229 protein-coding genes, 1 tRNA gene and 2 riboswitches (1 of these 232 only partly in view) are annotated in these 221013 nt (G+C 70.9%); of the genes, 120 read left to right on the forward strand and 110 right to left on the reverse strand.

Annotated features, from left to right (window positions below; all coding sequences use genetic code 11):
• Positions 1 to 190: 190 nt before the first annotated feature.
• Positions 191 to 264, forward strand: a tRNA-Ile gene (locus ABD785_RS17770).
• Positions 265 to 369: 105 nt separating this feature from the next.
• On the opposite strand, the gene ABD785_RS17775 is transcribed toward ABD785_RS17770, so the two are convergent.
• Complete coding sequence (locus tag ABD785_RS17775) at positions 370 to 594, reverse strand: hypothetical protein (protein ID WP_344829339.1); 225 nt, start codon at positions 592 to 594, stop codon at positions 370 to 372.
• Positions 595 to 664: 70 nt separating this feature from the next.
• On the opposite strand from ABD785_RS17775, the gene ABD785_RS17780 reads away from it, so the two are divergent.
• Positions 665 to 973, forward strand: a complete 309-nt coding sequence (locus ABD785_RS17780; protein ID WP_344830114.1) for a GntR family transcriptional regulator — start codon at positions 665 to 667, stop codon at positions 971 to 973.
• Here ABD785_RS17780 and ABD785_RS17785 read toward each other — a convergent pair whose 3' ends face one another.
• From ABD785_RS17785 to ABD785_RS17795, 3 genes are read right to left on the reverse strand one after another with little or no spacing between them, the layout of a single operon-like run.
• Positions 974 to 1243 carry a helix-turn-helix domain-containing protein gene (locus ABD785_RS17785; protein WP_344829340.1) on the reverse strand — a complete coding sequence of 90 codons (270 nt, stop codon included), beginning with the start codon at positions 1241 to 1243 and terminating at the stop codon, positions 974 to 976.
• An 11-nt stretch (positions 1244 to 1254) separates the two neighbouring features.
• Complete coding sequence (locus tag ABD785_RS17790) at positions 1255 to 1443, reverse strand: hypothetical protein (protein WP_344829341.1); 189 nt, start codon at positions 1441 to 1443, stop codon at positions 1255 to 1257.
• Entirely contained in the window at positions 1436 to 1636 is a 201-nt protein-coding gene (locus ABD785_RS17795) for a hypothetical protein (protein WP_344829342.1), read from the reverse strand. The genes ABD785_RS17790 and ABD785_RS17795 overlap by 8 nt, the downstream gene beginning before the upstream one ends.
• 433 nt (positions 1637 to 2069) lie before the next feature.
• On the opposite strand from ABD785_RS17795, the gene ABD785_RS17800 reads away from it, so the two are divergent.
• The 5 genes from ABD785_RS17800 (at position 2070) to ABD785_RS17820 (ending at position 6460) form a co-directional block, all read left to right on the forward strand.
• Positions 2070 to 2987, forward strand: a complete 918-nt coding sequence (locus ABD785_RS17800; RefSeq protein ID WP_344829343.1) for a hypothetical protein — start codon at positions 2070 to 2072, stop codon at positions 2985 to 2987.
• Positions 2974 to 4116: a hypothetical protein gene (locus ABD785_RS17805; RefSeq protein ID WP_344829345.1), complete on the forward strand. Its 1143-nt coding sequence runs from the start codon at positions 2974 to 2976 to the stop codon at positions 4114 to 4116. Before ABD785_RS17800 ends, ABD785_RS17805 begins: the two co-directional genes overlap by 14 nt.
• A complete protein-coding gene (locus tag ABD785_RS17810) occupies positions 4037 to 4528 on the forward strand; it encodes a gamma-glutamylcyclotransferase family protein (RefSeq protein WP_344829347.1) in 492 nt (163 codons plus the stop codon). Before ABD785_RS17805 ends, ABD785_RS17810 begins: the two co-directional genes overlap by 80 nt.
• Positions 4529 to 4859: 331 nt before the next feature.
• Complete coding sequence (locus ABD785_RS17815; RefSeq protein WP_344829348.1) at positions 4860 to 5657, forward strand: TIGR04255 family protein; 798 nt, start codon at positions 4860 to 4862, stop codon at positions 5655 to 5657.
• A gap of 413 nt (positions 5658 to 6070) precedes the next feature.
• Positions 6071 to 6460 carry a hypothetical protein gene (locus ABD785_RS17820; RefSeq protein WP_344829351.1) on the forward strand — a complete coding sequence of 130 codons (390 nt, stop codon included), beginning with the start codon at positions 6071 to 6073 and terminating at the stop codon, positions 6458 to 6460.
• 1644 nt (positions 6461 to 8104) lie between these two features.
• Here the strand turns inward: ABD785_RS17820 and ABD785_RS17825 are convergent.
• Together ABD785_RS17825 and ABD785_RS17830 are read right to left on the reverse strand one after the other, a co-directional pair.
• Complete coding sequence (locus ABD785_RS17825; protein ID WP_344829353.1) at positions 8105 to 8689, reverse strand: hypothetical protein; 585 nt, start codon at positions 8687 to 8689, stop codon at positions 8105 to 8107.
• Between the two features lie 1364 nt (positions 8690 to 10053).
• Entirely contained in the window at positions 10054 to 10500 is a 447-nt protein-coding gene (locus ABD785_RS17830; RefSeq protein ID WP_344829355.1) for a nitroreductase family deazaflavin-dependent oxidoreductase, read from the reverse strand.
• Positions 10501 to 10793: 293 nt separating this feature from the next.
• Between ABD785_RS17830 and ABD785_RS17835 the strand changes: the two genes are divergently transcribed.
• Positions 10794 to 11387 carry a TetR/AcrR family transcriptional regulator gene (locus tag ABD785_RS17835; RefSeq protein WP_344829357.1) on the forward strand — a complete coding sequence of 198 codons (594 nt, stop codon included), beginning with the start codon at positions 10794 to 10796 and terminating at the stop codon, positions 11385 to 11387.
• A 197-nt stretch (positions 11388 to 11584) separates the two neighbouring features.
• On the opposite strand, the gene ABD785_RS17840 is transcribed toward ABD785_RS17835, so the two are convergent.
• Positions 11585 to 11875, reverse strand: a complete 291-nt coding sequence (locus tag ABD785_RS17840; protein ID WP_344829360.1) for a hypothetical protein — start codon at positions 11873 to 11875, stop codon at positions 11585 to 11587.
• Between the two features lie 89 nt (positions 11876 to 11964).
• Positions 11965 to 12861 (reverse strand): LysR family transcriptional regulator, encoded by an 897-nt coding sequence (locus tag ABD785_RS17845; RefSeq protein WP_344829362.1) that lies wholly within the window; start codon positions 12859 to 12861, stop codon positions 11965 to 11967.
• An 87-nt stretch (positions 12862 to 12948) separates the two neighbouring features.
• On the opposite strand from ABD785_RS17845, the gene ABD785_RS17850 reads away from it, so the two are divergent.
• From ABD785_RS17850 to ABD785_RS17865, 4 genes are all read left to right on the forward strand, one after another.
• Complete coding sequence (locus ABD785_RS17850; RefSeq protein ID WP_344829364.1) at positions 12949 to 13176, forward strand: carboxymuconolactone decarboxylase family protein; 228 nt, start codon at positions 12949 to 12951, stop codon at positions 13174 to 13176.
• Complete coding sequence (locus ABD785_RS17855) at positions 13173 to 13736, forward strand: hemerythrin domain-containing protein (RefSeq protein ID WP_344829366.1); 564 nt, start codon at positions 13173 to 13175, stop codon at positions 13734 to 13736. Before ABD785_RS17850 ends, ABD785_RS17855 begins: the two co-directional genes overlap by 4 nt.
• A 153-nt stretch (positions 13737 to 13889) precedes the next feature.
• Positions 13890 to 14303 (forward strand): VOC family protein, encoded by a 414-nt coding sequence (locus ABD785_RS17860; RefSeq protein ID WP_344829368.1) that lies wholly within the window; start codon positions 13890 to 13892, stop codon positions 14301 to 14303.
• A 105-nt stretch (positions 14304 to 14408) separates the two neighbouring features.
• Complete coding sequence (locus ABD785_RS17865; protein WP_344829370.1) at positions 14409 to 14843, forward strand: DoxX family protein; 435 nt, start codon at positions 14409 to 14411, stop codon at positions 14841 to 14843.
• Between the two features lie 28 nt (positions 14844 to 14871).
• Here the strand turns inward: ABD785_RS17865 and ABD785_RS41340 are convergent, their stop codons facing one another.
• Entirely contained in the window at positions 14872 to 15237 is a 366-nt protein-coding gene (locus ABD785_RS41340; RefSeq protein ID WP_425547791.1) for an RICIN domain-containing protein, read from the reverse strand.
• On the opposite strand from ABD785_RS41340, the gene ABD785_RS17870 reads away from it, so the two are divergent.
• The gene (locus ABD785_RS17870) at positions 15151 to 15423 is read left to right on the forward strand and encodes a hypothetical protein (protein ID WP_344829373.1); all 273 of its coding nucleotides are present in this window, start codon (positions 15151 to 15153) and stop codon (positions 15421 to 15423) included. The genes ABD785_RS41340 and ABD785_RS17870 overlap by 87 nt on opposite strands.
• A 53-nt stretch (positions 15424 to 15476) precedes the next feature.
• Here the strand turns inward: ABD785_RS17870 and ABD785_RS17875 are convergent, their stop codons facing one another.
• The 8 genes from ABD785_RS17875 to ABD785_RS17905 all read right to left on the reverse strand — a co-directional run bounded on the left by ABD785_RS17875 (position 15477) and on the right by ABD785_RS17905 (position 26134).
• On the reverse strand, positions 15477 to 16622 hold the full coding sequence (locus ABD785_RS17875; protein ID WP_344829374.1) for an MFS transporter: 1146 nt from the start codon (positions 16620 to 16622) through the stop codon (positions 15477 to 15479).
• A gap of 14 nt (positions 16623 to 16636) precedes the next feature.
• Positions 16637 to 16939: an NAD(P)H-binding protein gene (locus tag ABD785_RS41345; RefSeq protein WP_425547785.1), complete on the reverse strand. Its 303-nt coding sequence runs from the start codon at positions 16937 to 16939 to the stop codon at positions 16637 to 16639.
• A 121-nt stretch (positions 16940 to 17060) separates the two neighbouring features.
• Entirely contained in the window at positions 17061 to 18320 is a 1260-nt protein-coding gene (locus ABD785_RS17880) for a TIGR02679 family protein (protein WP_344829375.1), read from the reverse strand.
• On the reverse strand, positions 18317 to 22402 hold the full coding sequence (locus ABD785_RS17885; protein WP_344829377.1) for a TIGR02680 family protein: 4086 nt from the start codon (positions 22400 to 22402) through the stop codon (positions 18317 to 18319). Before ABD785_RS17885 ends, ABD785_RS17880 begins: the two co-directional genes overlap by 4 nt.
• A complete protein-coding gene (locus ABD785_RS17890; protein ID WP_344829379.1) occupies positions 22399 to 23550 on the reverse strand; it encodes a TIGR02678 family protein in 1152 nt (383 codons plus the stop codon). The genes ABD785_RS17885 and ABD785_RS17890 overlap by 4 nt, the downstream gene beginning before the upstream one ends.
• Positions 23547 to 25109, reverse strand: a complete 1563-nt coding sequence (locus ABD785_RS17895; RefSeq protein ID WP_344829381.1) for a TIGR02677 family protein — start codon at positions 25107 to 25109, stop codon at positions 23547 to 23549. The genes ABD785_RS17890 and ABD785_RS17895 overlap by 4 nt, the downstream gene beginning before the upstream one ends.
• Positions 25109 to 25309, reverse strand: a complete 201-nt coding sequence (locus ABD785_RS17900) for a hypothetical protein (RefSeq protein WP_344829382.1) — start codon at positions 25307 to 25309, stop codon at positions 25109 to 25111. The genes ABD785_RS17895 and ABD785_RS17900 overlap by 1 nt, the downstream gene beginning before the upstream one ends.
• A 90-nt stretch (positions 25310 to 25399) precedes the next feature.
• On the reverse strand, positions 25400 to 26134 hold the full coding sequence (locus tag ABD785_RS17905) for a 3-oxoacyl-ACP reductase family protein (protein ID WP_344829383.1): 735 nt from the start codon (positions 26132 to 26134) through the stop codon (positions 25400 to 25402).
• 115 nt (positions 26135 to 26249) lie between these two features.
• On the opposite strand from ABD785_RS17905, the gene ABD785_RS17910 reads away from it, so the two are divergent.
• Entirely contained in the window at positions 26250 to 26834 is a 585-nt protein-coding gene (locus ABD785_RS17910) for a TetR/AcrR family transcriptional regulator (RefSeq protein WP_344829385.1), read from the forward strand.
• A gap of 21 nt (positions 26835 to 26855) precedes the next feature.
• Here ABD785_RS17910 and ABD785_RS17915 read toward each other — a convergent pair whose 3' ends face one another.
• Positions 26856 to 27329, reverse strand: coding sequence for a nuclear transport factor 2 family protein (locus tag ABD785_RS17915; protein ID WP_344829387.1), 474 nt, complete (start codon positions 27327 to 27329; stop codon positions 26856 to 26858).
• A 495-nt stretch (positions 27330 to 27824) separates the two neighbouring features.
• Between ABD785_RS17915 and ABD785_RS17920 the strand changes: the two genes are divergently transcribed.
• Both ABD785_RS17920 and ABD785_RS17925 read left to right on the forward strand, forming a co-directional pair.
• Entirely contained in the window at positions 27825 to 28163 is a 339-nt protein-coding gene (locus ABD785_RS17920; protein ID WP_344829390.1) for a DUF6766 family protein, read from the forward strand.
• Entirely contained in the window at positions 28150 to 28350 is a 201-nt protein-coding gene (locus ABD785_RS17925) for a DUF6766 family protein (RefSeq protein ID WP_344830116.1), read from the forward strand. The genes ABD785_RS17920 and ABD785_RS17925 overlap by 14 nt, the downstream gene beginning before the upstream one ends.
• Positions 28351 to 28487: 137 nt before the next feature.
• Here ABD785_RS17925 and ABD785_RS17930 read toward each other — a convergent pair whose 3' ends face one another.
• The 5 genes from ABD785_RS17930 to ABD785_RS17950 form a co-directional block, all read right to left on the reverse strand.
• Positions 28488 to 28958, reverse strand: a complete 471-nt coding sequence (locus ABD785_RS17930; RefSeq protein ID WP_344829392.1) for a hypothetical protein — start codon at positions 28956 to 28958, stop codon at positions 28488 to 28490.
• 394 nt (positions 28959 to 29352) lie between these two features.
• Positions 29353 to 29892, reverse strand: coding sequence for a hypothetical protein (locus ABD785_RS17935; RefSeq protein ID WP_344829394.1), 540 nt, complete (start codon positions 29890 to 29892; stop codon positions 29353 to 29355).
• A 315-nt stretch (positions 29893 to 30207) separates the two neighbouring features.
• Positions 30208 to 31614, reverse strand: a complete 1407-nt coding sequence (locus tag ABD785_RS17940; RefSeq protein WP_344829395.1) for a sugar porter family MFS transporter — start codon at positions 31612 to 31614, stop codon at positions 30208 to 30210.
• An 83-nt stretch (positions 31615 to 31697) separates the two neighbouring features.
• Positions 31698 to 32324, reverse strand: a complete 627-nt coding sequence (locus ABD785_RS17945; protein WP_344829396.1) for an NADPH-dependent F420 reductase — start codon at positions 32322 to 32324, stop codon at positions 31698 to 31700.
• 103 nt (positions 32325 to 32427) lie between these two features.
• A complete protein-coding gene (locus ABD785_RS17950) occupies positions 32428 to 32619 on the reverse strand; it encodes a hypothetical protein (RefSeq protein WP_344829397.1) in 192 nt (63 codons plus the stop codon).
• A 97-nt stretch (positions 32620 to 32716) separates the two neighbouring features.
• On the opposite strand from ABD785_RS17950, the gene ABD785_RS17955 reads away from it, so the two are divergent.
• Positions 32717 to 33184 carry a MarR family winged helix-turn-helix transcriptional regulator gene (locus ABD785_RS17955; RefSeq protein WP_344829400.1) on the forward strand — a complete coding sequence of 156 codons (468 nt, stop codon included), beginning with the start codon at positions 32717 to 32719 and terminating at the stop codon, positions 33182 to 33184.
• 25 nt (positions 33185 to 33209) lie between these two features.
• Here ABD785_RS17955 and ABD785_RS17960 read toward each other — a convergent pair whose 3' ends face one another.
• Entirely contained in the window at positions 33210 to 34076 is an 867-nt protein-coding gene (locus ABD785_RS17960; RefSeq protein WP_344830118.1) for a helix-turn-helix domain-containing protein, read from the reverse strand.
• 162 nt (positions 34077 to 34238) lie between these two features.
• Here ABD785_RS17960 and ABD785_RS17965 point away from each other — a divergent pair, with 162 nt between their 5' ends.
• Positions 34239 to 35462 (forward strand): cytochrome P450, encoded by a 1224-nt coding sequence (locus tag ABD785_RS17965; RefSeq protein ID WP_344829401.1) that lies wholly within the window; start codon positions 34239 to 34241, stop codon positions 35460 to 35462.
• 47 nt (positions 35463 to 35509) lie between these two features.
• On the opposite strand, the gene ABD785_RS17970 is transcribed toward ABD785_RS17965, so the two are convergent.
• The gene (locus ABD785_RS17970) at positions 35510 to 35794 is read right to left on the reverse strand and encodes a hypothetical protein (RefSeq protein WP_344829403.1); all 285 of its coding nucleotides are present in this window, start codon (positions 35792 to 35794) and stop codon (positions 35510 to 35512) included.
• 87 nt (positions 35795 to 35881) lie between these two features.
• Here ABD785_RS17970 and ABD785_RS17975 point away from each other — a divergent pair, with 87 nt between their 5' ends.
• Positions 35882 to 37099 carry an amidohydrolase family protein gene (locus ABD785_RS17975; protein WP_344829405.1) on the forward strand — a complete coding sequence of 406 codons (1218 nt, stop codon included), beginning with the start codon at positions 35882 to 35884 and terminating at the stop codon, positions 37097 to 37099.
• A gap of 10 nt (positions 37100 to 37109) precedes the next feature.
• Here ABD785_RS17975 and ABD785_RS17980 read toward each other — a convergent pair whose 3' ends face one another.
• Complete coding sequence (locus ABD785_RS17980; RefSeq protein ID WP_344829407.1) at positions 37110 to 39827, reverse strand: bifunctional glycosyltransferase/CDP-glycerol:glycerophosphate glycerophosphotransferase; 2718 nt, start codon at positions 39825 to 39827, stop codon at positions 37110 to 37112.
• Positions 39828 to 40137: 310 nt separating this feature from the next.
• Here ABD785_RS17980 and ABD785_RS17985 point away from each other — a divergent pair, with 310 nt between their 5' ends.
• Positions 40138 to 43230, forward strand: a complete 3093-nt coding sequence (locus ABD785_RS17985; protein ID WP_344829409.1) for an ATP-binding protein — start codon at positions 40138 to 40140, stop codon at positions 43228 to 43230.
• A gap of 32 nt (positions 43231 to 43262) precedes the next feature.
• On the opposite strand, the gene ABD785_RS17990 is transcribed toward ABD785_RS17985, so the two are convergent.
• The 3 genes from ABD785_RS17990 to ABD785_RS18000 all read right to left on the reverse strand — a co-directional run bounded on the left by ABD785_RS17990 (position 43263) and on the right by ABD785_RS18000 (position 46287).
• Positions 43263 to 44105, reverse strand: a complete 843-nt coding sequence (locus ABD785_RS17990) for an ABC transporter permease (protein ID WP_344829410.1) — start codon at positions 44103 to 44105, stop codon at positions 43263 to 43265.
• Positions 44102 to 45067 (reverse strand): ATP-binding cassette domain-containing protein, encoded by a 966-nt coding sequence (locus ABD785_RS17995; RefSeq protein ID WP_344829412.1) that lies wholly within the window; start codon positions 45065 to 45067, stop codon positions 44102 to 44104. The genes ABD785_RS17990 and ABD785_RS17995 overlap by 4 nt, the downstream gene beginning before the upstream one ends.
• Positions 45068 to 45216: 149 nt before the next feature.
• The gene (locus ABD785_RS18000; protein ID WP_344829415.1) at positions 45217 to 46287 is read right to left on the reverse strand and encodes a glycoside hydrolase family 26 protein; all 1071 of its coding nucleotides are present in this window, start codon (positions 46285 to 46287) and stop codon (positions 45217 to 45219) included.
• Positions 46288 to 46463: 176 nt separating this feature from the next.
• Between ABD785_RS18000 and ABD785_RS18005 the strand changes: the two genes are divergently transcribed.
• The 3 genes from ABD785_RS18005 (at position 46464) to ABD785_RS18015 (ending at position 49399) form a co-directional block, all read left to right on the forward strand.
• Complete coding sequence (locus ABD785_RS18005) at positions 46464 to 47669, forward strand: PucR-like N-terminal domain-containing protein (protein WP_344829417.1); 1206 nt, start codon at positions 46464 to 46466, stop codon at positions 47667 to 47669.
• A 103-nt stretch (positions 47670 to 47772) separates the two neighbouring features.
• Complete coding sequence (gene nagB, locus ABD785_RS18010) at positions 47773 to 48555, forward strand: glucosamine-6-phosphate deaminase (RefSeq protein WP_344829419.1); 783 nt, start codon at positions 47773 to 47775, stop codon at positions 48553 to 48555.
• 202 nt (positions 48556 to 48757) lie between these two features.
• The gene (locus ABD785_RS18015) at positions 48758 to 49399 is read left to right on the forward strand and encodes a sensor histidine kinase (protein WP_344829421.1); all 642 of its coding nucleotides are present in this window, start codon (positions 48758 to 48760) and stop codon (positions 49397 to 49399) included.
• A 59-nt stretch (positions 49400 to 49458) separates the two neighbouring features.
• Here the strand turns inward: ABD785_RS18015 and ABD785_RS18020 are convergent, their stop codons facing one another.
• Complete coding sequence (locus ABD785_RS18020) at positions 49459 to 50898, reverse strand: MFS transporter (RefSeq protein WP_344829424.1); 1440 nt, start codon at positions 50896 to 50898, stop codon at positions 49459 to 49461.
• A gap of 206 nt (positions 50899 to 51104) precedes the next feature.
• Between ABD785_RS18020 and ABD785_RS18025 the strand changes: the two genes are divergently transcribed.
• From ABD785_RS18025 to ABD785_RS18035, 3 genes are all read left to right on the forward strand, one after another.
• Entirely contained in the window at positions 51105 to 51950 is an 846-nt protein-coding gene (locus ABD785_RS18025) for a polysaccharide deacetylase family protein (RefSeq protein ID WP_344829426.1), read from the forward strand.
• 117 nt (positions 51951 to 52067) lie between these two features.
• Entirely contained in the window at positions 52068 to 53177 is a 1110-nt protein-coding gene (locus ABD785_RS18030) for a 3-oxoacyl-[acyl-carrier-protein] synthase III C-terminal domain-containing protein (RefSeq protein ID WP_344829428.1), read from the forward strand.
• A complete protein-coding gene (locus ABD785_RS18035; RefSeq protein WP_344829430.1) occupies positions 53174 to 54967 on the forward strand; it encodes an acyl-CoA dehydrogenase in 1794 nt (597 codons plus the stop codon). The genes ABD785_RS18030 and ABD785_RS18035 overlap by 4 nt, the downstream gene beginning before the upstream one ends.
• Here ABD785_RS18035 and ABD785_RS18040 read toward each other — a convergent pair.
• The gene (locus ABD785_RS18040; protein ID WP_344829432.1) at positions 54948 to 55817 is read right to left on the reverse strand and encodes a LysR family transcriptional regulator; all 870 of its coding nucleotides are present in this window, start codon (positions 55815 to 55817) and stop codon (positions 54948 to 54950) included. The genes ABD785_RS18035 and ABD785_RS18040 overlap by 20 nt on opposite strands.
• Before the next feature lie 71 nt (positions 55818 to 55888).
• On the opposite strand from ABD785_RS18040, the gene ABD785_RS18045 reads away from it, so the two are divergent.
• The 4 genes from ABD785_RS18045 to ABD785_RS18060 all read left to right on the forward strand — a co-directional run bounded on the left by ABD785_RS18045 (position 55889) and on the right by ABD785_RS18060 (position 60460).
• On the forward strand, positions 55889 to 56737 hold the full coding sequence (locus tag ABD785_RS18045) for a dihydrodipicolinate synthase family protein (protein WP_344829434.1): 849 nt from the start codon (positions 55889 to 55891) through the stop codon (positions 56735 to 56737).
• A 369-nt stretch (positions 56738 to 57106) separates the two neighbouring features.
• On the forward strand, positions 57107 to 58639 hold the full coding sequence (locus ABD785_RS18050; RefSeq protein ID WP_344829436.1) for a circularly permuted type 2 ATP-grasp protein: 1533 nt from the start codon (positions 57107 to 57109) through the stop codon (positions 58637 to 58639).
• Positions 58640 to 58652: 13 nt separating this feature from the next.
• Entirely contained in the window at positions 58653 to 59600 is a 948-nt protein-coding gene (locus tag ABD785_RS18055; protein ID WP_344829438.1) for an alpha-E domain-containing protein, read from the forward strand.
• A gap of 5 nt (positions 59601 to 59605) precedes the next feature.
• Positions 59606 to 60460: a transglutaminase family protein gene (locus tag ABD785_RS18060; protein WP_344829440.1), complete on the forward strand. Its 855-nt coding sequence runs from the start codon at positions 59606 to 59608 to the stop codon at positions 60458 to 60460.
• A 15-nt stretch (positions 60461 to 60475) separates the two neighbouring features.
• On the opposite strand, the gene ABD785_RS18065 is transcribed toward ABD785_RS18060, so the two are convergent.
• From ABD785_RS18065 to ABD785_RS18090, 6 genes are all read right to left on the reverse strand, one after another.
• The gene (locus tag ABD785_RS18065) at positions 60476 to 61249 is read right to left on the reverse strand and encodes a neutral zinc metallopeptidase (protein ID WP_344829443.1); all 774 of its coding nucleotides are present in this window, start codon (positions 61247 to 61249) and stop codon (positions 60476 to 60478) included.
• A gap of 115 nt (positions 61250 to 61364) precedes the next feature.
• Positions 61365 to 62204, reverse strand: coding sequence for an alpha/beta fold hydrolase (locus tag ABD785_RS18070; protein WP_344829444.1), 840 nt, complete (start codon positions 62202 to 62204; stop codon positions 61365 to 61367).
• A gap of 10 nt (positions 62205 to 62214) precedes the next feature.
• Positions 62215 to 63732 carry a glycerol-3-phosphate dehydrogenase/oxidase gene (locus tag ABD785_RS18075; RefSeq protein ID WP_344829447.1) on the reverse strand — a complete coding sequence of 506 codons (1518 nt, stop codon included), beginning with the start codon at positions 63730 to 63732 and terminating at the stop codon, positions 62215 to 62217.
• Positions 63729 to 65243, reverse strand: a complete 1515-nt coding sequence (gene glpK, locus ABD785_RS18080; protein WP_344829449.1) for a glycerol kinase GlpK — start codon at positions 65241 to 65243, stop codon at positions 63729 to 63731. The genes ABD785_RS18075 and glpK overlap by 4 nt, the downstream gene beginning before the upstream one ends.
• A gap of 158 nt (positions 65244 to 65401) precedes the next feature.
• Positions 65402 to 66163 (reverse strand): IclR family transcriptional regulator, encoded by a 762-nt coding sequence (locus tag ABD785_RS18085; RefSeq protein WP_344829452.1) that lies wholly within the window; start codon positions 66161 to 66163, stop codon positions 65402 to 65404.
• Positions 66164 to 66185: 22 nt separating this feature from the next.
• Positions 66186 to 66983 carry an NUDIX hydrolase gene (locus tag ABD785_RS18090; RefSeq protein ID WP_344829454.1) on the reverse strand — a complete coding sequence of 266 codons (798 nt, stop codon included), beginning with the start codon at positions 66981 to 66983 and terminating at the stop codon, positions 66186 to 66188.
• A gap of 61 nt (positions 66984 to 67044) precedes the next feature.
• Between ABD785_RS18090 and cutA the strand changes: the two genes are divergently transcribed.
• Positions 67045 to 67449 (forward strand): divalent-cation tolerance protein CutA, encoded by a 405-nt coding sequence (gene cutA, locus ABD785_RS18095; RefSeq protein WP_344829456.1) that lies wholly within the window; start codon positions 67045 to 67047, stop codon positions 67447 to 67449.
• Positions 67450 to 67534: 85 nt separating this feature from the next.
• On the forward strand, positions 67535 to 68377 hold the full coding sequence (locus ABD785_RS18100) for an oxygenase MpaB family protein (protein ID WP_344829459.1): 843 nt from the start codon (positions 67535 to 67537) through the stop codon (positions 68375 to 68377).
• On the opposite strand, the gene ABD785_RS18105 is transcribed toward ABD785_RS18100, so the two are convergent.
• Complete coding sequence (locus tag ABD785_RS18105; protein ID WP_344829460.1) at positions 68361 to 68645, reverse strand: metal-sensitive transcriptional regulator; 285 nt, start codon at positions 68643 to 68645, stop codon at positions 68361 to 68363. The two genes, ABD785_RS18100 and ABD785_RS18105, sit on opposite strands and share 17 nt — an antisense overlap.
• Before the next feature lie 111 nt (positions 68646 to 68756).
• On the opposite strand from ABD785_RS18105, the gene ABD785_RS18110 reads away from it, so the two are divergent.
• The 3 genes from ABD785_RS18110 to ABD785_RS18120 are packed head-to-tail and all read left to right on the forward strand — an operon-like array spanning position 68757 to position 71984.
• Entirely contained in the window at positions 68757 to 68963 is a 207-nt protein-coding gene (locus ABD785_RS18110) for a heavy-metal-associated domain-containing protein (RefSeq protein WP_344829462.1), read from the forward strand.
• Positions 68964 to 69004: 41 nt separating this feature from the next.
• On the forward strand, positions 69005 to 71191 hold the full coding sequence (locus ABD785_RS18115) for a heavy metal translocating P-type ATPase (RefSeq protein ID WP_344830120.1): 2187 nt from the start codon (positions 69005 to 69007) through the stop codon (positions 71189 to 71191).
• Positions 71192 to 71249: 58 nt separating this feature from the next.
• Positions 71250 to 71984, forward strand: a complete 735-nt coding sequence (locus ABD785_RS18120) for a hypothetical protein (RefSeq protein WP_344829463.1) — start codon at positions 71250 to 71252, stop codon at positions 71982 to 71984.
• Here the strand turns inward: ABD785_RS18120 and ABD785_RS18125 are convergent.
• The 5 genes from ABD785_RS18125 to ABD785_RS18145 form a co-directional block, all read right to left on the reverse strand.
• Positions 71941 to 72336: a DUF7144 family membrane protein gene (locus ABD785_RS18125; protein ID WP_344829464.1), complete on the reverse strand. Its 396-nt coding sequence runs from the start codon at positions 72334 to 72336 to the stop codon at positions 71941 to 71943. The genes ABD785_RS18120 and ABD785_RS18125 overlap by 44 nt on opposite strands.
• 100 nt (positions 72337 to 72436) lie before the next feature.
• On the reverse strand, positions 72437 to 73021 hold the full coding sequence (locus ABD785_RS18130) for a histidine phosphatase family protein (protein ID WP_344829465.1): 585 nt from the start codon (positions 73019 to 73021) through the stop codon (positions 72437 to 72439).
• An 84-nt stretch (positions 73022 to 73105) separates the two neighbouring features.
• Positions 73106 to 74221: an alanine dehydrogenase gene (ald, locus tag ABD785_RS18135; RefSeq protein WP_344829466.1), complete on the reverse strand. Its 1116-nt coding sequence runs from the start codon at positions 74219 to 74221 to the stop codon at positions 73106 to 73108.
• Positions 74222 to 74561: 340 nt separating this feature from the next.
• Complete coding sequence (locus tag ABD785_RS18140) at positions 74562 to 75365, reverse strand: SAM-dependent methyltransferase (protein ID WP_344829468.1); 804 nt, start codon at positions 75363 to 75365, stop codon at positions 74562 to 74564.
• A 91-nt stretch (positions 75366 to 75456) separates the two neighbouring features.
• Positions 75457 to 76539 carry a glycerate kinase gene (locus ABD785_RS18145; protein WP_425547787.1) on the reverse strand — a complete coding sequence of 361 codons (1083 nt, stop codon included), beginning with the start codon at positions 76537 to 76539 and terminating at the stop codon, positions 75457 to 75459.
• Positions 76540 to 76869: 330 nt separating this feature from the next.
• Between ABD785_RS18145 and ABD785_RS18150 the strand changes: the two genes are divergently transcribed.
• The 8 genes from ABD785_RS18150 to ABD785_RS18185 are packed head-to-tail and all read left to right on the forward strand — an operon-like array spanning position 76870 to position 84413.
• Positions 76870 to 77571, forward strand: coding sequence for a hypothetical protein (locus tag ABD785_RS18150; protein ID WP_344829470.1), 702 nt, complete (start codon positions 76870 to 76872; stop codon positions 77569 to 77571).
• 3 nt (positions 77572 to 77574) lie between these two features.
• Positions 77575 to 78354, forward strand: coding sequence for a glycosyltransferase family 2 protein (locus tag ABD785_RS18155; RefSeq protein ID WP_344829473.1), 780 nt, complete (start codon positions 77575 to 77577; stop codon positions 78352 to 78354).
• The gene (locus ABD785_RS18160) at positions 78351 to 79529 is read left to right on the forward strand and encodes a 2-phospho-L-lactate transferase CofD family protein (RefSeq protein ID WP_344829475.1); all 1179 of its coding nucleotides are present in this window, start codon (positions 78351 to 78353) and stop codon (positions 79527 to 79529) included. Before ABD785_RS18155 ends, ABD785_RS18160 begins: the two co-directional genes overlap by 4 nt.
• A complete protein-coding gene (locus ABD785_RS18165) occupies positions 79526 to 80182 on the forward strand; it encodes an HAD family hydrolase (RefSeq protein ID WP_344829477.1) in 657 nt (218 codons plus the stop codon). The genes ABD785_RS18160 and ABD785_RS18165 overlap by 4 nt, the downstream gene beginning before the upstream one ends.
• Positions 80172 to 80918, forward strand: coding sequence for an NTP transferase domain-containing protein (locus tag ABD785_RS18170; RefSeq protein ID WP_344829480.1), 747 nt, complete (start codon positions 80172 to 80174; stop codon positions 80916 to 80918). The genes ABD785_RS18165 and ABD785_RS18170 overlap by 11 nt, the downstream gene beginning before the upstream one ends.
• A complete protein-coding gene (locus ABD785_RS18175; protein ID WP_344829481.1) occupies positions 80915 to 82237 on the forward strand; it encodes a hypothetical protein in 1323 nt (440 codons plus the stop codon). The genes ABD785_RS18170 and ABD785_RS18175 overlap by 4 nt, the downstream gene beginning before the upstream one ends.
• A complete protein-coding gene (locus ABD785_RS18180; RefSeq protein WP_344829483.1) occupies positions 82165 to 83406 on the forward strand; it encodes a glycosyltransferase family 4 protein in 1242 nt (413 codons plus the stop codon). The genes ABD785_RS18175 and ABD785_RS18180 overlap by 73 nt, the downstream gene beginning before the upstream one ends.
• Positions 83403 to 84413, forward strand: a complete 1011-nt coding sequence (locus ABD785_RS18185) for a glycosyltransferase family 2 protein (protein WP_344829485.1) — start codon at positions 83403 to 83405, stop codon at positions 84411 to 84413. Before ABD785_RS18180 ends, ABD785_RS18185 begins: the two co-directional genes overlap by 4 nt.
• Here the strand turns inward: ABD785_RS18185 and ABD785_RS18190 are convergent.
• Entirely contained in the window at positions 84377 to 84994 is a 618-nt protein-coding gene (locus ABD785_RS18190) for a hypothetical protein (protein ID WP_344829488.1), read from the reverse strand. The two genes, ABD785_RS18185 and ABD785_RS18190, sit on opposite strands and share 37 nt — an antisense overlap.
• 18 nt (positions 84995 to 85012) lie before the next feature.
• Between ABD785_RS18190 and ABD785_RS18195 the strand changes: the two genes are divergently transcribed.
• Positions 85013 to 85198: a hypothetical protein gene (locus ABD785_RS18195; protein WP_344830153.1), complete on the forward strand. Its 186-nt coding sequence runs from the start codon at positions 85013 to 85015 to the stop codon at positions 85196 to 85198.
• Here the strand turns inward: ABD785_RS18195 and ABD785_RS18200 are convergent.
• From ABD785_RS18200 to ABD785_RS18215, 4 genes are all read right to left on the reverse strand, one after another.
• Complete coding sequence (locus ABD785_RS18200; protein WP_344829490.1) at positions 85195 to 85536, reverse strand: hypothetical protein; 342 nt, start codon at positions 85534 to 85536, stop codon at positions 85195 to 85197. The two genes, ABD785_RS18195 and ABD785_RS18200, sit on opposite strands and share 4 nt — an antisense overlap.
• A gap of 15 nt (positions 85537 to 85551) precedes the next feature.
• Positions 85552 to 87036, reverse strand: coding sequence for a nickel/cobalt transporter (locus ABD785_RS18205; protein ID WP_344829493.1), 1485 nt, complete (start codon positions 87034 to 87036; stop codon positions 85552 to 85554).
• Positions 87033 to 88304, reverse strand: a complete 1272-nt coding sequence (locus tag ABD785_RS18210) for a tetratricopeptide repeat protein (RefSeq protein WP_344829495.1) — start codon at positions 88302 to 88304, stop codon at positions 87033 to 87035. Before ABD785_RS18210 ends, ABD785_RS18205 begins: the two co-directional genes overlap by 4 nt.
• A gap of 64 nt (positions 88305 to 88368) precedes the next feature.
• Positions 88369 to 89775 (reverse strand): DUF4331 domain-containing protein, encoded by a 1407-nt coding sequence (locus tag ABD785_RS18215; RefSeq protein ID WP_344829498.1) that lies wholly within the window; start codon positions 89773 to 89775, stop codon positions 88369 to 88371.
• Positions 89776 to 89963: 188 nt separating this feature from the next.
• Here ABD785_RS18215 and ABD785_RS18220 point away from each other — a divergent pair, with 188 nt between their 5' ends.
• On the forward strand, positions 89964 to 90497 hold the full coding sequence (locus tag ABD785_RS18220; protein ID WP_344829500.1) for a sigma factor: 534 nt from the start codon (positions 89964 to 89966) through the stop codon (positions 90495 to 90497).
• Here ABD785_RS18220 and ABD785_RS18225 read toward each other — a convergent pair whose 3' ends face one another.
• The 6 genes from ABD785_RS18225 to ABD785_RS18250 form a co-directional block, all read right to left on the reverse strand.
• Complete coding sequence (locus ABD785_RS18225) at positions 90498 to 91211, reverse strand: anti-sigma factor (RefSeq protein ID WP_344829502.1); 714 nt, start codon at positions 91209 to 91211, stop codon at positions 90498 to 90500.
• Positions 91208 to 91780, reverse strand: a complete 573-nt coding sequence (gene sigK, locus ABD785_RS18230; RefSeq protein ID WP_425547792.1) for an ECF RNA polymerase sigma factor SigK — start codon at positions 91778 to 91780, stop codon at positions 91208 to 91210. The genes ABD785_RS18225 and sigK overlap by 4 nt, the downstream gene beginning before the upstream one ends.
• 142 nt (positions 91781 to 91922) lie before the next feature.
• The gene (locus ABD785_RS18235; protein WP_344829504.1) at positions 91923 to 92567 is read right to left on the reverse strand and encodes a fasciclin domain-containing protein; all 645 of its coding nucleotides are present in this window, start codon (positions 92565 to 92567) and stop codon (positions 91923 to 91925) included.
• 96 nt (positions 92568 to 92663) lie between these two features.
• Positions 92664 to 93479 (reverse strand): dioxygenase family protein, encoded by an 816-nt coding sequence (locus ABD785_RS18240; protein WP_344829506.1) that lies wholly within the window; start codon positions 93477 to 93479, stop codon positions 92664 to 92666.
• 87 nt (positions 93480 to 93566) lie between these two features.
• Positions 93567 to 94010 (reverse strand): hypothetical protein, encoded by a 444-nt coding sequence (locus ABD785_RS18245; RefSeq protein ID WP_344829508.1) that lies wholly within the window; start codon positions 94008 to 94010, stop codon positions 93567 to 93569.
• Positions 94007 to 96475 (reverse strand): ATP-binding protein, encoded by a 2469-nt coding sequence (locus ABD785_RS18250; RefSeq protein ID WP_344829509.1) that lies wholly within the window; start codon positions 96473 to 96475, stop codon positions 94007 to 94009. Before ABD785_RS18250 ends, ABD785_RS18245 begins: the two co-directional genes overlap by 4 nt.
• A gap of 185 nt (positions 96476 to 96660) precedes the next feature.
• Here ABD785_RS18250 and ABD785_RS18255 point away from each other — a divergent pair, with 185 nt between their 5' ends.
• Positions 96661 to 97116, forward strand: a complete 456-nt coding sequence (locus ABD785_RS18255) for a carboxymuconolactone decarboxylase family protein (protein ID WP_344829511.1) — start codon at positions 96661 to 96663, stop codon at positions 97114 to 97116.
• Positions 97117 to 97160: 44 nt separating this feature from the next.
• Positions 97161 to 97616, forward strand: coding sequence for an iron chaperone (locus tag ABD785_RS18260; RefSeq protein WP_344829512.1), 456 nt, complete (start codon positions 97161 to 97163; stop codon positions 97614 to 97616).
• Positions 97617 to 97687: 71 nt separating this feature from the next.
• On the opposite strand, the gene ABD785_RS18265 is transcribed toward ABD785_RS18260, so the two are convergent.
• From ABD785_RS18265 to ABD785_RS18275, 3 genes are all read right to left on the reverse strand, one after another.
• A complete protein-coding gene (locus ABD785_RS18265; RefSeq protein ID WP_344829515.1) occupies positions 97688 to 99172 on the reverse strand; it encodes a serine/threonine-protein kinase in 1485 nt (494 codons plus the stop codon).
• A gap of 315 nt (positions 99173 to 99487) precedes the next feature.
• Positions 99488 to 100879, reverse strand: a complete 1392-nt coding sequence (locus tag ABD785_RS18270) for an NCS2 family permease (protein WP_344829517.1) — start codon at positions 100877 to 100879, stop codon at positions 99488 to 99490.
• Between the two features lie 34 nt (positions 100880 to 100913).
• On the reverse strand, positions 100914 to 101225 hold the full coding sequence (locus tag ABD785_RS18275; protein WP_344829518.1) for a hydroxyisourate hydrolase: 312 nt from the start codon (positions 101223 to 101225) through the stop codon (positions 100914 to 100916).
• A 55-nt stretch (positions 101226 to 101280) separates the two neighbouring features.
• On the opposite strand from ABD785_RS18275, the gene ABD785_RS18280 reads away from it, so the two are divergent.
• Together ABD785_RS18280 and ABD785_RS18285 are read left to right on the forward strand one after the other, a co-directional pair.
• Positions 101281 to 102780: a PucR family transcriptional regulator gene (locus tag ABD785_RS18280; protein ID WP_344829521.1), complete on the forward strand. Its 1500-nt coding sequence runs from the start codon at positions 101281 to 101283 to the stop codon at positions 102778 to 102780.
• Positions 102781 to 102943: 163 nt separating this feature from the next.
• A complete protein-coding gene (locus ABD785_RS18285) occupies positions 102944 to 104239 on the forward strand; it encodes a helix-turn-helix domain-containing protein (protein ID WP_344829523.1) in 1296 nt (431 codons plus the stop codon).
• Between the two features lie 74 nt (positions 104240 to 104313).
• On the opposite strand, the gene ABD785_RS18290 is transcribed toward ABD785_RS18285, so the two are convergent.
• The gene (locus ABD785_RS18290; protein ID WP_344829525.1) at positions 104314 to 104766 is read right to left on the reverse strand and encodes a GtrA domain-containing protein; all 453 of its coding nucleotides are present in this window, start codon (positions 104764 to 104766) and stop codon (positions 104314 to 104316) included.
• 327 nt (positions 104767 to 105093) lie between these two features.
• On the opposite strand from ABD785_RS18290, the gene ABD785_RS18295 reads away from it, so the two are divergent.
• Together ABD785_RS18295 and ABD785_RS18300 are read left to right on the forward strand one after the other, a co-directional pair.
• A complete protein-coding gene (locus tag ABD785_RS18295; protein WP_344829527.1) occupies positions 105094 to 106329 on the forward strand; it encodes a sensor histidine kinase in 1236 nt (411 codons plus the stop codon).
• Positions 106329 to 106985: a response regulator transcription factor gene (locus ABD785_RS18300; RefSeq protein ID WP_344829529.1), complete on the forward strand. Its 657-nt coding sequence runs from the start codon at positions 106329 to 106331 to the stop codon at positions 106983 to 106985. The genes ABD785_RS18295 and ABD785_RS18300 overlap by 1 nt, the downstream gene beginning before the upstream one ends.
• Here ABD785_RS18300 and ABD785_RS18305 read toward each other — a convergent pair.
• The 4 genes from ABD785_RS18305 to ABD785_RS18320 form a co-directional block, all read right to left on the reverse strand.
• Positions 106969 to 108951 carry a bifunctional copper resistance protein CopD/cytochrome c oxidase assembly protein gene (locus ABD785_RS18305; protein WP_344829530.1) on the reverse strand — a complete coding sequence of 661 codons (1983 nt, stop codon included), beginning with the start codon at positions 108949 to 108951 and terminating at the stop codon, positions 106969 to 106971. The two genes, ABD785_RS18300 and ABD785_RS18305, sit on opposite strands and share 17 nt — an antisense overlap.
• Positions 108944 to 109474, reverse strand: coding sequence for a copper resistance CopC family protein (locus ABD785_RS18310; RefSeq protein WP_344829531.1), 531 nt, complete (start codon positions 109472 to 109474; stop codon positions 108944 to 108946). The genes ABD785_RS18305 and ABD785_RS18310 overlap by 8 nt, the downstream gene beginning before the upstream one ends.
• Positions 109475 to 109553: 79 nt before the next feature.
• Positions 109554 to 111170 carry an AMP-binding protein gene (locus tag ABD785_RS18315; protein WP_344829533.1) on the reverse strand — a complete coding sequence of 539 codons (1617 nt, stop codon included), beginning with the start codon at positions 111168 to 111170 and terminating at the stop codon, positions 109554 to 109556.
• Between the two features lie 32 nt (positions 111171 to 111202).
• Positions 111203 to 112507: a DUF5685 family protein gene (locus ABD785_RS18320; RefSeq protein ID WP_344829537.1), complete on the reverse strand. Its 1305-nt coding sequence runs from the start codon at positions 112505 to 112507 to the stop codon at positions 111203 to 111205.
• A gap of 47 nt (positions 112508 to 112554) precedes the next feature.
• On the opposite strand from ABD785_RS18320, the gene ABD785_RS18325 reads away from it, so the two are divergent.
• The gene (locus tag ABD785_RS18325) at positions 112555 to 113058 is read left to right on the forward strand and encodes a retropepsin-like aspartic protease (protein ID WP_344829539.1); all 504 of its coding nucleotides are present in this window, start codon (positions 112555 to 112557) and stop codon (positions 113056 to 113058) included.
• Positions 113059 to 113093: 35 nt separating this feature from the next.
• Here the strand turns inward: ABD785_RS18325 and ABD785_RS18330 are convergent, their stop codons facing one another.
• Both ABD785_RS18330 and map read right to left on the reverse strand, forming a co-directional pair.
• Entirely contained in the window at positions 113094 to 114119 is a 1026-nt protein-coding gene (locus ABD785_RS18330) for a S1C family serine protease (RefSeq protein WP_344829541.1), read from the reverse strand.
• A gap of 267 nt (positions 114120 to 114386) precedes the next feature.
• Positions 114387 to 115238 carry a type I methionyl aminopeptidase gene (gene map / locus ABD785_RS18335; RefSeq protein WP_344829543.1) on the reverse strand — a complete coding sequence of 284 codons (852 nt, stop codon included), beginning with the start codon at positions 115236 to 115238 and terminating at the stop codon, positions 114387 to 114389.
• 92 nt (positions 115239 to 115330) lie between these two features.
• Between map and ABD785_RS18340 the strand changes: the two genes are divergently transcribed.
• Positions 115331 to 115459, forward strand: coding sequence for a hypothetical protein (locus ABD785_RS18340; protein WP_344829545.1), 129 nt, complete (start codon positions 115331 to 115333; stop codon positions 115457 to 115459).
• 8 nt (positions 115460 to 115467) lie between these two features.
• On the opposite strand, the gene ABD785_RS18345 is transcribed toward ABD785_RS18340, so the two are convergent.
• Positions 115468 to 116043, reverse strand: a complete 576-nt coding sequence (locus ABD785_RS18345) for a hypothetical protein (protein WP_344829546.1) — start codon at positions 116041 to 116043, stop codon at positions 115468 to 115470.
• A gap of 98 nt (positions 116044 to 116141) precedes the next feature.
• Here ABD785_RS18345 and npdG point away from each other — a divergent pair, with 98 nt between their 5' ends.
• Entirely contained in the window at positions 116142 to 116804 is a 663-nt protein-coding gene (gene npdG, locus ABD785_RS18350) for an NADPH-dependent F420 reductase (protein WP_344829548.1), read from the forward strand.
• A gap of 102 nt (positions 116805 to 116906) precedes the next feature.
• Positions 116907 to 117932 carry a potassium channel family protein gene (locus tag ABD785_RS18355; protein ID WP_344829549.1) on the forward strand — a complete coding sequence of 342 codons (1026 nt, stop codon included), beginning with the start codon at positions 116907 to 116909 and terminating at the stop codon, positions 117930 to 117932.
• Here the strand turns inward: ABD785_RS18355 and panB are convergent.
• The gene (panB, locus tag ABD785_RS18360; RefSeq protein ID WP_344829551.1) at positions 117929 to 118768 is read right to left on the reverse strand and encodes a 3-methyl-2-oxobutanoate hydroxymethyltransferase; all 840 of its coding nucleotides are present in this window, start codon (positions 118766 to 118768) and stop codon (positions 117929 to 117931) included. The genes ABD785_RS18355 and panB overlap by 4 nt on opposite strands.
• A gap of 202 nt (positions 118769 to 118970) precedes the next feature.
• On the opposite strand from panB, the gene ABD785_RS18365 reads away from it, so the two are divergent.
• The 3 genes from ABD785_RS18365 to ABD785_RS18375 all read left to right on the forward strand — a co-directional run bounded on the left by ABD785_RS18365 (position 118971) and on the right by ABD785_RS18375 (position 123364).
• On the forward strand, positions 118971 to 120536 hold the full coding sequence (locus tag ABD785_RS18365) for an MFS transporter (RefSeq protein WP_344829552.1): 1566 nt from the start codon (positions 118971 to 118973) through the stop codon (positions 120534 to 120536).
• Positions 120537 to 120551: 15 nt separating this feature from the next.
• A complete protein-coding gene (locus ABD785_RS18370) occupies positions 120552 to 121151 on the forward strand; it encodes a TetR/AcrR family transcriptional regulator (protein ID WP_344829554.1) in 600 nt (199 codons plus the stop codon).
• Positions 121152 to 121243: 92 nt separating this feature from the next.
• Positions 121244 to 123364: an ATP-binding SpoIIE family protein phosphatase gene (locus tag ABD785_RS18375; protein WP_344829557.1), complete on the forward strand. Its 2121-nt coding sequence runs from the start codon at positions 121244 to 121246 to the stop codon at positions 123362 to 123364.
• Positions 123365 to 123385: 21 nt separating this feature from the next.
• Here the strand turns inward: ABD785_RS18375 and ABD785_RS18380 are convergent, their stop codons facing one another.
• Entirely contained in the window at positions 123386 to 125167 is a 1782-nt protein-coding gene (locus ABD785_RS18380; RefSeq protein WP_344829558.1) for an NAD+ synthase, read from the reverse strand.
• Between the two features lie 136 nt (positions 125168 to 125303).
• Here ABD785_RS18380 and ABD785_RS18385 point away from each other — a divergent pair, with 136 nt between their 5' ends.
• Entirely contained in the window at positions 125304 to 126704 is a 1401-nt protein-coding gene (locus tag ABD785_RS18385) for an FG-GAP-like repeat-containing protein (RefSeq protein WP_344829561.1), read from the forward strand.
• Between the two features lie 4 nt (positions 126705 to 126708).
• Here the strand turns inward: ABD785_RS18385 and ABD785_RS18390 are convergent, their stop codons facing one another.
• Positions 126709 to 128070: a glutamine synthetase family protein gene (locus tag ABD785_RS18390; RefSeq protein ID WP_344830129.1), complete on the reverse strand. Its 1362-nt coding sequence runs from the start codon at positions 128068 to 128070 to the stop codon at positions 126709 to 126711.
• Positions 128071 to 128254: 184 nt separating this feature from the next.
• Here ABD785_RS18390 and ABD785_RS18395 point away from each other — a divergent pair, with 184 nt between their 5' ends.
• The 4 genes from ABD785_RS18395 to ABD785_RS18410 all read left to right on the forward strand — a co-directional run bounded on the left by ABD785_RS18395 (position 128255) and on the right by ABD785_RS18410 (position 133680).
• On the forward strand, positions 128255 to 128968 hold the full coding sequence (locus tag ABD785_RS18395; RefSeq protein ID WP_344829564.1) for an arginase family protein: 714 nt from the start codon (positions 128255 to 128257) through the stop codon (positions 128966 to 128968).
• A 48-nt stretch (positions 128969 to 129016) separates the two neighbouring features.
• Positions 129017 to 129565 (forward strand): EF-hand domain-containing protein, encoded by a 549-nt coding sequence (locus ABD785_RS18400; protein WP_344829567.1) that lies wholly within the window; start codon positions 129017 to 129019, stop codon positions 129563 to 129565.
• A gap of 22 nt (positions 129566 to 129587) precedes the next feature.
• The gene (locus ABD785_RS18405) at positions 129588 to 130628 is read left to right on the forward strand and encodes a terpene synthase family protein (protein ID WP_344829570.1); all 1041 of its coding nucleotides are present in this window, start codon (positions 129588 to 129590) and stop codon (positions 130626 to 130628) included.
• A gap of 64 nt (positions 130629 to 130692) precedes the next feature.
• The gene (locus ABD785_RS18410; RefSeq protein WP_425547794.1) at positions 130693 to 133680 is read left to right on the forward strand and encodes a bifunctional [glutamine synthetase] adenylyltransferase/[glutamine synthetase]-adenylyl-L-tyrosine phosphorylase; all 2988 of its coding nucleotides are present in this window, start codon (positions 130693 to 130695) and stop codon (positions 133678 to 133680) included.
• Here ABD785_RS18410 and ABD785_RS18415 read toward each other — a convergent pair.
• From ABD785_RS18415 to ABD785_RS18425, 3 genes are all read right to left on the reverse strand, one after another.
• Entirely contained in the window at positions 133677 to 135212 is a 1536-nt protein-coding gene (locus ABD785_RS18415) for a N,N-dimethylformamidase beta subunit family domain-containing protein (protein ID WP_344829576.1), read from the reverse strand. The two genes, ABD785_RS18410 and ABD785_RS18415, sit on opposite strands and share 4 nt — an antisense overlap.
• Positions 135213 to 135239: 27 nt before the next feature.
• Positions 135240 to 136055, reverse strand: a complete 816-nt coding sequence (locus ABD785_RS18420) for a phosphatase PAP2 family protein (RefSeq protein ID WP_344829578.1) — start codon at positions 136053 to 136055, stop codon at positions 135240 to 135242.
• A gap of 99 nt (positions 136056 to 136154) precedes the next feature.
• Positions 136155 to 136550, reverse strand: coding sequence for an OsmC family protein (locus ABD785_RS18425; RefSeq protein ID WP_344829580.1), 396 nt, complete (start codon positions 136548 to 136550; stop codon positions 136155 to 136157).
• Between the two features lie 167 nt (positions 136551 to 136717).
• Here ABD785_RS18425 and ABD785_RS18430 point away from each other — a divergent pair, with 167 nt between their 5' ends.
• Both ABD785_RS18430 and lipB read left to right on the forward strand, forming a co-directional pair.
• On the forward strand, positions 136718 to 137449 hold the full coding sequence (locus tag ABD785_RS18430; protein ID WP_344829584.1) for a Type 1 glutamine amidotransferase-like domain-containing protein: 732 nt from the start codon (positions 136718 to 136720) through the stop codon (positions 137447 to 137449).
• A gap of 10 nt (positions 137450 to 137459) precedes the next feature.
• Positions 137460 to 138104 (forward strand): lipoyl(octanoyl) transferase LipB, encoded by a 645-nt coding sequence (gene lipB / locus ABD785_RS18435; RefSeq protein ID WP_344829586.1) that lies wholly within the window; start codon positions 137460 to 137462, stop codon positions 138102 to 138104.
• 16 nt (positions 138105 to 138120) lie between these two features.
• Here the strand turns inward: lipB and ABD785_RS18440 are convergent, their stop codons facing one another.
• On the reverse strand, positions 138121 to 138609 hold the full coding sequence (locus ABD785_RS18440) for a DUF1877 family protein (protein ID WP_344829588.1): 489 nt from the start codon (positions 138607 to 138609) through the stop codon (positions 138121 to 138123).
• Positions 138610 to 138716: 107 nt separating this feature from the next.
• Positions 138717 to 139037, reverse strand: a complete 321-nt coding sequence (locus tag ABD785_RS18445; protein ID WP_344829591.1) for a YbjQ family protein — start codon at positions 139035 to 139037, stop codon at positions 138717 to 138719.
• A gap of 75 nt (positions 139038 to 139112) precedes the next feature.
• Between ABD785_RS18445 and lipA the strand changes: the two genes are divergently transcribed.
• Entirely contained in the window at positions 139113 to 140057 is a 945-nt protein-coding gene (gene lipA, locus ABD785_RS18450) for a lipoyl synthase (RefSeq protein ID WP_344829593.1), read from the forward strand.
• 17 nt (positions 140058 to 140074) lie between these two features.
• Positions 140075 to 140746 carry a DUF4191 domain-containing protein gene (locus tag ABD785_RS18455; protein ID WP_344829595.1) on the forward strand — a complete coding sequence of 224 codons (672 nt, stop codon included), beginning with the start codon at positions 140075 to 140077 and terminating at the stop codon, positions 140744 to 140746.
• Between the two features lie 76 nt (positions 140747 to 140822).
• On the opposite strand, the gene ABD785_RS18460 is transcribed toward ABD785_RS18455, so the two are convergent.
• Positions 140823 to 141299 (reverse strand): RDD family protein, encoded by a 477-nt coding sequence (locus ABD785_RS18460; RefSeq protein WP_344829597.1) that lies wholly within the window; start codon positions 141297 to 141299, stop codon positions 140823 to 140825.
• Between the two features lie 181 nt (positions 141300 to 141480).
• Between ABD785_RS18460 and glnA the strand changes: the two genes are divergently transcribed.
• The gene (gene glnA, locus ABD785_RS18465; RefSeq protein WP_344829600.1) at positions 141481 to 142905 is read left to right on the forward strand and encodes a type I glutamate--ammonia ligase; all 1425 of its coding nucleotides are present in this window, start codon (positions 141481 to 141483) and stop codon (positions 142903 to 142905) included.
• A 27-nt stretch (positions 142906 to 142932) separates the two neighbouring features.
• Here the strand turns inward: glnA and ABD785_RS18470 are convergent, their stop codons facing one another.
• Together ABD785_RS18470 and ABD785_RS18475 are read right to left on the reverse strand one after the other, a co-directional pair.
• Complete coding sequence (locus tag ABD785_RS18470) at positions 142933 to 144075, reverse strand: tyrosine-type recombinase/integrase (protein WP_344829602.1); 1143 nt, start codon at positions 144073 to 144075, stop codon at positions 142933 to 142935.
• Between the two features lie 3 nt (positions 144076 to 144078).
• Positions 144079 to 144729, reverse strand: coding sequence for a hypothetical protein (locus ABD785_RS18475; protein ID WP_344829604.1), 651 nt, complete (start codon positions 144727 to 144729; stop codon positions 144079 to 144081).
• Positions 144730 to 144884: 155 nt separating this feature from the next.
• Here ABD785_RS18475 and ABD785_RS41350 point away from each other — a divergent pair, with 155 nt between their 5' ends.
• The 12 genes from ABD785_RS41350 (at position 144885) to ABD785_RS18530 (ending at position 150844) form a co-directional block, all read left to right on the forward strand.
• Positions 144885 to 145055, forward strand: a complete 171-nt coding sequence (locus ABD785_RS41350; RefSeq protein ID WP_425547795.1) for a helix-turn-helix transcriptional regulator — start codon at positions 144885 to 144887, stop codon at positions 145053 to 145055.
• A gap of 3 nt (positions 145056 to 145058) precedes the next feature.
• A complete protein-coding gene (locus tag ABD785_RS18480) occupies positions 145059 to 145292 on the forward strand; it encodes a hypothetical protein (RefSeq protein ID WP_344829607.1) in 234 nt (77 codons plus the stop codon).
• Positions 145289 to 146788, forward strand: a complete 1500-nt coding sequence (locus ABD785_RS18485) for a DnaB-like helicase N-terminal domain-containing protein (RefSeq protein ID WP_344829609.1) — start codon at positions 145289 to 145291, stop codon at positions 146786 to 146788. Before ABD785_RS18480 ends, ABD785_RS18485 begins: the two co-directional genes overlap by 4 nt.
• Positions 146789 to 147124: 336 nt before the next feature.
• Positions 147125 to 147355: a hypothetical protein gene (locus ABD785_RS18490; protein ID WP_344829611.1), complete on the forward strand. Its 231-nt coding sequence runs from the start codon at positions 147125 to 147127 to the stop codon at positions 147353 to 147355.
• Between the two features lie 157 nt (positions 147356 to 147512).
• A complete protein-coding gene (locus ABD785_RS18495) occupies positions 147513 to 147860 on the forward strand; it encodes a hypothetical protein (RefSeq protein ID WP_344829612.1) in 348 nt (115 codons plus the stop codon).
• The gene (locus ABD785_RS18500; protein ID WP_344829616.1) at positions 147857 to 148315 is read left to right on the forward strand and encodes a hypothetical protein; all 459 of its coding nucleotides are present in this window, start codon (positions 147857 to 147859) and stop codon (positions 148313 to 148315) included. Before ABD785_RS18495 ends, ABD785_RS18500 begins: the two co-directional genes overlap by 4 nt.
• 17 nt (positions 148316 to 148332) lie before the next feature.
• The gene (locus ABD785_RS18505) at positions 148333 to 148809 is read left to right on the forward strand and encodes a hypothetical protein (protein ID WP_344829618.1); all 477 of its coding nucleotides are present in this window, start codon (positions 148333 to 148335) and stop codon (positions 148807 to 148809) included.
• Positions 148806 to 149120 (forward strand): hypothetical protein, encoded by a 315-nt coding sequence (locus ABD785_RS18510; protein WP_344829619.1) that lies wholly within the window; start codon positions 148806 to 148808, stop codon positions 149118 to 149120. Before ABD785_RS18505 ends, ABD785_RS18510 begins: the two co-directional genes overlap by 4 nt.
• On the forward strand, positions 149117 to 149464 hold the full coding sequence (locus ABD785_RS18515; RefSeq protein ID WP_344829622.1) for a hypothetical protein: 348 nt from the start codon (positions 149117 to 149119) through the stop codon (positions 149462 to 149464). The genes ABD785_RS18510 and ABD785_RS18515 overlap by 4 nt, the downstream gene beginning before the upstream one ends.
• A complete protein-coding gene (locus ABD785_RS18520; RefSeq protein WP_344829623.1) occupies positions 149461 to 149844 on the forward strand; it encodes a M50 family metallopeptidase in 384 nt (127 codons plus the stop codon). The genes ABD785_RS18515 and ABD785_RS18520 overlap by 4 nt, the downstream gene beginning before the upstream one ends.
• A gap of 473 nt (positions 149845 to 150317) precedes the next feature.
• Positions 150318 to 150572, forward strand: a complete 255-nt coding sequence (locus ABD785_RS18525; protein ID WP_344829625.1) for a hypothetical protein — start codon at positions 150318 to 150320, stop codon at positions 150570 to 150572.
• Complete coding sequence (locus tag ABD785_RS18530; protein ID WP_344829627.1) at positions 150569 to 150844, forward strand: hypothetical protein; 276 nt, start codon at positions 150569 to 150571, stop codon at positions 150842 to 150844. The genes ABD785_RS18525 and ABD785_RS18530 overlap by 4 nt, the downstream gene beginning before the upstream one ends.
• A 97-nt stretch (positions 150845 to 150941) precedes the next feature.
• Here ABD785_RS18530 and ABD785_RS18535 read toward each other — a convergent pair whose 3' ends face one another.
• Both ABD785_RS18535 and ABD785_RS18540 read right to left on the reverse strand, forming a co-directional pair.
• Positions 150942 to 151166, reverse strand: a complete 225-nt coding sequence (locus ABD785_RS18535; RefSeq protein ID WP_344829629.1) for a hypothetical protein — start codon at positions 151164 to 151166, stop codon at positions 150942 to 150944.
• Positions 151167 to 151243: 77 nt separating this feature from the next.
• On the reverse strand, positions 151244 to 151510 hold the full coding sequence (locus ABD785_RS18540; RefSeq protein WP_344829631.1) for a hypothetical protein: 267 nt from the start codon (positions 151508 to 151510) through the stop codon (positions 151244 to 151246).
• A gap of 619 nt (positions 151511 to 152129) precedes the next feature.
• Between ABD785_RS18540 and ABD785_RS18545 the strand changes: the two genes are divergently transcribed.
• Positions 152130 to 153398, forward strand: coding sequence for a hypothetical protein (locus ABD785_RS18545; protein WP_344829632.1), 1269 nt, complete (start codon positions 152130 to 152132; stop codon positions 153396 to 153398).
• Positions 153399 to 153400: 2 nt separating this feature from the next.
• The gene (locus ABD785_RS18550; RefSeq protein WP_344829635.1) at positions 153401 to 153952 is read left to right on the forward strand and encodes a GNAT family N-acetyltransferase; all 552 of its coding nucleotides are present in this window, start codon (positions 153401 to 153403) and stop codon (positions 153950 to 153952) included.
• 82 nt (positions 153953 to 154034) lie between these two features.
• On the opposite strand, the gene ABD785_RS18555 is transcribed toward ABD785_RS18550, so the two are convergent.
• From ABD785_RS18555 to ABD785_RS18575, 5 genes are all read right to left on the reverse strand, one after another.
• Positions 154035 to 154223 carry a hypothetical protein gene (locus tag ABD785_RS18555; protein WP_344829637.1) on the reverse strand — a complete coding sequence of 63 codons (189 nt, stop codon included), beginning with the start codon at positions 154221 to 154223 and terminating at the stop codon, positions 154035 to 154037.
• Between the two features lie 371 nt (positions 154224 to 154594).
• Positions 154595 to 155407: a DUF2637 domain-containing protein gene (locus ABD785_RS18560; RefSeq protein ID WP_344829639.1), complete on the reverse strand. Its 813-nt coding sequence runs from the start codon at positions 155405 to 155407 to the stop codon at positions 154595 to 154597.
• Positions 155404 to 156111 (reverse strand): hypothetical protein, encoded by a 708-nt coding sequence (locus tag ABD785_RS18565; RefSeq protein WP_344829641.1) that lies wholly within the window; start codon positions 156109 to 156111, stop codon positions 155404 to 155406. Before ABD785_RS18565 ends, ABD785_RS18560 begins: the two co-directional genes overlap by 4 nt.
• Complete coding sequence (locus ABD785_RS18570) at positions 156108 to 156335, reverse strand: hypothetical protein (protein ID WP_344829643.1); 228 nt, start codon at positions 156333 to 156335, stop codon at positions 156108 to 156110. Before ABD785_RS18570 ends, ABD785_RS18565 begins: the two co-directional genes overlap by 4 nt.
• On the reverse strand, positions 156332 to 156631 hold the full coding sequence (locus ABD785_RS18575; RefSeq protein WP_344829645.1) for a hypothetical protein: 300 nt from the start codon (positions 156629 to 156631) through the stop codon (positions 156332 to 156334). The genes ABD785_RS18570 and ABD785_RS18575 overlap by 4 nt, the downstream gene beginning before the upstream one ends.
• A gap of 289 nt (positions 156632 to 156920) precedes the next feature.
• Between ABD785_RS18575 and ABD785_RS18580 the strand changes: the two genes are divergently transcribed.
• The gene (locus ABD785_RS18580) at positions 156921 to 157043 is read left to right on the forward strand and encodes a hypothetical protein (RefSeq protein WP_344829647.1); all 123 of its coding nucleotides are present in this window, start codon (positions 156921 to 156923) and stop codon (positions 157041 to 157043) included.
• Between the two features lie 295 nt (positions 157044 to 157338).
• Positions 157339 to 157917 (forward strand): hypothetical protein, encoded by a 579-nt coding sequence (locus ABD785_RS18585; RefSeq protein ID WP_344829650.1) that lies wholly within the window; start codon positions 157339 to 157341, stop codon positions 157915 to 157917.
• On the opposite strand, the gene ABD785_RS18590 is transcribed toward ABD785_RS18585, so the two are convergent.
• From ABD785_RS18590 to ABD785_RS18600, 3 genes are read right to left on the reverse strand one after another with little or no spacing between them, the layout of a single operon-like run.
• Positions 157910 to 158503: an NUDIX domain-containing protein gene (locus tag ABD785_RS18590; protein ID WP_344829652.1), complete on the reverse strand. Its 594-nt coding sequence runs from the start codon at positions 158501 to 158503 to the stop codon at positions 157910 to 157912. The two genes, ABD785_RS18585 and ABD785_RS18590, sit on opposite strands and share 8 nt — an antisense overlap.
• Positions 158493 to 159833, reverse strand: coding sequence for a UDP binding domain-containing protein (locus ABD785_RS18595; protein WP_344829655.1), 1341 nt, complete (start codon positions 159831 to 159833; stop codon positions 158493 to 158495). Before ABD785_RS18595 ends, ABD785_RS18590 begins: the two co-directional genes overlap by 11 nt.
• Positions 159830 to 161170 carry a pentapeptide repeat-containing protein gene (locus ABD785_RS18600; protein ID WP_344829656.1) on the reverse strand — a complete coding sequence of 447 codons (1341 nt, stop codon included), beginning with the start codon at positions 161168 to 161170 and terminating at the stop codon, positions 159830 to 159832. The genes ABD785_RS18595 and ABD785_RS18600 overlap by 4 nt, the downstream gene beginning before the upstream one ends.
• A gap of 124 nt (positions 161171 to 161294) precedes the next feature.
• Here ABD785_RS18600 and ABD785_RS18605 point away from each other — a divergent pair, with 124 nt between their 5' ends.
• On the forward strand, positions 161295 to 162455 hold the full coding sequence (locus ABD785_RS18605) for a serine hydrolase domain-containing protein (RefSeq protein ID WP_344829657.1): 1161 nt from the start codon (positions 161295 to 161297) through the stop codon (positions 162453 to 162455).
• Between the two features lie 7 nt (positions 162456 to 162462).
• On the opposite strand, the gene ABD785_RS18610 is transcribed toward ABD785_RS18605, so the two are convergent.
• Complete coding sequence (locus ABD785_RS18610) at positions 162463 to 162876, reverse strand: hypothetical protein (RefSeq protein WP_344829659.1); 414 nt, start codon at positions 162874 to 162876, stop codon at positions 162463 to 162465.
• Between the two features lie 212 nt (positions 162877 to 163088).
• Between ABD785_RS18610 and ABD785_RS18615 the strand changes: the two genes are divergently transcribed.
• The 3 genes from ABD785_RS18615 to ABD785_RS18625 all read left to right on the forward strand — a co-directional run bounded on the left by ABD785_RS18615 (position 163089) and on the right by ABD785_RS18625 (position 166179).
• The gene (locus ABD785_RS18615; protein WP_344829661.1) at positions 163089 to 164627 is read left to right on the forward strand and encodes an acyl-CoA synthetase; all 1539 of its coding nucleotides are present in this window, start codon (positions 163089 to 163091) and stop codon (positions 164625 to 164627) included.
• 62 nt (positions 164628 to 164689) lie between these two features.
• Positions 164690 to 165190 carry a SigE family RNA polymerase sigma factor gene (locus tag ABD785_RS18620; protein WP_344829663.1) on the forward strand — a complete coding sequence of 167 codons (501 nt, stop codon included), beginning with the start codon at positions 164690 to 164692 and terminating at the stop codon, positions 165188 to 165190.
• Positions 165187 to 166179 carry a hypothetical protein gene (locus tag ABD785_RS18625; RefSeq protein ID WP_344829666.1) on the forward strand — a complete coding sequence of 331 codons (993 nt, stop codon included), beginning with the start codon at positions 165187 to 165189 and terminating at the stop codon, positions 166177 to 166179. The genes ABD785_RS18620 and ABD785_RS18625 overlap by 4 nt, the downstream gene beginning before the upstream one ends.
• Positions 166180 to 166258: 79 nt before the next feature.
• Here ABD785_RS18625 and ABD785_RS18630 read toward each other — a convergent pair whose 3' ends face one another.
• Positions 166259 to 167509 (reverse strand): flavin-containing monooxygenase, encoded by a 1251-nt coding sequence (locus tag ABD785_RS18630; RefSeq protein WP_344829668.1) that lies wholly within the window; start codon positions 167507 to 167509, stop codon positions 166259 to 166261.
• Between the two features lie 3 nt (positions 167510 to 167512).
• A complete protein-coding gene (locus ABD785_RS18635; RefSeq protein WP_344829670.1) occupies positions 167513 to 168058 on the reverse strand; it encodes an OsmC family protein in 546 nt (181 codons plus the stop codon).
• An 82-nt stretch (positions 168059 to 168140) separates the two neighbouring features.
• Here ABD785_RS18635 and metX point away from each other — a divergent pair, with 82 nt between their 5' ends.
• The 3 genes from metX to ABD785_RS18650 are packed head-to-tail and all read left to right on the forward strand — an operon-like array spanning position 168141 to position 171179.
• Positions 168141 to 169325, forward strand: coding sequence for a homoserine O-acetyltransferase MetX (gene metX, locus ABD785_RS18640; protein ID WP_344829673.1), 1185 nt, complete (start codon positions 168141 to 168143; stop codon positions 169323 to 169325).
• 37 nt (positions 169326 to 169362) lie between these two features.
• Complete coding sequence (locus tag ABD785_RS18645) at positions 169363 to 170700, forward strand: O-acetylhomoserine aminocarboxypropyltransferase/cysteine synthase family protein (protein ID WP_344829675.1); 1338 nt, start codon at positions 169363 to 169365, stop codon at positions 170698 to 170700.
• On the forward strand, positions 170697 to 171179 hold the full coding sequence (locus ABD785_RS18650) for a CoA-binding protein (protein WP_344829677.1): 483 nt from the start codon (positions 170697 to 170699) through the stop codon (positions 171177 to 171179). Before ABD785_RS18645 ends, ABD785_RS18650 begins: the two co-directional genes overlap by 4 nt.
• A gap of 3 nt (positions 171180 to 171182) precedes the next feature.
• On the opposite strand, the gene ABD785_RS18655 is transcribed toward ABD785_RS18650, so the two are convergent.
• From ABD785_RS18655 to ABD785_RS18675, 5 genes are all read right to left on the reverse strand, one after another.
• A complete protein-coding gene (locus ABD785_RS18655) occupies positions 171183 to 171767 on the reverse strand; it encodes a hypothetical protein (protein ID WP_344829680.1) in 585 nt (194 codons plus the stop codon).
• Between the two features lie 34 nt (positions 171768 to 171801).
• Positions 171802 to 172692, reverse strand: a complete 891-nt coding sequence (locus ABD785_RS18660; protein WP_344829682.1) for a TIGR01777 family oxidoreductase — start codon at positions 172690 to 172692, stop codon at positions 171802 to 171804.
• 78 nt (positions 172693 to 172770) lie between these two features.
• A complete protein-coding gene (sucB, locus tag ABD785_RS18665) occupies positions 172771 to 174216 on the reverse strand; it encodes a 2-oxoglutarate dehydrogenase, E2 component, dihydrolipoamide succinyltransferase (protein WP_344829686.1) in 1446 nt (481 codons plus the stop codon).
• A gap of 36 nt (positions 174217 to 174252) precedes the next feature.
• Positions 174253 to 175632 carry a dihydrolipoyl dehydrogenase gene (gene lpdA, locus ABD785_RS18670; protein ID WP_344829688.1) on the reverse strand — a complete coding sequence of 460 codons (1380 nt, stop codon included), beginning with the start codon at positions 175630 to 175632 and terminating at the stop codon, positions 174253 to 174255.
• Between the two features lie 139 nt (positions 175633 to 175771).
• Positions 175772 to 177241, reverse strand: a complete 1470-nt coding sequence (locus tag ABD785_RS18675) for a leucyl aminopeptidase (protein ID WP_486303547.1) — start codon at positions 177239 to 177241, stop codon at positions 175772 to 175774.
• A 230-nt stretch (positions 177242 to 177471) separates the two neighbouring features.
• Here ABD785_RS18675 and ABD785_RS18680 point away from each other — a divergent pair, with 230 nt between their 5' ends.
• The 6 genes from ABD785_RS18680 to ABD785_RS18705 are packed head-to-tail and all read left to right on the forward strand — an operon-like array spanning position 177472 to position 183880.
• The gene (locus ABD785_RS18680) at positions 177472 to 178203 is read left to right on the forward strand and encodes a GntR family transcriptional regulator (protein WP_344829693.1); all 732 of its coding nucleotides are present in this window, start codon (positions 177472 to 177474) and stop codon (positions 178201 to 178203) included.
• Positions 178204 to 178431 (forward strand): 4Fe-4S dicluster domain-containing protein, encoded by a 228-nt coding sequence (locus tag ABD785_RS18685; RefSeq protein WP_344829695.1) that lies wholly within the window; start codon positions 178204 to 178206, stop codon positions 178429 to 178431.
• Positions 178432 to 178444: 13 nt separating this feature from the next.
• The gene (locus tag ABD785_RS18690; protein WP_344829697.1) at positions 178445 to 179785 is read left to right on the forward strand and encodes an ABC transporter substrate-binding protein; all 1341 of its coding nucleotides are present in this window, start codon (positions 178445 to 178447) and stop codon (positions 179783 to 179785) included.
• Positions 179782 to 180543 carry an ABC transporter permease gene (locus tag ABD785_RS18695; RefSeq protein ID WP_344829700.1) on the forward strand — a complete coding sequence of 254 codons (762 nt, stop codon included), beginning with the start codon at positions 179782 to 179784 and terminating at the stop codon, positions 180541 to 180543. The genes ABD785_RS18690 and ABD785_RS18695 overlap by 4 nt, the downstream gene beginning before the upstream one ends.
• Entirely contained in the window at positions 180540 to 181262 is a 723-nt protein-coding gene (locus ABD785_RS18700) for an ABC transporter ATP-binding protein (RefSeq protein WP_344829703.1), read from the forward strand. Before ABD785_RS18695 ends, ABD785_RS18700 begins: the two co-directional genes overlap by 4 nt.
• Entirely contained in the window at positions 181262 to 183880 is a 2619-nt protein-coding gene (locus tag ABD785_RS18705) for a fumarate reductase/succinate dehydrogenase flavoprotein subunit (RefSeq protein WP_344829706.1), read from the forward strand. Before ABD785_RS18700 ends, ABD785_RS18705 begins: the two co-directional genes overlap by 1 nt.
• Before the next feature lie 6 nt (positions 183881 to 183886).
• Here ABD785_RS18705 and ABD785_RS18710 read toward each other — a convergent pair whose 3' ends face one another.
• The 3 genes from ABD785_RS18710 to ABD785_RS18720 all read right to left on the reverse strand — a co-directional run bounded on the left by ABD785_RS18710 (position 183887) and on the right by ABD785_RS18720 (position 188919).
• Positions 183887 to 184651, reverse strand: a complete 765-nt coding sequence (locus tag ABD785_RS18710) for an adenosylcobinamide-GDP ribazoletransferase (RefSeq protein ID WP_344829710.1) — start codon at positions 184649 to 184651, stop codon at positions 183887 to 183889.
• Positions 184648 to 187893, reverse strand: a complete 3246-nt coding sequence (locus tag ABD785_RS18715; RefSeq protein WP_344829713.1) for an ATP-binding protein — start codon at positions 187891 to 187893, stop codon at positions 184648 to 184650. The genes ABD785_RS18710 and ABD785_RS18715 overlap by 4 nt, the downstream gene beginning before the upstream one ends.
• A 93-nt stretch (positions 187894 to 187986) precedes the next feature.
• Positions 187987 to 188919, reverse strand: coding sequence for a bifunctional adenosylcobinamide kinase/adenosylcobinamide-phosphate guanylyltransferase (locus ABD785_RS18720; protein ID WP_344830132.1), 933 nt, complete (start codon positions 188917 to 188919; stop codon positions 187987 to 187989).
• A gap of 74 nt (positions 188920 to 188993) precedes the next feature.
• Between ABD785_RS18720 and ABD785_RS18725 the strand changes: the two genes are divergently transcribed.
• The gene (locus ABD785_RS18725; protein WP_344829715.1) at positions 188994 to 189236 is read left to right on the forward strand and encodes a hypothetical protein; all 243 of its coding nucleotides are present in this window, start codon (positions 188994 to 188996) and stop codon (positions 189234 to 189236) included.
• Here the strand turns inward: ABD785_RS18725 and ABD785_RS18730 are convergent.
• Together ABD785_RS18730 and ABD785_RS18735 are read right to left on the reverse strand one after the other, a co-directional pair.
• A complete protein-coding gene (locus tag ABD785_RS18730; RefSeq protein ID WP_344829718.1) occupies positions 189233 to 190234 on the reverse strand; it encodes an aldo/keto reductase family protein in 1002 nt (333 codons plus the stop codon). The genes ABD785_RS18725 and ABD785_RS18730 overlap by 4 nt on opposite strands.
• Positions 190235 to 190258: 24 nt before the next feature.
• Positions 190259 to 190843: a DUF3043 domain-containing protein gene (locus tag ABD785_RS18735; RefSeq protein WP_344829721.1), complete on the reverse strand. Its 585-nt coding sequence runs from the start codon at positions 190841 to 190843 to the stop codon at positions 190259 to 190261.
• Between the two features lie 163 nt (positions 190844 to 191006).
• Here ABD785_RS18735 and ABD785_RS18740 point away from each other — a divergent pair, with 163 nt between their 5' ends.
• From ABD785_RS18740 to ABD785_RS18750, 3 genes are all read left to right on the forward strand, one after another.
• Positions 191007 to 191801 carry a PspA/IM30 family protein gene (locus ABD785_RS18740; RefSeq protein WP_344829727.1) on the forward strand — a complete coding sequence of 265 codons (795 nt, stop codon included), beginning with the start codon at positions 191007 to 191009 and terminating at the stop codon, positions 191799 to 191801.
• 3 nt (positions 191802 to 191804) lie between these two features.
• Entirely contained in the window at positions 191805 to 192083 is a 279-nt protein-coding gene (gene pspAA, locus ABD785_RS18745) for a PspA-associated protein PspAA (protein ID WP_344829730.1), read from the forward strand.
• A 127-nt stretch (positions 192084 to 192210) separates the two neighbouring features.
• On the forward strand, positions 192211 to 192939 hold the full coding sequence (locus tag ABD785_RS18750; protein ID WP_344829733.1) for an SIMPL domain-containing protein: 729 nt from the start codon (positions 192211 to 192213) through the stop codon (positions 192937 to 192939).
• A 4-nt stretch (positions 192940 to 192943) separates the two neighbouring features.
• On the opposite strand, the gene nadA is transcribed toward ABD785_RS18750, so the two are convergent.
• Positions 192944 to 194095, reverse strand: a complete 1152-nt coding sequence (gene nadA / locus ABD785_RS18755) for a quinolinate synthase NadA (protein ID WP_344829736.1) — start codon at positions 194093 to 194095, stop codon at positions 192944 to 192946.
• Positions 194096 to 194300: 205 nt separating this feature from the next.
• Here nadA and erpA point away from each other — a divergent pair, with 205 nt between their 5' ends.
• Both erpA and ABD785_RS18765 read left to right on the forward strand, forming a co-directional pair.
• A complete protein-coding gene (erpA, locus tag ABD785_RS18760) occupies positions 194301 to 194645 on the forward strand; it encodes an iron-sulfur cluster insertion protein ErpA (RefSeq protein WP_344829738.1) in 345 nt (114 codons plus the stop codon).
• Between the two features lie 130 nt (positions 194646 to 194775).
• The gene (locus tag ABD785_RS18765) at positions 194776 to 195738 is read left to right on the forward strand and encodes a carbohydrate kinase family protein (protein ID WP_344829741.1); all 963 of its coding nucleotides are present in this window, start codon (positions 194776 to 194778) and stop codon (positions 195736 to 195738) included.
• Positions 195739 to 195796: 58 nt separating this feature from the next.
• On the opposite strand, the gene ABD785_RS18770 is transcribed toward ABD785_RS18765, so the two are convergent.
• Positions 195797 to 196306 (reverse strand): ATP-binding protein, encoded by a 510-nt coding sequence (locus ABD785_RS18770; protein ID WP_344829744.1) that lies wholly within the window; start codon positions 196304 to 196306, stop codon positions 195797 to 195799.
• A gap of 147 nt (positions 196307 to 196453) precedes the next feature.
• Between ABD785_RS18770 and ABD785_RS18775 the strand changes: the two genes are divergently transcribed.
• The 3 genes from ABD785_RS18775 to ABD785_RS18785 are packed head-to-tail and all read left to right on the forward strand — an operon-like array spanning position 196454 to position 197748.
• On the forward strand, positions 196454 to 197245 hold the full coding sequence (locus ABD785_RS18775; RefSeq protein ID WP_344829747.1) for a helix-turn-helix domain-containing protein: 792 nt from the start codon (positions 196454 to 196456) through the stop codon (positions 197243 to 197245).
• A complete protein-coding gene (locus ABD785_RS18780; protein WP_344829750.1) occupies positions 197233 to 197433 on the forward strand; it encodes a DUF397 domain-containing protein in 201 nt (66 codons plus the stop codon). Before ABD785_RS18775 ends, ABD785_RS18780 begins: the two co-directional genes overlap by 13 nt.
• A 45-nt stretch (positions 197434 to 197478) precedes the next feature.
• Complete coding sequence (locus ABD785_RS18785; protein WP_344829753.1) at positions 197479 to 197748, forward strand: hypothetical protein; 270 nt, start codon at positions 197479 to 197481, stop codon at positions 197746 to 197748.
• 48 nt (positions 197749 to 197796) lie between these two features.
• On the opposite strand, the gene ABD785_RS18790 is transcribed toward ABD785_RS18785, so the two are convergent.
• Positions 197797 to 198096 carry a sulfurtransferase TusA family protein gene (locus tag ABD785_RS18790; RefSeq protein ID WP_344829756.1) on the reverse strand — a complete coding sequence of 100 codons (300 nt, stop codon included), beginning with the start codon at positions 198094 to 198096 and terminating at the stop codon, positions 197797 to 197799.
• The gene (locus ABD785_RS18795) at positions 198093 to 199244 is read right to left on the reverse strand and encodes a cysteine desulfurase family protein (protein WP_344829759.1); all 1152 of its coding nucleotides are present in this window, start codon (positions 199242 to 199244) and stop codon (positions 198093 to 198095) included. Before ABD785_RS18795 ends, ABD785_RS18790 begins: the two co-directional genes overlap by 4 nt.
• A gap of 131 nt (positions 199245 to 199375) precedes the next feature.
• Here ABD785_RS18795 and ctaC point away from each other — a divergent pair, with 131 nt between their 5' ends.
• From ctaC to ABD785_RS18815, 4 genes are all read left to right on the forward strand, one after another.
• A complete protein-coding gene (gene ctaC / locus ABD785_RS18800; protein ID WP_344829761.1) occupies positions 199376 to 200221 on the forward strand; it encodes an aa3-type cytochrome oxidase subunit II in 846 nt (281 codons plus the stop codon).
• Entirely contained in the window at positions 200218 to 201915 is a 1698-nt protein-coding gene (gene ctaD, locus ABD785_RS18805) for an aa3-type cytochrome oxidase subunit I (RefSeq protein ID WP_486303548.1), read from the forward strand. Before ctaC ends, ctaD begins: the two co-directional genes overlap by 4 nt.
• Before the next feature lie 4 nt (positions 201916 to 201919).
• On the forward strand, positions 201920 to 202327 hold the full coding sequence (locus ABD785_RS18810; RefSeq protein ID WP_344829763.1) for a cytochrome c oxidase subunit 4: 408 nt from the start codon (positions 201920 to 201922) through the stop codon (positions 202325 to 202327).
• Between the two features lie 182 nt (positions 202328 to 202509).
• Entirely contained in the window at positions 202510 to 203817 is a 1308-nt protein-coding gene (locus ABD785_RS18815; RefSeq protein WP_344829766.1) for a L,D-transpeptidase, read from the forward strand.
• A gap of 85 nt (positions 203818 to 203902) precedes the next feature.
• Here ABD785_RS18815 and trpD read toward each other — a convergent pair whose 3' ends face one another.
• Positions 203903 to 204955 carry an anthranilate phosphoribosyltransferase gene (gene trpD / locus ABD785_RS18820; protein ID WP_344829769.1) on the reverse strand — a complete coding sequence of 351 codons (1053 nt, stop codon included), beginning with the start codon at positions 204953 to 204955 and terminating at the stop codon, positions 203903 to 203905.
• Positions 204956 to 205077: 122 nt separating this feature from the next.
• Positions 205078 to 205518 carry a hypothetical protein gene (locus ABD785_RS18825; protein ID WP_344829771.1) on the reverse strand — a complete coding sequence of 147 codons (441 nt, stop codon included), beginning with the start codon at positions 205516 to 205518 and terminating at the stop codon, positions 205078 to 205080.
• Between the two features lie 232 nt (positions 205519 to 205750).
• Here ABD785_RS18825 and ctaE point away from each other — a divergent pair, with 232 nt between their 5' ends.
• Genes ctaE through qcrB form a run of 4 tightly spaced genes read left to right on the forward strand, consistent with a single transcriptional unit; the run spans position 205751 to position 209876 of the window.
• A complete protein-coding gene (ctaE, locus tag ABD785_RS18830; protein ID WP_486303549.1) occupies positions 205751 to 206311 on the forward strand; it encodes an aa3-type cytochrome oxidase subunit III in 561 nt (186 codons plus the stop codon).
• Positions 206312 to 206323: 12 nt separating this feature from the next.
• On the forward strand, positions 206324 to 207166 hold the full coding sequence (gene qcrC / locus ABD785_RS18835) for a cytochrome bc1 complex diheme cytochrome c subunit (RefSeq protein ID WP_344829776.1): 843 nt from the start codon (positions 206324 to 206326) through the stop codon (positions 207164 to 207166).
• Positions 207163 to 208245, forward strand: coding sequence for a cytochrome bc1 complex Rieske iron-sulfur subunit (qcrA, locus tag ABD785_RS18840; protein ID WP_344829778.1), 1083 nt, complete (start codon positions 207163 to 207165; stop codon positions 208243 to 208245). Before qcrC ends, qcrA begins: the two co-directional genes overlap by 4 nt.
• 2 nt (positions 208246 to 208247) lie before the next feature.
• Complete coding sequence (qcrB, locus tag ABD785_RS18845) at positions 208248 to 209876, forward strand: cytochrome bc1 complex cytochrome b subunit (protein ID WP_344829781.1); 1629 nt, start codon at positions 208248 to 208250, stop codon at positions 209874 to 209876.
• 126 nt (positions 209877 to 210002) lie between these two features.
• On the opposite strand, the gene ABD785_RS18850 is transcribed toward qcrB, so the two are convergent.
• Genes ABD785_RS18850 through ABD785_RS18860 form a run of 3 tightly spaced genes read right to left on the reverse strand, consistent with a single transcriptional unit; the run spans position 210003 to position 212887 of the window.
• A complete protein-coding gene (locus ABD785_RS18850) occupies positions 210003 to 210287 on the reverse strand; it encodes an Lrp/AsnC family transcriptional regulator (protein ID WP_344829784.1) in 285 nt (94 codons plus the stop codon).
• 49 nt (positions 210288 to 210336) lie between these two features.
• Complete coding sequence (locus ABD785_RS18855) at positions 210337 to 211083, reverse strand: rhomboid family intramembrane serine protease (protein WP_344830137.1); 747 nt, start codon at positions 211081 to 211083, stop codon at positions 210337 to 210339.
• Positions 211084 to 211126: 43 nt separating this feature from the next.
• The gene (locus tag ABD785_RS18860; RefSeq protein WP_344829787.1) at positions 211127 to 212887 is read right to left on the reverse strand and encodes a DEDD exonuclease domain-containing protein; all 1761 of its coding nucleotides are present in this window, start codon (positions 212885 to 212887) and stop codon (positions 211127 to 211129) included.
• Between the two features lie 122 nt (positions 212888 to 213009).
• Between ABD785_RS18860 and ABD785_RS18865 the strand changes: the two genes are divergently transcribed.
• From ABD785_RS18865 to ABD785_RS18890, 6 genes are all read left to right on the forward strand, one after another.
• On the forward strand, positions 213010 to 214278 hold the full coding sequence (locus tag ABD785_RS18865) for an NYN domain-containing protein (RefSeq protein WP_344829789.1): 1269 nt from the start codon (positions 213010 to 213012) through the stop codon (positions 214276 to 214278).
• 87 nt (positions 214279 to 214365) lie between these two features.
• On the forward strand, positions 214366 to 215373 hold the full coding sequence (locus ABD785_RS18870; protein WP_344829791.1) for a C40 family peptidase: 1008 nt from the start codon (positions 214366 to 214368) through the stop codon (positions 215371 to 215373).
• A gap of 375 nt (positions 215374 to 215748) precedes the next feature.
• A riboswitch (cyclic di-AMP (ydaO/yuaA leader) is annotated at positions 215749 to 215996 on the forward strand.
• A gap of 92 nt (positions 215997 to 216088) precedes the next feature.
• Positions 216089 to 216577, forward strand: coding sequence for a C40 family peptidase (locus ABD785_RS18875; RefSeq protein ID WP_344829793.1), 489 nt, complete (start codon positions 216089 to 216091; stop codon positions 216575 to 216577).
• Positions 216578 to 216688: 111 nt separating this feature from the next.
• A riboswitch (cyclic di-AMP (ydaO/yuaA leader) is annotated at positions 216689 to 216865 on the forward strand.
• Between the two features lie 9 nt (positions 216866 to 216874).
• Positions 216875 to 217624, forward strand: coding sequence for a CHAP domain-containing protein (locus ABD785_RS18880; RefSeq protein ID WP_344829796.1), 750 nt, complete (start codon positions 216875 to 216877; stop codon positions 217622 to 217624).
• Positions 217625 to 217749: 125 nt separating this feature from the next.
• Positions 217750 to 218922 (forward strand): hypothetical protein, encoded by a 1173-nt coding sequence (locus ABD785_RS18885; protein ID WP_344829798.1) that lies wholly within the window; start codon positions 217750 to 217752, stop codon positions 218920 to 218922.
• A gap of 75 nt (positions 218923 to 218997) precedes the next feature.
• The gene (locus ABD785_RS18890) at positions 218998 to 220119 is read left to right on the forward strand and encodes a glycosyltransferase family 4 protein (protein WP_344829800.1); all 1122 of its coding nucleotides are present in this window, start codon (positions 218998 to 219000) and stop codon (positions 220117 to 220119) included.
• Between the two features lie 101 nt (positions 220120 to 220220).
• Here ABD785_RS18890 and ABD785_RS18895 read toward each other — a convergent pair whose 3' ends face one another.
• Together ABD785_RS18895 and ABD785_RS18900 are read right to left on the reverse strand one after the other, a co-directional pair.
• Entirely contained in the window at positions 220221 to 220394 is a 174-nt protein-coding gene (locus tag ABD785_RS18895) for a hypothetical protein (protein ID WP_344829803.1), read from the reverse strand.
• A gap of 114 nt (positions 220395 to 220508) precedes the next feature.
• Positions 220509 to 221013 carry the 3' end of an AMP-dependent synthetase/ligase gene (locus tag ABD785_RS18900; protein WP_344829805.1) on the reverse strand. Its footprint extends 1268 nt past the window's final position, so 505 of the gene's 1773 nt are visible here — the last part of the coding sequence; its start codon lies off the right edge, out of view; it ends in the stop codon at positions 220509 to 220511.

Consider the following 221013-nt stretch of genomic DNA (forward strand, 5'->3'; position numbering starts at 1 on the left):
AAACCGCCCCCATCCTCCGAGCAGCCCTCCTCCACTCCACCTCCCAGGCCCGCACCACCCTCTGGGGCCCACCCCCACCCCACCCATGACCGCCCCCGACAGACCACCCCGAACGAACCAGGTCCACCCCCTTTTGCCGCCCACCCCACCCCCCAAGTTGACCAACTCCCGTTAGACTCCCCCCGTACACGGGGCGGTAGCTCAGCCGGTAAGAGCAGCGGACTCATAATCCGTCGGTCGTGGGTTCGAGCCCCACCCGCCCTACAAGGCGAAACGCCCCTTGCGTGACCTTCCGCAGCGGGCGCTTGCTAACGGCTTTGCTGACAGAACGGCTTGAGAGCCTCAGCGAAGACGTCCGCGGCAGCCGCTTCAGCGGTCCGGATGACGTGCGCGTAGACCCGTAGGGCGATGGACGGATCCGAGTTGCCCGAGCCGCGCCGCCACCACATGCACGGCCACTCCAGCGAGCAGCAGCGTGGTCGCGTGGACATGACGGAGATCGTGAAGCCGAGCGTGGAGGAGCGGTTCGGCCGGCGTCGATCCGTCGGCCGGGTCGTCGTACCGTTTGGTCAGGTCACTGACGAGGCTGGTCACCGTGTCGGGATAGATGGGATCACCCCGGCTCGTAGCGAAGACGTGGCCGTGAGCTGCTAAGACAGATCGCATCAGGCCGTTATCCGGTGGGGAGCCGCTGCCCTCGAACGGCGAGCTGGCGGAGCGGTACGGCGTCGCGGGGATGACCGTGGGCAACGCGATCGGGGTTCTCAGGGAAGAAGGTCTGGTGAAGACCCGGCAGGGGACACCGGCCGTGGTCATCGCCACCCCGGAGACGAAAGAAGCCGGAGAAGCCCCGGCCCCCGAGCGGAGCGAGGAGTTCACACTCCTCACCGACCAGCTCAAGGACATCCGGGACCATCTCCGGCGGCTGAACTCCCGACTCGACGAGTTGGACGAGCGGACCAAGGACCTGTGATCAGGCGGTCGCGGCCGCTATCTCGATCGGACTGCTGTGCGGGTTGGCGAGGATCGTTCTTCGGTCCGCGAGCTGGAGAGCGTCCAGCGGCCCCTTCAGAACCTGCGGACTGACCCGCACCCGGTCACCCAGCTCCAGCCGCGTGAGGTAGGTGCGGCTGATACCGGCCCGCCCCGCGCAGTCGCCGACCGAGATGCCGGAACGGATGCGGATCTCTCGATAGGCGAACCCGTTGACCTCGACAGTCGTCGGGGTGACGCTCGCGCTCATGTTGCCCCTCGCTATGCCGGACGAGCGAGCCGGGCCGGGTCCTGGACCCGTTCGGCGATCTCGGCGGCCCGGTCGCTCAGCGCGTCGATCTCGGCCGTGATCTCTGTGAGTTCTTCGAGTAGAAGCTGACGCTCCTCGTCGGTCAGTCTGATCACCCTCTTGGTCGGTTGGTGGAGGCGCACGACGTTCCCGTCAGCCATCGAAGATCTCCCGCCCGTGCGTGCGGAGCCGCCGCCGTAGTTCACCGGCGGTCTGGCCGTAGAGCGAGCCCCAGCCCGTCCGGGTGGCGGTCCGCCGGCCGGAAGCCTCCTGCGCGATCAGCCAGCCGGGGAACTCCTCCTCCAGCTCCTGTTCGAGCCGCTGGCCGATGGTGTTGGCGTAGTTCTCGCTCATTGCGTGCCACCGCTCTCAGGTGCAGCCCGTTGACGTGCCCGGCGATCCTGCGGGCCGCGCCGGGGATGTCGGTCACCGGGTGCTGGTTGTCGCCCATCGACCAGGAGAAGTACCGGCGGTTGAAGCTCACGAAGACCCACACGAAGACGCCGGGCGCATCGGTCGAGACCGCGAGGCTTCCCACCTCCTTCCGAAGCTGGGACCGGACGGGTGAATTCGGTGAGCGCCCCGCGGAGTTCCGCGAGGAGTTCGAGATCAAGTTCGGTGGTTTCCATCTCGCCGCCTTCCAGGTGTTCGATCACACTCCTGAGGCTCGCGGGGAGACGCGTCGCACTGCACCACCGCCCGTGACGCATCCCGGACGTCTGGTCCTCATCTCGTCTCATCTGTGTCACACGCCGTGTTAGCGTCACCCTGACCGAAGGTTCCGATCATGACGACGCCCCCCGTACGGCTGAAGGTCCTGCTGCGAGAACGGCACTGGCAGACCTACCGCACCTTCACCGCCGAGTACGACAAGGCCGCCAAGCGCGTAGACGCCGGCCTCGTCGGAGCGGCCCCGAGCCGCGCCCAGCTCCATCGCTGGATGTCCGGCGAAGTGAAGAGCCTGCCCTACCCCGATCACTGCCGTGTGCTGGAGCAGATGTTCCCCGGCTGGAGCGTCCAGGAACTCTTCGAACCAGCGCCCGAAGAAACCGCCGCCCCCTTGCCCGCCCTCGTCCCGGCCCAGGCCGCCGCGCCCCCGCTAGACGGCGAAGAGGAGCCGTGGGGGAGCACCCTCAAGGGCAACATTGTCGAGCTGTCGATCCGCCTGGACATCGCCATCCAGCCCGATGGCTGGTCCCGCCTCACCTACCACCACGAGCTGCTCAACCTCAGCGATAAGCCGCTGACCCGGGTAGCGCGCGAACTGTGGTTCGAGAACACCAAGGGCCCGCTCACGATCACCCCCACCGCGGACTCGGAACGCCGCCTGATGATCCAGCGCGTCCACGACACCGCCAACCTGTCGAAATTCGCCTGCCAGATCTCCCCACCGCTCCAACCAGGGGAGTCCGCAGTAGTCGGCTTCACCTGTGAAGGCGGCCAGTTCGTCGAAGACCACTACTGGCGGCAAGCCATCTCCCGCCCGGTCCGCCACCTGGAGATCAGCGTCCGCCACCACGGAGCGGGCCGCCTGGTCCGCTGTACTGCTACCGAAGAGCACCCCGATGGCGCGGAGAACTCTGCCGACGACAGCCTCGTCTGGGATTACGAGGCCGACGACGTGGTCATGACCCTGACGCGTGAGCACCTCAGGCCCAGCCAGGCCGTGACCTTGCGATGGGATGTGCCGCATGAACCTGCGTGACGAGGCGGAGAAGACGATCCGTGCCTGGAACGCCTACGAGATCGCCCGAGGCGCAGATCCCGTCATCGACTTCGACTGCATCCCCACCACTGAGGAGACCGAGCCCGCTTCCGACCGGCTGACCGTCTACCGGCAGTTGCGCGAACTCCGCACCCGAGCGAGCGGCCCTCTTGCAGTCCGTCTGGACGCCGACATCGCCTATCTCGGCGCGGTCCTGGGCGAGCGGCTGCCGCTCGCCGACTACGTCCGCGCCACCCAGGGATGCGACACCGCAGGCTGGCCGGACGACTACGTGACCGCCCGCGGAGCCGAGGCCCGCACCGCACTGAACGCGCTGGGCATCGGATGGGGCCCGACCACCGGCGACGATCTGACGGAAGCGGAGGAGCCGATCCCCGCGGAGACGGCCGCAGAAGCGATCCGCCAAGCCGCCGACCTCTACGAACCAGCAGTCCGCAAGCTCACCGGCGCAGACGCTCCCTACACACTGACAATCGAGACGGCCGAGGTCGACGCGTACTGGGCGTTCTGGCTGGACGGAGCAGGTGACCAGGTCCGCCTACGCCTGAACCTGCCCAACGCCCGCTTCACGAAGGTCAGCGCCCGCCAGTTCGCCCTTCACGAGGTTCTGGGACACGGCCTGCAAAGCGTTAGCATCAGCGCCCATGCCACCGACGACGTCGCTTGGCCCCGCCTCCTGGCGGTCCACGCCCCGTACCAGGTGATGCTCGAAGGCCTGGCCCAGGCGATACCGCTGTTCGTCGCCCAGGACGACCCGATCCTGACCGCCCGCGTCCGCCTGGACCACTACGCTCAACTCGTCCGAGCCGAACTCCACCAGACCATCAACGACGGCGCCAACCCGGCTGACTGCGCCGACCACGCCCGCACCCGCATCCCATGGTGGACGGACAAGGTCATCGCTGATCAGCTCACGGATCGCAGCACGGATCCGTCTCTACGGTCCTATCTGTGGGCTTACCCGGCAGGTATCGACTGGTTCGCAGCCCTCGCCGATGCCGACGCTAAGGTGATCGCGGAGGTGTTCCATGCCGCATACCGAGCCCCACTCACCCCGCCAGACCTCGCAGCCCTCTGGCCAGAAGGACCGGCTATCGGCGGCCCCTGACACCCTTTTCGTCTACGGAAGCCTCCAGTTCCCTGAAGTTCTGTTCGCTCTCATCGACCGAGTCCCCGCCCACACCCCGGCCCAAGCCGCCGGCTGGCGCGTCGCAGAACTCCCCGGCCGCGTCTACCCAGGCCTTGTCTCCGGCCCAACGACAGCCCCTGGCTACCTCCTGACCGGCCTAACCGCCGAGGAGTGGCGCGTCTTGGACGCTTTCGAGGACCCGGTCTACGACCTCCGCCGCCTGGACCTCGTCGATGGCCGTCACGGCTGGTCCTACACCTGCAACTTCGGCGCTGAAGTCCTGGAGACCAACTGGTCTGCAGAGACCTTCGCCCGAGACCACCTCCCGGCCTACATCGAACGCTGCACCGCCTGGCGCCACCGTCACGAAGCCAAGAATCAGGCCAGCTAACCGACCGCTGGTCAGATTCACGCATCCCTGCTGGTGGGCCTAGGTTTCATGGGACAGCCACATCCCCGGATGAGAAGTTTCTCTACGGTTTCAAGGCGGCCCGCTCCGCGGCCCGCGCCGGTTCGGCCGGACCGGGCTGCGGCCTGTCCCGTCCGGTCCCGGCCCGCCCGCTCCGGCCAGCCGACGTCGAACGAGCCTTGACCACTTGGTTCCTGAACTCTCGGGACTCGCGAGGTCCCATGGCAATAGGCTTGAGGCCAACCCGCCTGTTGGCATCGGATGCCGCCTGACCTAGTGTGGGTGTGGGATTGTGCCAGGTCACTCAGGGAGCGTGGTCCAACTGACTTACGGATCCGAAAACCAGGCTTGGGCGGATCTTCCTCCTATGGTCCATCCAGGTGCTCATTATCGGTATGCCCCGATAACTCAAGCGATTATTGAGATCAAATGCGCAGTACCTCCAGAAACGGATCTCGAGACGCTTCGGTCAATCATTGACTCTGGAGAATTTCCAAACGCCGAAAAAGTCACAGAGATGCACGTTGAATTGGGGTCAGACGAGAACAGTTCTGACGTCACCGGTCGTCAGATTGGCTTTCTGATGCGCAGCAGAGACGAGAGTGAAGTAATCTCGTCGCGTATAAATGGATTTTCCTATACTGCATTCGCGCCATATTCCGACTGGGAACAATTTTCGGGAAAGGCTTGGGGTTTCTGGGAGGCGTATCGGCGGATCGCTAAGCCGGTCAGGGCGACCAGGCTAGGTGTTCGCTTTGTCAATCAGATTGATATCCCGAAAAGTCACATCGAAATCAAAGACTATATGCGGACAGCGGTTGATGTATCTCCGTATCTGCCACAGCTGGTGGCGGGGTATTTTATGCAGATCACCGTTCCGCTCGAGAAGTTCGGTTCTGCAACGACAATCACTTCCACAGTGCTCCCGCCGTCCGCGGATAACCAGACTTCCCTCATACTTGACATAGACGCATTCCAGTTTGTCGACATAGAAATCACTGACTCCGTAGCAGCGGACGAGATTCGGTCGCGCCTAAATACCCTTAGGGATGTGAAAAATTACACCTTTGAGGCATGTATAACAGACGCAACGAGGGGATTGATCAGCTGATGCCGGTTATGCTGGAGTTGCCTACTGCTGCACGTCATGCCAGAGCCAAGTCGTACGATCCTGAACGTGCTAGCCTCGCATCGAGGTTGTTGCTGGGGGCGCTCAGCGGTGGCGACACTGCTGCCTATCATCGCCAGTCTCCTAGGCGACTACCGCCTTCTATGCTGCAACCTGTTACTTTTCACGGCGAAGATGACGATCGAGCCACCCGTGTAAAGCTTAAGGCTGTGGATGAATCTGAAGATATGTGGTAACGGTGTAAGGCGAAACCATTGCGCAGTCATTTTCCTTGGCTCTGCCAGGGTGACATATTCCGTGAGGCTCCGATAGTCGACGTCACCTATGATGGTACGTCGCAGATGGGTGCCAGTATCCTCTCTGGGCCCGCAGTTCTACTGACCCATGACTGCGCGATGGACAAGCCCAATAAAGATGGCAGCCCGCGGGTCGATCTCCTTCAATTCGCTCGCCTTCGATCTATGGGTTCATTGCCCGAAGATAAGCGCAGCACGCTTCGGGGGATGCGTCAAAAGCTCCAGCCATTTGAGGCACTTTTCGTCGGAGAGGTAGCGGACCTCGGCGAGAGCTTCATTCTTCTTAGTGATCCTTATTTTTTGCCAGCCAGCTATTTTGGGCTAGAGTTTATTAACTATAAGGACCATCCAGAGGCGGATCCGGAAATTGCCGACTACGTGACCCCAGTTCTCCGGGATAGTCGGGTTGAGTGTCTCGACGAGGGGCAGATTAGTCTACTCCGGCAAAAGATGGCTGCTTTTTGGGCGCGAGTCCAGGCGGACAAGTAGGGTTTTCTCGTCTCCTGCTAGCCGGGCACTCATTCGCGCGAATGCGCTGGCAGAAGACTGGCGGTACCCCGCGACTGCCCTACGATCGCCAGCTTGGCTAAGGTCTTTGCGGGTTGGGCGATCGACTGCCGCGCCGCTTCCGGTCCTCGGGGCCTCGCGGCCCCTGCGGTCCGGGTCGGCTTGCCACCGGGCAAGCGGGTTCTCGATGAACGACGCGTGCTAACGCGGTGCTAACAACGGCTCTGGACATTATGGACGGCTGGGAGATCGGGCGCTGCTGCGAAAGGTTTCTGAGCTGGTGCGTGTAGGGGATCTGGACGGGCGTGATCTCGCTTGCGAACAGTTGCTCTGTTCACCTGTGGTCGGTTGATCGAGTCTGAAGCGGGGGCTTCGCAGCCCCCAGCCCCCCGCGGGCCTGGACACTCGTCCGCGCGAATCCGTCTGTCACACCGTCTCGCCGTTCGCGCCGACGAGCGCCCCGGAGCGATGCGGGCAGCTCTCCCGCTCAGGACTGGAGACCAGGTAGAGGGCTTGATCGCGTGCCATTAGCGTGCCATTAGGCAGGGTGAACAGGGGTCAACGAGAGTCATTTGCGGATAGGTTCGGCCGCAGGTCAGGGTCTCTCGCGGGGGTGGGCCAGGCTGGTTCCCAAGCTGACCACGTCAGCTTCCTTCCTCTTCGGTCAGTCCCAACGACAGGCCTCAGTGACGGTGGTCCTTCGTGTTCTCACGACTTGTCCTGAGAGTCAATGTAGTCGGCGGGGATCTGCCCGTCGTACAGCTTCGCCCTGACCCGCTGGCCTAGCAAGGTAGGACGCATCGGCCCGAGCCGAGAAACCCGGTCGAACTCGACCCGCCGTAGCCGGCGCTTCTGCGTGTGCATCGTGGCTGAGGCGGCGGCTAAGCCCGCCATCGGCACCGCTTCAAGACTTAACCGGGTCCGGCGCAGCTTCCGCGAGTGCTTGCGCCCCTGAGCCACGTTCGCCCAGGTGTGGACCCACACCGCGCGGATCGGAGCCCGACACAGAACCAGTAGGAGCGCGGCGCGTACTTGTGCCAGGCCATGCGGAGACTCGTTATGACAACGGCTCTGTGCAGTGCTGGACTGCCCTGGAGTTTGCGCTTTCAGGGGCCACCTGAGCTGCGCCGGAGGGTAGAGATCGACCGGGCTAGACTGGCTAAGGTAACTTGTAATTCGCGTACAAATATTCAGCTCTCTGTCACTTAAGGACCGATCGGCGTCGAGTTTCCAACCGATGCAAGCGCCTTCAAGCTGGACGCAATTGCACTTTCGAGACCTTTAGTTCGCTGGCGAAGCCATATTATCTCAAGGACGCCAATCAAGCTAACCGTACAAAGGGTTCCAGCGAGAACATCACTGTTATGCAAGGAAAGAATTACCCCTGAAATTAGAAAACAAAGACTTACAGCCACTACCGCACAGAGTAGCAATATACCCTGGCGATACGCTCGGCGTGCTGACGCCTCAGCACTCTCTATCTGGTGAAGCTTGATCTCATGTTCACGTCGCAGTTGCGGCTCTAGAGATTTGAGGGCAAGCCGAAGATGCTCTGGCGGAAGGTTGGCCCACTCGACTGCTATTTCAAGAGCTGAGAGCGGACTCTTGGTCGTCGGCGCTTCCTCCTTACTCATCACTCTTTGTCTTCCTAGGAAAATGTGAGCCATTTCCGTGCTCACCCGGAGGCGGTCCGAGGCGCAGGAAAAGTTGTTCGAGTCCTTTCGATAGTGCTACTGCCGCACGTTCCTCAGGGCGATCTCTTGAAAGACCGATAGTACTAATCAAGCCAACAGCTATTGCAATAGCCGACGGCGATCCCCCTACTGCAACTAGCTTTCCTCCAGCCTCACCTGGAATGCCAGCAATGTATTCCTTGACTGCGGATGCAAGCGCCTGCCCGGAGGTCGTCCACTTTTTTTCAAATACATAAATGCCTAGCAGTATTGAAATTGCCCCTGTGAGTGAAGTTGCAGCAAAGAAGGTAGCGGCGAACCCAGATGAGAATTCCAAGCCCGACCCAATAGCCACAGTAAACACTATGGTAGGAATCATGGAAGCGAGCATAAAAGCCATCAACAGGGTAAGGGTGACGTCTGCCGTTTGCTTGACCGGATTAAAGATCTTCCGATTCAGCCACTCCAGAAGATTTTGCATAAACCCATTTTTGCCGCAACCCAAGATCGTTATCCATGGATTCGCCAGCCTGGCCAAATTGTTACCGTCGATCTCGCTGCACCGAGAGCCGATTCATTGTGTAGTCATATCAATACTGAAAGTAAGCATCGTGTGATGGCGTGGCTTTACCGAGCCGTCAACTTAACGATCAGCATGACGATCATCACGTCGGGGTTACGGCTGGCGGATGGCTGCGTGCGATAGCTGCCTTGTCGGTCCTCGGGGCCTGGCGACCCCTGCGAGTGCCCGTTGTGTACCCGATCGGAGAGTCAAACGCGGTCAGCCAAGGGCACTGGCGGTCAAGCGATCAGCAAAGCCGCAGGCCAGGGAGTTGCCAGACCAGCGGCCAAGATCGAGTCCGCCGTTTCAAGGCGATGCATTGTCAGGCAGGCGGCTGCCTGACGAACTGCCTGGCAGTGCCCACGCATGGCGGCGCACAGTCGTGGACGTTCGCGGACGGGTTGAGCTGGACGGATGGCGCGGTATCAGAGGTGATGATCGCCTGAAAAGCGATATACTGGGGGATTTGCCGATCAAGTGTGAGTCGGGGCTTGTAGCTTCCGCAGACCGCGGCGCTCACCCAGGTGCAGCCGGGTGTCACTGATTCTTGCTGTTCGTATGGGCGAGTGCCCGGAGCGAGCGTGTTGCCTCGCGACCACAGCGGACGGTCTTGCTAACGCGGGTGCTAACAACACCATCGGACGGGCATGGACAGCGGCGGACGGTCAAGAGGCGTCCGGGCAGCTCAGCAGTCAGGCTTGGACGGGTGTGGATGGGGTTCGCTTGACTCATAATCCGTCGGTCGTGGGTTCGAGCCCCACCCGCCCTACCAAAGCGCCCCTGACCTGGAAAAACGTCCTCTCTCTGGTGTCGGTGCGACCGCACCCCGAGGCCATATGACGTACGGACTGGCTGACTGGTTCTGGTCATACTCCTCGGCCAAGAGGACGCCATGGCAGGTAGGACGATCTTCCGCGCGGAGGCTCGGAGAATCCGCGCCCAGGTCTCGGCACCCGCCTCGCGAGGGTTGATGATCGCTCAATACGAGCAGCATCCGAAGACCTCGACGAACCGCAACGGCCGCCTGTGACCCCGGCCGCTTCAACACCTTCCTGCGCCGGTACCACGACGCCCACGGCCAGAACGGCACCTCATCACGAGGTACGAGAAGGACCGGCTCCTGGACTGGACGGTCAAGGGCAGGATCCGTCCTCGGATCAGGCACCTGTACGGTTATCGCCTCGAGCCCGTCGAGGACGGCACCGGGTCGTCTCGTACCACGACTGGAGCGAGATCGACCCGGCCTGCCGGGACTTGGAGATCTTCCCGGCCATCTCCAAGACCGCGCCGCCCTTGGCGTTCTCGGCCGGATGCTCGCCTTCTGACCGTCCCGGCGGTGGTCAGGAGGGCGGGGTCGGCGTGAGCGTCCCGTGAAGGACACTTCGTCCCGGGGTTCCCGCGGCCCGGACCTTCGCGGGGAGTTCCGGGGAGTCGGCCGGGAGGACGCGAGGGTCGGCCAGCCGGTACCGGTCGCCTCGGTGCACGACGTTCGCTGTCCGCGCGGCCTGGATGTTGCGGACCCAGTCCGACTCGGTGCCGTAGTTGAGCATCACGACGAGTTCGCCGTCCTGGACGAACGCCATCACCGGGGTCCGGTAGGTCCGGCCGGATTTGCGGCCGGTGTGCAGGATGAGCGCGTAGTAGGGCAGGTAGGGAGCCCACAGGCGCTGGATCGGATTGCCGATGTGCTTGTTGAGACGCGCGATGGCGCGCATTCCGCCCGGTCCGAGGAGCGAGACCATCCGCGCGGCTGCCCGGGCCACCAGGAGGGCGATGTGCTGCGTCACGTCACGCTCCGGTCCTGGTGATCCGGCGCCAGAGGGGCGGGACGGCGCATTGGCGGCGGAGCTCGGTGCGGCGTGGGAGGCGGCGCACCGCGCGCCAGGCGCGGAAGGGCAGGTGCTCCGGTGACGGCGACGTCCGGCTCGATGATCTGGCGGAGCGACGCCTTGTTGAGACGCTCGATGCGCAACGTGCTCGACGGGGCGGTCATGACGTTCCTCCCGATGTTGGCGGTCGAGGCCAAACTATAGGATTTAAGTGATTCACTCAATCTCTTAATATTGGTTACGATGTGAGGGTGGCCACAGCGATGAGGAAGGGCGAGCGCACCCGTCAGGCGTTGCTCGACGCTGCCGTGGCCAGGTTCGGCAGGGACGGCTACCAGCGGACCTCGATCGCCGACATCAACAGGGACGCCGGTCTGAGCGGCACCGCCGCCTATGCCTACTTCGCCAACAAGGAGGAGCTGTTCCTCGCCGCGGTCGACGCGGATGCCACCCCCGTGATCGAGGCTGGCCTCGCCGCTCTCACCGGTGACATCACCCTGGACAACTGGCGCGGCGCATTGATCATCGGTCTGCTGGACGGGCTCGAACGGCACCCGCTGGCCCGCCGGATCGTCGCCGGCCTCGAGCCGGAGTTCACGGTGCGGTTGCTGATGATCCCGGCCCTGGACGAGCTCCGGGCCGAGCACGCGCGACGGATCAGGACGCTCCAGGCCACCGGTCAGGTGCGCTTCGACATCGACCCGGACCAGATCTCCCGAGGCATGGTCCCCATCGTGATGTCGCTGCTCATGGCGCTCCTCCAGACCCGCTCGACCCCCGCGGCCTTCCTCGGCCCCGACGTCGCCGCCGTCTTCGACGCGATCCTCCTGCCCCCGGCACGATGACCGGAGACGGTCCGGGCAGGGCCGTTCAGGACAAGGGGCAAGTGGGTCTCATGAAGCTGAGCCGCATCGATAGGGCTGGGACGATCTCCGCTGCGGACGCGGCCGGGGAGGTGAGGAGAAAGGGGTCGTAGACGGTGACGGTGTTGCGATGCCGGAGCATCGCCGCCGCCCGTCCCTCCCGCGGGACGTCGCGGGGCCTACCAGACGGAACCCTGGTCGACGAGAACTCCGGCGCCGAAGAACAGGCCTACGCCCGAGAGGAAGACGAGCACGCTGAGAATGCCGTCTCGCTCCGGTGCCGCTCCCCAGACGGCCAGGCGGGCGGAGGCCACGTAGGTGACCCCGGCTCCGATGGTCAGTGGGTCCTTCGCCGAGACGCCCAAAGTGAGGAAGATCAGCCCGACGAGGATGGTCAGACCGTGGCCGAACCTGTATCGAGGCTCCAGCGCCCGCTGGTCGGCCCACCACCCGGTAGTGAAAAACGCCATGATCTAGATCATTTCGCTAAGGCCTGGTTCTCGCAACACCGACCTAACAGCGGCGGCGGTGGCCGCCGTGACCGCCGTGCCGTGGTCGGTCAGAGGTGCCCGGCGGGGGTGAGGCCGGTGACGGTGCGGGCGAGGGCGCGGATGAGGTCGTTCTCGGTTTCGGTGCGCCAGACGAGAGCGTAGGTGAGGGGGGCCATGTCGGGTAGCGGGAGGAACCGGATGTGCCGCATCGACCAGTAGTGCGTGACGTGGGCGGGGAAGGGGTGGATGATCTCGCCGGTGCCGATGAGGTGGAGGATCTCGTCGGTGTGGGTGACGGGTTGGACGCGGTCGAGGGTGTGCCCGCGGGGGGTGCGGAAGGGGAGGTAGCCGTCTTCCCATGCCTCGGGCTTGCCGGCGGGCACACGGATGTGGGCGTAGTCGGCCAGGGCCTCGACGGGGGCCGAGGTGAGCCCGGCCAGGTCGTGGGTGGCGGAGACGGCGAGGACGCGGGGGTCGGTGAACAGCGTCGGGCCGACGGTGAGGTCGGGCTCTTCGACCGGCAGCCAGGTGATGAGGATGTCGATGGCTCCGGAGCGGAGTGCGCCGAAGGGGTCGGCGAACGAGGTGTGCCGCAGGAGGAGTTCGTACTGGGGGTGCCGTGTCCGGAAGGCTTCCCAGAGGGGGTTCAGGCCGGGGCCGTTGAACGGCATCATGCCGACGGTGAGGCGGGCGGCGATGCCTCGTGCTGATCGCCGGGCCCGTTCCAGGGTGTCGCGCAGGGTCGCGTAGACGGGCATGAGGTCGTTCTCGAGGGCGACGCCCAGGGGTGTGAGCCTGACCCGACGGCGGTTGGACCGGTCGAACAGCGGGCCGCCGATCCGGCGTTCCTGTTGCGCTATGGCCTGGCTGACCCGTGCCTGGGAGAGATGGAGGCGGGCCGCGGTCCGTCCGAAGTGCAGTTCTTCGGCGAGGGTCAGGAAGATCTCGATGTCGCGGAGTTCCACTCCGTCCCCTCCACCATAAGCGTGAGTGATCGGATCATGTGATGACGCGGCGTTGATGATCCGCTGGTCGTGTCGGAGGCTTGGATCATGACGCGAGCACAGATGACGGATCCGGCCTTCGTCCTTCCCGGCACCATGCCGGGCATCGACGTGGCCGCCTGGGGGGAGTCCCCTTGCTTCACCGGGTCCGGACGAGCCGCGCCTGAGCTCGCCGAGGCGCTGACCAGCATCGCGGACCGGACCGGTGACGCCGTCCGCGACGACCTGCGGGACCCGGCCACCGACCTCCTCCAGAGCCGAGCCGAGAAGTCGTGAGCGACGAGCTCGACATGACCGCCATGTACGCGACGCACGATGCTCTGCGCCGTGAATGCGAGCTGCTGGCCAGGGCGACCTCCCGTAGTGGCACCGATCCCGTTGGCCTCCTGCGCACCGCGCTCGGCTGGGGACTGCTCAAGGCGGTCCTGCGCGTTCATCACAGGAGCGAGGACGACGCCCTGTGGCCGGTGCTGCGGCAGAACCTGGCCGGACGGCCGGACGACCTGGCGCTGCTGGAGGCGATGGAGGCCGAACACGCCGTCATCGACCACGTCATCGACGCGATCGACACGGTGCTGGCCGCACCGCATGCCGGGTCGGATCTGCTCGGTGATCTCACCGATTCCCTGGTCACCGGCCTGACCGGGCACCTCAGGCGCGAGGAGGAACAAGCCCTTCCGCTGATCGGGGAGGCCGTCACCGCGGCGCAATGGGCTCGCTTCGTGCGGATCCACGCCCAGCGGCTGGTCCCGGCGACGCCGACCCGATCCACCGAACTCGAGCGCCACGCCTACCTGCACCGATGGCGAACCGCCGGCGCGGCGCTCGATTCCTGACCGGCGGCATCGGTCAGGTTTGAAGAAGCGCGATTCGGACCGTCGCGCCACCGTTGGAACACACGCATCGGGGGCCTTCGTCCGGGGTCTGCCGGAACATCCGGCCGGACGCACGACCGCCCCCGCACCGCATGACCATCTGGGAGATGAGAGATGAAGGCACACGTCAGTTCGATTCTGCTGGGCGTCCGGGACATGGAGGCGGCCAAGCGGTTCTACGTCGAGGGGCTGGGCTGGAAGGTCCAGAACGACTTCGGCATCTCGGTGTTCTTCGCCTCCGACGGCGCCTCGCCCGTCGGTTTCTACAGCCGTGAGGGCCTGGCCGCGCAGGTCGGCGCCGACGCGGAGGGCTCTGGTTTCAGCGGGCTGGTCCTGACCTACGTCGTGCGCAGCGAGGCGCGCGTGGATGAGGTCATGGCGGAGGCCGAGAAGGCAGGCGCCACGATCCTCAAGCCCGCGGGCGCCCTGCCGTGGGGCGGCTACGGCGGCACGTTCGCCGACCCGGACGGCTACATCTGGAGCCTCGGCCACAGCGACCAGGGCGCCGACCAGCCCTACGCCGAATAGGCCCCGCCGCCCCCGCGGGGCGGCCGCCGAAAGCAAGACCCGGGCGGCGGCGCGACCGCCGTCCGGGACGTCACCCTGCGTGAAACCACCGTTCAAGGAGAAGAAGTGACAAAGCGACTCATGACCGGTCTGTACTGGTTCCTTGCCTTCGAATTCGCGCTGGGCGCGGTGACCAAGTGGTGGCCCGGCGACACCTTCGCCAGCACCGCGTACTCGGTGAAGTTCGCCGAATGGGGCTACCCGTCCTGGATGCGTTTCGTGGTCGGCGGCCTGGAGGGCATGGCCGCGATCCTGCTGATCATCCCCGACCGGCGAACCCGTTTCCTGGGCGCCGCCTCGCTGATGTTCGTGCTCACCGGAGCGGTCACCACCCACATCGTCAACCACGACCCGGCCGTCGAGAGCTGGGCCGCGCCGACCCACCTGGTCATCATGGGAATCCTCGCGCTGGCCAACTGGCCCGCCGACTGGCGCGACCTCCTGCCGGCTTCCGCCCGCCGCGAACCGATCGCCCTGCTCGTCGAGCGGCAGACGGCCTGAGCACCGTGACCCGGCGGCCACCGCCGGGTCACGGCGACCGGACCTCCCCTTCACCAGCGCGTCCAGGACGCCCTGCGTCGCCTCGACGAAGACGTCGACGCCTGGGCGGCCACCGCCGACACGACGGGAACGCCGACGTATTCGCGATCAAAACCGCATCCGTCGTCCTCCTGATCGCCTGTCGGAAGAAGCTCCAGGCCTGCTCGGGTGCGGCGCCCGAGCAAGTCCACAGGGTCAGCACGGCGCCGTTGGTGCCGGAGGCGTTGCCGGACGGCGTCAGGCAATTGCCGCTGGCGATGCGCTTGATGTGGCCGACGCTGCTGGGGTTCCTGCTGTCGCCCGTGAACTCCCACTGCTGCAGCGAACTGCCGATGCCGGAGCGACGGTACAGCAGAAGGCGGCTGAATCCGCCATGGTCACGGCCCGACCGGACAACCGCCTGCGCATGATCATGTCCTTGGTTCGTCTGGAGGTCGGCTGGAAGACGCTGCCGACACCAATGAATCTTGCCATTGACAAGATTCACGATACGGCGATCTCGGTCGATTGTCTAACGGTGGTTTTCGAGAAGGCCCGTTAGATGGGGTTGGCCGGCACGCGCCGGGGTGGACCGGAACCGCTCAGGGCCGCGGGTCAGCCATGGGCCGTTACGGTCGCGTCGGCGAGACGAAGGCTGCCCGCCCGGGCCGTCATCACCGCCGCGACCCCGGTGACCAGTCCGAAGGCGACCGGCAGCGACGTCGCCGCGGCGAGCCCGCCGATCGCCGCGGGCGCCACCAGCAGGCAGGTGTAGATGATCGTGCCGAGGCCGGCCACCCCGACGGCGGGATCGGTCGAGGTCCGGCCACTGGCCGCGAACGCCAGTGGCGCGATCACCGCGACCCCGAGGCCGATCAGCGCGAATCCGGCGACCGCAGGCCCGCTCGTCCGGCCGAGGGTCACCAGCAGGCCGCCCGTGACTGCCGCGAAACCGGCCGCGCGCACCGTCCGGACCACGCCCAGCCGGGCCACGACCCGGTCTCCCGTGAGCCGTCCCGAGGCCATGGCCAGCGCGAACGCCGTGTAAGCCGCCGCTGCGACCCCGCCCCCGGAGTGAGACACCTCACGCAGGTACACCCCGCACCAATTGGCTGCGGCGCCCTCGGCGAACACCGCGCAGAAGCTCACGGCGCCGATCCCGAGCACGGCCCGGGACGGCAGGGCGAACCTCCGGGGCGCGGCAGCGGCGCGTCCGATGGGCAGAGAGCCGGAGACCGCGACGGCGAACGCGGTCAGCGCCACCGCCACGACAGCCAGATACACGCGGGCGTCGACCCCTGTCTGCGCCACCACCGTGCCGATCCCCGCGCCCACCAGCCCGCCGACGCTCCACATTCCGTGCAGCCCCGACATGATCGGCCGGCCCAGGGCCTCCTCGACCTCGACCCCCTGAGCGTTCATGACCACATCCCCGGACCCGGTCAGCGCCCCGTGCGCCAGCAGCAGGAATCCGAGCTGGACCGGGCCGGTCGCGAACGCCATCGCGGCCAGGAGACCGCAGAACCCCGCCACGGACAGCCGGGTCATCGCCCGGCCGCCGATCCGGTGCGCCAGCCTGCCCGACAGCGGCATCGCGACCAGCGCACCGATCGGCGCGGCCAGCAGCACCAGTCCCAGGGTGCCGGCCGAAAGCCCGGCGTTCGCCTTGAACCAGGGAATCCGGGTGGCGAACGTGCCGGCCTCCACCCCGTGCACGGCGAAGACCGCCGCTACCGCCCAACGTGCCCGCACAGCATCCATGAGCCGAACCTAGATCATGTTTTGTCTTGTTTTAAGACTTGAATATGCCTCCTGGATGTGATCTTGGGGCACGCATGAGGGCGACGCGTGCCCGCCGGGAGCCGAGTGCCCGCAGGACGTCGCGGACGACTCCGTCGCCGACCCGCGCCGCCGTGTGACCCGTGGGTGAAGACGATCGCATCGACGCCGTCGGCGGCCTCGGCGAGCGTCTCGGCCGAGGCCAGGTCACCGACGACGAGGTCGGCCTCGCCGGGGAGGCCGGTAGCGGAGCTCTGCTCGTGGACGAGCGCTCGCGTGCGCCGAGCCCGGTCGAGCATCCCGTGATGAGCCAGGTGGGCTCGTCCGGCCTCCCTTCCGGTCAGAGCTGTCCGCGGGTGCTCCGCGCCCCCTGCCGGAGACGACCGAGCCCTACGTCTTCGACGGGACGTTCCGGCCCGTTCAGCCTGTGGACGGCCATGGACCGGAGGCGCGAAGGTCCCGAAGAAGGTGGTCGAGGAGGAGCTCCTCTTCGACCCGGAGGGCCCGGGCCTCCATCGCCGAGCTGAGCTCGGCGGACCAGGGGGTGGGCAGCGGGCGTCCGGTGAGCGCGCTGCCATCAGGGGCCGCCAGGTAGTCGGCCGAAGAGTAGCGCCAGGGGATGAAGCCGACTCGCTGGTGGAGGGCGGTGGCGATGGCGACACCGCCCCAGTCGAAATCGCCGTGGTAGAGGAAGGCGGCACCCCCTTCGCGCAGGAGAGAGAGCAGCCGCCAGACCGCCGCTGACGGGTGACCGCCGACGCAGACCAGAGGAGGGCAGGCGGGCCCGAGGTCGTCGGCGGCCGCCGCGATGACGACCGGGTTCTCGCACAGGTGGACACGCTCGGCGACGAGGGGAGCCGCATGGCGTCGGAGCTGACGGAGGGTCAGGATCGCGGGCTCTCCCGCACCGCGGTGGGCCGCCAGGACGGCGCCGAGCGGTGAGGAGGGATCGGCCGCCAGCCCGAGAGTGAGAACGGCCGAGGACAGTTCGTCCAGGTGGACGCCGACCGCGGCCCAGACGGCCCGGCGAGACTCGGCCGACGATTCGCTCCGGAACGGCCGTCCCGTCAGCGCACGTGCCGCGGAGAGGACGAGGGCGCTCAGCGGACGCCCGTCGTCGAGGGCATGGGCGTCGAGGCAGGTCTCCGCGGCGAGGCGGCCCAGCGGGATCGACCGGGCGGGCAGGCGATCGAGGACGGCCACGAACGAGGCCAGGAGGGCGGCCGCCTCGGCGGGGCCGGGAGCGAGACGCCGGATCATTCCGGTGGCGTCGAGCCACGATCGCCACTCCGCGAGCTCGGGACGGCCGGTGACGGCCGTGTCCAGGGGGGAGAGGGCCTGGCGCCAGGCCCTCTCCGCGCGCAGCCGTTCCACGGAGAGCGACGCGACCGGACCGTTGAGGGCGGTGACGGCGGCGGCCAGCCCACCGTGGCCGGCGGAGCGGAGCAGGGCGTCGACGGACGCGAGGTTCACGGTCAGGGACGTTCCGGTAGGGGGTCTGCGGCCGAGGAGCACGGCCACGGCTCGGCGTTGCCCGGCGGTCGGGTCGCCGAGGCTGACGCTCCCGGTGAGCGGGACGTTCCGGGCGATCCGCTGCCGGACGCGGTCGACCAGCCATGACAGGTCTTCGGCGCCGATGAGCCTGCGCAGCCGCTCCTCATCGGGCGATGTGTCGCTCAAGAGAAGAGAGCCTCTTCGGCGGGCGGGATCTTCGTCTCCGCGGGAGGTGATACGCCGGGGCGGGGCGTCCGTGTTCGTTCCCGGCCGTCCCAGCGCCATGGGGTGACGAGGACCGCGTCGATGCCGTCGCGGCGGGAGAGCTGGCAGATGGCGAGGCCCGGCACCTGTGGGTAGCAGCCCCACTCCCGTTCGCTGGTCATGACCACGTCCATGTCGAAGGTGGCGAGCAGCCCGAGGCACTTGGCACGGGAATCGTCGTCGACGCCGGCGAACGCCTCGTCGAGGGCGACCAGCCGAGGGGCATGGGGATTCGTCGCCGACTTGTAGTAGGCCGAGGCCGCGGCGAACAACGGGATGGAGGCCGCGAGCACGCGCTCGCCCCCGGAGGCAGGACCCGTCGCGGGACGCCAGTGGCCATCCTGCCGGCGCTGGATGACGAACTCGTGCCAGCGCCGGTAGTCCAGGGCCCGGGTGAGCTGGTCGGTCCACCCGGCCGACGGGTTCTCGGCGTGTTCCCGCGCGATCTGTTCCTGAAGGAATCGTCCTACGGCGGCCCGGCTGCCCTCGTCCCACGCGTCGATGGTCTGGCGGAGCTTGGCCCGGATCGCCTCCAGCCCCTCGGGGGCCTTCTTCGCGGGCCGCCAGAGGAGGCGGAGCGTCATGCCGGTGGAGGTCGGGCGAGCCGTGAGTTCGCCGTTCATCGCCGCGACCTCCTCCTCGCCAGTGATGATCAGCTCATGGAGTGCTCCGGCGACCTCACTGAGGAGATGGTTCTCCAGGATCTCTCGCTCCTGTGCCGACAGCAGCCGGGCCCGCTGCCCGGTCTCTTCGGTGAGAGCGGCGGCGAGTTCGGGGATGTCGCGGGTCCGGCCCTGAAAGACCACATCGACCAGCATGATCCCGTCCCGGAGGACCATGCCGACGGAGTGGCCGTGCCGCGACATGGCGTCGGAGAGGAGCTTGTGCTCCTCAGCGACCCGCCGCTGGCTGTTGTTCCAGGGACCGTCGGTGTCGTCCGTCCCGTCCAGCTCCGTGTTGGTGGAGCGGGCCAGCTGCACGGCCGCTGTGGGGGTCCAGGGCCCGGCCGGGTCGGGAAGCTCGGCTTCGGGCAGGGCGAGGGACAGGACGCCCGTCCCCGCGAAGGACCGGAACTCCTCGACGGCGCGATCACGGACCTCGACCGCCTGCCGGATCTCCTGCTGGAGGGAACTCCTGCGGCCCTCGGCCTGGCCCCGGGCCAGCAGCGCACCCTGCTGGAGGGTGCGGGTCTCCATCTCGGCGGCACCTCGCCGGACCAGTGTCTGCTCCACATCGCGGAGCTGCCGGAACAACTCCTCCACTCCGGCTCCGGCGGTCTCGACGAGGGCCCGGTAGGTCTCCTCGGCGACGGCGGCCGCGGCGTGCGCCTCCTCGGCAGCCGCCTTACCCTGGTCGGCCCGTTCACGGATGACGGCCAGTTCGGCGGCGGACTCGGCGACCGCGGTACGGGCGGTGGAGGAGGCGGCGATGGCCGGCCAGAGGCCCGCGAGGGCCACCTGGTAGTCCGACAGGGCGGCTTTGACCTCGGGCAGAGCCACCGGTTCGGTGGGCAGGCCGACGTCCTGCGCGAATTCCGTCGCGTTTCCGACGGCCGCGGTGGTTTCCCGGCGGAGACGTTCAGCCGTGCCGGAAGCGGTCTCCCGGGCTTCGTCGAGTTCGCGTCTGCGCCCGTGCGCCTCAGCGAGCCGGATGTGAGCCTCGCGGAGCGGGGTGTCGGAGGGGAGCTCCCGGTACTCGGCGGACAGACGCTGCCGCCGGCCGGAGATCTGCCGCCGTTCTTCCGTGATCTTCCCGAGCTGCTCTTCGACGAGCTCGGCCTCGGTGCGGGCCGCCGCGAGCTGTTCCCTTCGCGCGGTCTCCCGGGCGCCCTCGCCGATGAACACCGCACTGTCCTTGCGCCAGCTCCCGGCCAGCACGCCGTTGGCCCAGCGGCCGTCCGCCGCCACCCACGCGCCGGCGCCGGGTCCCAGACCTATCCGCTCGAGCACGGCCGTGATGATCTGATCGGAGGGGATGGCCGCGGAGTCGGCGGCGGAGCGGTCGACGGCGGGTCGCAGGACCGCAGCACAGGTCGGGCCTTCGGCGACCGGACCGGTCAGCAGAAAGGTGTCGTCGGAGGAGAGGACGTGTCCGTCGGGAGTGATCCATGCGTCGAGCAGCCCGGCGGCCTCGAGCGCGGCTTCCAAGCCTGCCCGGTGGTCGGCCGCGAGCGCGTCGGTGAAGTCCACCGCCCGCCACAGTGGTGTCCCGGGAAGGCCTGCACGGCTTTCGGCCGTGCGGGTGTGCGGCGCGGGCGGGGCGTCGGTTCCACCGGATTCGAGCTGGCGGATACGTTCGCGGATCCCCTGAAGCCGGTCCTCGCCGTCGGTCTGCGCCCGTTCCAGCACGGCGTCCGCACGGGCGAGATCGGAGGTGGCCTCCTGGACGGCCTCGCCGACAGCCGTCGCCGCGGGGTTGGCGTCCGACTCGGTGATCGACCACGCGGACAGGTCGGAGCGGACGACGTCGGGATCCGGGATCGGGATCTCGGTGAGCCCGGCGAGGTAGATCCGGTAGCGCTCGCCGAGCTCATCGGCCCGGGACACGACTGCCGCGTCCGCGGCGGCGATGCGTTCGACGGCTTCCTGTGATTCCCCGGTCAGCCGGGTCACCTCGTCCCGTGCCCGTTCCCAGCGGTGCCGGGCGGATTCGACGGCGGCGAAAAGCCGTTCGAGTTCGTTGATCGCGGCGGAACGCCGCTGGGAGAGTGCGGCGGTCGTCCTGCGCGCGGCGGGCGTGTCGCTCTCGCACTCACGGACGGCGTCGCGGTGCTCGGAGGCGGATCCGATGCGCCCCGCGGCCTCCTCGGCACCGTCCAGCGCGGCCGAGAGCTCGGATTCGGCGCGGCCCTGCCGCAGGTCGAGCTCCTTTGCCCGCTCCCCGGCGTGGGAGACGCGCTCAGCCTGGTCCGACGCCTCCCTGTGCCGGTCGGTGGCGTACCGGGTCAACCGGGCGGCCTCGGCACCGGCCTCCTTCAGTCGCTGGGCGTCGCGCATCTCGGGGCTCTGGCGGAGAGCGGTCTGCCGTGCCTCCAGCCGCAGCCGCTCCTCTTCGAGATCCTTCAGCTTCCGTTCGGCGTCGGTGAGCGCGGCCAATGCCGATTTCAGGGTGTTGTCGGCCTCGACGAGGTCGCGGCCGAGGTGTTCATAGCGGCTGTGGGTGACCCGGAGCATCCCGGCCTTGCGCTTGGCGGCGATCTTCGAGTACCGCCGGTAGTGGATCAGGAAGGCGTCGGCCGCCCGGCTCGTCTCCTCCAGCGCACGAAGGGCATGGCGCTCCTCGTCGAGCCCGCGGAGCGCCTCGGCGACGGTGTCGACCAGCGCTGGGCTGATCGGTGGAAGGGCCTCGGTGAGAGCTCTGGACAGCAGCCTCTCGTCGGGCCTCTTCGACAGCTGCGGCTGCCGCAGCTGGATCAGCAGGTTGACCAGTGCCTCGTACCGCTGTTCGCCAAGGCCGAACAGCGCCGCGTCGACGGCCCTGCGGTAGTCGGAGGCCCGGTCGTAGACCGTGCCGTGGCCGTCGAGCGCGTCCCGGAGCTTGTCGCGGGTGATCGTGACTCCGGCGGCGGACAGCAGGGCCAGTCCCTCGCCGACACGCTGTCCGGTGACGAAGAACCAGTGACGGGTGATGCCGCGGTCCCTGACGGCCTTCAGCCCGCAGCCGATCGTCTTGTACTCGACGGTTCCGTCGGGGGCACGCCGTCCGAACTCCAGCCAGGTGTAACCGAGCCGTTCAGGATGTGGATGCCGGCCGCCGAGAAGAAGGTTCCACTCCATGCGCTTCTGCCGGTCGCCGTCGGGCTCTACCCGGTACGGAGAGAGCTCGCCGTCCAGCAGGAACGGCAGGGTCAGAGCGAGGACTTTCGACTTTCCCGTGCCGTTGTTCCCGCGGAGCAGCAGCCTGCCGTCGTGGAAGCGGAACTCTTCCGCGTCATAGTGGAAGATGTCGACGAGCCCGGTGCGCAGCGGTTTCCAGCGTTCGGAATCGGGGAGCGGGAGCGTCATCGTGGTTCCTTGATCGTGGGTTCGTCGAGCGCGTACCGGCTGATCGCGGCGAGCGCGGTGACCGTCGTTCCCGCGACCGCGGCGAGACGCAGCGCGGTGAGCCTGCCGAGCGCGTCCGCCAGGAGCTCGATCTCGGCGCCCGGATCGGTGACGCCCTTGCGCCAGAAGCTCCGATGCTCGGCCGCCTTCAGCCGGACGAACGCGTGAAGATCCGCGAACGTCGCGGTGCCCTTCTCGGCGAGGTGCTCGGCGACCAGCAGCGTGAGATGGCCGTCGGTGCGCTGTTCGGGCATTCGCACATCGGTCAGCTCGTCCCTGGGGTCGACCATCGCCATCCCTTCGGCTCTGATCTCCGCGATCAGCCCGGTCGCCTCCTCGATGCGCCGGACGATCGCGTGCCGCTGGGAGTGCAGGTAGAGCCGCTCGGCCTCGGTCAGGTCCGCGTAGTACACGACGGGTTCATCGAGGAACCGGCGGGTGAGCGCCCGGCGAAGCGCCTGGTTCCGCAGGTCCTCCGTGTCGGGCATCTCTTCGGCCACGAGCTGGGCCAGGCGGTCGTCCAAGGAGTCCGCGTCGATGGTCGAAGGTCCCCGGACGCCGGTCAGCAAGGTCGACAGGACCGCGCGCCGCACGTCGTAAAGGACGTCACCGGCGGCGGACAAATAGGACTCCTCTTCCCCCGCCACTCTTCGCAGCACCCCCCGATCGAGCAGAAGCCGGACCACGGCCACCAGATCGGCTCGCTCGGCTCGGCTGTCCAGCGCGAAGGCGAAGTCGAGATCGGGTTCCGCCGCCGCGGTCAGCAGCTCCTCGGCCAGCCGTCCCAGAGTGGTCTGGGCGTCGGCGCGCTCCAGCACCGCCAGCGCCAGGCACAGCACCACGTAGCGTCGGCGCCCGAACGGTTCACGGGACCGGCCGCGCGCGGGATGGGTGGCGTCGGTGGTGACGGTGGTCGTCTTGAACAGCCGGGCCAGCCCCGCCTCGACGTGGAGCCGCCAGCCGGTCTCCCGCGTCAGCCAGGAGCTCAGCTCGCGCTCGCAGCGCCTCACCTTGAGCAGCACCTCGCCGTCGTTCTCGGCGGTGAGCAGGGGTTTGGCGAGGAGGGCCCGCAACGCGGCACGGTGGAGCTCGCGTTCTTCCTCGGTCATGCGCGGCCCATCAAATCGGTGATCTCGATGAGATGTTCGGGTCCGGTGAGAACGCCGTCCTCGGTGCGGATCCGAGCCTCCGCTCCGCCGGGGACCAACGACAGCCTGACCTCGAAGGAGCCGTCGGCGGTCACCGCCTTCACCTCGGTCTCGCCCGGGATTCCGGCTGACAGCGCGTCGCCGAGCAGTCCGAGGAACAGGCGGAACGCGCGCGGGTCGAGAACGTTGAGGCGGGACAGCAACACGGGTCCGTCGGTGTGGAGCAGGTCACGGGCGGCGGCGGTTTCGGCGGCCTCCCGGTCGGCCTGCTCACGAAGGAACCGGCGTTCGGCGTCGCGGTTGCGCACCTGATTCGGCTTGCCGCGTCGTTCGTAGGATCCGGTCCTGCGCAACTGCGGTGAGATCCGCAGACGCGGTGCCTCCGCCCACGGTGTGGAAGGCTCGGGCCCCTGTTCCGCCCAGGCATCGAGAGTGGTGTCGGTGACCGTCAGATGCCGGGCGGGGTTCAGCCCGAACGCCGTCCGCCAGAGCCGGTGCGCCGCGTCATCGTCGGGTGTTTCGGCGAACCACCGCGCCAGAGTGCGGAAGTCGGCGGATCGATCGGATCTGCCCGACCTGCGCTCGTTCAGCAGCCCCACGGCATCGATCAGTTGTTTGATGGCGGTCACCGCCGACTGGCGGAGCAGCTTCGCCTGGGCGTCGCGCGTCCTGGTCGAGATGAACCAGCCGGTCAGGCCACGCCAGCGGTTCTCCCAGGCCTCGAACGCCGCTTGCTCCGCTCGATCGACCATGGCGTCGCCATCGGGGCCGTCCGGGACGGCGTCGGCGGCCTCACGGCGTGCGGCCAGCCGGAGCAGGCGGTCATGACCGAGGCCGTCCAGCTCGCCGAGCAGTTTGACGATCTGAGCGCTGGAATTGGCGAGATCGGCGATGAACCGGTTGATGTACTCGATCAGACGCTCTTTGTAGGAGATGAACCCGTCGACATCCCCGTCGGAGAAATCGATCGCCCGGCGCAGGGAGGCCATGAACGCCTGCGCGTTGTCGGCGAGCGAGGTGAACCGCTCGGTCAGACCCAGGAGCAGGAGGTGGACCCTCACAGGATCGGGAGACCCGGCCGCGGCCAGCACCACGAGTGCCGCGAGCTGGTCGGCTATGTCGGTGAGCGCCACTGACTGGAGCGAACCGCGAAGCGTGACGGCCTCGTGGTAGAGGGCGATCGCTTGTTCCGCGGCGTGGCCTTCGGGAGTGAGCTGGAACAGGAACCGCTTGCGGTGGAAATCCTCCACTGAGGTGACCCGGCCGGTGTCGGCGTCGGCTCGCAGATTGCCCCACTCGACGAGCTTCTCCAGAGCCTGGATGAGTGCGTCGTCGCTCTCCCTGCCCAGATCGGCGGCGACGTCCTCAGGCCGCAGGTGCACGACGAACCGTTGCTTGGCCCGCATGAAGATCTCGAGGATGGACCGGTAGAACCCCTCCAGCGGTGTACCGAGATGCGCGAACGGCTGCGCTCCCCGTTCTCCACCAGATCCCGGAATGACCACGGGGACAGTATCCATCACCGTCTTTGTTGAGATGTCGCGGTCGAGAAATCCACGGCTGCCGCGGCGGAGCGGATGAAGGCGGCCGTCGCAGGGGAGGTGGCGGTCTTGGGCCAGGCCACGGAGAGGGTGGCCTCCGAGACGTCTTCCTCTTGCACGGGTTCCATCACGATCCAGGGGGCGCCGACCTCGTCGACGATCTGGTCGTAGACGGTCACGATCGAAACCGTAACGGATCGCACCCGGGCAGGCCGTCCCGGAGAAGGCCGTCGCCGGTCTTCTCCGGGACGGTCTTCTCCGGGGCGGGGTCAGGCGGTGAGGCCGCCGTCGATGGTCCAGTCGCTGCCGGTGACGAAGTGGGCGGCGGGGGAGGCGAGGAAGGCGACGGCCGTGGCGATGTCGTCGGGGACGGCGTAGTGGCCGAGGGCGGTCAGGGGGGTGATCACGCCGGCGAACGGGCCGTCGGCGGGGTTCATGTCGGTGTCGACGGGGCCGGGCAGGACGTTGTTGACGGTGATGCCGCGGGGGCCCAGGTCGCGGGCCAGGGCGCGGGTGAGGCCGGAGACGGCGGCCTTGGAGGCGGAGTAGATCGACAGGCCGGGGAAGGGGGAGACGTCGCCGTTGACACTGCCGATGTTGATGATCCTGGAGCCCCTGGTGAGGTGGGGGTCGGCGGCCTTGACGGCGGCGAAGATCGCCCGGACGTTGACCGAGAACATCTCGTCGAAGTGGTCGAGGGTCAGGTCGGACAGGGGGGCGAAGCGGGCGACCCCGGCGTTGTTGACGAGGATGTCGAGGGAGCCGAACGTCTCGACCGTGGTCGTCACGGCCGCCTGGAGGGCCTCGGCGTCGGAGCTGTCGGCCGGAAGGGCGGCCGTCCGCGGGCCGAGCTCCCCGGCGAGGGCCTCCGCCCTGTCCTTGGAGGAGTTGTAGGTGAAGGCGACGGAGGCTCCGTCCGCCGCCAGCCGCCGGACGATCGCCGCTCCGATGCCCCGGGAACCGCCGGTGACCAGGGCCGTCCTGCCCGCGAGCTGCTGCGTCATGATCTACTCCTTATCGAACCGAACTGTTCGGTTACTTATCCTCCCGGGCATAACCCGGCCGGGTGCGGCGCTATTCCGGGAAGCGCGAGAGAATGAGGACCCGGGAGGGGGGATCATGGGCAGACCGCGTTCGTTCGACGCCGACGAGGCGCTCGACGCCGCCATGCGCCTCTTCTGGCGGACGGGCTACGACGGCACCTCCCTGGCCGACCTCACCGACGCGATGGGCATCAACCGGCGCAGCCTCTACGCCACCTTCGGCAACAAGGAGGACCTGTTCCATCTGGTCGTCCGCCGCTACGAGGAGGGTCCCGGCCGGTTCTTCGCCGAGGCCGTCGGGCAGCCGACGGGACGCGGCACGGCCGAGTACCTCCTGCACGCCGCCGCCGACTCCTTCACCGATCCCGGCCTCCCGTCCGGGTGCTTTCTCGTCCAGGGCGGCCCCGCCTGCGACCCGGACGGCCCGCCGGCCGCCTACGCGACCCTCGCCGAGCACCGCCGGATCTCCACCGAGATGCTGCGGGAGCGCCTCGAACGCGCCCGCGCCGAGGGCGACCTGCCCGCCGACGCGGATCCCGCCTTCCTGGCCACCTACCTGTCGACCGTCCTGCAGGGGCTGTCGATCCAGGCCTCCAGCGGCACACCGCGTGCGGAACTGCACCGCCTCGCCGACTTCGCCCTCGCCTCCTGGCCGTCCTGACCCCTCGGACCGGCCAGGCCGTCAGGGCAGTTTGGGCCACATGTTGGAGGTCAGCTTGAAGCCGGGCATCGCGTCGAAGGGCACCATGTACTCGTAGATCCGCTGGTACCGGGTCGAGGTGATGCGCCAGGTGCCGTCGGCACGGCCGTAGGTGTCGGTGTAGTAGCAGGCGCCGCGGATGAGGAGCTTGTACTCGTCGACGACGACCGTGTCCTCCAGGCACCAGGTGCCCTGGGCGGTGTCGCCGTCGACGGTGAGCTCGGGGTTGTGGACGACGTGGACGGTCGTCATGCCGTCGCCGAGAGCGCCTCTCATGTAGCCGACGACCTGGTCGCGGCTGGTGAAGTTCAGGGGACGCCCGCCGGAGGGCGAGCCGTAGTCCGCGACGACGTCCTCGGCGAGGGTCTCGGCGAACACGTCCCACAGCTTCAGGTCGAGGGAGCGGAGATAGCGGGCTTTGAGGTTGCGGATCTCCTCGAGCGCGATCAGGTCCATGTGCGTCTCCTTCTGGGGTGTACCGCCCGGCCCGCCAAAGTAGAACACGTTCCTGTTCCGTACAAGACAAGGGCGGCGCCACCGCTCCGTGGGCGGGGTAGAGGGGCCACATGATCAAGCAGGCGATGGCGGCTGCTGTGGTGCTGGGGGTGGTCACCGGGTGCTCTGGGCCGCCTACCGATGGTGCGGTGGGTGGCGGGTGACCGCGGCGGGTTGCCGTCCTGCGGGGGACGGGCCCTACGACTGTGAAGTGGGGGCTGAGCGGTGCGTTTCGCCTTCGCGCTGACGCTGGCCTTCGTCGTTCTCGGGCTCGGTTACCGCGTGACGATCGGGCTGATGCTGCGATGAGGCGCTTTCTGCACCACAACGGGCTGACGCTGGGATTCCTGCTGCTGACGTTCCTGTCGCTCGCCGGGCAGGCCGTCTCGGGCCTGAAGGTCTACAAACGCCGCACAGGCCGAGTCGGGCGGGCAGGCCATCGACCTCGTCCGCTATGTGACGGGTTCGCAGTTCGCCGTCGACGTCACCGAGAACTGGCAGTCGGAGTACCTCCAGTTATTCCTGTTCATCGTCCTGACCGTGTGGCTGGTCCAGAAGGGCTCGCCGGAGTCGAAGAAGCCGGAGGAGACGGGCCGGGAGTCCGACGCCGACCAGAAGATCGGGATTCACGCCGGGAAGGACTTCCCGTCCTGGGTGAGGGCCGCCGGCCGGCGCCGCGTCCTGTTCTCCAACTCCCTGGGACTGCTCATGGGCGCGATCTTCCTCGCGTCCTGGGGCGCCCAGTCGATCGCGGGACGGGCCGCCTTCAACGCCGACCCGGCTGGCCGACCATGAGGACACCGTCACCTGGCTCGGCTACGCCACCGGCGCCGAGTTCTGGAACCGCACCCTCCAGAACTGGCGGTCGGAGGTCCTCGCAGTCGCCTCGATGGCCGTTTTCTCCATTTATCTGCGCCAGCGCGGATCACCCGAATCCAAGCCCGTCGGAAGTTCTCATGGCGCGACCGGTATCGAGGGCTGACCCTTTCCGCGGATAAATTGAATGGACGCTCTCGTCTCTGTTAATGCCCCGGGCGGGGCTCCCCGCAGTGAGAGTCCCGCCCGGGGCCGTCCGCCGGTCCCGGCTGGGATCGGGATCGGCGGAATCGGTGGGGACGGTCAGTGGAAGGTGAAGGTGGCCGAGTCGACCGGGGTGGTGGCCGGGCACAGGAAGCTGCCGGAGATCTTCGAGGCCGAGAACGGGCCGCCGGTGTAGGTGCGGGTGGTGCCGCTGCGGGTGACCGAGGCGTTGGTCACGCGGTAGGTGCAGGCGATGCCGAAGGCGCTGCCGGACACGTCGATCCGCGGTGAGGAAGCGGTTCCGGCGGTGTCGTTGAAGCTGATCGTCGGGGAGTTCGCCAAGGTCAGGCTGATGTCGGCGGCGCACTGCGGGACGATCGTGGTCCTGTTGACGACCAGGGTGGCGGGCGGGGCGTCGCTGGTGGCGGCGTTGGCGAAGGTGCAGGTGTAGCCGAGCGCGGAGAGGGAGCCGTCGACCAGGCCGGGGGTGGCGGCGTGGGCGGGGGCTGCGGCCAGGGCGCCGGTGGCGGCCGCGGCGGCCATGACGGCGAACAGCGTGCGGAACCTCATGCGGAGTCCTCCTCTTGGACACGTGCAACAGAGAATCGGGGTGGCAGAAGAAATGTCACGCCTGGCTTGACGCGACGTTTCCACCTCTCTAGGAACGCGTTCCACAGCGAAGATAGGACAATTGAATCATTGGGTCAATGCCATATTGTAGATCATTTGTCAATCTATTGAACAGCCGTGTCAATAGCGTCTTCGGGTGCGCAATGGGTCACTCTGTGTGGCCCGGTTTCGCCTCTTTTTGAGAGAACCGGCCATGGTCGCAACGGATCGGACGGCTGAATAGATATTTGATGAACGGACCTGGCGTGAATGGTGTGGGGTTTTCTCAGGGTCGGGCCGGGGGAGTGGAGAGGCCGCCGTCCGGTCGTCGGGCGGCGGCCTCCGGTGGTGCCGGTCAGCTGTGCATCGCGCGTTCCACGGCGTCGAGCCGGTTCGTGGCGCGGCGGATCGCGAAGGGGCCGTAGGCGAGGAAGGCGAGGAACAGGGCGACGATGAGCCAGTAGGCCGGCTCGTCGATGGCGACGGCGGCGGAGATCAGTGCCAGGACGCCGTAGATGGCGGGGTGGGTGAAGCGGCTCCTGTGCAGCTGCCTGCGCTGGCAGGCGATCATGCGCTCCAGGGCGGGGTACAGCGAGACGTCGTCCGGGAGCCGTCCCGTGCGCAGGGCGCGGGTGAGCGATCGCCGCGAGCCGGGCTCCAGCTCGGCGAGCCCGGTCCTGCGGCGGGCGCGGGCCACCCAGTAGGTCAGGGCCAGGCCGAACACCAGGCCCGAGACCACGCCGATGCTCAGCACCGGCAGCAGGGACTCCCCGTCGGAGAGGGCCGAGTACAGGCCCATGACGGCCCCGTAGGGCAGCGCGCAGACCAGGAAGACGCTCCACAGCGGGGCCGAGGCCCATCGATCGCGCCAGATGAAGGAAGTGCCGTCCGTCATTGGGTCACCTCATTGCCTGTCATCGCGGCGAGTTCCGGCTCACCGCCTCTTGCAGGATCTGACGCGCCCGGCCCTCCGAGGGCTCACCCCCGTAAGCACCCGGTAAGAACTCCGCCGCCGCCGGGCCTTGCCGGGGGAGTTCATATATACAAGAATGTCTTTTAAAGAGGAGCTACTGAGGAGGTTCGGATGGTGCAGATTCTGGTCGCGGGTGCGCTCTCGGGCGGGCTGATCGGGCTGGCGGGGTACTTCGGGCAGCAGAGGCGGGCCCGGCGGGAGGCCAGGAGGGGCTCCGAGTAGGGACGGCTCGGGCCGTCAGGTCATCTGCTCGAGTTCCTTGCCCTTGGTCTCCTTGACCATCTTCAGGACGAACAGGAGGGCCAGGGCCGCGAAGAGGGTGTAGAGGCCGTAGGCGAGGCCCAGGCCCGCGTCGGACAGCGGCGGGAAGCTGGTGGTGATCAGCCAGTTGGCCAGCCACTGGGCCGCCGCGGCGACGGCGAGTGCCGAGGCGCGGATGCGGTTGCTGAACATCTCGCCGAGCATGACCCAGACGACGGGGCCCCAGGTGGCCGCGAAGGCGAAGACGTAGATGTTGGCGGCGACCAGGGCGATCGGCCCGGCGGCGCCGTCGAGCCGGGGCTCGCCGTCGACCACGGTCGCCGTGCCGAAGGCGACGGCCATGATGGCGAGGGTGACGGTCATGCCGGCCGCGCCCACGACGAGCAGCGGTTTGCGGCCGACCCTGTCGACGAGGGCGATCGCGACCAGCGTCGCCACGACGTTCACCACCGAGGTGATGACCGAGGTCAGGGTGGCGTCGCTCTCGCTGAAGCCGACGGCCTGCCAGAGGGTCGAGGAGTAGTAGAAGATCACGTTGATGCCGACGAACTGCTGGAACACCGAGAGCAGGATGCCGACCCAGACGATCGGCAGCAGCCCCAGCAGGCCGCCCCGCAGGTCGCCCAGCCGGACCGGACGGTCGCCGGCGATCGTCTCCTGGATCTCCTTGATCTTGTGGTCGGGATCCGGCTCGCCGACCACGCCCGCCAGGACCCGCCGGGCCTCCGGCAGGCGTCCCTTGCGCACCAGGTAGCGCGGGGATTCCGGAATCTTCAGCGCGAGCAGCCCGTAGATCACCGCGGGCACGGCGGCGGTGGCGAACATCCACCGCCAGGCCTCGATCCCCAGCCAGAACTCCGCCGAGGCGCTGCCCGCCAGCTGGACGATGAGGTAGTCGACGAGCAGGGCGGCGAAGATGCCGAGGACGATGGCCATCTGCTGGAGCGAGCCGAGCCTGCCGCGCAGCGCGGCGGGCGAGATCTCGGCGATGTAGGCGGGCGCGATCACCGACGACGCCCCGATCGCGAGACCGCCCAGCACCCGCCACAGGGTCAGGTCCCAGACCGCGAAGGCGGACGCCGATCCCAGCGCGCTGATCACGAAGACGATCGCGGCCACGATCATCACCCGGATCCGGCCCCACCGTTCGGCCAGCGGCCCGGCGAACCAGGCGCCGACCGCGCAGCCGAGCAGCGCGGACGACACCACGAACCCGGTCGCGGTCGAGTTGATGCCGAAGTCGGCCTGGATGGCGTCGACGGCGCCGTTGATGACCGACGAGTCGTAACCGAACAGGAAGCCGCCCATGGCGGCGGCACCGGCGACCCGCACCGACTTGTGCGAGTTCCTGGCGATTTTCAGCTGCTCATCCCCGACAGACATGATCTTGATCTGCCCGGACTGATCAAGCCCTAACCGCCGGAACCGCAGGTCAGGAGCGGCAGGCGTCGAGGAGGCGTGGGCGCTCAGCCCTTGGCGAGGGCCTCTTCGAGTTCGGGGGTGGTGAAGCGGGGGCCGTAGGCGGGCTTGTCGCGGGTGAAGCGGCGGCCCTCGGTGAGGGGGCCCGCGTCGACGACGTCGTAGCCGAAGGAGTCGAGGAGGGCGGTGACGGTCCGCTTGGCCTCGGCGCCGTCGCCGGCGATCGGGAGGGCGCGGCGGCCGGGGGTGCCGGGCGGGGTGCCGTCCTTGGCGAGCTCGGCGAAGTGGATCTGGTTGAAGGCCTTGACGACGTGCGAGGCGGTGAGATGGGCGGCCAGGAGCTCGCTCTCGGAGGTGCGGCCCTCGTCGATGTCGGCGTAGTGGCCGTCGCGCTCGAAGTAGTAGTTGTTGGTGTCGATGACCGTCTTGCCGGCGAGGGGCTCGGCGGGCACCTCCAGGTAGCGGCCGAAGGGCACCGTGACGACCACGATCTCGCCGACTTCGGCGGCCTCGCGGGCGGTGGCCGCCCGGGCCCTCGGGCCGAGTTCCGCCACGAGGTCGGCGAGGGTCTCGGGGCCGCGCGAGTTGCTGACCACGACCTCGTGTCCCGCGTCGACGGCCAGCTTCGCGACCGTCCCGCCGATGTGCCCGCTGCCGATGAATCCGATGACCATGATCCGTTTCCCCCTCCGGAGCCGTTTCCGTTCTCCTGAGCCAACAAGGGGTGCCGGAACGTTGTTCCGGGTCAGGGGCTCGGCACGTCCGTCGAGCAGGCGGTCAGGGGGTGAAGAACAGGGCGGCCAGGGCGGCGACGTGGAAGAGGACGACCAGGGTGATGCCGCCGATGAAGACGTACTTGGCCGTCGGGACGTCGAAGTGGTCGCTGTCGAAGCCCTCGCCCCGCTGCCGGAGCCGGTCCTGGCGCTCCGCGATCCGCTGTTCGAGCGACTTGCCCTGGTGCAGGCGCACGGTCCGTCCTCCCGGTGGCACTGCGCACTTTGATTAGTGCACTAATGATGAGTGTACGAACTTGCTAGGATGGCGGCAACGTCCATCGGGGGTGCGCATGAGTGACCTCGGCGACATCGCCGATCCGCCTGTCACGGAGAACGATCCGCTGTCCCTGGAGAACCAGGTCTGCTTCGCGCTGGCCGTCGCCTCCCGGTCGGTGATCGGCCTCTACCGGCCCGTCCTGGAGCCGATGGGCCTCACCCACCCCCAGTACCTGGTGATGCTGGCGCTGTGGGAGCACGCCCCGCTCTCGGTCAAGGAGCTCGGCCGGCTGCTGAGGCTGGAGCCGGCCACCCTGTCCCCGCTGCTCAAGCGGCTGGAGTCGGCAGGGTTCCTCGAACGCGCCCGCGCCGCCGCCGACGAGCGCTCCCTGGCCGTCACGCTCACCCCCGAGGGCCGCGCCCTCCGCGCCCGGGCGGAGGCGATCCCCGCCGCCATCGTCGAACGCCTCGGCATGGACCTCAGCGAACTCCAGGACCTCCACGGCGCGCTCACCCGCGTCATCGCCGCCGTTCACCGCTGATCCCGGGCCGTCCGTGAGCCGCGGGTCAGCAGAGGGCGGTGTGGAGGTCGATCAGGAGCTTGAGCGAGGTCTCGGGGAGGGAGGCCTCGACGCAGAGCTGGTTCATGACCCTGAGGTAGTTGTCGGTGTCGCCGGGCTTGTTGAGGTAGAGGGCGCTGGTGAGCTGCTCCAGGTAGACGACGTCGGGGAGCGTCTCCTCCGGGAAGCGGAGCATGCTGAACGAGCCGCCCGCGGCGGCGTGCCCGCCCGCGGAGAACGGCATGACCTGGACGGTGACGTTCCTGCGCTCGGTCATCTCGATCAGGTGGGCGAGCTGGTCGCGCAGCACGTCGGCGTCCTGGAGCGGACGGCGCAGGGCGTTCTCGTCGATCACGGCCCACAGGGCGAAGTCGGGCGAGTCCAGGCGCCGCTGGCGGCCCAGGCGCAGGCGGACCCGGCGCTCGAGCTCGTCCTCGTCGATCGAGGGGTGGCCGAGGCGGATGACGGCGCGGGCGTAGTCGGGGGTCTGGAGCAGGCCGGGCACGAACTGGACCTCGTAGGTCCTGATGAGCGACGCCGCGCCCTCCAGGCCCATGTACACCTCGAACCAGGCCGGGAGCAGGTCGCTGTACTGGTGCCACCAGCCCGGCTGGTTGGCCTGGCGGGCGAGATCCAGCAAAACGGATCGTTCCACTGGGTCAAGGACCTTGTAAAGCGTGAGCAGGTCGGCGACGTCACGTTCCTTGAAGCTGACGCGCCCCAGCTCCAGGCGGCTGATCTTCGAGTGGGATCCGCGGATGACATAGCCCGCCTCCTCCGCGGAGATCCCCCGGTCCTCGCGGAGTCGTCGGAGCTGGGAGCCGAGCATCATCCGCAGAACGGTCGGCCCTCCGGGATCGCCGGGCGCCGCCATCGCCGGTGCTTCCACTGACTACCTGCCGGGTGTCGGGGGTGGACATGGTGGAAAAGTAACAAACTCTAGTGAATCACGTGTAAAACTTCTTCGCCTCCGTGTCACACCGGTCCCCGGCCGGAATCGGCCCCTTCGGGGGGAGGCGCCGGGACGGAGACCTGCGTGAGCCTGGAGACCATGAACCCTACCGACTTCGCCTTCTGGAATCTGGACTCTGCCGAACGAGACTCCTATTTCGCCCGGATTCGTAAGGCCGCGAGAGCCGAACCCCTCGACGTCGCCGGGGTGGAGGGGACTTTCTACGCCCTGGCGAGGCACGACGACGTCGCCGAGGCCAGCCGCAGGCCCGAGCTCTTCAGCTCGGAACCGATCGCGACGAGCCTGGCCGACCCGCCGGAGGCCGCCAGGAGGTTCTTCGGTGCGATGATCAGCATGGACGATCCGCGGCACGCGAGGCTGCGCCGGATCGTGTCGCGGGCCTTCACCCCGCGGATGATCGGCGGATTGCGGGGCACGATCGAGCGGGAGGCCGTCCGGATCGCCGACGACCTGGCCGATCGCGGCCCGTGCGACTTCGTCGAGCATGTGGCGAGGCCGCTGCCCCTGTTCGTGATCTGCACGATGATGGGGATCCCCGAGGAGCGCTACGGGGCCGTCCTGGAGGCTTCGGAGATCATCCTGGCGATGGGGGATCCCGGTTTCGTCCCGCCGGACGGCCGCGACCGGGTGACCGTCATGGCCGAGAAGTTCGGGATCCTGCACGGCATGATGGCCGAGCTGGCCGCCGAGCGCAGGGAGCGTCCCGCCGACGATCTGGTCACCGCGCTGGTGAACGCCGACGTCGACGGGCAGGCGCTGACGGCGGAGGAGCTGGGCAAGCTGTTCGGGCTGCTGGTCGTCGCGGGCACGGAGACCACCCGGACGACGCTCTCGCACGTCCTGACGCTGCTGACCGAGCACGAGGAGCAGCGCGAGCTGCTGCTGTCCGGCCTGGACGAGCGGCTGCCGGGCACGGTCGAGGAGTCGCTCCGCTACGCCTCGCCCGTCAGCTGGATGCGCCGCACCCTCACCCGCGACCTCGACTTCGCCGGCCGTTCCCTGCGCGAAGGCGACCGGGTGCTGCTCTACTACTGCTCGGCCAACCGCGACGAGCTGGCCTTCCACGACCCCGGACGCTTCGACATCACGCGCAGCCCCAACCCGCACGTGGCGTTCGGGGCTCCGGGACCGCACTTCTGCCTGGGCGCCAACCTGGCCCGCCTGGAGCTCACGACGCTCCTGCGCGAGCTGTTCACCCGCTTCCCGGGGCTGCACGCCGCCGCCGCGCCGGTCCGGCAGCCGTCGACCTTCGTCAACGGGGTCGCGCGCCTGGACTGCGCGTTCTGACCGGCTCCGTCATCTGACCGGCTCCGGTCACGGTGCCGCGGGCGGGATCAGCGTGACGCGCCGGTGAGCGTGCCGTTGCGCGACTCGTTCTGCCAGGCTGTCCGTCCGGCGTTCGCGGCGCTCATGGCCTGCCCCAGCTTGCGGCGGGCCATCTCGCGCGGCGGGACCTCGCTCTCGCGCACCCAGCGGCGGGCGCCGGACATCAGGGCCGAGCCGGCGAGCGCGACACCGGCGAGGCCGATCATCCCGCCGATGCCGATCAGCAGGCCGCCGCCCGCGAGGATCTTGACGTTCACCCGCGAGCCGAGAGCGGACTTCGAGCATTCACCCATCGAACAGCCTCTTCCCTGTTGTTGCGTTCGCTTCGATGCCTACCCATCGGTGACGGCCGGACGGTCAAGCCCTGCACACTGGCGGGTATGGATCTCTCCTCGCGGCGGATCGCCGATGCAGGGCACGGCAGATGGGCCATCAGGGCCGGGCGGGTCTTCGACGGGCTGCGGGCCGTCCCCGGGGCGGGCGTCGTCCTCGTCGAGGACGGGCGCGTGGCCGGGATCGAGGCGGCCGGCTTCGAGCCGCCCGAGGGCTGGGAGGTGCTCGACCGCGGCTCGGGCACCGTGCTGCCCGGCCTCATCGACACCCATGTCCACCTGGTCGGGGACGCCGGGAACGGGGCGCTGGACCGGCTGCCGGAGCTCTCCGGCGACGATCTGTCCCGGACGATCGAGGAGTCGCTGAGACTCCACCTCGCCGCCGGGGTGACGACCGTCCGGGATCTGGGCGACAGGGACTGGTCGGTCGTCGAGCGCCGCGACCGCGGGCTGCCGGGCCTGCCGTCGGTGCTGGCCGCCGGGCCGCCGATCACCAGCAGGGGCGGTCACTGCTGGAACATGGGCGGCGAGGCCGAGGGCGAGGAGGGGCTGCGGGAGGCCGTCAGGGAGCGGGCCCGGCGCGGCGCCGACGTCGTGAAGATCATGGCCAGCGGCGGCATCATGACGCCCGGCACGAGCGTCGAGGCGAGCCAGTTCACCCGGGCGGAGCTGGCCGTGGCCGTCGAGGAGGCGCACGCGGCGGGCCTGCCGGTCACCGCGCACGCCCACGCGGTCGGGGCGATCAGGGACGCGGTCGCGGTGGGCGCCGACGGGATCGAGCACTGCAGCTTCCTGACCGCCGACGGGATGCGCGTGGCCGAGGACGTCCTGGCGGCGCTGATCGCCGCGGACGTCGCGGTCTGCCCGACCCTCGGACGGGCCGGGCTCGCGGTGGCACCGGAACTGCTGGCGCGCATCCTCAAGAACGACATCGGCTACGAGAACCGGTGCGCGCTGTTCACCCGCTGGCACGGGCTCGGCGTGACGATCGTGTCCGGCACCGACGGCGGCATCAACCCGAGCAAGCCGCACGGCCTGCTGCCGGCCTCCCTCGTGGACCTGGCGTCCGCCGGGATGGCCCCGGCGGACGCGCTGGCCACCGCGACCTCGGCCGCGGCGGACGCCTGCGGCCTCGCCGGCCGCAAGGGCAGGATCCTGCCCGGCCACGACGCCGATCTCCTCGTCGTGGCCGGGGACCCGCTCACCGATCCCGCCGCCCTGCTCCGGCCCGACACGGTGTTCCTGGCGGGACGCCCGGCCGGCTGAGCGGCGGGCGTCACAGGAGGCGGGCCGCCACCGCCGCCGAGGAGCGGGGGACGGCCGGATGGAACGCCTCGGCGAAGCGGGCGCGGGCGGGTTCGTACCCGGCCGCGACGGAGCCGAGGTCGCCGAGGGCCTCGATGACGGCGTCCGAGGTGGCCAGGAGCGGACCGGGCGCCTGCGCGGCGAAGTCGAAGTAGAAGCCGCGCAGGTGGTCGCGGTAGGTGTCGAGGTCGTAGGTGAAGAACAGCATCGGACGGCCGGTGCCGGCGAAGTCGAACATCGCCGAGGAGTAGTCGGTGATGAGGACGTCGCTGATCAGGTATAGGTCGGAGATGTCCGGATAGGCCGTGACGTTCACGACGAAGTCGCCGTAGGCGGGGTCGTAGAGATCGTCGGCGATCAGGTGGTGACTGCGGATCAGCACGACGGTGCCGTCGCCGAGAGCCTCGCGGGCGCGCACCAGGTCGAGCCTGGCGTCGAAGCGGTAGCGGCCGCCCTCGTAGAACAGGTCGTCGCGCCAGGTCGGGGCGTACAGGACGACCCGCCGGCCGGCCGGGACGCCGAGCCGTTCCCGCACGGCGGCGGCGCGGGCGGCCGCGCCGGGGGAGTGCAGGACGTCGTTGCGCGGATAGCCCGACTCGAGGATCTCGCCCTCGTACCGGAACGCCCGGCGCAGGATCGGGGTGCTGTAGGCGTTGGGCGAGAGCATCAGGTCCCACTTGGCGACGTCGTCGGCGAGGTGGTCGAGGTAGGCGCCGCCGCTGGCGAACCTGATCTCGCGGATGTCGAAGCCGATCTTCTTCAGCGGGGTTCCGTGCCAGGTCTGCAGGTAGGTCTGGCCCTCGCTCTTCACATAGGAGGCGGGCATGTCGTCGTTGGCGACCACGAAGCGGGAGCGGGCCAGGGCCTCGTAGTAGGCGTGGCTCCACTGGCGGACGACCGTCGCGCCCTCGGGGGCCTCGGTCGCGGTGTCGCGGACGACCCAGACGTGCTCACGGTCGTCGCCCATGCGGCGCAGCTCGTCGGCGATCGCCCGGGGGTTGTCCGAGCACTGCTTGCCCTTCCAGCTGACGAAGGTCACCTGGTCGCGGAGGCCGAGGGAGCGCTGCCGCGGATAGAAACCGGCCTGGATCCGGCGCTGGGCGCAGGCGCCGCGCACGTCGGCGGCGCTGTCGGCGGAAACCTCGACGACGGGGTCGCCGGACCGCGGGCACAGGAAGCGGAAGCGCTTGGCGTCGTGGACGACGGTCTCCTCGCCGGATGCCGGGAGCCGGGAGTGGTCGAACGCAGAGGGGCCGGGCCCGTGCCCGTCCACCGGGCGGACCGTGAGGTCCCAGGTGCCGTCGAGCAGCGGCGCGGTCCGGCCGAAGGACGTCGCGGCGCGCAGCGGCATCCGGACCTCGAAGCGGCCGCCGTCCTGGACGAACGGGAAGGAGTGCCGATGGCCGGTGCCGCGGCGGCGCAGGACGGCCTCCAGCGGCCGGAGGTCCGGGTGGGAGCCGGTCAGGACGAGGACACCGCCGTCCGTCCACTCCCGGGTCTCGATCACCGGGCGGCGGGGGACGGGGACGACACGGGTGACCGGGGCGGTCTCCGCGACGCTCAGCCGGAACACCCTCCGGGGGATGGAGGGGTCGTCGCGGAAGGGGAGGTCGGCGTGGAGCCGGAGCCGCTCGCGCACGACGGGCGTCGCTCCCGGCTTCACCGTCCGCTCCCAGGCGAGCAGCTCCAGCAGGTCGGCCATCCGGCGGGTCCTGATCAGGTGGAACTTCAGCCTGTCCCGGGCGGGCAGGGCGGTGTACAGGCGGGAGGGGACCCGGTCGAGATAGCCGTTGGCCAGGTCGAGGAACATCGTGCGGTAGCCGTCGCCGGCCCGCTGGAGCTCCCTGAAGTACAGCGGCAGATCGTTGGTGAGGACCTTGCGGTGGTGCTCGCGGCGGAGCCGGCGCGGGGAGCAGGCCGACAGGTCGGCGTCGATGGCCAGCAGCGCGCCGATCCGGTCGGACAGGTTGGCGCTGGTCCCTCGCTCCTGCGTGATCGACGGGTTGCCGCCCGACCGCTCCCGCCACTGGTAGATCGGTTCGTCGATCACGTCGACGGACCTCGCGAGGCAGTGCAGCCGGGTCGCGAGCCGGATGTCCTCGTACAGGACGCCCTCGGGGAAGCGCAGCCCGTGGGCGTCCCAGAAGGAGCGGCGGATGACCTTGTTCCACATGGTGACGTCGTAGAGCAGGCTCGGGGTCCTGCTGATGTGGGTGCCGAGCAGCTCGCCCTGGATGGCCCTGCCGTGCAGGTGGGACGGCTTGGTGCCGAACGAGCCGACCCGGTGGACCGCGCCCGAGACGAGGTCGGAGCCGGTCCGCTCCAGGGTGCCGAGGAGCCGTTCGTAGGCGTCCGGGGGGACCAGGTCGTCGCCGTCGGCGAAGGCGAGGTACTCCCCGCGGGCGAGGGCGACGCCGGTGTTGCGGGCCGATCCGGGCCCGGAGTGGTCCTGCGCGACGAGCCGGAAGAGCGGATCGCGATCGGCCCATTCGCGGGCGATCCGGGCGCTGCCGTCGGTCGAGCCGTCGTCGACGAGGATCACCTCGGTGAAGGCGGCGGAGGTCTGGAGCGAGAGGGAGGAGAGGCAGGCGTCGAGGTACTCCTCGACGTCATGGAAAGGGACCACGACGCTCAGCCGCGGCCTTCCTGCACCCGGTGTGATGATCGAGATGTCGGGCGCAAGAGTCACTGAGACTTCCCCTCTTCCTTGGCGTTTCCCGGCGTGTGCGATTCAGGGCATGCTGACGCGCACGCCGTGCGGCGAGTCGTGTGAATGGAAGCGGGCGGCTGGAGGGGTGGACGCGGGCCCCACCCGAGGTGAGAACCCGCTGACCGATCGCTTGGGGGCATCTTAGGACAATCCAAACCTTCCGCGAATGGTTGATGAAGTTCCGATGCCGTATCGCTTCCGGCAGAGGAAGATCGCGTTTCCGGTGCCGCGCTCGGCCACCCGTTTTGACGGGGGCGGTGGGTACCGTGGGAACGGTGGACGGACTGACGTGGACGGGCTGATCGGGCGGGAGCATCCGGCGGGGGTGCTGAACGGGGAGATCGAGCGCGCCGTCACGAGCCACGGCGGTCTGGTGCTGGTGACCGGAGAGGCGGGGATCGGGAAGAGCGCCCTGGTCGCCGCGGGCGCCGAGACGGCCAGGGCGCGGGGCGCCCTGGTGCTCAACGGCGCCTGCTGGGATTCCGACAGTGCGCCCGGCTACTGGCCGTGGACCCAGATCGTGCGCGCGCTGCGGCGTCACAGCGAGGTGGCCGAGTGGACGCGGCCGCTCGACGTGCTGCTCGGGGAGGCCTCATCGGCCGGTCCCCAGGGCGGCGAGACGCGGGGAACGGAACCGCCGGGGGCCGACGAGACCGACGCCTTCCGGCTGTTCGACGCCGTCGCGACCGTCCTGGTGGGGGCGTCACAGGAGCGGCCGGTCGTCGTGGTCCTGGAGGACCTGCACTGGGCCGACGCCGCCTCGCTGCGGCTGCTGGAGTTCGCCGCCCAGCACACCTGGTTCGAACGCCTCCTGCTGATCGGCACCTACCGCGACGTCGAGGTCGACGAGGCGACCCACCCCCTGGCCCCGCTGATGGCGCCGCTGGTCGCCAAGGCCACCACGCTCACGCTGACCGGGCTCGACGAGGCGGGCGTCGAGGCGCTGATCTCCCGGACGTCGGGGCTGCGGCCGGAGCGGAGCCAGGTCACCGAGGTCCTGCGGCACACGGGCGGCAATCCCTTCTTCGTCGAGCAGACGGCCCGCCTGTGGCGCAGCGGGGGATCGGTGTCGTCGGTCGCGCCCGGGGTGCGGGAGGCGGTGCGGCACCGGCTGTCACTGCTGCCCGCGCCGGTCGTCGAGCTGCTCACCCATGCCGCCGTGCTCGGCCGGAGGTTCCACCGGCGGGCGCTGGCGGCCTGCGCGGGCCTGCCGGACGAGCAGGCCGGGCGGCGGATCGAGCGCGCGGTGATCGCCCGCCTGGTGACCTCGGAGGGCGAGGGCCGCTTCGCCTTCGCCCACGACCTGGTGCGCGAGACCCTCTACGACGAGGCCGACGTGCGACGGCTGCACGCCGGGGTCGTCCGGGCGCTGGACTCCTCGCCGGAGGCCGCCGCCCTGGTGCTGCCCGCCGATCTGGCCCGCCACGCCCATCTCGCGGGCACCGAGCTGCCCGCGGCCCGCAGGGTCGAGATCATGCGGGCGGCCTCCGACGACGCGCTCACCCGGATCGCGACGGACGAGGCCGCGGCCCATCTGCGCCGCGCGTGCGAGGCGGTCGAGGATCCGGCCCAGCACGTGATCCTCGCCCTCGATCTCGGCCGCACCCTGCACCACATGGGCGGCAACCGCGCGGAGATGTGGCAGGTGCTGGAGAACGGCGCCGCCCTCGCCCGCGATCTGGGCGACCCCGTGCTGCTGGCGCGGGCCGCCCTCATCCTGCTGCCCGTCGAAGGAGACCCCGCCCATCAGGCGCTCAAGCGGCGGCTGCTGCGCGAGGCCTACGGCGCGATGATCGGTGAGGAGCCGGGGGAGCGGCCCGACGGCCGGCTGGCCGACGAGCTGACGGCCCACATCGCGGTGCGGGCCAGGGACGGCGACGACGACGAGGCCCTGGCGTTCAGCCTGTGGGCCAGGCACGACACCATCTGGGGTCTCGGCACGGCACGCGAACGGGTCGCCCTCACCGGCGAGATGATGGACGTCGCCCGGCGCCGCGGCGACCACGACACCGAGCAGTTCGCGTGCTCGCTGCGCTGGGTGGCGCTGCTGGAGCTCGGCGATCCCCGCTTCATCGGCCAATGGGAGTCCTTCCTCGGCCTCGCCGCGCGGCTGGGCACCCCCAGGTTCGTGGCGGCGGCGATGGTCGACCGGGCCATCATCGAGCAGATGCGCGGCGCGTTCGCCGAGGCCGAGGCCCTGCTGGAGCGGGCCGTCGGGGAGGAGCACGACCACGACCACGTCTCGGAGTTCGGCTACATGGAGCGGCACCTGGAGTGGATGACCCTGCTGCCGCAGGGCAAGACCACCGCGCTGGAGGAGGTCCGGCGCAGGGCCGTCGCCGAGGGCCATCCGCAGACGGGCCTGATCGAGGGGATCAACGCGCTCCAGCGCGGCGACGTCGAGACGGCGCTGCGCCACCGCGACGACGGCCCCTACCCGCGGATCTACGCTCCGCTCGCGCTGCGGTTCCAGGCCGAGCTGGCGGCGGCGACCGGCGACCGCGAGCTGGCCGGGCGGGTCAGGAGCGAGCTCGCGCCGCACTCGGGGGAGTGGCTGGTCTCGCTCTACGGCTGCGACATCAGCGGCCCCGTGGACCTCTGGCTGGCCGTGCTGGACGCCGCCGAGCGGTGCTGGCCCGAGGCGATCAGGGGCTTCAGGGCCGCCGCCGCGTCGGCCGACCGGCTCGGCGCGCGCGTCTGGTCGGTCGAGGCGCGGCACCGGCTCGCCCGGGCGCTGGCCGAGGCCGGAGACCCCGAGGCCGGGCCGGTCGCCGCGGAGGCGGAGAAGGAGGCGGCGGAGCTCGGCATGCGGCACCTCGCCCCGCGGGAGCGGGAGAGCGCGGGGTTCCGGCGCGAAGGCGCGGTCTGGGCCCTGGTCTTCGCGGGCAGGGAGACCCACATGCCCGACGCCAAGGGCCTGCACGACCTGCACACGCTGCTGCGCCGCCCCGGAGCGGAGATCCGCGCCGTCGAACTGCTCGACCCGGCCGCGGGCCCCGAGCTGGCCGCGGCCCGCGGGCTGGGCGGCGACCCGGTGCTGGTCGCCGAGGCCAAGGCCGCCTCCCGCAGGCGCCTGGAGGAGCTGGACGGCCTGATCGACGACGCCGCCGCGCTCGGCGACACCGCCCGCGCCGCCCGCCTGGACTCCGAACGCGGAGCGCTGCTCGCCGAGCTGAGGACCGCCGTCGGCCTCGCCGGCCGCGACCGCAGGCTCGGCGACGAGGCCGAACGGGCCCGCAAGACCGTCACCGCCCGGATCCGCGACACCCTCCGCAAGCTCGACGCCGCCCACCCCGAACTCGCCGGCCACCTCCGCGCCTCGGTCTCCACCGGCGCGGTCTGCTCCTACCGCCCCGACCGCGAGACCGCCTGGCACCTGTGACGCCCGGCGGTCCCGCGGGGTGATCCGGCCGGTCACTTGCGGTTGTACAGGCGCATCGTCAGGGAGCCGAACACGGCGACCAGCGCGGCCGAGGCGGCCAGCACCCAGAGGATCTCGCCGCCGCCGGTGGTGCCGCCCATCAGCGAGCGGGAAGCGGCGACGAGATGGGAGATCGGGTTGACGTCGACGAACGCCTGGAGCCAGCCCGGCATGGTCTCCGGGTCGACGAACACGTTGCTCAGGAAGGTCAGCGGGAACAGGAACAGCATGCTCACGCCCATCACCGACTTCTCGCTGCGCAGCAGGAGGCCGAACATGGTCCACACCCAGGAGAAGGCGAAGGAGAACACGACGAGCAGCGCGATCGCCCCGGCCACGCCCGCCACCCCTCCGTCGGGACGGTAGCCGAGGGCCAGCCCGACCAGGAGGATCGTGATGGAGGCCAGCACGTAGCGCAGGACGTCGGCGAGCAGGCAGCCGACCAGCGCGGCGGGCCGCCAGATCGGCAGCGTGCGGAACCGGTCGAAGACGCCGCGCTCGATGTCCTTGTTCACCTCCACGCCCGTGTACATCGTGATCATGACGACGCTGGTCACGAGGATGCCGGGGAGCAGGAACTCCAGGTAGGCCGCCGTCGATCCGGCGATCGCGCCGCCGAACAGATAGGTGAACATCAGCGTCATGATGATCGGGAACGCGGTCACGTCGAAGAGCTGCTCGGGCACATGCTTGATCTTCAGCATCGCCCGCCAGCCGAAGGCGACCGACGCCGTCAGGGCGTTCGGGGGCGGGGGACGCTCGCCGCGGGCGAGGACCGTCGAGAGGTTCTCGGCGAGCGGAGCGGTGGACCTGCCGGGCTCGGTGGTGGTGGTCATGCCGCGGCCTCCTTCACGGGCTGGTCGGTGAGGGCGAGGAAGACCTCGTCCAGGCTGGGCTGGCCGAGGGAGAAGTCCCCGACCTCGATGCCGGCCGCGGCCAGCGAGGCGAGCGCGCGGGAGGCCCGGGCGGGGGCGTCGGCGGCGGCCGTCAGCCGGGCGGTCAGCGCGACCGGGTCGGCGTCCGGCTCGGCCGGCACGCCGAGCGCCTCCGACAGGACGGCCGCGGCCTCGGCCCGGCGGGCGGCGTCGCGCAGCCGCAGGTGCACGGTCCCCGCGCCGACCGAGGACTTGAGGTGGTCGGGGGACCCCTGGGCGACGACCCTGCCGTGGTCGACGACCGCGATCCGGGCCGCGAGCTGGTCGGCCTCGTCGAGGTACTGCGTGGTCAGCAGGACCGTGGTGCCGTGGGCGACGACGATCCTGACGATGTCCCACACCTGGCTGCGGCTGCGCGGGTCGAGGCCCGTCGTCGGCTCGTCCAGGAACAGCAGGTCGGGGGTGTTGAGGATGCTCGCGGCGATGTCGATGCGCCGCCGCATCCCGCCGGAGTAGTTCTTCACCTGCCGGTCGGCGGCCTCCTCCAGGCCGAACGCCGCCAGCAGCTGGGCGGCCCGGTCGCGGGCGGCGGGTCTGCGGTGGCCGGTGAGCCTGCCGAGCAGGATCAGGTTCTCGGCGCCGGTGAGGTCCTCGTCGACCGAGGCGTACTGCCCGGTCAGGCTGACCCGGGAGCGCACCGCGTCGGCCTCGGCGCGCACGTCGCGCCCGAACACCCGGGCCTCGCCGCCGTCGGGACGCAGCAGCGTGGCCAGCACCCGGACGGCGGTCGTCTTCCCGGCACCGTTGGGGCCGAGCAGCCCGTACACGGTCCCGGCGGGGACGGTCAGATCGAGGCCGTCCAGCGCGCGGGTGTCGCCGAAGCGTTTCACCAGCCCCGACGTCTCGATGGCCTGTTCAGTCATGATCGATCTCCTCCAGCGGGGACGGGGGGTCCTCTCACCCTGGAGGCGCTAGTTCGCGCCTAGCGAGCCGCTAGGGGCTGTTTCAAAGTCGGCGCAGTAGGGCAGTTGACTTTGAAACAGCCCCTAGACGCGAACAGGTGTTTGAAGGGTCATTTCACCTTGAAGCCGAAGGCGCCCTTGGTGAGGGCCTTCTTGAAGACCTTGACGCTGCTCTTCTGGTGTTCGAGGACGAAGTCGCCGTCGCGCTCGGCGGGGCGCTTGTCGGCGTTGAACCAGATGAAGCCGATCACGTTCGGGTAGTGGGCGACCCCGGCGAGGAAGTCCTTGATGTAGGCATTGCGGATCTTGCCGGTGCTCGCGCCCGTCTCGGGGATGATGATCGGCTTCTTGGTGAAGGTCCTGATCTGCTTGAACGTCGGGATGAACAGGCCGTTGAAGGTCTTCTTGCGGGTACCGCGCTGGTAGCCGACCACGCCGACCCAGTCGACGTAGTTCGCGCCCGGCCAGTACTTGCGGAGCTTGATCTCCGGCCGGGAGCCGGTCTCGTTCGGCTGCCACATCCAGATCGCGTTGCTCGCCCCGGCCTTCCAGAAGATCGAGTGCATGCGCCGCCACGCCGCCACCCACTGCGCCGGCGTGTTCATGTAGTCGCAGGCGTTCTCGACCGCGGGGTCGTCGGCCTGCGGACGGCTGCAGGTTCCCCAGGGGTACCACTCGGCGTTGAACTCGTGCGCGAAACTGAAGATCACCGGGATCTTCGCGGCGCGGATGCCGAGGGCCAGGCGCCGGATGTAGGCGTCCTCGGCGCCCGCGGCGATGGTCGCCATGGTGATGCCCCGGCCGCGCGGCCACAGCTCCAGTTCGAGCTGGGGGAGGGCGCCGGACTTCCAGACCCCGGTGGCCCACGCCGCGTCGTAGTCGTCGCCCCAGTTGTAGAAGTTCTTGATGATGTTGGGCTTGCGGCCGGTCGCCCGGCCGAACCTCGCCGCGTCGGCGACCTTGTCGGGGCCGGGGGTGAACAGCCCGACGTACTCCCGTTTCGGGTAGATGTACTTCGTCACCTTCGCCACCCCCGGGGCGTTCCAGCGTTTGAAGCCCTTGGGCGCCGGGTTGTTGTAGCGGGCCTTGGCGGGCTTGGGGGCCTGCTTCGGCGCGGCGTCGGCGACTCCGGTCAGCATCGGGGCCAGCAGGACGGCGGCCACGAGTACACGGCGCTTCATCGGGGGGTTCGCTCCTCGGGGTACGGCGGCGGGGTGGGCCGGGATAGAGGGGGGGACGCCCAGGCTACGCAGGACCGGCCGCCCGCCTGGGCGCTATGGCCCGATTGACGGGTGAAACGGGCGGGGCTAGCGTGATCGGCGTCACGTCGTGTTGGGCTCTCGGGCGGGAGGCGGTCATGACGCAGATGGCGGATTCGGGGCTCGCCGAGTCGTTCGGGGCACTGCCGGCGGAGCTCGCCGACCTGCTGAGACCCGAGATCGCGGCGCTCAGTGACGAGATCGTGAGCGAGATCGGCCGGTGCGTGCCCGAGTTCGCGCCGTTCGGTGAGGGCCCCGCCAAGGACCAGGTCGCCGCGGCGGTCGCCCGGGGCCTGCGGCAGTTCATCGACCGGATCGCCGATCCCGGGCTGCCCGCCGAGGTGGGCGTCGCGCTGTACCGGGCACTCGGCCGGTCGGAGTTCGTCTCCGGCCGCAGCCTGGACGGCCTGCAGGGCGCGTTCCGGGTCGGGGCCAGGGTCGCCTGGCGCTGCTACGCCCAGACCGGCAAGCGGGCGGGCCTGCCGCCCGACACCATGTACATGCTCGCCGAGACGGTCTTCGCCTTCATCGAGGAGGCGGGGGCGCACGCCGTCGGCGGCTACTCCGATCTGCGCGCCCAGCTCGCGGGGGAGGTCGAGCGCAAGCGGCGGCGGCTGCTGGAGCTGCTGGTGGCCGATCCTCCGGTCGCCTCCCAGGCCAGGATCGCCGAGCTGGCGGCCGAGGCCCGGTGGCATCTCCCCGAGAGGGTCGCCTGCGCGGCCCTCGACGAGCCGTGGCGGACCGCCCATCTGGTCTCGCCCGCCGTCGACTCCGGCATCCTGATGGACCTGGACCGGCCCGATCCCTATCTGGTCGTCCCGGATCCCGAGGCGCCCGGCCGGTCCGAGCAGCTGCTCCGGGCGTTCGGCGAGGCCCGGCTGAGCATCGGGCCCGCCGTCGCGATCGGCGAGGCGCCGCTGTCGCTGCGGATGGCCAGGCAGGGGCTCGTGCTGGCCGGAAGGGGCGTGTTCGACGGCTATCCGGTCCGCTGCGAGGAGCATCTGCCGACCTTCGTGTTCCTCCAGGACGAGCGGGTCATGCGGCTGCTCGCCGAACGCAGCATGGCGCCGTTCGCCCGCTTCAGCCGGCTGAACAGGGCCCGGCTGTCGGAGACGCTCTACGCCTGGCTCCGGGTCGAGGGGAAGATCGTCGACGTGGCCGAGCTGCTCCATCTGCATCCGCAGACCGTCCGCTACCGGATGCGCCAGATCGAGGAGATGTTCGGGACCCGGCTGCACGATCCCGACTGGCGCTTCGAGATGGAGATGGGGCTGAGGGTCCGCGACCTGCTCACGGAGGAGTGAACCGGGCCCCGGTCCGTACTGGTCTAGACAGGTTGACAGCGGTCTAGACCGGTCATACGGTGCATTTCATTGGCATCGGGTGCTCTGAGTCGGGGTTCGGTACATGGAAGTCGTGATCGTCAAGGACAAGGCCGCGCAGGGCGAGCTGGTGGCCGCGGCCGTCGCCCGCCTGGTCGGGGAGAAGCCGGACGCCCTGCTGGGGGTCGCCACCGGCTCGACGCCGCTGCCCGTCTACGAGGCGCTGGCCGCGCTGGTGGCCGGCGGCCTGGACGTCTCCCGGCTGCGGGTCTGCCAGCTCGACGAGTACGTCGGACTGCCCGCCGGGCATCCCGAGTCCTACCGCGAGGTCGTCCGCAAGGAGGTCGTGCAGCGGCTCGGACTGCCCGCCGGCTCCTTCCTCGGCCCGGACGGAGGGGCGGGGGACATCGTCGCGGCCTGCGCCGCCTACGAGCGGGTGCTGGCCGAGGCCGGCGGGGTCGACCTCCAGATCCTCGGCGTCGGGACCGACGGCCACATCGGCTTCAACGAGCCCTGCTCGTCGCTGGCTTCCCGGACCCGGATCAAGACCCTCACCGAGCAGACCAGGGTCGACAACGCCCGGTTCTTCGGCGACGACCTCTCCCAGGTCCCGCAGCACGTGATCACCCAGGGCATCGGCACCATCCTCGAGGCCCGCCACCTCGTCCTGCTCGCCACCGGCGAGGGCAAGGCCGAAGCGGTCGCCGCGACCGTCGAGGGCCCCCTGTCCGCGCTGGTCCCGGCCTCGGCCCTCCAGCTCCACCCGCACGCCACCGTCGTCGTCGACGAGGCCGCGGCCTCCCGCCTGAAGCTCGCCTCCTACTTCAAGGCCACCTACGCCCACAAGCCGGCCTGGCAGGGCCTCTGATCCCGGGCCCTCCTGATCCCGGGCCCTCCGCCCGGGACTTCCCGGGCAGGCGGCGGCCCCCGCCGCCACCTGCCGGAGTTCCGATCGCCAGGGCCTCCGGCGTCTCCTCCTCCCCTGAGACGCTTCGGGGGCGGCCCGGCGTTGCAAGGGACTTCAACCCGATCGCAACCGGGCCGCAAGCGGGGTGGGGGACAGTGATCTCATGTCAGAGAAAGAGCGGTTGCGGCGGGAGCTCCACGACGGGCTCGGCCCGCTGCTGACCATGCTGGCCCTGCGGGCGGGCGCCGCCAGGGCGCAGCTGGTGAACGGGCGTCTCGCCGACGCCGACGCGACGCTGGCCCAGCTCCAGTCGGACGTGGCGGTGGCCGCCGCCGAGCTGAGGGCGGTGCTGGGCGACACGCGGATCCCGCGCCTGGCGGGGACGGGCCTGGCCGAGGCGGTCCGCGACCAGATGGCCAGGCACGGGGACGGGCGGATGGTCCTGCGGGCGGGCGATCTGCCGCCGCTGCCTGCCGACGTGGAGGAGGCGGCGTTCCGCATCGTCTGCGAGGCGCTCCACAACGCCGCCAGGCACGCGGGGGCCTCCCGGATCAAGGTGAGCCTCGAGGCGGTGCCGGGCGGCCTCGCGGTGCTGGTCGCCGACGACGGCACCGGGCTGCCGCCGGAGCCCCGCCAGGGCCTCGGCCTGCGCTCCATGCGGACCAGGGCCGAACAGGTCGGCGGCAGGCTCACCCTGTCCTCGGCCCCCGGCGACGGCCTGGCCGTCCGGGTGTTCCTGCCGTTCAGTCATACGTATCGCCCCGCCCGCGGCCCGGCCTCCGCGCTGCTGAGCACCGCCGACTGACGCCGGGTCCCCCCCGTGCCGGGCAGCCGGAGGGACCCGGCACGGGAGTGGCCCGGCCGTCAGCCGAAGTGGGCGGGGGCGCCGTCGTGCGCGGTCTCGGCCTTGGTGTTGACCAGCACGGCCACCGCGACGGCGGCCACGGCGAGGAAGGCGGCGCTCCAGTAGAACGCGGTCGTGAACCCGTGGACCGTCCCCTCGGCCCGTGCCTGCGCGGAGACGCCGTGGCTGACGATGTAGGCGGTGGTCGCGCTGGCGGCGATCGTGTTCAGCAGGGCGGTGCCGAGCGATCCGCCGATCTGCTGCGTGGTGTTGACCAGGGCGCTGGCCACGCCCGCGTCGTGGTTCTTGACGCCGGTGAGCGCCGTGTTCGACAGCGGGACGAAGATCAGGCCCATGCCGATGGCCATGGCCGTCAGCACCGGCAGCACATGGGCACCGTAGGAGCTGGTCGGGGTGAGCTGCGCCAGCCCGAGCATCCCGAGGATGGCCAGCACGAACCCGGTGAGCATCGTGGCGCGCGGCCCGAAGCGCGGCAGGAGCTGGCTGGCGGCCGCGGCGGACACGATGATGCCGATCGAGAACGGCAGGAACGCGAAGCCCGTCTTGAGCGCGGAGTACCCGAGGATCAGCTGGAAGTAGTAGGTCATGAACAGGAACATCCCGAACATGCCGACGCCCAGCAGCAGCGAGGTCAGGTAGGCGCCGCCCCGGTTGCGTTCGGTCAGCACCCGCATCGGCAGCAGCGGGTTGTCCGACCTCAGCTCCCACACCACGAAGCCGACCAGCAGGAAGCCCGCGGCGACCAGATAGCCCCAGCTCTTCGGAGAGCCCCAGCCGTGCGTCTCGGCCTGGGTGAACCCGAAGACCAGCGAGACGAGGCCGAGAGTGGACAGGACCGCGCCCGGGATGTCATAGCTCGTGCTGCCGTCGGCCTTGCTCTCCGACAGCACCCGCCGGGCGGCCACGGCCGCGAGGATCGCGATCGGGATGTTGACGAACAGGCACCAGCGCCAGTCCAGGTACTCGGTGAGGACGCCGCCGACGATCAGGCCGATCGCCGCGCCGCCGCCCGCGATCGCGCCGTAGACGCCGAACGCCTTGGCCCGCTCCCTGACGTCGGTGAAGGTGACCGTGAGCAGGGACAGCGCCGCCGGCGCGAGCAGCGCGCCGAACAGGCCCTGGAGCGCCCGGGCGGCGAACAGCATCTCCTGCCCGTTCGCGGCGCCGCCGATCGCCGAGGCGACCGCGAAGCCGACGAGGCCGATGACGAAGCAGCGCTTGCGCCCCGAGTAGTCGGCGATCCGGCCGCCGAGCAGGAGGAAGCCGCCGAACGCCAGGGTGTAGGCGGTGACCATCCACTGTCTGTTGGCGTCGGAGATGTTCAGGTCGGCCTGGGCCGACGGAAGCGCGATGTTCACGATCGAGGCGTCGAGGACGACCATCAGCTGGGCGATCGCGATGACCCCCAGGGCCCGCCATCGGCGGGGATCGGCGTGCACCGGCGGACGGTTCAGAGTTTCGGCTGTCACAATTACCTTGAACAGCGAAAATAGCGTCAGACCATCCCTTTGTGTGATCAAAAGTGCGTATGGTTATGACAAGCCGATCATTACGTTTTACGGATTCCCCTTTGCCCGGCAAGGGGGATTTCGGCCGCCCGCCCCGGGGACGATCTCTCCATATCGATCACTTCCTGGGGGCGTGGGTGAAAAGACTCGCAGTGGGCCTGGCGGCGGCCTTTGTCGCAGGTGTGGCCGCGGTGCTGATGGGGCTCCTCGTGCTCCTCGTGGGCTTCGCCGACGTCGATCTGGTGCCGTCGGGGAGCTCCGTCCGGCAGGAGGGAAAGAAGGCCTATCGCGCCGCCGTCGCCCCCGACGTGAACGAGCGGCGCGGGATCCGGCGGGCCGACCGCTACCCGCACGACTGCTCGAAGGAGAAGTGCGTCGCGCTCACCTTCGACGACGGCCCGGTCAAGGGGACGGGCCGGGTGCTCGACGCCCTGGCCCGCGCCAAGGCGAAGGCGACGTTCTTCGTGCTCGGCTCCATGGCCGCGGAGGAACCGGGGATGCTGCGGCGGGCGGCCGCCGAGGGGCACGAGATCGGCAACCACACCTGGGACCACGCGGATCTGTCGCGCCTGCCCGCCGCGCGGATCCGGCGCGAGATCCGGCGGACCGGTGATCTGGTCACCCGGCTGACGGGCGTCACGCCCCGGCTCCTGCGGCCCCCGTACGGCGCGTCGAACCGGCGGGTGGTGAGGGCGGCGCGGAGTTTCGGCCTGCCGCAGATCATGTGGGCGGTCGACCCGCAGGACTGGCGCGACCACCGGCCCGCCTCGGTCACGCACCGTGTTCTCAAGGACGTTCAGCCGGGCCATATCGTCCTGATGCACGACATCCAGCCGGGCACCGTGAAGGCCGTCCCGAGGGTGCTGAAGACGTTGAAGCGGCGCGGATATGTGTTCGTCACCGTTTCCGAGTTGCTCGCGGGGGAGCTCACTCTTCCCGGAAACGAGTATCGGGAACGTCCCGAAACGGAGGAAGATGTCTGACTCGGACGGTAAGTAATTGATGGCTACATGACCTGATTGCTTGCCTTTGTTCCGTTTCCGCCTGACGATGAGGCTTCCGTAAGAACTTCGGAGGCGCGACAGCTGGGACGGAGAGTCATGGTGCGGACCTTTCCGTATGGGGTGACGGGAGTGGCGGCGATCGTCGCCGAACCGACGCCGATCGACGACTGGGCCAGAAGGGCCCGCATCCCCTACCGGAACCATCCGGGCCGGGTCCTCACGGGTGCGGAGATCACCCGGATCATGGGGGTCGAGGGCAAGAGCTGGGATCCCCTGCTCTTCGCCACCCTCGGCCCCGCCGTCGACGCGGCCGGGCAGGCGCTCCGGTCCGCCGGGCTCACCGCGGACGACATCGACACCTTCATCACGGCGACGTCGATCCCGTACGAGCCCGTGATGGACGCCGACGCGATGCGCATCGCGTCGGAGCTCGGGCTCCGCCCCGAGGTCGTGCCGATCGGTCTGGCCAGCGGATGCGCCGGCCTGGCCAGGGCGGCGGCCCTGCTGGCGGGTTCGGACGCCCGCCGCGCCCTCGTCGTCACCTACAACGCCCCGAGCAGGGCGATGGGCGACGGCGCCGGGGGAGTCGCCGACCGTTACCTGCACAACATGATCCATCCGACCGGGTCGCAGCTGTGGGCCTCGCCCGCCCTGTTCTCCGACGGGGCCGCCGCGATGGTGTTCGAGCGCGACGCCGGGTCCGGAGGGATGATCACCTACTCCCGTGACCCCGGCGACCCTCTGGTCCTGCATCCGGGCGGCTCGTCGGCCCAGCCGCTCAGCACGCTCGAAGGCCGGATGGGCGCGGCCTACGGGATGAGTTCCGCTGCGATCAAACAGTACTACCGTTCGGGAATGATACGGAATCATCAGGCGCTTCTCAGTGCCGATCCTCGTTATGTGGAGCGATCCGCGCGCGTCTATCTGCACCAGGCCAATCCGCTGCTCGTCGACGATTTCGTCGCGGCGGTGGGGTTGCCGCCGGAGAAGGCGCCCTCCAACGTCCGTACTTACGGCAACCTCATCACCGTCTCCACGCCGCTGCTCCTGCACGAGGACCTGATGGCGGGGACGGTCAGGAGGGGCGACCTGATCGCGGTCTCGCTGGTCGGCGCCGGACCGGAGCGCGGGGCCTACTACGCTCCCGTCCTCGTCCCGAACGTCGAGGAGCTCAGGTCGCCGCGCCCGGCACTGGTGGCGCGATGACCCTGTCCCGCCATGTCCACGGCCCGGTCGACGCGGAGACCCGGGCCGCCCTCACCAAGATCTTCACCGATCAGGTCTTCGTGCGGCGGACCGACCTGCGCCCCACCGAGCACTACGCGCTCACCTACGAACGGCTCCGCCACCTCGGCGGCGAGGCCCCGCGCGGCCGGGCCCTGCCCCGGCATCCCGAGTGGACCTTCGGCCTGGCCCAGTGGACGGCCGTGAGCTGCCCGTCGCTGTTCATGGCGACGGTCCTGCACTACTACCTGTCGCTGGACCCGATCCTGGACTTCGCCTCCTCGCCCGAGGCCGTCGAGCCCTACGTGCGGGAGCTGGAGACCTTCGGGGCGTTCGGGGCGTTCCTCGTCACCGAGATCGGCAGGGGCACCTCGCACCTGGCGCTGCGGACCGAGGCGGTCTACGACGGCGGCGGGTTCGTGCTGCACACCCCCGACCCGGACGCCCGGAAGTTCATGCCGAACACCGGGCTGCCCGGCGTGCCGAAGCTGGGCGTGGTCTGCGCCCGCCTGATCGTCGAGGGCGAGGACAGGGGCGTCTTCCCGTTCGTGGTCAGGGTGCCGGGGGAGGGCGTCGCGGTGCGCCCGCTGCCGCCGTCGCCGCTGGTGCCGCTGGACTACGCCGTCACCTCCTTCGACCGGGTCAGGCTGCCCTTCGAGGCGTGGCTCAGCGACGGCGCCTCGATCACCGCCGAGGGCTACGCCGACCCGCTCGGCGGCGGCGACGCCCGCCTGGTCCGCACCCTCGCGGTGGCGCGCAACATGTGGGCGCTGGCCACCGCGGGCATGGCCGCCACCAGCAGGGCGAGCGTGGCCATCGCGTTCCGGCACGCGGCGGGGCGCGTCACCACCGGTCGGCTGCGGCCCGACCTGCCGGTCCTCGGCTACCGCACCACCCAGGAGAAGCTGCTCGGCGCGCTCGCCACCGCCTACGCGGCCACCGCGCTCGCCAACCAGTCGATGCTCGGCTGGATCCGGCTGCGCTCGGCCGGCCGCCCCGGGGCACCGGCCGGGGAAGGCGACGGGGGGACGCCGACCTGGTTCCCTGTCGCCACGATCAACCGCGACGCCTGCCTGTCGAAGGTCATGGTGACCGGACTCGCGGAACGGGTCGCCGCGGCCTGCCGGCTCAGCGCCGGGGCCCAGGGCGTGCTGGGCTGCAACCGGTACACCGACTACCAGGGGCTCGCGCAGGCCTTCCACTCCGTCGGCGGCGACAACCAGCTGATCGTCCTGGACTCGGCCAAGGCCATGGTCGCCGGGGTCCAGTACGATCCGCCGCCCGGCCTGCCCGCCCCGATCACCGCGCTGACCAGCCCGGCCGACCATCTCCGGCTGGCGGCGACCAGGGAACGCCTCCTGCACGCCGCCCTGTCCACGACCGTCGAGGACGCCCTGAGCGAGGGCGCCGACGAGTTCGACGTCTGGAACGACCATCTCGCGCTCGCCCGCGACCTCGTCGAGGCGGCGGGGGAACATCTCACGCTCGCCACCTTCCTGCGCGCGGCCGAGGCGGAGGAGCCGGCCGTCCAGGAGCTCCTGCGTCCGCTCGTCCAGATCTTCGCGCTGGAGCAGACCGCGCGGCACGCTGATTTCCACCTCCAGCACGGCCTCCTGTCCACCACCGAGGTCGCGGAGATCCCCGGCCTCCTCAACGCCGCCTACGACGCGGTCCTGCCGCACGCCGCCGAGCTCGTCGACGCCTTCGAACTCTCTCGGGAGCTGGTCCAGGCGCCGATCGCGGGCGACTACGTCACGGCGTTCGCGCCCTGACCGCGGCCTTCAGCGCCGTGATCGCCGCCGCCGTCGCGGGGCGCCTCCGGGTGCCCCGCCGGTAGGCGAGCCTGGTCCTGCGGCGGGCCTCCAGGGGGGTCAGCACGACCTCCGCGGGCGCCCCGATCGCCCCGAGCTCGGGGACGAGCGCGACGCCCTGGCCCGCCTCGACCAGAGCCAGGACGGTGCCGAAGTCGTCGGCGTGGTGCCGGACGCGCGGGCTGAACCCGGCGGCCTGGCACGCCCGGACGGTCATCGTGTGGCAGAGCGTCCCCGGGGTGCCCGCGATCCACGAGGCCCCGCTCCGCCCGGCCAGCGGTCCCGGTTCCAGGTCGGCCAGGTAGACGATCTCCTCCAGCAGCGGCTCGGTGTCGAGCGCGGGATCGGGCGCCGCGGGCACGTAGTCGTACTCCTGGACGAGGGCGACGTCGAGGGTGCCCGCGCGCAGGGCGTCCGGCGCGGTGGCGGGGTCGAGCTCGGTGACCATGAGCTCGAGCCCCGGATGCTCGCTGCTCAGCGCGACCAGGGCGGGGGACAGGATCGTCCGCACGGCCGTGGGAAAGGCGCCGATCCGCAGGGCGCCGCTCAGCTCGGGCGCGGCGAGGTCGGCCGACGCCTCCTCCAGCACCGCGAGGATCGTCTCGGCGTGGCCGACCAGGACCAGCGCGGCCGGGGTGAGGGCGACCCGGCGTCCCGTGCGCTCCAGCAGCGCGGTCCCCGCCTCGCGTTCCAGCGCGCTGAGCTGCTGGGAGACGGCCGAAGGGGTGTAGGCGAGCGCCTCGGCGACGGCCGCGATGGTGCCCCGGTGGGCGAGTTCGCGGAGCAGGCGGAGCTTGCGGACGTCCAGCATCACTTCAGCTTACGCTTCACGTTAGAAAGGCGAACTGGACCTGATGGTCGCGAGGTCGGCACCCTGGCGGCATGACACTCACAGGGCTCCACGTCCCGATGATCACCCCGTTCGCCGCGGACGGCTCCGTCGCCGTGCCCGCGCTGGAGCGGCTGGCCCACGAGGTCCTCGATGCCGGGGCGGCCGGGATCGTCGCCCTCGGCACGACCGGGGAGCCGGCGTCCCTGACGCCGGACGAGCGCCGCACCGTCCTGGAGACCTGCGCCGGGGTCTGCCGCGACCGCTCCGCCCCCCTGATCGCCGGGGCGGGCACCAACGCCACCGCGTCCTCGGCCGACGACCTGCTCGCCCTCGCCGGACGGCCGGAGATCGCCGCGGCCCTGGTCGTCGTCCCCTACTACACGCGCCCGTCGGAGGCCGGTGTCGTCGCCCACTTCGAGCGGCTCGCCGCGATCAGCCCGGTCCCCATCGTGATCTACAACATCCCCTACCGGACCGGACGCCCGCTGGGCTTCGAGACCCTGCTCAGGCTGGCGGCGATCCCCGGCGTGACCGGCTTCAAGCACGCGGTCGGCGGCATCGACGAGGACACCGTCCGGTTCATGGCCGCCCGTCCCGAGGGCTGCTCGGTCCTGTGCGGCGACGACCTCTTCCTCGCCCCGCTGCTGGCGATGGGCGCCTCGGGCGGCATCCTGGCCTCGGCCCATCTGCGGACCTCGGACTTCGCGGCCCTCATCGCGGGCGCGGATCCGGCGGGCTCAGCGGGCGGCGGCGCGGGTCACGGCTCGCTCGCGCACAGCCTGGCCCGCACGTCGGCGGCGCTGTTCGAGGCGCCGAACCCGGTGGGCGTCAAGGCGGCCCTGCACGCCGAGGGGCGCATCCCCACCCGGGACGTCCGCCTGCCCCTGCTCGCGGAATGACGAGATCCCCGTGCCCACCCGGGGCGCGGGGATCCTTCGCGGTGCGCGAGCCTCAGATCTGGGTGCGACGGGGGTTGGCGGTGTTGGTCGGCCAGTTCGCGAGAGCGGCCTCCACCTCGGCGGCCAGCTCGGTGTCGACGACAACGGTGGTGGACTGGTCGGTCACGGCGCGTTCCTTCTGCTCAAGTGGGATGGCGTTCCCGCCGGTCAGGCTCGGGACCGGGGCGGAAGCGCACGATGTTACCAGCTAAGGATATCCGGACAATTGGGACTGAGGGGAGTGGATCAAGGGGCCCAACTTCTTACGGACGAAACACCTATAGGCGTGCATTTCATCCCTTTGAAACACGGACTTCTTACCCTGCGGATGTGGCGGACCTCTTTGACGACTACCTGCCGGCGGCGGCCTGGGACGAGATGTTCGAGCGGGCGGGCGTGCCCAGGAGCGCCTACGGCCCCGTGCTGGCGGCGCTCCAGCCCCTCGACAAGGGAGAACTGAGGTTCCGGGCCGACCAGCTGGCCCGCGTTTTCACCGATCGCGGCGTGACCTTCGACTACGCGGGGGAGGAGCGGCCCTTCCCGCTCGATCTCCTGCCGCGGGTCATCGACGCCGCCGAATGGGCGGTGATCGACCAGGGCGTCAGGCAGCGGGTCCGGACGCTCGAGGCCTTCCTCGCGGACGTCTACGGCCCCGCCGAGATCTTCCGGGACGGCCTGGTGCCCTGGCGGCTCGTGTGCTCCTCGGCACACTTCCATCGCCAGGTGGCGGGGCTGACCCCGCCCAACGGGGTCCGCGCCCACGTGTCGGGGATCGACCTGATCCGCGACGAGGACGGCCGGTTCCGGGTCCTGGAGGACAACGTCAGGACCCCCTCGGGTGTGAGCTATGTCATGGAGAACCGGCTGGCGATGACCAGGACGTTCCCCTCGCTCTTCGCCGAGCAGCACGTCCATCCGGTCGACGAGTACCCGGCCCGGCTGCTGCACGCCCTGCGGGCCGCCGCTCCGGCGGGCGTCGACGATCCGGTGGTGGCGGTGCTCACCCCGGGCGTCGGCAACGCCGCCTACTTCGAGCACACGCTGCTCGCCCGGCTGATGGGCGTCGAACTCGTCGAGGGCAGGGACCTGCTCTGCGCCGGCAACCGGGTCTACATCCAGACGACCCAGGGGCGCAGGCCCGTCCATGTGATCTACCGCAGGATCGACGACGGCTACCTGGATCCGCTGCACTTCAACGCCGGGTCGGTGATCGGCTGCCCGGGGATCGTCAACGCCGCGCGGGCCGGGAACGTCACGATCGCCAACGCGGTCGGCAACGGCGTCGCCGACGACAAGCTGATCTACACCTACGTGCCCGAGATGATCCGCTACTACCTGGGGGAGGAGCCCGTCCTGGCGAACGTGGAGTCCCACCGGCTGGAGTCGCCCGACGTCGTCGAGTGGGTGCTGGACCGGCTCGGTGACCTGGTGCTCAAGCCCGTCGACGGCTCGGGCGGCAAGGGCATCGTGATCGGCCCGCACGCCTCGGACCGGGATCTGGCCGAGCTCAGGATCAAGGTCGAGGCCGATCCGCGGGCCTGGATCGCCCAGCGGCCCGTCGCGCTGTCGACCGTCCCGACCCTGACCGAGAACGGTCCCGCCCCCCGGCACGTGGACCTGCGGCCGTTCGCCGTGAACGACGGCGAGGACGTCTGGGTGCTGCCCGGCGGCCTCACCCGCGTCGCCCTGCCCGAGGGCGAGCTCGTCGTGAACTCCTCCCAGGGCGGCGGCTCCAAGGACACGTGGGTCCTGGCCGCCGAGCGGGTCCGCGAACCGCAGGCCCCGCCGATCCCCATGCCCCGCGTGACCCCCGATGCGACCGTGCCCGAAGGCGGACCGGCGGAAGGAGCCCAGCAGCAATGAGAGCCCAGCGAAGATGACGACCGGACTGCTGAGCCGGATCGCCGAGACCCTCTTCTGGATCGGCCGGTACGTGGAGCGGGCCGACGACACCGCGCGGATCCTGGACGTCCACGTGCACCGGATGCTCGAGGAGCCGTCCGGTGACGAGGACGCCGGATGCCGGGCGCTGCTGGCGATCCTCGGGGTCCCCGCGGCGCCGGGCGAGCGCATCGACATCGGCACGGTGCTGGCGGGGCTGGCCTTCGCCGACGACGGGCCGTCCTCGATCGCGGGGGCGCTCCAGGCGGCCCGGACCGGCGGGCGGAGCGTCCGCGAGGTGGTGTCCACCGAGATGTGGGAGTGCCTCAACGTCACCTGGCACGAGCTCCCCGACCGCCGGCGCGCGGCGGGACGGCTCGGCCCGCACATGTTCCTGCGGTACGTCAGGGAACGGGCGGCGCTGTTCTCCGGGCTCGCCGACGCCACGATGAGCCGCGACGAGGGCTGGCACTTCCTGGTGCTGGGCCGCAGCCTGGAGCGGATCGACATGACCGCGCGGCTGCTGTCGCTGCGGATGCCGTCGGCGTCCTACGCCCCCGACTGGTCGATGCTGCTGCGGGCCAGCGGGGCGGACGAGTCCTACATCCGCACCCATGGAGGCACCGGAGATCCGGCGCAGGTCGCGGCGTTCCTGATGCTCGACCGGCTCTTCCCGCGCTCGGTCCTGCACGCCCTCACCCTCGCCGAGGACTGCCTCGCCGCCCTCGACCCCGACCCGTCGCGGGCCGGATTCACCGACGCGGCCCGCCGCCCGATCGGCCGGATGCGGACGCGGCTGGAGTACACCGACACCACGCTGCTGCTCGGTCAGCTCCCCGAGCTGCTGCCCGCGCTCCAGCGCGCCTGCGTGGAGGCGAGCGCGGCCGTCACCGAGAAGTACTTCCAGTACGCGCTGCCCGTCGCCTGGGCACAGGAGGGATGAGGCACGTGTCGACCGAGACCGGCTGGCGGCTGCGCATCACCCACACCACGCGGGTGTCCTACGACGGCGACGCCCGCGCCTCCTACAACGAGCTGCGGATGGCGCCGCTGACCCTGCCGGGGCAGACCGTGCTCGGCAGCCGGATCACCGTGCAGCCGCACGTCGCGGTCTGGACGTACTGGGACTACTGGGGCAGCGAGGTCGCGGCCTTCGACCTCCAGGCGGCGCATCCGTCGCTGGTCATGGTCGCCGCCAGCACCGTCGAGACCAGCCCGGCGCCCCCGCTTCCCGACCCGCCGCCCTGGACCGACCTGCCCGGGCTGGCGCGGGAGCTGGGCCTCGACGAGTACCTGGTCCCGACCGATCGCACCCGCGTCTCGGAGGAGATCGCGGGGCGGGCGAGGAGCCTGGTCGAGGGGCTCGACCCGCACGACGCGGCGCTGCGGCTGGCCGCGTGGATCCGCGACCGGGTCGACTACGTGGCGGGCGCGACGGCCGTCACGACCTCCGCGCAGGAGGCCTGGGAGGTGAGGCAGGGCGTCTGCCAGGACATCGCCCATCTGACGGTCGGCGTCCACCGGGCGGTCGGCCTGCCCGCCCGGTACGTCTCGGGATATCTGCACCCCGATCCCGACGCCCGGCCGGGCGACACCATGGAGGGCCAGTCACACGCCTGGGTGGAGTACTGGGCGGGCGACTGGGTCGCCCACGACCCCACCAACCGGATCCCGGCCGGCGAATGCCATGTGACGGTCGCCCGCGGCCGCGACTACGACGACGTCCCGCCGCTCAAGGGCATCTACCACGGTGCCCCGAGCAGCGTCATGGACGTCACGGTCGAGGTGACGCGCCTTTTCTAGGGCCCTGGGAGGCGGTCAGGTGCTCTGCTTGGCGAGGCAGCCGACGACGCCCTGCGTGCGGCCCTTGCCGAAGGCGCTGACGCGCTCGATGGCGTCGCCGTGGCTGGAGGGGTCGGCCCACTCGGTGTTGTCGGCGAGGGCCGACAGCGACTGGCCGATCTCGGTGGTGTCGCCGTCCTCCCAGGTCAGCGTGCCGTCCTTCTGGGCGCCCCAGAGCACGGCCCCGGCGAGGCAGTCGGCCTGGAGTTCCTTGTCGGTCGAGACGAGGTTCATCTGGAGGCGGTTCTGGATGGCGTGGCCCCACTCGTGCGCCACGACCAGGTAGACGAAGGCGTCGCCCTGCGCGTAACCGGCCTTCATCAGGGCGAAGTCCCAGGCGAGGTAGTCCTCGGGGATGCAGTAGTAGGCGTTGAACTTGTCCGCGGGCTGACCGCCGCAGGTGAACCGCGCGGGATCGTCGCCGTTGTAGACGCCCTTGATGGCGGGCGCCTTGTAGGTGCCGGTGAACAGCTCCGACCAGTGGTCGGACCAGTACTTGTCGACGACCTCGACGGCGCCGTTGATCTCCTTGGTGACGTCGGCGTCGGAGAACTGGGCGTTGGGGGAGGGGTCGCCGGTCTGCTGGGGAGTGTCCGCCGAGGTGTCCTGGGGGGCCTTGGTGGTCTTCATCGAGGGGACGGACGTCGGGGGCGTCTGGTCGACGTTCCCCACCTTGAATTCGCATCCCGTGGTGACGGCGGTGACGGCCGCGACGGACAGGGCGAGCGCGAGAACTCGCTGCTTGAACATCTTGCTTGCTCCGGGGAGGTCAGGGCGGGGGAACTTCGTAGGGTGTGACTCCCGCCGATCTGATCTGGTTCGCCCCTCCCCGGTCACAAATGGAGTGGTCTGTATAACTCTTCGGCTAGCGGGTCACGCGGCGGATCCACTGGGCGAGGTCGTCGAAGACCTCGTCGCGGTTGGTCTCGTTGAAGATCTCGTGGCGGGCCTGGTCGTAGGGCTGGTAGGTGACGTCGGTGAGACCGGCGTCGCGGTAGCGCGACACGACGAGGTCCGACAGGGCGAGCCCGCCGTTGAGGGGGTCCATGCTCCCGACCGCGACGTAGATCGGCAGATCGAACGTCACGCCGGAGGGGTCGGCCAGGCGCGGGGCGGCGTCGGTCAGCTCGGTCATGCCCTGGAGGTCGAGCTCGAAGCCGCAGTACTCGTCGGCGACGTACAGGTCGACCTGGGCCTCGTCGCGCGACAGCCAGTCGAACGGCGTCCTGGCGGGCTCGAACGGCGCGTTGAACAGCTCCAGCACGTTGACCGACGGGTCCGGCGGCCCGGCCAGGAGCTGGTCGATGGCGGTCGTGCCCGACAGGGCCAGCCCGTCGAGGAGCTCGGAGTGGTCCAGCACGTACTGCTGGGCGGCGAACGAGCCGAGGCTGTGCGCGACCAGCACCAGCGGCACCCCCGGATGCTGCTTGCGGAGCAGCCCGGTCAGCGTGACCATGTCCTCGACCAGCAGGTTCCACCCGCCGTCGCCGAGGACGCCGGGACCGGCGTGCATGCTCTTGCCGTGGCCGCGGTGGTCGGCGGCGTAGACGGAGTAGCCCAGCCCGTTGAGGTGGGCCGCGAGCGGCGCGTAGCGGGCGGCGTGCTCGCCCATGCCGTGGGCGACCTGGACGACGGCGCGCGGCTCGTCGACGGGCCACTCGTGCACGGTGATCGCGACGCCGTCGCCGCCGGGGTAGGTGAACATCGCGGTCTCCTCAGGAGGTGGGGGTGCGCAGCAGGTCGGCGACGCGCGCGCGGACGTCGGGGGTGTCGAGCCCGCGCAGGGTGAGGGTGGTCCGGCGGCGCAGGACGTCGTCGGGGGTGCAGGCCCATTCGTGGTCGCGAGCGTAGACGGCCTGCGCCCAGATGTCAGGGCCCTCGGGGTGGATGGGGGCGCCGAGCGCGGGATCCCTGCGGACCAGCTCGGCGAGGTCGAAGGCGAGACTGCCGTAGTGGGTGGCCAGATGGGCGGCGACGGTCGGCTCCATCGGCTCGCTGGCCGTCAGCCGGTGCATGACGGCCGCGGGCGCCGCCAGGCCCGGCAGCGGCATCGTGCGCAGAACGTCGGAGCCCACGCCGAGACGGTCGAGGACGACGCGGCCGATGTGCCGGTAGGTCGTCCACTTGCCGCCCGCGATCGACAGCATGCCGCGGCGGCCCTCGGTGATGACCGTCTCGCGCTTGGCGGTGGTGACGTCGCCCGGCCCGCCCGGCAGGACCCGCAGTCCCGCGAAGGCGTAGGTGACGTCCGCGGGGTCGACCGTGACGGCCTGCCCGGCCTCGGCGAGGATCTGGGCGACGTCGAGGCCGGTCGCGCGGACGTCGCCGGGATCGCCCTCGTACGGCTCGTCGGTGGTGCCGAGCAGGAGGTGGTCCTCCCACGGGACGGCGAAGGAGACCCGGTACTTGTCGAGCGGGATCGTCAGGGCGGCCTTCCACGGCTCGTGCCGCTTCGCCACGACGTGGGCGCCCTTGGACAGCCGGACCGAGGGGGCGGCGCCGGGGTTCTCCAGGGCGCGGAGCCGGTCCACCCACGGGCCGGTCGCGTTGAGGACGAGCCGGGCGTCGACCCCGAACTCGGCGCCGTCGAGGGCGTCGCGCAGGTCGGCGCCGGAGATGCGGCCCGAGCGGCTGCGCAGCCCCTCGACCCTGGCGTGGTTGAGCACGACCGCCCCGGCGGCGACGGCCGCGCGGACCGTCATGATCGCCAGCCGGGAGTCGTTCATCTGGTGGTCGGTGTAGACGGCCGCGGCGCGCAGCCCCTCGGTGCGCAGCCCCGGCACCTGCTGGGCGGCCTGGGCCCGGCTGACGACCCGGCCGAGGCCGTCGCCGAACGCCGACAGCGCCGAGTACAGGAAGACGCCCGCCCCGAGCTTGGCGGCGCCGTGCGGGCCGCCGCTGTAGATCGGCACCAGGAACTGGCGCGGGCTGACCAGGTGCGGGGCGACCTCGGCGGCCAGGGTGCGGCGTTCGCGGTGGTTCTCGGCGACCAGCTTCACGTTGCCGGTCTGCAGGTAGCGCAGCCCGCCGTGGACCAGCTTGGTCGACGCGCTGGACGTCGCCCCCGCGAAGTCGCCGCCGTCGACCAGCGCGACCCGCAGGCCGGCCTGGGCGGCGGTCCAGGCGGCGGCGATGCCGACGATCCCGCCGCCGATGACCAGCAGGTCGAAGGTGCCCCTGGCCAGTTCGGCGCGGGCGGCCTCGCGGCCGGCGTCGTGGATGACGGTGCTCATGAGTCCTCTTCCTCAAGGTCGTCGGCGTCGAGCCAGCCCTTGGCGCGCTCGACGGCCTTGGCCCATTTGCGCTGGTGGCGGGAGCGGGTGGCGGCGTCCATCCGGGGGGTCCACTCGGCGGCGCGCCGCCATTCGGCGCGCAGGGCGTCGAGGTCGGGCCAGACGCCGGTGACCAGGCCCGCGGCGTGCGCCGCGCCCAGGCAGGTGGTCTCGGCGACGAACGGGCGCTCCACCGGGACGTCGAGGACGTCGGCGATGGTCTGCATCAGCAGGTTGTTGGCGGTCATGCCGCCGTCGACCCGCAGGGAGCGCAGCGGCATGCCCGCGGAGAGGCCCGCGACGTCCAGGAGCATCGCGTCGACGACCTCACGGGTCTGCCAGGCGGTCGACTCCAGCACCGCACGGGCCAGGTGGCCCTTGCCCGCGTAGCCGGTCATCCCGACCAGGACGCCGCGGGCGTCCGGCGACCAGTGCGGGGCGAACAGCCCGCTGAAGGCGGGCACGAAGTAGAGGCCGCCGCTGTCCTCGACGCTCAGCGCCAGGGTCTCGACCTCGGCGGCCGTCGCGATCAGGCCCATCTTGTCGCGCAGCCACTGGGTGAGGGAGCCGGTGTTGGCGATCGAGCCCTCGAGCGCGTAGACGGGCGGCTCGCCGCCGAACTGGTAGCCGAGCGTGGTCAGCAGCCCGTGGCTGGAGCGGACGATCTCCTTCCCGGTGTTGAGGAGCAGGAACGCGCCGGTGCCGTAGGTCGACTTGGCCTCGCCGGGATCGAAGCAGGTCTGGCCGAGCAGCGCCGCGTGCTGGTCGCCGAGCGCGGCGGCGATGGGGACGCCCTCCAGCACGCCGGTCGCGGTGCCGTAGTGCTCGGCCGAGGAACGGATCTCCGGCAGCACGGACTCGGGGACGCCGAGCGCGGCCAGGATCTTCGGGTCCCAGCCGAGGGTGGCGAGGTTCATCAGCGAGGTGCGGCCGGCGTTGGTGACGTCGGTGACGTGCGCGGCACCGCCGGTGAGGTTCCAGATCAGCCAGGTGTCCATGGTGCCGAACATCAGCTCGCCCCGCTCGGCCCGCTCCCGCAGGCCCGGCACGTGGTCGAGCAGCCACCGGATCTTGGGTCCGGAGAAGTAGGACGCCAGCGGGAGACCGGTCTCGGCCTGGAAGCGGTGGCGGCCGAGCTCCGCGCACAGGACGTCGGTGCGGGTGTCCTGCCAGACGATCGCGTTGTGCACCGGGCGCCCGGTGGCCCGGTCCCACAGCACGGTGGTCTCGCGCTGGTTGGTGATGCCGACCGCCGACAGCTCGTCGGGGCGCAGCCCCGCCTTGGCGAGCGCGCCGGTGACGACCTGCTGGACCCGCTCCCAGATCTCGGACGCGTCGTGCTCGACCCAGCCGGGCCGGGGGAAGATCTGGCGGTGCTCGCGCTGGTCGATCGCCACGATGCGGCTGTCGGAGTCGAAGACGATGCACCGGCTGGAGGTGGTGCCCTGATCGATGGCCGCGACGAACGGCATGGGTTCCTCCGCTGCTGGGTGATCCGGTCGGTCAGCCTACCTCTGTTCGACAATGCCGAACAGGGATTGATTTCTTGGTTACCCCACAGTAAGGTCCCGGGCGCCCGAAGGGAACGCGGCCACGCCCGGCATCGGTACGCGGCTCGTCGGGGAACGGTTCAGAAGGGGCTGGCGCCCAGGTCACGGCTGATCGCGCGGGCCGTGTCGCGGACGGCCGCGACCAGCGCGGGGAGCGGTTCGCCCCCGCCGGTGAGGCGCTCGACCGCCCCGCTCACGCCGACCGCGCCCAGCGGGGTGCCCCTGCGGTCGCGGATCAGCGCGGCGATCCCCGCGGTGCCCTCGACGGCCTCCTCGCGCTCGGACGCCCAGCCGCGCTCGCGGATGACGGCGCACTCGAGGTCGAGGCCGGCGGGGGAGACGACGGTCCGCTTGGTGAACGGCTTCAGCACGCCGTCGAGCTCGGCGCGGGCCACCGGATCGTGGGCGACCAGGACCTTGCCCCAGGCGGTGGCGTGCAGCGGGAGCATCGCGCCGATCTCCAGGACCTGGCGGCTGCCGTCGGGGCGGAACACGTGATGGACGACCAGGACGCCGCCGTGGTGCAGCACGCCGATCCGGACGCTCTCGCCCGTCGCCCTGGCCAGGTCGTCGGACCAGACGAGGGCGCGGGCGCGCAGCTCGTGGACGTCGAGGTAGCTGTTGCCGAGCCGGAGCAGCTCGGCGCCGAGCTGGTAGCGGCCCGTCTCGGCGTCCTGCTCGACGAAGCCCTCCTGCTGGAGCGTGCGCAGGATGCCGTGGACGGTGCCCTTGGCCAGGCCGAGCGTCACCGACAGGTCGGTCAGGCCCAGCCGGCGCTCGCCCCCCGCCAGCAGCCGCAGGATCGCGGCGGCGCGTTCGAGCGACTGGATGGAACCGGGCATGGGGGGATCGTAGTCCACCCCCTCAGCGCAGGTCCTCCTCCTGGCTGGGGCGCAGCAGGGCCGGGTGCAGCAGCCGGGCGTCGCCGGAGCGGTACAGCTTGGCGCGGGGGCCGCCGCGCCGCCCGCCGTGCTCGGTGGAGTGGCCCGTCGTCTCGACGAAGCCGGGAACCGAGAGGACCTTCCGGTGGAAGTTGCCGGCGTGCAGCTCCTCGTTCCAGACCGTCTCGTAGACGGCCCGCAGCTCGGGGATCGTGAACTCCTCGCCGAGGAAGGCCGTGGCCAGCGGGGTGTACTCGAGCTTGGCGCGGGCCCGCTCCAGGCCGTCGGACAGGATCCCGGCGTGGTCGAAGGCCAGCTTGCGGGTGGTGCCGGGCGGCTGGGAGGCGGCGGCGGTCAGGCCCAGCGAGGTGACCGGAACCCAGGCGGCGTCGGCGGCGTCGGTCCCGGCCGACGGGTCGGGGAGCGCGGGCCCGAAGGCCAGGTAGGCGACCGAGATGACGCGCATGCGCGGGTCGCGGCCGGGCCCGCCGTAGGTGCCGAGCTGCTCCAGGTGGACCCGGCCGAGCTCCTTCAGCCCGGTCTCCTCCGCCAGCTCCCGCGCGGCCGCGTCGGGCAGGTCCTCGGAGTCGTTGACCGCGCGGACGAACCCGCCGGGCAGCGCCCACCGGCCCTGGAAGGGAGGGGCTCCGCGCTGGACGAGCAGCACGTGCAGGACCCCGTCGCGGATGGTCAGCGCGACGACGTCGACGGTCACCGAGACCGGGTCGTACTGCCGGGGGTCGTAGGCGGCCAGGAACTCCGCGTCAGCGTCCTGGGTCATGCTCCGATCGTAACGCGGCCCCTCGCGACGCGTTACGATCAACACTGGGAAGGAGCCCTCCATGGCAGACGCCTACGTGCAGGTCACCACCACGATCGATGAGCGGTCCGACGCGGCCGATCTCGCCCGGTCGGCGGTGGAGGAACGCCTGGCCGCCTGCGCCCAGGTGCTCGGTCCCGTCTCGAGCACCTACTGGTGGGAGGGCGAGGTGGAGATCGCCGAGGAGTGGATGGTCCTGTTCAAGACCACCGCCGACCGCTTCGAGGAACTCGCGATCCACATCAACGACCGTCACTCCTACGACACCCCCGAGATCATCGCCACCCCGGTCGTCGCGGGCAGCGCCGAGTACCTCGGCTGGATCACCGAGCAGACGACCGACCCTGACGACGACCCCGACGACGACGGCGACGATTCCGATGACGGCCGCGACCTCATCGACGACGACATCGAGATCGTCGACTAGGGACCGTTCCCGTGTTTGCCGACGTCCGGAACTGGCGACATATCGGACTATAAGCCGTCACTTACGCTTGGCTGCGGGAGTCCGTGTGGAGAACGAGGACTACGGGCTGTTCGGGCCCGGGTCGGTGACCTGGCGGGTCATGGGGGAGCCGGTCCTGATGGTCGGCGGGTTCCGGGCGCTGCTGCTCCAGGCGCTGCACCCGCGGACCATGTGGGGGACCGCGCAGAACTCCGACCTGATGGACCCGGACGCCGCCTGGTCGCGGCTGGCCAGGACCATCGACTTCGTGCGGGTGCGGACCTGGCGGCCGGTTCCGGAGGTGGAGCGGGTCGGGCGGCGGGTCAGGAAGCTGCACTCCAAGATGAGCGGGCTCGACCTTCGCACCGGGGAGATCTTCCCGATCGACGCTCCGGAGAACCTGCTCTGGGTGCACATGGGCGAGGTCGACTCCTACCTCGACGTCGCCCGGCGGGCGGGCGTCCCGCTGAGCCGCGAGGACTGCGACCGGTTCGTCGACGAGCAGCGCCGGGCCGCCGAGGTCGTCGGGCTCGACCCCGCGGACGTCCCGGCGTCGGTGGGGGAGATGGCCGACTACTACACCGGGATCCGGCCGGACCTGTTCGCCTGCCGGGAGGCCAAGGACGGGCTGCGCCGGCTGTTCAACCCCGACGTCCCGCTGCCGTTCACCCCGCTGAAGCTGGCGGCGCCGGGGATGGCGACCCTGGTCGTGTCGACCCTGCCCCGCTGGTCGCGCCGCCTGTACGGCCTCCCCGGGCTGCCGACCTCCGACCTGTGGGCCACGATGAGCCTCAAGGCCCTCTACCGCACGACCCATCTCGTGCCCGCGCCGCTGCGCTACCCGCCGGACGCCAGGCGGGCGCGCGCCCTCAGCAGGGATCTCGGCCGGCGGGTCAGCCGCGCCGCATGAGCCGTCCGACGGCGGCCATGAGCTCGGTCGACATCTCCTCGGACTGGCCCTCCTGCGCGGCGTTGGTGACGCAGTGCCGGACATGGCCGTCCAGGAGGCCGAGGGCCACCTTGTCCAGCGCGGCCTGGATCGCGCTGATCTGGGTCAGGACGTCGATGCAGTAGCGGTCCTCCTCGACCATGCGCTCGATCCCGCGCACCTGGCCCTCGATCCGGCGGAGCCGGGTCTGCAGCTGGTCCTTGGTCGCGGTGTAGCCGCGCGTCGTCATGACTCGTCTCACATTCGCCGATGGGTGCCCGGACATCAGGTTACAACCCTGGGGGGGTATGCTATGTTCCAGCATCAGATACCCCTACCCCGTATATCTATAGGAGCGGAAATGTCGGACCGTATCTACACCGTCGAGGGTATGACCTGCGGGCACTGCGTGGCCTCCGTCACCGAGGAGATCACCGAGGTGGCCGGGGTCACCGGCGTCCAGGTCGACCTGCCCACGGGGCGCGTCACGGTCTCCGGCGACGGCTTCGGGGACGAGGCGGTGGCCAAGGCCGTCGCCGAGGCCGGATACACGGTGGTGACGTCGTGAGCGGCGGGCCGGTGACCAGCCTGGATCTGCCCGTCACCGGGATGACCTGCGCGTCGTGCGCGAACAGGATCGAACGCAAGCTGAACAGGATGGACGGGGTCTCCGCCTCCGTCAACTATGCGACCGAGACGGCCAGCGTCACCTACGACGCGCCGGTCACCCCGCGGGACCTGATCGCGACGATCGAGGCCGCCGGGTACGGGGCGTCGCTGCCCGAGCGGGACGAGCCCGGCGAGGGGACCGGGGAGAAGCCCGCCGCGGAGTCCGATCCGCTGCGGACCCGGTTCCTCTGGGCGGTGGCGCTGTCGGCTCCGGTGCTGGTCCTGTCCATGATCCCCGCGCTGCAGTTCCGGAACTGGCAGTGGCTGGTCCTCCAGCTCGCCACCCCGGTCGTGCTGTGGGCGGGCTGGCCCTTCCACCGGGCGGCCTGGACCAACCTGCGGCACGGCGCGGCCACCATGGACACGCTCGTGTCGGTCGGCACGCTCGCCGCCTGGGCCTGGTCGGTCGTCGCGCTGTTCTTCGGCGACGCCGGGATGCCCGGGATGCGGATGTCGTTCGAGCTGGTGCCGTCGAGGACGGAGGGGCCGAGCGAGCTGTACCTCGAGGTGGCCTCGGTGGTCGTCGCGGCCGTCCTGGGCGGGCGGTACTTCGAGCTGCGGGCCCGCCGCCGCGCGGGATCGGCCCTCCGGGCCCTGCTCGAGCTCGGGGCCAAGGACGTGGCGCTGCTCCGCGACGGGGCCGAGGTCCGCGTCCCGGTGGAGCGGCTGGCCGTCGGCGACCTGTTCGTGGTCAGGCCGGGCGAGAAGATCGCCACGGACGGGATCGTGGAGGAGGGCGCGTCGGCCGTCGACCAGTCGCTGCTCACCGGCGAGTCCGTGCCGGTGGAGAAGGGTCCGGGCGACGACGTCGCGGGGGCCACGGTGAACGCCGGCGGACGGCTGGTCGTCCGGGCCACGAAGGTCGGCGCCGACACCGCGCTCGCCCAGATAGGCCGGATGGTCACCGAGGCGCAGTCGGGCAAGGCCCCCGTGCAGCGGCTGGCCGACCGGGTCGCGGGGGTGTTCGTCCCGATCGTGATCGTGCTCGCCCTGGCGACCCTGGCGTTCTGGCTGCTGCGCGGCGAGCCGGCGGCGTTCGCCTTCACCTCGGCGGTCGCCGTCCTGATCATCGCCTGCCCGTGCGCGCTGGGCCTGGCCACGCCGACGGCGCTGCTGGTCGGCACCGGGCGGGGCGCCCAGCTCGGACTGCTGATCAAGGGGCCGGAGATCCTCGAGGCCACGCGCAGGGCCGACACGATCGTGCTCGACAAGACCGGCACGGTGACCACGGGGAAGATGACGCTGCTGGAGACCGTCACGGTCGCCGGGCTGGCGGAGGACGAGGCGCTGCGGCTGGCCGCCGCGGTGGAGAACGCCTCCGAGCACCCGGTGGCCAGGGCGATCGCCGCGGCCGTCGCGGAACCGCCCGCCGTGGAGTCGTTCGCGAGCAGGGAGGGGCTGGGCGCCGAGGGGACCGTCGAGGGCAGGACCGTCGTGATCGGGCGGCCCGCGCTGCTCGCCGCCCGGTCGGTGCGCCTGGACCGGGAGCTGGCCGCGGCCGTCGAGGACGCCCAGGGCCGCGGGCTCACCGCGGTCGCGATGGCCGTCGACGGCAAGCCCGCCGCGGTCTTCGCCGTCGGCGACACCGTCAAGGACTCCAGCCCCGCGGCCGTCGCCCGGCTGAAGGCGCTGGGGCTGCGGCCGGTCCTGCTCACCGGCGACAACGCCGCCACGGCCCGCGCGGTCGGCGACGCCGTCGGCATCGAGGAGGTGATCGCGGAGGTGCTGCCGGGGGAGAAGGCGGCCGTCGTCGCGCGGCTGCAGTCCGAGGGCAGGGTCGTCGCGATGGCGGGCGACGGCGTCAACGACGCCCCCGCGCTGGCCCAGGCCGACCTCGGGCTGGCCATCGGCACCGGCACCGACGTCGCGATCGAGGCAGCCGACCTGACCCTGGTCTCCGGCGACCTCCGCTCGGCCCCCGACGCGATCGAGCTGTCCCGCCGCACCCTGCGCACCATCAAGCAGAACCTGGCCTGGGCGTTCGGCTACAACGTCGCCGCGATCCCGCTGGCCGCCCTCGGCCTGCTGAACCCGGTGATCGCCGGTGCCGCGATGGCCTTCTCCAGCGTCTCGGTCGTGGCCAACGCGCTCCGCCTGCGCCGCTTCACCCCGTCACGCCGGGAATAGCAGGGCCCCCAAGGGGAGAAAGCCGGAGCGGCGAACGGCGGCCGCACGTCTCAGGGACATGCGCTTCACCGAGGCGGGACTGGGACTGCGGTCGTCGGTCGTCGAGCTCCGGCACCCCGGCGGCCCCCTGCGGATCGTGCTGTTCCCCATGGTCCACATGGCGGACCCCGGGTTCTACGAGGACGTCACCGAGCGGATGCTCGGCTGCGACGTCGTCGTCATGGAGGGCGTCCGCGACCCGCGGCGGATCCTCCCCTCCCGCAACGAGGTCGCGTACCGCATGATGCGCTGGGGGCGGCTCCGGCTCACCCTCCAGGACGTCGAACCGGAGAAGCTGGGGCTGCGGACGGTCCGGCCCGACGACCTCGTGGCGTTCAGGGGCCCGCTGCGGAGGCTCCGCTGGCTGACCCTCGCCAACCCGCTCAGGATCCACAAGAACTTCATGCTGCTGGTCGGGATGCCGCTGGTGTCGCTCCTGCTCAGCAGGGACGGGCTGGCGCGGCTGCTCCAGCTCGACTTCGACCCGAACGAGCTGCCGCTGTTCGGACGGCGCACCGTGCGCAGGGACGAGGAACTGGCGAAGGCGGTGTCCGCCCTGCACGCCGAGCACGCGTCCGAGCCGCTGCGGATCGCCGTCGTCTACGGGGCGCTCCACATGCCGGTCCTCCTCGAGCGGCTGCGCTCGGCCCACGGCTACCGGCCGTGCGCCGCCGAGTGGCTCGTCGTCTTCGGCGAGGACCGGCCGGCCTTCAGCCGTCGTAGAGGCCGGGACGGTGGGAGAGGGCCCAGATGACCACGACGTTCAGGAGGATCACCATGATGCTCCACACCGGGTAGTGCGGCAGGAACAGGAACTGGTCGAGGGCGCTCAGCAGGGCCAGGCCGATGCCGACGCCGCGGGCCCAGTCGTAGTCGAGCATGATGCAGACGCCGATCGCGACCATGCCCGCCCCGATGAGGATGTGGATCCAGCCCCACGCCGTGAGGTTGAACCCCAGCAGATCACCCTCGACGGTCGCGTAGAACTCGCTCTTGGTGAGCGCGTTCAGCCCCTGGAAGAACTGGAACAGCCCGCTGAGGATGAGGAAGAGCCAGGCCAGAATGGTCCCGCTCAACGCCAGCATCTTCTTGTTCGGTGTCGTCACAACGCCCCCCGGCTCCCCACGATCAAGATCACCTCAGGTGATCCCCTGGGGCGCCCGGGACGAAACCCCGGCACAGCGAGCGGGCACGGACGCCCGACGCTCAGGACGGGGGGACGTTCCAGGAGCGGATGACCGGGCGGGAGTGCTCGTAGCCGAGGGTGGAGGCGGTGCCGGTGTCGAGGGCGAAGAGGCGGCCGTGGTCGGCCGGGAGGCCGAGCCAGCGGGCGGTGAGGATGCGCAGGACGTGGCCGTGGGCGACGAGGGCGACGTCGCCGTCGGCCAGGTGGGTCCTCGCCTCGGCGATCACGCGGTCCACGCGGTCGCCCACCTCGTCGGCGGTCTCTCCCGGGGTGGCGCCGGGTTCGGTGCCGTTCTCCCACACGTACCAGCCGGGGATCGTCTCGCGGATCTCCGGGGTGGTCAGGCCCTCGAAGCGGCCGTAGTCCCACTCCCACAGGTCGTCCAGGAGTTCGGGGGAGGGGACGCCCGCCAGCTCGGCGGTGCGCCGGGCGCGCGTGGCGGGGCTGGCGTAGGCCTTCACGAAGGTGTGCCGCCCGACCAGGGGGGCCAGCGCGCGGGCCTGGTCCTCACCGTGCGGCGTCAGTCCGATGTCGGTCCGCCCGGTGTGCTTCATCGCCTTGCTCCACTCGGTCTCGCCGTGGCGCAGGATGATCAGTTCCCCCATGTGATCAGCTTACGGGAGGCGAAGAGCGGGAACCCGGACAGGGCGTCGTTGACCGGTCCGGGTTCCCGTTTCCGTGCGCGCCGCCTACGAGAGGAGGGAGGCGACGGAGACCGAGGGGAGGCCGTGGGCCTCGGCGACATGGTCGTAGGTGAGCGCGCCGGCGTGGGTGTTGAGACCCAGGGCGAGGGAGGCGTCGTCGCGCAGGGCCTGCTGCCAGCCCTTGTCCGCCAGGGCGACGGCATAGGGGAGGGTGACGTTGGTGAGGGCGTAGGTCGAGGTGTTCGGGACCGAGCCGGGCATGTTGGCCACGCAGTAGAAGATCGAGCCGTGGACCGGGTAGGTCGGCTCGGCGTGCGTGGTCGGCCGGGAGTCCTCGAAGCAGCCGCCCTGGTCGATGGCGATGTCGACGAGCACGGAGCCGGGCTTCATGCGGGAGACCAGCTCGTTGGAGACGAGCGTCGGGGCCTTCGCGCCGGGGATCAGGACCGCGCCGATGACCAGGTCGGCCGCGAGGACCTCCCGCTCGATGGCGTAGGCGCTGGAGACCAGGGTCTTGAGGCGGCCCTGGTAGATGGCGTCGATCTGGCGGAGCCGGTCGACGTTGACGTCCAGGATGGTGACGTCCGCGCCCATGCCGACGGCGATCTGCGCGGCGTTGAGGCCGGAGACGCCGCCGCCGATGACGACGACCTTCGCCGGGGCGACACCGGGGACGCCGCCCGGCAGCACGCCGCGGCCGCCGTTGAAGCGCATGAGGCTGTAGGCGCCGACCTGCGGGGCGAGCCGGCCCGCGACCTCGGACATCGGGGCGAGCAGCGGCAGCGACCGGTTCGGCAGCTGGACGGTCTCGTAGGCGATCGCGGTGACGCCGGCGTTCAGCAGGGCGTCGGTGCACTCACGGGAGGCCGCGAGGTGCAGGTAGGTGAAGAGGGTCTGGCCCTCGCGCATCCGGTGGTACTCGGCCGCGATCGGCTCCTTGACCTTCAGGATGAGCTCGCCCTCGGCCCACACCTCGTCGGCCGAGTCGAGGATCTTGGCGCCGGCGTGGAGGTAGTCCTCATCGGGGATGGAGGAGCCGAGGCCCGCGCCGCGCTCGACGAAGACCTCGTGACCGTGCCGGGTGAGCTCGTGCACACCGGCCGGGGTGATCGCCACGCGGTACTCGTGGTTCTTGATCTCGCGCGGAACGCCGACCTTCACTGTTTCCTCCCAAAGCTGCCGGCACGGCCCTGTGCTGTGTGGCATACACCCAGGTTGCGGCCTGTGAGAGGGTCCCTGCCACCGCCACTGTGTACAGCAGTGGTCAACGATGATGACAAAGTGTCATGCCCGGATGAGATCCGGCTCACGGTAGGTGAAGGCCGCCGGGGGAGAAACGCCCAAGATCATCAAGATTGATGATCTTGAACGGCCGCGGCTCTAGCCTGAAAGCGCATGAAGATCATGGAGTCCGCGCCTCCGGTCTTTCCTGCATCGCGTGCGCCCCGCCCGCCGAGCGCGTGGCGGGGCGCACGCCCCTCGAGGTCCCGGCGGCCCCGGCTCAGGGCTTGCGGGCGAGGCCGCCGTAGATCAGCCGCTGGCCGACGGTGAGATCGGTGTCGACGGGACGGTCCGGACGCCACAGCGGATTGGGCACGACGCCCGGTTCGAGCAGGTCCAGGCCGTCGAACCAGGCGGTGATCTCCGCGGGGGTGCGGAAGCGGCCCGTGCCGAGCAGCGCCAGGTACTGCTTCTCCGCCGCCGCGGCCTCGGGGGAGGAGTTGCAGAAGCTGGTGATGAACACGTAGCTGCCGGAGGGGATCGCCGCCAGGTAGGCGTCGACGATGCCCTGCGGGTCCTCGTCGTCGTGCAGGTGGTGCAGGATGCCGACGAGCATCAGGCCGACCGGCTCGCCGAAGTCGATGAGCCGCCTGATCTCGGGATCGCTCAGGACGCCCGCCGGGTCGCGCAGGTCGGCAGTGACGACGGCCGTCCGGTCGTTCTCGGCGAGGATCGCCTTGCCGTGCGCCAGCACGATCGGGTCGTTGTCGACGTAGGCGACCCTGCTCCCCGGGGCCACGGACTGCGCGGCCTGGTGGGTGTTCTCGACCGTCGGCAGACCGGAACCGAGGTCGAGGAACTGCCGGACGCCCTGCCCGACCATGTAGCGCACGGCCCGGCCGAGGACCTCGCGGTTGAAGGTCGCCACGTCGTAGATCTCCGGGACGACCTTCACGATCTCGTCCACGAAGGCCCGGTCGACCGCGAAGTTGTCCTTGCCCCTGAGCACCACGTCATAGGTGCGGGCGATGCTCGGCACCGTGATGTCGATGCCCTTGGCGGCCCACTCGCTCGCTTCGTCCACGAAGCCCTCCACAACGCAGGAAACCCTTATTCCACCGGGCTTTCAGCGTATAAGCGGACGCTGGCGCGTGTCCCGGAAAAGTGGATCTTCGTCAGCCCGCGGGCAGCCATTCGTCGGCGATCGCGACGGTCAGCTGCTCCAGCAGCGGACCCGCCTGCCGGATGCACCGCTCCACATCGCTCTCGATGTCGGTCAGCGCGTAGGCGGCGTGGATCTTCGCCCGCCGCAGCTGCTCGCCGGTGAGCGTGCGCCGCCCGCTGACCGCGACGACCGGGACCCCGGCCCTGGCCGCGGCCCGGGCCACCCCGACCGGTGCCTTGCCGCGCAGGGTCTGGCTGTCCAGGCTGCCCTCGCCGGTGATCACCAGCCGGGCGCCGGTGAGCTGCTCGTTGAAGCCCAGCAGGTCGAGCAGGTAGGTGATGCCCGGTTCGAGCCTGGCGCCGAGGAAGGCCAGGGCCGCGAAGCCCACGCCGCCCGCGGCGCCCGCGGCGGAACGCCGCCGCGACGGCCGCCGCGCGGCGGCCTCGGCCAGGTCGGCCCAGCGCCGCAGCCCCGCCTCCAGCGCCCGGACGCCCTCGGGGCCTGCCCCCTTCTGCGGTCCGTACACGGCGGCCGCGCCCTCCCGGCCCAGCAGCGGGTTGTCGACGTCGCTGGCGACGACGACCTCGACGCCGGTCAGCTCGTTCAGGCCGCGCAGATCGAGGGCGTGCAGGTTGCGCAGGGCGCCGCCGCCCGGGGGGAGGGGGTTGCCGAGCGCGTCGAGCAGCTTGCCGCCGAGCCCCTGGATGAGCCCGGCGCCGCCGTCGGTGCAGGCGCTGCCGCCGAGCCCCAGGACGATCTTGCGGGCGCCGCCCTTGGCCGCCTCCGCCATCAGACGGCCGGTGCCCAGGCTGGAGGCCGTCATGGGCTGGAGCCTGCCCTCGGGCAGCCGGTGCAGCCCGGAGGCCTCGGCGAGCTCGACGACCGCCGTGTCCCCGCGCACCGCGTAGCTCGCCTCCACGGGATCACCGACGGGTCCGGGGACCGTCACGGTCACCCGTTCGAAGCCCGCGGCGATCGCCGCGTCCACCGTCCCGTCACCGCCGTCCGCGACGGGCAGGCTCACCGTGCTGAGACCGGGACGGTTGCGTTCCAGCCCGGCGACGATGTGCCGGGCCACCTGGGAGGCCGTCAACGATCCTTTGAACTTGTCCGGGGCGATCAAGATGTGCCCGGTGGGTGAAGCCACCTCGTCGTGCCTTCCTGGCTGGAGAATTTCTTACCGTTCCCACATTCAATCCCACCTGCCTGTCCCGCAGGTAAGAGTGTCCTACCTGATACCAACTGATCCTTTGCTCCCGTCCCGCTCGGCGCCCCGCTCGGAGCCTCGTGGAAGGCCTCCCGGCCCGGTCCTCCCGCCCCGGCCGGTGCTCGTGAAAAGCATGAAAGCGCCCTTGAAATCACCGCCGGGATGGTGTGCATACTGCGTGGGAGCGCTCCCAAGGAAGGAAGGTGCCCCGTCTCCATGACGGCAGTGAATCCCCCCGGCCCCGTCACCAGCACCGTCCTGGCGGCCATCCGGCGCCGGGCCGTCCACCTGTGGTGGATCGCCCTGCTGGCGGGCGGCGCCGGTTTCGCCCTCGTCTGGCTGGCCGCCCCCCGCACCCGCGAGATCGGCTCCGCGTGGGAACTCGTGGCCAAGCTCGTCGCCTTCGTCTGCCTGTGCCTGGCCGTCGCGCTGTTCCCCTGGGTGTCGCCGCGGCTGCACTGGCTGCTCTACGTCCCGTTCGTGTTCTTCACCGGCTACCTGATCCCGCGGATCAGCTGGTTCTACTACGGCGACGGCGCCCGCGCGCAGGGCGACCTCTTCTACACCCACCTCTACCTGCTGCTGTATCCGGGCATCGTCCTCACGGCCGCGGCCGCCTACCGGATCGGCGGCGGCCCGCCCGGCCGCTGTCTCAAGATCATGTTCAGTGGCATCGTCATCGTGTTCTCCGGCTTCCTCGACCTCATGTGGTGGGTCGTCAACCCGGTGGACGTGCCCGCCACCATCGACGCGCCGCACATCAACCTGTTCACGGGCGGGCCGATCTCCTTCGGCGCGACGATCCTGTTCGCCCTCGCGCACGTCCCGATCGTCATCGGGATCAACCTGCTTCCCCTGGACCGCTGGATCGGCCGCCTGCTCGGCGCCGACGACGTCAGAGCCCTCCCGAGGAGCTGAGAAGTGCAGAACACCCGAGCCATCGACATCTCGGTGGCGGCCCCCGCCTACAACGAGGCCGAGACCATCGGCGCCGTCCTGACCGAGTGGCGCGAGTACCTGGAGACCCATCCCGCCGTCGGCGACTGGGAGATCGTCGTGTGCGACGACGGCAGCCGCGACGCCACCCGGGCGATCCTGGAGCGGTTCGGCGAGACGTGCCCGCGCCTCGTCGTCGTCCCCTTCGACCGCAACCGGGGCGCGGGCGCGGCCATCGCCGCCGCCATCGCCGCGACCCGGCTGGACTGGGTCGTCCTGCTCGACTCCGACGGGCAGTTCCCCATCGCCAACCTCGACTCCGTGCTCCCCCGCCTGCACGGAGCCGACCTCGCCTTCTCCGGTGCCCGGGTCAGGAAGGCCGACGGACCGGCCCACCGGTTCGGATCCAAGGCCAGCGGCATGGTCGGCAACCTCCTGCTCGGCACCCGCTACCGCGACTTCAACTCCATCTTCAAGGTCGTGCACGGCCCGCTGTTCCGCGCGCTGCCGCTGGAGTCGGGCGGGATGAACTGCTCCACGGAGATCACCGCCAGGGTCGTCGAGCTCGGCCACTCCTGGGTGGAGGTGCCCATCGGCCACCGGGCCCGCGGCGGAGGGGCGCGCGGCTGGCGCTTCTGGCGCGGGGCGCGCGACCGGGCGCTGTTCGTCGGCTATCTCGGGCTGCGGCACTGGCTGCTGCGCCGCGGCGTCCTGCGGGTCCCCGAGACCGGTGCCGGGACGCGGGCCGCCGAGGGGGTCCGGTGAGCGTCGAGGTCGCGATGTTCAGCGGGGGCCGCGGCGGCGCGAGCATCGCCCGCCATCTGCTCGGCACCCCCGGATACCGGCTGTCCCTCGTGGTCAACGGCTATGACAACGGCCTGTCGACCGGGGCGCTGCGGCGCTTCCTGCCCGGGATGCTCGGGCCCTCGGACTTCCGCAAGAACCTGCTGCTCCACCTCGCGCCCGGTGATCCCCGGGCGTTCCTGCTGGAGCACCGGCTGCCCGCGGGCGCGACGACCGGCGACCTCGGCGCGCTCATCGAGGAGATCGCGACCTCGCCCCGGGCCGGCGGGCCCCGGGGCTTCGCCTCGCTCGATCCCCGGTTCCGCGCGTCCGTCGCCGGCGATCTGAGGCTCCTCGCCGGACGCCTCCACGAGCGTCCCGGCGCCCTCGACCTGTCCGACTGCGCGCTCGGAAACCTCGTCTTCGCCGGCGCCTACCTGCGCCTGGGCGGCGACTTCAACGCCGCGGTCGCCTCCTGCGCCCGGACGTTCGGCTCACCCGTCCGGCTCCTCAACGTCACCGACGGCGGCGACGCCTATCTCGCGGCGCTCAAACGCGACGGCCGCCTCCTGGCCGACGAGGCCGAGATCGTCGCGCCGCAGGACGCCGAGCCCATCACCGACCTGTTCCTGCTCCGCACCCCGATCGAGGCCTGGATGCGGTCGGTGCTGAAGGGCGCGCCCCTGGACCGGGTCAGGGGCCTGCTCGCCGCGCGGCGCGCCGCGACCGTCCCGGCCGCCGCGACGCTGGAGGCCCTCCAGGGCGCCGACCTCGTCGTCTACGGACCCGGCACCCCGCACTCCTCCCTGCTGCCCAGCTACCTGACCCCGGGCGTCGCGGACGCCCTGACGACCGGCCGCGCCGTCGCCCGCGTGTTCGTCGCCAACACCCGCGCCGACCATGACAGCCAGGGCATGACGGCCCTCGACCTGGTCGGCCGGACCCTCGCCTACCTCGGCGACCCGGGCAACGAGCGGCGCACCGTCACCCACGTCCTGTGCCACGGCTCCGCCCCGCGGGCGGCCGAGGCGCTCGGGGCCCGGTGGATCGCGGCGGACCTGGAGGATCCGGGACGGCCCGGCGCGCACAGCGGCGCGGTGACCGTCGCCGCCCTGGCCGGGATCCTCGGCGAAGCGGCGCTGGCGGGCGCCGAATGACCGGCTTCGGGGCCCGCGGGTTCTGGCTGTTCGACCTCGACGGCACCCTCGTCGACTCCCTGCCCGCCCACGCCGCCGCCTTCCGCCGGGCCCTCGCCGAGCAGGCGCCGGGACGCGCGCGGTCCTTCCGCTACGCCGAGATCGCCGGGCTGCCCACGCTCGACGCGGCCGCCCGGCTGGTCGAGGGGCCCGCCGCGGCCGGCCGGCTGGCCCGGCGCAAGCAGGAGCTGTACCGCGACGGCGCGGCCAGGGGAGAGGTCGTCCTCCTGCCCGGGGCGCGGAACCTGCTGGACCGGCTGAGGGCGGACGGCCGGCGGGTCCACCTCGTCACCGCGGGCAGCCGCGGCTCGGTGGAGCGGGTGCTGACGGCCTGCGGCATCCAGGAGGCCTTCGACGGGATCATCACCGCGGAGGACGTCCCGGTCGGCAAGCCCGATCCCGGCTTCTACCGGGAGGCCTGCCGCAGATGGGGCGCCGATCCGGGGGAGGCCGTCGCGGTCGAGGACTCCGCGGCGGGGGTGGCCTCGGCCGTCGGCGCCGGGCTGCTGGTCCTGCACGTCCACACCGGGAACGCCGCGCCGGGGGCGATCGCCGTCCCCGGCCTGGACGCCCTGACGGCCCTGCTCGGCGAGGAGGTGCGCGGTGCCGGCTGAGCGCGGGACGTGCGCGGTGATCCCCGCGGCGGGCCGGGGGACGCGCCTCGGCCTCGGCGTCCCGAAGATCCTCGTCGAGGTCGTGGAGGGCGTGACGGTCTGGGACCTGCTGTACCGGAGACTGGCCGGACGGGTGGACCACGTCCATGTGGTCCTGTCCCCCGAGGGGGAGCCGCTGTTCCGCGAGCGGGCGGCCGCCCCGATCGGGACGGGCCGGGTGTCGGTGAGCGTCCAGCCCGAGCCGGACGGCATGGGCGGGGCGATCTTCGGGGCGGCGCCGTTCTGGTCGGGCCACGCCGACATCCTCGTGGTCTGGGGCGACCAGGCGAACCTGTCGGAGGAGACCGTCCGGCGGGTCCTGGAGGCTCCGCCGGCGGGGCTGGTGCTGCCGCTGGTGCCGATGGCCGACCCCTACGTCGAGTACGAGACGGAGGGGGAGCGGCTGCTGGCCGTCCGGCAGTCCCGCGAGGGGGAGCCGACCCGGCCCGGCGGGCTGAGCGACGTGGGCGTCTTCCGGCTGGGCACCCGCGGCCTGGAACGGGCGTGGCGGGACTACCTGGCGGAGGCGGCGCCCGGCGCGCTGACCGGCGAGGTGAACTTCCTGCCGTTCCTGCCCTGGCTGTCCGGGCTTCCGGGACGGCCGGTGCGGGTCGTCGAGGTCACCGACCCGGAGGAGGCCCGGGGCATCAACACCGAGGCCGACCTGGAGTTCGTCCGGCGGGCCCACCTGCGGTGAACGTCCTGCGCAGGCACCGGCAGGCAGCCGGGCCGACCCTGGTGAGCACGCTGGCCAGCGCCGTCTCGGCCGGGACCACCCTGGTGATCGCGCGCGGGGCGGGGGCGGCGGCGTTCGGGCGGTTCACGCTCGTGCTGTCGATCGCGCTGATCGTCGCGGTGGGCATGCTGATGAGCCTGCACTACGTGATGCTCCAGGAGCTGCCGCGCGCCGCCCCCGCCGAGCGTCCGGCGCTGGTGGCGACGGCCCTGACGGCCACGCTGGGTCTCGGCCTGGCCGTGCTCGCCGCGGGCCTGGCGGCGGCGGGGCCGCTCACCCGGCTCCTGGGCGTCGGGACGGGGACGCTGGCCCTCGCCCTCGTGCTGGCCCTGTCCCTGACGCTGTACCAGCTCACCGAGGGGCTGTTGCGGGGGCTCGGCCGATACCGCGAGGTGGCGGCGGCCAAGCTCGCCGCCGCGGGCTGCTACCTGGGCGTCTCGCTGTTCTGCCTGCTCGTCCTCGACGTGGGCGACGCGGAGGTGTACGTGGCCGCCCTGGTGGTCACGAACCTCGCCTTCGCCCTCACGGGAGCCGTGCTGACCAGGGCGCCGCGCCGGTCCTGGTCGGCACGGCTGGCCCGGACGCTCTACCGGCACGGCGCCTGCGTGACGGTCATCGCGGCGCTCACCGCGGTCCTGTTCGGCGTCGACGTGGTCTTCCTCAACCACTGGGCGGAACGGGCCGACGTCGGCGTCTACTCGGTCTACAACGGCTTCCCCAAGCGGCTGCTCGGCGTGGTCTTCACCGACGGGATCGGGCTGGTCCTGCTGCCCGCGCTCGCCCTGGCCGACAAGGTCTCCGCGATGCGCCGCATCGCCCGGCTCACCCCGGCCGTCGCGGCGGGGACCGCGCTGTTCTCCTTCGCCGCCAGCACCGTCTTCTTCCTGCTCGCCGGGCCCGGCTACCCCTACGACCTGGCCCTGATGGCGCTGTCGGCGGCGGGCATCGGCGCCCACACCGCGTTCAACCTCTACTCCGTCGCCCTGGCGATGGACGGCCTGCGCGGCGCCCGGGTCCTCATCGGCTGCCTGCTGGCCGGGGTCCCGGCGGGCCTCGCCTGCCAGGCCCTGTGCATCGGCCGGTGGGGGCTGACCGGCGGGCTGGCCGCCTTCGCCCTGAGCAACCTGATCCTCCTCGTCCTCGTCATGGCCGCCGCGGCCCGCAAGTACCGGCCGGGGGCCGTCACCGAATCCACGGAGCCCGCATCGTGCGCATCGCCGTCCTCGTCAACCAGTACCCGCCCAACGTCACCGCGGGACTCGGCCGCTACGCCGAGCTGATCACGCCGCACCTGGCGCGCGACCACGAGCTGACCGTCTTCACCCTCAACGACGGCGGCCTGCCCCGGTACCGGCGGGCCGACGGCGTCGGGGTGTTCCGGCCGCGGCTGCCGCTGCTCGGCCGGATCACCGGGCGCAGGCGGCTCAACCGGACGCGCGGCCGGGAGTTCCTGCTGCTCACGGCCGGCGTGCTCGCCAGCAACCTGCACTACGTGCGGTGGCTGCGCCGGGGGAGGCGCCCCGACCTGGTGGCGGTGCACGACTCGACGAACTTCCTCGCCGCCCTCCTCTGCCACCACCTGCTGCGGCTGCCGCTGGTCCTGCACGTCCACACCACCGAGTACGGGGTGGCCGACGAGCGGACCGTCCCCGATCCGCTCGGGCTGTTCGCCGCGCTGGAGCGGTGGCTGGCGCGGGTCTCGCGGCGGGTCGTGGTGGCCACGCCCGAGGTCCGCGACCAGCTCCTCGCCGCGGGCTGGACCCGCACGCCCATCGACGTGGTGTGCCTCGGCGGCACCTACGAGGAGGTGCTGGCCGACCCGGGGTTCGACCGGGACGCCCTCGCCGGGGCCGCGGCGGACCTGAGGGAACGGCTCGGCCTCACCGGCGGGGGCCCGGTGCTGCTGTTCGTCGGGCGGATCGAGCGGCAGAAGGGCGTCTACCAGCTCCTGGACGCCCTGCCGAAGATCGTCGCGGCGCATCCGGGGCTGCGGCTGGTGATCGTGGGGGAGGGGGACGCGGAGGGCGTCGCCCGGATCGCGGCCGGGCACGGGGTCGCGGAGAACGTGCTGGCCTCCGGCGCCTTCGTCGGCGGGCCGGAGCTGAGGGCCCATTACGCGATGGCCGATTTGTGCGTCTTCCCCTCGCTGTTCGAGCCGTTCGGGCTGGTCGCGACCGAGGCCATGGCGCTCGGACGTCCCGTGGTGCTGGGTGACGGGTTCTCCCGGATCTTCGAGGGCGACCCGGACGAGCCCGCCGCGCTGTACGTCCGGGGCTCCGATCCCGGCGACATCGCGGACGTCCTGACGCGGGCGCTGGCCGACCCCGGGCTGCGAGCCGAGCTGGGAGCCCGGGGCGAACGCCTGGTCGGCGAGCGGCTGAGCTGGGCGCGGGCCGCCGCGCTGACCACCGAGGCCTACCGCGCCGCGCTCGCCGGGGAGCGGCCGTGACCCGGGTGTCGCTGGTGGTCCCGTGCTACAACGCCGCGCGCACGCTGGAACTCTGCCTGACCTCGGTGCTGCGCCAGAGCAGGGTCCCCGACGAGATCGTCGTGGTCGACGACGCGGGCACCGACGGTTCCGCCGAGATCGCCGAGCGGCTGGGCTGCCGGGTCGTCCGGCTGCCGGAGAACCGGGGGGTGTCGGCGGCCAGGAACGCCGGGACCGACGCCACGACGGGGGACGTCCTGTTCTTCCTCGACTCCGACGTCGCCCTGCGCGAGGACGCCGTCGCGAACGCCCTGGAGATCCTCGCGGAGGACCCCGGATGCGGCTGCGTGCACGGCGTCTACGAGCCCGAGCCGCTCATCGACGACGGGCCGGTGGAGTGGTACCGGATCCTGCACGCCGTCCACTGGCGCGGCCGCCATCTCGGCCCGGTGAACAGCGTCGTGTTCGCGCTGGCCGCCGTCCGCCGCGAGACCCTGCTCGCGGCGGGCCGGTTCGACGAGCGGCTGCGCGACTGCGAGGACGTGGAGTACAGCAGCCGCCTGGCGGTCCGCACCCGGATCCTGCTGAGCGACCGGGTGGCCGGGCGGCACGACGACGGCAGCGCGTTCTGGCCGGTCCTCGCGGAGCAGTGGCGGCGGGCGCTCCCGCTGATCCCGCTCGCCCTGGAGACCGGGCGGCGCGGGGCGGCGAAGCCCGAGCACGCCAACCGGCCCGCCGGGATCCTCGCCTGCGCGCTCGCCCTCGCGACGCTGCCGCTGGGGCTGCTCGACCCGCTGCTCCTGGCCGTTCCCGCCGTCCTGGTGGCGGGATTCCTCGCCGCCGATCCCGGGCTCGTGCGGTCCGTGCGGCGGCGGCGCGGCACGGCGTTCGCCGTCTACTTCATGGCCGTTCATCTGGCCGTGCACGTGGTGCTCGTCACCGGGCTCACGGTGGGCGCGCTGCGGCTGCTGCCGCGGCCGGGGCGGCGCGGTCAGGAGCGGACGGAGATCTCCTCGCCGAGCGCGTAGCCGTCGGCGAGATCGAGGTCGTCGCCGCTCCAGAAGCGTCCGGGGTCGTACCAGTTCGGCTTGCGCCGCCTGGGCAGCAGCCCCATCGCCCCGTAGGTGAGCGCGACGACCTCGGCGCAGTACACGCTCTCGATGTCACCGCCGCTCCGCCCCGGCAGCGGGATCCGGCCCCTGATCCAGCGCGAGGCCAGCCGGGACGTCGAGGGGAACGGGGTGCCGTCGAGCCGCGCGACGGTCTTCAGCACCGCGTCCTCCATGTCCCGGGTGACGGGCTTGCCGAGCTGGCGCAGCCAGGCCCGCTGCCCGTACCGGGAGCTCCACAGGGCGACCGCGTCCTTCAGATCGTGCAGCTGCACCCCGCGGTGGAACCCGCCCGTCCAGTGGTCGCGCAGCGACTTGCCGAGCTCGGCGTGCCACATCAGCGGCGGCAGGTCGTCGAGCACGATGGCCATGCCCACATGGTTGACGGGGCTGTTCGTCATCGTCTGGATCGCGCGGTCGGCGGGCGAGTGCCCCCGGAAGATCCAGACGTCCCCGGTCCGGGTGATCTCGGCGGCGTCCGCCAGGCTGATCTCCGTCATCTTCCGTACTCTAGGCGAATGAGACGAATCAGCTGGTGGAAGCTCGCGGGCCTGGCCGGCCTCGCCGGAGTGGCCGCGACCGGAGCGGTGATCGTCCGCTCGGAACGCAAACGCCGCGCCTACACCCCCGACGAGATCCGCGACCGCCTCCACGCCCGCCTCGCCGAGGCCGAGGGCCAGAGCCCGTCCCGAGGCGGGCTCTAGGTGGACCGGGCGTCCTGGATGGACTGGTTCAGGATGCCCGCGACGTTGGCGGGGTCGGCGCCGAGGGCGACATAGCGCTCCGCCCACGCGCGGTCGGAGCCGGTGGCCGGTTCTCCGTCGCAGTACCGGACGCCCCTGTTGGCGGTGTAGTAGCGCAGGAGCTCCAGGCTCCTTCCGGTGGAGGCGCCGGCGGCATAGGAGCGTCCGGGGGAGGATCTCTGGTGCTCCAGGCAGCCCAGCGGGTAGGCGCCGCCCTGGGTGTTCAGGCGCGGGTCGGGGGCCGAGCAGGCGGTGACGGCCGCGGCCGCGAGGACGAGCGTCAGGACGAGCTTGGTCAAGAGAACTCCGTGGTCTCAGAGGGTGCCGGCGGCGCTGCGCAGGGCCAGGCCCAGGCCGACGAGGATGACGAGGCCCGCGGTGAGCAGCGGGGTGCGGACCGACAGGCGGCCCAGCGGCGCGGCCAGGCGGCGCAGCCGGGGCGACCCGCCGGCCCGCAGGAGCAGCAGGCCCGCCGCGACGAGCGTCGCCGCCATGCCGAGGCCGTAGCCGAAGACCAGGGCGACGCCGAAGACCGTCCGGCCGAGGGCGACCGCGCCGAGCAGCACCACCAGCGCCGACGGGCTGGGCACGAGACCGCCCGCGACCCCCAGCCCGACCAGGTACCGCTTCCGGTCACCGCCGTGCCCGTGCCCGTGCCCGTGACCGTGCCCGTGACCGTGCCCATGGCCATGCCCATGGCCATGCCCATGGCCGTGACCGTGACCATGGCCGTGCCCGGCGGACACCGAAACGAGGGCGGGCTCCTCGATCGGCGCGGTGTGCCGGCGGGCGGAGCGCAGCAGGCCGACGCCCACCGCGGTGATCAGCAGCCCGCTCAGCACGCCGAGCCACCCGAGGACGCTCTCCCCGGTGAACGCCGCCGACACCGACAGCAGCAGCCCGATCACCAGGACCCCGGCGGTGTGGGTGAGGGTGACGGTCGCCCCCACCAGGAGCGCGTCCCGGGGACGTCCCCGCCTCCCGGCGATGTAGGCGGCCATGACCGTCTTGCCGTGACCCGGCATCGCGGCGTGCGTCGCGCCGAGCACGAGCGACAGCAGGAACGCCGCGACCCCGACCCTGACCGTCAGGTCGGGTGAGGCGGCGAGCCGGTTGAACACCCCGGTCACCTTCCCGACCGCGGCCGTGACGGGGCCCGCGCCGGGCAGCGCGGGCACGGCGCCCGCGCCGAACCCGCCACCGGGGACCACCGACAGCCGCGCGGACCGCAGGTCGAGCGGCGACGTCAGCAGATCGGAGGGGTAGGAGCGCAGCTCGTCGCTGACCGAGCGGGCCGGTACGGGAGAACGGTCGATCCCGACCCCGTCGCCCACGGCGGTGATCTCACGCCAGCCGATCCGGTCGGTCCCGTTCCGGTCCTCGAATCCGACCTCCGCGGGCGAGGTCAGATCGGCGGGGGCGCTGAGGGCGCAGGTGAGCCTGCTGGTCCGCAGCCCCGCCCGGCCCTTCTCGTAGAGGAACGACGCCGCGCGGACCGTCCAGGTCAGCGGCCGTCCGGCGACCGTGGCGCGCAGGCCGGCGGCGATCCGCGGGCAGGCTTCGCGGGCGTGGGCGCCGAGGTCGGGGCCGATGCCGGGGGCGGACTGCAGGGCCGGGATCTCGGCCTCGTCGACGACGGAGACGACCTCGAGCCGGTCGGGGAACAGGCGCAGGCCGTCGTAGCGGTTGACGGTGAAGTCGCCCAGCGGATGGGCGGCGGCGGGCGTCGCGGTGGCGAGCGCGCCGCCGAGCCCGGCGAGCAGGACGAGCGCGGCGGCGGCCAGGCGGAAGGGGTTCATGCGATCCTGCCCAGTGCGGAGAGTCGTGGGTCGAAACGGGGGTTGTCGGCCTTCGCGCGGGCCAGGCTCCGGCGGGCCGCGCCGTCGTCGCCGAGCGCGGCCTCCACCCGGGAGCGGTGGTAGCGGAAGAGCGCGTTGTGCCAGCCGGACGCCGTGGCGATCCGGGCGTAGGGCAGCGCCTCGGAGTCGCGGCCGTTGAGATGCAGCGCCCAGGCGAGGGCGTCGGCCACGATCGGGCCGCGCCGGCGGTCCCACTCGGCGCGCGCGTACCTGAGGGCGCCGGCCGGGTCGCCGGTGGCGGCCGCCAGCTCCGACCAGGTCAGGTCGTCGGCCACCCCGTTGGCGCTCTGGACTTTGCGGAGCGCGGCCAGGACGCCCAGCTGGGCGTCCGCTCCGGCCCCGTCGCCGGAGGCGGTGAGCAGCTCGGCGTACTCCAGCAGGTACTGCGGGACCGGGACCCGCCCGGTGAGCGTCCGGTAGGCCCGGAGCGCGCCGGTGAGATCACCGCGCAGCGCGGCGGTCTTGGCGCGGCCCTGCAGGGGCGCGACGGCGGTGGGATCGGCGTCGAGGCCGAGGTCGTACTGGCGGCCCGCCTCGCCGAGGTCCCCGGCGTGGAAGGCGAGCTCGCCGAGGTAGTAGCGGCAGAACGCGCGCTCGGCCGGGGTGTAGGCGGCGCCGAGCGCCTGCTGGAGCAGCTCGCGTGCCCCGGCCCGGTCACCGCGCCGCTCGGCGTCGTAGGACAGCCGGGTGAAGGACGACACCCCCGGCTCCAGCTCCGCCATCCGCCGCGCGGCCGCCCCGGCCGCGGCCGCGTCGCCGAGCTGGGTGTGGGCGTCGGCGAGGACGCCGTACAGGGCCGGGGTCTCGGAGCTGATCCGCTGCGCCCGCCGGGCCCAGCCGACGGCCCGGGCGAACTCGTGGCGGGCGTTGGCCAGGGCGCCCATGCCGATCATCGCGTTGAACGCCTCGGGGTCCAGGCGCAGAGCGGTGCCGAACGCCCCCTCGGACCTGGGGTAGAAGCCGGGTTCGTGGGAGGCGCGGGCGCGTTCGAGGTAGGCGAAGCCCAGGCTGGTCCACGTGCGGCTGTCGGCGGGGGACTCGCGCAGGGTCGCCTGGTAGCGGTCGATCGCGGTCAGCGGGGTGGGGGCGGCCCGCTCGGCGCCGGACCCCGGCACACCGGAGATCACGCCGCCGACGGCGCTGGCCCCCACGGCCAGGACAGCCGCCGATATCCCCAGCAGGACTCCCCGTCGGGCGAGGGCCTTCATGTCTTCTCCTTCCGAACCGGGCGGAACCGGGATCGCCCGGTCCCGCCCGGGATCAGGCCGTTGTTCAGCCGGCCTGGTTGACCGAGGTGCTGTGCGGCAGCGCCACATAGGGGAAGGAGGCGCCGAACGGCGACTCGTTGGCGTTGACGCCGTCACCGGCGGCCAGCGCATCGACGAGCTTGCCGGTCTGGGCGGCCCCCTCCAGCGCCTGGACGGCGATGTCGATGGCGTCGTCGCCCAGGCGGCGGCCGTTCGGGAAGCCCTGAAGGTCGCCCGCCAGGACACCGAGCCGTTTCGGCTGCGCGGTGACCGGGACGGCGAGGTTCAGCCGCAGCATCTCCGCGGGCGTGAACGTCTTGGCGTTCACGTCCTTGTTGAGGAGCAGGGAGTTCAGGTCGGCCTTGATCGGGCCTGACTTGGTGGAGATGCCGGTCAGGAAGATCTCGACCAGGTCGGCCCGCGGCGTGGCGGGGGCCTCGAGGCCGTAGATCTTCTCGATCAGCTTCGGCACCTCGGGGCTGGTGACCCTGGCCACGAGCGGCTTGACCTTGTGGTCCTGCGACGGGTCGAGCCGGTTGAAGGCGTCCTTCAGGCCGGCCGGGGCGACGGCCTCGTTGACCAGCGGGTTGCCCAGCCGCGACACCTGGCGGAAGGGAGCCGTCTTGCCCGCGCCGCGCCGCTCGGTCGTCGACCAGACGCCGATGACCGGGTTGCGTGCGGGGCTGCCCTTGAGGGCCAGCGCGGACTTGGGCACCTGCAGGCCGATGGTGTTGACGTTGTAGCCGCGCAGGGTGTCCTGGCCGGTCTCCTTCAGGTTCGCCCCGTAGAGCAGGTCGAACACGCGCAGGTCGGCGAAGAACGGGTCGTCGGCCTGGCCGGCGAAGGTCCTCGCACCGCCCTTGATCCCGATGACGGCCTGCGCCCGCAGCGCCGCGTAGTCCGGCATCGAGGCCGCGCCGGTGTGCGACGGGGCGGCGACGGCGTCCCTGACGAGGACCTTCGTGCCCCTGGCCGTGACCTGCTCGAGCCTGTAGTGCTGCCGGAACAGCAGCGTCTTGTCCTTCAGCGAGGTGACCGGGCCGTTGTTGTACAGGAACGTGGCGTTCCCGCGGCGGTCCTCGTTGCGGAACGTCCACCGGTAGACGATGTCGGCCTTCGCGTCACCGTTGTTGTCGATCTTGATGTTGTAGCGGGTGTCGGTCGCGAAGGGGTAGAAGTTCGGACCTCCGTTCGGCTCCTGGAACGGGAGCCAGTTCCCCAGCAGCGTCACGGTGTCCGGCCTGTCCGGGCTCGTGAAGGCGTACAGGTCGGTGTTGTCCGCCTGGGGGTCGTTGGCGATGAGCGGCGCCTCGCGGTGGCTGGAAGCCTGGCTCGCGCCGGGCTGCAGGACGATCACCAGGCCCGCCGCGCCCACGAGTCCCGCTCCGGCCGCGGCGATGACCGCGCGCCGGTTTAGTGCTTTCTGTCGCATCGAACCGCATTTCTTTGGGAACGTATTCCGGATGAAGACCTCCCTTTCGTAAGGGGGCCGTCACTCATTCGTCGGAGGGCGCCTGCGGGATTGGTGTCCCTTCCCCTAGGGTCTGTTTCAGATTCGGCGTCCGTGGCGAGCGCTGTCCAGGTGCGTGCCTCGCGGGGGCGGAGGAGGGCGGGTGCTGAATGGACGAGGCGGCGGCGGGCCCGGTCCGGCCGGACCCGGCGGAACTGGCGGACCTGCTCGGCCGGGTCGGCAGGGGCGACCGGACCTCCTTCGAGGCCCTCTACGACCAGGTCTCCGGCCCCGTGCACGGCCTGCTGGTCGAGCTCCTCGGCGACCGGGGGGCCGCCGAGCGGGTCGGCTCCGACGTGCTCGTGGAGGTGTGGCGCTCGGCCGGCGGATTCCGTCCCGGAACCGACGATCCGCTCGTCTGGGTCTTCACGGTGGCCGATCGGCACGCCCGCGGGCACGCCGGAGATCCGCGGGAAAGGGAAAGGCGCCGCGCTCCGGCATTTCGCGGGGAAATGGCGGAGACACGGCGCACTCGCGCCTATTTCGACCGGCTCACGGCCCGGCAGAGGCTGGCGCTCTTTCTCGCGCTGCACGGCTGCTCGGCCGAGGACTCCGCGCCTCTGCTCGGAGTCTCGGTCCGGCGGGCCAGGCTCGACGTCCGCGACGGGCTGATCCGGATGCGGGACTGGCTCTTCCGCGACTGATCAGGCGGGCGGGAGGGCGACGGCGAACAGCGGAGGGCCGGTAGGCCCCGCGGATCCGCCGCGCTTCTCGACCGTCATGCCGACCTGGTCGGCGCTGCCCAGCCCGCCGACGACGACGGGGGCGGTGGCCTGCTTCATCAGCCCGGCCGAGCGCGGGGCCTCCGGGCCCATCAGCCAGAGCTGGTAGGTCCTGGCCGCGGGCGCCGGTCCGACGCCCGCCACGAAGACCACCGCCTGGTCGTGCGAGCGCGAGGCCACGACTTTGACCGTTCCCCCACCGGTGACCGTCCCTGTGCTGGTCCTGGCGTCGGGGGCGGCGAGGATCTCGGAGATCGGGTCGCCGGGGACGCCGTCGTCCGAGCCTCCGCCGCGGATCCCGGCGACCGCGAAGACGAGCGCGGCGACCAGGCAGGCCGCCACCGCGACGAGGAGCTGCGGCCGCGGCAGCCGCCGGGCGCGCACGGAGCCCTGCCGCGGGACCGGCGGAAGCTGCCTGGTCCGGGTGATCTCGGCCATGACCCGGTCCTTCAGCTCCGGCGGCGGGGTCTGCGCCCCGGCGACGGCCAGCCTGGCGGCCGTCTCGCGCAGCCCGATCAGCTCCTCGGCGCACATCTCGCAGCCGGCGAGGTGCTCCTCGAACCGCCGGCGCTCCAGATCGTCGACGGCGTCCATCACGTAGGCGCCCAGCAGCCCGTGGGTGTCGTGCGCGTTCATCGTTCCACCCCCAGGCAGTCTCGCATCCGGATGAGCCCGTCGCGCATCCGTGTCTTCACCGTGCCGAGCGACACCTGCAGCAGGTCGGCCACCTCACGGTAGGTGTAGCCGGAGTAGTAGGCCAGGCCGATCGACTCGCGTTGCAGGTCGGTCAGGCCGCCCATGCAGCGTCTCACCCGCTCCCGCTCCATGCGGTCCTCGACGTCCTCGGCGACCTCGTCGCGCTCGCGGTCGAACCGCGCCGACCGCAGCTCGCGGTCGGTGGCGGCCTGCGCGGACCGCACGCGGTCCACCGCGCGCCGGTGCGCCAGGGTCATCGCCCAGCCCATCGGGCTCCCCTTGGCCGGGTCGTAGCGGGAGGCCTGCTGCCAGACCTGCACCAGCACCTCCTGAACGACCTCCTCCGCCTGGGCCGGATCCCGCATCACGCGCAGGACCGTCCCGTAGGCGGGGCCGGAGATCCGGTCGTACACCTCCTCGAACGCCTCCCGGTCGCCGCGCGCCACACGCGACAGCAGGTCGGCGAGCCCGGCCGACGCCGGATCGCCCTCGGCCTCCGGCAGCACCACCGCCGGACGCGCTCGGAACCACGAAAGGCCGCCGCGCGGTTCACTCACTGCACAAGCTCCTGGATCGGACGCCGCCCGGAGGCGGCACGGAAAGAGCGGGAGGGGCCGCGGCGCTCCCGGCCGCGACCCCGTCCGAGGGGCATCAGCCCTTCGGCATGAGGACGGAGTCGATGATGTACACCGTGGCGTTCCCCGTGGGGACGTTTCCGCACACGACCTTCGCTCCGTTGACGGTGTAGTCCGAGCCGCCGCCCATCGTGGTGACCGTGCCGCCCTGGAGGGTCTTGAACGACCCGGACGCCAGGTCGGCGGGGGTCTTCTTCCCCTGGACCACGTGGTAGGTCAGGATGTCGGTGAGCTGTTCCTTGTCGGCCAGGACCTTCGCCAGCGTCGCCTTCGGGATCTTCGCGAAGGCGTCGTTGGTGGGCGCGAACACCGTGATGTCCTGGGCCGTGTTCAGCGTGTCGCCCAGACCGGCCTTGGTGACGGCCGTGACGAGGGTCGACAGCGCCGGATTGTGCGAGGCGGCCGTGGCGACGGGGTCGGCGGCCATGCCGTCGAAGCTGCCGGGGCCGGTCTTGGGCACGGCGGCGCATCCGTCGCCGAAGGGCTGGGCCGCCGCGCCGGACATGGTGGCGTCCGGGCCGGCGGAGGTGGTCGCGGCCGGTGCGGCCGAGGTCGCGGCGTCACTGGAATCGGAGTTCCCGCACGCGGCCAGCCCGAACAGGAGGCCACCGGCGATCATTCCCGCGGTGATGCCATTGATCTTCATACCCTGAGTATTCATGATCTTGCTCCTCGTGTTGCTGACACCTGGTATTCGGAGCGGTCCACCAGGTGGATTGGTCGGGTCGCCGGAAATCTCCGGCGACCCGTCCCGAGATCAGAGGGCGACGGCCAGCGCGGCCTTGTAGCCCGCGGAGACATCGCCCGTGACGGTCGCGAGCTGGGCGTCGTGGCCGTCGCTGAAGACCATGTCGGACTCCAGGGAGGTGGCCGCGAGGTTGCCGACGCTCCGCTCGTAGCCCGCGGTGGCGTAGACGGCCTCGCAGGGGGCCTCGGGGAAGGCGAGCTGCGTGGTCTTGACGGGCGTCGCGGCCTTGGTCGCGTCGGCGAGACCGGAGTAGATCTCGAAGTGGACGTGCGGCCAGCGACCCGAATAGGCGGCGGGGAAGACGCTGGTGAAGGTGACCACGCCCCGCGCGTCGGCCTCCTGGACGCCGCGCAGGTAGTTCTCGCCGGTCACGCCCTCGGAGTAGAGGGAGTAGCGGCCCTCACGGTCGCAGTGCCACAGGTAGACGGCCGCTCCCGCGAGGGGTTCTCCGCCGTCGGCCAGGGTCAGCTCGATCGTCAGGGGGACTCCTCCGGCCGTCCCGGAGGCCGATCCGAAGCTCCTGCGGATGTCACTGCGCACGATCCCGCTCTGCGTGAGCACGTTCGGGCCGTTGGAGCCGTCGCCGGGATAGGGGCCCGCGGTCTCGTCGGGGATCTCTCCGGCCGCGGCGGCGGCCGGAGAGGCCGTGCCCGCGGTGCCCGTGCCCGCCGTGGCGCGGGAGGCGGGCGCGTCCCGGTCTCCGCCGCAGCCGACGGCCCCCGCGAGCAGGGCGCCGCCGACCAGGCCCAGCATCCCGCGCCGCCCCATCACCGTGCCCAGGTCGTAGGCCAGTCCCCGGTCGTGCTCGTCCCGCTGCTCCCGCACCGTCGCCTCCGTGTAGGTGTCCGTCTCCGGCCTCCAGGGTGGGCCACCGTCCTGAGAATGCGATGAACGCGCCCTGTGAACCGCCGGTCAGGGGAGCGGGCCGCCGGTCAGGGTGAAACGGTCGCCGTCCTGGTCGAGCCCGCGCAGCAGGCGGGTGCCGTCGGGGAGGACGACGCTCCACAGGCCGGGCGGCTCGTCGTCGCCGTACAGGACGACGGCGCCGAACCGGGCGGCGAAGCGCCGGGCGAACTCCGCCCGGCCGAGCAGGGCGTGCAGGCGCCCCTCGACGCCGACGTCGAAGGAGAGCGCGAAGTCGCCGCCGACCCGGCGGCAGGTGCAGAAGACGGAGAACACCGCCTCGTCCGGAACCCCGCTCAGCCGCTCCCGGAGGCGGTCGTCGCGGGCGACGAGCAGGCGGTTCCCCGCCGTGGGGAAGCAGTCCCGCAGGAACGCCTCGAGGTCCGCCTCCGGCACCTCGCGGGAGGAGAGCCCGTCGTATCCGGTCGCCCCGGCCGGGTCCCGGTCCGTCATCCGGCCGGGGTGAGCTCGCTCAGGATGGCCCGGCCGGACGCGCGGTGCTCCTCGGCGGCGGCCGGGTCGCCGTCCTCCAGGACGGCCGCGATCCCCTCGTGCGCCAGGGCCTCGGCGTACCGGAAGCCCAGCTTCGGGGCCAGCTCCAGCGCCTGCCGGTGCAGCCGCAGCGCCTCGTCCGGCAGGCCCGCCAGCCGGCAGGTCTCGGCGTAGCCGTCCAGGAAGTGGATCTTCCAGTGCTCCTCGAACAGCTCGTCCAGCAGGGCGAACGCCCGGCGGTGGCTGTCGAGCGCCTCCTCGTGCCGGCCGATCCGCCGCAGCGCGACGCCCAGGCAGTTGAGGCCCCACGCCTCGTTGTGCCGGTGACCGTCCTCGCGGGCCAGCTCCAGCGCCCGTTCCAGATGCCCGATCGCCTCGTCGGGAGCCTCGTGGGCGATCGCCACGCCCAGGGTGATGCGGGCCGTCAGCGTCGGCGGCCAGGCCGGGTCGGCGTGCGGGAGGGCCAGGGCCTCCCGGGCCAGCCGCGCCGCCTCCTCGTGGTGCCCGAGCTGGAGCATCGCCCAGGCCTCGTAGGCCGTCGCGTGCGCGGTCCCCGCCGGGCAGCCGGCGTCGGCGTAGAGCCGGCCCGCCCGCCGGAAGAGGTCGAGCGGCTCCTCGACATGGCCCTCGTCCCAGCGCAGGTAGCCGCGGCGCATCGTCAGCTCCGCCGCGGACCTGGCGTCGCCCGACCGGGACACCAGCGGGGCGGCCGCCTCGTAGGCGGCTCCCGCCTCGGCCATCCGTCCCGCGTTGTAGCGGGCGAAGCCCAGATCGCTGTGGGCCTCGGCGAGCTGGAGCGGATCGTCCAGGCGCTGCGCGGCGACCAGCGAGCGCTCGAACAGGACGTTGAGGTGCGTCGTGCCGCAGCGCCGGGCGAAGAAGGCCCGCATGAACCGCGGCAGCTCGCACACGTGGGCGTCGGCGCCGGTCGCGACCGCGGTCTCGAACACGGCCATCAGGTTGGCGTACTCGGTGACGAACCAGAAGAGGGCCTGGTGCTTGCCGGGGAAGCCCGGCAGGTCGGCCGGCCGGCGTCCCGCGGAGACCGGCCGGACCGGCGCCAGGTAGGACATCGCCGCGTCGGCCGCCGCCGCGGTGTGCAGGTAGTAGTCGAGGACCCGGCGCACGGCCTGCTCCAGCTCCGCCGGCGGGTCCTGCTCGGTGGCGGTCCTGCGCGCGTGCTGGTGCACCAGGTCGTGCAGCCGGTAGCGGCCCGCCGCGGGCTGCTGGACGAGATGGGCGTCCAGCAGGTCCTCCAGCATCGCCCGGGCGCCGCGCAGCGGGACGTCGGCCAGCGCCGCCGCCACGTACTCGTCGAAGGTCGAGCCGGGCAGCAGGCCCAGCAACCGGAAGAAGCGGTGCCGCGCCCGGTCGAGCTGCCGCACCGACATGGCGAACGCCGTGTCGAACTCGGTGGCGCCCTCGGCCAGCCGCTCGACGAGGATGCCGGCCGTCCAGCCCGGACGGTGCCGCAGCCGAGCCCCGGCCAGCCGCAGCGCCAGCGGCAAGTGGCCGCAGAGCCGCAGCACCTCGGCCGCCGCCTCCGGGTCGCGGGCGAGCCTGCCGCCGTCCGCAGGGTCGCCGCTGGCGCGGGCCAGCAGGTCGGCGCTCTCCCGCGGGGTCAGCACCTCGAGCGAGACCGGCGGGACCTCGTCCAGGCCCATCAGCCGGTTGCGGCTGGTGATGAGGGCGACGGACTCCCCGGCGCCGGGGAGCAGCGGGCGGACCTGCTCGGCGTCCGCGGCGTTGTCGAGGACCACGACGGCCCTCCTGGCGGCCAGTTCCGAACGCCAGCACGCGGCCAGCGGCTCGATGCCGCCCTCCTGCGGGATCTTCTCCGACGGCACGTCGAGGGCGGCGAGCAGGGTGCGCAGCGCGGGATCGGCGCCGAGCGGGTCGCGTCCCGCGGTGAAGCCGTGCAGGTCGACGTAGAGCTGGGCGTCGGGGTAGGCGTCGGTCAGCCGGTGCGCGGCGTGCACGGCCAGGCAGGTCTTCCCGACGCCCGCCATGCCGTCGATGGTGACGACGCGGCCGCCCTCCACGGCGGCGAGCACGGCGGCGAGCTGTTCCTCGCGCCCGGTGAAGTCGGGGACGTCGCGCGGCAGGTCGTTGCGCGGCGGCCGGGGCGCCCCCGCGGGCGGCACGGGCGGCTGGACCTGGCGGCTGGTCTTCGGCGGCGCGGGAAGCTGGCAGGAGGAGCGTTCCCACAGCGGGCGCAGCGGGCGAGGGTCGCGCTTGACCAGACGGCAGAGCGCGATCACGGCCGGCCACGGCGGGACGGTCTGGCCGCTGAGATAGCGCGACAGCGACGACGAGCTGAGCCCGGTGTCGCGCGCCAGTGCCCTGACCCCCAGCCCGGACAGCTCGTGCAGCAGCCGCAGCCGCGCCGCCAGCTCGTCCTGAGGATCTCCCGCCGCCTGCTTCACGATGACCGCCCCCGTCTCCTGTCCCGTCGCGGCGGAAGTTCTTCGTGCCGCTCCGCCGCAGCTCAGGGCCGTCTCATCTGTCCCAGAGCGTCCCATCGCCGTCGTCATGTTAGGCCTCTTCGGGCTGTTATGGAGTCACACCCCCGGAGGAACGGGGGAAACGGAACAAAGAGGGAGAAACCACAATGCAGGCTCGTATGCAGAACCCCGCCGTCGTCCTGTCCGGCGCCATGCAGCCCATCCAGGAGATCTTCAAGGCCGTGCACAGCGGCGGCGCGTCGGGGGAGATCCTCGAACTGGTGCACCTGCGCGTCAGCCAGATCAACGGATGCAGCGCCTGCGTCGACGGCGGCGCCAAGACCGCCCGCAAGGCCGGCGTGAGCGACGAGCGGCTGGCCACGGTCGTCGCCTGGCGCGAGGCGCCCTACTTCTCCGACGAGGAGCGGGCCGCCCTGGCCCTGGCCGAGGCCGCGACGCGCCTCGCCGACCGTCCCGACGCCGTGAGCGACGAGATCTGGGACACCGCCGCCACCTACTTCGACGAGAAGCAGCTCGCAGCGATCGTCCTGATGATCGGCGTCACCAACATGTTCAACCGCCTCAACGCCACCACCCGCCAGATCGCCGGGGCCTGGGGCTGAACCTCCCCGCCCGGCCGCCGAGAACGACACCGAGGAGAGCAGCCATGACCGCAGCCAGCGAGACCGCCACGAAGTTCGACGGCTTCAGCGACGACGAGCGCGCCGCCATGAAGGAGCACGCCAGGGAGCTCAGGACCGCCGCGCGCCGGACCCCCGCCAGGGCCAAGGCCGACGGGGAACAGGACATCCAGGCGAAGCTCGCCGAGATGACCGAGGAGGACCGGGCGATCGGCGCCCGCCTCCACGAGATCATCCGGGCCGCCGCCCCGCACCTCGTCCCGAAGCTCTGGTACGGCATGCCCGCCTACGCCAGGGACGGCAAGGTCCTCTGCTTCTTCCAGAGCGCCCAGAAGTTCAAGGCCAGGTACGCCACCCTCGGCTTCAACGACCCCGCCGCCCTCGACGACGGCACGATGTGGCCGACCGCCTTCGCCCTCACCGAGCTCACCCCCGCCACCGAGGCGAGGATCACCGAGCTCGTCCGGCGGGCGGCGAGCTGATCCCGCACCACCAGCGACGGCCGGGAAGGCCGGGAGATCCGGCTCCCGGTCCACCCGGCCTTCGGGCGTTCTCAGTTCCTGCGGCGCACGAAGGGACCGAGCAGGGCGTTCAGGTGCTGGGCGCGGGCCTGGGAGAGGGAGCCCTCCTCGGCGCGCTGGTAGACCTTGTAGAGGATCTCCCGGATGCGGCGCGACAGATGGACCCGCTCGTCCCTGGACAGGTCGCGCTGCAGGTTCCAGATGACGTTCTCGAGGTCGCGGGCGACGTCGGGCCGGATCTCGCCGTTCGCCCGGCCGTCGGCGATGGACTGCAGGGACAGGCCCAGCGCCTGGTCGGGGGTGAGCCGGGACGGTGGCGGCGGGATCTGCGTCGGGGTGGGCGTCGGGGTCGGGGTGGGCGTGGGGGTCGCCGTCTTCGTCGGAGTGGGGGAGACGGTGATCTGGCCGGGAGCCGCCGGTTCCGGTTTCGGCCCGGCGGAGGTGGCCGAAGGGGAGGGCCGCTTGGTGGGCAGCGGATCGGGGTCGGGACTGAAGGCGTCGGGGCCCTCGGTCGGGGCGGCGAAGGGACGCTCGGTCGTCGCGCCGGAGCCGTCGATGACGAACTGGCTGGCGCCGACGAGCAGGATGATGAGGGCGACGGGAAGCGCGGCCATCGCGGCCCGGCGCAGCCGCTGCCCGCGCGGCGCGGGCCTGCGCCGCGACCGGCGCGGGACGGCCTTGGCCAGTTCCACCTGCTGCTGGGGCGGCTCGGGGACCGTCCCGAAGGCGGGCAGGGGAGTGGCGTCGGGTGCCGAGAGGATCGTGGCCATCTCCGCGGCGCCCGGGCGGTCGCGCGGGTCCTCCGCCCAGCACCGGGCGCACAGCTGCCGGACGCCGTCCGGAAGATCGGCGTGGGCCGGGTCCTCGCCCGGCAGCCGTCCCGTGAGGGCCTCCGCCAGGATGACGCCCAAGGCGAAAACGTCGGCGGCCCCGGTGACCTCCCGGCCCGCGATCTGCTCCGCCGCGGAGTAGACGGACGACGCCGGCGAGCGGTCCTCGTCGTGCGGCAGGCCGGTGCCCAGGCCGAGCAGGCGGACACCGTCCCCGGCCAGGAAGATCTTCGAAGGGGACACCCGCTCGTGGACGAGGCCGGCGTCGTGCGCGATCGCCAGCGCGTTGGCCACGTCGCCGCAGACGCGCGCCGCCTGCTCGCGGTCCAGCGGGCCGCGCGCCAGCCGTTCGGCCAGGCTCTCACCCTCGAGGTACTCCATGACGACGAACGGCGTGTCGGCGCCACCGGGCACCGAGGCCTCGCCGAAGTCGAAGATCGCCGGAAGCCCCGGATGCGCCAGCGAGGCCGCCACCCGCGCCTGCTCCAGCAGCCGCGCCTGCGACCGCGCGTCGGGCAGCTGCGCGACGCTCACCACCTTGACCGCGACGATCCGGTCGAGTGTCTGGTCCCACGCCCGCCACACCGTCGACGCGCGCCCGCTGCCGACGGGCCGCTCCAGCCGGTACCGCCCGGCGAACGACAACCGCGTCGAGTCCTCATGAGACGTCGAGTCATCAAATGACATGGAAGGCGCCCGTCCCATCCGCATGCCCTGCTTTACGTGCACAAGATAGCGCCCACAACAGCCCCAGCCCCACATTCCCCATCAAAACGAACACGTTTCCCCCTGGTCGCGCCCAAAGAAACGCACCCGCCCCGCCCTCCCCGATCCCGGCCCCCTGCCCGCCCGGGCAACGGAAAGACCCCCTCGAACAGCCACGACACGGACGAAGCCCCCCGCCCGCCCCGCCCTGCCAAGACCATCACCGCCGTTCTGACCCCGCCCCGACACCACCGGTGACGTTCGGTCCCGCTTTAGGTGAAGGCACTAAACACGGTCCTAGGAGATGCCGAAGAGCTGCTCGATGGGATCGATGCAGAAGTAGACGACGAAGAGGGCGACGATGACCCAGACGGCGGGATTCAGCTTGCGCGCACGGCCCAGGGCCAGCACGACGACCACATAGGAGATGATGCCGCTGCCGATCCCGGCGGTGATGGAGTAGGTGAACGGCATCGTGACGATGGTGACGAAGACCGGGATGGTGAGTTCGGGGTCGGACCAGTCGATCTTGGCTACCTGGCTCATCATGAGGGCGCCGACGATGATGAGGGCGGGGGCCGCGGCCTGGGAGGGGACCATGCCGGCCAGCGGGGCGAAGAAGAGGGTGGCGGAGAAGAGCAGGCCGGTCACGATGTTGGCGAGGCCGGTGCGGGCGCCCTCGCCGATGCCCGCGGCGGACTCGACGAAGACCGTGTTGGCCGAGGAACTGGTGACGCCGCCCAGGGCCGCGCACAGGCCGTCCATGGACAGGATGCGGCCGAGGCGGGGGATCGAACCGTCCTCGCGGACGATGCCCGCCTCCTCCGACAGCCCGACGATGGTGCCCATGGCGTCGAAGAAGCCGGACAGGACCAGGGTGAACAGGATCACCAGGGCCGTGACGGCGCCCGCTCGGGCGAACCCGCCGAACAGGTCGACCTCGCCGAACAGGCCGAAGTCCGGGGTGGACACGAACGTGTCCGGGACGGTCGGCACGATCACGCCCCAGCTCTTGGCCGGGATCGTCGCGGCGTTGTCCAGGATCACCGCGAACACGGTGCCCGCGATGATGCTGATGAGGATCGCCCCGGGCACCCGGCGCACGTAGAGCACGAACATCAGCAGCAGGGTCGCCACGAACACCACGATCGGCCAGCCCGTGAGACGCCCGTCGGTGCCGAGGGTGAGGACCGTGCCGCCGCCCTTGCTGACGAAGCCCGCGTCGACCAGGCCGATGAGGGCGATGAAGCAGCCGATGCCCGCGGTGATCGCGTACTTCAGCGGCTGCGGGATCGCCGCCATGATCCGCTCCCGGACGCCCGTCAGCGACAGCAGGATGATGATCAGGCCCTCGAGGACGACGAGCCCCATCGCCTGCGGCCACGTCATGTGCGGCGCCGCCTGGTAGGCGACCACCGCGTTGATGCCCAGGCCCGCCGCGACGGCCAGCGGGGCGTTCCCGACCAGGCCCATGAGGATGGTCGAGACGGCCGCCGACAGCGCCGTCATGGTCGTCAGCTGCGGGATCGACAGCTTCGCGCCGGTCACGTCGGCGGCCCCGCCGAGGATGATCGGGTTCAGCAGGAGGATGTAGGCCATCGCCACGAACGTGGTCAGCCCGCCCCGTACCTCGCGCGCCACGGTCGTCCGGCGCCCGGACAGCTCGAAGTACTCATCCACTCTGGACATGTTTTAGGTCTCCCCGAAATTAAGCTCCCCAAAATTATCGTCCCTCCAGCCGGGCGGAATAGGCGTACGGGGCCACATCCACCCGCATTTCGGCAGGTCCTACGGCCAGCTGAAAGATCACTTGAAGCTCGGGGAAGCAGGTTCCCGCGGTGAAGTAGGGGCCCGTCCCGAACCGGAGGCGGTGGGTTCCGGACACGGTCTCGGCGCCCTCGAAGCGTCCGTCGGCGTCCGTTTCCCCCTCGTTCACGGGCTCCCAGGCCGTCCCGTCGTACCGGTCGAGGCGGACGGGCATCCCGGCCGCGCCGCGCCCGGTGGTGGTGTCGATGATGCGGGTGGTGATGTTCATGGGATCCGATTATCCCTTGGATGATTCTCCAAACGGTTGGGGATACCGTTGGGGGGTGCGACTACGGGAGCTTCTGGACATCGGGGAGTTGCGGCTGCGGCTGCGGACGGGGGAGCAGGCGCTCGACCGGCCGATCCGGTGGGTGTACCTGACCGAGCTGGTGGAGACGGGGCGGTACCTGTCGGGCAACGAGCTGGTGCTCACCGGGCTGATCGGGCCGGGGCTGCGGCAGGATCCCGAGGCGCTGGTCGATGATCTGGTGAACGCCGGGGCCGCCGCCCTGGGAGTGGGGCTGTCGATCCACGACGAGATCCCCGAGGCGGTATTGGAGGCGTGCCGCCGGCGGGGGCTGCCGCTCATCGAGGTCGCCGGGGACGTCTCCTTCGGGACGATCAGTGAGATCGTCACCCGGAGGCTCACGGCCGAGCGGGCGGCCGGGCTCGCGACCGTCCTCGGACGGCACCGGCGGCTGATCTCCTCGGTGGCCGAGGGGTCGGGGCTCGCCGAGGTGTTCGCCCTGACCCGGGCCGAGCTGGGCCGGGGCTGCTGGGTGCTGTCGCCGACCGGGCGGATCGTGGTCGGCCCCGGCGAGGGCCTGCCCGAGGCGCGGCGGCTGGCCGCCGACTACCTGACCGCCGAACGCCTGCCCGCGGTCGTCGACGGGCCGTACACGCTGCTGCCGATCAACACCCGGGCCGGGCACCGGGTCGCGGGCTGGTTCCTGGTCTGCGCGGGAGAGCTCGTGGACGTCCCGGAGGAGGTCAGGGAGTCGGCCTACGAGCTGGCGGCGCTCGCGGCGCTGGAGCGGGCGCGGCTGGAGGAGGGCCGCAAGGTCGAGCGGCGGCTGGTCGCCGAGCTGCTGGACCAGGTCGTCACCGAGCCCGCCGAGGTCGCGGCGCGGATGCGGACCTGCGGGCTCGAGCCCGCCAAGCCGTACGTGGCGGTGGCGCTCCAGCTCGCGGGCAGCGACGGCGTCGAGGTGCTGGAGGAGATGCTGCCCGGCGCTGCGGCCGTCGCGGGGCCGGAGGGGGAGGCCGTCACGGTGGTGGCGGCGGAGGACGTCGCCGCCCTGGTAGGGGGCCTGCGCGACGCGGCCGTCCTGCTCGAACCGGCCCTGACCAAGGAGCGGCTGACGGTCGGGGTGAGCGCGCCCGCGGTCGGTCCGTCCCTGCTGTTCGGGGCGGTCGAGGAGGCCCGGCACACCCGCAGGCTGGCCGGGGCGCGCCGGGGCGGCCGCGCCCACGTCGTGACGAGTGACGAGATCCACTCCCACGCGCTGCTGCTGGCGACCGTGCCCGACGGCGTCCGCAGGTCCTTCCGGGACCGTCTGCTGGGCCCGCTCCAGGACTACGACCTCGAGCACCACTCGGACCTGGTCCGGACGCTCTCGGCGTTCCTGGAGAACTCCGGCTCGTGGAACCGCTGCGCGGCCCAGCTCCACCTCCACGTCAACACGTTGCGCTACCGGATCCGCAGGATCGAGGAGCTGACGGGGCGCGACCTGTCGACTCTCGAAGACCGGGTCGACTTTTTCCTCGCTCTCCGCGCGCTGTAGGCCCCTGATCGGCGAGAATCAGCAGCAGTGCACGCGTGGCCCGATTCCTGCCGGTTCGGCGTGGGCGGACGGTGGTGCGAGGAGGAGGACTCCGGCCATCGCCAGAAAAGCAATGACCTTGTGCATTCGGGGCATGACACATAGTTAAGAGGGACGAGTGGAGATGAGTCAAGAGACTCTCGGAGACCGCATCAGGAACCTCCGCATCAAACAGGGCATCAGCCAGGCCCAGCTCGCCTTCCCCGAGCTCTCCGACAGCTACATCTCACTGATCGAGTCCGACAAGCGCGTTCCCGCCCCGTCGGTCATCGACCTGCTCGCCCGCAAGCTGAACTGCTCGCCGACCTACCTCGTCAGCGGCGTCAGCGAGGACATCGTCGACGAGCTGCGCGTCACCCTGGAGTACGCCGAGATCGCCCTGCAGAACGGCGCGGCGACCGAGGCCCGCGCCCGTTTCGCCGAGGTGCTGGAGCACTCCGACGCGATCGCGCTGCCCGACATGCTGCGGCAGGCCCGCTGGGGCCACGCCCTGGCCCTGGAGGCCAGCGGCAGCCTGGAGGAGGCCATCGCCGAGCTGCGCGACATCGCCGGCGGCGCCAGCCTCGAATACGACCGCGACCACTGGACGCGCGCCCATGTCGCGCTGAGCCGGTGCCTGCGCGAGCGCGGCGACACCAGCGCGGGCGTCCAGGTCGCCGAGGACGCGCTGCGCCGGCTGTCGATCGCCGGCGGCGAGCTGTCGGAGGCGGCGGTCCATCTGGGCGCCACCCTGCTGGGCTGCTGCATCGAGCGCGGCGACCTGGTCAGGGCGGGTCAGCTCGCCGACGACCTGGTCTCGCGGGCCGAGCGGATCGGCACCGTCCAGGCCAGGATCGCCGCCTACTGGGAGGCCGCCTACGTGGCGGAGATGCGCGGGGAGTACGAGCGCGGCGTCGCGCTCGCCGAGCGCGCCCTGTCGCTGCTGGGCGAGGACGAGGACCCGCGCAACCTGTCCCGGCTCAAGCTGGCCTACGCCTCGCTGCTGCTGCGAGCCCGCCCGGGCGAGGCCGTCCGCGCCCGCGACATCCTGCTCAAGGCCAAGTCGGAGATCGCCAGCAACGCCGCGGGGGAGGTCGACACCGCCTGGTGCCTGACCGAGCTGGCCCGCGCCGAGACCATGCTCGGCAACCCCGGCGAGGCCGTGAACCTCGCCAACCAGGCCCTCACCCTGCTGGGGGACGCTCCCCGCCGCACCTCCGCCTGGGCCCTGACGGTCCTCGGCGAGGCCTACGTCAGGCTCGGTGCCCGCGGAGAGGCCATCGAGGTCCTGTCCCGGGCGGCGACCTGCCTGGAGGACATGGAGGCCACCCGCGACGCCGCCCAGGCCTGGTTCGACCTGGCCGAGCTGATGGGCGAGACCGGCGACGAGGAGCACCGCCGCGACGCCTACCGCCGCGCCCTGGTCTGCGTCGGCCTCTGACCGGTCACGGCGCGCCCGGACCCGGACAGCACGACGGCCCCGTCATCGGACGGGGCCGGGGGTCCTGCCGGGGATCAGGCCGCGAGGACGACCTCTTCGCGGACCGGGGGCTCCAGCGGGCTGCTCTTCTTGGCGAACACGACCAGGCGGAGGGTGAGGAAGCGGCCGAGTCCCGCGACGCCCGAAGCGGTCAGGTAGACCGCCTGCTCGAGGAGCACGGCCGGGTGGGCGGACAGATGGTGCAGGGTCAGCATCGCCACCGAGGTGACCAGCCAGGCCGCGAACGCGGTGGCGGTCGACTCGAGATGCATCCGCCAGCCGCGGCGGTCGCTGCCGAAGCTGATCCGGCTGTGCAGCTCGTTGGCGAGCAGGGTGCCGACGACGGTGATGAGGGCGTTGGCGAGCAGGAGGCTCATCCTCGCCTCGAGCTGGACGAGGACGATGCTCGACAGCACGGTCACGCCGCCGCCGCACACCACGAAACGGATGAAGGAGGCGATGGGGCCGGGGGTCTCGGTCGTCTTCATGTCCTTGACTTTCGCCTGTCGCGCTGACAGACCGCTTGCGAGCCACTGACAGACGGCTTGGCAGGAGGATGCGGGGATGAGGGGGTACAGACCCGGGGAAACCGCCCAACCGTTCATAGTGTCCAGATTAGCGATGGGCACTGACATTTCCGGCTGTCCCATGGGCGATCACGTCCTTCCCTTGACTCGGACGTTACGCCTGCGACGTCCTCCTTTATAGAACAGGTTCCTGTCTCTTAGGTCACTCCCACGGGAGGAGGAGTTTCGGGAGGTCGATCAGTACCTGCGGGGGACAAAGATCTTCATCCTGGATGTCAGGATTGAAGCGTGAAACGACTGCTTCGACCGCTCATCTCGGGGACGACCTGGCGTCGCTTCTCCTTCCTGGTGGTCGGCGGAGCGATCTTCATCCCGTTCCTGGTCCTGTACGTGGCCTTCCTGAGCCTGTTCGGCAACAACGGCGCCCACCACGGCTGGACCCTCGCGCTCCTGATCATGCTGGGGATCGCCGGCTTCGTGGTGATGCTCGTGCTCGCCGGGCTGTTCCCGGTCGTCAGGGCGCTGGAGGGCGCCTTCACCAAGGAGCTCGTCGGGGCCCCCGAGGTGCTGGGCGAGGACCGGTCGTGGCCGGCCAGGGCCAAGGCCGCCGCCTGGTTCGCCGCCCATGTGATCACCGGCGCCGCCTACGGGATCGCCTGCATCGGCGCGCCCAGCGTGGCCATCTGGACCTTCGTGGTGCCGTTCCACGAGCGTCCGGCGGCCGAGCGGGGCGATCTCGCGCCGATCACCAACAGCCACTGGGTCTGGCTGCTGCCCGTGGGCGGCGTCCTGCTGACGCTGGGCTTCCTGTACGGGACCGTGCTGCTCGGCAAGATCGCCGCCCGGCTGGCCCCGCACGCCCTCGGGCCCTCCGCCCAGGAGCGCATCGAGGCCGTCGAGCGCCGCGCCGACGCCCTCGCCGAGCGCAACAGGCTGGCCCGCGAGCTGCACGACTCCGTCGGCCACGCCCTGAGCATCGTGACCGTCCAGGCCAGCGCCGCGGCCCGCGTCCTCGACCAGGACCCGCAGTTCGCCAAGCAGGCGCTCGGCGCGATCGAGGAGTCGGCGCGGACGGCCCTGGAGGACCTCGACCACGTCCTCGGCCTCCTCCGGGAGGAGGAGCGGAGCCGCAGGACCCCGCAGCGGACCCTCAAGGACCTGGACGAGCTGCTCGGCAACACCGGGCTGCCGATCACGGTCGACTGCGAGGGCGACCTGGAACGCATCCCCGCGGCGGTCTCCCGCGAGGCCTACCGGATCGTCCAGGAGGGCCTCACCAACGTGGCCAAGCACGCCGGGCACGTCCCGGTGAGCCTGCGGCTGGCGGCCAGGACCGCCGAGCTGGAACTCGACCTCACCAATCCGCGCGGTCCCGCGCTGCCGGGCTCCCGGGGGCTGGGCGGCCGCGGCCTCAACGGCCTGCAGGAACGCGTCTCGGTGCTGCGCGGCCGGATGTGGGCGGGGCCCGAAGCCGACCTCTGGCGCGTCAGCGTCACCATCCCGATCACTAGAGGAACCACCTGATGACCACCGTGATGATCGTCGACGACGAGCAGCTGATCCGGGCGGGCCTGCGGGCCATCGTCGCTGCCGAACCCGACCTGGACGTCGTCGGAGAGGCCGCCGACGGCGCGCAGGCCCAGTCGGAGATCGCCCGGCTCCGTCCCGACGTGGTCCTCATGGACGTCCGGATGCCCGGCGTCGACGGCATCCAGGCCACCCGCAACATCCTGGAGCGCCAGCCCGAGCCGCCCAAGATCCTCGTGGTGACGACCTTCGAGAACGACGACTACGTCTACGACGCGCTGCGCGCGGGCGCCAGCGGGTTCCTGCTGAAGCGCTCACGCCCCGAGGAGATCCTCCAGGCCATCCGGATGGTCGTCCAGGGCGACATCCTGCTGTTCCCGGCCGCGATCAGGGCGCTGGCCGCCGCCCGCCAGGACCAGGTGGCGAGCGCGGGCCGGGCCCCGCGGTGGCACGGCCAGCTCACCGACCGCGAGGCCGAGGTCCTGCGCCTGATGTCGACGGGCCTGTCCAACGCCGAGATCGGCGAGACCCTGTTCGTCAGCCTCCAGACGGTCAAGACCCACGTGGGCAACCTCCTGGCCAAGCTGGGCGCCCGCGACCGCACCCAGGCCGTGATCTTCGCCTACGAGTCGGGCTTCATTCAGCCGAAGTAGCCTCGCCGGGCTTCCTGCCGAGCTTGGCGAGCATGGCGTTGTAGGCCGCGAGCTCCTTGTCGTCGTCCAGGACGGCCTTGCGGTCCTCGCGGCGGGACCGGCGCGTGTCGGCCATCGCCCACTGGAAGACGATCGCCAGGAGCACGACGAAGGTCGGGATCTCGCCGAAGCCCCAGGCGATCGCGCCGCCGGTCTGCAGGTCGTGGACCTGGCCGACCGCCCACGGCGGATGGACGGCGTCGTACCAGCCGGGCGCGATCGGCTCGCCCATGTTCATCAGCGCGATGCCGAAGAAGGCGTGGAAGGGCATCGTGACGAACAGCAGGAGCAGTTTGGCCACGTAGGGGAGCTGCCGGGGCGCCGGATCGACGCCGATGATCACCCAGTAGTAGAGGAAGCCCGTCACCAGGAAGTGCATCAGCATGAAGATGTGGCCCAGGTGGTTGCGCATCATCCACTCGAAGGCCGGGCTGAAGTACAGGGCGTAGGTGCTGCCGATGAACAGCGCCGTGGCGACCAGCGGGTGCGAGACGACCTTGACGAACCGGCTGTGCAGGGCCATGACGAGCCACTCGCGCGGCCCGTTGTCGCCCTTGACGGCCGCGGGCCTGAGCGCCCGGAGCGCGAGCGTCATGGGGGCGCCCAGCACCAGGAAGATCGGCGACATCATCGCCAGGGTCATGTGCTGGCTCATGTGCACGCTGAACAGCAGCGGAGCATAGGTCGCGACGCCTGTCATCGTCACCGCGACGATCGACAGCAGCCCGGCGATCCAGGCGGCGAGCCTGCCCCAGGGCCACTTGTCGCCCCGGCGGCGCAGCCGCACGACGCCCGCGACGTAGAAGCCGCCCAGGGCCAGCACGAGCGCCAGGAAGAACAGGTCGAGCCGCCACAGCGACACCAGCCGCAGCGCGGTCACGGGCGGCGGCATCTCGTAGCCGATCAGCGCCTTGATGCTGGACTCGGGCAGTGAGGGCGCGGGGGCGGCGGTCCGCGACAGCGCCACCGCGACGCCCATCGTCGCGGCCATGATCGCGGCCTCGACGACCGCGAGACGCGTGAAGGCCAGCGGCTTCTTCGCCCGGATCAGCGGGATGGTCCGCTCCCGATGCTGCCAGCCGAACCAGCCGAGGACGGCGAACGCGACGATCTTCGCCAGGATCAGCCGCCCGTAGTCGGAGTCGAAGAGCTGGAGCGGGTCGGGGATCCGGGAGATCGTGTTGGCCAGCCCGCTGAGCCCGGTGACCGCGAAGCACCACACCGCCAGCCGGCTGAAGCGCTCGGCGGCGGTGTCGAGCAGGCGCTCCTTGGTCAGGGCGTGCCAGGTGAGGACGGCCAGCCCGCCGACCCACGGCACGACGGCCGCCAGGTGCAGCGCCAGGCCGATCACCGCGACGTTGTGGTTGGCCGAGGCCGCCGAATGGCCGGTCAGGGCGGGCGGCAGCAGCGCCGCGAAGGCCAGGACCAGGACGCCGATCGCCGAGGCGGGGGAGGTGATGGTCCTGGACAGCAGGGCCACGACCACGACCAGCAGGATGACGATCAGCAGGCCGGTGCCCTGCGGGAGCTGGCCCACGTAGCTCGACAGCTCGTTGCCCTGCAGGACGGTCAGGATCGGGACGCCGAGGATGTCGGCGACCGTCAGGACCAGGGTGCCGGCCGCGCCCGCCGCCCAGACCGCCGCGGCCCAGGAGGCGGCGTGCAGGTACTTCTCGCTCGCCGCGCTCAGCCCGCCCTTGACCAGGGGGAGCAGCAGCACGGCCATGACCAGGCAGCCGAGGGTGACGGCCGCGCCGAGGTCCATCAGGGTCCGGCTCAGCGGCAGGCCCCAGCGGACGAGCCGGCCGGCGTCGGAGATCCCCGGGATGACCTTCTCACTGGCCGCCCCGCCGGCCCACAGCGCCGCCAGCAGTCCCGCGAGGGCCGCCAGCGCGACGGCCGCGGCCGCCCTGTACGCCCTAGCCACGCCTGCGCCGCATCGAGAAGACGATGCCGATGCCGATGCCGGCGGCGATGCCCGCCCCGACCATCAGCCAGCGCATCGCCCCGCCCTCGGAGGAGGCGCTCGCCACGGGCGTCGCGGACGCCTCGGGGGCGTCGGCCGTCCCGGCGGGGGCGGTGGAGGTCTTGTTCACCGTGAACTCGAGGGTCCCGGTGACCGGGTGGCCGTCCTCGGAGACGACCCGGTAGCCGACGGTGTAGGCCCCGTTGGGAAGATCGGGCATGACGGGCTGGTCGACCTTGTTGCCCTGGACGGCGGGCTTGCCCCGCTGCCAGGTCTCGTCGTTGGCGCCCATGATCTTGATCTTCACGAGCCCCGCGCGGAGGTTCTCGTTGAAGGTCAGGGCGATCCGGGCGGGCGCCGAGGCGAGGGTCGCCCCGTTCCCCGGGGTGCTGCCGGTCAGCTCGGTGTGCGCCGAGGCGGGGGCGGCGAGGAGGAGCGGCGCGAACGCCACGGCGAGGGGCAGGGCGAACCGTCGTGCAGTCATGGGTCTTCTTACGCGTCGGGGCCGGGTGACCCAACAACCTTATTGACCCCGGGCCGTGATCTGTTCGCGGCCGGGCATTTCAGGGCAGCAGGTTCTCCCTGCCGTGCTCCCGGAACTCGGCGCGGAGCCTGTGGTGATCTTCGAAGGGGATGTAGCGGAGCTCACGTCCCGGCCGCCACCAGACGGGGTCGCCGGTGGTCCACCCGGCGGCGCGCAGGGGCTTCTTGTCGACCTTGTTGGTGGCCGTGAGCGGCATCCGCCCGATGATCCGGACGAAGCGGGGCGCCCACTTGGTGCCGAGATCGCGCTGGGCGGACAGGAACGCGGCGAAGGCGTCCGGGTCGAAGGGGCCGCCGAGCTCGAGGGCGGCCATCACCTGGTCGCCGGTGCGGGCGTCGGGGACGGGATGGACCGCGCACATCACCACCGGCTCCCACCGCGACAGGATCCGCTCGACGGGCGCCGCGGCGAAGTTCTCCGAGTCCACCCGCAGCCAGTCCCCGCCGCGCCCGGCGAAGTAGTAGAACCCGGCCTCGTCCCGGTAGCCGAGGTCGCCGGAGTGGTAATTGCCGTCCTGGAGCCGTTCGGCGTCGGCCGCCGGGTTGTTGTAGTAGCCCTCGAAGGAGCTGTTCAGGCCGACCAGCTCGCCGATCGCCGACGGGTTCAGCATGCGGCCGCCCTCGTCGAAGACCGCACGCGGGCACTCCCGGCCGGTCTCGGGGTCGATCACGAGGATCTCGACGCCGTGCTGGGCCACGCCCAGGGCGTCCGGCGGGGTCTGCGGGGTGCGGCGGATCGCGATCGAGCCCTCGCTGGAACCGTAGCCCTCGACGACCGAGCAGCCGAACCGCTCCCCGAACGCCCGCCGGTCCTGCGCGCTCGCCTCGGTTCCGAACGCCGCCTCCAGGGTGCAGCCGGGGTCGGCGTGCCCGGCGGCCAGGATGTAGGCCAGGGCCCGGCCGACGTAGTTGAAGTAGGTGACGCCGTGGCGGCGGACGTCGGCGGCGAACTCCGAGGCGCTGAACCTGCGCCGCAGCACGACCGTGGCCCCCGCCCGGACGGCCATCGCCAGGTTCGCCATGATCGAGTTGCCGTGGCAGAGGGGCATCGCGACGTAGGTCACCGAGTCCCGGGTGATCCCGAAGGTCCCGCCCATCTCCGCGATCACGGCCAGCCGTCCCTGGGAGCAGCTGACGGCCTTCGGCGCCCCGGTCGAGCCCGAGGTGAACAGCAGCAGGAGACGGTCGGCGGGGGAGGGGACGGTCCCGGTGCCGCGCGGGGCGTCCCGCAGGGCCTCGGCGTAGCCGTCGGTGCCGACGATCAGCCGGGGGACGTCCGCCTCGGCCAGGAGCGGTTCCAGCGCGGCGTCGGTGACGACCAGGTCGCAGTCGGTGTGCCGGATGTCGGCCGCCAGCTCGGCGCCCCGGCGGGTCGGGTTGATCCCGACGATCACGGCGCCCTCCAGCGCCGCCGCCGCGAGCCAGAACACGTACTCGGGGACGTTGTCGAGCAGCACCCCGATGTGGGCGGCGCGGTTCCCCGGCCGCGCGGGGCCGCCGGACAGCGAGCGGATCAGCGGGGCCCGTTCGCGTGCCTTCCGCACGACCTCGGCCCAGGTGCAGGACTCGTCCTCGAACAGCAGCCCGGGCCGGTCGTCGTCGGCCCGGGCCAGCAAGAGCTTCGCGAAGGTCTCCACTCGACCAAGCGTACGCTTGCTTGCGGAGGATGTCAGCAGTCGCACCCGCAGTCGCAGCAGTCGCACCCGTCACAGCAGCCGCCGTCACCGCACATGCCGCAGCAGTCGCAGCAGCCCGAGCAGTCGCATCCGTCGCAGTTGCGGCTGCACGCGCAGCGGTCGTCGCAGCTCGCGTCCTTCCACTCGCTCCAGTCCGGCCGCCACAGCCCGCACGTGCAGCCGACCAGCGCCCCGGACAGGCACAGCTCCGGTCCGAAACCCGGGCGCGGCGGCCGGTGCCGGGGACGCTTCCGCTTCTTCCTGCCCGGCTCGCCCGGCGGGGGCGGCGGGTACTGGCCGGGCGGGTACTGACCCGGCGGGGGGTACTGGCCGATCACCGGCAGCAGCGGCATCCCACCGCGCTCGACCGCGACGCCCGCGTAGGGGTGGCCCTCGAACGCCCGGTCCACGGACTTGCCGAGTTCCTTCTCCAGCAGCGCCCTGACCAGGCGGGGGTTCTCGAACGCGGTCTCCGCGAGCGCCAGCCGCAGCCCGTGCAGGGCGTCGGAGGCCAGGCGCCGGGCCTCGGCGAGATCGGTGCCGGTGGCGAGCAGCGGGTTGTAGGCGCCGTCGGCGTGGTCGTCGGGCAGGTCCTCGACGGCGTCGATGAGATGGGCCAGCCGGCCGAAGAAGCGGCCGGCCTCGGCCAGCGGCTCGGCGTTCTCCGGCCGCCGGGCCAGCACCGCGGTGTGCGCGAAGGCCGCCGCCACCGCCGTCTCGGTGGGCTCGGTCAGCTCCAGGAGCGTCAGCCCCGGTGTCATCTCCAGGGCCGTCTGGCGGTCGACGGCCTCGCGCAGCACCGAGGCGTCGAAGCCGATGCCGTCGCTGGTCGCCTCGCCCGCCCTGTCCCAGCCCCGGGCGATCCTGGAGGCGGCCACCGCCACGGCCCTCCGCCGGTAGGGCCCGTCGCCGTCGGCGATGTGGTCGCGGGTCTTGCCCGCCGCGAGCAGCAGCGACACCGCCGCGGCCAGCCGTGCGCCCTCGGCCTGCGCGGTGACCACGTCGGCCTTCTTGAATCCCCGCAGGGCGCAGGCTCCCGCCTGCCGCCGGGGGGACAGGACCGCCGACTGGGCCTCGGTCAGCACCGAGACGATCAGCCCGTCGTAGTTGGTGACGAGCCGGGCCCGCTGGCCGTGCTCGTCCCGAAGGGTGAGGCACAGCCCGCAGAGGTGGGCCATCCAGTCCTTGAAAAGCGTCGAGCACAGTCCGTGCCGACAGGGTCTAACCACCCCGAACATCTCGTTCCCCTCATGCCGATCAACGTGCGCATTATTCACTGACGCGCCGGTTTCGCACATGGTTCTGCCGTTACTGGGGCCAACTCCGGGGAATGGGCCTAAACGTGATGAGACGGGCGGTGATCGCGGCGGTGCTGGCCGTCGCCCTGAGCGGATGCACGATGGTCGAGTCGGTCGATCCCGCGGCGGATCCGGCCCCCGCCCCGCAGCAGACCCGGCGAGGCGAGACCTCGATCCCGGTGAAGGTGGTCACGCGCGGCGGCGGCACCGTGGTCAAGGTCCCGGTGCGGATCGGCGGCCGCGGCCCCTACGAGTTCATCCTCGACACCGGAGCGTCCATCTCCGCCCTCGACAAGCGCCTCGTCGCCAAGCTGGGCCTGGCCGAGACGGGCGAGACCGCCCAGGTCACCGGGGTGACGGGGGCGGCGGAACTCCCGCTCGTCAGCATTCCGAAGTGGACCCTCGCAGGCCACACCCTGCACGCCGACGCCCTGCCCGTCATCGACCTGGCGGGTTCGGGCAGCGGCCTGCTCGGCGCCGACGAACTGCGCCGCTTCGGCGCGATCCGCATCGACTTCGCCGGAAAGCGCCTCGTCCTGCGCGACCGGTAGGCCTGAGCTTCCTGACTGTGCACCTTCCTGGCTTCCTAGCTTCCCGGCAGCTCGCCGAGCGTGATCTCCAGGGTCTGCTTCCTGCCGTTCCTGAGGATGTCGACCTTGATGGTCTGGCCCGGCTTCAGCGGGGCGAGGGCCTCGGCCAGTGCCGTCGTCGTCGGGGTGGGCTCGCCGTTGACCGCGGTGACGACGTCGCCGTCCTTCATCCCCGCCTTGGCCGCGGCGCCGCCCGGGACGACCGAGACGACGGCCACCCCGTTGGACTCCCCGTTGGACACGAAGGTCTGGGCGATGGTCGCCCCGAGCGCGGCGCGGCCGGAGTTGGTGACCTTGCCGTCGGCGATGAGCTGGGGTGCGATGTTCTTGACGGTGTCGGAGGGGATCGCGAAGCCGATGCCGTCGGCGAGGGAGCCCGCGCGGGTCCCCGCCGCGAGGGTCGGTATGCCGACGATCTCGCCGTTCATCCGGACCAGCGCCCCGCCGGAGTTGCCGGGGTTGATGGCCGCGCTGGTCTGCACCGCGCTGGCGATCGTCGCTCCGGGGAAGGCGCCCTCGCGCTGGGAGGAGACCGTCCGGCCGATCGCCGAGACGATGCCGTTGGTGACGCTGCCCGACAATCCGAGCGGCGAGCCCATCGCCAGGACGAGCTGGCCGACCTTGAGCTGGGCGGAGTCGCCGAACCTGGCGGGCGGCAGCTTGGCGGCCGGGTCGACCTTGACGACCGCGAGGTCGCCCGCCTGGAACTGGCCGACCAGGGTCGCCTTCAGCGGCTTGCCGCCGCTGGAGGGCCGGACCTGGAACTCCTTCGCCCCCGCCACGACGTGCGCGTTGGTGACGATGTTCCCGTCGGTGTCGTAGACGATGCCCGAACCCTCGCCGAGGTCGGTGTCGATCTGCACCACCGACGGGAGGACGGCCTGCACGACCTGCACGTTGGCGTCCTCCATGCCGGTCACCGTGCTCGCCGCGTCACCGCCGAGGGTGGCGGCGACGCTCGTGACGTCCCTGGAGCTGCTGCCGCAGCCGGCCAGGAGGGCGACGAGGCCGGTCGCGGCCATCACACGAATCTTCACAAGGCCGGTACTTCCCCCTGATCAGTGCTTCAACGGCCCGATCGAGCGATCTTGGAAGTCCTTTTACGTCCGGTTTCGTACTGGCAGGAACACCTACCGTTCCGGCCATGTCGGATCCCCGGTCCCGAAGCTAACTTGGACGCATGATGGGAACCGAGAACTGCACCTCGAACTGCGGGTGCACCACACCGCCCGACGACTGACCGCTGACGGGACACCCGAACGAGCGCGGGGGAACCCGCGCTCTTCGCGTCAGGGGAGGGTGAGGATCTCCGCGCCCGTGTCGGTGACGAGCAGGGTGTGCTCGAACTGGGCGGTGCGCTTGCGGTCCTTGGTGACGACCGTCCAGCCGTCGGCCCACATGTCGTAGTCGTGACTGCCGAGGGTGAGCATCGGCTCGATCGTGAAGGTCATGCCGGGCTCGATGAGCCGGGTGGAGCCCGGGTCGTCGTAGTGCGGGATCACCAGGCCGGAGTGGAACGTCGTGCCGATGCCGTGGCCGGTGAAGTCCCTGACCACCCCGTAGCCGAACCGCTTGGCGTAGGCCTCGATGACCCGGCCGATCACGTTGATCGCGCGGCCGGGGCGCACGGCCTTGATCCCGCGCATCATCGCCTCCTGGGTCCGCTCCACCAGCAGCCGCGACTCCTCGTCGACGTCCCCGGCCAGGAAGGTCGCGTCGGTGTCGCCGTGCACGCCGCCGATGTAGGCCGTGATGTCGACGTTGATGATGTCGCCGTCGCGGACCACGGTGTCGTCGGGGATCCCGTGGCAGATCACCTCGTTGATCGAGGTGCACAGCGACTTGGGGAAGCCGCGGTAGCCCAGGGTCGAGGGGTAGGCGCCGTGGTCCAGGAGGAACTCGTGGCCGATCCGGTCGAGCTCGTCGGTCGTGACGCCCGGCCGGACGGCCCTGCCGACCTCGGCCAGCGCCTGCCCGGCGATCCTCCCCGCGACGCGCATCGCCTCGATGATCTCGGGCGTCTTGACGTCGGACTCACCGGTCCTGGGCGTCTTCCTGCCGACGTACTCGGGCCGGACGATGTTCGCGGGAACCTTGCGGAGGGGCGAGACCCGGCCGGGCTTGAGGTACGTCGTCGTCATGCCTGAGGAGTTTAGTTCCCCCGCGGTGGGGAGGAAGAGAGCGGAGGTCGATCATGGCTGATGAAGGTCAGTGGTTTTTCTGCTTGAAGCACATGCGCGTGGAACACGGCGCCGGGTGCCCCGACAAGGTGCGCATGGGCCCGTACGCCACCGAGGCCGAGGCCAAACTGGCCATCGAGAAGGCCAGAGAGCGCAACGAGACCTGGGAGAAGGACGACTGAGCCACCGCTCAGGCCTGGCCTGACTGCGGGCCTGAGACCACGTCGAGGAAGCGGGCGAGGCGGTCGCGGAAGCCCTTGTTCTTCTGCGGCTCCTCGCCCGCGGCCGTGCTCACCAGGTGCTGGGCCTGCTCGAACGTCACGAGGCCGCCGGGCTTGACGGTCAGCGCGTCGTGGGCGAGGCCGGTCAGCTCGCGGTCGCCGCCGTCGAGTGTGAGAATCACCGCACCCGAGCGGCGGGCGTCGTCGACCCGGTCCAGCAGCGGTTCGGGGGCGGGGCCGTCGGCGACCACGAACAGGGCCTCGCCGCGCCGGGTGTCCTTCAGCCGGTCCAGCCCGACCGCCAGATGCGCCGGAGCCCCCGCGGGGGGATTCCAGCGCACCAGCGTCGGCCGCAGGGCGGGCACGAACTTCGCCTCGTCGTCGAGGTGGGCCGCGAGGTGCCACGGCTCCTCCTCGGGGGTCCCGAACAGCAGCAGCTCGTCCCGGGCCGACCTGCGCAGGGTGCGGGCGAACCGGCGCGTGTCGGCCGGCCAGTCCGTGGAGGACAGCAGTTCCCGCAGGATCGCCACCTGACCTGAGTCCATGGCGTCATCCTGACGGAATTCTCGGGCTGACACGCCGACTTGCCGTTTTCGGCAGGGCCGCCGGAACGGCGTTCGGTACGGCCTGGCACCATACAGGGATGAGCGATCTCCCTGACGTGAGCGGCCTGACCATCGGCATCCTCGGCGGCACCGGTGACCAGGGCAAAGGCCTGGCCCGGCGGTTCGCCATCGCGGGCCAGAAGGTGATCATCGGGTCGCGGAACGCCGACCGTGCGCAGGCCGCCGCCGACGAGCTCGGCAACGGAGTGCGCGGCCTGGACAACTCCGCGTGCGCCACGGGCTCCGACATCGTGATCATCGCGGTGCCGTGGGACGGCCACAAGGCCACCTGCGAGTCCCTCAAGGACGACCTCGCCGGCAAGATCGTCGTGGACTGCGTGAACCCCCTCGGCTTCGACAAGCAGGGCGCCTACGCGCTGCCCGTCGAGGAGGGCAGCGCCGCCCAGCAGGCCGCCGCGATCCTCACCGAGAGCCGTGTCGTCGGCGCCTTCCACCATGTCTCGGCCGTCCTGCTGCTCGACCCGGACGTCGCCGAGATCGACCTCGACGTCCTGGTGCTCGGCGAGGACCGCGAGGCCACCGACACCGTCCAGGCGCTGGCCGAGCGGATCCCCGGCGTCCGCGGGATCTTCGGCGGCCGGCTGCGCAACGCCCACCAGGTCGAGGCGTTCGTCGCGAACCTCATCTCGATCAACCGGCGCTACAAGGCCCACGCGGGCATCCGCCTCACCGACGTGTAGGGACCGGCGTGCAGCACGCGCGGCGGCACGCGCGGTAGGACCGAGGTCACATCTGGCCCCGTCACGATCATGACGGGGCCTTTTTCGGGTATCCCTTGATGCGTGAGAAATCCGCCCCGCGTCGTGCTGCCGTCCCCGAAGGTGGGGCCGCTGGAGTCGGTGATGCGGCGGGTGGCGCTCGCGGCCCTGCTGCTGCTGGCCGTGGTGCTGCTGGTCTACGTCGACCGCGGCGGCTACAACGACACCTCCGACGGCTCCCTCGACCTGCTCGACTGCGTCTACTACGCCACCGTCACGATCTCCACGACGGGCTACGGCGACATCACCCCCGTCAGCGACACCGCGCGGCTGGTGAACATCGTCGTCATCACCCCGCTGCGGATCCTCTTCCTGATCATCCTGGTCGGCACCACTCTCGAGGTGCTCGCCGAGCGCACTCGCGAGGACTTCCGCCGCAACCGCTGGAGGCATCGCGTGCGCGATCACTACGTCGTCATCGGCTACGGGACCAAGGGCCGCAGCGCCATCGCCTCGCTGCGCGACTCGGGCGTCGAGTCCGAGCGGATCGTGGTCGTCGACTCCGACCGGGCCGCCGTCGCCGAGGCCGCCTCGGACGGCCTGGTCGCGGTGATCGGCGACGCCACCAGGTCCTGGGTGCTGCGGCAGGCGGCCGTCCACCGGGCCAAGGTGATCGTGATCTCGGCTCAGCGCGACGACACGGCCGTCCTGATCACGCTGACGGCCCGTGAGCTCAACCCGTCGGCCTCGATCCAGGCCTCGGTCCGTGAGGCCGAGAACGTCCCGCTGCTGCGCCAGAGCGGCGCCGACCACGTCGTGACCTCCTCCGAGGCCGCGGGACGGCTGCTGGGCGTCGCGGCCCACCAGCCGAACGTCAGCGAGGTGATCGAGGACCTGCTCATCCAGGGCACCAACCTGGACCTGGAGGAGCGGGACGTCCGCCCGCACGAGATCGGCCGTTCCATCCGGGAGGCGGACGAGCCCGCCGTCTCGCTGGTACGAGACGGCGGGCTCCTGCCCTACGACGCGGCTGCCTGCGCCGAACTACGGGCCGGGGACCGCCTGATCGTGGTGGTCAGCAACAACCGCCGGCAGGGCGCGAAGCCCTAGTGGTAGGCGTGTTCGGGCGCGGGGAAGACGCCTCCGACCACCTCGTCGGCGAAGGACTTGGCGGCGTCGGTGAGGACCTCGCCGATCTGGGCGTACTTCTTCACGAACTTGGCGGTGTGGGGGACCATCCCGGCCATGTCCTGCCAGACGAGGACCTGGGCGTCGGTGACGGGGCCCGCGCCGATCCCGATCGTGGGGATCGACAGTGAGGCGGTGACGCGCTCGGCGAGGTCCTCGGGGACGCATTCGAGGACCACCGCGAAGGCGCCGGCGGCCTCGAGGGCCTTGGCGTCCTGGAGGAGCTGCTCACCGGACTCGCCGCGGCCCTGGACCCGGTAGCCGCCGAAGACGTTGACCGACTGCGGGGTGAGGCCGAGGTGGCCCATGACCGGGATCCCGGCCGCGATCATCGCCTCGGCCTGGGGGAGCACCCGGCGCCCGCCCTCGAGCTTGACGGCGTGCGCCCCGGTCTCCTTGAGGAAGCGGGTGGCGGTGGTCAGGGCCTGCTCGGCGGAGGCCTGGTAGGAGCCGAAGGGCAGGTCGGCGACGACCATCGCCCGCTTCGAACCGCGCACGACGGCGGCGGTGAGCGGGATGAGGTCGTCGACCGTCACGGGGATGGTGGAGTCGTAGCCGTAGACGACCATCGCGGCGGAGTCGCCGACGAGCAGTACCGGGATCCCGGCCTCGTCGAAGATCCGCGCGGTGAGCGCGTCGTAGGCCGTCAGCATCGGCCACTTCTCGCCGCGCGCCTTGGCCGCCGCGATGTCGCGAACCGTCACGCGCTTCGTTCCCTGGCCGCCGTAGAGCATGGTCGACCGGTCCTGTGAAGACATGCGAATCCTCCAAGCAAAGTCTCGAATCGCCCCGAATGGCGTACCCGGACCCCTCGAATGGTGCCACTTCGACAACGGAAGGGGAAGACCGGGGATTCCCCGATGTAACCGATGCCACACGGGGAATCGAAACGAGACGGTTGCGTATCGGAAACGGCCGGGTTAGCGTGTTACGAAACGCAATCGTATCGTTTGGAGCACCGTGCAACAGGCACCCCCACCGGAGCAGGCGGGACATCCGCGACGCTGGCCGATCCTCGGCGTCCTGGTCGTCAGCCTTCTCGTCGTCGTTCTGGACAACACCGTCCTGAACGTCGCGGTCAAGACCATCGCCGACCCCCATGAGGGACTGGGCGCCACCCAGGGCCAGCTCGAATGGGCCATCAACTCCTACACCCTCGTCTTCGCCGGGCTGCTGTTCACCTTCGGCGTCCTCGGCGACCGCTACGGGCGCAAGCGGACCATCATGCTCGGCATGGTGATCTTCGGTGTCGCCTCGCTGGCCTCGGCCTACGCGCAGACCCCCGACCAGCTGATCTGGGCGCGGGCACTGATGGGCCTCGGCGGCGCGGCGCTCATGCCGCAGACCCTCTCGATCATCACCAACGTCTTCCCGCCCGCCGAGCGGGCCAAGGCGATCGGCATCTGGGCCGGTGCCGTCGGCCTCGCCGTCGCGATCGGGCCGATGACCGGCGGCCTGCTGCTCGACCACTTCTGGTGGGGCTCGGTCTTCCTCATCAACGTGCCGATCATCATCGGGGGCCTGATCGGCATGGTCCTGCTCGTCCCGGAGTCGAAGAACCCCAGCCCGGGCGGGCTCGACCCGGTCGGCGTGGTGCTGTCGATCGTCGGCCTCGTGGTCCTGTCGTGGGGCATCATCGAGGGCGGCCAGAAGGGCTCCTGGCTGGAGCCGACGGTGCTCGCGCCGATCATCGGGGGCATCGCGGTCCTGGCCGCGTTCGTCTGGTACGAGGGGCGCATCGACCACCCGGCCTTCGACGTCAAGCTGTTCCGCGACCCGCGCCTGTCGGCCGCGGTCGGCTCGATCACGCTGACGTTCTTCGCCGCCTCGGGGCTGTTCTTCTTCAGCTCCTTCTACATGCAGTCCGTCCGCGGCCTGTCGCCGTTCGAGGCGGGGGCCATGATGCTGCCGTTCGCCGCGGCCCAGCTGCTGTTCTCGCCGCTGAGCGCACGGATGGTCGCCAGGTTCGGCGCCAAGCGCGTGTCGTCGGTCGGCCTGCTCGCCGTGGCGGGCGCCCTGCTGTTCTGGCCGTTCTTCACCGCCTCGACCCCGCTGTGGGTGGTCGGCATCGCCTTCTTCATCCAGGGCTCGGGCATGGCCAACGTCATGCCGCCCGCGACCGTCTCGATGATGCAGGCGCTGCCGCAGGAGAAGGCCGGCGCCGGTTCCGCGCTCAGCAACACCGCCCGCCAGGTCGCCGTGGCGATGGGCGTGGCGATCCTCGGCTCGATCGTCTCCTCGGTCTACCGGGGCGATCTCAAGGAGCAGCTCGCCACCGTCCCCGAGCCGATGCGGCACGCGGCGGGCGAGTCGCTGGAGGGCACCCTGGCCGCGGCCCGGGCCACCGGGAACACCGGGCTGGTCCAGCCCGCGTACGACGCCTTCATCAACGGGATGCACGTGGCCGCGTGGATCTCCGTCACGGTCGCCCTGATCGGCGCCGCGGCGGCCCTGCGCTTCATGCCGGGAAAGCCCGCTAACGCGAAAACGGCGGAGCCCGAGATCCGCGAGAAGGCCGGAGTATGAGAACGTGAACGGCAAATGACTGCGGAAACCCACCTGAGGCGTCCCGGCCGGCCCCGCTCGGAGCGGGCCGAGAAGGCCATCATCGAAGCCACCCTGGACCTCCTCGCGGAGGAGCCCGGGGTGGCCGGCGTGTCGATCGAGGCCGTCGCCGCGCGCGCCGGCGTCGGCAAGACCACGATCTACCGGCGCTGGCCCAACAAGGAAGCGCTGATCATCGACGCCCTGGCCAGCCTCAAGGCGCCGCTTCCCGAGGTCGAGGGGCTGTCGGTGCGGGCCGACCTCATCGCCCTGGGCCAGGCGATGGTGGGGGAGTACAACAGCAAGCACTCGCGCTGCATGTGGAACGTCATGGGCGGCGCCGAGAAGCACCCCCAGCTGCTGGAGCAGTTCGAGGCCCAGGTGATGCGCCCCCGCAAGGAGGTCTTCCGCCGGGTCCTCGCCGGCGGGATCGAGCGGGGCGAGCTCCGGGACGACCTCGATCTCGACGTCGCGCGGTTCCTGCTGATCGGCGCCCTGACGCTGCGCGGACGCTCCATGAGCGATATTCCACCCCTGGCGGAGGATTTCGTCGAGAAAGTGGTGGACACGCTCCTCTTCGGCCTTGCACCACGCTGACCCGTTTCCTTCCGTAACCGCGCACGAAAGCCTTTCGTACTCCATACTTGGCCGAGAAATGGAAGGCGGACCGGCTGTCAGGAGCGGCACACGTGAGAACCGCGATGGCGCGAAAGGCCAATGCGTCCACCCCCGATTCGGCGTCCAGGACCCTGGTCCTGGGAATCGACTCCTCGGGGCTGATCGTCCAGTCCGGCCAGAACGCGGCGGGCGTGGTGGGCGTCGAGCCCGGTGCCCTGCTCGGCACCGCCCTCGGTGACCTGCTGGAGGAGGGGGCCGACCAGATCGACGGCGTCCTCGAGGCGATCGCGCAGGGCCACGAGCGCACCGCCGTCTGGAAGATCAGCGGACCGGGCGACGCGGTCGTCACCGTCCAGCCGATGGTCGGCTCGGGGCTGGCGGCGCTGGTCCACATCCGCATCGCGCTGTCGTCGGCCGAGCGCTTCCAGGACCCCGCCCGGGTCCGCCGGGCCCTGTTCGACGACCCGCTGACGCGCTTCGGCTCCAACCTCGACCTCGACCAGTGCGCCCGCGCCCTGGCCGACGTGGTCGTCCCGCACTACTGCAACGTCGCCGCGATCGTCGTGCTCGAGTCGCTGGTGGCGGCCGACGAGACCCCCGGAGGGGCGTCGGGGTCGGCCGTGCTGCGCCGGCTGGCGCTGGCCACCGACAACCACGACATGGACTGGTCGGCGACCTTCCCGACCGGCGAGGTCCTCGTCTACCCGCCGAACACGCCCTACCGCGAGTGCCTCGACACCGCCGAGCCGATCCACCTGCGCCACATGGACGCCGGCGCGGCCCAGCAGATCGCCGACGCCTGGCGCCGCGACCCGGTCAAGGACCTCCTCGACGACGTGTCGATGGTCATCCTGCCGCTGATCTCCCAGGGCGTCCTGCTCGGGCTCATGGCCTGCACGCGCACCGCCGGATACCGCCGCTTCGACGCCTACGACGTCGAGATCGGCATGGAGTTCGCCTCCCGCGCGGCCATCGTGATCGACAACGCCCGCCGGTTCAGCCGCGAGCGCGCCACCGCCCTCACCCTCCAGCGCAGCCTGCTGCCCAACCGGCTCACCCATCCGACCTCGGTCGAGGTCCGCCACCGCTACCTGCCGGGCAGCAAGCTCGTCGAGGTCGGCGGCGACTGGTACGAGTCGATCGCGCTTCCGGGCGGCCGGGTCGCCCTGATCGTCGGGGACGTCGCGGGGCACGGCGTCAAGGCGGCCGTCACCATGGGACGGCTGCGCACCGCGCTGCACACCCTCGCCAACCTCGACTACCCGCCCGCCGACGCCCTGCACATCCTGCACGAGCTGATGATGGAGCTGGGCGAGCAGGAACCGCACTTCGCCACCTGCGTGTACGGGATCTACGACGCCACGACCGGCACCCTGGAGATCGCCTCGGCCGGGCACCTGCCGCCGCTGCTCCTGCGCGCCGACGGCACCACCGAGTACCTGGAGCTGCCCGCCGCCCCGCCGCTGGGCATCGGCGGCGGCGACCCGATCGAGAGCCGCGAGTTCCAGGTCGAGGACGGCAGCATGTTCGTGATCTACACCGACGGCCTGGTGGAGTCGCGCGGCCGCGACATCGATGACGGCCTGGCCCGGCTGGCGGGCATCTTCGACAGCAGCGCCCTGGACCGTCCGATGGAGGATCTGGCGAAGGAGTGCCTGGCGGGCGTCTATGACGACCACCACCGCGACGACATCGCCCTGCTGATCGCCCGGCTGCGCCGCCTGCCCGACGACACCCGCGAGAGCTGGACCCTCCCGAACGACCCGGCGGCCGTCCGGCGCGCCCGCGGGCTGGTCCGCACCCAGCTCGACCTGTGGGGGCTCGAGGACCTCAGCTACACGACCGAGCTTCTGGTCAGCGAGCTCGTCACCAACGCCCTGCGCTACAGCCCCGGCACCCTCGAACTGCGCCTGCTGCTGGAGCGCGGCCTGGTGATCGAGGTCATGGACCGCTCCGCGGCCCTGCCGCGCCTGCGCCGGGCGGCCGACGACGACGAGGGCGGCCGCGGCCTGCTCGTGGTCTCGGAGTACGCCCGCCGCTGGGGCGCGCGCCGCACGGCCCTCGGCAAGGCCGTCTGGTGCGAGCTCCCCATCCCGGGTGTGGACCCGGACGACACCCTCGTCTCCGAGGAGTGGCCGGGCCAGGCCCACCACACCGACTCCTACCCCCTGCCCCGCTTCGACGAGGCCTGACGGCCCCGCAGGGGAGCGGGATCAGAGGGACTCGCGCCAGCGGGACGTGATCGGCAGACGGCGGTCGCGGCCGAAGTTCTTGCCGGTGATCTTGGGGCCCGGCGGGTACTGGCGGCGCTTGTACTCGGCGCCGTCGACCAGCCGGATGACGCGTTCGACCAGGGCCGGGTCGTGGCCGGCGGCGATCAGGGCGTCGCGGCCGAGGTCGCGTTCGACGTAGTCGTCGAGCAGAGCGTCGAGGACGTCGTACTCGGGCAGGGAGTCGGTGTCCTTCTGCCCGGGGCTCAGCTCCGCGCTCGGCGCCTTGGTGATGATCGCGGAGGGGATCGGCTCGCGGCCGAGGGCGGCCAGGAACGGGCCCGGGGCCTCCTGGGTGTTGCGCCAGCGGCACAGCTCCCACACCAGGGTCTTGGTGAGGTCCTTGATCGGGGCGAAGCCGCCGGCCGAGTCGCCGTAGAGGGTGGAGTAGCCGACGGCGAGCTCCGACTTGTTGCCCGTGGTCAGCACGAGATGGCCGTGCTCGTTCGACAGGCCCATCAGCAGGTTGCCGCGGATGCGGGCCTGGAGGTTCTCGGCGGCGAGGCCGGTGAGCTCGACCTCCTTCTCGTAGGCGAGCACCAGATCCCTGATCGGGATCGTCCGGCTGTGCAGGCCCTGGCGCTTGACGAGCTCCTCGGCGTCGGTGATCGAGTGGTCGCTGGAGTACCGCGACGGCATCAGGACCGTGTGGACGGCTTCCGGGCCGACGGCGTCCGCGGCGATGGTCGCGACCAGGGCGGAGTCGACCCCGCCCGACAGGCCGAGGACGACGGAGGCGAAGCCGTTCTTGCGGACGTAGTCGCGCACGCCCGTCACGAGCGCTCCGTAGACCTCGGCGGCGTCGGGGAGGGGCAGGGCGATCTCGGCGGGGGAGCGGTCGAAGACCGGGACGTGCCCGGTGCTCGCGATCCGGCGCTCGACGGTGATCGTCGTACCGTCGGCGACGTCCAGGTGCTGCTCACCGTCCGGGACGGGCCCCGCCGAGGGCAGCTCGAGGTCGGCGACGAGCAGATGATCGACGAACTGGGGCGCGCGGGCGACCAGGTCCCCGGCGGCGTCCACGATCAGGGAGTCCCCGTCGAAGACCAGCTCGTCCTGGCCGCCGACCATGTTCACGTAGGCCAGCGCGCATCCGGCCTCGCGGGCCCGCCGCCGGCACAGCTCCAGCCGCTGGTCGTCCTTGCTGCGCTCGTAGGGCGAGCCGTTGACCACCAGCAGCAGCCCGGCGCCCGCGCGCGCGGTGGCGTCCACGGGCCCGCCGTCCTGCCAGAGGTCCTCGCAGATCACGGTGGCGACGTCGACCCCGCCGACGCGGACGACCGGCAGCCGGTCGCCCTGAACGAAGTAGCGGAACTCGTCGAACACCCCGTAGTTCGGCAGATGGTGCTTGGCGGAGCTGACCAGCACCTCGCCGCCGTGCAGCCACGCGACGGCGTTCAGCGGGGCCCCCACCGGCTGCCCCAGCCGGGCGACGGTCAGGGTCCGCCGGTCGAGATGCCCCACGACCACGGGAAGATCGCCGAGCCCCTCGTCGGCCAGGCGCCCGGCCAGGGACTCCAGGGTCCGCCGGGAGGCCTCGATGAAGGAGGTCCGCAGGGCGAGGTCCTCGATCGGGTAGCCGGTCAGCATCATCTCGGGGAAGGCGACGAGGTGCGCCCCGGCCTGCCGCGCCCTGCGGGTCCAGGCGAGGACAAGGTCGGCGTTCCCGGCGAGGTCGCCGACGGTCGGGTTCACCTGGGCGAGCGCCATGCGAAGTTCAGCCACCCCTCCAGCCTAGGACAGCACCCCCCGGTATCGTCAACTTGACGATAAGTGGTCGCGTGGAAACGATTCCGGATCATTCGAACAAATCGGCCGGTCTGGTCGTCTCACACCGCACCCCCGACGACCTGGAGGCCCGGTGAAGACCGCGCTCGCCGTCCTGTCCGCCGCCGCGTGCGCGGTGGCCCTCCCGCCCGCCGCCCACGCCGAGCGCAGGGCGCCCGCAGCCCCGGGCGACTTCAACGGCGACGGCCTGCGCGACCTGGCCGCCGAGAGCCCCGTCGGCCTCATCCGCGGGCGCAGCGGCGGATTCGTCAGCGTGGTGCTGAGCGGCGGCAGGGGCCACCAGACCATCACCCAGGACTGGCCGGGCGTCGCGGGGGAGGCCGGTCACTCCAGCTGCCGGTTCGGCTGGCCCGCCGACTCGGCGGACTTCGACCGGGACGGCTACGCCGACCTCGCCCTCGGCAGCCGCTGCGACGACCCCGACCAGGGCGGCGGCATCGCGTACGCGCCGAGCGTCTCGATCATCTACGGCGGGCCCGGCGGCCTGAGCCGCCGCGCGGTCGAGCTCGCCTACGCCGTTCCGGACCGGGAGACGACCGCCTTCCAGGCGCTCATGGGCCTGACCGCGGGCGACGTCACGGGCGACGGCGACCCCGACCTCGTGGTGACGGGCTGGGAGGAGAACAGGAGCGTCCTGCGGATCTACGACGGCCTGGCCGGGGGCCGCCTCACCGCCCGGATCTCCGGCACCCACCTGGCCTACGGCGTCTCGGGCCCGCTCATCGGCGACTTCAACGGCGACGGCCGCAACGACCTCGCCACCCTCACCCACCGCTACCAGAAGGCGGGGATCCTCCAGCTCCGCCTGGGCGTCCCCGGCGGCCTCGGCCCGGCCCGCACCCTGCCCGCCCCCGGCGTCACGGGCGCGGTGGGCGACGTCAACGGCGACGGCCGCGACGACCTCGTCACCGGAGTCCCCTACTCCCCCCGGAAGGTCGTGGGCGGCGTCCGCGTCTTCCTGGGCACCCGAACCGGCCTGGCCAAGCCCAGAACGCTCACCAGAGCCGCGAAGGGCGTCCCGGGAACCCCCCGGAAGGGCGACCTGTTCGGCTGGACCCTCAGCGTCGGGGACCTGAACGGCGACGGCCGCGACGACGTGGCCGCGGGCGCCGCCACCGACAAGGTCGGCGGCCACGCCGACGCCGGTACCGTGACCGTCCTCTACGGCTCGAAGAAGGGCCTCACCGGCACCGGCGCCCGCCGGATCACCCAGGCCACCGGAGGCGTCCCCGGCTCCCCGGAGCGCGGCGACCGCTTCGGCTCCGCCGTCTCCCTCACCGACCTCACCGGCGACGGCCGCGCCGACCTCACCGTCGGCTCCTCGGGAGAGGACAACCCCGAGGGCCGCCTGTGGATCTTCACCGACGTCCGCCGCCCGCGCGTCACCACCCTGAGCACGACGCTGCTCGGCGTCCACGGCCGCCAGGCCTACCTGGGCAGGATCCTGCTCCCGGCCGTCTTCGCCCCGAGCTGACCCGCTACAGAACCTCGATGTAGCGGCTGCGCTCGTATTCCGTCACCTGGCGGCGGTAGTCCTCCCACTCGGCGCGCTTGTTGCGGAGGAAGAAGTCGAAGACGTGCTCGCCGAGGACGTCGGCGAGGAGCTCCGAGCGTTCCATGGTCTTGATGGCCTCGTCGAGGGACTGGGGGAGGGGCTGGATGCCCAGGACGCGGCGCTCGGCCGGGGTCAGGGCCCAGACGTCGTCCTCGGCGCCCGCGGGGAGCTCGTAGCCCTCCTCGATGCCCTTCAGGCCGGCGCCCAGGATCGCCGCGTAGGCCAGGTAGGGGTTGCAGGCGCTGTCCAGCGACCGGAACTCGATGCGGGTCGCGTGGCCCTTCTGGGGCTTGTACATCGGCACCCGGATCAGGGCCGAGCGGTTGTTGTGACCCCAGCAGACGTAGGAGGGGGCCTCGCCGCCGGCGCCCGCGTCGGCACCCGGGCCGCCCCACAGGCGCTTGTAGGAGTTCACCCACTGGTTGCAGACCGCGGTGATCTCCGGCGCGTGCTTGAGCAGGCCCGCGATGAACGCCCGGCCGACCTTGGAGAGCTGGTACTCCGCGCCCGGCTCGTAGAAGGCGTTGCGGTCGCCCTCGAACAGCGACATGTGGGTGTGCATGCCGGAACCGGGGTACTCGGTGAACGGCTTGGGCATGAACGAGGCCCAGACGCCCTGCTCCAGCGCGACCTCCTTCATGACCAGGCGGAAGGTCATGATGTTGTCGGCCGTGGTGAGGGCGTCGGCGTAGCGCAGGTCGATCTCCTGCTGGCCGGGGGCGCCCTCGTGGTGGCTGAACTCGACCGAGATGCCCATCGACTCCAGCATCGTGATCGCGTTGCGGCGGAAGTCGTGCGCCGTCGAGTGCGGCGTGTGGTCGAAGTACCCGCCCTGGTCGACGGGCTCGGGCCGCTCCCCGTTCTTCGGCAGCGTCTTCAGCAGGAAGAACTCGACCTCGGGATGGGTGTAGAAGGTGAAGCCCAGGTCGGCGGCCTTGCTCAGGGTGCGCTTCAGCACGTACCGCGGATCGGCGAACGACGGGGTGCCGTCGGGCATGAGGATGTCGCAGAACATCCGCGCGACGCCCGGCGCCTCGGCCCGCCACGGCAGCACCTGGAAGGTCGACGGATCGGGCTTGGCCAGCATGTCCGCCTCGTGGACGCGGGCGAAGCCCTGGATCGCCGAGCCGTCGAAGCCGATGCCCTCCGCGAAGGCGCCCTCGAGCTCGGCCGGAGCGACGGCCACGGACTTCAGGAAGCCCAGGACGTCGGTGAACCAGAGCCGGATGAACCGGATGTCGCGCTCCTCGAGTGTCCGGAGCACGAACTCCTGCTGACGGTCCAATGCCATCTCCTGTCGATCCCTTGCTCATAACCGGTGTTTCGGCTGCTCAGCCACCCACCGGGATCCCCTCGTATCCTGCCCTGCCGGTGTTTCCTCTGCGTTACAAACCTACCCGTCCCCTTATGGACGGGCTCGAACCATGGCACAGATACCGGCTACCGTCATATACGTGAGAAGTTTGTGTGTGCCCTATCACTTGGACGAGCGGCTCCTGGAGCTGGACGTCCCGGTCGAAGCGGACGAGACGATCACCCTCGAGCTGGCCGAGGGCCTGCCCTGGCGGCGGATGGCCGTGCTCTACGACACGGTCGCCGACGTCGTGGCGGCGGCCGTCAAGGACGGAGAGGTCCCTTACGTCTACTCGGGGGACTGCACGACCTCCTTCGGCACGGTGGCCGGGCTCCAGAGGGCCGGGATCGACCCGTCGATCGTCTGGTTCGACGCCCACGGCGACGTCCACACGCCCCAGACCACGCTCTCGGGCTATCTGGGCGGGATGCCGCTGCGGCTCCTGACCGGGGCCTGCCCCGAGGTGATCGCCGTCCTGCTCGGCCTGCGGCCCGTCCCCGAGGAGAAGATCACCCTCGTCGACGCCCGCGACCTGGACGACCCCGAGGCCGCCTATCTGGAGGGCTCGGCGATCACCCACTGCGAGATCGGCGATCTGGTCGTCCCGGAGGGCCCGATCTACCTGCACGTCGACTTCGACGTCGTCGATCCCGAGCAGGTCCCGGGGCTGCTGTTCCCGGCCAAGGGCGGCCCGTCCCTCAAGAAGGTCGCCAGGGCCGTCCGGAAGGTGCTCGACTCCGGGCGGGTCGTCGCCTTCGGCGGGGCCTGCACCTGGGCCCCCGGCCAGGGGGCCGGTGAAGCGGTCAGGCCGATCATGACGGGACTTTGACCGCAGGGACCGCGCCGCGTCATGGGTGCTCACCTAACGTGATGTCCCATGGTGACCACCGAACTCCAGGACCGCAAGCTGGACCGCGCGTTCGAGCACCTCGACGTCGACCGTGACGGCGTGATCGAACGCGACGACCTCGTCGGGCTCGGCGCGCGGTTCCTGCTCGGCTTCGGCGAGCCGCCGACCTCGATCAGGGGACGCGCCCTGCTCGACAACTTCGACACCGTGTGGTCCGCCCTGCTGTCCCGCCTCGACATGGAGGCCGACAGCCGCATCTCGCGCGAGGAGTTCCACCGCGGCATGGCGGCCGCCTTCATCCACGGCCCCGACTGGGAGCCGGCGTTCCGGCCCGCGGCGCAGGCCGTCGCCCGGCTGTGCGACACCGACTGCGACGGCATGGTCGACCCGGGCGAGTTCCGCACGATGCTGAGCGCCTACGGCACCGCCGAAGGCGACATCGCGATGGCCTTCAGCGCCCTCGACGCCGACAGCGACGGCATGGTCTCGGTCACCGAGCTGGTCGCCGCCGCCCGCGAGTTCTACACCGGAGACGACCCGACGGCCGCGGGCTCCTGGCTGTTCGGCCGCATCTGACCGCGAAGGGAAGGGACTGGAGATGGACGCCGCCCTGCTGCTGCCGCTCATCGAGCGGGTGCCGTCGATGGCCGCCCCGTGCCGCTCCCACGTGGACCTGTGGCGCATCGGCGAGGAGACCGCCGGCTGGGCGCGCGCCCACGGCCTCGTCGTCGGCGATCCCGACGGCTCACGGGTGGGCAGGGGCCGGTTCGAACGGCTCGCCGCCCGGGTCTTCCCCGAGACCGGCACCGTCCGGGTCGTCCGCTTCGCCAAATGGCTGACCTGGCTGTTCTCCTTCGACGACACCCTCGACGACGGCCCGCTCGGCCGCTCCGCCACCGGCATCGACGCCCTGTACGCCGAGCTGCTCCGCGCGGTCAGGCGCGGCGCGCCCCGGCCGGGGGCGGGCCCGCTGGAGGTGACGCTGGCCGAGCTGTGGGCCGAGACGGTCCCCGGCCTGTCGTCGGAGTGGCGGCGCAGGTTCATCGGCCACATGGAATGGCACCGGTCGGCCTGCATGGACGAGGCCGTCAACCGCCGCACCGGCCGGACCCCCTCGATCGAGGAGTACCCGCTGCTGCGCCGCCGCACGGCGGGCCCGTTCGTGTTCGACCTGGCCGAGGCCGTCCTGGGAGTGGAGGTCCCCGAGGCGGTGGCCTCCTCCAAGCCGTGGGCGCGGCTGGTCGACGGCACCAACGACCTGATCGCCTGGTGCAACGACGTCGCCTCCTACGCCCAGGAGACGATGCGCGACGACCCCCACAACTACGTGACGGTCGCCTCCCGCGGCCTCGGCCTCGATCCGATCGCCGCCGTCGACTGGGTCAACGACCGGATCACCGAGCGCGCGATCGAGGTCCAGGCGGCGGCCCGCGCCCTGCCCGCCGAGTTCACCCGCAAGGGGCTCGACCTCGCCGCCCAGCGGGGGGTCAGCAAGGTCGCCGTGGGGCTCCTCGGCGCCCCCCGCGCGCACCTCGACTGGCTCCTCGAATGCGGCAGGTACACCCCGGTTCCGGTTCCGGCGCCCCGCAAGGGGCCTTTGCGCATAGCCGGAAGGCTCTCCCAGGTCACCCGGGCGTGAGGTCTGTAACGTTCCGGAGACCTTGATCCACACAATCCCTAACGCCGGGCGTCGCGCCGGTTAAATTGGAGCCGTGAGCGAGCGCGCCGAACGCCGTACCTCCCTGACCGCCCGGCTGGCCCGGGCCGGTTTCACCGACACCGCCAGAGCGGAGACGGCCCTGGCCGAGGCCGGGCTCTCCGATCCGCTGCTGGACGCCCTGGGCGGCACCGCCGACCCGGATCTCGCGCTCACCGGCCTGATGCGGATGCTGGAGCGGGACCCCGGTCTCCGCGGCCGCCTGGAGGAGCATCACGGCTTCCGGGACCGGCTGCTGGCCGTCCTCGGGGTCAGCGCCGCCCTGGGCGATCATCTGGTCCGCCATCCGGAGCAGTGGAACGTTCTCATGGAGGACGTCGAGGAGAGTCCGGGACCGGCGGAGCTGCGGGCCGGTCTCCTGCGCGCCGTGGGGGCCGATCCGGACGCGGCCGCCCCCGTGGCGTCCGGGACGGGCGCCGCCGACGCGCTGCGCGTCGCCTACCGGGGCAGGCTGCTGAACCTCGCGGGCCGCGACCTGACCGGCGCGGCCGACGTCGGAGCGGTCGCCGCGGAACTCGCCGCCCTGGCCGACGCCGCGCTCGAGGCGGGACTGGCCATCGCCAGGGCCGAGGTGCCCGAGCACGCCGTGTGCCGGCTGGCCGTCATCGGGATGGGCAAGTCGGGCGGCCGGGAGCTCAACTACGTCTCCGACGTTGACGTGATCTTCGTGGCGGAGGCCGCGGACGGAGCGGAGGACGCCGCGCTGCGGGTCGCGAGCAGGCTCGCCGCCGCGATGATCCGCGCCTGCTCGGCCACCACCCCCGAGGGCTCGCTGTGGGAGGTCGACGCCAACCTGCGGCCCGAGGGCAAGTCGGGCCCGCTGGTGCGGACCCTGGCCAGCCACCGCGCCTACTACGAGCGGTGGGCCAAGACCTGGGAGTTCCAGGCGCTGCTCAAGGCGCGTCCCGTCGCGGGAGACCGGGAGCTGGGCCGCGACTACCTCGACACCATGGCCCCGATGGTCTGGAAGGCCGCCGCGGGCGAGAGCTTCGTGGCCGACGTCCAGGCGATGCGCAAGCGGGTCGAGGAGCATCTGAAGGAGCGGCACGGCGAGGTCGAGCGCCAGCTCAAGCTCGGCCCGGGCGGGCTGCGCGACGTCGAGTTCGCCGTCCAGCTCCTCCAGCTCGTCCACGGCAGGGCCGACGAGCTGCTGCGCAGCGGCACCACCCTGGACGCCCTCGACGCGCTGTCGGAGGGCGGCTACGTGGGCCGCGAGGACGCCGCCGCGCTCGCCGAGGCCTACCGGTTCCTGCGCCGCACCGAGCACCTGATCCAGCTCCAGTACCTGCGCCGCACCCATCTCGTCCCCGCCGACGAGGCCGGGCTGCGGCGCCTCGGCCGGGCCCTGGGCCTGGGCGGCGACCCCGAGCGCCAGTTCACCGACCTGTGGCGCCGGCACGCCCGCGGGGTCCGGCGGATCCACGAGAAGCTGTTCTACCGGCCGCTCCTGCGGGCCGTCGCCAACCTGCCCGGCGAGGAGGTCAGGCTCACCCCCGAGGCCGCCCGAGCCCGCCTCCAGGCGCTCGGCTACAACGACCCGGCCGGGGCGCTGCGCCACATCGAGGCGCTGACCAAGGGCGTGTCCCGGCGGGCGTCGATCCAGCGGACCCTGCTGCCGGTCATGCTCGGCTGGTTCGCCGACGCCCCCGACCCCGACGCCGGCCTGCTCGGCTTCCGCCGCGTCAGCGACGCCCTCGGCACCACCCCCTGGTACCTGCGGCTGCTCCGCGACGACGTCACCGTGGCCGAGCGGATGGCCAGGCTGCTGGCCTCCAGCGCCTACGTCACCGACCTCCTGCTGCGCGCCCCCGACGCCGTCATGATCCTCGGCAGCGACCTCGAGCTGAAGCCCAGCACCCTCGCCGAGCTGCGGACCGAGACCATGGCCATCGTCGGCCGCACCGGCGACAGGACCAAGGCCGAACCGGCCGTCGCCGCGATCCGGGCCGTCCGCCGCCGCGAGCTGTTCCGGGTCTCCGTCGCCGACCTGCTCGGCCTGGCCGACGTCCGGACGGTCAGCGAGGCCCTCACCGACATCACGACCGTCACCATCGACGCCGCGCTCACCGCCGCCCGCAACAGGCTGGAGTCCGAGCGGGGCCCGCTGCCGCTGCGCTTCTGCGTGATCGCGATGGGCCGGTGGGGCGGCCACGAGCTCGGCTACGGCAGCGACGCCGACGTCATGTTCGTCCACGAGCCCCTGGAGGGCGCCGACGAGCGCGCCGCCCAGCAGGCCGCCCACGCCCTCGCCGAGGAGGTCAGGCGGCTGCTGGCCCTGCCCGCCCCCGAGCCGCCGCTGGGCATCGACCCGAACCTGCGGCCCGAGGGGAAGTCGGGTCCGCTGGTCCGCAGCCTCGCCTCCTACGCCGCCTACTACCGGCGCTGGTCCTCGCCCTGGGAGAGCCAGGCGCTGCTGCGCGCCGACGCGATCATCGGCGACGCCGACCTCGCCGGGCGCTTCGGCGAGGTGATCAACCCGATCCGCTGGCCGGAGGGGGGCGTCGACGAGGCCGTCGTCCAGGAGATCCGGCGGCTCAAGGCCAGGATGGAGGCCGAGCGGCTGCCGCGCGGCGTCGACCGCAGGCTGCACCTGAAGCTGGGCCCCGGCGGCCTGTCCGACGTCGAGTGGGTCGCCCAGCTCATCCAGCTCCGGCACGCCTTCGAGGTGCCCGAGCTGCGCACCACCCAGACCCTCGCCGCCCTCGACGCGGCCGTCGACTACTCGCTGCTCGACGCCAAGGACGCCGAGACCCTCAAGGCCGCCTGGGAACTGGCCACCCGCATAAGGAACGCCGTCATGCTCGTCCGGGGCCGCGCCTCCGACCTGCTCCCCACCGACCACCACCGCGAACGCTCCGCCGTCAGCCACCTCCTCGGCTACCCCGGCACCGGCGACATGCTCGAGGACTGGCGCAAGCACGCCCGCCACGCCCGCGAGGTCACCGAACGCCGCTTCTACGGCCAGCCCCGTTAACCGAGGGGCTGGTCGAGGGTGTCCCTGGCGGGGTGGGGGATGCCGGCGGGGCCGTCGGAGAAGGCGGCGTAGAGGTTCTCCAGGACGCGGGTGACGAAGGGGATGGCGGCGTCGGTGACGCCGTGGCCGCAGCGGGTGCCGCGCAGGCCGCAGACGAAGCGCATGGTGCCGGAGGCGAAGACGCCCGCGCCGCTGTCGGCCGTCGAGTAGACGGCGTCGGAGGAGGAGACGCCGGGGGTGCCGCAGCGGATGGGGGAGTGGGCGATCACCTCCAGGGGCCGCGGGGTGGGACCGCCGATGTTGATCGAGTCGCTCTCGGGGCCGACCAGGCCGGGGAAGGCCTGGCCCTTCCTCACGCCCGTGCCCTTGAACAGCCAGTTGCGCGGGCGGGTGACGGTGAAGGCGCCCTCGGCGGGGAAGCAGGTGTACTGGACGCCGATGAGGGCGCTCTCCGGGCGCGGCGGGCTGCCGATCCGCCAGTCGACGGTGACCTCGCTCGGATCGGTCCTGCCGATCGGGTCCTCCTCGGACTTGTAGCAGATGACCAGGCGGTCCTCGCCGAGGACGGTCGCGGCGAACCTGATGTGCCGGTTGACGGCGTTAGCCCCGAGGAAGGCCAGGTTCGTCCCGGCGTCGCGGGCCCGCTCCACGTTCTTCCACATCGCGGCCGACCAGTACTCGTCGTGGCCGAGGGTCACCAGGCCGCGCGCGCCCGTGAGGGGCGTCGCGCCGGAGTGCAGGTCGTTGTCGGTCAGGTAGGCCAGGGGCCTGCCCTGACGCTCGGCCACGGTGATCGCGTCGAGCTCGAAGAGGCGGAACAGCTTCGCCCCGTCGGTGTCGTAGGGGCGGTCGAAGCTGACGGCCCTGGACCGGTCGGAGAAGCCCGCCGGCCCGCCGTAGAGGTCGTGGCCGCCCCACTTGTTGTAGGCCTGCCAGGTCGTCGTCGCGTTGACGATCACCAGGCGCCCGGTGGTCTCGGCCGATCTGACCGTCACCGGCACGTACCGCTGCGCGCCTCCCGTGGCCGTCAGCCTGACCAGGTAGGAGCCGGCGGGCCAGCCGTCGGTGGGGACCGTCAGGGACGGCTTCCAGGGCGCCGAGACGGTGGAGGTGACCGGGTCGACCTCGGCCGCGGGCTGCCGTCCCGCCGGGACCTCGGCCGACTCCCACAGCCGGCGCGCGCCGAGCCCGCCGTACCAGCCGATCCGGAACGCCTCCGCCCGGAACGCCCTCCGCGTGGTGGAGACGTGGAGCCGGAAGGCCTCGCCGGGCAGGACGCTCACCCGGTCGGCGTAGCCCTCGATCTCCTCGGCCCTGCCGCGCCGGGTGATTCTCCAGTCCGCGGTCCCCGGCAGGGCGTTCTCGGCGGCGGAGTCGAGCGGCTGAGCCGACGGCGGCGGGGACTCCACGACGGCCGCGGCGGCGGTGGCCCCGGGCTCAGCCGGCCCGGTGCGGTCCGGCGAAGCCGAGCATCCCGCCGTGAACAGCGCCAGCAGGCAGGCGAGGCCCGGAAGGACGAACCTCGGGCGCACAGGAGAAGACGGCGGACGCACGGGACGTCATTGTGCCGCAGTCCGCCCGCGCCCGGACCACCGGTAGGCCCACCACGAGGCCCAGAGCGAGACGACGATCAGCGCGACCCCCGCGACGGCGTCCAGGACGTAGTGGTTCGCGGTCGACATGATCACCAGCACCGTGGTGGCCGGGTAGAGCACCCCGGCGAGCCGCACCCACCACTGGCGGCCGAGCGTCACCAGGGCGATCCCGCACCAGATCGCCCAGCCCGCGTGCATCGAGGGCATCGCGGCGTACTGGTTGGCCATCGCGGTGGAGGCCCCGGAGGAGTAGAGGCCGGGGGTGCTGAAGTGGACGACCGGGTCGACGAAGCCGAAGCCCTCCATGAACCGCGGCGGGGCCAGCGGGTACAGCCAGAAGCCGACGAGCGCCAGCGCGGTCGCGGCGAGGATGCCCGCGCGGAACCAGGCGTAGTGGCGGGGCCTGCGGCGGTAGAGCCACACGACCACGCCGAGCGTCACGACGAAGTGGGCGCTCAGGTAGAAGATGTTGGCGGCGAAGGCGAGGTGCTGGTGCCGCAGCAGGAACTCGTTGAGACCCAGCTCGACGTCCAGTCCCGTCGCGCGCTCCCAGCCGAAGATCTGCCGCGCGTGGGCGTAGGCGCTGTCGGTCCCGCCGGGGTCGTTGATGAGGATCCGGGTGACCATGTAGCCGGAGTAGAACAGGACGATCAGCAGCAGTTCACGCCAGACGGGGGGGACGCGGGGAGCGAGCGGCGCCGATCGGGCGTCAGTTTCGCTCCCCGCGCGGCGGCCGCTCACCGGGGGAGGGCCGCTCTTGACAGGGGCGATCTGGACCATGGACTTATCTTTGCCTTAGAGTCGCCAGCTTGAGATCACCGTGGCGGATGGTCTTCGTCTCAGACTTTTGGAGTAGGCCCCCGTACCTGGAGACCAGGGTCAGGGCAGCTTCTGTACCACCGGGGTCTCGTTCTTCAGCGCCTGGCCGACGGTGCAGTAGCCCTCATGCACGCGTTCGGCCACGGCACGGAAGACCTCGTCGGCCTTGTCGTCCCCTAGGGGCGCCTCGACGTCGTAGGTGATCGTCACCCGGCCGATCCGGATCTTGTCGGACTTCTCGGCCTCGACCGTCGCCGCCAGGCGCGCCAGCCGGTGCCCCCGCTTGGCCGTCAGCGGCTCCACCGTGAGCAGCTCGCATCCGCCCAGGGCGGCGAGGAGGAGTTCGACGGGGGAGAAGACCCCGTCGGCGTCCTTTCCGCCGATCTCGATCCGGGCGCCGCGTTCATTGGTGGCCGCGAAGCCGTCCTCGGTGCGCTCCACCCTTACCGATCCCATGGAAGCCTCCTCGATCCCTCGTCCGCCACCAACATCGACGAAGGAGGGAATCTTCCCCGAACGCGGAGGGAGATGCCCGCCAGAAACCCCGAAATCCCGACCTGCGGCACTCCGTAGCCGTACGGTGACTGCGACGGACCAACGGATCGATCCAGATGGAGTACTTCGTGAGCACTGACGGGCAGCCGCACATCCTGGCGATCGGCGGAGGCGGCATGATCGCCAACGACCGGGACGTCGTGGACGCCAGCCCGCTGATCAGGTACGCGTTCGACCTGACCGGGCAGGACCGGCCGCGGGTGTGCTTCCTCGCGACCGCCACGGGCGATCCGGCCCCGGTCATCGCCTCCGCCTACGGGGCGTTCGGCCGGATGGACGCCGAGGTCAGCCATCTCGCGCTGTTCCCGATGCCGAACGTCGCGGACATGCGGGCGCACCTGCTGTCCCAGGACCTCGTCTACGTCCAGGGCGGCAGCGTGGTGAACCTGCTGGCCCTGTGGCGCGCCCACGGGCTCGACGAGGTCTTCCACGACGTGTGGCGGGCGGGCGTCGTCCTGGCCGGGCAGAGCGCGGGCGCGCTGTGCTGGCACTCCGGCGGCAACACCGACTCCCACGGCCCCGAGCTGAGGACCCTGGAGGACGGCCTGGGCATGCTGCCCTACTCCTGCGGCGTCCACTACGACAGCGAGCCCCGGCGCCGTCCGCTGCTGCACGAGGCCGTCGGCTCCGGCCGCCTGCCCACCGGCTACGCCGCCGACGAGGGCGTGGCGCTGCACTACGTGGGCACCGAGTTCGTCCAGGCCGTCACCTACCGCCCCGGCGCGATGGCCTGGAAGGTCGAGGCCGACGGTTCCGGCGGCGCCAAGGAGACCCCGATCGAGCCGCGGCAGCTCAGGTAGGGCCGGGGCGGTGATCTTCGTGCACGCGGGTTTCGGCGGGCGAGGCCTGGGCTTCGAGCGCTGCTGGGACCTGCAACGGCGGGTGCACGCGCGGCGGGTCGCCGAGGAGATCGGCGACACCGTCCTGGTGCTGGAGCATCCGCCGGTCTACACCGTCGGGCGCGGCGCCGACCCGCGCTCGCTCGACGGGGCCCCGGCGCCGATCGTGGCGGTGGACCGGGCCGGCGGCAGCACCTGGCACGGTCCCGGCCAGCTGACGGGCTATCCGGTGGTGCGGCTCACCGGGTCCGCGGGGGAGTTCACCGCGCTCGTCGCCGAGGCGCTCGTGCAGGTCTGCGGCGACCTCGGCGTCCGGGCGGCCGCGGTTCCCGGCGGGATCACCACCGGGGACGGGCTGGGCCTGGCGACGATCGGGGTCCGGGTGGCGCAGGGCGTCACGACCCAGGGGTTCGCCCTGAACTGCGACCCCGATCTGGGCTGGTACGAGGCGATCGACGGCGCGCACCCGACCTCCCTGAGCCGGGAACTGGGCCGGACGGTGACCGTCCGGGAGGTGCTCCCCGCGGTGGAGGGACGGCTGGCCGGGCGGCTGGGCGCGATGGAGACCTTCCACCGCACCCTCGCCCAGCTCGAGCAGCCGGATCACTCCGAGTGACCAGCCTGTCGTCCTGTCAGCCCATCGTCTTGAAGATCGACTCACCGTGCGAAGCCGCCTCGGCGAAGAACCTGCCGAGGGCGTCGTAACCGGGCTTGAACAGCCCGTCACGGGCGTCGTCGGCCCACGCCGAGACGTTCTGCACCCCCGCCTCGCTCATCACCAGAAGGTCGAAACGGCGCGAGGGGAACGGTGTCGCGTGCAGATGGTCCGCCGCGGTCTTCACCCGGTCGGGGGCCAGGTAGATCACGTCGAAACCCAGTTCGTCGGCACCGTCCTCGGTGAGAAGGCGCCCGCCGCACACGATGTCGGCCTCGGGAGCGCGTCCCTCCCAGGGGTCTCCCGTGATGATGTACTGGAGGCCCTGCCAGTCGACACCCAGGTCGAGAACGCGTGCGGCGTACCGGTCCCGCCAGCCCGCGGCCGCGAACACCTGGCGCGCCACCTGGCCGGGATCGGTGCCGCTCTCCAGCGGCAGCCTCAAATAGGTCATGGCCAGCGCCACGGCTGTTCCTCTCCTTATGCACACCTGTAACAGCGTGCAACCTTAGAGAGATCCGTCACCGGGCTGAGGTGAAACCAGGGAATCCGCGGGGGAAGACCCCTGAATCGTTATAGGCGGCTGACTTTGACGGCCGTTCCGTACGCGCAGATCTCGGTGCCCTGGTCACGGAGATCGTTCGAGGAGAAACGGACGGCGAGCACCGCGTCCGCTCCCTGGTCCTCGGCGGCCTTGATCATGCGCTTGCGGGCCTCCAGGCGGAAGTCGTGGAGCTCCTGCGTCAGGCCCCTCGGCTCCCCGCCCAGGATGGTCTTCAGGCCCGCCTCGATGCTGGACAGGCCGCTGCGGACCATCACGGTCAGGCCGTAGACGTCGCCGACCACCTCGGTGATCTCGTAGCCGGGAAGGTCGTTCATGGTGCTGACGATCACAGGGGGCTCCGTCCGGGGAGATCAGTACAACTGCACTGGGATTAACTGGGGCCGTCCGGGACGTACCCTAGTCGGGTGAGTGCTGTGGCCCCAGAGGGACGGAAGCTGCTGCGGCTGGAAGTCCGCAATGCAGAAGTGCCGATCGAGAAGAAGCCGCCGTGGATCAAAACCCGGCTGAAGATGGGCCCCCAGTACAAGGAGCTCACCCAGCTGGTGAAGGGCGAAGGCCTGCACACGGTGTGCCAGGAAGCGGGCTGCCCGAACATCTTCGAATGCTGGGAGGACCGCGAGGCGACCTTCCTCATCGGCGGTGACCAGTGCACCCGCCGCTGCGACTTCTGCCAGATCGACACCGGGAAGCCCGCCGACTACGACACCGGCGAGCCGGTGCGCGTCGCCGAATCGGTCCAGAAGATGGGCCTGAAGTACGCGACCGTGACCGGTGTGGCCCGCGATGACCTGCCCGACGGCGGGGCGTGGCTGTACGCCGAGACCATCCGCAAGATCCACGAATTCGTGCCGGGCTGCGGCGTCGAGATGCTCGCGCCCGACTTCAACGGCGTCCCCGAGCTGCTGGAGGAGGTCTTCTCCTCCCGGCCCGAGGTGTTCGCCCACAACCTCGAGACCGTCCCGCGGATCTTCAAGCGGATCCGCCCGGCGTTCCGCTACGACCGCTCCCTCGACGTGATCACCCGGGCCCGCGCGGCCGGGCTCGTCACCAAGTCGAACCTGATCCTCGGCATGGGCGAGACCCGCGAGGAGGTCTCCGAGGCGCTGCGCGACCTGCACGAGGCCGGGTGCGAGCTGATCACGATCACCCAGTACCTGAGGCCGACCCCGAGGCATCACCCGGTGGAGCGGTGGGTAAAGCCCGAGGAGTTCGTCGAGCTCCAGGCCGAGGCCGAGGAGATCGGTTTCGCGGGGGCCATGTCCGGCCCCCTGGTGAGGTCCAGCTACCGGGCCGGCCGCCTGTACCGTCAGGCTATCGAGGCCCGATCGACAGATCTTCAGTCCAACTGATCAATAGAGTGAGCGACATGGCAGAGAACGAGAAGCCCGGCCGTTTCAAGCAGATCCGCATGGTGGCGGGTCTGGTGCAGAAGGCCAACCCGAAGGCCCTGCCGATCGTGTTCGCCTCGGCGCTGGGCACTTTGGTGCTTTTCGTGCTCATCGGGGTGCTGATCGGCCAGCTGTGGTTCATGATCCCGCTGGGGATCATGGTCGCGGTGATCGTCGGCATGGTCGTGTTCGGGCAGATCGCCCAGCGCACCCAGTTCAAGATGATGGAGGGCCAGATCGGCGCCGCCTACGGCGTCCTGGACTCCATGCGCGGCAACTGGGTGGTCACGCCGGCCGTCGCGGGCAACCGCAACATGGACGTCGTCCACCGCGTGGTCGGCCGTCCCGGCGTCGTGCTGGTCTCCGAGGGCCCCAGGTCGCGTGTCGGCTCGCTGCTCGGCGCGGAGAAGAAGAAGGTCTCCCGGCTCGCCCACAGCGTCCCGATCTACGACATCCAGGTCGGCGACGAAGAGGGCCAGACCCCCCTGTCGAAGCTGCAGGCCACCCTCACCAAGCTCCCGCGCAACCTCACCAAGGACCAGGTCGACGACCTGAACGACCGGCTCCGCGCCATCCCGCAGCGCCCGGCCATGCCCGGCGGCCCGGTCCCCAAGGGAGCCCGCGTCCCCAAGGCCCCGAAGGCCCGCTGAAGCACCGGACGCACGAGGGCCCCGCCCGTCCGAGGAGGACGGGCGGGGCCCTCGTGCGTCCCGGGCGGGCCGGGTCTCAGATCTCGAGGACGACGGTGTTGGCGGCGCGGTCGTGGAGGCCGCGGTGGTCGCGGTCCCACAGGAGCGCGGGGATCACCAGGGCGATCAGGAGGGCCCTGACGAGCGCCCAGCCGAGCCCGATCCGCCGGCCGTTCAGCCGGGTCACGTAGAGGCCGCTCAGGCGCTTGCCGAGGGTGGTCCCCGCGAAGGAGACCAGCAGCCACGCCTGGAGGACGAAGATCCCGAGGGTGGCCCAGGTCCGGACGGCGTCGTGCCACCCGAAGACCGACGCCAGCCCGTTGGCGATCAGCATGCAGAGGAACCAGTCGATCAGCAGGGCGACCAGGCGCCTGGCGTAGGAGGCCACCGAGCCCTTGCCGCGTTCCGGCAGGCCCAGCTGCTGCCCGGCGTAGCCCAGATCGGCGCCGGCGGACCGCGCGCCCGACAGCCATGTCCCGGTCCAGCTGGGACCCTTCTCGTCGTTACCACTCACACCGCAAAACTACCGCTACCGGCCGCGCAGTCTGTCGCACCCCGCCTGGGCGGTCTCCAGAGCGTAGGCTGGGGCCTGAGTTACACGGTCGTAACACATCGGCAACGAACGGGACATGGTGGAGAAACCACCGCGTCATACCGTCTAAACGGCAGCCAGAAACGCACCGAGGGAGGCTGGATTGTTCAGCAGCGCCGAGGAAGTACTGTCCTACATCCGTGACGAAGGCGTGCAGTTCATCGACGTGCGGTTCGTCGACCTGCCCGGCACCGTCCAGCACTTCACGTTCCCCGCGTCGAACTTCGGGGAGAACGTCTTCACCGACGGCCTGATGTTCGACGGCTCCTCGATCCGGGGTTTCCAGGAGATCCACGAGTCGGACATGCTCCTGCTCCCCGATCCCTCGACCGCGGTCCTGGACCCGTTCCGCCAGCACAAGACGCTCAACATCACGTTCTTCGTGCACGACCCGCTGACCGGTGAGCCCTACAGCCGCGACCCGCGCAACATCGCGAAGAAGGCCCAGGACTACCTGATCGGCACCGGCATCGCCGACACGGTGTACTTCGGTCCCGAGGCCGAGTTCTACATCTTCGACGACGTCCGTTTCAAGACCGGCTCCAACGAGGGCTACTACTACCTCGACTCGATCGAGGGCGCCTGGAACACCGGCCGTCAGGAAGAGGGCGGCAACCTCGGCGCCAAGCCCCCGTACAAGGGCGGCTACTTCCCGGTCAGCCCGATGGACCACTACACCGACCTGCGCTCGGAGATGGTCCAGCAGCTGCTGGGCGTCGGGATCGACGTCGAGATGCAGCACCACGAGGTCGGCACGGCCGGTCAGGCGGAGATCGACATCCGCTTCGACGAGCTCCTCAAGGCCGCCGACAACCTGATGCTCTACAAGTACGTCGTGAAGAACGTCGCGCGGGCCAACAAGAAGGCCGTCACGTTCATGCCGAAGCCGATCTTCGGCGACAACGGCTCGGGCATGCACTGCCACCAGTCGCTGTGGAAGGACGGCAGCCCGCTGTTCTACGACGAGGTCGGCTATGCGGGCCTGTCGGACACGGCGCGCTTCTACATCGGCGGCCTGCTCAAGCACGCCCCGGCGCTGCTGGCCTTCACCAACCCGACGGTGAACAGCTACCACCGCCTGGTCCCCGGCTACGAGGCCCCGGTCAACCTGGTCTACAGCCAGCGCAACCGCAGCGCCTGCATCCGCATCCCGCTGACGGGCAGCAACCCCAAGGCCAAGCGCATCGAGTTCCGGGTCCCCGACCCCTCGTGCAACCCCTACCTGGCCTTCGCCGCCCAGCTCATGGCCGGCCTCGACGGCATCAAGAACAAGATCGAGCCGGTCGACCCGGTCGACAAGGACCTCTACGAGCTCCCGCCCGAGGAGGCCCGCGACATCCCGCAGGTCCCCGGCTCGCTCGAGGCCGTCCTGCTGGCCCTCGAAGAGGACCACGCCTTCCTCCTGGAAGGCGGCGTCTTCACCCAGGACCTCATCGACACCTGGATCGCCTACAAGCGCGAGAACGAACTCGACCCCATCCGCCTCCGCCCCCACCCCCACGAGTTCGAGCTGTACTTCGACGTGTAGGCATTTTGGGGGCGCTGAGCTGCTGATTCACTGAGCGCCCCTAACCGCGTTCTGTCCCTGTTCCGTTCGGGCCACGAGAACCGCATCGACTGCGGCGCGCGTGGACTCATCCCGATCGGGCCAGAGATGGGCGTACGTGTCGAGCGTGGTCTTCGCGCTCGCGTGCCGTAGGCGGGTCTGCACGACCTTCACATCGGCGCCCGAGGCGATCAACAGCGACGCGAAGTAGTGCCGCAAGTCGTGGTATCGAAAGCCCGCAGGCAGGCCGTCAACCTTCCTGCGGGCTTTTCGCATCTCCCGCTCGAGGATCCACGGCCCGAGCTGGCCGCCGCTCTCGTGCGTCAGCAGGGTCTCGCCGCCGTACCGGGCGACGTGCGCAGCCAGCTCGAGCGCGAGGGACTGCGGTATCGGGATGGGCGTCTTCGACGTCTCGGTCTTGAGGGGCTGGTCCGGGTACTGCACCGCCGGGTTGATCACCCCGCGCATGAAGTCGACGTCCGCGACCCGCAGGCCGCACACTTCGGCAACCCGCAGGCCGGCGAACGCACCGAGCAGGATCGCCGCGCGCATCCGGGCAGGGAAGGCGTCGTGCAGCGCCCACACCTGATCCGTGGTTGCGACGTACGCGCGTTGCTTGGCCGCGCCGGGCGACGTGCGATGAGAGACCGGAGACCGGGGGAGCAGGCCATCGTGGACAGCGTCGCTCATCACCTGCCCGAGGCGGCTGTGCAGGGCGTAGACGTAGCTGTCGGCCAGTCCCTCGGCGCGAAGCTTCGCCGTCCAGCCCTTCACGTGCGACGGCCGTACCGCGGCCAGCGGCAGGTGCCCGAACTCGGAGATGATCCGCTCGAGGTGCACCCGTCCCTGCCGGACCGTTGACTCTCGACGCGAGCCATAGCCCGTCAGCCACGTCTCGCACCACACCTTGACGGTCATCCGGGCCAGCTTCGGATCCACGTAGAGACCGCGCTCGGCATCCGCCTCCATCCGCGCGCCGTGCCGCTTGGCGTCGACCTCCTTGCCGAACGCCTTGGTCACCTCCTTGCCGGCGGGATCGAGCCACACCGCGAGCCACCGCTTGGCCGTCTTCGATCCGCCGTTATCCGGGTGCCGGGCGGTCTTCCGGCGGGGTGCTCGTTTGGTGAACCAGAGGTCATCTACGCGTGCCACGGCCTACACCTCGTCGAGGTCAGAGAGATCAAAAACCCTGAGCGCATCTGGGTTATTCACCCACCCTTCCCTGACCATCAAGGCGGCCCAGCCAGGATTCAGCCGCGGGGGCTCCACACCAGCCTCGATCATCGAATTGAGGATCCCCGCCAGGTCCTGAAGGTGGCGACGGCTCTCCGCGCGATGGCGCGCGGCGTCGTCCTCGTCGCCGCCCTTGCGGGCCCATATGGCCGCATGATCCGCACGCCTGGCCCTCTGCTCGGCGCTGAAGGCCGCGTAGTGCCACTTGATCAGAGTGGTTTCCTTCTCAAAGCGGATCGTCTTAGGACCAGTGGGGCCGTACTCACCGGCGAACCACAGAACTACTCGCTCCACGTCCATCACGGACTCGGGCGTGATGGCCAGCTCCTCGCCCGGCTCGGGAAGCAGCAACATCAGTGGCGACGTGTCGAGTGCCTGGGCAAGCACGAGCAGCTCGTTGACTCCCACGTCCTGCCGCCGGCCGACGACCTCCATGTTCGCAAGGACTGCACGGTTAAGCCGTGACATGCCGAGTTCGGCGCAAATGCTTGCCAGCTTCGCCACCGACAGGCCCCGGCGCAGCCTCAGTTCCTTCAGGCGGATCGCGATGGCCTCACTAGGCGTCTGTGTCATGAGAACACGGTTGCACGACTCTCCTTTGAAAACAACCTCTGTTGACGCAGCTAGATCTGGGATGCGATTATGAGTTTTGAAGACAAAGAATCGCACATGAGATCGGAGTTCTGATCTTGAAGACGCGCAATCCCCCGGCTGAAGTCCATCTGTCTGTGCAGCAGCTCGCCGATCGGCTCGGGGTCAAAGAGCAGACGATCTACGCCTGGAATCACAAGAGGTCTGGACCCCGATTCATGAAGATCGGGAGGCTTCCGCGCTACAGGCTGTCTGACGTCGTGGCGTGGGAGAACAGCCGCTATGCGAGCGGCCCGGAGGCGGTCTAGATCATGACCGCCAACGAGAAGGGCGAGCCCGTCAGCATCCGGGCCCGCCCCAACGTCTCGACCCTCACCAGGACCTACGACGACCACAGGGTAACCCGCCTTGATGACGTTCGTCCGGGGGCTCTGCGCGCTTGGGCCTCGGCGTGCTGGCACCTGCGGGCGTGCGGCCTCGAGCCGCTCCCGCCCCGGCCCGTCGTGAATGCCCTGCGCCGCCGGGGATGGTGGCCGAGCGCGTGACCGACGACCGCATTCCGCCCCACGACATCAATGCCGAGCAGGTCGCCCTCGGCGCGATGATGCTCGCCGAGAACGTCATCGTCCCGGTGTTCGATCTCCTCGGCGAGGCCGAACCATGGCAGCCTGGCGCGCGCAAGCCAGGGTTGAACGACAAGCTTTACCGGCCAGCACACAAGATGATCTATGCCGCGATCATGGCCGTAGCGAATCGCGGGCAAGCACCCGATGCGGTCCTCGTCAACGCCGAGCTTCAGACGCGAGGATGGTCGGGACGCACCGGCCACGGCAAGTACCTTCACGAGCTGATTGCGGCCGTCCCAGTGACCGCGAACGCGGCGCACTACGCCGAGATCGTGGTTGCCCGGTATCGCGATCGCCGCGCTGACGAGCTGCTGGACAGCGCCGCAGGGGCGTCGCCCGATCATTTGCGCGCACTCGTTGAGACGTGGTTGATCGAGGACCAGAGCACTCGCGACGTTCAGAGCATCAGCGCGCCGAGCTGGACGTCCAGACTCAAGGCTGGCGGCGGGTTCGTCCTCGACGCCCCCGCGCTCCCGCCCGTCATGTGGGGCGACGGCGAGCAGATCGCTTGGGCGGACGGCGAGGCCCTCATGCTGTGCGGACCTCCCGGCGTCGGCAAGACCACGCTCGTGCAGCAGCTCGTGGAAGCGCGGCTCGGCATCTCCAAAGAGGTGCTCGGAATGGCTGTCCAAGCCGGACGGAAGCGTGTGCTCTACCTGGCCATGGACCGGCCGCCGCAGATCGCCCGCGCGATGGCGCGGCTGTTCGGCGCTGATCATCGCGACGTTCTCGACGAGGGTCTCATCGTCTGGCAGGGGCCGCCGCCCCACGACCTAGCTCGTCACCCCGACTTGCTCGCCGAGATGTGCGAACAGGCCGGGGCCGACACGGTGATCGTCGACTCCCTCAAGGACGCCGTGCTCAAGCTCTCCGACGACGAGTCCGGCAGCGGCTACAACCGCGCCCGCCAGAAGGCACTCGTCGAGGGTGTCCAAGTGGTCGAGCTCCACCACCAGCGCAAGGCCGGCGGCGAGAACAAGAAGCCCTCCAAGCTGGATGACGTCTACGGATCCGTGTGGCTCACCGCGGGCGCCGGGTCGGTGATTCTCCTGTGGGGCGAACCCGGCGATCCCGTCGTCGAGCTCCTGCACCTCAAGCAACCGCTCGAGCCCGTCGGGCCGTTCCAGGTCCAGCACGACCACACCACCGGACGCAGCAGCGTCTACCACCGCGCGGACCTCTTGCAGATGGCCCAGGAATGGAGCCCGACCGGTGCCCGCGGCATTACCGCGCCCGACGCTGCGAGGGCCCTGTTCGACGTCGCCAAGCCCAAGCCCGCGGACGTCGAGCGAGCCCGCCGAAAGCTCGAGGCTCTGCGGAAGTCCGGCCATCTGGTGAAGGTCGACGGATCCGGCGGCGGCGACAACGGCGGTACGCCCACGAAGTACTACCGGGCCCCGCAGGGGCGCCCATGACCGCCCACGAAAGCGCCCACGCACCCCTCTTGGAGCAACCGCCCACGCACCGCCCTCGCACCCCTCACGGACAAGCAAGAACCGCAGGTCAAGCGCCCACGGAACCGCCCACGGCCGCCCACGGCCCCACCGCCCACGGTTGGGGGGCTCTCTATAAGAGCCCCAAGCGTGGCCGCCCCTCGCGCAGGAGATGGAAATGAAGGTCTACGACTGGCGCACGATCGCCTACCGCCGGGACCGGGACGCGAGGGCCGCAGACCTGTCCCGTGGACCTGTCCCGGACCCCCCGTCCTTTAGGACGGGGACAGGTCTGACTGCTCGAGACGGGGCCGATCAATGATCAAGGCCCTGAGGACCCGTAAGGCCCGCACCTCGACCGGGACATGTGCGCTCTGCCGCACTCCCCTGGTCGTCGGTCAGCGGATCTCGCAGTACCAGGGGATGCGGGCGTGGGTGCACTCGGCGTGCGCGGTGAAGTCGTGCGAGCACTGCCACCAGCGGCTGCCGCTGACCCGGATTGCCCAGGGCTTCACGGCGCACCCGATGTGCCAGGGGGAGGCCGAGTAGGCGAACTACGAGACCGCTGGCCCTGGTGCACGTCGCCGCCCTGGTCGCCGAGCTGCACCAGGCTCTGGCCGGTGCAGGCCCAAGACCTGGAACTCCGAACCGACGCAGGCGCCGCGCCTGGCATCCGTGCCTACCACCTGACATGAGGAGAGAGCGAATGACCAAGAACAAGCCCGTCCCCGGGGCTGAGGACCTGTACCCGCACCTGTCGGCCCTCCACGCGCCCGGCAACGTCCTCGATGGGGAGGTGGTGTGCAGCCCTCGCGTCCTGGGCCTGCTGCTCGCTCCGTCCGTCGAGGAGTTCGAGCGGGTGTGGAGCCAGCGCCAGGGCGCGATCGTGACCGGCCTGTGCGCGGGCCGGTTCGACTACCCCCGTGAGTGGGAGCAGGGCGCCAAGCGCCGAACCAAGGAGCTCCAGGCCCGCTACGGCACCGACGACATGGTCGGGATCCTGCGCGGCCTGCACGCCGAGTACGGCGTCCTGCCGACGGGAGCATCGGCATGACGTCGGTGAACTCGCTGCGCGGGCGTCTCGCGCAGGCGAAGACCTCGACGTTCTGGCGGACCGAGCTCAAGCGGCAGTTGGCCGCGCACCGGGCGGCCGGCCACATGAGCGGCGGATTCATCGAGAACGCCTATGTGGACGATCACCTGCTGTCGACCGCGGACCGGGCGGGCCGTGAGGAGCTCGCCGAGACCGTCGAGCACATGCGGATCGTGGGGGCGTGGAACAGGGACAAGGGCGCCCAGTTCGTCGAGGCCGTTCTCACCAGGCACCGCCAGGAGCAGGAGGCGAAGGAGCAGCGCGCCCTGCGGGTCGCCCGGCTCAGGCTCGGACTGGCCATGCGCTCCGCGGGGATCGATCCCCTGACCGATGCGGAGCGGGCCGCCCTCGACCGGGCCGAGCGCCGTCGACGACTCACCGCGGCGATGAACGCCCGCGGGATGACCACCCGATGAGATTGAGGATCCGGACCATGACGATCGAACGGGCGCTGGCCGCCTACGACCGCGAGGTGAAGGCCGCGGCGACGCAGGCCGAGACCCTCGCCGCCCAGGAGCAGCACCGCCACACCACCGCCAAGGCCAAGGCTCAGGCCACCTACGAGCTCGCCGTGCAAGCCGCAGACACGGCTCTGGAGACCTCGCGCGCCTCCTCGGCGAGGATGCGGGCGGTCACCCTGGCGGGGGCCGCGCAGAAGCTCGACGCCGCGGTGTGCGCCGTCCTGGGGGTGCCGGACCGGCTGTTCCTCAAGACCGTCAGCGCGCAGCAGATCGAGCTGTGGGTCGAGGGCGGGATCGCGCCGCTCGCCACCGCGTCCTACGTCGGGCCGCCGGGGTGGGTGCTGGACGGGGCGCCCGGCGGCCGGCGGTTCCTCGGCCCCGGCGGGGAGACCATGGCCCGGGTCGGGCTGTGGCGGATCGCCGCCGATCTGCCGGTGGGCACCCGGTGAGCGCGCCGACGACAGGCTCGTTCGACCTGGCCGACGCGTTCACCATCGTGACGGGCTTCTTCGCGAGCAAGCAAGCCCATGACCAGGGCGAACCCGACTTCGCCGAGCAGGTCGAGTCCGCCATGGTCGAGGTGTTCGAGGGGCTGGAGGACCACAGCCTGATCGACCTGTCGGGCTCGTTCAGCCTCATCATCTTCGATCTCCTCGACCGCCTGGCCGTCCTCAGCGCAGAACCGCGAGACGACCTCTGGCAGACCGTCATCAGGGAACTCACCGAGCGCACCACGCGCAGGAACGGAGAAAGCGCATGAGCAGGGAAGAACGGGACGCCATCATGGCGCGGCTCAAGGTGAGCGCGGAGAGCAGCCGCAGGCTGGACGCTGCGATGCGCTCGCTCGGGGCCCCGACGAACTGGCGGGACGTCCCTCCGGAACCGGTCGCCGTGCCGGTGCCGGACGCGTGGGGCTACGGCAGCACCGTCCCGCAGGGCGAGGTGTCGTTCGCGGACCGGGCCGAGCGCCTCGAGCAGCAGCGCCAGCAGGCCGCGGCACGGCGCCGCCGTGCCGACACCGAGGTCGCCGGACGGGACCGGCTGTTCGGCAGCCTGCGCGACCTGTACGGCCTGGATGAGGCGGAGAGGATGATGCGCCGGTGACCAGCCTCCTGCGCCAGGTGGCCACCCATGAGGCCGCTCACGCGGTCGTCGCCGCCCACTACGGGATGCGCGTCACCGAGATCCGTGTGGGTCAGCGGGACGGCGCCACCGTCCACACCGGCAACGGCACCCGGCTCCAGCTCGCCGCGGTCACCGCGGCCGGTGAGGTCGGGCAGAGGCTGGCCGCGGCCGAGACGTACGAGGATCTCGCGTGCTCGGACCTGGCCAGGTTCGAGGCCGAGCACGGGCTTGGCCTGCTGTGGCGTGCGCAGCAGGACGCGCGAGCGATCCTCACCTCACGTCGTCGCGCGTTCATGCAACTGATCATGAGATTGGAGAGTGAACGACACGTCCGGTTCAGTGCTTCCGCGTCCGTGTGACACAGCGCAACATCAGCGGCTTGGTTCGGGTCTCAGGCCCGGGCCCGGCCGCATCACCATGCGTGATATCGGTCAGGAGTAGTGATCATGGGTGTCGAATCGGGCCAAACCGGACACTATCCGGGTGTGGGCAGGCAGGGGCAGGGGGGCATACCGATCCCGCACGGCCCATCACTGTGGGTGACCCAGACCCATGAACCACGTCTCTCTCCGAGGGCTGTGAGAAAACGATCATGGCGGGCGGTCACAGAACGTGACCGTCCCAAAGATCGGGACGGTGTCACGGAAAGTAACCGAACCAAGATCGCCCACTAATTCACCAAAGTCATGATCGCGCTCGCAAGCCCCCCGCCGGGGCCACACAAAATGGGAGGCGGTTTAGGGGTCACCCACCCCCCGGGCGCTCGCGTCAACCAACCGCCCCCCACATCCCCTCACGTTTCCCCAGGTCAGAGCACCAAGGAAGGAACACCATGATCAGTGATGCAGTCGACCGGCTCGTCGGCAGTCTCGGCGACCTCTCGCCCGAGCAGGAGGTGCACGCGGCGACCGCGCGCCGTCTCGCCGCGGTGATGGACGGCCAGAGCGAGCAGGCGCCGCTGTACGCGCTGCCCGGATTCGCCCGTGAACTCCGCAACGCGGTCGCCGCACTCGAGGGCGCGCCGGTGCCCGGTCAGGGCGTGGACATGACCGAGCTGGACGCCGTCATGGGGAGCGTGCTCCGGTGACCACAGAAGCCCAGGTCAGGAGGCTGGTAGCTCGCCGTGTCTGGCGGACGAACCCGCACTCGGCCGTGCTCGGATCGGTCGCGGTCGAGATGGCGAAGCTCCTCGACCAGGGCGACCCGCGCCCCATGCTCGTCAACTCCATGCGCACCACGCTGAGTCACTTCGCCGAGTGCCAGGCTGTCCCGGACGACCTCGACGACCTCCGCGCGACCTACGCCCGCAGTGAGCTCGCCCTCTTCCGGGACCACCCGCCCACCCCTCACATTGAGTGAGCACCGCACCGTGGGCCCTGCTCTGACCTGGGAGAACCGTGCCCGGGTGCGGAATCTCGCCCCACCGGGGGCAGCCTTCCGCACCCGGATTCCATACCTACCGCCGGTGCGCCTTCCGCCAGGCGCCTACCTCGTCCTCGGCCAGCTCGAGGAGGCCGGCCACGGCCCCGGCCAGGTTCTCGATCCGCCGGTGATCCCGGTACTGCTCGCCCTCGACCCGCCGCAACCGCCCGGCCGTCGCCCTTCGGCCGAGCACCGCCAGCCCTGCGACGACCGCCGCCGCGGCCACGATGAGCACCGTCTCCCTGGTCTCGTCCTCCATCGGTACCGTCCCTTCCCCCCGATGCCGGATCTTCCCCCCGAAGGTCACTCCCGTCGCCGTCCCGCGACGGCCCCGCCCTACTCGGCGAGCCCTTCGAGCAGCCGGACCTGCTCGCGCACCTGGGCGAGGACGTCCTCGCGCCCCTCGTGGCTGAGCACGCTCACCGTGCACCCTGCGGCCGCCTGCTCCAGCGTCAGCGGGTTGCTCGGCGTCCGGTAGGCCATCCAAGCGCCCCACGGCTTCTGCTGAACCACCCATCCCTCCGGGACATCCGACGCGCCGCCCGCGGCCCGTGCGAGCTTCATCAGCGCCTGGACCGCGGTGTGCGGCCCGTCCTCGCTCACCGTCGCACCCGCCTTCCGCGCTTCCGCCTCGGCAGGGCCGTCACGATCGCACCCGCGATCAGGACCAGGCCCCCGAGCACCGCAGCGGCGCCGAGCATCATCACCATCTCCTCCTCCTGGCGGCGGCGCGGAACGGGATCACGGGGGAAATCCTCAGCAGCCGCGCCGCCGCGTCTCGGGGTGAGCGCGCCGGCCTGTTCCATGCCCTGGTGACCGGCCCGCCCACGTCTAATAGGTGACCTCGAACGCGCCGCGCAGCGCGAGCTCCCGGTACTTCAGCAGCTCCGCGCCCAGCCCCGCGGCCGTCTCCGAGATCAACGTGCAGCCCTCACGCCGCAGCGGCCCCGGCCTGGTCGGTCGGGTGGCCTTCCACCATCCCGACGCACCCGACTTGCGGACATGCCAGCCCGGCCACGCAGCCCGAAGGGCCGCCAGCTCCGCGGCTTCCGCCTCTGTGTCTCCTGCCGCGTGCACCATCACGGGCTCCGTTCGCATAGTGGCGAGTGGGTCACAAGTAGTTGACCGGCTGCGCGGTGTGTCACGGCAGACGGATACTGGCGGAGAGCACCCGGAGACATGCGTCTCGGGGGTGTCCGGGTCAACTGCGAAGGTGCACGCGATGACCAGACATGACCGACCGGCCTGGGCCGTCCGCCTCCAGGCCGAGCGCGAGGCCCGCGGCTGGAACAAGGCCGAGATGGCTCGGCGCCTCCAGCGCGCCGCCGGCCACCCGCCGGGCCCGACTGACTCCCTGGTCCGGCAGATGCTGGACTGGGAGAGCGGCAAGCACTTCCCCCGGGACTGGACCGCCTGGTACGCCGCCGCCCTCGCCATCGACGAGGACGACCTGTTCCGGAACGCGCTCGCCCTGGACGTCGACGAGACGCGCCGCCGCCTGCTGGCCTGTGTCGGCGTCCTGGGCGTTGAGCACTCCCTGCACAGCGAGGCACTCACCTCGATCCGGCACGCCCTCACGCTGTCGCTCGGCCGTGACCACACGGTCGAGGACTGGGAAGAGATCGCTTTCGAGCACGGCCACGCGTTCCTGACCCGCTCGCCCGCCGAGCTGCTGCCCGAGCTGGCCGCGGATCTGGTCGGCCTCCAGGAGGCGCTACTTACGGCCCGGACAGAGGCGGTCAAGCGAGGGCTGGCCACCCCCGCGGGGAAGCTGTCCGCCCTCATGGCCATGACCGTGTCCGGGCTCGGCGACAACCGGCAGGCTCGCGACTGGTGGGCGACCGCCCGGCACGCCGCGGACACCTCCGCAGACCTCGACCTGCGGGTGTGGGTCCGCGGCTACGAGGCCGTGAACGCCCTGTACGCCCAACGCCCCCTCGCGGTCGTCCTGCGCCGTGCGGAGGAGGCGATCGCCATCGGGGGCGCCTCGAGCCCTGCCGTGATGGAAGCCCTCGCCGCCCGCGCCCAGGCCCTCGCGGTACAAGGCCGCCCGCGAGACGCTCAGGACGCGCTGGACCACCTGAAGACCCGGTACGAGCAGCTCCCGGGCGGGACCGCAGAAGACCGGCTGGCTACCAACGTGTGGCCCGAAACCGCCCTCGCACACACCACGGCCTACGTCCTCACCCGCACCGGGAGCACCGGCGCCGGCCGCGCGCAGGACGCCGCCCTCGAGCTGTACCCGCGGACGATGAGACGACAGCGCGTGCAGATCGACCTGCTGCGCGCGACGTCGCTCGTCGCCGATGGGCACGTGACCGAGGGAGTGCAGCACGCCGAGCAGGCCGTGACCCGGCTCCCGCTCGAGCAGCGGACTCATGCCGTCATGCGCGGCGCTCACACCGTTCTGGAGACCATCCCGGACGCCGCCAGCACCAGCGGGGTAGCCCTCGAGTACCGCGAGCTCCTCACCCTCGAGAGAGGGAGGTAGCCGTGGACAATGCGACGACCGTCGGCAGCAAGACCCGGACCGACGCCCTCGGCCTGCTGCCCGCGCTCACGGACCTTTACACCGAGGTCTACGCCGAACCGCCGTACAACTCGGCACCCAAGTTCAGCCGCGCCCGGTTCCTGGCCCGCACCCGGGACCAGATCAACAGCCCCGGCTTCGCCCTCGCCGCGGCCGAGCGGGACCCCGCCGAGCTGCTCGGCTTCGCGTTCGGGTTCACGCTCCCGGCCGGGACCTGGTGGGCGAACACCGGCGCCCCGCCCGCGCCGCTCCTCGACGAACCGGTCTTCGCCGTGGTCGAGCTGGTCGTCGCCGCCTCCGCCCGCGCGCAGGGACTCGGCCGGCGGCTCCTCGACGAGCTGCTCGCCGGGCGGCCCGAACGGTACGCCACCCTCGCCGCCGTCCTCGACGGCCCCGCCTACGCGATGTACCTGCGGTGGGGGTGGCAGAAGGTCGGCGAGTTCCGAACCGAACCGCCCTACTCCGACGCCCTCGCGCTCCGCATCTCCTCGGACGCTTCACCGCTCGCGCCGTAGCCTGACCATGCGTGCACCACACGCCACAACGCCCCGCCCGGTCCTCCCGTGACCGGCGGGGCGTTGCACATTGGCGGATGCGTCAGATCATGAGCAGCACCTGGACGACCTCCAGCGCCTCGCGCTCAACCGCGAGGGTTCCGGCGAACCCCACGGCGAAGAGAAGGATCGCCTTGCTGCCGAGATCGGTCCGGGCGTCACGGTCGAGGAGGACGTTGACCAGTCCTCCGATGAGGGCGAGAAGGATCACGATCATGACTGCCTGGTCCATTTGGGCCCCTGTTCGGGTCGACGTAATCGGCCCGTCCTGGCTCATTTCCCAAGACCTCGTCCGAGGCCTCTACAGGTGGATCGTCACGGACGCCGCGGAGCGTTCGCGGCCTCGCCATGAAACTTCTGGACGGCCGGGACGCATGGGCGATCGCCCCGTGAATTCCGTTCGTCGCACCCGTGCGGGGGCCTGGGGGTTCCTGCCCAGCACGAAGGGGCGCCACGGTGCGTTGCACCTGCTGTGGCGCCCCTCGTCGCAGCGGGCCGTTGCACCCGTCGCAGGAAGATCACAAGCTGTGTCGCGCGCCTTCCACGCGCAGCCGTGCGCGCGTCAGGCTGGGACGGGCCGCCGCCGGATGATGCCGGACGGGATCAGTCAGGAACAGGCGCACCCCCCGCGTGGTTCGAGCTCACCAGGTGCGCCAGGTAGTCCCGCACCTGCGACGCCCTCGGCTGGCCCATCCGCATCCGCAGCTTGATCTGCCGCAGGGACGGGACCTCACCGCGCGCCAGCTCCTCGGCGAACTCCGCGACCGCCCGCACCTGATGCGGATCCGGCACGGGTACGCGTACCTCACGGTCAGGTACACCGGCCCGGCGCGTCTCTCCCGAGACGGGCCTGGTCACTGCACCTGCATGACGCTCATCGTCACGCAGGTTCTTGACCAGGGCGTCCGAGACCACAGAACCTGCATGGTGCTCATCACCACGCAGCTCCCCGGCGTTCAATCCCGCCCCCGGGGAGGCGCTTTTGAGCGCTGGTTCTGAACGGAGAGCAGCCACGTCCGCGCGCCCACGGTGGCCGCGCCGGATCAGGCCCATCAGGAGCTCGGTCGACAGGACCAGCGCGAGGGCGGGCCACGCGGCCACGACCGCGCCGAGCAGGCCGTGGGAGATGCCGTACAAGGCGTTGATGCCCAGCGTCGCCGCGATGCCCGCAGCGAGCGTGACGACCGCCAGAGCAGGCGCCGGAAGGCCGCGGCGCGCAGCGTCCAGGATGACCAGGGCGGCCACCAAGACCATGCCGTCGACCGTCAGCGGGGTGATGACCGCGGTGAGGCCGTCCTCGCCGTGCGCGACCACGACCGCGAACGCGTGCCGGAAGCTGACGATCGCCGCGGCGACGCCGAGCAGGGCGACGGCCGCCGCGGTGATGGCCCGGATGATCCAGTCCACCTTCGTCACGACCGGACCCCCTCGACCGCGCCGCCGACGATCGCCCGGCAGTCCGGGCACGTGACTTCCTCGCGCCGCATCACCGCCCGGCCGGTGCCGCCGCACTGCGGACCGGCAGGGCCGTCGACGGGGACGAGGATCAGGTGGACGAACTCGACCGCCCGGACCTTGGCCAGGGTGGTGGGGGAGTAGCCGGTGCCGTTCGCGGCCAGCTTGCGGGTCTGCTGGTCGGCGGCGGGCCGGACGGGAGCGGGTGACGCTTCAGCAAACTTTGCTGAAGCGTTCGGCCTGCCCGGCGCGGTCTGGCCGTGCGCCTTGGCCTGCTCGGCCAGCGGCACCAGCCACTCCTCGCGAGCCCTGGCGATGGACTCGGCCTCGGTCGGGGTGAACGCCTTCCGGCAGGTGTTCTCCTCGGCCTCGACCGGCCGGACAGCCTCCATCCAGGTGGCGCCCTCGGCGACCCGGGCGCGCGCCTGCTCGCTGGTGACGTAGCCCTCGGCCGGGTGCTCGGCGAGCTTGGACCGGAAGTACTCCAGCGCCCATTCGGCCGGCGCGATCGGCCGCTCGCTCAACAGGTCCTCCAGGAAGACCGTGGCGTGCCGGATCCGCTCCGCCAGGATGACGGCCCGCTTCTCCTCCTCGCCACAGGTCGCCGCGTGCGGGATTGCCAGGGCCTCGAGGATCGCCGCCAGGGCGTCACGTTCGATGCTCACCAGTCCGCCCCCGCCCCGGCCGCCAGGGCCGCCAGGGACGTCTCGAACGCCCGCCAGTCCCCGTCCACCAGGAACTGCATGTGGCGCCGCATCTCCTCCTCGCCGGTCACCGTGCCCTCGGCGATCGCGTCGAGCAGCACGAAGAACGCCGCGACGTTCTCGGGGCCGTGCGGCAGGATCCGCGTCTTCAGCAGACGCATCGTCGTGTCCAGGAGATCGCTCATCGGGCCACCTCCGCCCGGACGAAACCGGCCGCCGCCAGGGCCGCCGCCACCTCGCGCCACCGGCCGTCGACCAGCGCCCGCAAGCCGTCACAGAACGCCGCGTAGTCGATGAGGTCGACGTACCAGGCATCCATCAGGTCGTAGACCAGGCCGCGCCCCTCCGGGCCGTGCGGATCGATCCCCAGCCTGACGATCCGTTCCATCCGGGCCGCGGCCCGCTTCGCCCACTCCCGCTCTTCAGCGGTCAGGGGTGCAACGGGAGCGACTTCTCTGTCGCCCGTCATAGGGTTGTTCATGGGTCGGACTCTCTTCCGATCAAGGCCCCGGATCCGGTGTTGGTAGCACCGACCGGGGCCGCTTGCTGCTCCGCCTTAATACCTTGTGGCTACACAGTAAGGAGAAACCGTGTAGCCACGCAAGAGGGTGTGCGAAGATTCCGTGTAGCCACACGATTGGAGTACTCCCGTGACCGCTGACCACACGCCGATCCGGCGACTCCGGGCCTCTGACGGCCTCTGGGCCACCTATGAAACGGTCTGCCGCCGAACCTTCGGCCGCAGCAGATCGGAAGATCTCGTCGAGCACATGCGGACCATCGTCCGTGAGCACGGCACCGACGAGGAACTGGCCGTCCTCGAGGAGGCCGAACGCGAGACCGAGGAGCGTCGGGCGCGGAAAGGTGGCCGGCCTAGGGCCGCTGAAGACTGAGCCTGTTCTGTCTCTGTTCCGTTAGGGAGGGGAAACGGCATCAAGAGAGGTGAAGATGGGTGAAGGTAAAGCCCCAGGTCAGAAGGCCGATCGGGGGAGTAGCCGCAGGTCGTCGAACCCCTATCAGGAGTTCGAGCTGTACTTCGACGTCTGACCAGGGTGGCCTCGGGCCGTCGCGGGACCTCTCCGGTTCCGCGGCGGCCTTTCGCGTGGCAAGGGAAGAGTCACCTGGGGGAGAAGCTGAAATGTAGGGTTTTGGGGCAGTAATTCCTTCCCGGGGTGGCGTGGAGGGCTGATGCCGAGGAGCCATGACAGCACGCTCGTGCCGTATCTCGTCAGGGTCTACAAGGTGCTGCTCAAGGGGATGCCGGGCGAGTGGGTGGTGATCAAGAGCGGCGCCAGCGGGTTCGCCACGGAGATTTACATGCTCTCCAGCCTCGGCCTGATCTCCTTCGTCTACGCTGCCACCTTCTGGGGCGACGTGTGGGGCGTCTCGGTGCTTCTGGTGCTGCTGTGCGTCGTCCGCTGGGCCGAGATCATCGGGATCGTTTTCGAAATCATGGGCGGACGGGTCACGGTGGCCGACAGGATCACCGCGCTGTGGTCCCTCGCCATCCAGACCACCACGATCATCTTCATCTTCGGCTCCTTCTTCCGCGCGGTCACCACGCTCACGGCGGACGAGGAGTTCGGGTCAGAGGCCGGGCACCGGTGGTGGAACTACCTGTTCCTGTCCTGGAAGAGCCTGGCCAGTTTCGGCAGCGGGGTCGACGCAACCTCCTTCTGGGCCCAGCTCGCGGTCATGGCCAGCGGCTTCTCGGGCATCGGCCTGCTGGCGATCACCCTGTCATGGGCGGTCTCCGCCCTCAGCTGAGACCCGCCGGTCCTCCAGATGCCGCAAGGCCGCGAACCGACTCGAGCAGGGCGAGACCCGCCAGAGTGAGCCCGTCGGTGATGGTGCGCGTTCGCACCATCTCCTGGACCGCCCCGTACGGGACGATGGCCATCTCGATGATGTCGTCCACCCTCATCGTCTTCGCGGAGTGACGCAGACGATCATCGGTGATGCGAGCGAGAAAGACCGTGGTGCTCTGGTGCGACAGCGCCGGAACCGGGTGGAAGACGCCGATCTCCTCGAGCTCGTCCGCGATGATGCCGGTCTCCTCGCACAGCTCCCGGGCCGCGGCTTCTCCGGCCGTCTCGCCCGAGGCCACGGCGCCGCCCGGAAACTCCCACGAGTGCTTCTGGGTCGGATACCTGTGCTGCTTGAGCAGCACCGTGTTCTCGCGTTCGCTCCAGGGGATCACAAGAGCGCTGTCCGCGCGTTCGACGACGCTATAGGGCTCCTGCGCGTCACCGCGCCGCACCAGGTCCTCACGTAGCCGCAGCCAGGGGTTCTGATAGACGATGCGTGAGGACAGGAAACGCAGCGGCTGATCGGCCGCCTTTTCATCTTCCATCGTGGAAAGGGCTCCAGGAGAGGCTGGTCGGCACGGGTTCCGACCAGCCGGCGTCGCCGATGCGCCGGTACAGGACGCCTGCACTTTCGAAGGCCGCACGCAGGTGACTCCAGCCGCCCTCATTGTCGAGCACCACCTGGCCGGGCCGCATGAACATTACTACATCCTCGGCCGTGAGGCTCCGGTACAACCTGTGGGGAGCACCGAGGAAAATCCGTCCGCAAGAGCGCAGAATCTCATGGAAATCGCCTTGGCCGAGTGCGGGGTGATCCTGCGCTATCGATTCTCCGCAGTAGGGATCGTGCACGAGGACGGCCCTGCCGAGGCCCGCTATCCGGTCGGCGACGTCGAGGAATGGCGACAAGGTCGTCGTCGGTATGTCGGCGCGGTAGGAGAGCCCGAGGATTCCGACCGCGCCGGAAGCCTCCCCGGAGAGAAGGGCCGCGACGTAATCGCGTTGATCCGCCTCGAACTTCCAGCCCTCGGCCAGGAGGGTGAGCACGGTCGCGTCGCCGGCCTCGAGCAGATGCCGTGTCGCCACCGGAAGGCAGTGGCCGCCGGTCCCGGCGGAGGCGAAGTAGGTGTTCTGCACGCGCCAGTGGCTCGAGGCCAGGGCGAAGGCCTCGTTCACGTCGTGACCGGGAAAAGCGCGCGCGATCTGTGTCGCGTAGAGCGCCGCCATGTGATGGAGCCCGTTCTCCAGGCACTTGGTCAATTCGGCGACTCCGCACGATGACGCTCGCAGCAGATGGTCCGACACTATGGAGAGGACATCTTCGGCCGCGTCCGACAGATCCTCCCGCAGGGCCGCGTGGACACGAGGCAGTTCTCGCGTGCGCCGGGCCTCGCCGAGGAACCAGTCCCGGCGCGGTGCCACCACCAGGGGGATTCCCGGATGGACGTCGGCCAGCGCGTCGCAGGTGCCCGGAGTCGCCGTGCTCTCGATGACGCACAGCGCGGGATCGGTGCGCATGACATGCGCGGCGACGGTATCGAGAGGTTCCGCCCACGGAGCGCCGTCCCGCTCGGTCGGAACGGCCAGGACGTGCACTGCCCGAGATTCCTCGACCGTCTCCGTCGTAGCTTCGATCAGTCCGGCGCGCACCAGTGGAGCCAGGGGGATTCCGATCCACTCCTCGAACAGGGGAAGTCCTGAACGGCCCGCGCGTATCTCCTCCACGCGGGCCGGGTCGATGTCGTGGACACGGCACCTTACGCCGTGCGACGCGTAGTTGATGGCGGTGCTGAGCCCTATGTAGCCACCACCCCAGACCGATAGCCTGGTCCGTCCAGCCAGCAGTGCCGCGCGCAACCCGATCTCCACGGTCACCCCTTTCCCATCCGATTTCCGAGCGTGAACATGTAGAGCGCGAAGAAAGAGATTCCGAAGGCGGACTCGATGCCCGCGAGGAACTTGCCCACGGAATTGACCGGGTTGAGATCGTTGAACCCGAGGCCCGTCATCGATCCGATGCTGAAGAGCGTCGCGTCTCTCCACCCCACCTGTCCCGTGCCGCGTCCGAGGTCCGCGAAGGCGAAGATGAGGATGGTGAAGCAGGCGAACCCCGCGAGCAGACACACGAGGGACCTGCCGGGGCGCTCGCCGTACCCGGTGGTGGCCTCGTAGATGACCTGGGTGCTCCACTTTCTGAGAAAGCGGAGCGTTGACATCCAGATACGCGGAGAGAGGAGGCTGGACCGCTGCGGCCATTTCTGCGGGTAGCAATGCCTGGCCTGGGTGGGAAAATACGAACGCCGTTGCATTCTCCGGGCGTTGTAGTGCGCCCACCTCTCGTCCTCTGTCAGGCTCTGCTGGGCGAAGCAGGCTTGCAGGGACAGGTAGACGTCACGCGCCTCGACGAAACGCGCTCTAATGTGGTTGGCGCATACTTCGAGTTCGATATCGTCGTACTGCCACTCCTCTCCGGCGAGTGGATAGAGATGCAGACGCGAAATCGGAGGAGCGGGCCGGCATGCCAGTGCGAAGTCGCCCAGCCTGCGGTCGTCGTAGACGTAGGTGGTGTACGACCTGCGATTCTCCTGGATCAATTGCGAACCGATCGAACTGCGCGTCAGGAGTGTCCCGTCCAGCTTGGCGCGCAGGAGATTGGCTCCGCTCAGGTCGGCCAGGCGGAGGTCCGCGCGGGAGAGGTCTGCGCGTTCGAGCTTCGCTCCGCTTAGATTCGCCTTGTAGCAGATGGTGTCCTGTAGATTGGCACGATAAAGATCTGCCTTATGCAGGTCGGCGCCGTAGAGATCTGCGCCCGAGCAGTTGGCGAGCTGCATTCTGGCGAACTGCAGATTCGTCCGGACCAATGAGGCCTGATGGAGATCAGCGCCTATGAGGTTCAGCCCTGTGCTGTCGAATCTGGACGTCAACCAGATTTTCGGACCGGAATGTTCGGGCTCGATGTCCGCGACGGTTCTCTTCGAGAGGTCCAGATCGCTGAGTGTCTGGGAGGAGAGGTCCAGGCCGCCGGGACCGCCGTTGCCGGCAATGGCGTGGGCGAGGATTCGGGCCTTCTCCGCTGCCGGTGCCTGGGCGAACTCTTCCCTGAATCCCGGCGAGGCGCGATGCTGCCAGCAGAAATCCGCATCCTGGCGAGCCCGTCTGCTGCATTGCCGTCCGTCTGCGAGAACTCCACCGCAACGATGCACTCTGACCACCCCAGACCCGATTTCAGGAAGGTAACACGCCGAAGTTCCATGAAGATTGTCGATCGTGCGGCCGGAACGGGACCGACGGAGGAGGCGAGGTGGTTCTGTCGGTGGGGGGTTGCAGGATGGGGGGATGACGAACCTTCGCGAGGTGCTGGGGAAGTACGTCGAGAGCGGGGTGCTGCCGGGGGCGGTGGGGCTGGTGGCCCGGGGTGGGCGGGCCGAGGTCGCCGCGGTGGGAGTGGCGCGGCTGGAGGACGGGGCGGTGATGCGGCGGGACGCGGTCTTCCGGGTGGCTTCGATCACGAAGATGGTGACCGCTGCGGCGGCGATGATGCTGGTCGAGGACGGGGTGGCGGGGCTCGGGGAGCCGGTCGCCCGGTGGCTGCCCGAGCTGGCGGAGCCGATGGTGGTGCGGGTGCCGGGGGCGCCGCTCGACGATGTGGTGGCCGCGGTGCGGCCGGTCACGGTGGAACATCTGCTGACCTCGACGTGCGGGTACGGGTTCTCGAGCGGGTTCTCCGAGCCGGCCGTCGTGGCGCTGTCGGAGCGGGTGCAGCGGGACGGCCGGGAGCCGCAGGGGTTTCTGCCCGCCGAGGAGTGGGTCGCGGAGCTGGCCCGGATTCCGCTGCTGTACCAGCCGGGGGAGCGGTACCTGTACAACACGTCCTATGACCTGCTGGGGGTGCTGGTCGCGCGGGCGTCGGGGCGGTCGTTCGGCGAGTTCCTGGCGGAGCGGATCTTCGAGCCGCTCGGGATGGTGGACAGTGGTTTCGTGATCAGGCCGGGGCAGGCCGGGCGGATGACGAGCTACTACCGGGGGACCGCCGAAGGGGAGCTCGAACTCGCCGATCCCGCCGGCGGGGCGTGGAGCGACGCGCCGCCGCTGGAGAGCGGCGCGGGCGGGCTGCTCGGCACGGCCGACGACTGGCTGGCCTTCTGCCGGATGCTGCTGGCGGGCGGCGTCTCCGGCGGCGGCCGCCGCGTCCTGTCACCGGAGTCGGTCCGGCTCATGACCACCGATCGTCTCGGCCCCGCGCAGCGTGGTGCGGGCGCCCTCTTCCTCGACGGCCAGAGCTGGGGCTTCGGCGGCTCCGTCGACATCGCCATGCGCGATCCCTGGAACGTCCCCGGCCGCTACGGCTGGGTGGGCGGCACCGGCACCATCGCCTACGTCATCCCCTCCACCGGCACCGTCACCGTCCTCATGACCCAGGTGGCCGCCGAGAGCCCCGCCCCGTCGGAGTACTTCAACGACTTCTGGCGCTACGCCGCCACCGCCTTCCCCGCCTGAGCGGCGCTCACCGGGGAAGGAAACGGGCCAGCCAGTCACACGTCCCGGGGGAGGCCCAGGGCAGCAGGGCCATCGCGGCGGATATGGCGCCGCCACCGGCCCCGGACGGCCGGTAGGCGGCCGGGACCGTCTCGCCGCTGATCGCGCTCAGCGTGTACCGGATCGCCTCGTCGACGGTGATCTCGCCCTTGCCGAAGGCCGCCAGCGCCGGCCCCGCCCCGCTCCCGGCCGACACCGCACCGGCGGGCGGCGCCTGCCCGTGACGGCTCGCGCAGAGCCCGGCGTCGGCCTTGCCGGAGGCGCTCGGCCCGGCACTCCCCTGCGGTCCCGGCGGCCCTCCGGGAGCGGACGGGCCGCCCCCGCCGCAGGCGGCCGAGGACAGAACCAGGACCAGCGTCAGGGGAGCCACGGGGTTCCGCATGAGGACCTCCAGGGGGAAGCGGCCATCGTCGCGGTCCCGGACCAGGAGGGTCAAGCGCCCCGGGGAGGCGCGGAAGGCGAGGCGGACGGGGCGGCGGAGTCCTCGCCGGTCAGAGGGTGAGGATCGATACAGAATCGGATTCGGTAAGGGGTTCCTTACCTTGGGGGCGGTGTTACAGAATGCGGGGACGTATCGAGGCGCGAGGAGGCGGCGTGGATCTTCAGGCGGTGGCGGAGCGGGCTCCGGACAGACCTGCGGTGATCATGGCGGAGTCGGGGGAGCGGATCTCGTTCCGGGAGCTGGACGAGGCGTCCAACCGGCTGGCCCAGGTCTTCTACGGGGCGGGGCTGCGGCCCGGCGACCACATCGCGTTCATGCTGGAGAACCGGTGGGAGTTCCTCGCCGTGGCGTGGGCGGCCCAGCGGTCCGGCCTGTACTACACGGCCGTCAGCACCCGGCTGACCTTCGACGAGGCCGGGTACATCGTCGAGAACTGCGAGGCCAAGGCGTTCGTCGCCTCGGCCGCCGTGCGCGACGTGGCCCGGGAGATCGCGGCCACCAACGACGCGCTCGTGGTCCGGCTGATGCTCGACGAGGCCGTCGCCGGGTTCGACTCCTACGAGGAGACGGTCGCGGCGGCTCCGGCCGTCCCGCTGGAGGAGCAGATCGAGGGCATGGACATGCTCTACTCCTCCGGCACCACCGGACGGCCCAAGGGCGTGAAGCCGCCGCTGCCGCAGACCCCGTGGGGCACCCCCGGCATCCTGTCGCAGCTCCTGGAGATGCTCTTCCAGCCGAACGACTCCTCGGTCTACCTGTCGCCCGCGCCGCTCTACCACGCGGCCCCGCTGCGGTACTCGATGTGCTTCCAGCGGGCCGGGGCGACCGTCGTGGTGTTCGAGAAGTTCGACGCCGAGCAGGTGCTCACCGCGATCCAGGAGCACCGGGTGACGCACTCGCAGTGGGTGCCGACCATGTTCATCAGGCTGCTCAAGCTGCCCGCGGAGGTCCGCGCCTCCTACGACGTGTCGAGCATGCTGCACGCCGTCCACGCCGCGGCGCCCTGCCCCGTCCCGGTCAAGAAGCAGATGATCGAGTGGTGGGGCCCGATCCTGCACGAGTACTACGCGGGGACCGAGGGCAACTGCTTCGTCTACACCGACAGCGCGTCCTGGCTCGCCAACGAGGGCACCGTCGGACGCCCGATCCTCGGCGAGATCCACGTGCTCGGCCCGGACGGCGAGGAGCTCCCGACCGGCGAGGTCGGCACCCTCTACTTCGGCAACGGCCCGGAGTTCTCCTACCACGGCGACCCCGGCAAGACCGCGTCCGCGCAGGACCCCGGGGGCCGCGGCTGGACCACCCTGGGCGACGTCGGCTACGTCAACGAGAACGGCTTCCTGTTCCTCACCGACCGGCTCTCCCACATGATCATCAGCGGTGGGGTGAACATCTACCCGCAGGAGGCCGAGAACCTCCTGGCCGTCCACCCGAAGGTCGCCGACGTCGCGGTCTTCGGCGTCCCCGACCCGGAGATGGGCGAGCAGGTGAAGGCCGTCGTCCAGCCCGCCGACCCCGCGGACGCCGGCGAGGAGCTGGCCGCCGAGCTCATCGCGTACTGCCGCGAGAACCTGGCCCACTACAAGTGCCCGAGGACGGTCGACTTCCGCGACGAGCTCCCGCGCCACCCCACCGGCAAGCTCCTCAAGCGCGTCCTGCGCGACGAGTACGCCAAGGAGGCGACCGCCTGATCCTCCGGAGAAAGATCGGAGGGGCGTGCAGCGAAACGCACGCCCCTCCGGTCTAGACGGGTGTGAGTGAAACGGATTTCGCGGCCTTCGTCCGAGAACGGTCGGCTTCGCTCTTCCGCACGGCCTACGTGCTGACGGGCAGCCGTGACGCCGCCGACGACCTCGTCCAGGAAGCCCTGGAACGGGCCTGCCGCCACTGGCGGAAGGCGTCGGCGGCCGACTCGCCCGAAGCGTACGTGCGGAAGATCCTGGTCAATCTGGCCAATGACCGCTGGCGGCGGCTGAAACGCCTCGAGCTCGTCCGGGCGGTGCCCGACCGCGCCGACCCCGGCGACGCCTTCGGCCGGGTCGACAGCCGGTCGCAGCTGATCCAGGCGCTGCTCCTGCTGCCGATGGGCCAGCGCACGGCGGTCGTCCTGCACTACTTCCACGACATGGCCGACACCCAGATCGCCGCGACCCTCGGCGTCTCGGCGGGGACGGCCCGCTCGCAGCTCTCCCGCGGCCTCGCCAAGCTCCGTGAGGCCCTCGCACCCGACGCCGTCCCCGGAGGCCGACGATGAACGACTTCGACACCGACCTGCGCGCGGCCGTCCGCGCCCTCGCCGACACCCCGGTGCCGCCCGGCTACGACCCCCGCGCGATCCGGCGCGCCGCCCGCCGCCGCTCCCGGCTCCTGGCCGCCGCGTCGGCCGCGGCCGTCGTGACGGTCGCGGGCACCGCCGTCGCCCTGACCGGCGGCGACGGCGACCCCGCCCCGCTCCCGCTCGCCGGGCCGCCCACCCCCGCGGCGAAGCTGCCCCGCTTCGGCGACGAGCTGATCCACTACTACCTCCCGGCCACGGGACCCCAGTACACCGACGGCTACCGGTACGGCGCCGCCCTCGACCGCCAGTCCGGGCACATGCGGGACAAGTGCCTCGCGGACAGGGGCGTCACCCTTCCCCCCGACCCCCGGCCCGCGCCCTCACCCGCCGACCGGGCCGACAACACCGAGATGCCCGACCTCGGCCGCATCGCGAAGGAGGGCCGGTTCGTCGGTGAGGGGACGCCGGAGCCCCCGGCCCTCGACGCGAGGACCCGGCGGGCCCGCGACGCCTGCCTCAAGCTGGTCGCCGCGGAGTTCGCCCCCATCGACGCCATCGGCCGGAAGCTCCAGAGCCGGTGGTGGCAGGAGAACATCCAGGTGAACCCGGCCGACCCGCGCGTCCTCGAGCTGCTCCCCGCGTTCCGGCAGTGCGCCCTCGACCGCGGTGTCCCCGGCGCCGCGAAGATCGCGCTCACCTCGTCCACCCGGGCCTTCGGCGACTTCATCGGCCCGGTCGACGGCCTGATCATGCGAGCGAAGCCGGGCGAGGACACCGCGCCGGCCGTCCGCGTGATCGCCGAGGCCTTCGCCGCCTGCGCCCGCCCCGTCGTGGACGTCCTGGAATCCCTCCAGACCCGGCGGCTGACGGTCTTCCTGCGCGCCCACGCCCGCGAGATCGCGCAACTGAGGACCGTCACCGACGAGACCTTCACCCGCGCCGAGAGGAAATGGGGCGCTCCTTAGGGCCTGTCTGACGAATGCCCGGCCTACTGCGCGACGCCCAGGCGCGCACCTGGGCGCCGCTCGCCACGGCCGCCCTTCATCAGACAGGCCCTTGAGCGGAGAGTCCCTCGGCGAGGCGGGTGACGACCGTGCGGGCGTCGTGTTCGATGCCGCACAGGAACGTGGAGCGGCGGCGGAGGAGGACCGGCAGGCCCAGGGCGTACAGGCCGGGGCTCGCGGTGACGACGCCGCCCTCGTGCCGGAGGCGGCCCCGCCCGTCGAGGACGGGGACGTCGAGCCAGGAGTAGTCGGGGCGGAAGCCGGTCGCCCACAGGACGGAACGGAACTCCGCGAGATCGACGCGCAGCCGCGGCGAGGCCGGGGCCCGGGTCGGGGCCGGACGCTCGGGCGGTGGGAGGTCGGGGTCGATTCCGGTGGCCAGGGCCCACGCGTCGAAGGAGTCCAGGAGCCGGGCCAGTTTGAGGTCGGCCAGGGCGAAGACGTTGCGCAGGCCGCCGGAGAACAGGGCGTGGCCGTCGCGGACCCCGGCCAGCCGCCCGACGGTCTCGACGCCCGCCGCGGTGAGCTCGTTGAGATCGAGCGTGGCCCGCTCGGGAGTGCCGGCGAGCTGAGGTGAGGGCAGGCTCCGGGCGCGGGCGAGATCGTCGACCTCGTCGTGGCCCTGGTCCCAGACTCCGGAGGCGTCCATCCACCACAGGACGTCGCGGCCGCGGTAGAGCCGGGGCAGCCGCACGTGCTCGCCGACCGCGAGGGTCACCGGGCGTCCCGTTCGGCGGATCTCGGCGGCGAGCTGCACCCCGGTCGCCGACGCCCCGACCACGAGGACACCGCCCTCGGGCAGGTCGGCCGGGCCGCGGTAGGAGAAGGGGGTCAGCTGGGCGATGCCGGAGGGCAGGTCGCGGGCCTGAGGCGGCACGACCGGCACGTTGCAGGCACCGCTGGCGATGACGGCGGTGCGGGCCCGGACGGTCCCGGCGGAGGTGGTGATCTCGTAGCCGCCGCCGGCCGCCGTCCGGACCGACGTGACCTCCACGCCGGTCCGGACGGGCGCTCCGCACGTCTTGGCGAACCGCTCGACGAGGCCGGCGACCTCGCCGGCGGTCATGTACCCGTCGGGGTCGGGGCCGTCGTAGGGAAGGCCCGGCAGCCCGCTCAGCCGGTTGGGCGTGAGCAGCCGCAGCGAGTCCCAGCGCTCGTGCCGCCAGGAGTTCGCGATCTCGCCGCGTTCGAGCACGACATGGTCGATCGACCTCTCGGTGAGGAAGTGACTCGCCGCCAGACCGGCGTGCCCGGCGCCGATGACGACCGTGGTGAAGTGCTCGACCGTCATGGACTAGGCGACCTCGACGGTGACGTTCGTGGGGTTGGTCAGGGCGTCGAAGACCGCGGAGCGCTTCTGGGACTGGGCGACGAGGGCCTCGATGTCCTGCGGCGAGGCGTCGGCGTCGATGGTGAAGGTGACCTTGATGTCGTTGTAGCCGTTGCGGACCTCGGTGTCGCCGAGGATGCCCCGGATGTCGTGCTCGCCCTCGACGACCGCCTCGACCGAGCGCAGCTGGATGCCGCGGTTCTGGGCGACGGAGGCGACGCCCGCGGTCAGGCAGCTCGCGAGGCCGACGAGCAGGTACTCGATCGGGGTGATGCCGTTGTCCTCGGCGGCGAAGACGGCCGGGTGGTCGGCGTCGAAGACCGACTCGGACTTGTGGGTCTGCTCCTGGCCGAGGCCGTAGAAGTTCTGGATCTTCGTGGTGCTGTGCACGCCGTGCTGCCACTTCGACGTGGCCCGCCAGGTGAACCGGGCGGCCTCGGGGGCGTCCTTGAGCGCCTCCCGCGCGTCCAGCAGCGCCTGCACGTTCACTCCGTTGGTTACCGTCGTCACGCGATGCCTCTCATGTCCTTAGCCGGGATTTCCTACTAGGAAAATTGACAATACACCTGGCGGGGCGGGCAACATAGTCCTCATGAAGGAGTCAGTCCCGTCACCGCCGCCGGGGTCCGCGGGCATCGTCGAGACCCGTCATCTCGATCTTCCGGGGACCGTCCGGCTCGACTCCGGGCGCGAGCTGTCCGGCGTCCGGGTGGCCTACGAGACCTACGGGAGGCTCGCCGCCGGGCGCGACAACGTGATCCTCGTCTGCCACGCCCTCAGCGGCGACGCCCACGCGGCGGGCGTGGCGAGGACCCCGGCCGCCGAGCCGGCCCGCGACGGCTTCGGCGCGGCCGGGCGGCCCCGGGGGCTCGGCTGGTGGGACGGCATGATCGGCCCGGGCAAGGCGTTCGACACCGACCGCTACTTCGTCGTCTCGACCAACTTCCTGGGCGGGTGCGGCGGCACGACCGGGCCGTCCTCGCCCGACCCGGCCACCGGGCGTCCCTACGGGCCGGACTTTCCCGTGATCACGGTCGCCGACATGGTCGGCGTCCAGCGCGCCTTCCTGGACGCCCTCGGCGTGGAGCGCCTCGCGGCCGTCGCGGGCGGCTCGCTCGGCGGGATGCAGGCCCTGGAGTGGGCGGTCCGTCATCCCGGCCGGGTGGACGCCGTCATCGCGATCGCCAGCACCCACGCCCTGCATCCCCAGGGCGTCGCCTGGAACGCCATCGCCCGCGAGGCCATCATGCGCGACCCGGACTGGCAGGACGGCCGCTACCACGGGACGGGCCGCGCCCCCGACGCCGGCATGGGAGTGGCCAGGATGGTCGGCCACGTCACCTACCTGTCGGCGCCCGCCCTGGAGGAGAAGTTCGGCCGCCGCCTCCAGTCCTCCGACGCCATCCGGCACACCCTGACCGAGCCGGAGTTCGAGGTCGAGAGCTACCTGAACCACCAGGCGGCGGCGTTCGTCCGCCGGTTCGACGCCAACACCTACCTCTACACCTCGCGGGCCCTGACCTATTTCGACCTCGCCAGGCAGCATGGAGAAGGTTCACTGGAACGGGCGCTCTCGGGCGTCTCGGCCAGGACGCTGCTGATCTCCTTCAGCTCCGACTGGCTGTACCCGCCGTCGGCGTCGCGGGAGATCGAGGAGGCCCTGCGCGCGCTCGGCAAGCCCGTCGAGGCGCACGTCATCGACGCCCCCTACGGCCACGACTGCTTCCTGCTGGAGGAAGCCCGCCAGACCCCCCTCATCCGCCGGTTCCTGGGCTGAGGCCGCAGACCGTCCGCATCGCAAGGAAGAGAGCCCCGTGAGCGAAACACCCTCCCGCGCCGAGGAGGCCCGATCCTTCGGGTTCGAGACGCGGCAACTGCACGCCGGGCAGCGGCCCGACCCCAACACCGGGGCGAGGGCGGTGCCGATCTTCCAGACGACCAGCTACGTCTTCGAGGACCCGGAGTCGGCCGCCGCCTACTTCAACCTCCAGGAGTACGGGAACACCTACTCCCGGATCATGAACCCGACCGTGGCGGTGTTCGAGGAGCGGATCGCCAACCTCGAAGGGGGCACCGGCGCCGTCGCGTTCGCCAGCGGGATCGCCGCCCAGGCCGCCGCCCTGTTCACCCTGCTGGAGCCCGGCGACCACGTCGTGTCGTCCTCGGCGCTGTACGGCGGCACGGTCAACCAGCTCAAGCATCTGCTCCGCAAGATGAGCGTCGGGCTGACCTGGGTCGATCCCGACGACCCGGACGCCTGGCGCGAAGCCGTCCGGCCGGAGACCAAGGCGTTCTTCGGTGAGACGATCGGCAACCCGTCGGGGAACGTGCTCGACATCGAGACCGTCGCGGGCATCGCCCACGAGCACGGGATCCCGCTGATCGTCGACAACACCTTCGCCACCCCCTACCTGTGCCGGCCGATCGAGTGGGGCGCCGACATCGTCGTCCACTCGGCGACCAAGTTCATCGGCGGCCACGGGACGAGCATCGGCGGCGTCGTCGTCGAGGCCGGGACCTTCGACTGGTCCAACGGCCGCTTCCCCGTGATCGCCGAGCCCTCACCCGCCTACCACGGGCTGAGGTTCCACGAGACGTTCGGCATGTACGGCTACCTCATGAAGCTGCGCGCCGAGACGCTCCGCGACCTCGGGGCGGCGCTGTCACCGTTCAACGCCTTCCTCTTCCTCCAGGGCCTGGAGACCCTGTCGCTCCGGATGGACCGGCACGTCTCCAACGCGCTGGCGGTCGCCGAGTTCCTCCAGGGGCACGCCTCGGTCGCGAAGGTGACGCATCCGGGACTGCCCGGCAGCCCCTACCGGCCACTGGTGGAGAAGTACCTGCCGCTCGGGGCGGGCGCGGTGTTCTCCTTCGACTGCGCCGGAGGACGCGACGCCGGCCAGGACCTCATCAAGGGCGTCACGCTCTGGTCGCACCTGGCCAACGTCGGGGACGCCAAGAGCCTGATCATCCATCCGGCCAGCACGACCCACCGCCAGCTCGGCGAGGAGGAGCTGAGCGCGGCCGGCGTCGGGCCCGGGACCGTGCGGCTGTCGGTCGGCACCGAGTCGGTCGCCGATCTGCTCTGGGATCTCCAGCAGGGCTTCGACCACGTCGCCGAGGCGGCGGCCAAGAGAGGGGCGGAAGAATGAGCGATCTCGGCCGCTACCAGGACGCGCTGACGATCCAGCGCGTCCTGCACACCACGAGGACGATCGCGATCGTCGGGCTGTCGGGCAACGAGCTGCGGGCCAGCTACTTCGTCGGCTACTACCTCAGACGGCACGGCTACCGCGTCATCCCGGTGAACCCGCGCGAGAAGGAGATCCTCGGTGAGACGTCCTATCCGTCGCTGCTCGACGTCCCCGTCCCGGTCGATCTCGTCAACGTCTTCCGGGCCCCCGACGCGCTGCCCGGCATCGCCCGCGACACCGTCGCGATCGGGGCGCCCGCGCTCTGGTGCCAGTTCGGCGTCGTCGACCAGGAGGGCGCCGACATCGCCGAGGAAGCGGGGACGACCGTGGTCATGGACCTGTGCCTGAAGATCGAGCACGCCCGCTACCTGGGCCGGATGCACTGGCTCGGCTTCAACACCCACCGCATCACCTCGACCCGCACCGGCCTCCAGTAGGTGCTACCCGGCGAGCACGGGACGGCCGAGGCGGGCGAACTCGACGGCCAGGCGCGAGTCGACGCCCGTCGCCGTCATGACCTCGGCGACGACCGGGGCCGGCTCTCCCGACCTGCACGAGTGCACCACGCCGTCGGAGTCGGCCCACAGGTCGCCGTCGGCGTGGAGGAGGAGGGGGCAGCCGGTCGCGCCGAAGATCTGGAGCGTCCCGTCGGTGGTGGTGAAGTCGATGAGGCGCGACACGGCGGCGTCTCCGTGCACGTAGAGCAGGGTCGCGTCCACGGAGACGACCGCCGCGCGCAGGTTCCCGGTGACGAGCAGTCCCAGGCACTCGGGTGCCTCCTCGTCCAGGAGCAGGGCCCCGCCGACGACGAGATCCCCGGCGACGACGTGCAGGACCAGCTCTCCCGTGCCGCCGTTCCCGGGGTCGAGCCCGCGGCCCCGCAGCAGATCCCCCGCCGTCAGGTCCCCTTCGGCCCGCAGCTCGCCGCGGTGCACGAACACCGTGTCGAACTCCGCGTCGAAGTGCTCGAACCGCTGCAACCCGAACTCGTCGTCGGCGTCCTCGAAGGACATCTCACTCCACATGCCCGCGATCATTCCGGATCGCACGGCTTCATGCCTAGGAGAGAAGCCCGCGCAGGGTGGGATCGAGAGTGGGGTCGGTGAAGATGAAGCCCGCCTCGCGGAGCCGCCGGGGGAGGACCCGCTGGCTGATCAGGGGGCCCTCCTCGGCGAAGTCGCGCAGGACGAGCTTGAGCACGGCCGCGGGGACGAACCACGGGGCCGGGCGGTGCAGGGCGCGGCCGAGCGCCTTGGTGAACTCACCGTTGGTGACCGGGTGCGGGGCGGTCAGGTTGAACACGCCGGAGACCTCGGTGTCGATGAGGAAGCGCAGCGCCCTGACCTCGTCGTCGAGGCTGATCCAGCTCATCCACTGGTGGCCGTCGCCGAGCTGGGCGCCCAGCCCGAACCTGAACGGCAGGAGGGTCCGGCCGAGCAGCCCGCCCTTCGGCGCCAGCACGATCCCGGTGCGGGAGAACACCACCCGGATCCCGGCCTCGGCCGCGGGGGCGGCGGCCGCCTCCCAGTCCTCGACGAGCTCGGCGAGGAACCCCGTGCCGCGGCCGGAGTCCTCGGTGGCCTCCGCGGCGCCGGTGTCGCCGTAGAACCCGACGGCCGACCCGCACACGAAGACCCCGGGCGGCTCCTTCAGCGAGGCCATGGCCTCGGCGAGCGCGCCGGTCCCGAGGATCCTGCTGTCGCGGATGCGCTGCTTGTAGGCCCTGGTCCAGGGACGGTCCCCGACCCCGGCCCCGGCGAGGTTCACGACCGCGTCCGCGCCCTCCAGGGCCTTGCGGTCGACCGAGCGGGTCGCGGGGTTCCAGCGGGCCTCGTCGGGCGCCGACGGTTCGCGCCGCACCAGCCGGACGACCTCCCAGCCGTCCCCGCGCAGCGACTCCACCAGCGCGTTCCCGATCAGCCCCGACGCCCCCGCAACGACAGCTCTCATCCCCCCAACCTAGTTCACGGGCCCCCGGCAAGACGGAAGCCCCCGCCCGGAATCCGGACGGGGGCTCTCGGCGGAGAACTAGAGGCCGAGCTCGGCCTCGAAGTTGCCCTCCTCGAGACGGGCCTTGACGGTGCCCAGGAAGCGGGCGGCGTCGGCGCCGTCGACGAGGCGGTGGTCGTAGGTCAGGGCCAGGTAGACCATCGACCGGATGGCGATGACCTCGCCCAGCGACGGGTCGTTGACGACGACCGCGCGCTTGACGACCGAACCGGTGCCCAGGATGGCGACCTGGGGCTGGTTGATGATCGGGGTGTCGAACAGGGCGCCGCGGCTGCCGGTGTTGGTCAGCGTGAAGGTGCCGCCGCCCAGCTCGTCGGGGGAGACCTTGTTCGTGCGGGTGCGCTCGGCCAGGTCACTGATCTTGCGGGCGATCCCGGCGAGGTTCAGCTCACCGGCGTCCTTGATCACCGGGACGAGCAGGCCCTTCTCGGTGTCCACCGCGACGCCCAGGTGCTCGGCCTCGTGGTAGGTGACCTCGTTGCGCTCGGTGTCGATGACCGCGTTGACCGTCGGGTGCGCCTTCAGGGCCTCGATGGAGGCGAGGGCGAAGAACGGAAGGAACGACAGCTTGACGCCCTCACGGGCGTGGAAGTCGGCCTTGGCGCGGTCGCGCAGGCGCGCCACCCGGGTGACGTCGACCTCGACGACGGTCGTCAGCTGGGCGGAGACCTGGAGGGACTCCACCATGCGGCGGGCGATCGTCTGGCGCAGGCGCGACATCTTCTCGGTGGAACCGCGCTTGCCCGCCGACGGCGAGACGAGCGAGGGGGCCGAGGCGGCGGGTGCCGCGGGAGCGGCCGCGGGGGCCGGTGCCTGCGGGGCCGGAGCCGGGGCGGCCTGCTTGGCCTTGGCGGCCTCCAGGACGTCCTGCTTCCGGATGCGCCCGCCGACGCCGGTGCCCTCGACCGCACCGAGGTCGACACCGTGCTCGGCCGCGAGCTTGCGCACCAGCGGCGTCACGTAGGCGCCGTCCGGCTCGGCCGCGGGAGCGGCCGGAGCGGCGGGAGCCGCCGCCGGGGCGGCCGGCGGAGCGCTCGGGGCCGCGGGCGGCCACGAGATCGGAGCCGGAGCGGAGGCCTGCGGAGCCGGTGCCTGCGGGGGAGCGGGCGCGGCGGCCTGCGGCGCGGGAGCGGGCTCAGGCTCGGGTTCGGGCTGAGGCTCGGGGGCCGCCTCGGCCTTGGGCTCGGGCTCGGCGGCCTTGGCCGGAGCGGCGGCCGGGGCCTCGCCCTCCTCCGAGATGATCGCAAGCTGCGCGCCGACCTCGACGGTCTCGTCTTCGGCGACGGTGATGCTGGTCAGGATGCCCGCGGCGGGCGAAGGAATCTCGGTGTCGACCTTGTCGGTCGATACCTCGAGAAGCGGCTCGTCGACCTCGACGTGCTCACCCTCCTTCTTGAGCCAGCGGGTGACGGTGCCCTCGGTGACGCTCTCGCCGAGCTGGGGCATGGTGACGGAGACCGGCATGGTTCTCAGCGACTCCTCGTTAGTGGCCTTGTTGTCTTAGCCGTGGACGTGCAAGGGCTTGCCGGCGAGGGCGAGTGCTGCCTCGCCGAGCGCCTCGGACTGGGTGGGGTGCGCGTGGATGAGCTGCGCGACCTCGGAGGGGAGGGCCTCCCAGTTGTAAAGGAGCTGGCCTTCGGTGACCAGTTCGCCGATCCGGGCACCCACCATGTGGACGCCCAGGATCGGGCCGTCCTTCTGCGCGATCATCTTCACCTCGCCCTGCGTCCCCAGGATCTTGCTCTTGGGGTTGCCCGCGAGGTCGTAGGTGACCTCGGTGATCTCGAACCCGAGCTCCTTCGCCTTGGCGGAGGTGATGCCGACGGAGGCGACCTCGGGGTTGGAGTAGGTGATGCGAGGGACACCGTCGTAGTCGATCGGGGTCGGGTTGAGACCCGCGATCTTCTCGGCGACCAGGATGCCCTCGGCGAATCCGACGTGCGCGAGCTGCAGGGTCGGGATGAGGTCACCGACCGCGTAGATGTTCGGCACGGCCGTCTGGCAGTACTCGTTGACGATCACGTAGCCGCGGTCGACCTGGACGCCGGCCTCCTCGAAGCCGAGGCCCTGCGAGACGGGCCCGCGGCCGACGGCCACGAGCAGCAGCTCGGCGTCGATGGTCTTGCCGTTGGCCAGCTCGACCGACACACCGGAGTCGGTGGTCTTGACGCCCTGGAAGAAGACGCCGAGCTCGAACTTGATGCCGCGCTTGCGGAAGGCCCGCTCGAGGCGCTTGGAGGAGGACTCCTCCTCCAGCGGCAGCAGGTGAGGGAGGCCCTCGACGATCGTGACCTCGGCGCCGAAGGAGCGCCAGACGGACGCGAACTCGACGCCGATGACGCCGCCGCCGAGGATCACCACGGAGGCCGGGACGCGGTCCATGTCGAGCGCGTGGTCGGAGGAGATGACCCGGTCGCCGTCGATCTCCAGGCCCGGCAGGGACTTGGGCACCGAGCCGGTCGCCAGCACGATGTTGGCGGTCTCGTAGACGTCGTCGCCGACCTGGACGGCGTTCGGCCCTGCCACCCGGCCGAAGCCCTCGACGATGTCGATGCCGTGGGCCTTGATGAGCCCGGTGAGGCCCTTGACCGTCGTGGTGACGATCTTGTTCTTGTACGCGAGGACGCCGGGACCGTCGATGCCCTCGAACGTGGCCTTGATGCCGACGGAGGCGGCTTCCCTGGTCTCGTCCGCGACCTCGGCCGCGTGCAGCAGCGCCTTGGTCGGGACGCAGCCGCGGTTGAGGCAGGTCCCGCCGAGGGTCGGGTCCTTCTCGATCAGAGCGACGCGCTTGCCCAGCTCGGCGGCACGGATGGCACAGGCGTAACCGCCGCTGCCGCCACCGAGCACGACGAGGTCGTACGGGCCCTTGTTCGCCACTGGAGCTCCTAACGTGATCTACGCTGATCTATCCCACATCGACGGGGAAGAAATGCCAGGTAGGACAATCTTTTCACTTGTACTGACGAGTAGGTCCGCACTGCCGCATGACTGACGTCACAGCAGGCATGACCGAGGTTCACAGCAGGCCCGCGGCCACGTCCTCGGCGATCTGGACCAGGGTGCGGGTGGCGGCGCCTGTGCCGCCCTTGGGGGTGTAGCCGTAGGGCTCGCCCTTGTGGAAGGACGGGCCGGCGATGTCCAGGTGGGCCCAGCGCACGCCGTCGGGCACGAATTCCTTGAGGAAGACGCCCGCGGTGAGCATGCCGCCCCAGCGGTCGCTGCTGATGTTGGCGATGTCGGCGACGGGGGAGTCGAGGCCCTTGCGGAGTTCCTCCGGCAGCGGCATGCCCCAGGAGGCCTCGCCCGCGCGCCCGGCGGCGGCGACGACGCCCTCGCGGACCTCGTCGGAGTTGGCCATGATCCCGGTGGTGCGGGTACCGAGCGCGACGAGCTGCGCCCCGGTGAGGGTCGCGACGTCGACGAGCAGGTCGGGGGCGTCCTCGGCGGAGCGCACGAGGGCGTCGGCCATGACCAGGCGGCCCTCGGCGTCGGTGTTGAGGACCTCGACGGTCTTGCCGCCGTAGATGGTGATCACGTCGGAGGGGCGCTGGGCCGTGCCGGAGGGCATGTTCTCGGCGATGGTCAGGTAGCCGATGACGTTGACCCGCGGCTTGAGGGCCGCGATCGACTGGAGCGAGCCCAGGACCGCGGCGGCGCCGCCCATGTCGGACTTCATCCAGTCCATGGAGTCGGCGGGCTTGAGGGACAGGCCGCCGGTGTCGAAGGTGATGCCCTTGCCGACGAACACGACCGTCTTGGTGGCCTGCGGGTGGCTGTAGGCGAGCCGGACCAGCCGCGGCGGGTTCACCGAGCCCTGGCCGACGCCCACGATGCCGCCGTAGCCGGCGTCCACGAGGGCCTTCTCGTCGAGGACCTCCACCTGGAGCCCGGACTCGTGGGCGACCTTCTCGGCGACGTCGGCGAGGTCCTCGGGCGAAAGGTGCGACGGCGGGGTGTTGACCAGGTCGCGGACCAGGGTGATCGAGGTCGCGAGGGTCTCGGCGCGCTCGACGGCGGCCGTCGCGTCGCTGCCGGTCACCAGGATCAGCTCACCGACGGGCTCGGTCTGCTCGCCCGTCCGGTAGCGGGTGAAACCGTAGTTGCCCAGCAGGGCGCCGGTGGCGACGTCACCGGCGGCCTCGGCGCTCTCGGCGGGCAGCGCCAAAGCGACCCTGCCCGTCCCGGCCAGCGCCCGCACCGCGGCACCGGCAGCCCGGCGCAGCGCCTCACCGTCGGCGTCCTCACCGAGGCCCGCGGCGACGATCACGGGTGCGGTGATGGCTCCCAGAGTGGGCAGCTTCACGACCTCGCCGGCCTTGCCGGTGGCCCCGACGGCCTTGAGCGCCTCGACCAGACGACCCTCGAGTGCCTGGTCGACGCCGGCGGCCCCGGACGCGAGCTGGAGCCCCGGGACGGTGCCGATGATCACGGCGTCAACGTCAAGCGAGGCGGGGTCGTTCTGGGTGATGCTCAGATTCGTCGTCACGTCCATCGACTTTAGTCGCCCTCGGAAGGTGTTTTCCCCTATTCCGATCAAGCCTTGCCCCGAACGGGGTCAGGTGGCGTTACTGGGGCATTTCGGACCGTTCTCCCTGGCCCTGCGGCCGCCCGGGGTGGCGTGACTTTCCCGTTATCGGAGTTTCCCTACCTAATTGCTAGGTTTATGCCGTGACCAGCGCACCTGATCGAGCACCTGATCTCGCATCTGATCTTTCCATGGAGCCCGCGGACGCCCGCAGGCTCCGCGCGGACCGCGCCCGCCAGGTGGCCGACGTGCTCCGCTGCCAGATCCTGCGAGGAGCCTTCGCCACCGGCGTCCTGCCCCGTGAGGACCGCCTGGTCGCCGAGTTCGGCTCCACCCGCAACGCCGTCCGCGACGCGCTCGACCTCCTGCGCGGCGAGGGCCTGATCGAGAGGCTGCCCGGCGTGGGCACCGTCGTCACCACCACCAAGTACCCGCACGGCCTCCAGCGGCTGCTCGGCCTGGGCGAGACCCTGCACGAGCACGGAGAGGTCGAGAACGAGCTGCGGGCCAGCGGCACCATCACCCCGCCGGTCGCGATCACCTCCCGGCTGGGGCTGCCCGCCGACAGCCCCGTCGTCTACCTGGAACGGCTCCGGCGGCTCAACGGGGTGCCGCTCAGCCTCGACCAGACCTACCTCGAACCCGGCCTCGGCGCCGCCCTGCTCGAACAGGACCTCGTCCACGAGGACGTCTTCGTCCTGATCGAACGCCTGCGCGGCCCCCTCGGCGCCGCCGACCTCACCGTCGAGGCCGTCAACGCCGACCCGCACTCCGCCGCCGTCCTGGCCGCTCCCCGCGGAGCCGCCCTGCTGATGGTCGAGCGCCTCACCCATCTCGCCGACGGGCGCCCGGTCGACCTGGAGTTCATCCGCTTCAGGGGCGACCGGCTGACCATGCGCGGCACCCTGCATCGGAGCCTGTGAATGCCCCTCGTCCCCCACCGGCAGGACGTGCCGGTCACCATCGACGCCTCGCTCTGCATCGAGGGCTGCACCCTCTGCATCGACGTCTGCCCCCTCGACTCCCTCGCCCTCGACCCCGAGACCGGCAAGGCCCACATGTACGTGGACGAGTGCTGGTACTGCGGCCCCTGCGCCGACCGGTGCCCCGCGGGCGCGGTCACCGTCAACATCCCCTACCTGCTGCGCTAGCCGAGGACCCCCTGTGAAGAAGACCCTCCTGCTCACCGCCGCCCTGCTGCCCGCCCTCGCCGCCTGCACCGTGGCGGGCGGCGCCGAGGACGGCAGGACCAAGGTCGTCGTCGGCTACCAGTCCAAGACGATCAACACCGTCACCGCCGGGACGCTCCTGCGCTCGCTCGGCTACTTCGAGAAGATCCTCGGCACGAAGTACCAGGTGGTCTGGCAGGACTACGAGTCCGGAGCGCCGATCACCGCCGAGATGATCGCAGGGAAGATCGACATCGGCTCGATGGGCGACTACCCGCTGCTGATCAACGGCTCCCGGGCCCAGGCCCAGGGCGGCGACGCCGCCACCCAGCTCGTGTCGATCACCGGCTACAACCTCAAGGGTGCCCTCAACGGCGTCGTCGTCGCCAACGGCTCCAAGGCCAGGACGCTCAGGGACCTCAAGGGCCGGGCCGTCTCGGCCAGTGTCGGCTCCGCCGGGCACGGCACGCTCGTCCAGGCGCTGAAGAGGATCGGCCTCGACGCGGGCGCGGTGCGGACGGAGAACCAGCAGCCCTCGGTCGGCGCCTCGTCCCTCCAGTCGGGCGGCGTGGCCGGGCTCGCCCAGTTCGTGGCCTGGCCGGGCCAGCTCGTCCAGGCGGGACAGGCGCGGCTGCTCTACGACGGAGGGGCGCTGGACGTCCCGACCTTCCACGGCGTCGTCGTCCGGAAGAAGTTCGCCGAGGACGGCCCCGACGTCCTGGACGCCTTCCTCAAGGCCCAGATCCAGGCCACGACCTACCTGCACGAGCACCCGGTCGAGGCGGCGGAGAGCGTCGCGAAGGAGACCGGGCTGTCGCCCGAGACCGTCTACCTCTACAACGGCCGCAACGGCATCTCCACCTTCGACGTGACGATCAAACCGGCGCAGCGGGCCGCCTTCGAGCAGGACGTGCCCTTCCTCAAGTCCATCGGTGTCCTGGACGAACCCCTGGACGTCCCCTCCTTCTTCAACGACGCGCATCTCAGGAAGGCCTACGGGACGGCCTACGACACCGACCTCGCCAGGACCTCCAACGGCGCGGCCCTTCCGGGAGATCCGGCCCTGGCGTCGGAGATCTGGTTCGAGGGCGCCGAGACCACCGAGGCCGTCGCCGACCCGGTCGCCCTGCTGAAGGCCGTCAGGGGGAAGAGGGTCCGCGCGGTCTACGTCCCCGACGCGCTCACCGGCACCCGCTGGTTCGCCGACCACAGCGTGTGGCTGAAGGACGGCGGCGCCTTCAGGCCGTTCGCCACGCGGGAGAACGCCGACGCCTACGCCTCCGCCCACCCCGGCACGGAACCGGTCACCTACGCCGAGGCGGTGGAACGGGCATGAGGGCCCTGCGCGTCGTCTCCCCGCTGGCCGCGCTCGGCCTGTGGTACCTGCTGACCGCCCACGACGTGGTGTTCTTCCTGCGCTTCGACCGTTTCCCCGGCCCCGGCGAGGTCCTCTCCGAGCTGGGCCGGCAGGTCTCCACCGGCGTCTACTGGCAGGACCTCGCCCAGAGCCTGGTCCGGATCCTCACCGGATTCCTCCTGGCCGCGGTGCTGGGCGGCCTGCTCGGCGCGGCCGTCGCCCGGTCCCGGTGGGCGGGGCACCTGCTGCTGCCGCTGTTCGAGCTGGCCCGGCCGGTCCCGGCGATCGCGCTGGTGCCCATCGCGATCCTGCTGTTCCCCGGGAACGAGCAGGGGATCGTGTTCATCACCTTCACCGCCGCGTTCTTCCCGATCCTGGTGTCGACCCGGCACGCGGTCAGGGCGCTGCCCACCGTCTGGGAGGACGCGGTGCGCACCCTGGGCGGCGGGCGGCCGCGGGTGCTGCGCAGCGTGCTGCTGCCCGGGATCCTGCCGGGGGTGTTCGGCGGGCTGTCGGTCGGGATGGGCGTCGCCTGGATCTGCCTGATCTCCGCCGAGATGATCTCCGGCCAGTTCGGGGTGGGCTACCGGACCTGGTCGTCGTACACGATCGTCGACTACCCCGGGGTGATCGTCGGGATCATCACCATCGGGCTGCTCGGCTTCCTCACCTCCGGCGCGGTCGAGCTCCTGGGCCGCCGCGCCACCCGCTGGCTCCCCTCGGAGGCCCGGTCATGACCCTGCTGCTGGACGCCGTCACCCTCGCCTACCGGGACCGTCCCGTCCTCGAAGGCGTCGATCTGGAGATCAGGACGGGCGAGATCCTCGTCATCGCCGGGGCCTCGGGCTGCGGCAAGTCGACACTGCTGCGCGCCCTCGCCGGGCTGCTGCCCGTCACGTCCGGGCGGCTGCTGGACCGAGGGGAGCCGGTGCGCGGCCCCTCCGCCGATCGGGCGCTGATGTTCCAGGACGACGCGCTGCTTCCCTGGCGCTCCGCCCGCAGGAACGTGGAGCTTCCGCTGGCCATCCGCGGGATGCCGCGGGCGGAGCGAACCTCCCGCGCCGACGAGTGGTTGGCTCGCGTCGGCCTGGCAGGTCTGGAGCTGCGGCTGCCCCGCGACCTGTCGGGCGGCCAGCGGCAGCGCGTCCAGCTCGCCCGGGTCCTGGCCGGGGGGCCGAGGGCCGTCCTGATGGACGAGCCGTTCGGCGCCCTCGACCCCCAGACCCGCCGCGAGATGCAGCGGCTGCTCGTCGAGGTCTGGAACGCCGAGACGACCGTCGTGTTCGTCACCCATGACGTCGAGGAGGCCCTGACGCTCGGCGACCGGGTCGCCGTCCTCGGCGGCGGAGGCCTCGCCGACCTGGTCGAGATCCCCCTGCCCCGCACCTCCGCCGACCCCTCGCTGCGCGCCCGTGTGCTGACCGCGCTCGGCGCCCCTGCCCTGGAGACCACCTGATGGACATCCCCGCGCTCTCCTCGCGGACCGAACTCTCCTGCGACGTGCTCGTCGTCGGCGGCGGCACCGCCGGGACCATGGCCGCGATCACCGCCGCCGAGGCCGGAGCGAACGTCCTGCTGCTGGAGAAGGCGCACGTCCGGCACTCGGGGGCGCTGGCCATGGGCATGGACGGCGTCAACAACGCCGTCATCCCCGGCATCGCCACCCCCGAGGACTACGTCGCCGAGATCACCCGCGCCAACGACGGGATCGTGAACCAGCGGACCGTCCGGCAGACCGCCACCCGCGGCTTCGCCATGGTCCAGCGGCTGGAGCGGTACGGCGTGAAGTTCGAGAAGGACGAGCACGGCGAGTACGCGGTCCGCCGGGTCCACCGCTCGGGCGCCTACGTGCTGCCGATGCCCGAGGGCAAGGACGTCAAGAAGGTCCTCTACCGGGTGCTGCGGCAGCGCCACATCCGGGAGAGGGTCAGGATCGAGAACCGGGTCATGCCGGTGCGGGTCCTCACCCACGAGGGACGCGCGGTGGGCGCCGCCGGGTTCAACACCCGCACCGGCGAGTTCGTCGTGGTCAGGGCGGGGGCGGTGGTCCTGGCGACGGGGCCGTGCGGGCGGCTCGGGCTGCCCGCCTCCGGCTACCTGTACGGGACGTACGAGAACCCGACCAACGCCGGCGACGGCTACGCGATGGCCTACCACGCCGGGGCCGAGCTCAGCGGGCTGGAGTGCTTCCAGATCAATCCGCTGATCAAGGACTACAACGGCCCCGCCTGCGCCTACGTCGCCAACCCGTTCGGTGGCTACCAGGTCAACGCCAAGGGTGAGCGGTTCGTCGACTGCGACTACTGGTCGGGGCAGATGATGGCCGAGGTCAAACGGGAGATCGACTCCGCGAACGGCCCGATCTACCTGAAGACCACCCATCTGCCCGACGAGACCCTGAGCGCGCTGGAGGGGATCCTCCACACCACCGAGCGGCCCACCCGGGGCACCTTCCACGCCGGGCGGGGGCACGACTACCGCACCCACGACATCGAGATGCACATCTCGGAGATCGGGCTGTGCGGCGGGCACTCCGCCTCGGGGGTCTGGGTCGACGAGCACGCCCGCACGACCGTCCCGGGGCTCTACGCCGCGGGCGACCTGGCCTGCGTGCCCCACAACTACATGATCGGCGCCTTCGTCTTCGGTGAGCTGGCCGGCGGGCACGCCGCGGCCCACGCCCGTCCGGGAGAGGTCGACGAGACGCAGGTCGCCGCCGCCCACGAGCTGATCTACCGGCCGCTGCGCAACCCCGACGGACCCCCGCAGCCGCAGGTCGAGTACAAGCTCCGCCGCTTCGTCAACGACTACGTCGCCCCGCCCAAGACCGGGACGAAGCTCGAGCTCGCGCTGGAGTCCTTCGTCCGGATGTCGGGGGAGATCGCGGAGATGGGCGCCAGGACCCCGCACGAGCTGATGCGCTGCGCCGAGGTCACCTTCATCCGCGACTGCGCCGAGCTCGCCGCCCGCGCCTCCCTGGTCCGCACCGAGAGCCGCTGGGGCCTCTACCACGACCGGGCCGACCTGCCCGGACGCGACGACGCCTCGTGGTTCGCCCATCTGAACGTCCGGCGCCATCCCGACGGGCACATGGAGTTCCTGCGCGTCCCGGTCGCCCCCTACCTGGTCGACGTCGAGGGCTTCGAGGTCCCGGAGGGCGTCGAGCGGGGCCTGGTGGAGACGGCGCCGTCGATGGACCACGCGGTGACCACGGCGGCCAGGACGGGCGGCGGACCCTCGGCGGCGGCCCGCTCGCCGCGCATCCTGGAGCTGCTGCGGCTGGCCGAGACGAGCCCGTCGGCCGTCGACATCGCCTCCTACCTGGCCGATCCCGACCCGAAGGTCCGGCGGGCGGCCGTCGCGACCCTCACCGAGGTCGTCCCCGAGGGCGTGGGTCCCGCGCTGACCGCCGCGCTGGCCGACCCGCACGCCTCGGTCCGGCACGCCGCCGCCACGGCGCTGCGCGAGCTCGTCGAGGTCCTGCCGCCCACGGACGATCTGCGCGACCGCCTCCACACCGCTGCCTCTGGCCCCGACGCCCAGGTGCGCGCCGCCGTCCTCGACGTCCTGCGCGCCCTGCGGCTGGCCCCCGAGGAGACCTTCCGGGCGGCCCTCTCCGACGCCGACCGCCGCGTCCGCCTCCAGGCCGTCCGGGGCCTCATCTCCCTCGACGCCCCGGTCGCCGCCGCGATCACCGACCCCTCCCGTGAGGTCCGCGTGGCGACCGCCGCGGGCGCCGACGGCCCGTCCCTGCTCGTCCTCGCCGCCGACCAGGACCCGCTGGTCCGCGCGGCGGCGTTCAAGACCGGCGCCCCGGCCCTGGCCCTCCTGGCGGCGCAGGCCCTCTCCGACCCCTCCTGGGAGGTCCGAGCGGGAGCCGCGGCGGCCACCACCGACGACACCGCCCTGGTCAAGGCCCTGTCCGACCCCCACCTGGACGTCCGCAAGGCCACCGTCATCGCCCTGTCCGCCCGCCCTCGCACCCCGGACCTCACCGAGGCGCTCACCCGGGCCCGCACCGACCCCGACGCCGACGTCCGCGCCTACGCCCGCCGCGCCCTCGAGGCGGGCTGAGCGGGTTCAGCCGAGGACGGCGACGACGAGGGTGAGGGTCACGGCGAGTTCGCACAGGGCGCCGAGGACGTCGCCGGTGACGCCGTCGAAGCGGCGGATGAGATGGCGGCGGAACAGGTCGGCCGACAGCAGGGCGACGGCCGGGGCGAGGGTGACCAGGAGGACGGTCTCGGCGTCGCGGGTCCACAGGAGCGTGACCAGGGCGGTGAGGACGAGGAGGGCCGCGGTCAGCAGGGCGGCCACCCGCAGGGGGACCGACTGGGCGACCGAGGCGCCCAGCCCGTCGGCGCGGGCGGCCCGGTTGCCGGGGGTGCACGCCCAGGCGATCGCCACCCGGCCGGCGACGGCCGCGACGATGACGACCAGGGCCTGGTGACGGGCCGAGGACAGCGCCGCGGCCTGGATCAGCAGGGTGAACAGAAGCGTGATCACGCCGAAGGGCCCGATGTCGGAGCGCTTCATCACCGCCTGGGCCTCCTCGGGCGGTTTTCCGCTGCCCAGGCCGTCGGCGACGTCGGCGAGACCGTCCAGGTGCAGGGCCCGGGTCAGGACGGCGCCGGCGGCCAGGCTGACCGCGGCGGCCAGCAGCCAGCTCGCCCCGGCCCAGCGCAGGCCGGCCCCGGTGAGGGCCTGGCAGACGCCGATGACCAGGCCGACGACGGGCGACCAGGCCATCGCCGAGGCGAAAGTGCGACGGTCGGCGTCCTCGAAACGGACGGGGAACACGCTGAGCAGGCCGAAGGCCAGGCGCAGGCCCGGGGGGATCTTCACGAGTCGAGGGTAACGCCCACTTCGGACAGGAGTCTCCCGCTCAGGGAGGCGCTGTGCGCGAGCCCGAGCCGCGTGTGGATCTCGTGGGCGGCCGCGGCGTGGGAGCGGGCGGCGTCGAGGTCGCCGATCCGCCGGGCCAGCTCGGCCAGGGTCAGCCGGGTCGACCCGTAGGACAGCACCCCCGCGCCGAACGCCGTCAGCAGATCGGCGGTCGGCAGCAGCTGCTCGTACAGGGCCCGCGGGTCGGGGATCCCGATCCTCGCCGCGACCCGGCCCCACACCACCCTGCGGATCCCGGTGGTCCAGTCGTCGGGCACCGCGCTGCCCCAGCGGGTGATCAGTTCGCGGGCGCGCCGCTCGTCGCCCGCCTCCAGGACGGCCAGCACGGTGACCGGCCGCAGCGGGTCCTCACCGGCGGACTCGGCCTCGGCGACCAGCATCTCGATCAGGTCGGGGGAGTGGCCGGGGATCTGCGACTGCATCATCAGCATCGCAGGGAACAGCCCCGGCAGCGACGCCCGCTCGTAGATCCGCCGCGTCTCCTTGACGATCGCCCTGACCTCCTCCCAGCGGCCCTGCATCAGCCGCATCGGCGCCTCGGAGATCCGGGCCATGAGCGCCAGCTCGGGACTGCGGGCCTCGGCCGCGAGCTGCGAAGCCCGCAGCAGGTCCCGTTCGAACCCCTCCACGTCGCCCAGCCGCAGCCGCAGCCCCATCCGGTGGACGTGCGCGATCGCGGCGGGTCCCGGCGGCAGCCCCGGGACGCCCAGCATCTCCCGGACGGCCGCCATCAGCCGCTCCATCCGCTCCGGCCGCCAGAACACCCGGATGTAGACGTTCAGGCTCTGCACGAGCAGCATCGGATCGTCCAGGGAGCGGGCGATGGCCTGCGCCTCGAACAGCAGTTTTTCGGCCTCGTCGCGACGGTCGCTGTAGTTCAGCTCGGCCGCCAGCGTGCCCAGCAGGACACAGCGCCGTCCGGGCGGCAGGTCCTCGGCCAGCAGCTCGCGCAGGACCGCCACCAGCTCCTCGTCGACCTGCCCGTAGGGGGTCCAGTTCCAGGTGGTGACCCCGCCGAGGATGGAGACGGCCTCCAGCAGCGTCTCGTGGTCGCCCAGCCGCCGGGCGTCGGTGATCGCCTCGCGCAGGACCGTCCGGGCGCGGCGGGTGTCGCTGGCGTCGCGCAGGGCGCCGCCGAGCCCCACCAGCAGCCCGCAGCGCCGCCCCGGATCGGCGGGGCCGAGCGCCGTCAGCGCCTTCTCCCAGTACCCGACGGCCTCGTCGTAGGCGTGCTGGGCGGCGGCCTGCCGGGCGGCCAGCACCGCGTACTCGACGGCCTTGGCCGCGCCGCCGACCCGGGAGGCCAGCCCGAAGTGGCGGGCCAGGGCGGGCAGCCGCCCCGCGCCCTCGAAGGAGGACATCGCCTCGAGAGTGAGCCCGGCCCGCAGATGGGTGCGGGCCTTGTCGACCCGGCTGAGCTGGGCGTACAGGGCGTCGCGCACCAGCGGATGGGAGAAGCGGTAGGCCAGCCCGTCCGACAGCTCGTTCAGCATGCCCGCCGCGACCGCGGGCTCCAGCCACTCCAGGACCTCCTCGCCGGGCAGGCCGCCCAGGCCCGCGAGGGTGTCGAAGGACACCTCCCGGCCCAGGACGGCCGTGCAGCGCAACAGGTGCCGGGTCGGCTCGGGCAGCCGGGCCACCCGCCGGTCGATGACCTCCCTGACCCCGTCCGGGACGCCCTCCAGCCGGTGCTCGCTGTGCAGCAGCCGGACCAGCTCGCCGAGGAAGAAGGGATTGCCGCCGGACTTCTCGTGCAGCTCTCCCGCCGCCGAGGCGTCCCGGCCGCCGAGGAAGTCGACGACCTGTTCGCGGGTGAACGGCGGCAGGTCGATGCGGTCCATCGAGTGCTCGCGGGCCAGGACGCCGAGCGTCGCGGCGAGCTGCTCGGGGTCGCCCGCCGGTTCGGGGCGGCGCAGCGTGGCCAGCAGCACGACCGGGGCGCGGCCCAGCGCGCCCGCGGCGAACGCCAGCAGCCGCAGGGACGCCGCGTCCGCCCAGTGCAGGTCCTCCAGCACGACCAGCAGCGGTTCGTCCCGGTCCGTCAGCGCCTCGACCGCGCGGGCGTGCAGGTCGAACAGCGAGCCGCCCGGGTCGGCCGCCAGCGCCCCGGCGCGCCCGAGGGCGCGCAGGACCTGCTGCCACGGCCAGAACGGGGGAGCGCCGATGTCGTCGGCGCACCGGCCCCACGCCACGGTCGTCCCCGCCGCCCCGGCCTCCTCGGCGGCGGCCTGGACGAGGCGCGACTTGCCGATCCCGCCCTCGCCCGCCACCAGGACGACCCCGCCCTCGCCGCGCCGGGCGGCCGCCAGCCGCCCGGCGATGCGGTCGAGCTGGACCGCCCGGCCCACCAGGGTCCGCGCCGGGAGCACGGGCTCGGCGGCGGGAACCCCGGCCGGATCACCGAGGTCGAGATCGCGGGACTGGGCGAACACCTGAGCTTCCAGCCGCCGCAGCTCGGGCCCCGGCTCCAGGCCCAGCTCCGTGTCGAGGAGCTCGCGGACCCGGCGCAGGGCGCCCAGCGCGTCCGCCTGGCGTCCCGAGCGGTACAGGGCCAGGACCAGCAGCCCCCACAGCCGTTCGCGGTAGGGGTGCGCGGCGACGTGCCGCTCCAGCTCGCCGACCGACTCCGCGGCCCGGCCGAGCGCCAGCCGCGCCTGGTAGCGGTGTTCCAGCGCGACGGCCCGCTGCTCCACGCACCGGGCGATCACCGGCTGGGCGAACGCCTGCCCGGCGAACTCGGCCAGCGGTTCGCCGCGCCACAGCCCGAGCGCCTCGCCGAGGACCAGGTCGGCCCGCTCCAGGCCCCCGGCCGCCAGCTCGTGCGCGCCCTGCTCGGCCAGCGACGCGAACCGCACCAGATCGACCCGCTCCGGCGCCACGGCCAGCAGGTAGCCGGGATCGCGGGTGACCAGCACCGACGGCGGGGTCCGCGGCGCCCTGCCCGGCTCCAGCAGCCGTCTGAGCTGCGACACATACGCCTGGAGGGTGCCGGTGGCGCTGGCCGGCGCCTCGTCGGCCCACAGCTCGTCGACGAGCCGGTCGACCGGGACGACCTGCCCCGGCTCCAGCGCCAGCAGGGTCAGGACGGCCCGCTGCTTGGGAGTGGTCAGCGCGGTGGTGCGGTCACCGAGCGAGGCGACCTCGACCGGCCCGAAGAGCCGGAAGGCCAGATCAGCTTCCAAGTAAGGGGCCCTCACTGCTCGAACGTCTCTCAGCGGGATCGTACGGCCGCCGCGACCCCGGCCCAAGCCCCCGTCCGCAGTGCGGACAGCCCCCTAGAGCGTGTGGACCCGTCCCGCGACGATCAGGGCGACCTCCTCCGACTCCGCGGCCAGGAGCTGGTTGAGCGAGCCCAGGAGATCGCGGAACAGCCGTCCGGACGGGGTCCGCGGCACCAGCGCCATGCCGACCTCGTCGGTGACGGCCACGACCGTCCCGGCGGCCTGCCGCCACGCCTCGGTGAGCTCGTCGAAGCAGGGGCGGACCGCGGCGGGGTCCTCCCAGGCCGCGCGGGCGTCCATGACGGCCGCCAGCCAGGTGCCGAGCCCGTCGACGAGCACGGCCCCGCCCGTGCCGCGCAGGACTCCGGCCAGGTCGGTGGTCTCGATCGTCCGCCAGGCCGGCGGACGCCGCGCCCGGTGCTCGCCGACCCGCCGCGCCCACTCCGGATCCCCGGCGGAGGGCACCGGGCCGGTCGCCACATAGGTGACCTCGGGCTCGGCCAGCAGCCGCAGCTCGGCCTCGGCCGACTTCCCCGACCGCGAGCCGCCCAGCAGCAGCGTCCGGTGCGGGCCCGGCCTCGACGCGCCCCAGAATCCCAGGCGCCGGGCCAGCTCGGCCTCCGAGCGCACCCGGTCGTCCACATGGACCGCGTGCACCTCCGTGGCCGGTCCGACGGCCCCCGACCTGCGCAACAGGCCCAGATGGGCGGGATCGGCGAGCACGTCGAAGACCACCGCGTCGTAGACGGCGCCGGGGGCGGGCTCGGGGGCCGTCCCAGGGAGCCCGTAGAGGACCCTGCCGCCGCCCGGCGCGCGCACGTCCAGGCCGCCCGGCACCTCGCCGGACGGGCAGTCGCCGAGCAGGACGCCGTCCAGAAGGACCCGGGTGGGCGCGTGGGGGAGCGGCAGGAACGCGCACGAGGCGCACCGGCAGCCGGAAACGGGCCACCCGCGCGGTGACGCATCACCTTCGATCACGATATGCATGGTGGACACAACTCTGTGAATGGCAAGATCTCGTGGGCGGAGACGTCGCACGGGTCGAGGGGAGTCTGGCTGACATGGCGTGGATCTGGCGGTACGAGAAGGCCGACGGGACGGTGATCCCGGCCGCGAGCCTGCCGGCCCCGTATGACCAGCCCGAATACCAGACCACCCAGGCCGATGCGGAGAGCTGGGTCGGCGAGAACTGGCGCGGGCTCGCGGACGCGGGCGTCGCCCAGGTGTTCCTGCTGGACGACGACCGCGTGGCCTACGGCCCCCTCGCGCTCAAGCTGGAGGAGACCCCGAAGGCGGCCTCCTAGGGCCGGGTCCGAGGGGACTGGGTGGCGGCGGGGTCGCGCAGGACCACGTCGCCGAGGATCTCGTCGATCCGCTTCAGCAGGTCCTCTTCCAGCTTGACGCCCGACGCCTTCACGTTGTCCTTGACCTGGGACGGCCGGGAGGCGCCGACGATGGCCGCGGCGACGTTCGGGTTCTGCAGCACCCAGGCGACGGCGAGCTGGGCCATCGTCAGGCCCGCCTCGGCGGCGAGCGGCTTCAGCTCCTGCACCCTGGCGAGGATGTCGTCCTGGAGCCAGGCCTTGACGAAGTCGGCGCCGCTCTTGTCGTCGGTGGCGCGCGAGCCCGCGGGCGGCGGCTGCCCCGGCAGGTACTTGCCGGTCAGGACGCCCTGGGCGATCGGCGACCAGACGATCTGGCTGATCCCCTCCTTCTGCGAGAGGGGGATCACCTCGGCCTCGGGCACCCGGTAGAGCATCGAGTACTGGGGCTGGCTGGAGATGATCCGGTCGAAGCCCCGCTCCTCGGCGATCTTGAGGGCCGCGGAGATCTCCTCGGCCCGCCACTCCGAGACGCCGATGTAGAGGGCCTTGCCCTGCCGGACGACGTCCTCGAAGGCCCGGAGGGTCTCCTCCAGCGGCGTCTCGTGGTCGTAGCGGTGCGCCTGGTAGAGGTCGACGTAGTCGGTGCCGAGGCGGCGCAGGGAGCCGTTGATCGACTCCATGATGTGCTTGCGGGACAGGCCGCGGTCGTTCGGGCCGGAGCCGGTGGGCCAGTAGACCTTGGTGAAGATCTCCAGCCCCTCGCGGCGCCGCCCCTTCAGCGCCCGGCCGAGGACCTCCTCGGCGCGGGTGCCCGCGTAGACGTCCGCGGTGTCGAAGGTCGTGATGCCCTCGTCGAGGGCGGCGTGCACGCACTCGCGCGCGGCGTCCTCCTCGACCTGGGAACCATGGGTGATCCAGTTGCCGTAGGCGATCTCAGAGATCTTCAGACCGCTGCGGCCGAGGTAGCGAAACTCCATGATTCCGATCCTAGGACCGGACGGTCAGACCCGGTCCTTCTGGCCCATGTGCATCACCGGGGTGGGGATGCGCAGGCGGCGGAGCTGGAGGGAGCGCGTGGCGGCGTACAGGCCGACGCCCTTGAGGTCCTCGTCCGGGTAACGCTCGGCCGCGAGCTTCTTCACCTTGCGGGCGATGATCAGGCTCTCGGTCAGGACGACGGCCAGCAGCACCGGCGGAATGAGCAGGGTCGCCAGCGCGAGAATCGGAATGCGCACGAAACTCGCCGCCACCACGATCAACATGATGAACATGAGGTACTGGCCGGCCGTGCGGCGCGAGTCGACGTAATCGCGGGCCAGTTTGCGAACGGGCCCCTGGTCGCGCTTGGGCAGGAATTTACTGTCGCCCTTGGCCATGCCCTCACGGGCTTTGACCCGCTGCTGCGCCTGCCGCTCGCGGACCCGCTTGTAGGCCTCTTTGCGGTCGCGCGGGGCGGTCACCAGCTGGTTGCGCCGGAGCTTCTCAGCCTCGCTGCGCTTGGGCGTGGCACGGCCCTTCCCGCCCTCTTTGGTGACCGCATCTTCGGCGGTCTCGGCGGGATTCTCATTGCTGCGGCGTCCGAACACATGCGAAGGATATTCGAAACGCCGAGCGAGGGGGTACTTGAAACGTCGCAGGAACCTCATGGCTCCGCCGTGCGTCAAGAGCGTAGGGTGAGAAAGCAGCTCGTTTGGCTGCCCGGGGCCTGAAACTCGAGCAGCGACATCAGGAAGGGACGTCCGCGCCGCGATGAGCGTCATGAAGCGAATGTCAATGATCTTCAAGTCCAAGGCGAACAACGCGCTGGACAAGCTTGAGGACCCGCGCGAGACCCTCGACTACTCCTACCAGCGGCAGCTCGAGATGCTTCAGAAGGTCCGCCGCGGAGTCGCGGACGTGGCCACCTCGCGCAAGCGCCTCGAGCTCCAGATCGCCCGGATCGAGGGCGACCACAACAAGCTGACCAACCAGGGCAAGCAGGCCCTCCAGGTGGGCCGCGAGGACCTGGCGCGCGCCGCGCTGGAGCGCCGCGCCGGCCTGGACGCCCAGCTCGGTGACCTGCGCGTCCAGTACCAGCAGCTCCAGGGCGAGGAGGAGAAGCTCACCCTCGCCGCCCAGCGGCTGCAGGCCAAGGTCGACGCCTTCCGCACCCGCAAGGAGACGATCAAGGCGACGTACACGGCCGCCGAGGCGCAGACCCGGATCAACGAGGCCTTCACCGGCATCTCCGAGGAGATGGGCGACGTCGGCCTGGCGATCCAGCGGGCCGAGGACAAGACCGCCCAGCTCCAGGCCAGGGCCGGGGCCATCGACGAGCTGCTGGAGTCCGGCGCGCTCGAGGACTTCTCCGGTCCGCGCGACGACATCCAGGCCGAGCTGAACCGCATGGGCGCCACCACGGGCGTCGAGCTGGAGCTGGAACGCCTCAAGGCCGAGCTCGGCCAGGGCCCCGCGCCCAAGCAGCTCGACCCGGGCGCGTCCCCGCAGGGGCAGGCCCAGCCGCAGGCACAGCCGAACAACCAGCAGTACCCGCAGGGGAGCTGACAGATGATCGTCCGGATCATGGGGGAGGGGCAGGTCCAGATCGGCCCCGAGGAACTGCCCGGCCTGAACAAGCTCGACGACTCGCTGGAGTCGGCGATCGAGACGGGCGACGAGCAGGCCTTCCGCGACGCCCTGAGCGCGCTGCTCGCATCCGTGCGCTCGGTGGGCACGCCGCTGGCCGCCGACAGCCTGGAGCCCTCCGACCTGGTCCTGCCGCCCGCGGACGCGGCCATGGACGAGGTCAAGGCCATGCTCGGCGACGAAGGGCTCATCCCGGACTGATCACTCTCCTGACCGAGCCGCTATTGGACGGCCTGCGGAAGACCTTTGCCGCCGCATCCGGGCCGTCCGTCGAACGCGCTGCTGAGATCCCCCTCGGAAGATCATTGTTTCCGAGGGGGATCTTGTCATGCGCGGAAGAACGCTCACGGTCGCGGCGGCGGCGTCACTGGCCCTGCTGACCGGCGGTCCGGCCCACGCGCTCGCCTCGCTTCAGGCCCACGCGCCGTCGCAGGCCGAGCACGACACCGTCAGCGTGGACGGCGAGGGCAGCGTGACCGTCACGCCGAACATCATGAACCTGAACGCGGGCGTGGAGCTGCGGCGCGCGACCGTGGGGGAGGCCTACGACGCCGCCGGCGAGGCCGCCACCGAGATCATCGACGTGCTGACCGCGCAGGGCGTGGCCAGGAAGGACATCGCGACCGCGGAACTGTCGGTGCAGCCGGAGTACGTCAAGGACGGCTACCCGCGGATCGAGGGATACCGGGCGTCGGAGGGGGTCCACGCGGTCGTCCGGGACCTGAAGAAGGCCTCGGAGGTGCTCAAGGCCGTCGCGAAGACCGGCGACGACGTGCGGATCGATTCGATCTCCTTCGACAAGGACGACTGGTCCGAGGAGACCGCCGCCGCCCAGACGATCGCCTTCAGGGCGGCCGAGGCCAGGGCCAGGCGGCTCGCGAAGCTGGGCCACCGCAGGCTCGGCAGGCTCCTCGAGGCCTCGATGCGCACCGTCGACCCCATCCCGGCCCACTCCATCGCGGCCCCGAAGGCCGCGATCACGGCCGACGCCGTCAAGATCGAGCCGGGCGAGGGCGTCTCCCGGGTGACCGTCCACCTGGTCTACGCCCTCGCCTGAGGCCCTACGGCAGGGCCAGCATCTGGTCGAGCGCCACCCGGGCGTAGTGCGCGGTGTCCTCGTCGACGACGATCTGGTTCGGGACCTCGCCCCTGACCAGCGACTCCAGGGTCCACACGAGGTGGGGGAGGTCGATCCGGTTCATGGTCGAGCAGAAGCAGACCGTCTTCTCGAGGAACATCACGTTCTTGTCCGGGTGCGCGTTCTTCAGGCGCTGCACCAGGTTGAGCTCGGTGCCGATGGCCCAGGACGAGCCGGGCTCGGCGGCGTCGAGCTTCTTGATGATGTACTCGGTCGACCCGACGTGGTCGGCGGCCGTCACGACCTCGTTCCTGCACTCGGGGTGGACCAGCACGTTGACGCCGGGGACCCGCTCGCGGACCTCGTTCACCGCGTCGATCGAGAAGCGGCCGTGCACCGAGCAGTGGCCCTTCCACAGGATCATCTTGGCGTTCTTGAGCTGGTCGTCGGTCAGCCCGCCGTTCGGCCGGTTCGGGTTGTAGACGACGCAGTCCTCGAGGCCGTACCCCATCTCCAGGACGGCCGTGTTGCGGCCCAGGTGCTGGTCGGGCAGGAACAGGACCTGCTCGCCCTGTTCGAAGGCCCAGTCCAGCGCCCGCTTGGCGTTGGAGGAGGTGCACACGACCCCGCCGCGGCGGCCGACGAACGCCTTGATGTCGGCGGAGGAGTTCATGTAGGTCACCGGGACGACGCGGTCGGCGATGCCGAGGTCCTCCAGGGTGTCCCAGCAGTCCTCGACCTGGTTGAACGTCGCCATGTCGGCCATCGAGCAGCCGGCGGCCAGGTCGGGAAGGATCACCTTCTGGTCGGCGCCGGTGAGGATGTCGGCGGACTCCGCCATGAAGTGGACGCCGCAGAACACGATGTAGGGCGCGTCGGGGCGGGCGGCGGCGTCCTTGGCCAGCTTGAACGAGTCGCCGGTCACATCGGCGAACTGGATGACCTCGTCGCGCTGGTAGTGGTGGCCGAGCACGAAGACCTTGCCGCCGAGCGCCTCCTTGGCGGCCTTGGCACGTGCCACCAGGTCCGGATCGGATGCGGCCGGAAGGTCTCCGGGGCAGTCCACACCGCGCTCGCTGGCGGGGTCGGTGCCCTGCCCGAGGAACAGCAGAGGGAGATCTATCTGGGTCGTCACGGGGGGCTCCTTTTCCCTGCGACGGGGACTTATCGTCGCTTTGACGATTCCCATGTAAGCACATACCGGACCCTCCTCAGCACCCCGCCCCCGGCGTGACGTGTGGCACGATGGAAAAACCCTGCGGTTGCGGGGAAGAACACGCAGGCCGGGTACGTTGTCTGAACTAGCAGACTCATAGCCCCGATCCGGGAGTGGATTTAACATGACGGAGACCAGCACTCAGCAGGGCATCATCCTGACTGACGCCGCTGCGGAGAAGGTCAAGGCCCTGCTCGAGCAGGAGGGCCGTGACGATCTCGCCCTGCGCGTCGCGGTGCAGCCCGGCGGCTGCTCCGGCCTGATCTACCAGCTGTTCTTCGACGAGCGCTCGCTCGACGGAGACGTCACCTTCGACTTCGGCGGCGTGACCGTCGTCACGGACCGCATGAGCGCGCCCTACCTCGGCGGCGCCCAGGTCGACTTCGTCGACACGATCGAGAAGCAGGGCTTCACGATCGACAACCCGAACGCGACGGGATCGTGCGCCTGCGGCGACAGCTTCAGCTAGACCGTTACGGGTCCACTCGGGCCTGTACAACGCGATCAGGGCCGGTGCAGAGTAATCTGTGCTGGCCCTGTTGCATTTCCGGCCTGTTGAGTGACCTCACTTCAGCCGTCTTCCTAGGAGATCACCCGCCGTGCGCATCGCCGTGACTGGCTCCATCGCGACCGACAACCTGATGACCTTCCCGGGCCGGTTCGCCGACCAGCTCATCGCCGACCAGCTCGACCAGGTATCGCTGTCCTTCCTGGTGGACGAGATGGAGATCCGCCGCGGCGGCTGCGCGGCGAACATCGCCTTCGGCCTCGGGCTCTTCGGCCAGAGCCCCGTCCTGGTCGGCGCCGTCGGCAAGGACTTCGACGACTACCGCTCCTGGCTGGAGCGCCACGGCGTCGACTGCTCGGGCGTCCACATCTCGGAGTTCAAGCACACCGCGCGCTTCCTGTGCACGACCGACTCCGACCACAACCAGATCGCCTCGTTCTACGCGGGCGCGATGGCCGAGGCCCGCGAGATCGAGCTCGGCCCGCTCGGCGACCTCGACCTGGTCCTGGTCTCGCCGAACGACCCCGACGCGATGGTCCGCCACACCGAGGAGGCCCGCCAGCGCGGGATCGCCTTCGCCGCCGACCCCTCCCAGCAGCTCGCCCGCATGGAGGGCGACGCCGTCCGCACCCTCCTCGACGGCGCCGCCTACCTGTTCTGCAACGAGTACGAGAAGGCCCTCTGCGAGCAGAAGACCGGCTGGTCCGAGCAGGAGATCCTCGAGCACGTCGGCATCCGCGTCACGACCCTCGGCGCCAAGGGCGCGGTCATCGACCGCAAGGGCCAGGAGGGCCTCCACATCCCGGCCGCCCCGGAGATCGTCAAGGTCGAGCCGACCGGTGTCGGCGACGCCTTCCGCGCCGGCTTCCTGGCGGCCGTCTCCCTCGGTCTCACCCTCGAGCGCGCCGCCCAGGTCGGCAACCTCATCGCCGCCCACGCCCTGGAGACCCCCGGCGGCCAGGACTACACCCTCAACAAGCCCGCCTTCCTCACCCGCCTCGCCGAGGCCTACGGCGACGAGGCCGCCACCGACCTCAAGCCCCACCTCTCCTAGAGGGCGAGCGCCGGACACCGGCAGGGGTTCGTCCCCCTGCCGGTGTCCGCCGCCCGGCTCAGGAGCCGAGCCCGCAGCCGCAGAAGATCCCGAAGTGCATGGCCAGGCCCGCCCGGCAGGGCGCCGCGCGCCAGAACACCGTCAGCGCCTCGATCACGAGCAGGCCGCGCCCGCCCGGCAGCGGCTCCATCGTCACCGGCGGGTTCTCGCTCCTCAGCGCCGCCAGCTCGGCCGCGTTGGGCTCAGGCGTCTCCACCCGGTCGGCGGCACACGCTCCGAGCTGCTGCAGCATTCCCAGGACCATCCCGCCCCTGTGCGTGATCTCCAGGTGGACGGCACCCTCCCCGCCGTAGCGGGCGGCGTTGCCCATCAGCTCGGACATGACGAGCCGGGCGTCGTCCGAGCCTCCGCAGTCCTTGCCCAGCACGGTCGCCGTGAAGGCCCGCGCGAAGGAGGCCCAGCGCTCCTCGGGGCCCGTCCAGGCCGACGCCGTCAGGCACCCCTCCTCGACCGCCCGCATCATCACGGTCCGCGTGGGCCCCTCGGCGAGGCCGTCTCTCACGTCCATTCGGCGTATCCGTTCTTCTGGGGATTTCCGCCCAAGGTAGATACGGAGCGCGTACGGTCGGTGACAAGCGCTGGCTCGTGAGCGCATTTCTCTCATGCGCTCATTCAGAGCTCACAGGACGGTCACGTACCCCGACGTGAGGATCCCATGCCGAACCGGAAGCCCACTCCAGAGACCCAGGCGTTTGGTGAGGAGGTCGCCCGGCACCGCAAGCTGGCTGAACTTTCCCGTGCGCAACTGGCCGCACTCGTCACCGTCACAACCTCTTACGTGGGCATCGTCGAGACGGGTGTGACCCGATGCAGGTACGACTTCGCGCAGAGACTCGACCTCGCGCTCGGGACCGGAACGGTTCTGGCCGACGCGTGGAATGACCTGCTACGAGGTACCAACTACCCGCAGTACTTCGTGGACTTCACGAAGGCCGAGCATGTCGCGGCGATCATCCGCACCTATCAATGCATGCTCGTCTACGGCCTCCTGCAGACCGAGGGCTACGCGAGGGCTCTGCTCCTGAACGATTCCTCCGTCGAGGCGAGGATGACGCGCCAGCACATCATCACCCGCGAGGATCCGTTGCCGCCGAAGCTCTATGTCCTGCTGGACGAGTCCGTCCTCTACCGGCAGGTCGGGGATCGCAGTGTCATGCGTGAGCAACTCCGGCATCTGACGACCGTGGGGAATGATCGCCTGATCGTCCAGGTCGTTCCGCAGGATCGCTACTACGGCGCCCCGGGGTCCTTCGTCATCGCGACACCACCGGGCGGGGGCAAGGACGTCGCCTATCTGGCAAACCTCACCGGCGGCCACACATCGAGCGAACCGGCCGATATCTTGGGGGCGGTGCAAGCGTTCACAGACCTGCAAGCGCATGCGCTCTCAGTGGGCGCCACTCGTGACTTGATCGGGAAGGTTGTGGAAGAGCGATGGATGGGCTGACCTGGCGTAAGGCGAGTCACAGCAGCCAGCACGGTGACGATTGCGTCGAGCTCGCGGCACTGCCCGGTGCTGTGGCCGTCCGGGATTCCAAGCATCCGGACGGAGCGCGCCTGGCTCTCAGCCGACGCGCCCTCGGAGGCCTGGCCAGGGGGGTCCGTGCGGGGCGTCAAGGCGCTCAAAGCGTCTGACCGGCTCTGCTGGACAGGCTCCCGCTCCGGACGGATGATTGCGGTATGTCGCTGAAGAGCGGTTCCGGGCCGGAAACCAGGCGAGTTGTCGGCGTCGTGCTGGGGGCGTTGATGTTCGACCTCGCCGCCGCCTGCGGCGGGGTGGTCGTGGCCATGTTGATGGACTTTCGGATGGTTCAGGCGATCGTGACGTCGCAGGTGCTGGCGTTCGTCGTGGCCGGGATCTTCGTGGCGTGCAGGGCAGAGTTCGATCCGCCCGAGGACTACGGGCCGTCCGACGAACCGGGGCTGCAGGAGCTGAGCCGGTACCGCTAGGGACGGGCCCGGTGGCCCGTCCGCCGGGCGGGCGATCGCCCGGCTGGGTCAGTAGTCGCGCTTGATGTGGAAGGACCAGCCCTGGGGGAGGGTCTCCTCGCGGACGAAGGTCTGGGACTTCATGCGGCACCAGGCGGGGATGTCGGTGCGGGCGGCCACGTCGTCGGCCTGCACGGCGATGATCGCGCCGAGGGGGACCTCGCGGATCCGCTCGGCCAGCATGATGATCGGGATGGGGCACTTGCGGCCGAGGGCGTCCAGGACGAGGGCCGCGGGCGGGAAGGACGGGGCCTGCGGGGCTTCGGGCTGGGGTGGGGCCGCGGGCCGGCGGCGGCGGAAGCCCTTCATCGGGGGGTCCCTTCTGTGCTCGTCACGCCTGCGCTGCGGCGGAGTCGGGTGACCGCGTCCGGGAGGACCGCGAGGAAACGGTCGAGGTCGGCGGCGTTGGTCCCACGGGGCAGCGATACCCGGACGTTCCCGTGCGTAATCACGCCCATCGCCTCCAGTACGTGGCTCGGTCGTAGCGTATCGGCCGTGCAGGAGCTTCCCGAGGAAACCTCGAAACCCAGCCGGTCCAGCTCGGTGATGATCGCCTCGCCCTCGACGTAGAGGCAGGAGAAGGTCAGCAGATGCGGGAGCCGCCGGACGGGGTCGCCGACGATCTCGACGTCGAGGATGGTCTGCGGGATACGGGAACGCATGTGGTCGATCAGCGCGGACAGGCGCGGGCCGTCGGCCGCCGACTCACCGGAGAACGCCTCGAGCGCCGCGGCGGCCGCCGAGATCGCCGGGACGTTCTCGAACCCCGGTACCCGGCGCCCCTCCCGCTCGTCCTCGGGCAGGGGGGTCTTCCACCGCGTCCCCTTGCGGACGACCAGGAGCCCCACCCCGGGCGGCCCGCCCCACTTGTGCGCGCTGGCCGTCAGGATCGACCAGCCGCCGGGCAGCGGGACCCGGCCGACGGACTGGGCGGCGTCGACCAGCAGCGGGACCCGCGCCGCCCGGCACGCCGCGGCGGCCTCGTCCACCGGCTGGACGGTGCCGACCTCGTGGTTGGCCGACTGGAGACAGGCCAGCGCGGTGTCCGGGCGCAGGGCCGCGGCGAACTCCTCCGCGGAGACCCGGCCGTAGAGGTCGACGCCGACGGTCGTGACACGCCCGCCGTCCCGCTCGAACTGCTCGGCCACGTGCAGGACGGAGGAGTGCTCGACCGCCGAGACGATCAGATGGCGCCCCACCCGGCGCCGGGCGTTCAGGGCCCCCAGCATCCCCAGCTGGACGGCCTGGGTCCCCGACGTGGTGAACGCCACCTCATCCGGACGAACCCCTACAACTCCGGCAATACGCGCACGTGCCTGATCTAGTAGCATCCTGGCCCGTCGTCCCGATCCGTACAGACGCGCCGGATCCGCCCACCCGCTCTCGTAGGCCGAAAGCAGCGCCGAACGGGCGGCTGGATGCAAGGGTTCGGTAGAGGCGGCGTCGAAGTAAGGCACAACACGACACTAACGGGGGTCCCGGAGGAGACTCCTGGGACACCCGCGCTAATGTGTGCTCCACACGTGGGAAATATTGAATTGCAGCCGCCCGGGGAGCTCCCGGGCTTCATCCGTGGGGAAGGCAATCCGTGAGTCCGACCCGCTCAACTGAGCGGCGTACGCCATCGCGTGGCCGCAGAGCGCTCACCAGAGCGTCCGCGCTGGCGCTGCTGGCGCTGTCCGCCACAGCTTGCGACGCTGAAGAAGCAAAGCGCATCGGGTTCCCCGAGCCCGCCACCGAGCAGGCCAAGCGCATGCTCACTCTGTGGCAGGGCTCGTGGATCGCCGCGCTGATCGTCGGCGGCGTCGTCTGGGGCCTGATCATCTGGGCCGTGCTGTTCCACCGCAAGCGCAAGGGCGACGAGTCGCTCCCGCTCCAGGTGCGTTACAACCTGCCGCTCGAGATGCTCTACACCGCCGTGCCGTTCATCATCATCGGTGTCCTCTTCTTCTACACCGCTCGCGACGAGACCTACGTCGAGAAGCGCGTGAACGAGAAGGCGGACGTCACGGTGGACGTGATCGCCTACCAGTGGAGCTGGCAGTTCGACTACCTCGGCGACCAGTTCAAGAAGGCCGACGGCAAGCCGATCAGCATCGTCGGCACGCCCACCGAGCCCGACGCCCCCGGCGGCACCGGCAACGGTGAGAAGCCCGTGCTGGTGATCCCGGTCGGCAAGGTCGTGCACTTCAACCTCAAGTCGAACAACGTCATCCACTCGTTCTGGGTTCCCGCGTTCCTCTACAAGAAGGACGTCATGCCGGGATACGTCAACCAGTTCGAGGTGAAGCCGACCAAGGTCGGTCTCTACGAGGGACGCTGCGCCGAGCTGTGCGGTGAGTCGCACGCCCGCATGCTGTTCCAGGTGAAGGTCGTCCCGCAGGCCGAGTTCGACCAGTTCGTCAACGCGAACAAGACCGGGGGCGTCCAGTGACCGCAACCGCGATCCCGGCCGCGCCGCACCACGCCGCGCCGCCCCGCACCAGCAAGGGCCGCCTGGTCGTCAACTGGATGACCTCGACCGACCACAAGGTCATCGGGTACCTGTACCTGATCACCTCGTTCTGCTTCTTCCTGATCGGCGGCATCATGGCGCTGATCATGCGGGCGGAGCTGTACAACCCCGGTCTCGACCTGGTCAGCCGCGAGCAGTTCAACCAGCTGTTCACCATGCACGGCACGATCATGCTGCTGATGTTCGCGACCCCGCTGTTCGCGGGCTTCGCCAACGTCATCATGCCGCTCCAGATCGGCTCGCCCGACGTGGCGTTCCCGCGCATGAACATGCTGGCCTACTGGTTCTACCTGTTCGGCTCGCTGATCGTCGTCGCGGCGTTCTTCACCCCGGACGGCGCCGCCAGCTTCGGCTGGTTCGCCTACGCCCCGCTGTCGGACTCGGTGCACTCGCCCGGCGTCGGCGGCGACATGTGGGTCATCGGCCTGACGCTCTCGGGTCTGGGCACGATCCTCGGTGGTGTCAACTTCATCACCACGATCCTGTGCATGCGCGCGCCCGGCATGACGATGTTCCGCATGCCGATCTTCGTGTGGAACGTCCTGCTGACCTCGATCCTGGTCCTGCTGGCCTTCCCCGTCCTCGCCGCCGCGCTGCTGGCGCTCGAGGCCGACCGCAAGTTCGGCGCGCACGTCTTCGACGCCGAGAACGGCGGGGCGCTGCTCTGGCAGCACCTGTTCTGGTTCTTCGGCCACCCCGAGGTGTACATCCTCGCGCTGCCGTTCTTCGGCATCGTGACGGAGATCCTGCCGGTCTTCAGCCGCAAGCCGGTCTTCGGCTACATCGGCCTGGTCGGCGCGACCATCACCATCGCGGGCCTGTCCATCACGGTGTGGGCGCACCACATGTTCGTGACGGGCCAGGTGCTCCTGCCGTTCTTCTCCTTCATGACGTTCCTCATCGCCGTTCCCACGGGCGTGAAGTTCTTCAACTGGGTCGGCACGATCTGGAAGGGCCATCTGTCCTTCGAGACGCCGATGCTCTGGTCGATCGGCTTCCTGGTCACCTTCCTGTTCGGTGGCCTGACGGGCGTCATCCTGGCCTCGCCGCCGATGGACTTCCAGCTCTCCGACAGCTACTTCGTCGTGGCGCACTTCCACTACGTGGTCTTCGGCACCGTCGTGTTCGCGATGTTCGCCGGCTTCTACTTCTGGTGGCCCAAGTTCACGGGCAAGCGCCTGAACGAGTTCTGGGGCAAGATCCACTTCTGGCTGCTGTTCATCGGCTTCCACGGCACGTTCCTCGTCCAGCACTGGCTGGGCGCCGAGGGCATGCCCCGCCGGTACGCGGACTACGCCAAGGTCTTCACCGGCCTGAACGAGTTCTCGACGATCTTCTCGTTCATCCTCGGCGCCTCGCTGCTGCCGTTCTTCTACAACATCTACATCACGTGGAAGAAGGGCACCATGGTCGGCGTCGACGACCCGTGGGGCTTCGGCATGTCGCTGGAGTGGGCCACCTCGTGCCCGCCGCCGCGGCACAACTTCAACTCGATCCCGCGGATCCGCTCGGAGCGTCCGGCGTTCGACCTGCACCACGGTCCGGACGGCACGGGGCTCGCCCAGAGCGCCCCGGGGCTCGGCACCCTCAGCACGAAGAAGCTGGAGGCCTGAGGCGATGCGCGTACAGGCATGGATGTTCTACGGATGCGGCGTCTTCTTCCTCATCACCGACATCTGCTACTGGATCTTCTCCGGTGACTGGACGGGCACGACCGCCATGGCCATGGCCATCGGTCTCGCGTTCATGATCGGCGGTTACATCCACTTCACCGTCAACCGGCTGGAGGCCGCCTCCGGCAGGCTCCTGCCGGAGGACGACAAGCAGGGCGACATCGCCGACGCCGCCGGCGAGCAGGGCTTCTTCAGCCCGCACTCCTGGTGGCCGCTGTTCGTCGCCCTCTCGGCGGCGGGCGTCTGCCTCGGCCTCGTGTTCGGCTGGTGGCTCGTGATCCTGTCGGTCGCGTGCCTCATCCTGTGCACGATCGGTTTCGTCTTCGAGTACTACCGGGGCCAGTTCGTCTAGGCCTTGGTAACGGACTCATCGAGGGCCGGTGTTCTCCCCGCGGGAGAACACCGGCCCTCGTCATACTTGTCCCTGTGTCACGGGACGCTCACCGATTGATGTTTCCCGGTGAGACGAGCGGGGGATCCCAGGATCCAGGAGAGCTTGATCATCTAGCTCTCCGTGGGTCTTCGGGGGCCCGGATGGGACGACACACGGGGGAGGTCACGGTGCAGGTCAACCGCGCCGGTAAGAGGAAGATCGCGGTCGGGATGACGGCCGCGCCGGTGCTGGCGGCCGCGTTTCTCACGGGCTGCTCCAGCGAGGTGACGGACCCGCCGGACGCCGCGGTCCTCATCTCGCCCAAGAACGCCTCGGGTTCGGTGAAGCCGGACACCCCCATCACCGTGAAGGCCTCCAAGGGCCGTCTGCAGAACGTCACGGTCGTCTCCAAGAACGGGGTCGTCGAGGGCGTCCTGGCCGCCGACGGGGCGTCCTGGCAGTCGCGCTGGCCGCTCGACCCGGCCACCTCCTACTCGGTGACGGCCACCGCGTTCGGCACGGACGGGCAGACCGAGACCGCGGCCGCCTCCTTCAAGACGATCAAGCCGAAGAAGACGACGCCGACCACGGTCCTGTTCCCCAAGCCGGGGGAGACCGTCGGCGTCGGGATGCCGATCAAGCTGCACTTCGACAAGGCCGTCACCAACAGGGCCGGCGTCGAGCGGGCGCTGGAGGTGCGCTCGACCAAGCCGGTCGAGGGGGCCTGGCACTGGTTCGACAGCCAGAACGTCGTCTTCCGCACCAAGGACTACTGGCCGTCGCACACGAAGGTGCGCGTGGTCGGGCACACCACCGGCGTGCGGTTCTCCAAGAACGTGTACGGCGACAAGAACGTCGACCTGAACTTCAGGATCGGCGACCGGATCGTCACCAAGGGCAGCGCCCGCACCCACCACATCACGGTGAAGCGCGAGGGCCAGAAGGCCCGCAGGTTCCCCGTCAGCATGGGCATGGGCGGCAGCCGGAAGTACACCACGACGAGCGGCAACCACCTGAGCATGGAGAAGGAGTACATGACGATCATGACTTCTCCCGGCATCGGGCCCGGCAGCCCCGGCTACTACAGCCAGAACGTCTACTGGACCGTCCGGATCTCCGACAGCGGCGAGTACCTGCACAGCGCGCCCTGGTCGACGGGCTCGCAGGGCAACTCCAACGTCAGCCACGGCTGCGTGAACATGTCGCCGTCCGCCGCCCGCTGGTTCAACAAGATCAGCCACCGGGGCGACCCGATCAACATCACCGGCACCAGCCGGCAGCTCGAGACCGAGAACGGCTGGGGCTACTGGCAGCTCGACTGGAAGCAGTGGGTGAAGGGCAGCAAGGCCAAGTCCGTCACCACCAGCTCGCTGACCGGCGAGCTCCCCAAGCCCGCCGCGCCGACGACCTCGACCACGGCGGTCAAGCAGCCCGTCAAGCCGATGACGCGGGAGACCGTCAAGAGCTGACGCCTGCTCGACGACGAAAGGGGCGGAGCCGATCGGCTCCGCCCCTTTCGTCATGTTCCGCGGCGCCGGAGCGCCCGATCCGCGCTCAGGCGGTCTTGAGCGCCTGTGAGACGGTCGCCCAGCGGGTCAGCAGCGCCGCTCCGGCACCGGAGTCGATCGCCTCGCCCGCGCGCTCGTAGGCGGTCTTGAGGGCCGGGACGAGCTCCGCGGCGTCCGGGGCGCCCTCGTCGGCGACCAGGGCGGCCGCGGCGTTGAGGCGGACCATGTCGCGGACGGGGCCCTGCTCGCCCGCCAGGACCCGGCGCACGACGTCGGCGTTGAAGGCCGCGTCGGCCCCCTTGAGGTCCTCATGGGTGGAGCGGGGGATGCCCAGCTCGGCCGGGTCGAAGACGGTCTGGGACACGGCCCCGTCCCGGACGGCCCAGACGTGCGAGGGGCCGGTCGTGCTCAGCTCGTCGAGGCCGTCGTCGCCCCGGAAGACCAGCGCCGAGCAGCCCCGCTCGGCGAACACCCCGGCCACGACCGGGGCCATCCGCTCGTTGAAGACGCCGACGGCCAGCGCGCGCGGCCGGGTCGGGTTGGTCAGCGGGCCGAGGAAGTTGAAGACCGTCGGCGTGCCGAGCTCGCGGCGTACCCCCAGGGAGTGCCGGGTCGCCGGATGGTAGATCGGGGCGAACAGGAAGCCGATCCCGCACTCCTCGATCACCCGGACGGTCTTGTCCGGCGGCAGGTCGATCGCGACGCCCAGCTCCTCGAGCACGTCGGCGGTGCCGCAGGCCGAGGAGGCGGCCCGGTTGCCGTGCTTGGCCATCCGGGCGCCCGCGGCGGCGGCGACGATCGCGCCCATGGTCGAGAAGTTCACCGTGTGCGCCCGGTCGCCGCCGGTCCCGACCAGGTCGACGAGGTCGCCCTCGACGGTGATCGGGGTCGCGTTGGCGACCATCCCCGCGGCGATGCCGGCGACCTCGGAGACGGTCTCGCCCTTGGCCCGCAGCGCGATCGCGAAGCCGGCGATCTGGGCGTCGGTCGCGGCCCCGGCCATGATCTGATTCATCGCCCAGGAGGACTCCTCCTCCGACAGGTCACTCCCGTCGAGGAGGGCGTTCAGCAGTGCGGGCCAGGTCGTCCGGGCACTCACGTCTTGTGACTTCCTAACGATTGGGTCTCCGAACGAGCCCAAGATCAAATGCGGGGATGCTCCACGTCAAGGGAAGGCCCGCCGCCCCTCGGGCACGGCGCTGCCCCCGGTGGAAGGGTCCGTCAGAGGACGGGCAGGCGGTTCTGCAGGCGGGTCCTGAGCAGGTCGGCCGCGGCGCGGGCGAGCTCCATCGGCTCGATCGGCTGGGCGACGACGGCGTCCGCGCGGGACCAGTTGGCCAGCCAGCGGTCGTCGGCGCGGGCGATGATCGCGAGCATCGGCGGGCAGTCGTAGACCTCGTCCTTGGCCTGGCGCGCGACGCCCAGACCCCCGGCGGGCTGGGCCTCGCCGTCCACGATGGCGAGGTCGAGGCCGCCCGCGTCCAGGAGGCGGACGACCGCGGGCTGGGTGGCGCACTCGACGTACTCGACCTGCGGCAGGTCGGCCGCGGGACGGCGCCCGAGGGCCAGGCGGATCTGCTCGCGGGTGCGCGCGTCGTCGCTGTAGACGAGGACCCGCGCGGCGGGGGAGTCCGCCGGGACGTTGGAGTCGGTGCTGCTCATGCTGGCCAGATTACCGGTTCCCCGATTCTTCACAAGAGCGGGGTTGTGATCTGCCTTACACGGGTAGGCGAACGGCCCATATGGGGTTTTTGTTCCCAGATCGTGAGGCGAGTTGGCCTCTAACGGGGGGTCCTGCACGGGGTAGTGACCAGGGGACGTAATAATGCTGCCCGTGGCAACTGCATCCGCGATTCAGACAGCACCGCATGGCGGTCGGGAACATCGTCCCAACTTGGTCAATGTGGGGACGATCGTCTGGCTGTCGTCCGAGCTCATGTTCTTCGCGGCGTTGTTCGCGATGTACTTCACCATCAGGTCGGTGACCAACGGCGCCGGCGGCGAGTGGCCGAACGCCGAGTTGAACCTGCCGTTCGCGGCGATCAACACGGCGGTCCTCGTGCTCTCGTCCGTCACCTGCCAGATGGGCGTGTTCGCCGTTGAGCGGCAGACCGGCCCGGAAGCGCTCAGGAAGATGCGCTTCTGGTACGTGATCTCCTTCTTGATGGGTCTCTACTTCGTCATCGGGCAGCTCGTCGAGTACCACGCCCTGATCGAAGAGGGCACGACCCTCTCCTCGGACGCGTACGGCTCGGTCTTCTACCTGACCACCGGCTTCCACGGCATGCACGTGACCGGAGGCCTGATCGCGTTCCTGTTCGTTCTGGGACGCACGTACGCCGCGAAGCGCTGGACTCATGAGCAGGCGACGAGCGCGATCGTCGTTTCTTACTACTGGCACTTCGTGGACGTGGTCTGGATCGGCCTGTTCGCGACCATCTACCTCATCCGATAACGGGGACATTCCGTGACTAGGTTCACCGCATGGCGCCGTCGCTCGTGGGCGGGCTACGCCGTTGTGCTGGCCGCCCTCGCAGCGATCGGCGTCATCTACGCGGGCTTCACGCCCACACCTGCCGCGGAGGCGTCCGGCACGCAGGCACAGGCGCAGGATCTGGCGAACGGCAAAGAGCTGTTCAATCAGAACTGCGCCAGCTGCCACGGGCTGAACGCCCAGGGCACCAAGGACGCCAAGGGCAATGACATCGCTCCGAGCCTGCTCGGCGTCGGTGCCGCCTCCGTCGACTTCCAGATCTCGACGGGCCGCATGCCCGCGATGACCAACGCCGCTCAGATTCCGAAGAAGGAAGTCGTCGAGCCCTTCGCGACCGAGGACGGCAAGCTCAACCAGAAGAACATCGACGACGTCTCCGCCTACATCCAGGCCCTCGGCGGCGGACCGGGCATCCCGGCCGTCGCGGAGAGCAAGGACCTGGCGCTCGGCGGCAAGCTCTTCCGCACCAACTGCGCCCAGTGCCACAACTTCGCGGGCGAGGGCGGTGCGCTGACCTACGGGAAGTTCGCGCCGAACCTGCTCGAGACGCACCCGACGCAGATCTACGAGGCCATGCTCACCGGTCCTCAGGCGATGCCGGTCTTCAACGACACGACGCTCACGCCGAAGGACAAGGAGGCGATCATCGCCTTCATCACGAACACCCGTGAGGAGAAGAACCCGGGAGGCAACGGCCTCGGCCGCATCGGCCCGGTCTCCGAGGGTCTCGCCGGCTGGCTCGTCGGTATCGGTCTGCTGGTCGTCGCCGCGATGTGGATCACCGCCAAGAAGCCGAAGAAGCTGAAGAAGCCATGAGCGAATCCAACGAAGAATCCACCGCGCCGAAGCGCGTGATCGGGACCCCGGCTCCGGCCGAGTCCGGCACGCTGCTCGCCAAGGACGACAACGAGCCCGACGAGATCACGCCGGGCTACGAGCTGGACGAGAAGAGCGCCAAGAAGGCGGAGCGCGTCGTCGCGCTGTTCTTCCTGATCGCCTTCGCGGCCAGCGTCATCTTCATCGTCTACTTCATCGGCTTCAGCGGCCGTGACGGCGGCATGCACGGTCTCGACCGCGCATGGGAGTCGAACCTGTGGCTCGGCGGGATGATGACCCTGTCGTTCCTCGCCATGGGCGTCGGCGTCACCCTCTGGATCCGGCGTCTCATGACGAGCGCGCCGATCGAGCAGGAGCGGCACGACCTCAACTCCTCCGACGCCGACCGGGCGGTCTTCGCCCGCGAGGTCAAGCAGGGAGCGCTCGACAGCGGCCTCGGCCGCCGTCCGCTGCTGCGCCGCACGCTGCTGCTGGCCGCCGCGCCGCTGGGCCTGGCCCCGCTGATGCTCCTGCGCGACCTCGGGCCGCTGCCGGAGAAGAAGCTGCGCCACACCTACTGGGGCGAGGCCGTCAAGAAGGCCCAGGCCGAGGGCAAGAAGGGCGTCCGGATCGTCGTCGACGGCACGAACGCGCCGCTGAAGGCGACCGACTTCAACTCGCCCGGCGGCATCATCACCGTCCTGCCCGAGGGCATCGAGGAGGAGCACGACGCGCTCACGCAGATCGCGAAGGCCTCCACGATCCTCATCAACATCCCGCCGGACCAGCTGAAGCTGAAGCCGGAGCGGATGAACTGGACCGTCAACGGGATCATCGCGTACTCGAAGATCTGCACGCACGTCGGCTGCCCCGCGGCCCTGTACGAGCAGACCACGCACCACATCCTGTGCCCGTGTCACCAGTCCACCTTCGACGCCACCGACGGCGCGAAGGTCATCTTCGGCCCGGCGCACCGGCCGCTCCCGCAGCTGCCGATCGCGGTCGACGAAGAGGGCTACCTCATCGCCACCGCGGACTTCCCCGAGCCCATCGGTCCGAGCTTCTGGGAGCGTGGCTGATCATGGCTAACGAAGAGCTGCCGAAGGCCGTGGCCGGTCCGATCAACTTCATCGACGATCGCCTCTCGACCGTCGGGTTCCTCAAGCGGAACGTGAAGAAGGTCTTTCCGGACCACTGGTCCTTCATGCTGGGCGAGATCGCGCTCTACTCGTTCATCATCCTGCTGCTGACCGGGACGTTCCTGACGCTCTGGTTCAAGCCGAGCATGACCGAGGTCTACTACCACGGCTCCTACCACCCGCTCGCGGGTGTGAAGATGTCCGAGGCCTACGCCTCCACGCTCGACATCACCTTCGACGTCCGCGGCGGACTGCTCATGCGGCAGATCCACCACTGGGCCGCCATCCTGTTCATGGCGTCCCTGATGGTGCACATGCTGCGCGTGTTCTTCACGGGCGCCTACCGCAAGCCGCGTGAGCTCAACTGGCTGATCGGCCTGGGCCTGTTCACGCTGGGCATGGTCGAGGGCCTGTTCGGCTACTCGCTCCCGGACGACCTGCTGTCCGGCACGGGCCTGCGGATCACCCAGGGTGTGGCGGAGTCGATCCCGGTGGTCGGCACCTACATCTACATGTTCCTGTTCGGCGGGGAGTTCCCCGGCGAGGCGATCATCCCGCGGATGTTCACGCTGCACATCCTGCTGATCCCGGGCATCATCCTCGCCCTGGTGACGGCGCACATGATGATCATGTGGCACCAGAAGCACACCCAGATGCCGGGCACCGGCGGCACCGAGCACAAGGTGACGGGCTACCCGTTCTACCCGGTGTTCATGGCCAAGACCGGCGCCTACTTCCTGTTCACCTTCGCGGTGATCGCGCTGCTGGCGACCTTCGCCCAGATCAACCCGATCTGGCTGTTCGGGCCCTACGACCCGTCGGCCATCTCGGCGGGCTCGCAGCCCGACTTCTACATGGGCGTCCTCGAGGGCGCGCTGCGGCTCATGCCGAACTGGGAGATCACGGCGCTGGGCCACACCCTGTCGCTGAACGTGCTCATCCCGGCCCTCGTGCCGCTGGGCATCATCTTCACCGGCGCGGGCCTGTGGCCGTGGATCGAGCGCTGGGTGACCGGCGACCACCGGTACCACCACGTCAACGACCGCCCGCGCAACGCCCCGACCCGCACCAGCGCGGGCATGGCGATGGTCTCCTTCTACGGCCTGCTCTGGGTCGCCGGCGCCAACGACGTCGTCGCGGACAAGTTCCACGTCTCGCTGTACGCGACGACGTACTTCTTCCGCGTGGCGATCTTCGTCGGCCCGGTCCTGGCCTTCATCATCACCAAGCGCATCTGCCTGGGCCTCCAGCGCAGTGACTCGGCGACGATGGCCCACGGCTACGAGGCGGGCATCATCACGATGTCGCCCGAGGGCAAGTTCGAAGAGGTCCACAAGGTCGCGCCGCCGTCCGAGCAGGCCAAGCTCCTGTCCAAGGAGGAGCCCGCCCCGCCGCTGGCCTCCCTGGACTCCAACGGCGTCCCGGCCAAGCGGGCCAAGGGCCCGATGGGACACCTGCGGACGCGCATCAACATGTGGTGGAACAAGGACACCGTCCCGGTCGTCGAGGGCCACCACGAGGACGAGCACGCGGCGATCGAGCACGAGCACCACGAGGAGCTCACCCGCTAGCCGCGCGAGCGGCACTGCCACACGACAGCACTGTTATTCGACAGCACTGTTACACGACGAGGCCCGGCCACCCGAGAGGGAGGCCGGGCCTTCGTCATGCGTGCGGGCCGGGCGGACCGCCGGCGTCTACGCCTCGGGCAGGCCGACGGAGAAGACGGCGTCCAGGTCGTGACGGGAGTAGGTGCGGAAGGCGATGTGCGTCTCGGTGTGCAGGACACCCTTGATCTTGTTGATCCGGCCGGGCACGACCTCGGCTATCTCCTCGTGGCGGGTGACGCGGACCATGGCCAGCAGGTCGTTGTCGCCGGTGATGGAGTAGACCTCGCTGACGCCGTCGAGCTTGACGATCTCCTCGGCGACCTCGGGGATGCGGTCCACCTCCGCCTGGATGAGGACGATGGCAGTGATCATGGAAAGGCCTCCTTCGTTGCAGACCTTCCCGACTTTAGTGGCGGCGGCCTCAGTGGCGGCCGGTGAGGAGGGCTGCGCGGCGGGTGGCCCAGGGGGTGCGGGCCAGGAGGCCGAGGGCGGCGCCCGCGAGGAAACCGTAGATGTGGGCGACGTAGGCGACGTTGTCGTCGGAGGCGCCCAGGCTGAGCCACTGCAGGATGAAGAACTGGCCGAGGATGACCCAGGCGGGCAGCCGGAAGGGGATGATCCCCGACACCAGGGCGATGGTCTTGGATCGGGGGAAGAGCACCAGGTGGGACCCCAGGACGCCCGCGATCGCGCCGGAGGCGCCGATGAGCGGGACCTCCGAGTGCGGATAGGTCGCGGCGAACCCGTAGGCGGCGGCGTAGCCGCAGATCAGGTAGAAGAGCAGATAGCGCAGGCGCCCCATCCGGTCCTCGGTGGCCTGCCCGAAGACGAACAGGTAGACCATGTTGCCGAACATGTGCAGCCAGCCGCTGTGCAGGAACATCGACGTCAGCGCCGACAGGAACGGCGACTTGGCGTAGGAGGCCTCGCCGCACTCCTCGGCGATGTCGGCCGGGACGGGCAGTGCGTCGTTGCTCGTCAGCTCCCGGGGGATGGCCCCGTACTCCTGGATGAACACCGCCCGGTCGCAGGCCAGCGCGTGGGGTCCGTCGTCCCGGTGCCCGAGGCTCGCCATCGGCGTCAGCAGGAAGATCCCGAAGTTCAGCGCGATCAGGACATAGGTGACGAGCGGAGCCCGCCGGGTCGGCTGGTTGTCGTAGAGGGGCATCGCCACACGCGCCACCCTAACGCTTGGGCACCGTCCGGCCGTGTCAACGACCCTGACCTTGACGGGGCACGGGAACGGTGTAGGCGCCCTCGATCCAGGCGCGCATGCGCTCGGCGCCGCCGGCCGGGCAGGCCCAGACGCCCTCGACCTCGACCAGGCGGGCGCCCGGGGTGTCGAGCCAGCGCAGCAGGCACTCCATCTCCTCGGGGCTGGCCGGGTAGCGGTCGGCGGAGGGCAGGACGGTCTCGGCGGTGGCGATGCAGGCGTCGACGGAGGGGCGGTAGTGGGTGGCGTCGGGGGCGATGGTGCCGCTGCCCGCGAGCCGGCCGCGGCGGATGACGGCCAGGTCCCAGCCGCCGCCGAAGGCGGGCTTGGCCGCCACGAGCTGGGGGATCTTCGCCAGCGCGCTGTAGCGCTGGGTGCGGGTGGCGGCGCGCAGGAACGCGGCGAGCCGGTCGCGCTGCACCGCCGCCTCCTCGTAGCGCAGTTCGGCGGCGAGCCGCTCGATCCGGGAGCGGGCCGCCTCGACGACCGGGCGGACGTCCTGGTCGATGACGGTCCTGGCCAGGTCGACATGGGCGGCGTAGGCCTCCTCGGACTCGCGGCCGTCGCAGGGGGCGCCGCACCGGCCGAGGTCGGCGAGCGCGCACACCTTGGCCTTGCCCGCCTCGATCTTCCGCAGGGTCAGCGGCTGGGTGCACTGCCGGATCGGGCTGGTCTCGTACAGCGCGGCCCGCGCCTCCTCGGCGATCCGGGTGTTCGGGAACGGTCCCAGATAGGAGCTCTCGTCGTCCTTGCACTCCCGCACGACCGACAGGCGCGGGAAGGGCTCGACGGTCAGCTTCAGCCAGAGCGCCCGTTCGGGGAACTTCGAGCGGCGGTTGTAGCGCGGCTTGTGCTCGGCGATCAGCCGGAGCTCCCTGACCTCGGCCTCGAGCCCGGTCGCGCACGGGATCGTGCGGACACGGACCGCGATCCCGATCATCTCCCTGATCCGGCCGCGGGTCTCCGAAGCGGTGAAGTAGGAGCGGACCCGGGTGCGCAGGTCGCCGCTCTTGCCGATGTAGAGGGGCTCGCCCTCGTGGTCCTCGAAGACGTAGACGCCGGGACCGTTCGGCACCGTGTCGGCCAGGTACCGCTTGGCCTGCTGCTCGGGGGTCGGGGTCTTGGCGAAGGACTTGGCCTCCTCGAAGGAGGTGACGCCGAACGAGCCGAGCCGCTCGATCAGCCCGTGCAGCACGTCGACGGTGGCGCGGGCGTCGGCCAGCGCCCGGTGGTTGGGGGTGGTCGAGGCGCCGAAGAAGCGGGCCAGGGTGCCGAGCCGCCGGTTGGGCACCTCGTCCCTGGTCAGCACCCGGCGGGCGAGATCGGCGGTGTCGAGGACGGGGAAGGCGGGCCAGGCGTAGCCGAGCTGGGCGCAGGCGGCCTTCAGGAAGCCGATGTCGAAGGGCGCGTTGTGGGCCACGAGCACCGAGCCGGAGGCGAACTCCAGGAAGCTGGGGATCACCTCGGCGACCTTGGGCGCGGCCGTGACCATCTGCTGGGTGATGCCGGTCAGCACGGTGATGAAGGGCGGGATGGCGAGCCCGCAGTCGACGAGGGTGCCGAACTCGCCGACGACCCGGCCGCCGGTGACCTTCACGGCCCCGATCTCGGTGATGCCCGACTCGGCCGGTGAGCCGCCGGTGGTCTCGAGGTCGACGACGACGAAGGTGACGTCGGCGAGCGGGGTGCCCAGGTCCGCCAGGGTCCCCTGGACCGCCGACGGCCTCCCGGCGCCCGATGTCCCCTCAACAGAGTGCATGTTCGGCACGCTAGGGCCACCCTCTGACAAAACCCGTGGCAACCTAGGGGAACCACCGCATCGTTCGAAGGAGCACGACCATCGACGCCGAGGAACGCCTCCACCGACCGCTCCCCGAAGCGGTGCGCCTGATCGTCGTGGAGGCGGCTGCCGAGGTGCTCGGGAACCTCCCGGCGGACGAGATCCCGGTGCCGCTCCGGCAGATCGCCCGGTTCCGGCCGCAGAGCCGCGCCAAGCAGGGCGCGGTGCCCATCGCCGGGCAGCTGGAGACCAACGCCGCCTTCCGCGACAAGGTCGCCAGGCCGCTGCGCGACGGCCAGCCGGAACTGTGCGCGGCGCTGGAGGCCGGAGAGGTCCCCGCGGCCGCCGATCCGGTCCGCCTGGCCGCCCTCGCCTACCTGCTGCGGCCCCGGGGCTGGACCGAGCACGTCGAGACGGCCCGGGCGGAGCTGGAGCGGGTCGCCGGCGCGGCCCAGGAGGCCGAGACGGCCCGGACGGTCGCCGCCCTCAGAGATCAGCTCGCGGAGGCCAGGACGGCCCGCAGCGAGGAGCTGGAGAGGATGCGGAGCGAGCTGAAGGAGGCCCGCACCGAGATCGCCGACCTCCGGCGCAGGCTGCATGACGAGAAGCGGACCGCCAAGGCCGCCCGGGAGCGGGCCGAGAACGTCGAGAAGCGCCACAACACCGACCGGGCCGAGACCCTGACCGCGCTCGGCGCAGCGGACAAGGAGCTGAAGGGGCTGCGGGCCAAGCTGGGCCAGGCCGAGGCCGCCCTGGAGAGCAACCGCAAGGCCGCCCGCGAGGGCCGCAAGCTCGAGGACATCCGGCTCCGGCTGCTGCTCGACACCCTCGTGGAGGCCGCGCAGGGCGTGCGGAGCGAGCTGAACCTTCCCGCCGTGATCCTGCGCCCGGCCGACCTGGCCGGGGGAGTGGACCCCTCCGCCGCGCCCGCCGCCGGGCGCTCGCTGTCGGAGAACGACCCGCAGCTGTTCAATCAGGTGCTGGCCCTGCCGCACGTCCACCTGATCGTCGACGGCTACAACGTCACCAAGACGGGCTACGGCGAGCTGCCGCTGGCCGACCAGCGCAACCGGCTGATCAGCGGGCTGGGCGGCCTGGCGGCCCAGACCCATGCCGAGATCACCTGCGTCTTCGACGGGGCCTCCCTGGACGGCCACATCGCCGTCCAGGCGCCGCGGGGCGTCCGGGTGCTGTTCAGCAGGCCCGGCCAGATCGCCGACGACCTGATCGGCGAGCTGCTCAAGGTCGAGCCGCCGGGCCGCGCCGTGGTCGTGGTCTCCTCCGACCAGGAGGTGGCGGCCTCGGCCCGCCGTGCGGGGGGACGTCCGGCGACCGCGTCGCTGCTCCTCAAGCGCCTCGGAAGATTTTGACAAATCCGGCGTTTAGGTTGAGGCAGGAGAGGTTTCTCACTAAGGTCAACGGCTGACAAGCAGTGTGAGAAGGGGCGTCCGTCAGCCGTGGTCATCGATCGTCAGCAACCGCGCCGCTGGGCCGCTGTCTGCCTTGCCCTCGCGCTGGCCTGGTCCCTGCCCGGGATGGGCGAGGCGGCGCACGCCGCGCCCGAGCCCACCAAGGCGCAGGCGAAGAAGGACCTCGAGAAGCTGAACGACCAGGTCGATCTTCTGGTCGACAAGCTGAACAAGGCCAACGGCGACCTGAAGATCGCCCGCCGCAAGATGGACGCCGCCAAGCGCGCCGCCGACCGCGAGAACGCCAACTTCGACAAGGCCCGGGTCGGCATCGTCCAGATGGCCCAGGACGCCTACAAGTCCGGCGACATGACCTCGGTCTCCACCCTCGTCTCCAACTCCGACCCGCAGATCCTGCTGGACCAGGTCGCCCTGTTCTCCCAGCTCTCCTCCACCCGCGGCGACAAGATCCGCGAGTTCCTCAACGCCGCGCAGCGCCGCGAGCGGGAGAAGGGCCACGCCCAGGAGGCGCTGAACACGGTCCAGACCAAGGTCAAGGAGATCAAGGACCAGAAGACCGACATCGACAAGCAGGTCGTCAAGCAGGAGAAGCTGCTGCGCCGCCTCGGTGTCGACCCCGATCCCGCGCCGGGCAAGCTCCCGCCGGTCGGCGGCACCTACACCGGCCCCGCCAGCGGCAACGCCCGCAAGGCCCTCGACTACGCCTTCGCCCAGAAGGGCAAGCCCTACGGCTACGGCCAGTCGGGCCCCAGCCGGTTCGACTGCTCGGGTCTGACCATGATGGCCTGGAAGGCCGCAGGTGTATCCCTGCCGCACAACGCCGCCTCGCAGTATTCGGTGACCTCAAACCACCGCATCTCCTTCGACAACCTCGAGCCGGGCGACCTGGTCTTCTTCTCCGGCCTCGGCCATGTGGGCCTCTACGTGGGCAACGGCAAGATGATCCACGCCCCGCACACCGGGACCTTCGTGTCGGTGGTCTCGATCTCCTCCGGGTACTACAGGTCCCGATTCGTCGGTGGCGGACGTCCGTAACCCCCCGTGTTACACGGGTCACAGGGTGAGACCTGGATCACTTTCCGGCCAAAGCCCGCTTCACCTGCGCAGACGCGTTTTTGCGCCGCGTTTGCCTTTCCGCGGTTCTTTGGTACCTTCAAAAGCGTCCGCAGCGTTATCCAAGCGTTGCAGACGAGCGGCGTCCTCCAGGCGCCGTAGTGATAAAAGCTTGCTTCGGTCAAGCATGGTCGACAGGACTGTCCCGAGAGCCGATGTCGTAGACGACGTCAGGGCCGCGCATGGAGGCGCAGGGCAGACATCCCGAAGGTCGGCATCACACAACAAAACCCGTAGTCGCTCGACTGCGACGGAACCACAAGGGGTTCCGTCTGGGCCTCATCACGCCCTCGGGTCGAAGCGACAGCGCCGAGTCCACTCCCTGACGAAAGGGAGCGGAGCCGGGGACCCAATCCCCGTGAGCACCCCACATCGCCCCCAAACGGTGTGAGCCATGCCCGCGGAACCCCGGGGTGAATCGGCCGCCCGGCAGCTGAGCGCTCGTGACTCGACATGGAGTCGGCGCTCACCGCGATGGGTGGCCGTAGGACGAACTTCCGGTCCGAACCCGTCAGCTAACCCGGTAGGCGCAAGGAAGAAGGAGATTCCCCTGTCTCGCAACCTTGGCATCCGCCTGCCCTCGTCTGACCGCTCACGTCGCGTCAAGCTGGCCACCGGCCTGCTCGCCGCGTCCGCGGTGCTCACGCCCGCCATCGCCGTTCCGGCGCAGGCGCAGGCGGCGACGGTCGAAAAGACCGCCGCGGTGACGAAGGTCAAGAAGGTCAAGAAGAAGAAGTCCTGGTCGCAGCGGCAGAAGACCGCCTTCAAGGCGATCGCCGTGGCGAAGAAGAAGAAGGGCAAGCCCTACCGCTACGGTGCGGCCGGCCCCAACTCCTTCGACTGCTCCGGGCTCGTCGGTTACGCCTACCGCAAGGCGGGCGTGAAGCTGCCCCGGACGACCGGTTCCATCTACCGCGCCGTTCACAACAAGGTCTCGTGGAAGAACCTCGCCCCTGGCGACCTGGTGTTCTTCTACGGCGGCCGCAGCCACGTCGGCCTTGTCTCCAAGGTCGTCGGCAAGAAGGTCTACATGATCCACTCGCCTCGTACGGGTGACCATGTTCGCCAGGTGCTGCTCGACAAGTACCGCAAGCGCTCGTTCAACGGCGCGGTCCGCCCCTTCTAGACCGCCCGTGCAGGCTCCGGGCGCGGAAATGCCACAACCCTCCGGCATTTCCGTGCCCGGCGCCCCCGATCGACTTTTCTCTAACTGACCGCGGGACGCGACCCCTCAGGGGCCGTCCTCCCGCCGAGTCCGCATCAAGCGGAGCCGGGGACCCACTCGTCCGGACGCAGGGCGTCCAGGACACGGGGTGAATCGGAGACCGAGGCCGGAACCTTCCGCCTCCTCTCCGTAGGGCTTTTCCAGGCCCGAATCCGTCAGCTAACCCGGTAGGCGGCATGGAAACCAGGAGTCAAACGCATGTCCGGACGTCACCGTAAGCACGCCCACCTGTCGCTGAAGATCACCGGCGGTCTCGTCGCCGGCGCCGCCCTCGCCAGCACCTTCGCGATGTCCGCCCACGCGGACACCCCCGCCCAGCCGGCCCTCGCGGCCAAGGCCGCGGCCCTGCCGCAGATGCCCGTCCCCGAGACCGGCAGCATGACCACCGCGGGCAAGCCCGCCGGCACCGTGGTGAAGCCCGGCGCCAAGGCCGCCGCCCCCGCCGCGCAGAAGGCCGCCGAGGTCACCGCGGCCCAGATGATCGCCAAGGCGAAGTCGCAGCTCGGCCAGAAGGAGGACGGCAAGGGCGAGACCAAGTTCGCCCACTGGTACTCCAAGACCTCCCGCGCCGCCGAGACCATCGCCCGCGACGGCGGCGACCGCAAGGGCTACCTCAAGGCCAGCTGGTGCGACATGTTCGTCTCCTGGACGGCGAGCGAGGTCGGCGCCCAGAGCATCGTCGGCCAGGACGCCTGGACCGTCGCCCACGCCAAGTGGTTCAAGGCCAACGGCAAGTGGGGCACGACCCCCAAGGCCGGCGCCATCGTCTTCTTCGACTGGGGCGGCTCCAAGAGCCTCGACGCCATCGAGCACGTCGGCATCGTGACCGGCACCTCGAACGGCAAGATCAACACGATCGAGGGCAACACCGGCAACCGGGTGCAGCTCAAGACCCGCAGCGCCGGCCAGATCGTCGGCTACGGCTACCCGGACTACAAGGCCTCCTGACCCGCGGAGACCGACCCGCGACGGCCCCGCCTGCCCCCCGGCGGGGGCCTCGCCTCCTCATGTCCGGCTTGCGCCGGTCCGGGCGGCGGCCGACCATCGCGCGGGCGGTCGTAGGATCGCTGCTCATGGCAGCCAACCCGCCGGGGCACTCGGCCTTCTCCCGCCGCCGCCTGCTCGCCGCGGCCGCGGTGCTGGCCGTCGCCGCCTGCGCCGCGGAGCGCCCGCGCCCGGCCGCCGCGCCCGCCGCCGACCCCGCCGCGCTGGACGCCCTGCTGGCCCGGAGGTCCCGGGCGGTGCTCGGCCGGGACAAAGCCGCCTTCCTGGCGACGATCGCCCCGGACTCCGTCGGCTTCCTGGCCCGCGAGGAGGAGCGGTTCGACGCGCTCAGCGCGATCCCCTTCGCCTCCTGGCGGGAGAGCGTCACGGCCTCCTCCGGGGATCTGGTCACGCTCAGCCTGACCTACCGGCTGCGCGGCTTCGACACCGCCGACGCCGTTCACACCGCCTACCTCCGGCACCGCGGCGGCCTGATCACCGGCGACGGTGGCGAACGTCACGACGACCCCGAGATCTGGACGTCCGGCCGGGTCCGGAGCGTGACCGGCAGGCACAGCCTGGTGCTGGGGGAGGGCCCGCTCGGGGAGATCGCCGCCCAGCTCGACCGCTCCGTCCCGCTGGTGTCGGCCGTGGTCGGCGGCGGATGGGCGCGCCGGGCGGTGGCGCTGGTCCCCGCCGACGCGGAGCGGGCGAGCGTCCTGGCGGGCGGGCAGGACCTGTCGGAGATCGTCGCGCTGGCCGCGGCGCCGGCGAACACCGGCGGCACGCCGGGGCCGTCCCGGCTGTTGATCTCCCCCGAGGTGTGGAGGCGGGTCAACGCCCTCGGCCGCAGGGTCGTGCTGACCCACGAGCTCACCCATGTGGCGCTGAACGCGGCCGCCGACACCACGACCCCGATGTGGCTGGTCGAGGGCTTCGCCGACTACGTCGGCTACCGCGGCACCGGCACCCCGGTCCGCGAGGCCGCCAAGGAACTCGCCGCCTCGGTCGCGAAGGGCTACCGGCCCTCGGCGCTGCCCGCCCGCGAGGCGTTCGCCTCGGGCTTCCCCCGGCTCAGCCAGTCCTACCAGGAGGCCTGGCTGGCCTGCCGCCTCATCGCCGCCGAGCACGGCGAGGCCGCGCTGCTGCGCCTGTACCGGGAGGCGGGCCGCGTCCCCGAGGGCGACGCGGTGAAGAAGGTCCTCGGCATCACCGATCTCACCGCCAGATGGCGGGCCTACGTGCTGTCTCAGCTGTCCTGAGGGCGCCACCATCCCGCTCATGACCCCCTTGAGCCTGAGATCGGCCGCCGTCGAGGACATGGCATCCTGGAGGCGATGAAGACCTTGATCCTCACGAACGACTTTCCCCCGCGGGCCGGGGGGATCCAGCAGTTCGTGCACAACCTGGCGCTGCGCAGGCCCGAGGGCTCGGTCGTGGTCTACGCCCCGTCGTGGAAGGGCGCCGCGGAGTTCGACGCGGCCCAGCCGTTCCCGGTCGTGCGGCATCCGACGTCGCTGATGCTGCCCGAGCCGTCGGTGCTGAGGCGGGCCCGGGAGATCGTCAGGGCCGAGGGATGTGAGGCGGTGCTCTTCGGGGCGTCCGCGCCGCTGGGGCTGCTCGCGCCCGCGCTGCGCCGCGACGGGATCGTCCGGGCGGTCGGGATCACCCACGGGCACGAGGCGGCCTGGGCCCAGCTTCCCGGCGCGCGGACCCTGCTGCGCAGGATCGGCGACGGCCTGGACGTCATGACCTACCTGGGGGAGTACACCCGCTCACGGATGGCGGCGGCGCTCCGGCCGCAGGCCGCCGCGCGGATGGAGCGGCTGGCACCGGGCGTCGACGTGAAGGCCTTCCACGCCGGGGCGGGCGGCGAGGAGATCAGGCAGCGGCACGGCCTGGCCGGGCGGCCGGTGGCGGTCTGCGTGTCCCGGCTGGTGCCGCGCAAGGGCCAGGACACCCTGATCCGCGCCTGGCCCGAGGTGCTGCGCCGGGTGCCGGGGGCGGCCCTGCTGCTGGTCGGCGGCGGCCCCTACCGCGAGGACCTGGAGGCGCTGGCCGAACGGCACGGGGTCGCCTCCTCGGTGGTCCTCACCGGGTCGGTGCCCTGGAGCGAGCTGCCCGCCCACTACGACGCGGGCGACGTCTTCGCGATGCCCTGCCGCACCCGCCGCCGCGGCCTCGACGTCGAGGGTCTCGGGATCGTGTACCTGGAGGCCTCCGCCACCGGCCTGCCCGTCGTGGCGGGCGACTCCGGCGGCGCTCCCGACGCCGTCCTGCCCGGCGAGACCGGCGTCGTCGTCCCCGGCCGCTCGGTGCCCGCCACCGCCGGGGCGGTCGCCGATCTGCTCGCCGACCCCGCCCGCGCCCGGGATCTCGGCGCCAGGGGCCGCTCCTGGGTCGAGGACGAGTGGACCTGGGCCCGCCAGGCCGCCCGCCTGGACGCCCTGCTCACCTGACCCGGAAAGCGACATGGACGGGAAAGCGAACGTGAACCGGGAAAGCGAACGGGCCGCCCCTGCTCCGCGGTGAGGAGCAGGGACGGCCCGTGGCCCAGTGGTCAGCGACCCTGGCCGCGGCGGAGGGGGAGGGACTTCTTGGCTGCCGCGTGACGGCCGGTCTTGTGCGCCGCCTGCGCCTTGACCTTGTTCTTCGCTGCCCGGCGCTTGTCCGCCTGGGTGCCTTCTTCCATCTCGTTTCGCGACAGCCGCCCCATCAGGAACACCCCTTCCACGGCCGGTCACGGAAACCGGCCTTCCGATAACACTCAGTATTATCGGCGGTCACACCAGGAGAGAACCGACAAAAGGTAGATCGTCGGACCTTCTTGGCATGGCCTCGCGCGGGGCTACTTGGCGTAGAGGGCTTCCACGTCGGCGGCGAAGTCGCGCATCACCAGATGGCGCTTCACCTTCAGGGACGGGGTCAGGTACTCGTTCTCGACCGTGAAGTCGTCGGGCAGGACCCGGTACTTCTTGATCTGCTCCGCCTTGGAGACCGAGGCGTTGGCGGTGGCGACGGCCTTGTCGAGCTCGGCCCGGACCCGGGGGTCGCCGGCCAGCTCGGCGAGGGACTTCCCGGCCAGGCCGTTGGCCTGCTGCCAGGGCTCGAGCGCCTCGGTGTCAAGGGTGATCAGCGCGCCGATGAAGGGCTTGGAGTCGCCGACGACCAGGCACTGGCTGACCAGCGGGTGGGCCCGGACGCGGTCCTCCAGCGGGGCCGGGGCGACGTTCTTGCCGCCGGCCGTCACCAGGATCTCCTTCTTGCGGCCGGTGACCTTGAGGTAGCCGTCCTCGTCGAGGGAGCCGAGGTCGCCGGTGCGGAACCAGCCGTCCTCCAGCGCCTCCTTGGTC

Source organism: Actinocorallia longicatena, from assembly GCF_039534125.1.
GTDB lineage: Bacteria > Actinomycetota > Actinomycetes > Streptosporangiales > Streptosporangiaceae > Actinocorallia > Actinocorallia longicatena.

Excerpts from the sequence above, each read along its gene's own strand:
- ABD785_RS18260 (WP_344829512.1), top strand. The coding sequence starts at position 97,161 with ATGACCGCAGCCAGCGAGACCGCCACGAAGTTCGACGGCTTCAGCGAC.
- ABD785_RS18340 (WP_344829545.1), top strand. The coding sequence starts at position 115,331 with ATGCGCGTGGAACACGGCGCCGGGTGCCCCGACAAGGTGCGCATGGGC.
- erpA (WP_344829738.1), top strand. The coding sequence starts at position 194,301 with ATGACGGAGACCAGCACTCAGCAGGGCATCATCCTGACTGACGCCGCT.
- ABD785_RS17800 (WP_344829343.1), top strand. The coding sequence starts at position 2,070 with ATGACGACGCCCCCCGTACGGCTGAAGGTCCTGCTGCGAGAACGGCAC.
- ABD785_RS18785 (WP_344829753.1), top strand. The coding sequence starts at position 197,479 with ATGTCGCTGAAGAGCGGTTCCGGGCCGGAAACCAGGCGAGTTGTCGGC.
- ABD785_RS18245 (WP_344829508.1), bottom strand. The coding sequence starts at position 94,010 with ATGACGGACCGGGACCCGGCCGGGGCGACCGGATACGACGGGCTCTCC.
- ABD785_RS18705 (WP_344829706.1), top strand. The coding sequence starts at position 181,262 with ATGGACATCCCCGCGCTCTCCTCGCGGACCGAACTCTCCTGCGACGTG.
- nagB (WP_344829419.1), top strand. The coding sequence starts at position 47,773 with ATGGAAGTCGTGATCGTCAAGGACAAGGCCGCGCAGGGCGAGCTGGTG.
- ABD785_RS17810 (WP_344829347.1), top strand. The coding sequence starts at position 4,037 with ATGCCGCATACCGAGCCCCACTCACCCCGCCAGACCTCGCAGCCCTCT.
- panB (WP_344829551.1), bottom strand. The coding sequence starts at position 118,768 with ATGTCTTCACAGGACCGGTCGACCATGCTCTACGGCGGCCAGGGAACG.
- ABD785_RS18580 (WP_344829647.1), top strand. The coding sequence starts at position 156,921 with ATGCGGACCATCGTCCGTGAGCACGGCACCGACGAGGAACTGGCCGTC.
- ABD785_RS17940 (WP_344829395.1), bottom strand. The coding sequence starts at position 31,614 with ATGTCTGTCGGGGATGAGCAGCTGAAAATCGCCAGGAACTCGCACAAG.
- ABD785_RS18775 (WP_344829747.1), top strand. The coding sequence starts at position 196,454 with ATGCCGAACCGGAAGCCCACTCCAGAGACCCAGGCGTTTGGTGAGGAG.
- ABD785_RS17875 (WP_344829374.1), bottom strand. The coding sequence starts at position 16,622 with ATGGATGCTGTGCGGGCACGTTGGGCGGTAGCGGCGGTCTTCGCCGTG.
- ABD785_RS18065 (WP_344829443.1), bottom strand. The coding sequence starts at position 61,249 with ATGTTCAAGCAGCGAGTTCTCGCGCTCGCCCTGTCCGTCGCGGCCGTC.
- ABD785_RS17995 (WP_344829412.1), bottom strand. The coding sequence starts at position 45,067 with ATGACTGAACAGGCCATCGAGACGTCGGGGCTGGTGAAACGCTTCGGC.
- ABD785_RS18070 (WP_344829444.1), bottom strand. The coding sequence starts at position 62,204 with ATGTTCACCTACCCCGGCGGCGACGGCGTCGCGATCACCGTGCACGAG.
- ABD785_RS18860 (WP_344829787.1), bottom strand. The coding sequence starts at position 212,887 with ATGCACTCTGTTGAGGGGACATCGGGCGCCGGGAGGCCGTCGGCGGTC.
- metX (WP_344829673.1), top strand. The coding sequence starts at position 168,141 with ATGAAGGAGTCAGTCCCGTCACCGCCGCCGGGGTCCGCGGGCATCGTC.
- ABD785_RS17960 (WP_344830118.1), bottom strand. The coding sequence starts at position 34,076 with ATGGCGGCGCCCGGCGATCCCGGAGGGCCGACCGTTCTGCGGATGATG.
- ABD785_RS18625 (WP_344829666.1), top strand. The coding sequence starts at position 165,187 with ATGAACGACTTCGACACCGACCTGCGCGCGGCCGTCCGCGCCCTCGCC.
- glpK (WP_344829449.1), bottom strand. The coding sequence starts at position 65,243 with ATGCCGTTCGTCGCGGCCATCGATCAGGGCACCACCTCCAGCCGGTGC.
- ABD785_RS18015 (WP_344829421.1), top strand. The coding sequence starts at position 48,758 with ATGTCAGAGAAAGAGCGGTTGCGGCGGGAGCTCCACGACGGGCTCGGC.
- ABD785_RS18850 (WP_344829784.1), bottom strand. The coding sequence starts at position 210,287 with ATGATCACTGCCATCGTCCTCATCCAGGCGGAGGTGGACCGCATCCCC.
- ABD785_RS18480 (WP_344829607.1), top strand. The coding sequence starts at position 145,059 with ATGACCGCCAACGAGAAGGGCGAGCCCGTCAGCATCCGGGCCCGCCCC.
- ABD785_RS18055 (WP_344829438.1), top strand. The coding sequence starts at position 58,653 with ATGACGACCGGACTGCTGAGCCGGATCGCCGAGACCCTCTTCTGGATC.
- ABD785_RS17905 (WP_344829383.1), bottom strand. The coding sequence starts at position 26,134 with ATGACGCAGCAGCTCGCGGGCAGGACGGCCCTGGTCACCGGCGGTTCC.
- ABD785_RS17930 (WP_344829392.1), bottom strand. The coding sequence starts at position 28,958 with ATGAGGTTCCGCACGCTGTTCGCCGTCATGGCCGCCGCGGCCGCCACC.
- ABD785_RS18505 (WP_344829618.1), top strand. The coding sequence starts at position 148,333 with ATGACGATCGAACGGGCGCTGGCCGCCTACGACCGCGAGGTGAAGGCC.
- ABD785_RS18780 (WP_344829750.1), top strand. The coding sequence starts at position 197,233 with ATGGATGGGCTGACCTGGCGTAAGGCGAGTCACAGCAGCCAGCACGGT.
- ABD785_RS17910 (WP_344829385.1), top strand. The coding sequence starts at position 26,250 with ATGGGCAGACCGCGTTCGTTCGACGCCGACGAGGCGCTCGACGCCGCC.
- ABD785_RS18885 (WP_344829798.1), top strand. The coding sequence starts at position 217,750 with ATGGCAGCCAACCCGCCGGGGCACTCGGCCTTCTCCCGCCGCCGCCTG.
- ABD785_RS18605 (WP_344829657.1), top strand. The coding sequence starts at position 161,295 with ATGACGAACCTTCGCGAGGTGCTGGGGAAGTACGTCGAGAGCGGGGTG.
- ABD785_RS18075 (WP_344829447.1), bottom strand. The coding sequence starts at position 63,732 with ATGAGCACCGTCATCCACGACGCCGGCCGCGAGGCCGCCCGCGCCGAA.
- ABD785_RS18045 (WP_344829434.1), top strand. The coding sequence starts at position 55,889 with ATGACACTCACAGGGCTCCACGTCCCGATGATCACCCCGTTCGCCGCG.
- ABD785_RS18265 (WP_344829515.1), bottom strand. The coding sequence starts at position 99,172 with ATGTCATTTGATGACTCGACGTCTCATGAGGACTCGACGCGGTTGTCG.
- ABD785_RS18730 (WP_344829718.1), bottom strand. The coding sequence starts at position 190,234 with ATGGAGTTTCGCTACCTCGGCCGCAGCGGTCTGAAGATCTCTGAGATC.
- ABD785_RS18040 (WP_344829432.1), bottom strand. The coding sequence starts at position 55,817 with ATGCTGGACGTCCGCAAGCTCCGCCTGCTCCGCGAACTCGCCCACCGG.
- ABD785_RS18325 (WP_344829539.1), top strand. The coding sequence starts at position 112,555 with ATGAGACGGGCGGTGATCGCGGCGGTGCTGGCCGTCGCCCTGAGCGGA.
- ABD785_RS18500 (WP_344829616.1), top strand. The coding sequence starts at position 147,857 with ATGACGTCGGTGAACTCGCTGCGCGGGCGTCTCGCGCAGGCGAAGACC.
- ABD785_RS18205 (WP_344829493.1), bottom strand. The coding sequence starts at position 87,036 with ATGAACCCCTTCCGCCTGGCCGCCGCCGCGCTCGTCCTGCTCGCCGGG.
- ABD785_RS18585 (WP_344829650.1), top strand. The coding sequence starts at position 157,339 with ATGCCGAGGAGCCATGACAGCACGCTCGTGCCGTATCTCGTCAGGGTC.
- ABD785_RS18770 (WP_344829744.1), bottom strand. The coding sequence starts at position 196,306 with ATGGACGTGAGAGACGGCCTCGCCGAGGGGCCCACGCGGACCGTGATG.
- ABD785_RS18700 (WP_344829703.1), top strand. The coding sequence starts at position 180,540 with ATGACCCTGCTGCTGGACGCCGTCACCCTCGCCTACCGGGACCGTCCC.
- ABD785_RS18195 (WP_344830153.1), top strand. The coding sequence starts at position 85,013 with ATGAGACGAATCAGCTGGTGGAAGCTCGCGGGCCTGGCCGGCCTCGCC.
- ABD785_RS18680 (WP_344829693.1), top strand. The coding sequence starts at position 177,472 with ATGGAGCCCGCGGACGCCCGCAGGCTCCGCGCGGACCGCGCCCGCCAG.
- ABD785_RS18000 (WP_344829415.1), bottom strand. The coding sequence starts at position 46,287 with ATGAAGCGCCGTGTACTCGTGGCCGCCGTCCTGCTGGCCCCGATGCTG.
- ABD785_RS18790 (WP_344829756.1), bottom strand. The coding sequence starts at position 198,096 with ATGAAGGGCTTCCGCCGCCGCCGGCCCGCGGCCCCACCCCAGCCCGAA.
- ABD785_RS18285 (WP_344829523.1), top strand. The coding sequence starts at position 102,944 with ATGAGTCAAGAGACTCTCGGAGACCGCATCAGGAACCTCCGCATCAAA.
- ABD785_RS17975 (WP_344829405.1), top strand. The coding sequence starts at position 35,882 with ATGGATCTCTCCTCGCGGCGGATCGCCGATGCAGGGCACGGCAGATGG.
- ABD785_RS18740 (WP_344829727.1), top strand. The coding sequence starts at position 191,007 with ATGAGCGTCATGAAGCGAATGTCAATGATCTTCAAGTCCAAGGCGAAC.
- ABD785_RS18215 (WP_344829498.1), bottom strand. The coding sequence starts at position 89,775 with ATGCGACAGAAAGCACTAAACCGGCGCGCGGTCATCGCCGCGGCCGGA.
- ABD785_RS17790 (WP_344829341.1), bottom strand. The coding sequence starts at position 1,443 with ATGGCTGACGGGAACGTCGTGCGCCTCCACCAACCGACCAAGAGGGTG.
- ABD785_RS18105 (WP_344829460.1), bottom strand. The coding sequence starts at position 68,645 with ATGACGACGCGCGGCTACACCGCGACCAAGGACCAGCTGCAGACCCGG.
- ABD785_RS18115 (WP_344830120.1), top strand. The coding sequence starts at position 69,005 with ATGACCTGCGCGTCGTGCGCGAACAGGATCGAACGCAAGCTGAACAGG.
- ABD785_RS18290 (WP_344829525.1), bottom strand. The coding sequence starts at position 104,766 with ATGAAGACGACCGAGACCCCCGGCCCCATCGCCTCCTTCATCCGTTTC.
- ABD785_RS18235 (WP_344829504.1), bottom strand. The coding sequence starts at position 92,567 with ATGAATACTCAGGGTATGAAGATCAATGGCATCACCGCGGGAATGATC.
- ABD785_RS18190 (WP_344829488.1), bottom strand. The coding sequence starts at position 84,994 with ATGACGGAGATCAGCCTGGCGGACGCCGCCGAGATCACCCGGACCGGG.
- ABD785_RS18655 (WP_344829680.1), bottom strand. The coding sequence starts at position 171,767 with ATGTGGAGTGAGATGTCCTTCGAGGACGCCGACGACGAGTTCGGGTTG.
- qcrB (WP_344829781.1), top strand. The coding sequence starts at position 208,248 with ATGGCTAACGAAGAGCTGCCGAAGGCCGTGGCCGGTCCGATCAACTTC.
- ABD785_RS18575 (WP_344829645.1), bottom strand. The coding sequence starts at position 156,631 with ATGAACAACCCTATGACGGGCGACAGAGAAGTCGCTCCCGTTGCACCC.
- ABD785_RS17805 (WP_344829345.1), top strand. The coding sequence starts at position 2,974 with ATGAACCTGCGTGACGAGGCGGAGAAGACGATCCGTGCCTGGAACGCC.
- ABD785_RS18810 (WP_344829763.1), top strand. The coding sequence starts at position 201,920 with ATGCGCGTACAGGCATGGATGTTCTACGGATGCGGCGTCTTCTTCCTC.
- ABD785_RS17935 (WP_344829394.1), bottom strand. The coding sequence starts at position 29,892 with ATGACGGACGGCACTTCCTTCATCTGGCGCGATCGATGGGCCTCGGCC.
- ABD785_RS18345 (WP_344829546.1), bottom strand. The coding sequence starts at position 116,043 with ATGGACTCAGGTCAGGTGGCGATCCTGCGGGAACTGCTGTCCTCCACG.
- ABD785_RS18110 (WP_344829462.1), top strand. The coding sequence starts at position 68,757 with ATGTCGGACCGTATCTACACCGTCGAGGGTATGACCTGCGGGCACTGC.
- ABD785_RS18685 (WP_344829695.1), top strand. The coding sequence starts at position 178,204 with ATGCCCCTCGTCCCCCACCGGCAGGACGTGCCGGTCACCATCGACGCC.
- ABD785_RS18035 (WP_344829430.1), top strand. The coding sequence starts at position 53,174 with ATGACCCTGTCCCGCCATGTCCACGGCCCGGTCGACGCGGAGACCCGG.
- ABD785_RS18650 (WP_344829677.1), top strand. The coding sequence starts at position 170,697 with ATGAGCGATCTCGGCCGCTACCAGGACGCGCTGACGATCCAGCGCGTC.
- ABD785_RS18630 (WP_344829668.1), bottom strand. The coding sequence starts at position 167,509 with ATGACGGTCGAGCACTTCACCACGGTCGTCATCGGCGCCGGGCACGCC.
- ABD785_RS18855 (WP_344830137.1), bottom strand. The coding sequence starts at position 211,083 with ATGCCCCTCTACGACAACCAGCCGACCCGGCGGGCTCCGCTCGTCACC.
- ABD785_RS17885 (WP_344829377.1), bottom strand. The coding sequence starts at position 22,402 with ATGACGCTCCCGCTCCCCGATTCCGAACGCTGGAAACCGCTGCGCACC.
- ABD785_RS18725 (WP_344829715.1), top strand. The coding sequence starts at position 188,994 with ATGGCGTGGATCTGGCGGTACGAGAAGGCCGACGGGACGGTGATCCCG.
- cutA (WP_344829456.1), top strand. The coding sequence starts at position 67,045 with ATGGCAGACGCCTACGTGCAGGTCACCACCACGATCGATGAGCGGTCC.
- ABD785_RS18405 (WP_344829570.1), top strand. The coding sequence starts at position 129,588 with ATGGACGCCGCCCTGCTGCTGCCGCTCATCGAGCGGGTGCCGTCGATG.
- ABD785_RS18425 (WP_344829580.1), bottom strand. The coding sequence starts at position 136,550 with ATGGGATCGGTAAGGGTGGAGCGCACCGAGGACGGCTTCGCGGCCACC.
- ABD785_RS18880 (WP_344829796.1), top strand. The coding sequence starts at position 216,875 with ATGTCCGGACGTCACCGTAAGCACGCCCACCTGTCGCTGAAGATCACC.
- ABD785_RS17970 (WP_344829403.1), bottom strand. The coding sequence starts at position 35,794 with ATGGGTGAATGCTCGAAGTCCGCTCTCGGCTCGCGGGTGAACGTCAAG.
- ABD785_RS18030 (WP_344829428.1), top strand. The coding sequence starts at position 52,068 with ATGGTGCGGACCTTTCCGTATGGGGTGACGGGAGTGGCGGCGATCGTC.
- npdG (WP_344829548.1), top strand. The coding sequence starts at position 116,142 with ATGAGCGATCTCCCTGACGTGAGCGGCCTGACCATCGGCATCCTCGGC.
- ABD785_RS18815 (WP_344829766.1), top strand. The coding sequence starts at position 202,510 with ATGGGACGACACACGGGGGAGGTCACGGTGCAGGTCAACCGCGCCGGT.
- ABD785_RS18330 (WP_344829541.1), bottom strand. The coding sequence starts at position 114,119 with ATGGCCGCGACCGGCCTCGTCGCCCTCCTGGCCGGCTGCGGCAGCAGC.
- ABD785_RS18525 (WP_344829625.1), top strand. The coding sequence starts at position 150,318 with ATGATCAGTGATGCAGTCGACCGGCTCGTCGGCAGTCTCGGCGACCTC.
- ABD785_RS18420 (WP_344829578.1), bottom strand. The coding sequence starts at position 136,055 with ATGGTCCAGATCGCCCCTGTCAAGAGCGGCCCTCCCCCGGTGAGCGGC.
- sucB (WP_344829686.1), bottom strand. The coding sequence starts at position 174,216 with ATGCCGGTCTCCGTCACCATGCCCCAGCTCGGCGAGAGCGTCACCGAG.
- ABD785_RS18310 (WP_344829531.1), bottom strand. The coding sequence starts at position 109,474 with ATGACTGCACGACGGTTCGCCCTGCCCCTCGCCGTGGCGTTCGCGCCG.
- ABD785_RS17795 (WP_344829342.1), bottom strand. The coding sequence starts at position 1,636 with ATGAGCGAGAACTACGCCAACACCATCGGCCAGCGGCTCGAACAGGAG.
- ABD785_RS18890 (WP_344829800.1), top strand. The coding sequence starts at position 218,998 with ATGAAGACCTTGATCCTCACGAACGACTTTCCCCCGCGGGCCGGGGGG.
- ABD785_RS18475 (WP_344829604.1), bottom strand. The coding sequence starts at position 144,729 with ATGACACAGACGCCTAGTGAGGCCATCGCGATCCGCCTGAAGGAACTG.
- ABD785_RS18210 (WP_344829495.1), bottom strand. The coding sequence starts at position 88,304 with ATGAAGGCCCTCGCCCGACGGGGAGTCCTGCTGGGGATATCGGCGGCT.
- ABD785_RS18090 (WP_344829454.1), bottom strand. The coding sequence starts at position 66,983 with ATGACCCAGGACGCTGACGCGGAGTTCCTGGCCGCCTACGACCCCCGG.
- ABD785_RS41345 (WP_425547785.1), bottom strand. The coding sequence starts at position 16,939 with ATGCTCGACCGGGCTCGGCGCACGCGAGCGCTCGTCCACGAGCAGAGC.
- ABD785_RS17860 (WP_344829368.1), top strand. The coding sequence starts at position 13,890 with ATGAAGGCACACGTCAGTTCGATTCTGCTGGGCGTCCGGGACATGGAG.
- ABD785_RS18545 (WP_344829632.1), top strand. The coding sequence starts at position 152,130 with ATGACCAGACATGACCGACCGGCCTGGGCCGTCCGCCTCCAGGCCGAG.
- ABD785_RS17895 (WP_344829381.1), bottom strand. The coding sequence starts at position 25,109 with ATGGATACTGTCCCCGTGGTCATTCCGGGATCTGGTGGAGAACGGGGA.
- ABD785_RS17945 (WP_344829396.1), bottom strand. The coding sequence starts at position 32,324 with ATGGTCATCGGATTCATCGGCAGCGGGCACATCGGCGGGACGGTCGCG.
- ABD785_RS18005 (WP_344829417.1), top strand. The coding sequence starts at position 46,464 with ATGACGCAGATGGCGGATTCGGGGCTCGCCGAGTCGTTCGGGGCACTG.
- ABD785_RS18590 (WP_344829652.1), bottom strand. The coding sequence starts at position 158,503 with ATGGAAGATGAAAAGGCGGCCGATCAGCCGCTGCGTTTCCTGTCCTCA.
- ABD785_RS18370 (WP_344829554.1), top strand. The coding sequence starts at position 120,552 with ATGACTGCGGAAACCCACCTGAGGCGTCCCGGCCGGCCCCGCTCGGAG.
- ABD785_RS18455 (WP_344829595.1), top strand. The coding sequence starts at position 140,075 with ATGGCAGAGAACGAGAAGCCCGGCCGTTTCAAGCAGATCCGCATGGTG.
- ABD785_RS18570 (WP_344829643.1), bottom strand. The coding sequence starts at position 156,335 with ATGAGCGATCTCCTGGACACGACGATGCGTCTGCTGAAGACGCGGATC.
- ABD785_RS18275 (WP_344829518.1), bottom strand. The coding sequence starts at position 101,225 with ATGAACATCACCACCCGCATCATCGACACCACCACCGGGCGCGGCGCG.
- ABD785_RS18270 (WP_344829517.1), bottom strand. The coding sequence starts at position 100,879 with ATGTCCAGAGTGGATGAGTACTTCGAGCTGTCCGGGCGCCGGACGACC.
- ABD785_RS17785 (WP_344829340.1), bottom strand. The coding sequence starts at position 1,243 with ATGAGCGCGAGCGTCACCCCGACGACTGTCGAGGTCAACGGGTTCGCC.
- ABD785_RS17850 (WP_344829364.1), top strand. The coding sequence starts at position 12,949 with ATGACGCGAGCACAGATGACGGATCCGGCCTTCGTCCTTCCCGGCACC.
- ABD785_RS18220 (WP_344829500.1), top strand. The coding sequence starts at position 89,964 with ATGGACGAGGCGGCGGCGGGCCCGGTCCGGCCGGACCCGGCGGAACTG.
- ABD785_RS17955 (WP_344829400.1), top strand. The coding sequence starts at position 32,717 with ATGAGTGACCTCGGCGACATCGCCGATCCGCCTGTCACGGAGAACGAT.
- ABD785_RS18120 (WP_344829463.1), top strand. The coding sequence starts at position 71,250 with ATGCGCTTCACCGAGGCGGGACTGGGACTGCGGTCGTCGGTCGTCGAG.
- ABD785_RS17840 (WP_344829360.1), bottom strand. The coding sequence starts at position 11,875 with ATGGCGTTTTTCACTACCGGGTGGTGGGCCGACCAGCGGGCGCTGGAG.
- ABD785_RS18165 (WP_344829477.1), top strand. The coding sequence starts at position 79,526 with ATGACCGGCTTCGGGGCCCGCGGGTTCTGGCTGTTCGACCTCGACGGC.
- ABD785_RS18255 (WP_344829511.1), top strand. The coding sequence starts at position 96,661 with ATGCAGGCTCGTATGCAGAACCCCGCCGTCGTCCTGTCCGGCGCCATG.
- map (WP_344829543.1), bottom strand. The coding sequence starts at position 115,238 with ATGACGACGACGTACCTCAAGCCCGGCCGGGTCTCGCCCCTCCGCAAG.
- ABD785_RS18825 (WP_344829771.1), bottom strand. The coding sequence starts at position 205,518 with ATGAGCAGCACCGACTCCAACGTCCCGGCGGACTCCCCCGCCGCGCGG.
- ABD785_RS18130 (WP_344829465.1), bottom strand. The coding sequence starts at position 73,021 with ATGGGGGAACTGATCATCCTGCGCCACGGCGAGACCGAGTGGAGCAAG.
- ABD785_RS18400 (WP_344829567.1), top strand. The coding sequence starts at position 129,017 with ATGGTGACCACCGAACTCCAGGACCGCAAGCTGGACCGCGCGTTCGAG.
- ABD785_RS18535 (WP_344829629.1), bottom strand. The coding sequence starts at position 151,166 with ATGGAGGACGAGACCAGGGAGACGGTGCTCATCGTGGCCGCGGCGGCG.
- ABD785_RS17890 (WP_344829379.1), bottom strand. The coding sequence starts at position 23,550 with ATGACCGAGGAAGAACGCGAGCTCCACCGTGCCGCGTTGCGGGCCCTC.
- ABD785_RS18660 (WP_344829682.1), bottom strand. The coding sequence starts at position 172,692 with ATGAGAGCTGTCGTTGCGGGGGCGTCGGGGCTGATCGGGAACGCGCTG.
- ABD785_RS18495 (WP_344829612.1), top strand. The coding sequence starts at position 147,513 with ATGACCAAGAACAAGCCCGTCCCCGGGGCTGAGGACCTGTACCCGCAC.
- ABD785_RS18150 (WP_344829470.1), top strand. The coding sequence starts at position 76,870 with ATGACGGCAGTGAATCCCCCCGGCCCCGTCACCAGCACCGTCCTGGCG.
- ABD785_RS17915 (WP_344829387.1), bottom strand. The coding sequence starts at position 27,329 with ATGGACCTGATCGCGCTCGAGGAGATCCGCAACCTCAAAGCCCGCTAT.
- ABD785_RS18515 (WP_344829622.1), top strand. The coding sequence starts at position 149,117 with ATGAGCAGGGAAGAACGGGACGCCATCATGGCGCGGCTCAAGGTGAGC.
- ABD785_RS17990 (WP_344829410.1), bottom strand. The coding sequence starts at position 44,105 with ATGACCACCACCACCGAGCCCGGCAGGTCCACCGCTCCGCTCGCCGAG.
- ABD785_RS18320 (WP_344829537.1), bottom strand. The coding sequence starts at position 112,507 with ATGTGCGAAACCGGCGCGTCAGTGAATAATGCGCACGTTGATCGGCAT.
- ABD785_RS18610 (WP_344829659.1), bottom strand. The coding sequence starts at position 162,876 with ATGCGGAACCCCGTGGCTCCCCTGACGCTGGTCCTGGTTCTGTCCTCG.
- pspAA (WP_344829730.1), top strand. The coding sequence starts at position 191,805 with ATGATCGTCCGGATCATGGGGGAGGGGCAGGTCCAGATCGGCCCCGAG.
- ABD785_RS18300 (WP_344829529.1), top strand. The coding sequence starts at position 106,329 with ATGACCACCGTGATGATCGTCGACGACGAGCAGCTGATCCGGGCGGGC.
- ABD785_RS18695 (WP_344829700.1), top strand. The coding sequence starts at position 179,782 with ATGAGGGCCCTGCGCGTCGTCTCCCCGCTGGCCGCGCTCGGCCTGTGG.
- ABD785_RS18490 (WP_344829611.1), top strand. The coding sequence starts at position 147,125 with ATGATCAAGGCCCTGAGGACCCGTAAGGCCCGCACCTCGACCGGGACA.
- ABD785_RS18085 (WP_344829452.1), bottom strand. The coding sequence starts at position 66,163 with ATGCCCGGTTCCATCCAGTCGCTCGAACGCGCCGCCGCGATCCTGCGG.
- ABD785_RS18750 (WP_344829733.1), top strand. The coding sequence starts at position 192,211 with ATGCGCGGAAGAACGCTCACGGTCGCGGCGGCGGCGTCACTGGCCCTG.
- ABD785_RS18720 (WP_344830132.1), bottom strand. The coding sequence starts at position 188,919 with ATGCATATCGTGATCGAAGGTGATGCGTCACCGCGCGGGTGGCCCGTT.
- ABD785_RS17820 (WP_344829351.1), top strand. The coding sequence starts at position 6,071 with ATGGACAAGCCCAATAAAGATGGCAGCCCGCGGGTCGATCTCCTTCAA.
- ABD785_RS18555 (WP_344829637.1), bottom strand. The coding sequence starts at position 154,223 with ATGGACCAGGCAGTCATGATCGTGATCCTTCTCGCCCTCATCGGAGGA.
- ABD785_RS18225 (WP_344829502.1), bottom strand. The coding sequence starts at position 91,211 with ATGAACGCGCACGACACCCACGGGCTGCTGGGCGCCTACGTGATGGAC.
- qcrA (WP_344829778.1), top strand. The coding sequence starts at position 207,163 with ATGAGCGAATCCAACGAAGAATCCACCGCGCCGAAGCGCGTGATCGGG.